This window comes from Pseudomonas sp. PDM31 (genome assembly GCF_019218965.1).
Classification (GTDB): Bacteria; Pseudomonadota; Gammaproteobacteria; order Pseudomonadales; family Pseudomonadaceae; genus Aquipseudomonas.
In genome coordinates this window covers 1-229334 of the sequence record NZ_JAHUWS010000003.1, presented here as the reverse complement: position 1 = coordinate 229334, position 229334 = coordinate 1, and the positions used below count along the sequence as shown (strand labels likewise).

The window sequence follows — 229334 nt, the reverse complement described above, 5'->3', positions numbered from 1 at the left end:
GACTGAGCCTTTGCCCACCACTTGATCCCCACAACAAAAACCCAAGGGAATGAGTCGCCATGCAAGCCGAATTGATTGTCGATGCCCGCAATGCGGTCGGTGAAAGTCCGGTCTGGGTACCTGAGGAAAACGCCCTGTACTGGGTGGATATTCCCGCTGGCACGCTGCAACGCTGGAATGCCGAGGATGGTCGTGTCCAGGCCTGGACAACCCCGCAAATGCTCGCCTGTATCACTCGCCACCAAAACGGTGGCTGGGTGGCCGGAATGGAGAGCGGTTTCTTCCACCTGCATCCGCACCACGACGGCAGCATTGACAGTCAGTTACTGGCCCTCGTCGACCATGCCCGCCCCGACATGCGCCTCAACGACGGGCGCTGCGATCGCCAGGGCCGTTTCTGGGCCGGCAGCATGGTGCTGAACATGGCAGCCAATGCCGTCGACGGCACCTTGTATCGCTACAGCGCCGGGCAACGCGGGCCGCTCGACGCACAATTGAGCGGGTTCATCGTGCCCAATGGCCTGGGCTTCAGCCCTGACGGTCGCACCCTGTATCTGTCCGACTCTCATCCTTCAATCCAGCAGATCTGGGCCTTCGACTACGACATCGACACCGGCACCCCCTCCAATCGCCGGGTCTTCGTCGACATGAATCAATACTGTGGTCGCCCCGACGGCGCCGCAGTCGATGCCCAGGGCTGCTACTGGATCTGCGCCAACGATGCCGGATTGATCCACCGTTTCACCCCCGAAGGAAAGCTCGACCGCTCCCTCACCGTCCCGGTGAAAAAACCCACCATGTGCGCCTTCGGCGGCAGTCGACTGGACACACTGTTCGTGACCTCGATCCGCCCCGGTGACGACCATGACCCGCAGTCCCTGGCCGGTGGCGTGTTTGCGCTGAACCCCGGTGTACAGGGCCTGCCTGAGCCCATTTTCAACAACTGAACCGCAGCTGCTTGTGCTGCAACGCTGTGCCTTGAACAAAAAAACAATAAAACAATAAAACTGGAGACACCCCCATGGACTTCAAACGCACCTTGCTCGCCGCCGCACTCCCCCTCGCCTTCTCCCTCAGCAGCGCCGCTCACGCGCTGGAAATCAAATTCGCCGACATCCACCCGGCCGGTTACCCGACCGTGGTGGCCGAAGAGCAACTGGGCAAGACCCTGGTGGCCGACAGCGACGGAAAACTGACCTTCAAGATGTTCGCCGGCGGTGTGCTCGGTTCGGAAAAAGAAGTGATCGAGCAGGCCCAGGTTGGAGCCATCCAGATGGCCCGGGTCAGCTTGGGCATCGTCGGGCCAGTAGTGCCGGACGTAAACGTGTTCAACATGCCGTTCGTGTTCCGCGACCAGGCGCACATGCGCAAAGTCATCGACGGTGAAGTCGGTGACGAGATCCTCGACAAAATCACCAACTCCGAATTCAACCTGGTCGCCCTGGCCTGGATGGATGGCGGTACGCGCAACATCTACACCAAGAAACCGGTACGCAGCCTGGCCGACCTCAAGGGCATGAAGATTCGCGTACAAGGCAACCCGATGTTCATCGAAACCATCAACGCCATGGGCGGCAACGGTATCGCAATGGATACCGGCGAAATCTTCAGCGCCCTGCAGACCGGTGTGATTGACGGCGCGGAAAACAACCCGCCGACCCTGCTTGAACATAACCACTTCCAGAACGCCAAGTACTACAGCCTGACCGGTCACCTGATCCTGCCCGAGCCGATCGTGATGTCGAAAATCACCTGGGAAAAACTCACCCCTGAGCAGCAAGCCCTGGTGAAGAAAACCGCCAAGGCTGCCCAGGCCCAGGAGCGCATCCTCTGGGATGCAAAATCGGCCAGCAGTGAAGAAAAACTCAAGGCCGCCGGCGTCGAGTTCATCACCGTCGACAAGAAACCTTTCTACGAAGCCACCGCCTCGGTCCGCGAAAAATACGGCGCGCCGTACGCAGATCTGATCAAGCGCATCGAAGCCGTCCAGTAACCCTCCCTGCATTGAAGAAAGGCCCGGCGCCCATTGACGTTGATTGACGTCAGTGCGCGCCCGGTTACGGTGAAACCCGATGAAGAATCTATTGCTGCGCATCAACGACAGGATTTACATGACCTGCATCTGGGTCGCAGGCCTGTCGGTCCTGGCCATTTCCCTGATGATCCCCTGGGGCGTCTTCGCCCGTTACGTCCTCGGCACCGGCTCCAGCTGGCCGGAGCCAACGGCCATTCTGCTGATGATGGTCTTCACCTTCATCGGCGCGGCCGCCAGTTATCGCGCCGGCGCGCACATGGCGGTGGCGATGCTCACCGACCGCATGCAGCCGCAAATGCGCAAGGCCGTGAGCGTGTTCTCCCAGCTGCTGATGGCGACCATTTGCCTGTTCATGGCCATCTGGGGCACCAAGCTCTGCCTGTCCACCTGGAACCAGTTCATGAGCTCCATGCCAACCCTGCGTGTGGGCATCACCTACATGCCGATTCCGATTGGCGGCGTGCTGACCTTGATCTTTGTCCTGGAAAAACTCTTGCTCGGTGATCAGAGCAATCGTCGGGTCGTGCGTTTCGACCTCGTTGAAGAAAACGAAGGTGCCGCCTAAATGGACGCTCTGATACTGCTCGGCAGTTTTATCGCTTTGATCCTGATCGGCATGCCGGTCGCCTACGCCCTGGGGCTATCGGCGCTGATCGGCGCATGGTGGATCGATATCCCGTTCCAGGCCCTGATGATTCAGGTCGCCGGGGGCGTGAACAAGTTCTCTTTGCTGGCGATTCCGTTCTTCGTCCTGGCCGGCGCGATCATGGCCGAGGGCGGCATGTCCCGGCGTCTGGTGGCGTTTGCCGGGGTCTTGGTGGGCTTCGTGCGCGGCGGCCTGTCCCTGGTCAACATCATGGCCTCGACCTTCTTCGGCGCGATCTCCGGCTCCTCGGTAGCGGACACCGCTTCGGTCGGTTCGGTATTGATTCCGGAGATGGAGCGTCGCGGCTATCCGCGGGAGTTCGCCACCGCGGTCACTGTCAGCGGCTCGGTGCAAGCCCTGCTGACGCCGCCGAGCCACAACTCGGTGCTCTACTCCCTGGCCGCCGGCGGCACAGTGTCGATCGCCTCGCTGTTCATGGCCGGTGTAGTGCCGGGCCTGCTGATGAGCGCGTGCCTGATGGTGCTGTGCCTGATCTTCGCCAAAAAGCGTGACTACCCAAAAGGTGAAGTCATTCCGATGCGCGAAGCGCTGAAGATCTGCGGCGAAGCGCTCTGGGGCCTGATGGCCATGGTCATCATCCTGGGCGGCATTCTGTCGGGCATTTTCACCGCCACCGAGTCGGCGGCGATTGCCGTGCTCTGGTCGTTCTTCGTGACCATGTTCATCTACCGCGACTACAAGTGGCGCGAACTGCCGAAACTGATGCACCGCACGGTGCGCACGATTTCGATTGTGATGATCCTGATCGGCTTTGCTGCCAGCTTCGGCTACATCATGACCCTGATGCAGATCCCGGCGAAGATCACCACGATGTTCCTGACCCTGTCGGACAACCGTTACGTGATCCTGATGTGCATCAACGTCATGCTGCTATTGCTCGGCACGGTGATGGACATGGCGCCGCTGATCCTGATCCTGACGCCGATCCTGATGCCGGTCATTCTGGGCATCGGTGTAGACCCGGTGCAGTTCGGCATGATCATGCTGGTGAACCTGGGGATCGGATTGATCACACCGCCAGTGGGTGCGGTATTGTTCGTGGGGTCGGCAGTGGGCAAGGTGAGTATCGAAAAAACCGTGAAAGCATTGCTGCCGTTCTACGGCGTGCTGTTCCTGGTGCTGATGGCCGTGACCTACATTCCTGCACTGTCGCTGTGGTTGCCGCATCTGGTGTTGTGATGTTCAAGGCAAGGGAGGCGCATCCTCCCTTGCCACAACCAATATGAAAGCAGGTCTCCATGTCGCTGACACTGATCGAACTCGAAGACGAACTCACCCACCTCACCCTCGCCCCTGAACTCGGCGCCAGCATCGTCAACTGGACCGTGCGCCGCACCGGACAGCCCTTGCTCCGACACTCCGATGAGCGCGCGCTGAACACCGGCCTGCCCGGCAAACTCGGCTGCTATCCCTTGATACCCTGGTCCAACCGCATCGCCGATGGCGGCTTCCAATGCCCGGATGGCTGGCTGGCGTTGGCGCCCAACAGCCTCACCGATCCCCTGCCGATTCACGGCAGCGCTTGGCAGCAAGCGTGGCAGGTGGTCTCGCACTTGGCAGATGAGGCGGTCCTGCAACTGGACAGCACCAGCCCCTTCGCCTATCGCGCCGAACAGCGTTTCCATCTGGCTGGCGGCAAACTGAGCATCGAGTTGCACGTCACCCACCTGGCCGAACGCGCCGCGTGGCACGGCCTGGGGTTGCATCCCTATCTTCCGCGCAGCGCCAACACCCGTTTGCAGGCTGCGGCCGCTGAGGTATGGCTGTGCGATGCGAGAAAACTGCCGACGCAGCTCAGCGCGTTACCCGCCGAATGGGATTTCCAACAGCTCAAGGCACTGCCCGAGACGCTGGTCGACAATGGATTCTGCGATTGGGATGGTCAGTGCCTGATCCAGCAACCCGACCTTGGTTATGAGCTGAATTGCCAGGCCACCGGCAGTGATTACTTCCTGCTGTATTGCCCGGTGGGCCTGGATTTTTTCTGTATCGAACCGGTCAGCCACCCGGTCAATGCCCATCATTTGCCGGGTCGGCCGGGGTTGCGCTTGCTGGAACAGGGACAGTCCAGCGAACTGGGTTTCAGCCTCCAGTATCGGCCGCTGTAAGGCTCAGGCGCGCAGCAACATATAGGCGGCAACCACCAGGCAAACACTGGCAAACCCGACCTGCAACGCCCGCGCCGGCACCCGCGCGCAGAGCTGTCGGCCGATGACCATGCCGACGATACTGGAGACGATAAAGGCTACCCCCAGACTGTCGATGCGCACCCCCGCATGGAACGCACCCATCACCCCAATAGCCGAAATCAGGCTGATCACCATCAGGGAGGTGGCGACGATCCCGCGCATCTGCACATCGGTCAATTGCTTGAAAGCCGGCACGATGAGAAAGCCACCACCAACACCGAGCAGCCCCGACACTACCCCGGTCACGGCGCCGAGGGCCGCGAGCGTCGCGGTGCATTTGGCGGTCCAGGAGAAGCGCCCGGTTTGTTGATCGAGCATGCAGTTCTTCTGACCCCAGTTGGCGTGGCCATGATCGCTGGGACCCTCGTCCTTGCGTTCACGGCGCAACATGCGCCAGGCCACCATGACCATCAGCAGGCTGAACAGGATCATCAGGACTTTTTCCGGCAACTGATGGGCAAAATAGATGCCCACCGGGGAAAACACCGCACCCAGTGCCGCGATCAGCAACGCCGCGCGATAGCGCACCAGGCCATGGCGTAAACCGTCAATGGCGCCGACCGCCGCCGCACTGCCCACGGCAAACAATGCCACCGGGGCGGCCTGGGTCATGCTCCAGCCCAAGCCCAGTACCAGCGCCGGCACCGCGAGAATCCCGCCACCGGCACCGGTCAATCCCAGCACCAACCCCATCACCACGCCAAACAGACTTGCCAGCAACATAGGGAGTTCTCAGTCGACCTTGGACATGCGCGTCAGCCACTCGCGGCCCTTGAGCATACCGTTCCAGTAGAACCACGGCAGCAGTGTCGCCTTTAGCCACCACGCCGAGCGGCGCGCGGTCGTCGGGTCGAGGGGAAAGGTGGGCAACAACTTGCCCGCGTAACCGAACTCGGCAAGGATCACCTTGCCCTTCTCCACCGTCAGCGGACAAGAACCATAGCCGTCGTATTTCAGCGGCAGCGCTTGTTGCTTGCGCAAGGCCAGCAGGTTTTCGGCAACGACCACTATCTGCTTGCGCACCGCCGCGGCGGTTTTGGCATTGCTGGTGCCGCAGATATCGCCCAGTGCGAACACGCCTGGATAACGTGGATGCTGCAGGCTGTGAGGATCGACCTCGCACCAGCCGGCGGCGTCGGCCAGCAGACTCTGGGCGATGAAGTCCGGGGATACTTGAGGTGGCACGACGTGCAGCAGATCAAAGGTTTTTGCCTGGCGGGTGACCGTGCCATCGGCGTCCTTGACTTCGAACCACGCGGTTTTCGCCGGGCCGTCGACTTTTACCAAGTTCGAGTTGAACGCCAACCGGGCCTTGTATTTATCGATGTACTTCATCAGCGGCGCAACAAATGTCGCCACACCGAACAGCGCCGCGCCGGCAAGATTGAATTCGACGTCAATGTTGTTCAGCACACCGGTCCTGTTCCAGTGATCGCAGGACAGGTACAGCGCCTTTTGTGGCGCGCCCGCACATTTGATCGGCATGGCGGGCTGGGTGAACAGCACCTTGCCGCCGCGCAATTTCTGCACCTGCTCCCAAGTGTAGGTCGCGTGCTGATAGCTGTAGTTGGAGGTCACACCGTGTTGGCCGAGGGTATCCTCCAGGCCTTCGATTTTCTCCCAGGCCAGGCGCAGGCCGGGGCAGACGACCAGGTTTTGATAGCTGACCGTGCGCGCGTCACTGAGGGTAAGTTGGCGCTGGTCCGGATCAATGCCCGTCACGGCAGCCTGCAACCAATTGGCCCCGCGCGGCATCACTGACGCCATGGGCCGAACGGTATCTTTGACGTTGTACGCACCACCACCGACCAGGGTCCAGGCCGGCTGATAGAAGTGTTGGGCGCTGGGTTCGATCACGGTGATGCTCAGGTGCGGGCTGCGCTTGAGCAGGCTGGCGACAAGGCCGATACCCGCCGTGCCACCGCCGATGACCACGATATCTGCACTGATGGATGGGCCCCAGTGTTGATCGTTCATTGCTTGTTCCTTTTGTTGCACGAAAGGATTTTTGCCGGCCTCAACAAAAAAATACTGTGGGAGCGGGCTTGCTCGCGAAGGCGGTGTGTCAGCCAACGTATATGTCTAATGACACGCCGCCTTCGCGAGCAAGCCCGCTCCCACATTATTGAGTTGCGCTGGCCGGCATCAAGGTTGCACCCAGCTTTGAAGCACAGCCCCGCAATAAAGCCCGGAGAGGGTCTTCATCACCTGGATCACTTCGTGACTGGCGAGACCGTAGAAAATGTACTTGCCTTCACGACGGGTCGCGACCAACCCCTCATCGCGCAGGATGCCCAATTGCTGGGACAGGGTCGGTTGACGCACGCCGGTCATTTTTTCCAGCTCGCCGACGTTGCGCTCACCCTGGGTCAGCTGGCACAGGATCAACAGGCGATCCTCGTTGGCCAGGGCCTTGAGCAGCGCACATGCCTTGGAGGCCGAGGCGCGCAGTTGAGCGACTTCACATTCGGTCAGACTGGATTGCATTTGCAGGATGCCTTCAATGTCACTTAAGCTGTACACATTATGTTTTTACATAAAGTGTTGCAAGCCATGACTCACTTTTCTTCCCCTGCACAGGTTCGTGTCCATGCCCGCGCTGATTGAAGCTTTCCTCGACCCCGCCTCCTCGACCTACAGCTACGTGGTCTACGAGACTGATGGCGGTCTGTGTGCGATCGTCGATCCGGTGCTCGACTACGACGCCGCCTCCGGGCGTACCGCGACCACCCAGGCAGACACAATCATCGCGTTCATTCGCGCCCATGCACTGCAGGTGCAATGGCTGCTGGAAACCCACGCACATGCTGATCACCTGTCCGCCGCGCCGTACCTGCGCAGGGAGCTTGGCGGCAAAATCGCCATTGGCGAGTCGATCAGCAAGGTCCAGGACGTGTTCAAGGCGCTGTTCAATCTGGAGCCGTCATTTCGCGTCGACGGCTCGCAGTTCGATCACCTGTTCGCACCCGATGAATCGTTCATGATCGGCAACCTCAAGGCCACCGCCCTGCATGTACCCGGCCATACCCCGGCGGACATGGCCTACCTGGTCGACGGTAACGTGATTCTGGCGGGCGACACGCTGTTCCTGCCAGACGTGGGCACTGCCCGTTGCGACTTTCCCGGCGGCAATGCCCAGCAGATGTTCTCTTCAATCCACAAACTGTTGGCCTTCCCCGCCAGCGTGCGCCTCTACGTGTGCCACGACTACCCGCCCGAGGGCCGTGAGTCCCACTGCATGAGCACCGTCGGCGAGCAGCGCAAAAGCAACATCCACGTGCGTGACGGCATCGACGAAGGCGCCTTCGTCGCCATGCGCACCCAGCGCGATGCCGGGCTGGGCATGCCCACACTGTTGCTGCCGGCGATTCAGGTGAATGTGCGGGCGGGCAATTTGCCGCCAGCGGAAGACAATGGCGTTACCTACCTGAAAATTCCGATCAATCAGCTTTAAGACCGATCGTTCCCATTGCGTGGGAACGATCAGGCATGCTGGCTTCAAGCCCCCAACGTCAAACCATTAGACGGCAACGGCAGCGCCGTCTTGTACCGCACCTGCTTGAGTGCAAAGCTCGAGCGGATGTTCGCCACCCCCGGCACCTTGGTCAGAAAGTCCATCATGAAGCGCTCCAGGGACTGGATGGTCGGCACCAGCACCCGGATCAGGTAGTCCGGGTCGCCGGCCATCAGGTAGCACTCCATGACTTCCGGGCGATCGGCGATTGCCTCTTCGAAATGCTGCAGCGCCTCCTCTACCTGCTTCTCCAGGCTGACGTGGATGAACACGTTGACGTGCAGCCCCAGCAGGTCCGCGTCCAGCAGCGTCACCTGCTCGCGAATGAGGCCCAATTCTTCCATCGCCTTGACCCGGTTGAAACACGGCGTCGGCGACAGGTTCACCGAACGTGCGAGGTCGGCGTTGGTGATGCGCGCATTCTCCTGAAGGCTGTTGAGAATGCCGATGTCGGTACGGTCCAGTTTGCGCATGAGATAAAACCACCTGTTTTTTATGCTTATGCAGATTTTTTATCTGCAAATGATCTTTAGCGCAATGAAACAGAGAGAAATATTCTTCTTGGCCGGGCCTATGATTGTTGTAGGACAAGATTTCTTTTATCGAAGAATGACGGTCAGCTCACTACAAGAAATTCACAAGATCGAGCGAAAAAGCCATGAATCAAGCGTATGAACCGCTGCGCCTGCACGTTCCCGAACCCTCGGGCCGCCCAGGGTGCAAAACCGACTTTTCCTACCTGCGTCTGACCGATGCCGGTACGGTGCGCAAACCTTCCATCGACGTTGAACCTGCCGACACCGCTGATCTGGCCAAGGGCCTGATACGCGTGCTCGACGACCAGGGCAACGCCCTCGGTCCGTGGGCTGAAGGCGTACCGAGCGAGATCCTGCGCAAAGGCATGCGCGCCATGCTCAAGACGCGCATCTATGACAACCGCATGGTGGTCGCCCAGCGTCAGAAAAAAATGTCGTTCTACATGCAGAGCCTTGGCGAAGAAGCCATCGGCAGCGGCCAGGCCCTGGCGTTGAACATCGACGACATGTGCTTCCCGACCTACCGCCAGCAAAGCATCCTGATGGCCCGCGAAGTGCCGCTGGTAGACCTGATCTGCCAACTGCTGTCCAACGAGCGCGATCCGCTCAAGGGACGTCAGCTGCCGATCATGTATTCGGTCAAGGATTCCGGTTTCTTCACCATTTCCGGCAACCTTGCCACCCAGTTCGTGCAAGGCGTGGGCTGGGGCATGGCCTCGGCGATCAAGGGCGACACCAAAATCGCCTCCGCGTGGATCGGCGACGGTGCCACCGCTGAATCCGACTTCCACACTGCCCTCACCTTCGCCCACGTCTACCGTGCGCCAGTGATCCTCAACGTGGTCAACAACCAGTGGGCGATCTCCACCTTCCAGGCCATTGCCGGCGGTGAAGCGACCACCTTTGCCGGTCGTGGCGTCGGCTGCGGGATTGCCTCCCTGCGCGTCGATGGCAACGATTTCGTCGCGGTCTATGCCGCCTCGGCCTGGGCTGCTGAACGTGCGCGCCGCAATCTGGGGCCGACCATGATCGAATGGGTCACCTACCGCGCCGGCCCGCACTCGACCTCCGATGATCCATCGAAATACCGTCCTGCCGACGACTGGAGCCACTTCCCCTTGGGCGATCCGATTGCGCGTCTCAAGCAGCACCTGGTGAAAATCGGCCAGTGGTCCGAAGAGGAACACGCCGCCGTCAGCGCCGAGCTGGAAGCCGAAGTGATTGCCGCGCAGAAAGAAGCCGAACAGTACGGCACCCTCGCCGGCGGCCAGATTCCAAGCGCCGCGACCATGTTCGAAGACGTCTACAAAGAGATGCCGGAGCACTTGAAGCGCCAGCGTCAAGAGTTGGGGATCTGACATGAACGATCACAACAACAATATCCAGCTGGAAACCGCCATGACCACTACCACCATGACCATGATCCAGGCCCTGCGCTCGGCCATGGATGTGATGCTTGAGCGCGATGACAATGTCGTGGTGTTCGGCCAGGACGTGGGCTACTTCGGCGGCGTGTTCCGTTGCACCGAAGGCTTGCAGAACAAATACGGCACCTCCCGGGTGTTCGACGCACCGATTTCCGAAAGCGGCATCGTCGGCGTGGCCGTGGGCATGGGCGCCTATGGTCTGCGCCCGGTGGCCGAGATCCAGTTCGCCGACTACGTGTACCCGGCGTCGGACCAGATCATTTCCGAAGCGGCGCGCCTGCGTTATCGCTCAGCCGGTGAATTCACCGCGCCAATGACCCTGCGCATGCCTTGTGGCGGCGGCATCTATGGCGGCCAGACCCACAGCCAGAGCATCGAAGCGATGTTCACCCAGGTCTGCGGCTTGCGCACGGTAATGCCGTCCAACCCTTACGACGCCAAGGGCCTGCTGATCGCCTCCATCGAAAACGATGACCCGGTAATCTTCCTTGAGCCCAAGCGCCTGTACAACGGTCCGTTCGACGGCCACCACGATCGCCCGGTAACCCCGTGGTCGAAACACCCTGCCGCACAAGTGCCGGACGGTTACTACACGGTGCCGCTGGACGTCGCCGCCATCACCCGCCCGGGCAAGGCCGTGACCATCCTGACCTACGGCACCACCGTGTATGTCTCGCAAGTCGCCGCTGAAGAGACTGGTATCGATGCCGAAGTGATCGACCTGCGCAGCCTGTGGCCGCTGGATCTGGAAACCATCACCAAGTCGGTGAAGAAAACCGGGCGCTGCGTGATCGTCCACGAAGCCACCCGCACCTGCGGTTTCGGTGCGGAACTGGCTGCATTGGTACAAGAGCACTGCTTCCACCACCTGGAAGCGCCGATCGAACGCGTCACCGGTTGGGATACCCCCTACCCGCACGCGCAAGAGTGGGCGTATTTCCCTGGTCCGTCCCGAGTGGGCGCGGCTTTGAAACGGGTCATGGAGGTCTGAATGGGTACTCACGTTATCAAGATGCCGGACATTGGCGAAGGCATCGCAGAAGTTGAATTGTCGGTGTGGCACGTCAAGGTCGGCGACATGGTCGTCGAGGATCAGGTGCTCGCCGATGTGATGACCGACAAGGCGATGGTCGATATTCCGTCGCCGGTTCATGGCAAGGTGATTGCCCTGGGCGGCCAGCCTGGCGAAGTGATGGCGGTCGGCAGTGTGCTGATCAGTATCGAAGTCGAAGGCGCGGGCAACGTCAAGGAGTCGGCTCAGCCTGCGGCCCCCGTCGTTAAAGAAGCGCCGGTTGCGGCGCCGAAAGTTGAAGCCGTAGTGCAAAGCAAACCGGTCGCTGCTGCAGCACCACGAGCCGCCGTCTGCCAAGGCCCGATGGTAGCCCGCGAAGCCGATGAGCGCCCATTGGCCTCCCCGGCCGTGCGCAAACATGCACTGGACCTCGGCATTCAACTGCGTCTGGTTCGCGGCACCGGCCCGGCCGGTCGCGTGCTGCACGACGACCTCGATGCCTACCTGGCCCAGGGTCAGTCGAATGCATCGGCACCTGCCTCTGCCGCTTACGCCCAGCGTAACGACGAAGAACAGATCCCGGTGATCGGCATGCGCCGCAAGATTGCCCAGCGCATGCAGGACGCCACCCAGCGCGCCGCGCATTTCAGCTATGTCGAAGAAATCGACGTCACTGCCGTGGAAGAGTTGCGCGCACACCTCAACGAAAAACATGGCGCCACTCGCGGCAAGCTGACCTTGCTGCCGTTCCTGGTGCGCGCCCTGGTCGTTGCCCTGCGTGATTTCCCGCAGATCAACGCCCGTTACGACGACGAAGCCCAGGTCATCACCCGCCTCGGCGCGGTGCATGTGGGTATCGCCACCCAGGCCGACATCGGTTTGATGGTGCCGGTAGTGCGCCATGCCGAGGCCCGCAGCCTGTGGGACAACGCGGCGGAAATCTCCCGCCTGGCCACCGCTGCCCGCAATGGCAAGGCCAGCCGCGACGAACTGTCCGGCTCGAGCATCACCCTGACCAGCCTCGGCGCCCTTGGCGGCATCGTCAGCACCCCGGTGCTGAACCTGCCGGAAGTGGCCATCGTCGGCGTCAACAAGATCGTCGAACGGCCGATGGTGATCAAAGGCCAGATCGTGGTCCGCAAGATGATGAACCTCTCCAGCTCTTTCGATCACCGCGTGGTCGATGGCATGGACGCGGCGCTCTTCATCCAGGCCGTACGCGGCCTGCTCGAACAACCCGCTACCCTGTTCATGGAGTAAGGCATGCAGTCTCTGAGCACCAAGCTATTGATCATTGGCGGCGGCCCTGGCGGTTATGTGACGGCGATCCGTGCCGGCCAGCTGGGTATCCCGACCATTGTGGTGGAAGGCCAATCCCTGGGCGGTACTTGCCTGAACATCGGCTGCATTCCGTCCAAGGCACTGATTCACGTGGCCGAGCAGTTCCACCAGACACAACACCACAGCCAGCACTCGGCCCTGGGCATCAGTGTTTCGGCGCCAAGCCTGGATATCACCAAGAGCGTGGAATGGAAGGACGGCATCGTCGACCGCCTGACCACCGGCGTTGCGGCGCTGCTGAAGAAGAACAAGGTCCAGGTCATACAGGGCTGGGCCAAGGTCATCGACGGCAAGACCGTCGAGGTCGGCGACACGCGCATACAGTGCGAGCATCTGGTGCTGGCCACCGGTTCGAAGAGCGTGAACCTGCCGATGCTGCCGATTGGCGGGCCGATCATCTCTTCCACCGAAGCCCTGGCGCCGACCTCGGTGCCCAAACGCTTGATCGTGGTGGGTGGCGGCTACATCGGCCTGGAACTGGGTATTGCCTATCGCAAGCTAGGCGCCGAGGTCAGCGTAGTCGAGGCGCAGGAGCGCATCCTGCCGGCCTATGACGCCGAATTGACCCAACCGGTCCATGACGAACTGAAAAAACTTGGCGTGAAGCTTTACTTGAAACATAGCGTGCAAGGCTTTGATTCTTCTAACAATACACTGCAGGTGTTGGAGCCGAATGGCGACACCCTGAACCTGGAAACCGATCAGGTGCTGGTGGCTGTCGGGCGCAAGCCCAACACCCGGGGCTGGAACCTTGAAGCGCTGAATCTGCAGATGAACGGTTCGTCGATCAAGATCGACAATCGCTGCCAGACCAGCATGCGCAACGTCTATGCCATCGGCGACCTCAGCGGTGAGCCGATGCTCGCGCACCGGGCCATGGCCCAGGGCGAGATGGTCGCCGAGCTGATCAGCGGCAAGACCCGCGAGTTCAACCCGACCGCCATTGCTGCCGTGTGCTTTACCGACCCGGAACTGGTGGTGGTCGGCCAGACCCCGGACGACGCCAAGGCTGCGGGGCTGGACTGTATCGTCTCGAGCTTCCCGTTCGCCGCCAATGGCCGGGCGATGACGCTGGAGTCCAAAAGCGGCTTCGTGCGAGTGGTCGCCCGTCGGGACAATCACCTGATTGTCGGCTGGCAGGCGGTGGGCGTCGGGGTGTCGGAATTGTCCACGGCGTTTGCCCAGAGTCTGGAAATGGGCGCGCGGCTGGAAGACATCGGCGGCACCATCCATGCCCATCCGACGCTGGGCGAGGTGGTGCAGGAAGCGGCGTTGCGGGCCCTTGGCCACGCGCTGCACCTGTGATCCAGGACAATGGATGGCGTGGCTGATGGCCTCTTCGCGGGCAAGCCCGCTCCCACAGGGGATTTGCAGTGAACACAAATTTTGCAAACACCAGAAACTACTGTGGGAGCGGGCTTGCTCGCGAATTCTCCAGAGCGACACTATTTCTGCCGATTAGCCGATAGTCCGGGCTGCGAAACCGGCCCGGAATGAAGTATTGTTGTCCCCATCCAAAAAAATGTCAGAAGCCTTGAACCGTTTCGACGGTTGTTCAGTGATAGAGGGTGTCATGGGTAACGAAAGCATCAATTGGGACAAGCTGGGTTTTGACTACATCAAGACAGACAAACGCTACCTGTCGCACTGGCGCAACGGTGAGTGGGATAAAGGCTCCCTGACCGAAGACAACGTGCTGCACATCAGTGAAGGCTCCACTGCCCTTCACTATGGCCAGCAGTGCTTTGAAGGCCTGAAGGCCTACCGCTGCAAAGACGGCTCGATCAACCTGTTCCGCCCGGATCAGAACGCCGCGCGCATGCAACGCAGCTGCGCCCGCCTGCTGATGCCGCAGGTGTCCACCGAGCAGTTCGTCGAAGCGTGCAAGGAAGTGGTCCGCGCCAACGAGCGCTTCATCCCGCCTTATGGCACCGGCGGCGCGCTGTACCTGCGCCCGTTCGTGATCGGCGTGGGTGACAACATCGGCGTGCGCACCGCCCCCGAGTTCATCTTCTCGATCTTCTGCATCCCGGTCGGCGCCTACTTCAAGGGCGGCCTGACCCCGCACAACTTCCTGATCTCCAGCTACGACCGCGCCGCGCCACAAGGCACCGGTGCCGCCAAGGTCGGTGGCAACTACGCCGCCAGCCTGATGCCAGGCTCCCAGGCCAAGAAAGCCCACTTTGCCGACTGCATCTACCTGGACCCAATGACCCACTCGAAAATCGAGGAAGTCGGTTCGGCCAACTTCTTCGGGATTACCCACGACAACAAGTTCGTAACCCCGAACTCGCCGTCGGTACTGCCAGGCATCACCCGCCTGTCGTTGATCGAACTGGCCAAGTCCCGTCTGGGCCTGGAAGTGGTCGAAGGCGACGTGTTCATCGACAAGCTGGCGGACTTCAAGGAAGCCGGCGCCTGCGGTACCGCTGCGGTGATCACGCCGATCGGTGGCATCAGCTACAACGACCACCTGCACGTGTTCCACAGCGAAACCGAAGTCGGTCCGGTCACCCAGAAGCTCTACAAAGAGCTGACCGGGGTGCAAACCGGCGACGTCGAAGCACCAGCGGGCTGGATCGTCAAGGTCTGACCTGACACCCACCGGTCGTAAAAAGCGCCGCCTTCGATGTCGAAGGCGGCTTTTTTGTGGCTGATGCAGCCCCCCGTAGGAGCCGGCTTGCTGGCGATGCAGGCGACTCGGTTCAACATTTGACTGAGTTGATGCGTCAATCAGTCATCCCGGGTCAGCACTTCCAGCAATTCAATTTCGAATATCAGGTTCGAATTCGGCGTGATTTTGCCCATGGTGCGTTCGCCATAAGCCAGATGCGCCGGCACCAGCAGCTTGCGCTTGCCGCCGATCTGCATGCCCATGATTCCCTGGTCCCAGCCCTTGATCACCCGACCGGTGCCGATTACGCACTGGAAAGGTTTGCCTCGACTGTAGGAAGAGTCGAATTCAGTGCCGTCCTCCAGCCAGCCGCGGTATTGGGTGGTGATCAGCGCGCCTTTGACGGCGGCTTTGCCAGCGCCGGGTTCGAGATCGATGATTTGTAGTTCGTTGGTCATGTTCGTACTCGTTCACGTTCGCCCGATTCTTGCAGGCGTGGACGGCGGTTTTCGCAGAAACCGGCGCGGATGGCAATGGGTGGAACCGATACCTCGTCTGTCGCTCACATAAGTATCAACCACCATTGTGCAAGGGATGCTCTGATGACTGACACTCTGGCTCTACGCAGTTTCATCCCGCCCTACATTCTGCGCCGTATCCTCGCGAACGGCTCTGAACACCAGCGGGCCAGCGCGATGAACACCCTGACCCATATTCGCACCTTGCGGCATCAGCCGGGCCCACCCGTGCGTCCTCCTTCGGCGGCAATTCTCCTGCAAACCAATCAACCAGGGCTGGCACAACGCAGCGTTTATGATGCCCTGGGGAAAACGCTGTTGCCCGGCATGCCGGTGCGTCTCGAGGGCCAATCGGCAAGTGGTGATCCGGCGGTCGACGAAGCCTACGATGCGCTGGGGGCCAGCTACGATTTTTTCTGGAAGGTGCTTGGTCGCAACTCTCTCGACAACAAAGGGTTTGCCTTGATCGGCAGCGTGCATTACGGCCAGAACTACGAAAATGCGTTCTGGAACGGTTCGCAAATGGTCTTTGGTGACGGCGACGGCGAAATCTTCCAGCGCTTCACCCGCTCGCTGGATGTGGTCGGCCATGAATTGACCCATGGCGTGATCGAAAGCGAAGCCGGCCTGGTGTATGCCGACCAGTCAGGCGCGCTGAATGAATCGCTGTCGGATGTGTTTGGCGTCATGATCAAGCAACATGTCCTGGGGCAGACCGCCGATCAGGCGGACTGGCTGATCGGTGCAGACTTGCTGACACCGCGCATCAATGGCGTTGGCCTGCGGTCCATGGCCCATCCGGGCACCGCCTACGACGACCCGCTGCTGGGCAAGGACCCGCAACCGGACCACATGGGCAAGTTCGTCATCACTCAGGAGGACAACGGTGGCGTACACATCAACTCGGGCATCCCCAATCGGGCGTTTTACCTGGTGGCACAAGCGCTGGGCGGCTTTGCCTGGGAGAAAGCCGGTCGCATCTGGTACGACGCATTGTGCGATCGGAGCTTGAACCGCGAAGCGTCATTCAGCGCCTTCGCGCATTTGACCCTTGAGCATGCCCGCAAGCGCTTCAGTGCCCATGAGGCACGTGCCGTGCAACAGGGCTGGGCCGATGTGGGTGTCAATCTGACTCGGGAGGCGCCATGAAAACCCTGCCAATACTGGACGAGCAAGCCGTCGTTCGCCTCTCTCGCCAAGGCGGTTTTGCGACGATTCAGGCCTTGACCCGACCACGGCAAATCGAGTTCGCACAATGCAATTTCGAACAACGGACGCGCATCTGTACCTTGCTGGAAGGTTGTCTGCCGCTGACCAGTTCATCATCCGGCCGTGGCGATCAGCGCTTTTACCAGATCGAACTGCGCTTCCGCACCGGCGAGCAGGACGATGAAATGGTATTGAAAGTGCCGGAAGACCAGGCGCCCGGTGAACTGGTACTGCTCTGGGATAAAGGTGAGCTGCTGCAAAATGGGCGTTGAGCGCCAGCTAATGGCGTCGTGCCCGCCTTACGCCTGTTTGTGACAGATGAGACCGCCATCGCTGGCAGGCCAGCTCCCACAGGGTTTGTGGTCCTACGCAGATTTTGTGTCCACTGCAGACTCACTGTAGGAGCGAGCATGCTCGCGATGAGGCCGGGCCATCCAACATCACTGGCGGCTGACAGACCGCCATCGCTGGCAAGCCAGCTCCCACAGGGGATTGGTGCCGTGAGCGGAATTTGTGTTCGCTTAGACTCACTGTAGGAGCGAGCCTGCTCGCGATGAGGCCGGCACATTCAACATCACCGGCGACTGACACGCCGCCATCGCGAGCGGGCTCCCACATGGGCATTGTGATCGCAACTTTCGCGATGAGCCCTTTTGCGCTGTAGATCCCTCCTGATCCAGCCTTTATCCTTGTAACCCAGCCGTACCGAGTCCCAGGAGTTTTTCTCATGCCACATGAAGGCAACCTGCTGCAAGCCGCTGTCGTATTTCTGCTTGCGGCCGTACTCATCGTTCCCCTGGCCAAGCGCCTGCAACTGGGGGCCGTACTGGGTTATCTGTTTGCCGGGGTGATCATCGGGCCATCGGTGCTGGGCCTGGTCGGTAATTCGCAAAGCGTTAGCCATATCTCTGAACTGGGCGTGGTGTTGCTGCTGTTCATCATTGGCCTGGAGTTATCGCCGCGGCGCTTGTGGGTGATGCGCAAGTCGGTGTTCGGCGTCGGCCTGGCGCAGGTGCTCCTGACCGCAACAGTGATTGGCGTAGTAGCCATGTTTGTTTTCGGCCAGCGCTTGAACAGCGCGATCGTGCTGGGCCTCGGCCTGGCACTGTCGTCCACCGCGTTTGGCCTGCAGAGTCTGGCTGAACGCAAGGAATTGACCAGCCCCCACGGGCGCCTGGCGTTCGCGATCCTGCTGTTCCAGGACATCGCAGCGATCCCGCTGATCGCCATGGTGCCGTTGCTCGCCGGCGGCGATCACAGCACCAGCGCCGGCGAAGACTTGAATAGTGGCCTGCGTGTCCTTGGCAGCATCGCAGTAGTGGTGATCGGCGGACGGTATCTGCTGCGGCCGGTATTTCGTGTGGTGGCCAAGTCCGGCTTGCCCGAAGTGTCGACTGCCACGGCACTGCTGGTAGTGATTGGCACCGCGTGGTTGATGGACATGGCCGGAATCTCCATGGCCCTGGGTGCATTCCTTGCCGGACTGCTGCTGGCAGACTCCGAATACCGCCATGAGATGGAAGCTCAGGTCGAACCGTTCAAGGGCCTGCTGCTGGGCCTGTTTTTCATCAGCGTCGGCATGGGCGCCAATCTCAGCCTGCTGCTCAGTACACCCATTGCGGTGTTGAGCCTGACCCTGCTGCTGATCGCGATCAAACTGCCACTGCTGTTTCTGGTCGGCCGCCTGGCGGGTGGCCTGGGCAACGTCAGCGCGATCCGCCTGGGCATCGTGCTGGCCGCCGGTGGTGAGTTTGCCTTTGTGGTGTTCCAGATCGGTCGCGACCAGGGGCTGTTCGCCCCCGGGCTGCATGACTTGCTGGTGCTGACCATTACCCTGTCCATGGCGGTGACGCCGCTGTTACTGCTGGTTTGCGCGCGTCTCGTCAGCCCCAGGGTGCAACCGGTGGAAGTGCCTGAGCAATTTCGTGAAATCGATGCCGACACCCCACGGGTGGTGATTGCCGGCATGGGCCGCATGGGCCAGATCATTTCGCGTATTTTGCGCGCGCAGAACATCAAGTTCGTCGCCCTCGACACCTCCGTGGAAACCATCGAGCTGTCCCGCAGCTTTGGCGGGGTGCCGGTGTTCTACGGCGACCCGATGCGCCCGGAGATCCTCAGCGCGGCCAAGGTTGGCCAGGCCGAATATTTCATCATCGCCACCGATGATCCGGAAACCAATATCAAGACCGCTGAACTGGTGCGCAAGCTTTATCCGCAGATCAAAATCATCGCCCGCGCCCGTAACCGTCAGCACGTACATCGCCTGATCGACCTGGACGCCGTTGCTGTGCGCGAAACCTTCTATTCGAGCCTTGAAATGAGCCGTCAGGCGCTGATCGGCCTGGGTTTGACCCCGGCTCAGGCGGATGCACGAATCAAGCGTTTCAAGCATCACGACGAGCAGGTGCTCGAAGCCCAGCACGCGGTGTATGACGACGCGGTGAAAGTCCGGCAGACCGCGCAGGAAGCCCGGGCGGAACTGGCGAAACTGTTTGAGTCGGATCAGCTGGAAGAGCAAACGAGCAAGAATTGAGGTGTGCTTGATGGCCCCATCGCGAGCAGGCTCGCTCCCACATGCATCGGATGAACAACCCAAGGAGCCGACAATGACTGACCAATCCTCCCCCGCCCTCAAGGAAATCTTCAACGCCGAACGCTTCCAGCACATTGCCACAGAGATGAGCGCGGTCTATCCCGAATTCGATGCGGGGAAGTTCCTCGAACTGGCCCAGACCGGCCTGGCGGAGTTGAGCGTGATGCAGCGCATGGCCCGGGTCAGTGAGTGCCTGCACGCGGTGCTGCCGCTGGACTATGAAGCGTCATTGCAAGTCCTGCGTGCCCTCGCCCCGCGCCTCAACAGCGGCTTCGTCAGCATGTGCCTGCCGCACTATGTCGCCAGCTATGGCGCCCATGCGTTCGAGCGCTCAATGGACGCGCTCAAGTATTTCACCGCGTTCGGCTCATCGGAATTCGCCATCCGCCATTTCCTGCGCAGCGACCTGCATCGCTCGCTGCAACTGATGCACCTCTGGTCTCTGGATGCCAACGAACACGTGCGGCGCCTTGCCAGCGAAGGTTGCCGACCCCGTCTGCCCTGGTCGTTTCGCCTGGAGCCGGTGCAGGCCGACCCGTGCCTGGCTGCCGGCATTCTCGACAATCTCAAGGCCGACCCCAGCCTGTATGTACGCAAATCCGTGGCCAATCACCTCAACGACATCACCAAGGATCATCCCGAATGGGTGCTGGACCTGATCGAAGGCTGGGCGCTGGACGACAAACACACCGCATGGATCGCCAGACATGCCCTGCGCAGCCTGATCAAACAGGGTAACCCGCGGGCGCTGGCAATCATCGGCGCGAGTGGCAAGCCTGAAGTCGAGATCATGAATGTGAAAGTCGAGCCGCCAGTGATCAGCCTGGGACAGAAAATCACCCTGTCTTTTGCCGTCAAATCCACCGTCGAAACCAGTCAGCACCTGGTGATCGATTATGCGGTCGATTACGTCAAGGCCAACGGCAGCACCTCGGCCAAAGTGTTCAAGCTCAAGGCCCTCACCCTGCCCGGCAAGGCCTCCGAGGTGATAAGCCGAGGTCAGCAGATCAAGGAACTCACCACGCGCAAGCACTACGCGGGCGTGCACGCCGTACATATCATGGTCAACGGCGAACGCCTGGCCAGTACCTCGTTCGAGATTGTTGCTTAGACCTCAAGATGGATATTGGATGTACACCGCCTTCGCGGGCAAGCCCGCTCCCGCAGGGGAGAATACATTCCAATGTGGGAGCGGGCTGCCCGTGAAGGCGTCCGTTCAGACACCGGGAGAAGCTGGCCCCAGCAGCAACCCCTGCTCACGCTCACACAACTGCACCACGTAATCCCACAATACCCGCAGCCGCACGGACTTGTGCAGTTCGCGGCGGGTGCTGATCCAGTAGCTGCGCTGGATGCTTTCGTCCGGCAGTAGCGGCACCAGCTCAGGGTCGGCGCTGGCCATGTAACAGGGCAGCACGGCGATCCCCAGGCCGGAGCGCGCCGCCTGTTGCTGGGCAATCACACTGGTGCTGTGAAAGACCACCTGCGGGTTGCGGCAAAAGCTGTTGAGGAACATCAACTCCTGGCTGAACAACAGGTCGTCGACATAGCCGATCCAGGCATGTCTGCCCAGGTCTTCGCGGCTGCGCAGCGGTGGCGAGCGGTCGAGATAGTCCTGGCTGGCATACAGTGCCAGTCGATAATCGGTAAGTTTTCGGGTCACCAGCATATCGGCGGCCGGGCGTTCCAGGTGGATGCTGATTTCCGCTTCGCGGTTGAGGATGCTGACAAAGCGCGGCACCGCCACCAGCTCCACTTCCAGTCCGGGATAGCGTTCGAACAGGCCGTTCATGCGACTGGCGAGGAACATGATCCCCAGCCCTTCCGTCACCCCGACGCGGATCTTGCCCAGTGGCGCCGTGGACTGGGTGATCTCCTCCTGGGCCAGCAGCGCGACGTTTTCCATCGCCTCGGCGTGTTTGAGTAGCGCTTCGCCGGCCGGTGTCAACTCATAGCCTTGGGCATGCTGCACGAACAGCGCCGTGCCCAGACTCTTCTCGATGGCTTCGATGTGCCGCGCCACAGTGGCGTGGGTGGTGTTCAAACGGCGGGCAGCGGTCAGCAGACGCCCGCTGCGCTGCAATTCGAGAAAAAACCGCAGGTCATTCCAGTCGAACATGAATCATCCTTGAGCCGGGCTATGGGGTTGGCTGTTCAAAAACGCACAGCGGCTGCGCAAAAACTAACATTCTTTTGCCGAAAGCTAACAACTAGGATGACCCACAACAAGAACAACAAACGAGGTCATGGATGCCGACTTCCCTTGATGAATACGACTACATCGTGGTCGGCGCCGGGCCGGCCGGGTGTCTGCTGGCCAATCGGCTGTCGAGCAACCCGCAGCAGCGGGTGCTGCTGCTCGAAGCCGGTGGTCGCGATAACTATGCGTGGATTCATATCCCCGTGGGTTACCTGTTCTGCATCGGCAACCCGCGCACCGACTGGTGCTTCAAGACCGAAGCGCAACCGGGCCTGCAAGGCCGCACTCTCAGCTACCCGCGCGGCAAGGTGCTGGGCGGCTGCTCGTCGATCAATGGCATGATCTACATGCGCGGCCAGGCCGGCGATTACGACGGCTGGGCGGCCGACGGTAATCCTGGCTGGCGTTGGCAGGACGTGTTGCCGCTGTTCAAGCAAAGCGAAAACCACTTTGCCGGCGCCGCCGAATTTCACGGTGCCGCCGGGGAATGGCGAGTCGAACGCCAGCGCCTGTCGTGGCCGATTCTCGATGCCTTTCGCAGTGCCGCCGAACAAAGCGGCATCGCCAGCATCGACGACTTCAACCAGGGCGATAACGAAGGCTGCGGTTATTTCCAGGTCAATCAGAAGGCCGGCGTGCGCTGGAACGCGGCCAAGGCGTTTCTCAAACCGGTTCGCCAGCGCAGCAATCTCACGGTACTGACCGGCGTCGAAGTCGACCGCGTGCTGCTGGACAATGGCCGCGCAGCAGCGGTCAGCGCGCGATGGCAAGGTCAGGTGAAAACCTTCAGGGCGCGCAAGGAAATCGTCCTCTGTGCCGGCTCCATCGGTTCGCCGAGCATCCTGCAACGTTCGGGCATCGGCCCTCGCCCGCTGCTGGAGCGCCTGGGCATAGGCGTCGTCCATGAACTGCCCGGTGTCGGCGGCAACCTGCAGGATCACCTGCAACTGCGGCTGATCTACAAGCTGGAAAACGCGCGTACCCTGAACCAGATCGCCGGCAGCCTGTGGGGCAAGATGGGCATGGGTCTGCGTTACCTGTATGACCGCAGCGGCCCGCTGTCCATGGCGCCGAGCCAGTTGGGCGCCTTCGCCCGTTCAGGGCCGGAGCAGACTTCAGCCAATCTCGAGTACCACGTGCAACCGCTGTCCCTGGAGCGCTTTGGCGAACCGCTGCACGCCTTCCCGGCGTTCACCGCGTCCGTCTGTGATTTGCGCCCGCAGAGCCGAGGTCGCGTGGAAATCCGCTCTGCCGATCCGCAGCAGGCGCCACTGATTGAGCCCAACTATTTAAGCCACCCGGAAGACTTGCGGGTCGCCGCCGACGCCATTCGCCTGACCCGCCGCATCGTCGCTGCGCCGGCCCTGAAAGCCTTCAACCCGGTCGAGTACCTGCCCGGCGACAGCCTGCAAAGCGATGAGCAACTGCACGAAGCCGCCGCGCGGATCGGCACGACGATCTTCCATCCGGTCGGCACCTGCCGCATGGGCAATGACGCCGATGCCGTGGTCGATGCGCAACTCAAGGTCCATGGCATCCCCGGCCTGCGCATTGCCGATGCCTCGATCATGCCGCGTATCACCTCGGGCAACACCTGCTCGCCTACGCTGATGATCGCCGAGAAAGCGGCGCAACTGATCCTTACCCCTGCTGTAAACACAATCCCTGTGGGAGCGGGCTTGCTCGCGAAAGCGGTGGATCATTCAACTTGATGTTGAATGACACGACGCCTTCGCGAGCAAGCCCGCTCCCACAAGGGTCACATCAGGGTCACGGACACCGAGCATTACCTCTGAAATGGAACAGGCAACACCAGTGGAACAACAAAAACAATCACTGTGAGGGATACGCAATGTCAGAACACGTTCAGCCCCTGGAAGCCGCGCGCAGCACGAGCACCAGCCAGGAGACCCAGAAAGTCATCTTTGCCTCGTCCCTCGGGACGGTCTTCGAGTGGTACGACTTTTTCCTCTATGGCGCCCTCGCGGCGGTGATCAGCAAGCAGTTTTTCGCCGGGGTCAACGACACCACGGCATTCATCTTTGCCTTGATGGCCTTCGCTGCCGGCTTCATCGTCCGCCCATTCGGCGCCCTGGTGTTCGGGCGATTGGGAGACATGATCGGGCGCAAGTACACCTTCCTCGCCACCATCATCCTCATGGGCCTGGCGACCTTCTGCGTCGGACTGCTACCGACCTACGCCAGCATCGGCATCGCAGCGCCGATCATCCTGGTGGTGCTGCGCATGCTCCAGGGCCTGGCCCTGGGCGGTGAGTACGGCGGCGCCGCCACCTATGTCGCGGAACACGCGCCGATGGGCAAGCGCGGTTTCCACACCAGCTGGATTCAGTCCACCGCGACCCTGGGCCTGCTGCTGTCGCTGCTGGTAGTGCTGGGTTGCCGCTATTTCACTGGCGATCAGTTCGAAGTCTGGGGCTGGCGTATTCCGTTCCTGTTTTCCATCGTGCTGCTGGGCATCTCCACCTGGATTCGCCTGAGCCTGCACGAGTCCCCCGCCTTCGTGAAAATGAAAGAAGAAGGCAAGCTGTGCAAACAGCCGATCCGTGACTCGTTCGGCAAATGGGAAAACCTCAAGGTGGTGCTGATCGCCCTGTTCAGCATCAATGCCGGGCAAGCGGTGACCTTCTATGCCGCGCAATTCTATGTGCTGTTCTTCCTCACCCAGTTCCTGAGAATGGACCCGGCCGTGGCCAACGGCCTGCTGATCGTCAGCGTGACCATTGGCGCACCCTTCTTCATTTTCTTCGGCTGGCTGTCGGACAAGGTCGGGCGCAAGCCGATACTGATGCTCGGCCTGTTGCTCGCCACCGCACTGTATTTCCCGATCTTCAAGACCCTGGCCCACTACGCCAACCCGGCCATCGACCAGGCCAGCCGCCAGGCACCGATCACCGTACTGGCCGACCCGGCCACCTGCACCTTCCAGTTCGACCCGGTGGGCAAGGCGAAATTCGACAGCCCTTGTGACAAGGTCAAGACCTTCCTGGTCAAGCAGGGCCTGCCTTACCACAGCGAAGCCGCACCGGCCGGAAGTGGCGTGCAGATCAGCGTCGGTGACGTGCAGATCGACGGTTTCGACGAATCAGCCCTGCGTGGCGCGGTGACTCTCGCCGGTTATCCGCAACAGGCGGACATGCAGCAGATCAACAAACCAATGATTGTTGCCCTGATCGTCGCGCTGATCATCATCTCCGCCATGTGCTACGGACCGCTGGCTGCGCTGATGGTCGAACTGTTCCCGACCCGCATCCGCTACACCTCGATGTCCCTGCCCTACCACATCGGCAATGGCTGGTTCGGTGGATTCCTGCCGACTGTGTCGTTCGCCCTGGTGGTGTACACCGGGGATATTTTCTATGGGCTGTGGTATCCGGTGGTGATCACCGGAGTCAGCCTGGTGGTGGGTTTGCTGTGTCTGCGCGAGACGCGCAACGTCGATCTGGACAAGAACTGACGAGATCGGTCCTGGCGTTTACCCGTGGCGAGGGACTTCCCCTCGCCACGGTGAAGGTCCATAAGCGCACTTAAACCTCGGCGTCGAGCAGCTCGAACTTCACCTGATCCGGATAGAACGCCATGTATCCGCGAATCTGCTCTACCGACACCTTGGGGTCTTCGTAGCTCCACACCGCGTTGGCGCCTTCATGCCCCGGCACCTGCAGGCTGAAATAGCTGGCATCGCCCTTGTAGGGGCAATAACTGGTGTGATCGGTACGGGCAAAATACTTTTCGTCGATGTCCTCTCGCGGCACGTAGTACACCGACGGGTAATTGGCCTCCAGCAACACCAACGCACGAGCCGAAGCGGCCACCTGGATACCGTGGAACATCACCAGCAGGCAGCCGGGCTGCTCGGCAATGGTGATGACAGGACTGGGACTTGAGCTTTTCATGGAATACGCTCCTCATGACAAATGGCAACGCCCCGGACCAATGTGGGAGCGTGGCTTGCCCGCGATGGGCTGCGCAGCAGCCCCACAACCTGAGACCTCGAACAGTCAGGTATAACCCAAGTTTCGCAATCGCGAGTGCTTCAACGCCGAACGGGTGATAAACCCATCGCAACAAACAAGCTGTACATCCATACAGATAAAGATTGCCCCAACGCGCAGCAACCGCCATCCTGTGCACCTCACGCACATTGATCGACGATGGTGGTTATGCGGCTGTACCTCTGTGAAAAACCCTCCCAGGCCAAAGACATTGCGGCCGTGCTCGGTGCCAGGCGCCGGGGCGACGGCTGCTGGCTGGGAACGGACGTCACGGTCACCTGGTGCATCGGCCACCTGCTGGAAACCGCACCACCGGATGCCTATGACGCACGCTACAAGCGCTGGGTGCTGGCGGACCTGCCGATCATTCCGGACAAATGGAAGATGACCGTCAAGCCGCGTACCGCCAGCCAGTACAAAGCGGTCAAGCGCCTGCTCGGTGAAGCATCGGAATTGATCATCGCCACCGACGCCGACCGTGAAGGCGAGATGATTGCCCGGGAACTGGTCGAGCACTGTCGCTATCGCGGGCCGATCCGCCGGCTCTGGTTGTCGGCGCTGGACGACGCCTCGATCCGCAAGGCCCTGGCGGCACTCAAACCGGGGGCCGAGACCTTCAGCCTTTACCATTCGGCGCTGGGGCGCTCCCGGGCGGACTGGCTGATCGGCATGAACATGAGCCGGCTGTTCACCCTGCTGGGGCGCCAGTCCGGTTATCAGGGGGTGCTGCCGGTCGGCCGCGTGCAAACTCCGACCCTGCGCCTGGTGGTGGATCGCGACCGCAGCATTGCCGATTTCGTCCCCGTCGCCTACTGGGCCACCGACGTCAACCTGCTGCACGATGGCACGGCTTTCACCGCGCAATGGCGGGCGGCCTCCGAAGTCTGCGACGACCAGGACCGCTGCCTGAATCAGGCTCTGGCCCAACAAGCTGCGGCCGCCATGGCCGGCGCGGCCAGTGCCCGGGTGATCAAGCTGCGCACCGAGCGCATGCGCGAAGTGGCGCCGCTGCCATTCGACCTGGGCACCCTGCAGGAAGTCTGCTCGAAAAAACTCGGCCTCGGCGCCCAGGAAACCCTCGACATTGCCCAGGCCCTCTACGAAACCCACAAAGTCATCACCTACCCTCGCAGCGATTGTGGCTACCTGCCCCTCAGTCAGCACAGCGAAGCGCCGGCCATTCTGGCCGCGTTGCGCCAGGCCGACCCGGCACTGAACGCCCTGCACGACCACCTTGAGCCGCAGCGGCGCTCACGGGCCTGGAACGATGCCAAGGTCAGTGCCCACCATGGCATCATCCCCACCGCCGCCGCGAAGAACCTGGAACGTCTGACCGGCAAGCACCGTGCGGTCTACTCCCTGATTCGCGCGCGCTATCTGGCGCAGTTCCTGCCCAATCACGAATTCGATCGCACCCAGGCCGACTTCGACTGCGCCGGTGAAGCCTTGCGCGCCGTCGGCAAGCAGATCGTCGAGCCGGGCTGGAAACGCGCCCTGCCTGAAGCCCTGGCACCGGCCAAGGGCCGCGAGACGCCCGCACCGCAAACCCTGCCGAACCTGCGCGAAGGCATTGATTGCGCGGTTGCCGGCGTGCAGCTCAAGGACCTGTGGACGCAACCGCCCAAACCCTTCACCGAAGGCGATCTGATCAAGGCAATGAAGAACGTCGCCAAGCTGGTGGACGATCCGTTGCTCAAGCAAAAACTCAAGGACACCACCGGCATCGGCACCGAAGCGACACGCGCCTCGATCATCCAGGGCCTGCTCGACCGTGGTTATCTGGTCAAGAACGGCAAGGCTCTGGCCGCAACCCCGGCCGCCTTCAGCCTGATTGATGCCGTGCCCCGTGCAATCGCCGACCCGGGGACCACGGCCATCTGGGAACAGGCCCTGGACATGGTGCAGAGCGGCGAAATGAGCCTGGAGGAGTTCGTCACCAAACAAGCGGCGTGGATGAGCAAGCAGGTCAGTCGCTGCGCCGGCCTGAGCCTGACCATCAGCGGCCCACCTCCCAGCGGACGCGCCGCTACCCCCTGGAAGAGCAAACGCAAGAAAACCCAGCGCAAACCATCGAGCGCAGGCAAACGCGCGGCGAAACCGGCCAAGCCATAATTGCCCTGTGTCGCACTGCAAGCCAGGAGCCCGCCAGCATGCCCGAGATAGAACTGCACGCCGCGCAACGTGACGAACTGCAAATCATCGAGAACCTGATGCAGTTCTACACCTACGACTTCAGCGAGTGGTTGCCGCTAAAGCTGGGTCAACAGGGCTTTTTCAACATCCTGCCCATGCCGCATTACTGGAGAGACCCGGCGACACAGCCATTTCTGATCAGGGTCGACGGCGAGCTGGCCGGTTTCGTGACTGTGGATGACCGGACCCATTTGCCAGGCGCCCGGTACAACATCGGCTACCTGTTCGTCAGCCGCGGCTATCGTGGCCAGGGTGTCGGCAGATTTGTCATATCCACCCTCTTGAGCCAACTACCCGGTCAATGGCAGATTTTCCATATCGACGCGAACAAGCCGGCGCACCTGTTCTGGAGCGCCGTAATGCCCACCCTCGGCACGGGCCCGATCGCCCGGCATCAGCTGGTCATCGAGCACAATCGCTGCACCGTTTACCGCTTCGAGTCAGCCCCGCTCGCCCCCTGACGGGCATCATCCCTGCCCTCCCTGCTAATTCCGATCAGCTTTGTCCGACAATATGTAGTGCGTAAAAATATTCACTACAAAACCGTTGACTCGACCGATTTGGCCTTGCATGATGCAGACGTCTCCCCGATCGGGAGTACAGGCAACACGTTTGAGCAAGCTCGTCTGACCGCCGAGCTGTTTTTCCCGGATACACGCTGCCCACAAGGCAGATTGAAGAAGCTGACCTGGCCTGAACGTCCAGTACAAGGGCGAGAAGACTTGGCGAGCAATCCTCATGATGCTTGTGGCCGACCCTGAAAACGTCGGCAGTGGCCTGAAGGTTTTCGCCGCTTCTCTTCGTTGTGACGCTATTGCGTAGCAGTTATTCAACACGACTACATGCAACAGACGCAGGACCCCGCCAATTTGGCGGTCGAACGCTGACGTCCTGGTTTCGGTGCCAGGGATCAACTAACCGATGGGCTACCTGTATAGCGACTCAACTTTAGAAAGATCACCAATTGGTCAAGGGGCTTTATGATGAATCTGAACAATCAACCAACTATCGATGAACTGGCTCGTATGTTCGCTGCAAAGAAAGACAGCCACGACAACCATATTCTCTGGATCAGCAAGTGTGGCCAGGTTCACATCGACTGCCTGTCGCCGCACGCCCACGAAGCGGAGTTCGACCAGAACAACCAGAACCTGCTTGCCCGACTGAAGATGTACCGTCGCGGCCAGGGCTATGTCGGCAAGAAAGCGGCAGCTGACAAGGACTTCATCGCCAGTGTTCTGCAAACCCTGAAACAGGCGTGGAACTCGATGCAGAACAATAACGAAGTTCGGGTGATTGACCGGCTCTACTAATATCTAAATATCTAAAGGGCCTGCTCCTAATCAAGAGCAGGCCCTTTTTTATTGCCTGTCCTGCCGCCATCGCCAGCAGGCTGGCTCCCACAATGACTTATGGGGTTCACAAGATTTGCGTACGACCTCAAATCCTGTGGGAGCCAGCCTGCTGGCGCTGGAAGTACGTTTATGGGACCGCTTTTTCGACCTGCACGTGCAGGTGCCGATGCAGCAAATCGTCAGCGATCGCATACATGCAACCAACGGCGACCTGACCCGCCAACGCATCATGCTGACGACAGCGTACGACATGCTCGAGCGGCAACTGGCCAATACAACCTGGGTGGCCAGCCCCGACTTCAGCGTGGCCGACTGTGCAGCCGCGCCGGCGCTGTTCTATGCCAGCACGCTGGTGCCGTTCGGTGACACGCATCGGCAACTTGGCGCCTACTTTGAGCGGTTGATCAAGCGCCCGTCGGTACAGCGGGTCATCAATGAAGCCAGGCCTTACTTTGCCCTTTACCCGTTTGCCGAAGCAATCCCGGATCGGTTTCGCTAGCGGTCAACGAAAACGCCCCAGGCAATGCCTCGGGCGGCACGGCAAAAGCTGTCGTATGGAGTGACGACTACAGCGCGACATTTAATGGATTTGGTAGCCAAGCGCATCGAAATTGACAGCGACTGCAAACACGAAAGACTGGCATAAGGAGCCGTCGACCGGGTTCTGTGTGCTTGCAGGAAGAGAAAATGGCAGGGGCGGCTGGATTCGAACCAACGCATGGCAGGATCAAAACCTGCTGCCTTACCGCTTGGCGACGCCCCTGTATCTGTTGCGACGAGAGCCGGGCTCTCTTTTTGAACTGCCCGCTTTACAACTCCGTAAGAGCTGCTGCGAGAGTGGGCGCAAATTTACCAACTTCCTTGGCGCCTGTGAAGCTTTTTTTCACAAATTGTTTTTTAAAACAGGTGCTTACTGTACTTCAAAGGCTCTGCAGCACGCGCCCTGTCACCAAGGCCCTTTATTTTCACCTGACAAATCAAGGCAATTATCCACGCCTTGCAACGGGGTAGTCATAAAGCCGTCGGGGCCACGCATGCACGCCTCGAAGGTGTGCTACGTTGTAAGTAGGAGTGTGTGGAAGCCTTGTCATGAACACTTGGCACCTACCCCCGCTGCCACTCGCCTGCAAGCACCGGGCCGCACTTTCCCCCTTGACCGCTTTGCGGTCCAGCCAGGCTGCCAGGCTTTTCTTTCCTCTCGGGGGGATAGGCAATGATTGCGCAATACTCTTTCACGGCCACTTGAGGACACGCAATTGAAAGGCAAACTGATCGCTGCCATCGTCACCGTCCTGGTCGCCGGCACCGCGATTTATGGGGTGAACACCTGGAAAGTGGTGGATAACCAGCGGCAAGAGGCGGTATGCAGGGCCGCGCAGCAACATATCAAAATCCTCGAAACCCAGGCACGGGCCATGGCCGCAGGGCTGTCGGTAGAAGCCTATGCCGAAGCCGAAAAGGCTGAAGCAGGCAAACTGGTTCGCGCGCTCGATACCGCGAAGAACGAAGCGGAGGTCGATGCCGTCATCGAACAGCATGCCACCGTTATCCAGGCGCAAATCGTCGCTGAAGACGCAGAAGTCGAATCCCGGGGCGAACAGCCGTTCCTTGGCCAGGAACTGAAAAAACAACGCATCCCGACTGACGTCAAACAGGAATTCAAGCGCGCCGAAAAAGCTGTCAACGATGCCTGTAGCTAGAAATCCGTTTCAGTCGCTACATGATTTTCGAATGCGTCTAGACTTCGTCAACGGCAGGTTGCAGCCGTAATCCGTACTGACGGCAGACGGAAACGAGGACGCCCATACTTTGAAAAATCCAGCCATCTGCACCATAGGCGGCCTGCTGCTTTCGATGGAGGCGTTCGCCACCGGAATCATGCCTGTGTTCGATATGGACTTCACAAGGTCAGCGACTGAAACACTGAAAAAAATAGGCATCCACGACGCCTGTATCATCAAGGCAGCAAACCCCACCGCGTTCACTTATTGCCGGGAAGGTTCTACTACCCTGTGGCAGTATCAGGCGCTGGACCTGGAACAACTGGACAAGGTCCACGGTGATGCTCCGCAGTCTTCGAAAGCGTATCTGCCCATCAGCGTAAAGGAAGTTGATAGCGTCGCCTGCCTGGACGAACACGAGACATCGTCAGCTGTACAGGTAATGTCTCACTGGTTTGCCCTCGTGGTGTTTATCCTTTCCCTGCTGGTCGGCGTGCACCAGACCTTGCGGGTCATCCAGCATCGGCGCAATAACCCCACCGGGTTTTCACCTCCCCACCTGCACGGCACGAGCCCATCCCTGCCAGGGTTCGACACCTTGGCGACCACCAAAGCCCTGGCAGCGTTTACCCTTGCCGTGACCGTGGCAATTGTCTACTTCAGCTACACAGGGTTTTAACAGGAGCCGAGCGCGCCGTTGCGGCGCGCCCGAAGGTCTTAGTGGGGCGCGCGAGGAATGGTCTTGAGCAGGTCTTCGGGACTGATGTGCCCCACCACGCTGCCCGGTTGCGGCAGGTTGAGGATGTGACCCTTCATCTTGCCGATGATGTGCATCTCGCAAGGCTTGCAGTCGAACTTCAGGGTCAAAACTTCATCCCCGTGGATCAATTGCATCGGCGCGACCTTGGTGCGCACACCGGTGACGCCCTTGGCCTGTTTCGGGCACAGGTTGAAGGAGAAACGCAGGCAGTGCTTGGTGATCATCACCGGCACTTCGCCAGTTTCCTCGTGAGCCTCGTAGGCCGCGTCGATCAGCTTGACGCCATGGCGATGATAGAAGTCCCGGGCCTTCTGGTTGTAGACGTTGGCCAGGAACGACAGGTGCGACTCCGGATACACCGGTGGTGGCGTGGTTTCGGCCTTGCGGCTGCCGCGCGGGTGAGCGGCGATCCGCGCTTGGGTCAAGGCGTCGATCACTTCACGGCGCAAGGCCTTGAGCTGCGAGTTGGGGATGAAGTACGCCTGCGGCGCGTCAAGCTTGATGTCAGTGGCGTGGTATTGCGTGGTACCCAGCTGGCCAAGCAGATCCTGCAATTGCTCCAGTGCCTGTTCCGGTTTGTTGGCGGCGCCGAACGGGCCAGCCAGGGTGACGCTGGCGCTGATGCCCTCTTCGCTGGTAGCAGTCAATTCCAGCTGTTCTTCACGCAGGCGAGCAACCCAGCTCAAAGCGATGCGACGCTCGGCGGAGGTCTTTTGCAACGCCTGCTGCCAGTTGTGATCAAGGTTGCGATTGAGCGGATGGTTGGGGCGCAGCTTGTACATCCCCTCCGGCATTTCGTTGGGCTCGACGCGATAGCGATAACGCTTCTCGCCGTCCTCCTCGAATTCGCCTTTGGGTTCGGCGATGTTGGCGCGAAAACCCACCACTTCACGCTTGACCAGCACGTTGAGGCCGTCGCCGTTGGACAGCGGCTCGTGGGTCACGACCTGCATGTCACGCTTGGCGACTTTCTCGACCACTCCCACTGGCAAACCAGTGAAGGTCGGCGAGTCAAAGGCGCCGATATCGATCTTGCGGTCAGTGACGAAATAATCGGTGCTGCCACGGTGGAAGGTTTTTTCCGGGTCAGGCAGGAAAAAGTGCGCGGTGCGGCCACTGGAGGCTCGGGCCAGGTCCGGGCGATCTTCGAGCACGGCGTCAAGGCGCTGACGATAGTAGGCAGTGATGTTTTTCACATAGCCCATGTCCTTGTAGCGGCCTTCGATCTTGAACGAGCGCACGCCGGCCTCGACCAGGGCGCGGATGTTGGCGCTCTGGTTGTTGTCCTTCATCGACAGCAGGTGCTTTTCGTAGGCGATCACGCCGCCTTTTTCGTCTTTGAGGGTGTACGGCAGGCGGCAGGCCTGGGAGCAGTCGCCACGGTTGGCGCTGCGCCCGGTCTGCGCATGGGAGATGTTGCACTGACCGGAGAACGCCACGCACAAGGCGCCATGGATGAAGAACTCGATGGCCGCGTCAGTCTCGTCGGCAATGGAGCGGATCTCCTGAAGGTTCAGCTCGCGAGCCAGAACCAATTGGGAGAAGCCAGCCTGATCAAGGAACTTGGCCCGCTCCAGGGTGCGGATATCGGTCTGGGTACTGGCGTGCAGCTCGATAGGCGGGATGTCCAGCTCCATCACTCCCAGGTCCTGGACGATCAGCGCATCGACACCGGCATCGTACAACTGATGGATCAGCTTGCGCGCCGGCTCCAGTTCGTTGTCGTGCAGGATGGTGTTGATGGTGGTGAACACCCGCGCATGATAACGACGGGCGAATTCCACCAATTCGGCGATATCACTCACTTCGTTGCAGGCGTTGTGGCGCGCGCCGAAGCTCGGGCCACCGATGTAGATGGCATCGGCGCCATGCAGGATCGCCTCGCGGGCAATGGCCACATCGCGGGCGGGGCTGAGCAATTCCAGGTGATGCTTGGGCAGGGACATATTTTTTTAGTCAGGCTTGTCACGGTCGAGGCGTGCATTGTAGCGGTGAAACGCCCAACCGGCACCTTGTGCTGCCAGGTGGTGTTTCTAACCTGACCTGCGCCATTCCCTGTAGGAGCGAGCACGCTCGCGATGGACGTCAACGATGACGCGGGCATCCTGTATGCCCAGGTCGCCCTTATGCTCTTCGCGAGCATGCTCGCTCCTACAGGATTTGCGTGTATCGCAGCTATCAGGCCTTGGCCGCCATCGCGGTCACTTCCACGCGCATGCCTTCCACCGCCAACGAGGCAACCCCGACAGCAGCGCGAACCGGCCATGGCTTGGCGAAGTAGCGCTTGTAGACTTCGTTGAACGCGGCGCGGTCAGCCATGTCGGTGAGGTAGATGGTCAGGTGCATCACGCGGTCCATCGAGCTGCCGGCACGCTCCAGCGCGACCTTCAGCGCTTGCAGGGTGCATTCGCTCTGCAGGGTAATGTCACCCAGTTCCAGGCTGCCGTCGGCACGGGTCGGGATCTGGGTGGAGACCAGCACGCCAGCGAAACCGACGACGTCGGAAGAAATCGAGTCCGCATCGGGATCGGGAGTGAAGGTGATGTCTTGATTGGCCATGGAGATTCTCTTGCTTGATGTAGTTAAGCCATATGCAGCGAGGTGACTGACAATGCGTGGCAGGATACCGCGCATCACCACGCAGGAAAAATCCATGACGCTTGTTTGATGAGTTTTGCTACCCAGGCGTGTAGCACTCGGTAACACGCAAGCCCTGATGTGGTGCATCTTTTTCAACGATGCGCCGCCCACCACCTCACGCCGCCTGCTCCCACCCGCCATGGCGTACTTTGTGCATCTAAATGCGACCCCAACTGCCTGAAGTCGCCATGCGCCCCAAGGAACTGAAACACTGGACCACCGGTGTAGCCCACCTGCTCGACCTGCCTCCCGGGCAGGCGCGCCTGTCGGGTTTGAGCCACTGGCTCCGGCAAATCTGCCCGGTCGATCATTTCGTGTTGTTTGTCTATGAAGGCAATCACCGGCCGCTGGCATTGTTCGATACGTTTTCGGCGGACAGGCGTGCGGTGTACGTTGACGACTACCAGTGCGGGCCTTACCTGCTCGACCCCTTCTACCTGGCCTGCACCCGCGGGCAGGCACCGGGGCTGTGGCGCTTGCGCCAGTTCGCCCCCGACCACTTCTACCTCGGCGAGTACTTCCTGACCTATTACCAGCAAACCGGCCTCGCCGAGGAAGTGGCGTTTTTCGTCGACCTGGGCGATGGCGCCATGGCGGTACTGTCGTTGATGCGCTCCAGTGCCAGCTGTGCGTTCAGCCGGGACGAAATGCAACTGATCGAGTGCGCGCAAGCGGTGGTCGAGCAGGTCATCAATGAAGCCTGGCGCCTGCGCAAGGCCCAGCAACCGCGTCCGGCGCAAGACCTGGATTTCAAGATCCGCGAAGCCTTCGACCATTTTGGCGCCCACATCCTCACCGGCCGCGAGCAGGAAATCGTCCAACTGCTGCTGCGCGGCCACTCCAGCGCCTCGGTGGCCGAACAACTGAACATCAGCCCCGGCACGGTGAAGATTCATCGCAAGAATATCTACGCCAAACTGGGGATTGGCAGCCAGTCGGAGTTGTTGGGGTTGTTTATCCGGGAGTTGACGGAAGATCCGTTGCAGACGCCCGGGCTCAAGCTGCAAGCCTGAGATCTGTCAGTCAACAGAAAACTCCTGTGGGAGCGGGCTTGCTCGCGAAAGCGATATTTCAGCCGACACATAAGTTGCCTGACACACCGCTTTCGCGAGCCAGCCCGCTCCCACAGGTCAATCGGTGATCTGGAGATTGTGGTCAGGGCGGTTCAATCTGATCCAAGGCCCGGTTCGCTGCCAACTCACCCAACATGATCACTTGCGCGATGCCCAGCAGTGCATTGCGGCTTGTCCCCTCCAGATGATCCACCAGATCGTTGGCCTTGAGCCCATCGTCGGAACGCCGCCCGGAGCAAGCTCGCTCCTACAACAATCCCCCTCCTATCCCCCAAGGGATATATACACCGCAAATCCCCGATTGCTAGTTTGGCCCCCGACGCACTGATTCATCACTGCAAGGGAGCCCGGCTCGTGAACAACAGCGTGAACGACACCCCACCAAGCGATATCGAATTCTGCAATGTGGTCAAACGCTATGGCGATGTGCAGGCCGTCAACGGCCTGGATTTCGCGGTGCAGCGTGGCTCGTTTCACTCCTTTCTCGGTGGCTCCGGCTGTGGCAAGACCACCACCTTGCGCATGATCGCAGGGTTCGAACAACCCACCAGCGGCGAAGTGCGCCTGGCCGGTAAAAGCGTTGCCGGAGTACCGGCCTTTAAAAGACCGGTGAACATGGTGTTCCAGCATTACGCGCTGTTTCCGCACCTGACTGTGGCGCAGAACATTGCCTACGGCCTGCGCTATCGCACCCCGCGCCCGGACAAGAAACAACAACTGCGCATGGCCGATGAAGCGTTGGAGATGGTGCGCCTGAGCGGCTTCGGTCAGCGCAAGCCGAGTGAACTGTCCGGCGGCCAACAACAACGTGTCGCCCTCGCCCGCGCCCTGGTCAACAAGCCGACGGTGTTGCTGCTTGACGAGCCGCTGGCGGCGCTGGACCGCAAGCTGCGCAAGGAGATGCAATCGGAACTGCTGCGTTTGCAGCGCGAGGTCGGCATCACCTTCGTACTGGTCACCCACGACCAGGAAGAAGCCCTGTCGATGAGCGACAGCATCAGCGTGATGCACAACGGTTCGATCATCCAGACCGCCACCCCGGAACAACTTTACGAAGCCCCGGCCAGCCGTTACGTCGCTGACTTCATCGGCGAATCCAACCTGTTCGACGGCACCGTGCGCCAGCTCAACGGCAACTGCGTGGTGCTGCGCACCGAGCAAGGGCTGGAACTGACCAGCCCCCTCACCCCCACCGGCAAAGCCCTGAGCGCCAACACTGCCGGTTGCATCGCCGTGCGCCCAGAGCTAATCAGCATCGCCGGCGCCAATGTCGAGATGACCCGGGAAGTGAAGCTGCAGGGTTCTGTCGAGGACCGCATCTACCTGGGCAACTCCACCGAATACCGCGTGCGAACCCAGGCCTTCGGCGTGGTCTGCGTGCGTGTACCGCGCCAGCAGGATCACGGCGCCAACGCATTCGAACACGGCGCGCCAGTGCGCGTCGGCTGGGATCACGCCAATGGCCTGGCCATGGCGTTGTAAATCATCGATTCGTTTCATCAACCGGATGTGGAGCGTGCTATGGACCAGAAGACTTTTATAAAAACCCTGCGCAGCTGGCAGAACGGCTCGATCAGCCGCCGCGAGTTCCTTGGTCGCACCGGCCTTGGCATCGCTGCCGCCGTGGTCGCCACCAACATGCCCGGCCTGCTGACCTCCACCGCGCAAGCCGCCGAACAAGGCAAGCTGGGTGATCGCCTGTCACTGGCGACCTGGCCGAACTACCACAGCCAGGAAAACCTCGACGCCTTCGGCAAGACCACGGGTGCCCGGGTGTCGATGAGCGTGTTCGGCTCCAACGAAGAAATGCTCGCCAAACTGCAGGCCGGCGGCAGCGGTTGGGATGTGCTGGTGCCCACCAACTACACCATCAGTACTTACGTCGGCCTGGGCCTGATCGAGCCGCTGGACCTGTCGCGCATTCCCAATTTCGACGCCTCGGCGTTCCAGCAGAAATTCATGGCCCAGGGCACGGTGGACGGCAAAGTCTACGCGGTGCCGAAAAACTGGGGCACCACCGGCATGCTCTACGACACCGGCAAACTGAAAAACGGCCCGACCAGCTGGAAGGAGTTCTGGGCCGCCGCCCAAGGCCCCGCCAGCGGCCGCACGATCGTCCACGACTACCAGTTGACCGCCATCGGTAACGCCCTGAAAAGCTTCGGCTACAGCTTCAATTCCCTGGACCCGAAGGAACTGGCCGACGCGGAAAAACTGCTGATCGAGGCCAAGCCGCATCTGTTTGCGATCAACTCCGACATCCAGCCGTCGATGCGCAGCGGCGATGCCTGGCTGGCGATGTCCTGGACCGGCGACGCTTCGCAACTGCACCGCGACAACCCGCAGATGCAGTTCGAACTGGGCAAGGAAGGTGGCGAACTGTGGAGCGACTTCTTCGCCATCCCCAAAAGCTCGGAGCACAAGGATGCTGCGTATGCCTTCATCAACTACCTGCTTGATCCACAGCACAACAAGCTCGAAGTGTTGAGCCACGGCTACCCGAGCGGCGACAAGCGCGTCGACGCCCTGCTGCCGAGCGCCATGCTTAACGATCCGATCATGTACCCGGCCGCCGAAGCCCTCAGCCCGCTGGAGTTCGGAGCAGCTGCCACGCTGACCAGTCCGGCACGCGCCGAGTTGATGGCGCGTTTCAAGTCCGCCTGATCGCTTGACCATGGCCAATGAGGAGCCGTCAATGAACGCCGCCGCCCACCCGCAAACGGTGCAGCCGGGCCTTGCCCTGTCGGTCGAGGTGCGCCAACGGCGCAGCCTGGGCCGACGCATCACCCTGCTGATGCTCTTGCCTTCGACCCTGTGGTTCCTGCTGCTGTTGCTGATGCCGCTGGTCATCATCCTGGTCTTCAGCTTCGGTGAGCGCAGCGCCGTGGGCGGATACGCCGGTGGCTTCACCCTGGCCAACTACCTGAACCTCGGCTCCCGCGGCGCGGCCTTCAGCAATACGCTGATGCTGGCGCCGCTGGGCACCCTGGTATGCCTGGTGGCGGCGTATCCATTGGCGTACTTCCTGGCGGTCAAGGTCACCAGGAACCGCTCGCTGCTGCTGACGCTGGTGATCGTGCCGTTCTGGACCAGTTTTTTGATCCGCACCTACGCCTGGATTTTCATCCTCAGCGGCAAGGGCATCCCGGCGCTGCTGGCCAGCCTGGGCCTTGAGGATGTGCGGCTGATCAACACGCCTTGGGCGGTGCTGATCGGCATCGTCTACGGCTACCTGCCGCTGATGGTGTTCCCGATCTACGTCAGCCTGGAAAAACTCGACAAGCGCCTGCTCGAAGCCTCCGCGGACCTGGGCGCCAGTGCCTTCGAAAGCTTCCGTCGGATCACCCTGCCGCTGTCCGCGCCGGGGATCATCACCGGGGTGATGCTGGTGTTCATCCTGTTGATGGGCGAGTTCCTGATCCCGGCCATTCTCGGCGGCGGCAAGGTGTTCTTTGTCGGCAACGCCCTGGTCGACCTGTTCCTGCAATCGCGCAACTGGCCGTTCGGCAGTGCGCTGGCCATGACGTTGGTGGCGATGATGCTGCTGATCATCGGCGTGTATCTGAAACTGGTGGCGCGCTACGGCGGCCGCCCTGCCGACGGAGGCCTGTGACATGTGGCTGCGCAGCTATTCAACTTCGCTGTACCTGTTTCTCTACGCGCCGATTGCCTTGATCGTGCTGTTCAGCTTCAACGCCGGGCGCAGTGGCCTGGCGTTCCAGTGCTGTTCGGTGCAATGGTTCGGCACCGCGTTCGGCAACCCGTTCATCATGGAAGCCCTGGGCAACAGCGCGCTGATTGCGCTGAGTTCCGCGGTAATTGCCACGTTGTTCGGCACCCTGGCGGTGTTCGGCTTGCAGCGCTGCGGCGCCAAAGTGCGGATGCTGTTTGATGCCCTGACCTATTGCGCAATCATTGTCCCGGGCATCGTCATCGGCATTTCGACACTGATTGCCTTCATCAGCCTGTTCGACCTGATCAACCCGCTGCTGGCGAGCTGGTTGCCGACAGTGCCGAAATTGAACATGGGCTTCTTCACGGTGATCGCCGCGCATTCGCTGTTCACCATGGCCCTGGTGATGGTCATCGTGCGCAGCCGTGTCGATTCGCTGGACAAGGCCTTGCTCGAAGCCTCGGCGGACCTGTACGCGCCTCCAATGGACACCTTCTGGCGCGTCACCCTGCCGCAGATCAGCCCGGCGATCATGGCCGGGTTCCTGCTGGCGTTCACCTTCAGCTTCGACGATTTCATCATCGCCTTCTTCGTCGCCGGTTCAGAGACGACGCTGCCGATCTACATATTTTCCTCCATCCGCCGCGGCGTGACGCCGGAGATCAACGCGATTTCCACGGTGATCATCTGCGTGTCGCTGGCCCTGCTGTTCACTTCCCGCCATCTGCAAAACCGCCGCACCGGCGTCCAGGAGTCGCACCATGCGTGATCAGCTCTACATCAACGGCGAATGGGTCAGCCCGGACCTGGGCGGCTATCTGGATGTGATCGATCCGGCCACCGAACAGGCCTTCCACCGCGTGGCGGCCGGCACTGAAGAAGACGTCGACCATGCCGTGCGCGCGGCCCGGCGTGCCTTCGACAATGGCTGGAGCCAGACCAGCGGCGCCGAGCGCGGGCAGTGGCTGGAGGCGCTGGCCGATGAGCTGGAAAACGGCCAGCAAGCGCTGGCGGAACTGGAAGTGCGCGACAACGGCAAGCCCTTGCCTGAAGCGCAGTGGGACATTGCTGACGCCATCGGCTGCTTCCGGTACTACGCCGGTTTGGCCCGGGAACTGGATCAACAGCAGGACCAATCGCTGGCCCTGCCGGACGAGCGTTTTCGCTGCCGCATCCGCCACGAGCCGATTGGCGTGGCCGGGCAGATCATTCCCTGGAACTACCCGCTGCTGATGGCCGCGTGGAAGGTCGCGCCAGCCTTGGCCGCCGGGGCCACGGTGGTGTTGAAACCGTCCGAACTGACGCCGCTGACCGCCTTGGAACTGGCGGCCGCCGCCGATCGCATCGGCTTGCCGGCCGGGGTGTTGAACCTGGTCACCGGCCTCGGTGCCGACGCCGGCAGCCCACTCACCGAACACCCTGGGGTGGATAAACTGGCCTTCACCGGCAGCGTGCCCACCGGGGCGAAAATCATGTCGGCGGCGGCACGGGACATCAAGAACATCAGCCTCGAACTGGGCGGTAAATCTGCGTTCATCGTGTTCGATGACGCCGATGTCGAGGCCGCCGTGGAGTGGATACTGTTCGGCATCTTCTGGAACCAGGGCCAGGTGTGCAGCGCCACGTCGCGCCTGCTGGTGCAGGAAACCATCGCCCCGCGCCTGATCGAACGGCTGGTAGAGGAAACGCGCAAGATCAGCATTGGCCCGGGCATGCAGCCCGGCGTGCTGCTCGGGCCGCTGGTCAGCCAGGGCCAGTACGACAAGGTGCTCGGCTTCATCGACCAGGGCCTGGCCAGCGGCGCCCGTCTGCTCACCGGCGGACGGCGCCCGGCGCATCTGGCCAAAGGCTATTTCATGGAACCGGCGATCTTCGACGAGCCGGAGCACAGCAGCATTCTGTGGCGCGAAGAAGTCTTCGGCCCGGTGCTGTGCATCAAACGCTTCAAGACCGAAGAGCAAGCGCTGCAAATGGCCAATGCCAGCCGCTTCGGCCTCGCCGCCGCCGTGATGAGCGCCGACCTGCAACGCACCACGCGCGTGGCCAATCAGTTGCGTGCCGGGATCGTCTGGGTCAACTGCTCACAGCCCACCTTCGTCGAGGCACCGTGGGGCGGCATGAAACACAGCGGGATCGGCCGCGAGTTGGGGCAATGGGGGCTGCACAATTATCTGGAGGTCAAGCAGGTCACCGAGTATATCAGCGACCAGCCTTGGGCCTGGTACATGAAATAGCCCTGCTCACAGATAGCCTTGAATAACCCGACCAATAAGCAACCCCGCTTTCCCATCAAGGATTCGCCGCCTGCGTCGGCAGCACCGCCGTCGCAGGCGTGTAGGGTTCTTTCCAGGCGAACCGATAGGCTTTGGCGGCCATCTCAGGAAGGCACTTGCCGTTGTCGGCGGCGGCACTGACGATGGACCAGTGGGCCCGGGAATCTTCCCCCAGGGCATGGGCCGCTTCGGCATTGAAGCACTGACCCAGCACATCATCGGGCACCAGGGCGTAGGCCTGTGGATGTTCGCGCAACCATTGGGCGGCCTTCTCGACCGAGGAATTGTCCATGCCGAAATGCACCAGCGGCTGGCGCGCGAACAGCCAGTGCCCTTCTTCCCAGTTGACCAATACCAGATCGGCGCCGTGGGTCACGGTCGCTGCCTGCTCCATGATGGCCTGATCAGGATTGGCGCCATCCTTGAGCGGCACGAAGAATCCCCGGGCGAACCACAGCACGAACCAGATCGCGAACAGCGCCGTAAATGCCCGGCGCAAACGCGCACGCCGCCTGTACCAGCGCTTGAGCATCCATGGAATCAGTGGCGCGGCCACCAGCGCCAGGCCTGGCAACGCCGGGTAGATGTACAACTCGCGCTTGCCGCTGCTGAAGCTGAAGCTGAAGAACAGCACGACCAATAGCACCCAGCCGAGCAGCACCAACACCCGGCCATCGCGCTTTTTCAACTGACGGCGCCACGCGGGCACCAGCCATGGCAGCATCAACACCAACGGCAGCCAGTATAGGGCGATGACATGGGTAAAGAAGTACCAGGACGGTTCGCGGTGATGCCACGCCTCGGCATAGCGTCCCGCGGTCTGGCGCAGGAGAATTTCCCGGGCGTAGGCCATTTCATCGGCGCTGCCATGCAGGGCAATCGACAAGCCCAGGGGCAACAACCACACCGCTATGGCGCCGAGCATCACGGCAAGGCCCAGCAACCATTTGCGTGCCCCACCCGGCATGGCCACCACACCCGGCCATTTCCTGAGGACTGCATAGGCATACGGAATCAGCATCAACACCGGCAGAAAACCCACGCCCTTGGTGATCACGCCGACGCCCATGGCCGCGCAACCCACATAGAACCAGCGCCAGGCCGGGCCTGACAGCAGGTGCCGGGCCAGACCGTACAGGCCCAGGGAAGTGAACAGAATCAAAAAGCTGTCGATCTGGCCGCTTTGCAGAATGCTGTAGGTCTGATAGGTCGCCAGGTACAACAGTACCGCGATGCGCCCGGTACGCTGGTTCCACAGCCGGCGCCCCAGGTCATAGACCATGGCCGTGACCATCACCGCCGAAAACAGTCCAGGAATGTACAGCGCGATGCTGGCCTTGCCGGTCAACCAGACACAGAAAGCCACCGCCCACATGAAAATCGGCGGCTTGTCACCGTAGATCTCTGCGGCACGATGGGGGATCAGCCACGAGCCGTGTTGCAGCATTTCCAGGGCGACCCCCAGATAGCGTTCTTCCTCCACGTTCTGCGCCTGACGCCAGCCCAGTCCTGCGCCAATCAATACCAGGGCCAGAAGCATCAAGCCCAGGCATTCAAGCCACGAGGGTAGAGATCTGCGCATGCTTTATTCCTTACCTGGCTGACCCGCCACGGGGTTTGTAGAAGCGGAACAGGCCGATATCCGCTGTCTTGGTGTACTGCCTGGCCCAGTCCGGCCTGACCGTACGATCATGGAAATACAAGGCACCACCGGTGCGATCCGGCAACTGTTTGTTCAGTGCCTTGCGCGCTATTTCCTTGGCCAGCGCATACGGCACTTCTTCCTGGACCGAATCAGGGCGCCCGTCACACCACCAGGAAAACTGGCAACTTTTGCTCTCCGAGCCCTGCTTGACCACGCCGCAGACGGTGTCCGGAAACCCCCCGTGGCCCAAGCGATTCATCACCACATTGGCCACCGCTTCCATATCGACCGAATCCTTGCCTTTGGCTTCCCAATAAATCGACCGCGCCAGACAGGTGATCGCATCGTCCAGTGGCGCGACGCCGGCAGGGTCCACGGCCTGGACTTCGGACTGGGTAATCGCTTCGGCCCCAGGGGCCGGTGCGGGACTGCTGCTCTGCGCGGCCTTTTGCTCAAGCACCTGGGCCTTGTTCTCGGCCGCCTGCTTTTGCTGTTCCTGATCTGCGGCGATTGCGCAGGTGGCAAACAAGATGACGACGAGGCAGGAGGCTATCCAGTCAAGGCGCATGGTCGGGCAAACTCCGAGGCAGTATCGAACCAGTGTAGTAGTGAAATGATTGCACTCCACCCACTACACTTCTGGATAAAATCCGTTGCCTTTGACGGGGCAAATTCGCGCATCATGGGCGCAGTCAGCTCAAGGGGGATTTCCATGCGCTTCATCTCAAACGCTGTGCGTCTGGCCGGGTTATCACTGGGCCTGGTGTTCGCCGCCACCGCTGTGGCGAGCGACGAGTCGCAATTGATCGAGTCGATCAATGTCTACCGCAGTCAACTGCAACGCTGTGCCGGCCAGGTCTCGTCGGAGCTGCCGCCGCTGTCCGCCGATCCTCGCCTGGTGCTGTCCGCCACCAGCGTCGTCAATCTGCAGCAGGCCATGGCCAGCGCGGGTTATCCCATGAAGAACGTGCAGGCGATCAGCCTTACCGGACCACGTGATGCGGCGTCGGCGATGAAGGCGATCCGGGAGAGTTTTTGCCAGATCGTGCTAGACCCGCAATTTGTCGATGTCGGCGTCAGCCGCCAGGACCGTGACTGGCGCATCGTGGTCGCACGCCCGTTATTGAGCGCGCGCCTGGGGGACTGGCAAGCGGAAGGCCAGAAACTGCTGGCCGAACTCAACACCGCCCGCGCGCAGCCGCGCCAGTGCGGCGCACAATCCTTTGCCGCCGCCACGCCACTGACCTGGAACGCCACGCTGGCCAGTGCCGCCGAGACCCACTCGCGGTCCATGGCCAACAATAATTACTTCGATCACAAAGACCGCGACGGGCGCACCCCCGGTGACCGCGCCGAGCTCGCCGGCTACGACTTCCAGCAAATCGCCGAGAACATCGCCGCCGGGCAGGACAGCGCGCGCAAAGTGGTCGAAGGCTGGCTGACCAGCCCCGGGCATTGCGCCAACCTGATGAACCCGCAGATGCGCGACCTGGGCGCGGCGTATGCGACCGATCCGAAAAGCGATGCGGGGATCTACTGGACGGCGATGTTTGGGGCGCAGTGAGGGCAAGGTAAAACCGCGATGCAGTTGTAGGAGCTGCCGCAGGCTGCTCCTACATTGAACAGCAAGGGTTAGTGCGAGCTCATCCCCGCCGCACGCATCAACATGCGCAAAGCCCCCGCCACCACACCCAATGCAACCAGACTGCCCAGCCAGATCAACACCAGCCACCCAAGGCGTTTGTACCAACGCGCAGGTGCCGGTTGCTGCGAATTAATGGTAGCCATCACCGATCCTCACTTTGCCGCGGAAAACGTAGTAGCTCCAGACGGTGTACATCAGGATGATCGGCAGAATGAACAACGCGCCGATCAGGATGAACAACTGGCTGGTAGCCGGTGAAGCCGCTTCCCACAAGCTGATGGACGGCGGCAAGATGTTCGGCCAGATACTGAAGGCCAGGCCGATGTAACCGAGGAACACCAGCATCAGGGTGAAGGCGAACGGCCAATGGGTGTGGCGTTGGCGCAGTGTCTTGAGCAGGCCGAACATCGCCAGCAAGGCCAGCAGCGCCAGGGCACCGAACACCACCAGGTGCGCATGGCCGAACCAGCGCGTGGCGATTTCCGGGTGCAGGATCGGCGTCCACACGCAAATCACTCCGATGACCGCCAGCAGCAGCCAGGCCAGGGGCCGGGTGAACAGGCGCATGCGCGATTCCAGCATGCCCTCGGTCTTGACCAGCAACCAGGTGCTGCCCAGCAGCGCGTAGGCGACGATCAAGCCAACGCCGCAGAACAAGGGAAACGGCGCCAGCCAGTCCCAACTGCCACCGGCGAACTGCCGCTCGACCACTGGGATACCGACAATGTAAGTCCCGATCACCACACCCTGGGAAAACGTCGCCAGCAGCGAACCGCCGATGAACGCCATGTCCCAGATATGACGTTTTTCAGGGCTGGCCTTGAAGCGAAACTCGAAGGCGACGCCACGGAAAATCAGCCCGCACAACATCAGGATCAGTGGCAGGTACAACGCTTCCAGAATCACCGAATAGGCCAGCGGGAACGCGCCATACAGCGCCGCGCCACCCAGCACCAGCCAGGTCTCGTTGCCGTCCCATACAGGGGCGACGGTGTTCATCATCACATCACGCTCTTTCGCATCCGGGATCAGCGGGAACAGAATGCCCAGCCCCAGATCAAAGCCGTCCATGATCACGTACATCATCACGCCGAAGGCGATGATCACGCCCCAGATCAGCGATAGGTCTATACCTTGAATACCCATGTCTCACCTCCTCTTTTTCAGATGACGCTGGTTCAAATGACGCGGGCGTCGGTTTCGAGGGTGTCGGCCGAAAGCGGACGGCGCGGTGTAATCACCTGTTCGTTGTGGCCCTCGGGCCCATGCTCGTGATGGGATTTTGGCCCTTTGGCCACCAGTTTCATCATGTAGCCGATACCCACCGTGAACACCGAGAAATAGATCACCACAAATAGCGCCAACGAGATGCTCAACTGCGTCACGCTGTGATTGGACGCCGCATTCGCGGTTCTTTGCAGGCCATACACCACCCATGGTTGGCGCCCCACTTCCGTGGTGATCCAGCCGGCGAGCATTGCGATCAGGCCGCTTGGGCCCATCCACAACATCAGGCGCAGAAACCAGCGGTTGCGGTAAATCGCGCCACTGCGACGCAAGGCCAGGCCCAGCACGCCGGCCAGCACCATCAACATGCCAAGGCCGGCCATGACGCGGAAGCTCCAGAAGATGATCGTCGCGTTGGGCCGATCTTCTTTCGGGAAGCTCTTGAGTGCCGGAATTTGCTTGTCGAGGCTGTGAGTCAGGATGAGGCTGCCCAGGTACGGAATCTCGATGGCGTATTTGGTTTTCTCGGCCTGCATGTCGGGGATGCCGAACAGCACCAGCGGCGTTGCCTCGCTGCCGTTATTTTCCCAGTGACCTTCAATGGCGGCGATTTTCGCCGGTTGATGTTCCAGGGTGTTCAAGCCATGGGCATCGCCCACCACGGCCTGGATCGGGCAGACGATCAACGCCATCCACAACGCCATGGACAACATCTTGCGCACTTGTTTGGTGTCATTGCCGCGCAGCAGATGCCACGCCGCTGACGAACCGACAAAGAACGCCGTGGCTACGAAGGCGGCGATCGCCATGTGCGCCAGTCGGTACGGGAACGACGGGTTGAACACGATGGCCAGCCAGTCCAGCGGCATGACGCGACCATCGACGATCTCGAAGCCCTGGGGCGTTTGCATCCAGCTGTTGGATGCAAGAATCCAGAAGGTCGAGATCAAGGTGCCGATCGCCACCATGACCGTCGAAAAGAAGTGCAGGCCGCGCCCTACCCGGTTCCAGCCAAACAGCATGACGCCGAGGAATCCGGCTTCGAGGAAGAAAGCGGTGAGCACTTCATAGGTCAGTAACGGTCCGGTAATGCTGCCGGCAAAGTCGGAGAAACGGCTCCAGTTGGTGCCGAACTCGTAGGCCATGACCAGCCCGGAGACCACGCCCATGCCGAAGTTGACGGCGAAGATCTTCGACCAGAAATGGTAAAGATCGCGGTAGGTGTCGTTGTGGGTTTTCAGCCAAAGACCTTCAAGCACCGCCAGGAAACTGGCCAGCCCGATGGTGATGGCGGGAAAGATAATGTGGAACGAAACCGTGAACGCGAATTGCATTCGCGCCAGGTCCAGTGCCTCAAGGTTAAACATGTCGATATCCTCATCGCGGATATAAAGGGGACGAACCTGTAGGAGCCGACCGCAGCAAGCCGGCTCCTACAGTGATTTATGCGGCGGAGGTGGAGATCAGGCTGCTGGCCTTCGCCGGCTCGATCCGGATGGCGACGAATTTGGAGGTCGGGGTGAACGTGCGGTCCCCGTAACTTTCCAGCGGCACCAGCGGGTTGGTTTCCGGGTAGTACGCGGCTGCCTGACCGGCGGGAATGTCGTAGGCAATCAGAGTGAAACCGCTGACCCGACGCTCGCGTTCGTCATCCAACAACGCCACCAGGTCAACTTTCTGCCCCGGCTCTAAACCGAGTCGGCGAATGTCCTGCTCGTTGGCAAATACCACATCACGCATGCCATAAACCCCGCGATAGCGATCGTCCAGGCCGTACAGCGTGGTGTTGTATTGATCGTGGGAGCGCATGGTCTGCAGAATCAGGTGCGGCTTGACCGCCAGGTTGCGCACGCCTTCGCTGATCAAATGTTCCGGCAACACGCTCGAAGTGAATTGCGCTTTGCCGCTCGCGGTTTTCCAGACGCGCTGCGCCGCGTTGTTGGGCATATGGAAACCGCCCGGGTGCAGCAAGCGGGAGTTGAAGTCCTCGAAGCCGGGAATGGTGTCGGCGATCATGTTGCGGATACGCCCGTAATCGCCGATGGCCCAGTTCCAGTCAATCGGGTGCTTGCCCAGTGTCGCTTCCGCGATCCCGGCAATGATGGCCGGCTCGGAAAGCAGGTGCTTCGACTTGGGCTTGAGCTGGCCATGGGAAATATGAATCATGCTGAAGGTGTCTTCCACGGTGACACCCTGGGGACCCTCGGCCTGCACGTCGATATCGGTACGACCCAGGCACGGCAGGATCAGAGCCTCACGCCCTGTCACCAGGTGGCTGCGGTTGAGCTTGGTCGCGATGTGCACGGTCAGGTCGCACTTGCGCAACGCGGCATGGGTGCGCGGGGTGTCGGGGGTGGCCTGGGCGAAGTTGCCACCCAGGGCGATGAACACTTTCGAAAGCCCCTGCTCCATGGCGCCGATCGCCATCACGGTGTTGTGGCCGTGCTCGCGCGGCGGCGTGAACAAAAAGCGTTTCTCCAGGGCATCGAGCAATTCGGTGGGCGCCAGTTCGTTGATGCCCATGGTCCGGTCGCCCTGCACATTACTGTGACCACGCACCGGCGACAGCCCGGCACCCGGGCGACCGACGTTACCGCGCAGCAACATCAGGTTGATGACTTCCTGCAGCGTCGGCACCGAGTGCGTATGTTGGGTCAGGCCCATCGCCCAGCACATGATCACGCGCTTGGCCCGGACGTACATGCGTGCGGCGAGTTCGATGTCGGCCAAGCTCATGCCCGACTGCTGCACGATGTGCTCCCAGGAAGTGGCGTCGACTTCGCCCAGGTAGGCACCCAGCCCCGAGGTGTGTTCGGCGATGAACTCATGGTCGAACACCGGCTCGCCACCGTTGACTTGAGCCTCGCGCTCCCACTGCAAGAGGAACTTGACCATGCCACGCATGACCGCCATGTCACCGCCCAGAGCCGGACGGAAGTAAGCGGTGTTGGTGGGTTCAGAGCCGTTCATCAGCATCTCGACCGGGTGCTGGGGATGCTGGAAGCGCTCTAGTCCGCGCTCCTTGAGCGGGTTGATGCAGATCACCTGGGCTCCGCGTTTCACCGCTTCGCGCAGTGGCTCGAGCATCCGTGGGTGGTTGGTGCCGGGGTTCTGGCCGATGACAAAGATCGCATCGGCGTGCTCCAGGTCGTCAAACACCACAGTGCCTTTACCCACGCCCAGGCTCTCGATCATGCTCACCGCGCTGGCTTCGTGGCACATGTTCGAGCAGTCAGGGAAATTGTTGGTGCCGTAGGCCCGGACGAACAACTGGTAGAGAAATGCCGCTTCATTGCTGGCCCGACCCGAGGTGTAGAACTCGGCCTGATTCGGCGATTCCAGGGCATTGAGATGCCGGGCGATCAGCGCGAACGCTTCATCCCAGGTGGTTTCCACGTAATGATCGGTGGCCGCGTCATAGCGCATGGGATGGGTCAGCCGCCCCTGATACTCCAGCCAGTAGTCGCTTTGCTCGGCAAGCGTGGATACGCTGTATTTGTTGAAGAATGCCGGGTCGACCAAGCGGCCGGTCGCCTCCCAGTTGACGGCCTTGGCGCCGTTCTCGCAGAACTTGACCATACCGTTTTCCGGCGACTCGCCCCAGGCGCAACCGGGGCAATCGAAGCCACCATTCTGGTTGGTCTTGAGCATCGCTCGGATATTCTTCAGGGCGTTTTCACTGCCCAGCCAGTTTTTGGTAACGGCGATCAGCGCGCCCCAACCAGCGGCGGCTCCTTTGTAGGGTTTGTAGCGGTCGACTTGAGACATGGTACTTCTCCGTGACCTGATTCAGGCCATTGATCGTTTGACGGAGAAAAGCATAGGAATGTGCGTGGAATGTTGTCTAATCGCTATTAACGACCATGTTATCGAGGATATCTATCAATGATATTTATAGTTGTATTTCAATAACTTAAATCATATTAGAAGTATATGACTGGCGAAAAAAACTGATCATAGAGCGAATCGATCAGGCAGTTATTATTAGTGATTGGACGACCCTCCAAACTGCACTTAGCCTGCACTCTACAAACCCCCTGCAGGAGCGAGCCGGCTCCGGGCGGCCTTCCGACGATGGACGTTAACGATAACGCGTGCTTGCTGGTTAAACGCGGCGTTCTTAAGTCCATCGCGAACAGGCTCGTTCCTACAAGGATCACAGCGCAACATTCATTCAATGCAAGCGATGCCAAGTGAGGAAATCATGTCAGAGCGAGTCTTGATCGACGGGTTCGCAAGGCGCGTCGACTATCTGCGGATGTCGGTCACCGATCGCTGCGATTTTCGTTGCGTGTATTGCATGGCCGAGGACATGCAGTTCCTGCCGCGCCAACGGATTCTGACCCTGGAGGAGATCTATCAGGCAGCCGAAAGCTTCGTCGCGCTGGGCACCCGCAAGATCCGCCTGACCGGGGGCGAGCCGCTGATCCGTCCAGGCGTGGTCCAACTGTGCCAGAAGATCGCCGCCCTGCCCGGCCTGCGCGAGCTGTGCATGACCACCAACGGCTCGCAGCTGGCCAAGCTGGCCGATCCGTTGTTCGAAGCCGGGGTCAAGCGTCTGAACATCAGCCTCGACTGCCTCGACCCACAGCGCTTTCGCGAACTGACCCGCACCGGTGACCTGGCGCAGGTCATCAAGGGCATCGACACAGCCAACCAGGCAGGCTTTCGCAACACCAAGCTCAACTGCGTGGTGATGAAGGGCCGTAACGACCACGAGATCAATGATCTGGTGAGTTTCGCCATCGACCGCAACCTCGATATTTCCTTTATCGAAGAAATGCCCCTTGGCACCATCAATGAACACAGCCGTGCCGAGTCGTTTTTCTCCAGCGCTCAGGTACGTGATCGGATTGCCGAGCGCTACACTCTGATTGATTCCGCCGAGTCGACCCAAGGCCCTTCACGCTACTGGCGCCTGGCCGAGGCACCGCACATTCGCCTGGGGTTCATTTCGCCCCATAGCCACAACTTCTGCGGCACCTGCAATCGCGTGCGGCTGACCGTGGAAGGTCGCCTGTTGCTCTGCCTGGGCAATGAGCACTCCGTTGACCTGAAGGCGGTCTTGCGCAGCCATCCGGGCGCGCCTGAACATCTGGAAAAAGCCATTATCGAGGCGATGAAACGCAAACCCTATCGACATAATTTCGAGGTGAACGACGATGTTCAGGTGGTTCGCTTCATGAACATGACGGGCGGCTGAAAGACCATGATCGTTAGACCCAAACCCGGCCTGATCGGCGTCCTGACTTCACTCAAGGGGTCGATCGCCAAGCGCATTGCCTGGCGCAGCCTTCTGGTGACGCTGCTCGCCTCGGCCATCGTACTGATCGAAACATTGCATCCAAGCTATTTTTCCAAGGTCAGTGCGACGCCGTTCACCCTGCTGGGGCTGTCGTTGTCGATCTTCATGAGCTTTCGCAACAATGCCTGCTATGACCGCTGGTATGAAGCGCGCAAGGCGTGGGGCGAGGTGATCGTGGATATCCGCTCGATGATTCGTGAAACCCAGATCATCAAGGACACCCGCGAACGACACACCCTCCTGAGCAACCTCTGCGGCTTCGCCCATGCCCTCAACGCCCGGCTGCGCAAGGACAATGAACTGGCCGCCAGCGGCGACTGGCTCGAACCGATGCCCCGGGGCAACACCCACGACGTCAGTGCGCAGATTCTGCTGCAGGTTGGCCAACAGTGCTCGGCGCTCAACGAATCAGGCGTGATCGGCGAATGGCGCTACACGATCATGGCCAACATTCTGACCAGCCTGACCCGCTCCCAGGCCGTTTGCGAACGCATCAAAAACACACCGCTGCCGTTCCCCTACACCCTGTTGCTGCATCGGACCATCTACCTGTTCTGCATCCTGTTGCCATTCGCCATGGCCGAGCCACTGGGCTGGCTGACGCCGATTTTCACCGCGATTGTCAGCTACACCTTTTTCGGCCTGGATGCGATTGCCGATGAACTGGAAGACCCTTTCGGCCGCGATGAAAACGACCTGCCCACCGACGCCATCGTGCGCAACATCGAACGCGACATCCTCGACGCCCTGGGCGTGACGGAGCTACCGCCACAACTGGAACCGGTGGATTATGTGCTCAATTGATAAACCCTGTGAGCGCGTCGATGCGGCGGTCCGCGGCGGCCATAGGGATTGGGTTCAATGAAGATAAAACTGTGGGAGCGAGCCCGCTCGCTCCTACAAGAGATGTATTGCCAATTCAGAACAGTTCGCTGAACGGGATGAACCGCGCCGTATCACCCGCTTGCAATGTGCGGCCTTCCAAAACTTCCACCAGCCCATCCGCCCACGAAGCACCCAACAGCACACCTGAACTCTGGTTTGGATAAAGCACGGCGCGACCGGCCTCAAGCCTGGCCCTGAGGTACTCCCGGCGACTGCCCGGCTTCGGCCAGGCGAAACCGACAGTGACGGGCACGCTCAACGGCTCGACGTCTTCGACACCCTGAATACGCAACAGATAAGCCCGGGCCAACAGGCCGAAGGTCACCAGGGCCGATGTCGGATTACCCGGCAGGCCAATCACCGGCGCATTGCCAAACTGGCCCACGGTCAGCGGTTTGCCGGGTTTGATCGAGAGTTTCCACAGCAGCAGCTTGCCGCATTCACGCAGCACCTGGCCGAGGCAATCGGCGTCCCCGGCGGACACCCCGCCGGTGGTCAGAATCAGGTCGGCCGCGTGCTGCAGTTGCTCGAGCTTTAGTCGGGTCTGCCGAGGGTCGTCAGGAACAATCCCGGCATCGATGACCTCGCATCCCAACGCACTCAACCAATGGCTCAACAAGGTGCGATTGCTGTTGTAGATGCTGCCGGGCTTGAGCGGAGCGCCTGGTTCGACCAGTTCATCACCCGTGGACAGTAATGCCACCCGTGGCCGCCGTACGACCTGCACCTGGGTGCAGCCCTGCGCCGCCGCGACCGCCAACTCGAACGGCCCCAGACGCTGGCCCGCCCGCAACAATACATCCCCGGCGCGGTTCTCCTGGCCTTGCGCACGGATGTTGCAGCCCTCGGTGAGCGGCTGCCTGAAGCTCACGCGTCCGTCATCGAGCACCTCGGTGTTTTCCTGCATCTCCACGCAGTTGGCCCCGCCAGGGACAGGGGCGCCGGTGAAGATGCGCGCGCAGCTCCCGGCTTCCAGGGCCATGGGCGCCTGCCCGGCAAACACTTGCTGCGATACAGGCAAGGGTTGCCCGTCCCAGCCGTCGATATTCAGGGCATAACCGTCCATGGCACTGTTCGGCCACGGCGGCAGATCCAGGCTCGCCACCAGATCGTTGGCCAGCACCCGTTGCCGCGCAGTACTCAGCGACACCGCTTCGCTGTCTTGTAAACGCTGCTCCTGAGCCATCACCAGCAAATGGCTGATGGCGTCCTCCAGCGGCATCAACGCTGAGCCCGTCATCCCCGTGGCCCGCAGGCTTGCACGGACTTGAGGTGGGGAACGAAGTTACAGGGCCGATGCCGGGCGTCCAGTTGTTCGGCGAGAATGCCCTCCCACGCGGTGCGGCAGGCACCCGTGGAACCGGGCAGGCAGCAGACCAGGGTGCCATTGGCCAGCCCGGCCAGGGCCCGGCTCTGCACCGTGGAAGTGCCGATATCGAGGATGGATATCGCGCGGAACAGTTCGCCGAAACCTTCAATCTGTTTGTCCAGCAAACAGGCCACCGCTTCAGGTGTGCTGTCGCGCCCGGTGAAGCCGGTGCCGCCAGTGATCAGCACCACCTGAGTACCCTCATCGGCAATCCAGGTCGCGACCTGCGCACGAATCTTGTACAGGTCGTCCTTGAGCAGGTTACGTTCGCTCAAGGTGTGGCCGGCTTCCAGCAGGCGACTGACCAGCAACTGCCCGGACGTGTCATTGGCATATTCACGGGTATCGCTGACAGTCAGCACGGCAATATTCAAGGGTATAAACAATGCATCCGGTTTAACGCTCATGGAATTCTCCTGAAGGAATTAACTCATTAACATCCAGAGACTAAAGTGCAAGATCAAGCACTGTCTAATCACTCTAACCAACCACACTATCGAGCACGTTTATCAGCACTATTCGGCATTAAACGGCTATATTTCCCTTGCAGTAATCCAGCATGATAGAGCGTATCGATGAGCCTTTAAATACAACCGATTGGACGCTCGACAAAGACAATGAGATCGTCAGCGGGCAAACCTTGTGCCCAGCGCATCTGAGTCAATACTTACCTCTCCTTTCCTCCCTCACCAGGTGCCGTCATGGACATCAAACAACTCAAGTTCCTGATCGCCCTGGAGCAGACACGCCACTTCGGCCAGGCCGCCGCGCGCTGCCATATCACTCAGCCGACCCTGTCGATGCGCCTGCGCAACCTCGAGGATGAACTGGACCTGGTGCTGGTCACCCGCGGCCAGCGCTTCGAGGGTTTTACCGAAGCCGGCGAGCGCGTATTGGCGTGGGCCAAGACCCTGCTGGCCGCCCATGACGGCCTGTTCGCCGAAGCCGCCGCCTGCCGTGGCCAACTGGTCGGCAATCTGCGCCTGGGCCTGGTACCGCTCAGCAGCTTCAACCCGGTCAGCTACATCAAGGGCCTTTCCCACAGCTTCCCCGAGCTCAAGTTCAGCCTGTCCTCGTTGAGTTCCGATCAGATCATCGAGGGCCTGGGCAACAATCAACTGGACCTGGGGGTGTGTTACCTAGACCACGTCAACCCGAACTACTTCGAGTGTTTCGAGATCGGCGAGACCCGCGTCGGTCTTCTCTACGACACCCGGCACTTCCATTTCGAAGGCAGCGAAATGAGCTGGGAAGACGCCGCCGAGTTGCCGCTGGGGATGCTCAGCACGGGCATGCACTATCGCAAATCCATCGACTTGAGTTTCCGCAGTCGCGGGCTCAACCCGCAGCCGATCATGGAAAGCGACTCCACTTACCAGTTGCTCCAGGGCATTCACGAAGGCTTTTGCTGCGCCATCATGCCGCTGGACAGCGGCCTGGAAGAACCCATCGAGCACCTGGCCTTCATCAACTTGCCCGATGCCAGCGTGCTCGCGCCCCTGGGCCTGGTCATGCGCAAGACCGAACCGCGTTCGGCGATTGCCGAAAAATGCTTCGCCGAAGCGCGACTGTTATTTCCATCGAAGAACTGATCAATATTAATATTAATTTTAATTAATTACGATTCGGACAACTTCGCCAAGGACGATAGACATCACCAATCAGCGCATCGGAACAAGCGATTGGACGCATTAAATAGTTACCCGTAGCCTGAACTCAATTCAGCGCTTCGAGGTTCTTTTCATGTCGTGCCAAGTTGAACAGATCAATGATCGAAGCGACACCAATGCCCCTGCGCCAAAACCGTTGAATGTGAACTTTCGCGAATACGTCAGTGGCGCGGCAGTCTGCCAGGCGCCACTGGCGGCGGAAATTGCCCTGGCGATTACCTATAACGGCCTGAGCCAGGCGGTGATGATGGTGTCGCCCGGCAACCTCGAGGACTTCATCCGCGGCTTCAGCGTCAGCAACGACATCGTTGAAGACCAGAGTGAAATCTACGACCTGCGCCTGACTTGCTTTGACCAGGCCGTGCAGGCGGATGTGCAGATTTCCAGTCGCGCGTTCTGGGCCCTGAAAAATCATCGTCGACAGATGGCCGGCACCAGCGGCTGCGGCCTTTGTGGTGTGGAGGCGCTGGAACAGGCCCTGCCCAAACTGCAGAGTCTCGACCCGGTCGCCTTGCCCCCGGCGGAGCATTTCCTCGATATCCGCCAGCGCATCGAACAAGCGCAACAAATGGCCCGCAGCTGCGGTGCATTACATGCCGCGCTGTACTTCGATGCGCAAGGCTCGGCGCTGATCTGCCGGGAAGACATCGGTCGCCACAACGCCCTGGATAAATTGATCGGCGCCCTGCAGCACGCCGGCATCGACAGCCGTTGCGGCTTCACCGTGGTCACCAGCCGCTGCAGCCTGGAACTGATTCACAAAGCGGTCCGGGCGAAGCTGGGCACCTTGGTCAGCCTGTCCGCGCCCACCGCGCTGACGGTGCAGTGGGCCCTCAAACATCGACTCAACCTGATCCACGTCCCCCATCGCAACGCGCCGCGCATTTACAGCCCGGCCTGATATTTCCCTTTGATGACCGCGCCCATGAGCGCAGGAGTTTCCCCCGTGACAGACATTTGTGATGCACCACCTGTATTGACCCACCTCGACAGCCAGGGCCGCGCCAACATGGTCGATGTCAGCGACAAAGCCTTGACCCGGCGCGAGGCGCAGGCTCAGGCCTGGGTTCGCATGCGCCCGGAAACCTTGCAAATGATCCAGAGCAACGGCCACCCCAAGGGCGATGTGTTCGCCGTGGCGCGGATCGCCGGGATCATGGCGGCAAAGAAAACCCATGAGCTGATCCCGCTGTGCCACAGCTTGCTGCTCAGTTCGATCCGCGTCGAACTCACGGCCTGCGCACCGGACAGCGTGAAGATCGTCGGCACCTGCCGCCTCGAAGGACAGACCGGCGTCGAACTGGAAGCACTGACCGCCGTCAGTGTCGCTGCGCTGACGCTCTACGATATGTGCAAAGCGGTGGATCGCGGCATGGTCATCGACGATATCCGCCTGCTCAGCAAACAAGGTGGCCGCTCCGGACACTTCCAGTTCGAGGACGCACAATGATCCTGATCAACTACTTCGCCCGCTACCGCGAGCAACTCAACCTCGGTGGTGAAAAACTGCCCCTGACCGACAACCTCAAGACCATCGAAGACGTGCGTCAATTGCTGATGGCCCGCGGTGAAATCTGGAACGACGTCCTCGGCGAAAACAACCTGATGTGTGCGCTGAACCAGGAACTGTGCCACCCGGACCGGACGATCGAGGATTTCGACGAGATCGCCTTTTTCCCGCCGGTCACCGGAGGCTGAGACATGACGGTACGCGTCCAGTACAAAGCCTTCGACAGCGGCCAACTGATCGACAGCCTGCGGGCGAATGATCCCTCGGTCGGTGCAGTGGTCAACTTTATCGGCTACGTACGTGACATCAACGCCGGCCAGGAAGTCGCCAGCCTGTTCCTGGAACACTATCCCGGCATGACCGAACGTTCGCTGCAAAAAATCATCGACAACGCCAAGGCCCGCTGGCCATTGAAGGCGGTGCAGATCGTGCACCGCATCGGCCAATTGTCGGTCACTGATCCCGTCGTGTTCGTCGGCGTCAGCAGCCAGCACCGCCATGCGGCGTTCGAGGCCTGTGCATTCATCATGGACTACCTGAAAACCGACGCGCCGCTCTGGAAGCGCGAAGACACGGGCGTGGGCGCACGCTGGGTCGATGCCCGTGACAGCGACCGGTCCGCGGCCGAACGCTGGGCGAATACACCGCGATAACCGACTGTTCAAAGCACCGCCGCATGGCTACAGTCACTGGCTCAAAGCAACTGCGCAAGGAACCTCCGCTTGAGCCTCACGCCTTCCCCTGACAGTGACTCCGCACAAGCAAAACCCGCCCCGGTGAGCCTGCGCGAAGCCTTTGGTTTCTGGCTCAAACTCGGTTTCATCAGTTTCGGCGGCCCGGCCGGGCAGATTTCCATCATGCATCAGGAACTGGTCGAACGCCGGCGCTGGATTTCCGAGCGGCGCTTTCTGCATGCCCTCAACTACTGCATGTTGCTGCCTGGGCCTGAAGCCCAGCAACTGGCGACCTACATCGGCTGGCTGATGCATCGCACCTGGGGTGGCGTGATCGCCGGGACACTGTTTGTGCTGCCGTCGCTGTTCATCCTGATCGCGCTGTCCTGGGTATACATCGCCTTTGGCGATGTGCCGGTGGTGGCCGGGCTGTTTTACGGGATCAAGCCGGCGGTGACCGCGATCGTGGTGCATGCGGCCCATCGCATTGGCTCCCGGGCCTTGAAAAACGGCTGGATGTGGGGCATCGCTGCGGCGTCATTCGTGGCCATCTTCCTGCTCAATGTACCGTTTCCCTTGATCGTGTTGGGGGCAGCGATCCTCGGTTATTTCGGCGGGCGTCTGGCGCCGGAAAAATTCAGCGGCAGCGGCCACGGCGCCGCGCAAAAATCCTTCGGCCCGGCGTTGATTGATGACGATACGCCAACCCCCGGGCATGCCCGCTTCAGTCGCGGCAAACTGCTGCGCCTGGTCCTCGTCGGTGCGGTCTTGTGGAGCTTGCCGATGGCGATCCTCACCGTGCTGTTCGGCTGGCACGGCACACTGACGCAGATGGGCTGGTTCTTCACCAAGGCCGCGCTGCTGACCTTTGGCGGCGCCTATGCCGTGCTGCCCTATGTGTATCAGGGTGCGGTCGGCCACTTTGGCTGGCTGACGCCGACGCAGATGATCGATGGCCTGGCGCTGGGCGAGACCACCCCCGGGCCACTGATCATGGTGGTGGCCTTCGTCGGTTTCATCGGCGCTTACGTGCATCAGGTCTTCGGGCCGGAGCAGGCCTTTGTCGCCGGAGCCGTTGCCGCCACGCTGGTGACCTGGTTCACCTTCCTGCCTTCGTTCCTGTTCATCCTGGCAGGCGGGCCGCTGGTGGAGTCGACGCACAACGAACTGAAGTTCACCGCGCCACTGACGGCGATCACCGCCGCCGTGGTCGGCGTGATTCTCAACCTGGCGTGTTTCTTCGGTTACCACGTGATTTGGCCGAACGGCTTTGGCGGTCACCTGGACTGGCCTTCGGCGTTGATCGCACTGGCTGCGGCGATTGCGTTGTTTCGCTTCAAGCGCGGGGTGATTGAAGTGCTGATTGGCTGCGGGTTGATCGGCCTCGGGGTTCACCTTCTGGCTTGAATGGCGATCAATGAGCCGGGCCTGCCAGGGCCTGGCCCCGGCTCACCCGGGCATTGCAGAAATCGTCGTATTAGAGATTTACACGCCCGGGAATGCCCCCTACTATCGGTGTTCCCCGGAGGTTCACCAAACCCGCCTCCGACGTTTTCCGCCCTGGAAACACGCGCCATGAACACCTTGCCGTCAGAACAGCACCTGCTGAAAGTCTCGACGCCGGCCACCTCGCTACTGGCCACGGGCGGCACTGCCTCATGAAACGCATCGTCAACCTGCCCATGGCCCTGCGCCGTTCGAAACTGCGCCACTCCGCACGCCCGCCGGATAGCGCCCTGCTCGCCTGATCGCCGAGCTCCCGCCTATCACTCCCTGTTCAGTCTTACGCAGATCCCTGTGGGAGCGGGCTTGCTCGCGAAGGCGGTGTGTCATCCGACATCAATGGTGACTGACACACCGCTTCGCGAGCAAGCCCGCTCCCACCAGGGCTGCGCTCACCTGACTGGCATTGAGTTTCTTCGAATTCTGCCTGGACACTGACATGACTCAACGCTGCAATTCCTACTACACCGCCACCCTCAATCAGGACACCGACTACCCGACCCTGCAAGGCCAGCACCGGGTCGACGTGGTGATCATCGGCGGCGGCTTCACCGGCGTCGCCACGGCGCTCGAGCTGGCGGAAAAAGGCCTGAAAGTCGCCATCGTCGAAAGCCACAAGATCGGCTGGGGCGCCACCGGGCGCAACGGCGGCCAGGTCACCGGCAGCCTGTCGGGCGACGAGGCCATGCGCAAACAGATGCGCCGCACCCTGGGCGAAGAGGTCGACGATTTCATCTGGCATCTGCGCTGGCGCGGGCATCAGATCATCCAGCAGCGGGTGGACAAATACGCCATCGCCTGCGACCTCAAGCACGGTCACCTGCATGCGGCCTACAAACCCGCGCACATGGACGGCTTGCGCAAGGACTACGACGAGGCAGTGCGCCGTGGCATGGGCGAGCAGGTCAGCCTGCTCGACCGCAGTCAGGTGCGCGACCTGCTGGAGAGTGACCTCTACCACGGCGCCATCAAGAACACCCGCAACATGCACCTGCACCCGCTCAACCTGTGCATCGGCGAGGCCCGCGCCGCAGAAAGTCTCGGCGCGCTGATCTTCGAAAACAGCGAGGTGCTGGAAATCATCCACGGACCGACGCCAGGCGTACGCACAGCCCAGGGTCGCATCGACGCCAATCAGGTGCTGCTGGCCGGCGACGTCTATCACAAGCTCGAACCGGGCAAGCTCAAGGGCAAGATTTTCCCGGCCATGGGCGGCATCGTCACCACCGCGCCGCTGGGCGACCTCGCCCGGCAGATCAACCGCGAAGACCTGGCGGTCTACGACTGCCGCTTCGTGCTCGACTACTACCGCCTCACCGCCGACGGTCGCCTGTTGTTTGGGGGCGGCGCCAACTACAGCGGCAAGGACTCACGGGACATCGCCGCCGAACTGCGCCCGTGCATCGAACAGACCTTCCCGGCGCTCAAAGGCGTGGCGATCGATTTCCAGTGGAGCTGCGCCATGGGCATCGTGATCAACCGCATCCCGCAACTGGGCAAGCTCTCGGACAACGTCTGGTATTGCCAGGGCTACTCCGGACACGGCATCGCCACCACCCACATCATGGGCGAAATCATGGGCCGGGCCATCACCGGGCAGCTCGAACAGTTCGACACCTTTGCCGCCTGCCAGCACATCCGCGTGCCCATGGGCGACCTGCTCGGCAACCCGATGCTCGCCGCTGGCATGTGGTACTACCAGATGCTCGAACGATTGCGCTGAGGCGCTGGCGCGGCTCATGACGTAAGCCGTGGCTCGGGGTGAGGCGTCCATCTGCACCACCCCGCCCCCCGGCACCCGGTCATCCTCGACGTTGCCCGTGGCCACAAACCCGGCAGCAAAACAACACAGCCAAGTATCATTTCTTTCGATCATTCAAATCATGAAGGCGAATTTTTTATTTTTTCGTGACCTGTTCAAGATAGCGCCGTCTCTACATGCTTTGGATGGAAACTTCATGAATCTCAATTTTGCTTTCGCGTGCATGATCGTGGTCTCGTTTGCCATTGCATTGGGCCATGCCTGATCTGCCGCGCCAGGAACAACCCTCGTGACTGGCCGCCAGAAGCCTGACAGTTCCAGCCGACATGATTTCGATCAACAGAACTGAAAGCGTTCCCCGGTATTTTTATCTCTCCAACAACGCGGGCAATTGGATGCCAGCCAGGAGTGGCCACGATGAAAAACCTGAAAATAGCTGCCAGCGAAGGCACCGTTGAAACGTTCCAGAACACCCGCGAGGTCGTCCCGCTCAGCCATACCGACTACACCGACGTCGCAGTGGCGGTGGTGTCGGTCAATGATGTCCTGGCTGGCGCTTTGGACGTCATCCAGCGTACCGGTTTCGATATTCCGATTTTTCTGGTGGCTTCCCCTGGCACCAGCACCCACCCCCGGGAAGTCTACAAGCACCTGACCGACGTGCTGTTGCAGGTGAAGGGCATTTTCGATCTGTCGCGCAGCAACGTCGAATACCATGGCAACCAACTGGAAACAGCAGCCAAGGCCTATGAAGATAGCCTGCTGCCGCCCTTCTTCGACTCGCTCAAGCATTACACCGAATCGGCCAACGCCACCTTCGCCTGCCCCGGCCACCAGGGCGGCCAGTTCTTTCGCAAACACCCCGCAGGCCGCCAGTTCTTCGACTTTTTCGGCGAAACCCTGTTTCGCGCCGACATGTGCAATGCCGACGTCAAACTCGGCGACCTGCTGATCCACGAAGGTCCGGCACTGCTCGCGCAAAAACACGCGGCGCAGGTGTTCAACGCCGACAAGACTTACTTCGTGCTCAACGGCACCTCGGCCTCGAACAAGGTGGTGACCAATGCCCTGCTCACCCCGGGCGACCTGGTGCTGTTCGACCGCAACAACCACAAGTCCAATCACCAGGGCGCACTGATCCAGGCCGGAGCGACGCCGGTATATCTGGAAACCGCGCGCAATCCCTACGGTTTCATCGGTGGCATCGACGCCCACTGTTTCGAAGAAGACTATCTGCGTGAACTGATCGCCGAGGTCGCACCGGACAAGGCACAGCTGCCACGACCATTTCGCCTGGCGATCATTCAGTTGGGCACCTATGACGGCACGGTCTACAACGCCCGGCAAGTCGTCGATCGCATCGGCAAGCTGTGTGACTACATCCTGTTCGACTCGGCCTGGGTGGGCTATGAGCAGTTCATTCCGATGATGAAGGACTGCTCGCCACTGCTGCTCGAACTTGATGAGAACGACCCCGGCATCTTCGTCACCCAATCGGTGCACAAGCAGCAGGCTGGTTTCTCCCAGGCCTCGCAGGTGCACAAGAAAGACCGGCACATCAAGGGCCAGGCCCGTTACTGCAACCATCACCGCTTGAACAATGCCTTCATGGCCCAGGCTTCCACCAGCCCGTTCTACCCGCTGTTCGCCTCCCTGGATGTGAATGCGCGCATTCATGCCGGCCGCAGCGGCCTGCGCCTGTGGGAAGACTGCGTGAAGTTCGGCATTGAGGCGCGCAAGCTGATTCTGGAAGCCTGCACCCTGGTGCGTCCGTTCGTGCCCGACAGGATCGATGGACGCGAGTGGGAAGATTATCCGACTGAAGAGATTGCCCGTGACCTGCGCTTCTTCGAATTCCATCCGAAGGATCGCTGGCACGCGTTCGGCGGCTACGCCGAGAAGCAATACTTCATCGACCCCTGCAAGTTGCTGTTCACCACCCCCGGCATCGATCCGGTCGATGGCAGCTACACCGACTTCGGCATCCATGCCGGCATTCTCGCCAACTTCCTGCGCGAGAACGGCATCGTTCCGGAAAAGTGCGACCTCAACTCGATCCTGTTCCTGCTCACGCCGGCCGAAGACTGGGCGAAGATGACCCACCTCGCCGCGCAAATCGCCCGCTTCGAACGCTTCGTCAATGAAGACGCACCGATGAGCCGTGTGTTGCCGGCCATCTATGCGCAGCATCAGGAGCGTTACCGCAACTACAGCATCCGCCAGCTCTGTCAGGAGATGCACGACCTGTACCGCCAGCACAACGTGCAGCAGTTGCAGAAGGCGATGTTCCGCAAGGAACACTTCCCGAAAATGGCCATGAACCCGCAGCAAGCGCAGATCGAATACATCCGTGGCAACGTCGAGCTGGTGGCGCTGGCGGACGCCGAGGGGCGAATCGCCGCCGAAGGTGCCCTGCCCTATCCGCCTGGCGTGCTGTGCGTAGTGCCGGGGGAAGTCTGGGGCGGCGCGGTGCTCAAGTACTTCCTGGCGCTGGAAGAAGGCATCAATGCGTTGCCGGGATTCACGCCGGAGCTGCAAGGTGTGTATCTGAAGGAAGTAGAGGGTCGCACGCGGGCCTTTGGGTACGTCATCAAGGCCTGAACCACCCCCCGGAGCTGGCTTGCCAGCGATGGCGGTCTTCAATGGTGCATCGCCAATGCAGACGCCATCGCCAGCGAGCCGGCTCCTACGGGTGGTGCAAGATCGCAACCTTCGGCAGCGCCTACACAGGCACATCCTGCCCGCAGGCGCCGGTTTGTGGCAGCAGGCTGATTTCGACTCGTCGGTTGGCCGCTCGCCCGGCTTCGGTGTCGTTGCTGGTGACCGGCTGGCTGGACGCAAAGCCCTGGACAGCAAAACAACTGTCAGGGATGTCGCCCATGCGTTGCATCCAGTCACGCACCGCAGAGGCACGGGCATGGGACAGCTGGAAATTCTGCTGCGCACTGCCGCGGCCGTCCGTATGCCCGCCAATGACGATCAGCCAGCCAGGCTGAGCCTTGATATCCACCAGAGCGCTGACCAGAATCTTGGTCGAACCCGGCTTGAGCTCGGCGCTCCCGGCGTCGAACAGCGACAGGCTGTCCAGGCGCACCGGTGCGACAACAGTGGGTGCCGGCTCCAGTAACTGCGCCAGGCGCTGCTCGCCGACACCGGACGAGCCCAGCCACCAGGCGCCACTGACCAGGCCAGTCACAACGGCGGCCGCAGCCAGCCACCGCGCCACAGGACGCCTGACCCCAGGCATTTCAGGCATGGGCATGGGATTAGGCGGCAATATCACCACAGGCATCATCACAGCCGGCGCCGGCTCCCTTGCCGGCGGCGAGAGTGTACCGACCACAACGCTGGTGTGTTGCATGCGCCGGATCAGGCTCTCGATCTGCTGGCGCAAGGCATGCAAGGCAACCACCGGCGGTTGGGCGTGTTGCTCCAGACGCTGCTGCAAGCGCGCAAGCCCGCTGTCGAGCTGCAGCAGCTCGGGGAAGTGTGGCGCGCCTGTCCCCAAGGTGCGCAGCAACGCCTGCCACTGCACGCACAACCAGGCCAGGATATCCAGGCGCACCGACGCCATGGGGGGCCAACAGGCCGCCCATTGGCCGCACAGGGTTTCAATCAGCGTCACCCCCTGGCACATGCCTTCCACACCATGCCGCTGGCTGCGTGCCAGGGCAAACGCGGCGGCCGTCTGCAGGTCCGCGCCGTTGTGGTCGAACAGCGTCAGGCACCACTGTTCCACCCTGGCCCAATCCACGTCGGGACAGGCCGGATGACTCAGCTTCGCCAGCTCCTCGCGTAGCGCAATAAACTCACCATGACCGCGCGGATCACCGCCCAGCCGAATACGCATTTCATATAGCACCGTCAGCCTCCATTGCTTTATTGGGTCAGGATTGCGACAGCCATTGCTGTCGTTTCAGATGTCGCACCAGGACTTTGCCCTCCGGTGCCAGGGTGGTGCCGAAGGTGACCTGCCGGCCGTTTTTGAGCCGTACATCGAGGCTGTACTCCAGATGGCCTGGCAAAGCCTGATCGAGCGTTTCAATGTGCACGCTCGCCAGGCGCGGCTCGTACTTGACCAGGGTGTCCGCCATGTCCCTCAGCAGCCCGTGCGCCGAGCCCGGCAGGCCCTGCAGGATCCGGCCCATGTCGGGAAGACCGTAATCGGGCAGATGCGCGAGTGTCCCGGCGCGGCTGTTGAGGATGCGTTGCAGGCTGTCCAGCACCGACAGCGTGTGCTGGTCCTCTTCGTTGACTTGATGAAGCTCCAGGTCTCCGTCGAAGTTCTGCAGCAGCGTTTCGTAAAGCGAAGGATTGAGATCGGCCATGGTCATTTCCGGGCCAGTTCGCGCAAGGTCAACTGGTTGTCCCCCAGCTCGATGACCCGCGCCCGGTCCGGATCAAGGTCGTCGCGATTCAAGGTCAGGCGCCAGGTATTGGCCTGCACGTCGGGGTTGCGAAACAACCCGACCACCGTGACGAAACGCGCGTCCTTGTCCAGCGGCACATTCAATTGCACACCTTCGCCCGGCTTGATCACCAGTGCCCGGGTATCGAGCAACGCGCCAGCGAGCACCTGTTCGTCGCCACTGAGCAGGCTGTCGTAGGTCGCCCTTTGCAGCGCCTTGCTATCGCTCAGTTGATAGACCCTTACCAGGGTCGGAACCGACATCGCATTCATCTCCGCGGCATCGGTGTTGATGGCCGTGCGGGCACTGAAATCCAGGTGCAGGTCTTTCACCTGCTTGTAGAAAATCGAACGGGTGGCGGAGGCCGTGCCTTCGCTGACCGTCTGGGTGACGCCGCAGCCGCCGAGCAGTACCGCCAGCGCTACCAGGATCAATGGATTACCAACGGTACGCGACATGTTGTGCTTCCCTGTTCCGAGTGTTCTTCGACAGGCCCTGATAGCGGCCCAGATTGATGGTGATACTGTCGTCTTGTGCGTCCTGCCAGGTGGCGCACCCCGAACCCAGCATGCCGGTCATGCCCAGGCGGATCGGCGCCCGCCCCAGCAACGGTTGCGGCAGGCTGCGCACCGGCAACGAGAGCTGCAGCCTGGCGGTGCAACGCCAGCCGAGATAGACCCGCAGCAACACCAGCAGGTCGTTGTACAGCGGGCCATCGGGCAACCAGCCCCGCGCTTCGTCCTGGTCCCGGGTGAACAGCGCCAGGTGCAGCTGGCTGTTGGCGTCGAATCCGTTGCTGCCCAGCGGCGTGCCCTGGGACAGGCTGACCGGACGACTCGCCGACAGGCTCGCCGGATGCGCCAGGGGGATTTTCTGCGGCCAGTGCGGCGTGATCCTGGCACGGGTTTCAGGAGCCAGCAGCGCTACCAGCGCGGTGATGCCTTCGGCATTGCGAGTGGGCATGCGCATCACACTGAGCAGCGCAAGAAAGCGCGAAACCGGCGTGGCAATGCGCTTGGCGGTGCCGGGGATCCCCAGCCCGACCAACCCCAGCAGGCATTGCGAAGTCGCATCACTGCCGCCGGATTCGAAGGAGGCCGGGTAGGAATACTTGCGCCAGATCCGGTAGAACTGGGTGAAGATCCGGTGGTTGAAAATATCCAGGAACGCCTCCAGCGCCTCATGCCCGTCGCGGCGTTGGGCAATGTCGTCGATAAAGGCCGTCGGCAAAGGCGAGTCCACGCCGTACAAGCCCAACAGCCGCGTGCGTACCGTCGCCGGGCGCAGCGGTTGCCGGTCATCGATTTCGATGGCCTTCAGCTCACCGGCAGGAAAGCCCATGCCGGGGTCAGGGCGAAAGCGTACCGGGTCGTCCGCCGGGTGGCTGGTGCTGCCCAGCGGCGGATTTCCCGGCAGGGCTTGCTCCAGCAGCTGGCAGAAACGGTACAGGCTGGCTTCGGCCACCCGCCCTTGCAGCGCTTCGAGCAATCCGGCGGCTTTCAGCCGGGAATACGCTGACTGTGGTTCTCGTTCCATCGCAGGCACTTTCCAGTAGGTTGAAGGATCAGCGTGAGCTGGTTGAACAGGTGAATGTCGGCATACAGGGCGAAGAAGCGATGGAGCATCTCGCCAAACAGGCTGATGTCGCCCTCGCCGCAAAAACCGTTGGCATCGAGGGTCACTTCGATGTCCACGCCGCGCAGCAGAAAGCCCTTTTCGAAACGCTGCACCAGGTGGTGCTTGACGTCGACGATGGCCGCCAGACGACGGCGGTTCAGCTCGCTGCCGGTCCAGTCGTACAGCGCCAGGGTGCCGCGCAGCACCTCGGCGTTATCGAGCATCGGCAGGAAGTTCGAACCCAGGTGGCTGAGCACGCGCCAGTGGAACCGGTCATTGTTCGGCGGATAGCACGGCAAGGTCGGCGCGCTCAGGTTGTGCACGCGCAAGCCGGTCAAGGCGGTGTTGACCAAGGTGTCGAGGACAGTGCTTTGCAACGCCTTGCGTGGCAGCTGGCCGTGGGTGCCGGTCAGTTGCAGGGACAGGCTTTGGCTGCCCGGCACGCGATCCTCTTCGAAGCCGTCGCCGCCGAGGATCAGCCAGGTATCGTGCAGGCCGTTGGCGCCACGCTTGAGGCGGGTATGGAAGTAACGCTCGGGCGCCTCGTCGCGCAGCATGCCGCCCTTGTGACGAAAACTGCTGAAGGGGACGTAGTCCAGGCGCTCGGCGTTTTTCGAAGCGGTGACCCGGTCCACCGAGTAGATTTCCGTGTGACCGTCCTGCAGGCGCATGGGGCGCAACAGGTAGTCGGTTTGCAACGGATCCAGCAGCATCGGGTCGGCTTCCAGGGTGAACAGATTGATCACCGGTACCGCATGCAGGCGAAGGTGTTCTGCATTCAGGTTGAATGCCTGCGGCCACGACTCGCGCAGGACCACCTCCAGTTCGAACCAGGGCATGTTCGCGGTGATGTTCACCTGCTCCAGGCCATGGAGGGTGACGAACATGAACTTCTCGCGGAAGGTGAAATACTCCAGCAGCAACTGATAACCGCTGAAAGCGCTGTCGCCCTTGGGCCACAGGCGGTCCTCGTCGGCAAAGCCCTTGGGCGCGAAATGACCTGCCAGGGCGACCCGTTGCGCCTCGCCCGGCCGGCGCACATACAACGCCTCGGCATTCAGGGTCAGGGCCTGATGCAGCGCGCTGGCCAGGGGCGCATCGGCATTCAGGTACATCGGCAGGCGACTGAGGTCGATCTGGCTCCAGTCGATCTCCGTTGCGCAGGCAAACCGCAGGCACAACACCGAGCGGCCGTCGGGCTCATGGGCCAGGCGCAAGGATTGCAGTTCGATGGGTTGCAGCCGCAGGTCCTGGGTGGTGGTGTAGCGACATTGGGTTCGCTGGGGGCCGATGGGTTGCGAGAGCACTTCCTGGCCGGCGGCGATCAGTTCGCTGCGCTTGATCGTTGTCAGTTGCGCCTTGAACTCGACGATCGACAGCGAGGGAATGGTGCGCAGGTAATGGGGCCACAACAGGCTGACCAAGCCTTCGGTCAACTCCGGCAGGTCGTCGTCGAGCTTTTCCCGCAGGCGCCCCATCAGAAAGGCGAAGCCTTCGAACAGGCGCTCCACGTAAGGATCGCGGGCGCCCGGTTTGTCCAGGTTCAATTGCGCCGCGCGGTCGGGGAACGCTTGCGCGAACTCCTGGCCGGCTTCGCGCAGGTAACGCATCTCGGCGTCGTAATAACGCAGGGTCAGATTGTCCATGCTGAAAAATCCTGATAAATGAGGTTCAACCGCAGAGCACGGCGGCGCGTACCGGATCGATGGCAACCAGCGCCGCCAGCAACGCCTCCATGCGCCTGGCCAGGGCGGGCTTGTCGGCGTCGTTGCGCTGCGCCTTCAGACGCGTGAGCTTGAGCAGGCGGGCCTTGACCTCGAAATTCAATTCCGGCTCCCAGTCCGCCAGGGCCTGGCGCTCGGCCGTGGCATCCAGCTCACCGAGCAGATGCAGGGCCAGGTCGTTCTTGCCACATTGCTCGGCCACCCGCGCCATCAGCAGGCGCAGCAGCCAGCGCTGGCGACCGCTGTGGATGCCGGGGCGAGCGGCCAGCCAGGCCAGCGCCTGCTCCACGCCGTCACTGTCCGCCTGGGCCAGTGCCTCGCTTTCCAGCGACAGGATCTCGACATCGGCACTGGCCGCTGCCGGGGCCGCTGCGGGCAGGAGTTGGCGCGACTGCTGGGCACTGACGTGCTGAGCGATCCACTCACGGGTGGTCTCGTCGGCAAACGGTGTGCCGTCGTTCCACGCCAGCACCTCCACGCCCGGCAGGCGCTCGAGAAGCATGCCCAGGTCGCGCTTAACGATGTCCGCCCAGCCATCCTGGGGCGGCGGTTGTTTGTTCAGGGCCTGGACCAGATACCACTGCAGGTCCAGCCAGAAATGGTTGACCCCCTCGGCGAACGTGCGCTCGACATGATCGAGCAATTCGCCCCAGTTCTGTTGCAGATACAGGCGTTTGAGTTGCGCCCTGGATTCGCCCCGGGGCGGTGCCAGGCGCGTGGTGCCGCTGGCGTCCTGCAGGGGCGGCTCGTGCAAGGTGTCCCAGCGCAGGCTTTTCATCAGGCGGTGCGCCGCCAGCCAGCCTTGTGGCTGGTCCCGCAGGTAACCGGCCAGGGACCGGCCGCTGTCCAGCAGGTCGCGCCCGGACTTGATGGCCAGGCTAGCCGATGCGCTGGTCTGGCTGACGGACGGGTGACTGGCACTGTGCTGCGGCACCACGGCATCGACCCCGCCGGACTGCGCCAGGCGCGCCGACAATGCCCCGTGCAGCCCATCGAGTTGCGGCCGCTGGTCCTCGGGCCAGGCTTGCAGCCCGTGCTCCAGCCAGGCGAGCGCCGCCACCGTGCGCTCCGCCTCGGCCTTGACCACTTCCGGGAACAGCAACAGGCTGTCCAGCACCTTGGCGCTGGTCAACCACTCCAGGGCCATCCTGCGACTGTTGGCCCGTTGCGGAAGCACCTCGCCGGCATAACGCTCGACCAGCGCCGCCAACAGACCCAGGCCATCGGCCAGGCCCTGCTCACCGTCCTTCTGCAGGCGTGCCCACAGGTAATAAGTGGCGATGCGCAAATCCTTGCTGCGCTGGCCGAGCAATTGCTCCGCCAATTGAATGACCTCGTCGACATTCGCGCCGGAGAGCTTGTTGACCTCTTCACGCATGTGCTGGAAATCATCGTCGTAACTCGGATCTTCACCCACCGCTGACTGCGCGCTGATGGGTTGCAACCAGCCTTGCCAGCGGTCGGCTTCGGTGCGGGCAAGCACCAGCGGGTCACGTTCGCCCAGGCAGCGATTGATCAGTGTGAGCAGGCTCATGGGTAATTTCCATTCTGTGCATAAGGCTGTGCTTGAGAGCCTTTGCCGAGAAAAATCTGCGCCGGCAGTTCAAAGCCGCGCAACTTCAGCAACGCCAGCGGCCCCGCACCCAGTTCGGTGCGCAAGTGCCAGGTCAGGTCGAGGCCGTCGGGGGCCCTGAGTTGCACGCGGAACTGGCTGTCGGTGTCGTTCAGCGCGGTGACTTTCGCCTGTTCGAGCAGGCGGATCAGGCCCCAGGTGCCTTCGTAGTCGCCGAACAGGCGCTCGTTGGCCTGCACGCTGATCCAGCTCAGGCGCGTGCCCGGGTGATGGCTGAAACCCGGCCAGCTGAAGCGCTGCCAGCTTTCCTTCTGGTTGAAGTACTCATGTTTTTCGCCGTTGAGAATGAAGGTGGTCTGCACCACGTCGCGCACCGGTTTGCCGCGCAATTCGAAGCTCAGGCCCATGCCGCCATCGGTGTAGAGCACGTCGGCGAGGTGGCTGAGCTGGTTGACCGCCGCGAGGAACTTCGGGTTGAAGTGCAGGCCCTGGCTGTGCCGCGCGTCGGGCACCCAGCGGCTGCCTTCCTTGCGCAGCACGCCACCCAGTTGCTGCTGGAGGAACTGGTCGATGCGCCCGGCGTCGGCACGGATCATCTGCCCGAGCATCGGCAACGAGGCATCGCTGCCGGCGGCGGCAAAGGGGTAGCGCCCGGCAAACGCGCCCTGCCAGTCACGCACGATCGCCCGCTGCCACTGGCTGTTGAGGCCGGCCACCGAGGGTTGCAGGACTCGCTGCCAGGCCTGCTCCAGCGGCTGCACGAACAGCGTCTGGCCGATGCCGTCCCACTCGGCACCGAGGCTGGCGGCGAGCAGGCTGCCGTAGGATTGGGTGTCGGTGAGGTCGACGCTGTGCCCCTGGAACACGCTTTGCGCCAGAGCCTGGGTCATCGCCTGCGGGTTGGGTGCGTTACTCACTTGTTGCAGCTTCAGGCGCACCCGGGTGACGCGGTTGAGGAAGGCTTGCAGGCTCAGGCGTTCGCTGTCGCTTTGGTTGTCGGCGTCTTTGCCGAGCAGGGTCAGCAGTGGCCCAAAGGTGGCGTCCAGTGGGCTGCCAGTACCGGGCACGCCCTGTTCGATCAGCGGTGTAGGTTCTTTGCCGAGCAGTTGCTGCGCCGACTGCACCAGGGAGTCGCCAAGCGCCTGGCGGCGAGTGCCGGCCTGGCCCTGATAAGCCAAGGTGTTCATCAGCGCGATCAGCGGCGACTGACGCACATCGCTCATCAGCGCCAACTGGTCGATCACCTCGCCGAGGCTGTCGACCGGTTGCCAGCGCAGCTTGTTGAGAAAATCCAGCCAGGCGTGGGCGTAGTCCTGGAAGTAACGGTCGGTCAGGCGCTGCTTGAGCTGCTCCGGGCTGAGGTCGGCGGCGAGACGCCCCGGATTGTCGCTGAGCACCCAGTCAATCTCCTCGCGGCGCGCCTCGGCGATGGCGTCGATGGCCGGGCGCACCTGCCCTTCCCAGGCCTGGCGGGTGAACACCCCGGGCACCTGCGCCGACGTGGCAAACAGCCCCGCCGCCTCCGTGTCGCCGACCATCTGCGCCAGCCCCAGGGCCGGGGCGTGATTGGCTGCGTTGTCGAGCACGGTTTGGTACAGGGTCGCTTCGCCGTTGCGCTGGCCTAGCTCGCTGATCAGCACCTGGCGGACCTAGGCCACCAGCTTGGGATCGGCGTCGATGCGCCACTCTGGGTGGGCGGCCAATTGTTCGGCGTAGAACTGCCACAGGGTGGGTGCCAGCGCTTTCCAGAGGCCCGGGGAAAAGTCCGCGCGTTGTGGTTCGGCGTCGGTCAGGGCCTTGGCGAGGAAGGCTGGATCGGTTTTATCCGGGCGGGCTAGCATCAGGTAGGCCTTGAGTTGCGCGTAGGCGGATTGGGCACGCTTGGCGCGTTCGGGGCTGTCCGGGGGCAGCTTGACCAGGGCGTTGAGCCGGGCCTTGAGGGTGGCCGCGGCCGGGTCACGCAGCAGGCGCTGGTTGGCTTCGACGTAACGCGGCCATAGCGAGGCCAGTAGTGCATCGTTCTGGTTGAGGCCGAAACATTGGTACCACGGGGTGCCGTGGGTGGCGCGGTAGTCCAGGCGGCCGAGTTCGCGGGTCAGCTCGTTGAGGGCGCTCAATTGCGCGTCGCCGGGGGCGGCTTGCTGCAGGGCGCTGAGTGAGGTTTGCAAATGGTGGATCTGCACGCGGTTGCTGATGAACGACAGCAGCAGGCCGGCGCCCCAGACCAGGGCCACGGTCAACGCCAAGCCATAAGCGATGCGTGGTGCGCTATAGCCCAGACGACGGTTCCTGTGCTTTGGCGCGCCGAGCACACCCTGCCATGCCGGATCCATGGGCCAGAAGTGATCGTCTTTTTCAGTCGTTTTGTCGCTCAATGGCAGGCTGAACCACAACCCGCGCAACGGCACGCTTCGACGGGAGCCGCCAAACCATGGCGTCAGCGCCTTGCGCCAGCGGGCCACGCCTCCAACCTCCAGGTCCCGCGCCAGACGCACCAGAAAGTCATGGCCCATCACCTTGTTCATCTGTGCCCAGCCTTCCTGACGCAGGAGGCCCAGTAGACTGTGCAACGACGTTTCCAGCTCCGTCGCGGTGAGGCGTGACGGCAGTGCACAACCGACCGCCTGGCTTGGCCGTTTGTCCTGCACCCAGTTACTGGCACAGACCTGCCACAGGTGCAGTGGCAGCGACCAGCCGAGCGTACCCGCGAGGTCTTGCAGGTGCCGTACGCCTTTACCCATGTGGTAGCCGTCGGCGCTCTGTTCGGCATTCACCGCCCAGACCACGCCGTCGAGAGCGCGCCAGCGGGTCAGGCGGCGATAGCGCTCGATCAACACATCGTCCAGCGTGTTTTTCACACTACCGCCCCAGAGCAGCACCGTGTCCTCGTCAACCAACCAATGTTCGCGGATCAGGCCAGGGGCAATGGCCTGGATTTGTTCGGGTTCGCCGACGATGAGCATTAGTCGGATCTTGGGATGCCAAAAGCTGCGGTGCCGCGCCCGCTGCGAAGTTCTAAACCTGGCTTCCCATTGTTTGTCCTCGGCGCCAGCCGAATTTGCAGGAGGTATTTGCGCGGGCTGGGGTGGCACTTCTTTCGACTCAAACGGTTGATAAGTCGCACTCCCTATCCACCGGCCTAACAATTGGTACCCGCCCAGGACCACTATTACGAAAAGGGTCGTCGCCGAGCTCAGCGAAAGCCAGAACGTTTGTCGTGCACTACCCGGCTCCATGCCCAATGACTCGGGGTGACGCCAGAGCAGCACACTCAAGACCAATCCAGCCAGCAACAGCACTCTCGCCAGCACACCCAACCCTACAGAGAGTCGAAACTGCATTCGATATTCCTATTTCGAAAGGGGTGACACGGGCATCAACACCGTGCTCCAAAGGCCATCAGCGGTAGCACCGCCACTAAAAATGAACTGAGGCCCGCCGCCACGCTCAACCGTTTGCGCCGCGGCGGCTATCGCCAGCCAAGGTGATGCTTTCCCCGCATGACCCAGCAACGCGTCGAGGTTGCAGAAATTCTCCGGTGGCTTGGCCGGCATGGCGAGATCAAGCAACACGCTCTCGATCTGGGGTTGCGCGCCTACACCAGCCCGCCAGACCTGTTCAATCGATTGTGCTTGCAACGGTACCCAGTCGAGAGCCTGACGCGCGGTATAAAGCAAACCGGCATGGGTAGACTTGCGTCGCTGTTCTGGACGATGAAGATAGGCAAAAGGCGGTAACACCGACTGGGTGAGCCGGTTGCCGAACAACACAGCAACGGCCACTTCTGCCGTGCCCTCAGGCTGATCTGGTGCGAGTTGCACTGCCAACACCATCAGCAACGACTGATCGTCAATACGCTGATCCAACCAGCGATCCACCGCTTCCAATCCACGGCCATCGACCGGAACCAACGTTTGGCGAATGCCGGATTCTCGCCATGCCTTACGCCATGCAGGGCGCCATTGGTCCTCCGTAAGCCTGCAATCGACCTCCAACAACAGGGCTAAAGGTTTATCGTCAGGCAATTGTGCAAGGATTGGTGCCAAGTCGGCGAACGACCGTGTCAATACGCTCAAGAACAAAGCTTCGAGGTCCTCAGCTTTATCTTCAGGCAAACGGCTGTGACTTAATGGCGCACCGTCCATCCGGAACGGTTGCGCTTTCAGTGCTTCACTTCCGCTTAGCAGCGCATCGAGTTGCCCTGCCGGCCCGGCCGATGGACCTCGCAGCGCGGTGTAAAAGCTCCCCCCTAAAACCTGTAGACAGCGTCGACCTTTCCGAAGCCGTCGGATCAGGTCCCTTTCGCGTGCATCATCCCAACCATCGGCAGCAGACTGCTTGCCTATATGTAATACCACTCGCGCAAATACCAGCACACACCAGCCTAGGAGTGGCAGGCCCAAAGCAAGACGCCAGAAATCAACTGGCTGCTGGTGCAATGGTCCATCAGCGAACAAGAAGCTCGCCCCCACGCCGAGCAACAAGCACAGCAAAAAAAAGCCAAGCCAAAGCCAGACGCGAGGTCGTGCAGGACGTCGTGCGCGAGCAGGTACAGTATCCAGTATGACAGGCATAACTAACTGGCAACCAATTTAGTCATTGGGCCCAATGAAAAACTTGAGGCACAAGGGTGACCTCTCTTTGTTAAAGTTTTTCTTTTCACCCAAACAAACATACCTTTCATTCCTCACCCCTTTTCCAAAAATCTACTCTCTTACTTCCTATCACATTCACTTCTTGGCGATAAGTATCGCTATTCGACGCATAGATTCCAGCTTTCTGAAAAACTATCGATCTGCATTTCATCCACTTAGCCGCTAGCATCTCACTTGCTTTATACAAAGCTTTGCACCAACCTGCCATCGAGTCTTCCAGCGTAACCGTATTACCCCTAACCAAGTAACCCTTCTTGAAATCCTGCAAAGCTGGCTCCGCCTCACTGCCATATAAAAAGTCTTCTCTTGAACCGCACCGGCGATTCTTCACAATACATCTACCAAAGGAATCCACCCCTCAACTTGATTCTCGTTCGCTCGGTAACTTATTTTGACCCACCCATTATGAAAATCATTTATCTCGACCTTATCACCCAGCGTCAGATATTGTGCTGGAAGACTTGTTGCATTTGGTGAAAACGAAACATTACTTTTCTGAGCCGTTATCCTTGCACTCAACGGATGCCCAAGATGTAAAACGCTTTGATCAAATATCTGCGAAACAGTAAGCGTCTCAAACCTCAACCCAGCCATCACACTTGCATTCAAGACAAGATTCATATGTTGGGGAGGAGAACTCGCTTCAACTGCATTTAGCTTAATTTGTGTAAATGATCCGGAAACAGATGACGCATCCAGCCCAAACTCAACAACATAGATATTTTTTGGATATTCCAGGTATATCTTGAACCCATCACCCGAAGGTTCGAGCCGTACGGACTCCTCTGCTATGTCGTCCACATCCAAGAACTTCATATTTCTTGCCAGAGGAACTTCAAGAGCACCCAGCCGGTAGATTGACATGACGACGCCGTCATCGCTGTAAGCAATACAAATCAAGTTACTTTTTGTTTTTAACTCATGCGAGATCAATTCACCTTGATCTCTTTTACACTCCCCAGCAAAAGCCACACCCCCAAACATAGCAAGCACAAGAACCAGGGCCGCTTTACCAATTTTGCTTGAGCTTCTCATAAGCGCTCCGTATTTTTACATCATATCCAATTTGACCTTTGCCATTATATTTTTGTGCGATTTGCAACCAGTCCTTACTCCTCATTGGCCCGATGAGTTTTTTCTCCTCAACCAGGAAAACCTTGAAATACTGCAAGTGCTGCAAAGCACAGTAATTCTGAGCCTCCTCCAACTCTTCAATATTGCTATATAGATGACGATAGTACTCACCCATGACTTGAAACTTACCCCAAGAACATGACTTCACAGCAGCAGCATCATTGATTTCACGCGCACGCTTCAACCTTGAATATTGCTCATCAAGCGAGCCGTATACGTAGGACGCTTCATATACATGAACTATTTTCGGCTCCGACATAGACAACGCATTAACTTCATATTGTGACATCCCAGAAGCAAGCAGAAGCCTACGCATATAATGTCGTTCATAAAGAATCAAAGCATGCCTTTTCCCTGGCTCATACTCCCTAAACGGCGCTTTGTCTCCGGTTTCTGCGACGGCGATTGCCCGTAGCACCTCTCTTTCAACGCCTAACTCGTCAGCAAGTAACTCAAAGTGGTTTTTAGTTACATCCGTCACTCCTAAATCGCAGGGCGTACCCACTAGCCCCTGCTGATAGCAATAACACTTTTTCCGGTCATTATTTAAACGCGTTAGGAGTCCTATCGGATGAAAGTGATACGGCCTCCCCCACGAAGGCAACCCCACTTTTTCCGCCACCTCACTCCACCAACTGATCTGCTCGATCCGCTGCTTCTCCGCCTGCCAATTCCAGTGCGGCGTCGAGCCGCTGTGGCCGAGCAACTCATCCAGCGCATCCCACTTCTGCGTCTGGTGAAACCACTCGCTTTCCTTGCGCAAGACCATCTGGGAAATGGATTGCGCCAACGCCGGGAGTTGCAGAGCCGCCTGTACCTCCTCGGCAGTGATCTTGTCGTCGCCGTTGCGGTCGAGAATCGCGTTCAGGCGGCTTTTCATCGGCCCTTGATTACTTTTCTCGGCCAAGGGGCGAAAGCGCTCGCGTTGTCCTTCGTTAAAACGGCCGACAGCACTGAAAAACGACGCCATTTCATGTCGCGGCGTGCTGTAGTCGAAAATCACCTCATAGCCTTCCCACGACCACGGGCTGACCCATGGGGTGGCGTCGACCTCTTCGCACACCCAGCCGTCGAGCAAGTTGTGGTCCGCATCGTGCAGCAGCCCGTCCAGGCGATACCAGTTGCGAGCCTTGCGGTAATCGGTCGCTGGCACGTGGATTTTTCCCTCCGCAGGCAGGCCGTCCAGAAGGCTCTTGGGGACTAACAGGTCGGCGGCGCTGCGTGGGCTGGCATCACTCGCCGCCTGCAGGCGCGCGGCCGTGACCCATTCTTCATGAGGCACCACCGGTGTGCCCTTGACCAGCTTCAGCCAGGTGCGCTCTTTCGCGGGCAAGCGCTTTGCCCAGTCCCGACTGGCGTCGAGAAACAAGTCGACGTCATCGCCGGTGAACACTTCCAGGTGGAGTTTTTCCTCCGGTCGATCCGCGCCCATGCTCTGATACTCGCCGATGTGGCCGATCGAGGCGCCGGCCTGGATCGGCACCGGCTGGTCGAGCACCACGACGCGGTCGGTGGCCAGCGGAGCGAGCTCGCTTTGCAGTGAGGCAAAATGCACATACTGGTTGACGCGTTCCAGCTTGCGAAAATCGCCCTCACCACTGACCGTGACGACCGAGCCGGTCGGCAACTCAAAAAGAACCTTACTCGTCAGGCTCGGCCCGGCGCGAACATTCACCGCCGGTTCCGACGAGGTGATGCGGTACTCGTTGTCCCTGACGGGTCGCAGCAGCTTGACGGCGATGTAACCAGCCAGCGCCCCGTCGGCGGTGATCAGGACGGCCGGACCGAGGCGATTTTCCAGTTTGCGATAGGCCCCCGAGCCACTAACGGTCACCAGCGCACCGCGCGGCAGAAGGTCAATGATCTTGCCCTGGGTAGGCTGGTGACGCACGTTCAGGCCGCGCTGTTCCAGCGGACCGGGGCGAACATCTTTGGCGGTTTGTGGTACCCGCAGGGTCGGACTCGCGGGCCAGAATCCCGGGCGCTCAATGGCATCATTTTGTTCGTACTTCGCCCAATCCTGCAGGTGCATGTACAGGCTGTAGAAGGTCAGGCTGGGCGGTATGTCCGCGCTGCCAATGATCCTGGGCGGCTGCAGGCGATGGCGCACCAGGACGAAGTTGCGCGAGAACGGCTTGTCGATGGTCAGCTCGCCGATGAAGTAGCGCGTGGTCGGCGCGTGCGTGTCGATGCGGTACGCCACCACTTCGCCGTCGGCCAGGCATCGGACGCTGGATTGATCAAGGGTGCCGGCGGTGCCTGCGTCGAAATGGATGCCGCCGTGGAACAGGCCACTGCGACCGATCGGGTAGTAGCCGCCGGCGGCCTTGGCCAAGTGGGTCAGCTGCATCAGTGGGTTCAAGTTGCTCTTGAACGGATGGCACCAGTTTTTCAGTGGGGCCGGGCTCGCGGGCTGCGCGATGAGCCGGGTATGGGACGTCGGCAGAATCGGTGCGCGGGGGGCCGCAGGCGTTACAGGCGGGGGCGGTTCGTGTAAGCCAAACAGTCGGGCAAGCAAACTGGCCATGTTGTATGTCGCTCCTTGTCATGCAAAAGAGGATCAGGCGGAAAAATCCGAAAGGTCCGAGGAGGTGGTTGGGTGTTCGCCCACTCGTGATTGCACCGGCATTTCAAGTGCTTGCGTGGCTGCACCGCTGTGTTTGAAATGCGCCGCCTTGACCTTGTGATCGCCCGCCGTGCCGGACTCGATGCTGCATTCGTCCAGGCTCAGGTAACTGCCGCCTCCATTGAGGACGATTTTCTTTTTTGCGGTGATGTGGATTTCGTCCTCGGTGCTGGTGATGGTCAGGCCATGGCGGGCAATCAGTTCGAGTTTGTCGTTCTGTGCCTGCACGCTCACCGGGCCCTGATTGGCGATCAGCTTGAGGCCAAGCTTGCGCACGAACAGGCTCATCCCCTGCCCCACGCCGATGAACAGGCGCTTGATCACGCTGAGGTCGGCTTCGCCGCCGGCGTTGAGCATCAGGTTGTCCTTGGCCGCCAGTTGCAGGTGTTTTCCGCTGGTGAGGGCGATGCCTTGCGGGGCGCTGAGGAGCAGGACCTGGGACTTGAGTTGTTCCAGATCCTGGCGCAGCAGGTTTAGTTGCGCGGCGACGTCGGCCGGATCCGCTTTGGCGGTCTGCGCATCTGTGGAGAGCTGTTGCAGCTGTTCGCCGGCCTGTTGCAGGCGGGTCTCAGCGGCGTCCATGTCCAGCACCTGACCCTGCGCCTTCGCTTGCGCATCGGCGCTGATAAACACACCTTTTCCACCTCTGATGGCGCCCCAGTCATCCGTACGCAGCTCAAACCCTTCCCCACGCTTCTTCCGCTCGGCATCGACCAAATGCCCGAGATTGAGCTGGCTCTTGCCCCCATACTCGGTACTGAGCTTGATGTGCTCCTGCCCCCGAGTGTCGTCCAGGCGCAACTTGTTGTTGGCCGGTGTACGCAACACATTGCGGTGGTCGTTGCGCATGGTCACCAGGTCGGGGTGCTGGTCATCATGCAAGGCGTGGGCAATGTAGGGTCTATCCGGGTCGCCCTGCTCGAAGGCGATGGCCACTTCGGTGCCGGCGATCAGCGGCAGGTGCAGGCCGTAGGTGTCGCCGGCGTAGGCACGGGCCTGGCGCAGCCATTTGCTTTCGCGGCCGGGTGGCCAGGTGTCGCGGTCAAAGAGGAATTTGACCCGGTAGCGGCCTTGCTGGTCGATTTCGGTGTAGAGGGGGTTGCTCTGGGGGTGGGTGATGCGTGCCGGGAGGGTGCCGGCGATTTGTGGTTTGGGTGGTATTTCGGGGCGGAAGCACAGGCGCAAGGCATAGGGCATGGCTTCGAAATCGCAGGTCAGGCTGCGGTCGCGGGCGGCGCGGATGGCGATCTTTTTAATCACTACGCGGGGGGTGAACGCCTTGGGGGTGTCGCCGCTGATGGTCAGGACCTGGCCGGGGGCCAGGGTGGCGCTGCTGCTGGTGCCGCTGAGGTGGGTCTGGTTGTTGAGGTAACGTTCGTGGCGCAGGCGTGCGTAGAAAAAGCCGCTTTCGCTTTGCAGGTCTTCGTCGCGCAGGTGGGCCTTGCCGAGCACGCGGTAGGGCTCGGCGTAGTGGTAGGCCTCGCCGTAGGTGTTGTCGGCGCCGGGGCGTTCGACTTTGCCGTGGACGGCCGGCTCGCCCTGGGTCTGGTCGACTTCGCCATCGAGGTAGGCGCGGCTGTCTTCGGGGTGGTAGGCGCGCACGTTGACCTGCTGCTCTACCACCTGGTGGCGGGTTTGCAGGGCCCAGACGCTGTCCTCGTCGCTGTTGCTGAAGCCGGAGGGTGAGCGCAGCGGCAATTCGACGTCGAACTGGTAGCAGCGCTGGTCGTCGCAGAACTCGACCATGTCGAAGTGGAGTTTTTCGTGTTGGGTGCAGCGGTACCAGATGCCGACTTCGGCGAGGATCCGGCTGATGAAGGCCAGGTCGCTTTCCTGGTACTGCATGACCTGTTCGCGGGACGGGTAGTCGCGCTTGAGGGTGAAGCGAAAGTGCCCGGTGTCCAGATCGTGGCGGCTGCGCAGGATGCTTTTGACGATGTCCGGCACGGACTGGTGCTGATAGATGCGCGTTTGCTGGCCGCGATCGAGCAAGGCCAGGCGCGGTTGCAGGGTGACTTCGTAGCGGGCTTCGTCGACCGAGGCGGACAGGCGCTGGCAGCCAGTGATGCGGCCGTACAGGGTGCGCAGGGGTTTGGTTGGCTTGGGTTCGTCCCAGGACATCACCGGCCGCGTCGACGGGTGGGCATACAGGCTGAACTCGGCGTATTGGCCGATGAGTTTTTCCGCGCCGATGTCGAGGTCGCTGGCGGTGAATTCGATGCGGTAGAGGTAGGGTTGGCTGAGGTACTCATGGCCCTCGAAGGCGAGGACGTCGAGGTGGGTGTCGAGTTGGTCGATCTTGAGTTTGTGGCGGCTGTGGTCGAAGAAGGTACTCATGCCTGGCCCTCCATCGCAACGGCTGAGGGCGCGTCGCTGAATTGCAGGGTGATGCCCTCCTCGTCGCTGTAGCCCAGGGTCACGCCAAGGGTTTTATGCCGGGCGGCCTGACGCTGCAGCAGCTGCTGGCTGAGGACCGGTAGAATCTGCTGGCTGAGCAGGCTGTCGATGTTGCGGGCGCCGCTGTCGGGCAGCAGGCAGGCGGCGACCAGTGCGTCGTGCAGGCCATCGTCGATCTGGCAGGTCAGGCCGTAATGGCGGTGCAGGCGCTTGGCGACCTTGGCCAGTTTGAGCACGACGATGCGCTTGAGCGCCTCGGCCTGCAGCGGGCGGTAGATCAGGGTCTGGAAGCGGGCGAGCAAGGCGGGCTGGAAGTGCTCGCGCAGCAGCGGTCGCAGCCATTCGTGCAGCTCGCTGTCGCTGGCCTCGGGCTGTTCGCGCAGGCCGTTTTGCAGCGCATCGCTGCCGAGGTTGGAGGTCATCAGGATGACGGTGTTGCGGAAGTCGATTTCGCGCCCTTCGCCATCGCGCATGAAGCCGCGGTCGAACACCTGATAAAACAGGTTGAGCACGTCGCGGTGGGCCTTTTCCACCTCATCCAGCAACACCACGCTGTAAGGCCGCTGGCGCACCGCTTCGGTGAGCACGCCGCCCTGGCCGTAACCGACGTAGCCCGGTGGCGAGCCCTTGAGCTGGCTGACGGTGTGGGCTTCCTGGTACTCGGAGAGGTTGAGGGTGATCAGCGATTTTTCGCCGCCGAACAGGCAGTCCGCCAGCGCCAGGGCGGTTTGTGTCTTGCCGACGCCGCTGGTGCCGACCAGCAGGAATACCCCCAGCGGCGCCTGCTCTTCGGTCAGGCCGGTCTTGGCGGCGCGCAGGCGCTGGGCCAGGGCGCCGAGGGCAGCATCCTGGCCAATCACCCGCTCGCCCAGTTGCTGTTCCAGGGCCAGCAGGCTGGCCTGTTCGTCCTTAAGCAAACTGCCCAGGGGCACGCCGGTCCAGTCGGCGATAACTTCGGCGACGCTGCGGGCATCGACGTCGAGGGACAGCATCGGCTGGCTACCCTGGGCTCGCTGCAGCTGCTCCTGCAGTTTCGCGCAGAGGTCGCTGCGGGCGGGTTCGGCCTGGCGCGCATCGAGCAATTGCCGGGTCAGCTCCAGCTCGTAGTGGTACTGGCGCAGCAGGTCGTCCTGCTGTTGCTGCAGCTCGACCTGTTGCCCGGCGATCAGGCTCAAACGCTCGCCCAGGTCGCTGCCGTTGAGTTGCACATCCTGCTCCAGCGCACGCCGCTCCAGCTCCAGCGCGGCATGCCGGGCCTTGAGCCGCACCAGTGTCTGGGGCTCGCAGTCGAGGCTCATGCGCACCCGCGCGCTGGCGGTGTCAAGCAGGTCGACGGCCTTGTCCGGCAACTGCCGGCCCGTGAGGTAGCGCCGCGACAGGCTGACCGCCGCCTGCACCGCCGCGTCCTGGATGTGCACGCCGTGATGGCTGGCGTAACGCGCCTTGAGGCCGCGCAGCATCAAGCAGGCGCTGGCATCGTCCGGCTCGTCGACCTTGACCATCTGGAAGCGCCGCTCCAGTGCGGCATCGCGCTCGAAGTACTGCTTGTATTCGCTCCAGGTGGTCGCGGCGATGGTGCGCAATTCGCCACGGGCCAGGGCCGGTTTGAGCAGGTTTGCCGCATCCGCACCGCCCGCCTGGTTGCCGGCACCGATCAAAGTGTGGGCTTCGTCGATGAACAGCAACACCGGGTTGGCCGACTGCTGCACCGCGTCGATGACGTTTTTCAGGCGTTGCTCGAACTCGCCCTTGACCCCGCTGCCTGCTTGCAGCAGGCCCAGATCCAGGGTGCGCACGCTGACCGCCTTGAGGCTGTCCGGCACGTTGCCGTCGGCAATGCGCAGGGCCAGGCCTTCGACCAGCGCGGTCTTGCCGACGCCGGGCTCGCCGACCAGGATCGGGTTGTTCTTGCGCCGGCGGCTGAGGATGTCGATGACCTGACGGATTTCATCGTCACGCCCGAACACCGGGTCGATCTGCCCGGCCCGCGCCTTGGCGGTGACGTCCTGGGTGAACTTGTCCAGTATCGCTTGCAAGGCGTCGGGCACGGCAGCACCGGGGATGGGCAAAGCCGCGGTCTGGTCCAGTGCACTTTGCTGTTGGACCGGAGGGCGTTCCTCAGAATGTTGATCGAGCAGCGTCGACAGCTGCTGCAAGTGCACTTCACCAAGGCTCAGCATGGGCCAGGCCGCATCGCAAGCCAGCAGCTGCGGACTGTCCTGCAACGCGCCCATCAGGTGCACCGAACGCAGGCTGTCATGCCCTTCCAGCGACGCGCGCAACCAGGCGCTCTCGATCAGTTTGTGCAACTTGCCGCACAACTGCGGCTTGCCTTGCACGCTGCGCGGCAGCGTATCGAGATGGTCAAGCAGACCGCGCCAAAGTGCGTCCATGTCCCATTCGTGACGACGGGCGATCAGGGTCAGGTCGCCCTCCCCCTGCTCCAGCAACTTGAGCAGCCAGTGTTCGATGCTGATCCATCCATGGGCTCGGCTCTGGCACAAGGAAGCCGCTGCACTGAGCGCCTGGGCGCAGTAGGGATTGAGTCGGCGAAGCAGGCGGGTTGAGTTGTGGGGCATGGCGATACGTCCTTGTGCTGAGGGCTCAGGGGGTGGTCGGTGGGGGCGATGGAAGTGGCGGGATGGGCTGGGTTGAACGTCCGCGAGCAGACGCTCAACCCAGCACACCGAACCGGCAGGCAAGCGCTGCCTGCCGGTTTTCCCGGGTTATGCGCTCGAACGCTGGTTCCAGGAGTCGTCGTGCATGAGGTTGCCGCTCAGGTAGAGCCAGGTGATCTTCTCGTAGCGCAACTCAACCTCTTCCAGGTGGTTGTGTTTGGACTTGGTCGGGTCCTTGATGTCATGCATTTTCGAAGCGACTCTCACTACCTTGACGTTTTCAAGCATGACGTTGAAGTACTCCTCTTCCCGGCCGTTGGTGGCGATGTGATACCATTTGAACTCGGCACTGGTGAGCGTCTGGCCGGTGGTTGCAGCCTGATAGAGGTATGGACTGGCGGCATCGACCTCCTTGGTAAACACGTACGGGGCATGAGTCCGGGTACCGGTCAATTTTCCGGTGTTGTCGTCGGTGGCGATGTAAACGCTATGGGACTGAGCGACCACTTCGATACTGCCTTCGCGCCCTACTACGTTCACTGAGCCTTTGACGTCGTTGCCAGCGTCATTTTTCAGCCACAGGTAAATGGGAATTGCCATGTGATGCTCCTTTTCTCAGTACACAAATGCCGCATTTGCGACAGGGGATTGAACGTCGGCCCCGGCCGTGGGTAGCGCGCAGGCCCCCACTTCCGGGACCAGACGGATATCGACGCGACGGTTGGCCTGGCGCCCCGCCTCGGTGTCATTGCTGGCGATCGGCTGGCTCTTGCCAAAGCCCTGCACCGCGAAACAGCTGTCGGGGATACCGCCCATGCGCTGCATCCAGTCACGCACCGCGGCCGCACGGGCGCGGGACAACTGCAGATTGTGTTCGTCGCTGCCCACGGCATCGGTATGCCCGGCGATGACGATCAGCCAGCCCGGCTGGGCCTTGATGCCGACCAGGGCGTCGATCAGCACCCTGGTCGATTCAGGCTTGAGTTGGGCGCTGGCAGTGCTGAACAGCGACAGGCTGTCCAGACGTACGGTTCGCGCGGTGCGTGCCGGCAGCGGGCGGGTCACCGGTTGCCTGTGCTCGGCGATGGTGGTCAACAGCCGTTCACGCAGTCGCTCGCCGTGATACAGGCCAAGGCCCAGTGCCAGGGGCGCGCCCAGGCGGTAGTAACTGTCCAGGCGCACTGCGTCCTCGCGCAGCACGTTCAACGCATCCTCGCGCCGGGCGTATTCGGGTTGCTCGGGACGCGCGGTCGGTGCAATGGATGTGTAACGGCGCAGGTCGTCACTGACCTGGCGCAGCAGCAAGGTGTTCTGCCAGGCCGAGCTGGTCAGGGCGACGACGGCGGCGCCAGCGAACAGCCACACCGCGATCACCATGGCGCCACGCCGTGGCGAAGGTTGTGCCTGTCGGGCAGCAGCGTCAGCAAAGGATCAGGGAACGGCAGCGACTCCCCCGGTACTTGCACAGCGACATCGGCGTCCAGCAACGCGGTCTTGTCACGCTGCCATTGCCGCCACAGGTTGCCGGGAACATATCCGGGCAGTGCCGGTACCAGTGTGCAGGCCCACACCAGCGGCAGGCCGACAGGCTGGCGACCTTCACGGCAGGTGAAGTGCGCCAGGACCTGCTCGTCCAGCCACGCGGCGGCGCCGTTGAGCTGGATGCCCGCCTGCAATCGTTGCGTGTGGACTGCACTCTGCGCGGATTGCCGATACCAGTCCTCAGGGCTGAAGCTGGCCCCGGCCTGCAGAATGTTGCATTGGCCCTGCCCGGCGCCCCAGCTGAACCAGGCCCCTTTGGCTGCCGGGGACTGCTGATAGCTGACCAGCAGCAACGGCAAGCTAAAGCCACGCTTGCGCGTCAGTGCGACCTGATGAATGAAGGTACGAACCTGCCCGGCCAACGCCGCGGCATTGATGTGCTCGCCCGGGTTGACGATCAACATCACGCTGAGCTGCCCGCCCCACTGGGGGCGCAAGGTCATGACGCTGTCGACCAGCCCGGGCAGCTGCTGCACACGGGCGACCCGCAGGTAACATCCCTGCTCGGTCAACCGCTGCGCGGGATGCTCGCAGGCATCGAAACCAAACAGGCTGGACAGGCCGTCGCCACAGACCAGCACCACGGGATGTCCGTAGCTCGCCGGGGGCAGCGCGAATTCATCGAGGGAACCGGGCAGTTCCCGTTGCTGCGCTGCCTGACGCGCCGCCCGCACCCTCGCCAACGCAACACTGCCGACAACGATCAAGACGCCAACCCCGCGCGTCCATCCGTCAAGCGGGATGATCGCCAGCAGCATCAGGGCCAGTGCACCGGCCCATAGCCAGAGCCCTTGTTTGAGTTTGAGCGTCATGGACCCCACCTCAGGCGTCTGCTGATAACAGCGTCGCCACCAGGCCACCCAGCCACTCATCGAGCGCGTACCAGACACCGATCAGCAACAGGCCGGCGGCCACGGCATTGACCAGGGGTGAGCGCAGTTGCGGCAGCCGCGTCATGCCCTGCCCGCCGCTCAACGTCGCGGTCGAGCGTCGATGCAATGGCAAAGGCGCGACCCGATCATTCAGGGCGGCCAGCAGTTGCTCGCGCTCGGGGTCATTGATATCGGCGTAACGACCCTTGAAGCCCAGGGTCAATACCCGCTGGAAAGCCGTCAGCACCAGCGGATCCGCCGCCGGTTCGCGCAGCACCTCGCGCATGTCCTCGTAGAGGAACACCCCGGCCTGATGGCGGTTGAAGAACCTGGTTTGCAAGGGTTCGCTGGCCCAGCGCGAATGGGCATCGTCGTGGGTGAGATTGAGCATGGTTTCATCGAGCAACGCGCATTGCGCATGGCTGATATGGTCGATGCTGCGTTGCGCCAGGCCGGCCTCTTCGAGCGACTGGCGAACACGCTCGACCTGCTGCACGCAAAGCGCTTTGACTTCATCGCTGTTTTGCGCCGAAGCCCCCTGCCGCAACTCGACCACCAGCAGGTAGCTGTCCTGCAACAAGGCGTCGATGTCCACCGCGATGACGCTGTGTTGTTTCGTTTCGATCAGGTTCATGCGCGTAGTACCGCGAACAGTTCAAGTTTGACGTCGGCCAGGGTGCTCGGGACGTAGAAGGCACAGATGCCCTGAGCCAGGATGGCTTGCCCCTTGGCATGGTTGAGGTCGAGGGCGAAGTACTGGTTTTCCAGGCGCAGGGGGATGGCCGCCGGCACGTGGCTAAGGGACTGCAACGGCACGCCGTCGAGGGCGGCGTTGACCAGTTGATCGACTTCGTCCGGCGTGCCGATCTTGCACAGGCGCGGGAACTGGCTCTGCAGTTGCACGGCCGGCAGGCGGCAACGCACCGACAGATAGAAATCGGCACTGTCCGGCTCCCGCAGCCGAGGGTCGTCGAGCCGCACCTGCCAGCGGTTGGCTGAACGCTCTTCAAGGTCCAGGGCGATGACCCGCGAAGGCAGGCTGGCCTCCAGCAACGTGGAAATCATGCGCAACAGCGGCGGCAACACGCTTTCCAGGTGATCGTGGCGGTAAGGCGGAATCTGCTCGACATCGTGTTCCAGGGAAAATGTCAGGAGGCTGCCGGCCAGTTTGGTCAGCTCCAAGTAGACCTGCTCGGGAGGCCTGGCAGGCCAGGCCTTGAGATCGGCCAACACCGGCTGGTAGGTGTTCAAGGCATTGAGCAGCCAGAACAGCGACACGTCGGCCACGGCGAAGTCGGCCATGCGCTGATTGCTTTCGCGGCGCATGCCCATCAGTCGCTGCCGTTTGGAGGACAGTTGGGTCAACAGGTTATCCAGTTGCGTCAGCAGCCCCGGGTGCGCGGCGAAACTGAGCAAGGGCGGGATGTAGTCGGGGTCAAGGCTCCAGGCGCCCTGCCCGTCGCGTACCATCCGCGCAATCGGGCAGGTCAGGTAATCGCCGTTCTCGTCGTGCTGCAGGCGCAGGCTCAGCACCTGTTCGAGCACGCCGACCGATTGCACCTCATCGGCGTAGATGTCCTGTACCTGACGCCAGTCCTGGCGATAACGGGTGGGTCGGTCCCCCTCGCCGTCAAACAGGCAGTTGTTGCCATTGGCCTGCTCCAGCGGCAGGGCCAGCAGCAAAGTCGCGGTCTGGCTATCACCCGGTAACAGGTGCGACAACTCAAGGCCCGGGGGCAGCCGATCGACATGATCGGTGTCGATCAAGGTACCGTCGGGCATGCGCAGGTTCAGCCGGGTAGCCTTGAGCGTGCCCAGGCGCAGGGCTTCGAGGTCGAAGGCGACGCTGCGAACGCCCCAGGGGTGCACCAGGCTCAGACGAGCCAGGCACTCGTTGGCCCAGGCTTCCCAGCGTGCCTGCTGCTGGAATTGCTGCGGGGACAGCAATGCCCCCGCGGCCCACAAGGGGCGGTCGATTTTCATTGGGTCGTATCCCTGCGAAGTGGCTGAGGTTTAAACCCTGGGGCTGGGACGGGAATCGGATTTGGCCTTGGGCATCTGCGAAACCAGCGACAGGTTGACGTCCATGCCTTCCACCTGGAAATGCGGCACGGCATACAACTTGACGCGGAAGAAACCCGGGTTGTCTTCGATATCTTCGACCGTCACCCTGCCAGCTCGCAGCGGGTGCGACGCTTGCAGGTCATCACCCGGATCGTTCATTTCGGTGACCAGCCCGCCGACCCACTTGTTCAGCTCCAGCTCGAGCACACGGCGGTCCTTGGTGGTGCCGATGTTTTCGCGCTGGATCAGCTTCAGGTAATGGGCAATTCGTGACAGCAGGAAGATGTACGGCAGGCGCGCATTGATCCGGCTGTTGGCGGTGGCGTCCGCGGTGTCGTACAGCGCCGGTTTCTGCGTCGAATTGGCCGAGAAGAAGCAGGCGTAGTCGCGGTTCTTGTAGTAGGACAGCGGGATGAAACCGAGGTTGGCGAACTCGAACTCGCGGGTTTCCGGGATCATCACCTCCGAGGGAATCTTCACCTGATTGCCAGTGCCCAGATCGTACAGATGGATCGGCAGGTCGGTGACCGCGCCGCCCGCCTGCGGGCCACGGATCTGCACACACCAGCCGTTGGCAATGAAGCTCTTGACCATGTTGGCCGCGAAGGCATAGGACGCATTGGTCCACAGGTACTTGTCGTGGTCCGGCCCCTTGACGCTCTCGATGTAGTTGAAGCTGCGCACGGGAACGGTGTCGGGGCCATACGGCAGGCGCCCGAGCACGCGAGGCATGAGCAAGCCGATGTAACGGGCGTCGTCGCTCTCGCGGAAGGCTTTCCACTTGAGGTATTCGGCGCGGTCAAAATAGTTGCCGATGTCCTTGATGGCCGCCACCTCTTCCATCGAGCGCTTGCCGAAGAAGGCCGGCCCGACCGAGCCAATGAATGGCATGTGCGCAGCGGCCGCGACTTTGGAAATGTTGCGCAGCAAGGCGATGTCCTGGGGGCTGCGATCGAATTCGAAGTTGGAGATGGCCGCGGCGATCGGCTCCCCGCCCGGGGTGTCGTATTCCTGGATGTAGGTCTGCACATACAGGCCGCTTTGCGCGATTTCCGGGGCATCTTCGAAATCCTGGACCAGGTGGTCCTTGCTGATGTCCAGCAGTTCGACGCGCACGTTCTGGCGGAAGTCGGTCTGGTCGATCAGCGACTTCACACCCCGCCAGGTGGACTCCACACGCTGGAAGTCCTCGTGATGCATCACGGCATCCAGTTGCCGGCTAATCTGCGCATCCAGTGAGGCAATGTGTTCGTCGAGCAGCGTGCGGTCCAGACGCTGGACCTTGTGGGAAGATTGCTTGATCAAGTTGAGAAAAACGCTGACTGCGGCGGTCACGCGCTCATCGGCCGAAACATCGGAAAGTGCCTCGGCGTCTTGAAAGACTTCAATTTCGCCCAGCACTTTTACCGGACTCAGATTGATCTTGCCAAACAGCGCGCCATACACGCCCTGGTTTTCTTCGGACAACACCGTAGCGCCGCGCGATTGCACGTTGGATTGTTCAGTAGACATATTGAAACTTCCTTTTAAACAAACCGAGTTGAATTAACCAACTTGTTGCGCAGTGAGGGCAGCCAACTCGCCCCGCAGTTCATCGCTCAGCGACTCGTCCATGAGGATGCGCTCCAGTTCCTGACGGAACATTGCATTGTCCAGAAGGTTCGACTTGAGGTCGCGCAGCAGGTTACGCATCGCCAGCAGCGCACGCAGTTGTGGAATCTGCCGGGCCACCTGCTCTGGCTCGAAATCCTTCATCCGGCCAAAACTCAACTCCACCGGGATTTCGCCGGCTTCGTCGGCCAGGGTGTTGGACGCCACCAGCTTGACTTCGGGCGCGTACTCGGCCAGCACGCTGTCGAAATTGTTGCGGTCGATGCCGACTTTGGCTCGCTCCGATAACGGACGCTGTTCCCGACCGTTACTGTAGTCGCCCATCACCATCAACTTGAGCGGCAGCTCGATTTTTTTCTGCGCGCCACCGGTATGTAAATCGAGCTTGATATTCACCCGAGCCTTGGGCACTTCGTTTTGAAAACTACCAGAAGCCATAAATCCTCCATGAGCATTTGTAACGATTTACACCGTTACAAAAAATCAATTACAAATTCGAACCCGCGATGCCCGCCGGCATTATGAAGTCACATTACCGACCACAGCATGCAAGCTGTTAGAGCAACAAAATAGACCATAGACAGGGTAAGTACAGCTGCCGAAACAAACACTCAAACACTTAACAGGAGGAATGTTGAACTAACTTACGCAGGCTTACCATCCTGTAACTAATATTTAGATCAAGGCTACGTCGCACTCAGAACTTGCCCGCATTAGGAGCAGCAACATCCTACATGATTAGAGAAATTGCCTACACGCAATCTATTGACTCGCTGCAATAACAGCGCGGCACAGCCGTCATGAAATCAGAAGACAAGGAATACCCGATCTCTGATATCACCACAGCTGTGCTCGAAAGCACTCAGGACTGAGCGCAGGCTGGGCGGTCTGCAAGACCTTAGAATTGCTCGGTGATATAGCGGTACGGATAATCCGGCTCGCGGTAGTCACCCTGCGCCTGCCGCTTAGGCAGTTTCACTTTGGCGCGCTTCACATCCTCATAGGGAATGCTGGCGAGAAGATCGCTGATGATATTGAGACGGGCCCGGCGCTTGTCGTTCGAGTTGGCGACACGCCAAGGGGCGAACTCGGTATCGGTAGCTTTGAACATGTCGTCCCGGGCACGGGAGTAGTCGTACCAGCGGTTGTAGGACTTGAGGTCCATCGGCGACAGCTTCCAGATCTTGCGGCCGTCGGTGATACGTCCCTTGAGTCGACGGGTCTGCTCCTCTTCGCTGACTTCCAGCCAGTACTTGATCAGGATGATGCCCGATTCGACCAGTGCCTGCTCGACCCGCGGCGCCACCGTGAGAAAGGTCTCGAGCTGCTCGTCCGTGCAGAACCCCATCACCCGCTCCACGCCGGCGCGGTTGTACCAGCTGCGATCGAAGATCACCACTTCACCGGCCGCCGGCATGTGTGGCAGATAGCGTTGCAGGTACATCTGGCTCTTTTCCCGATCGGTCGGTGCCGGTAGTGCCACGACGCGGAACACCCGTGGGCTGACCCGTTCGGTGAGGGCCTTGATCGTCCCGCCCTTGCCGGCGCCATCGCGCCCTTCAAAGATCACGCAAACCTTGATGCCCTTCTCTTTCACCCACTCCTGCAACTTGACCAGTTCAACGTGCAGCCGGGCCAGTTCATTGAGATAGACCTTGTTCTTGAGCTTGCCGCTGTCATCAGGTTGGCTTTTCACTGCTGCCTTTTTCTTTGCCATGGTGCAAACCTCGCTAGATACTCCGAACAGTGTCAGGAAGCGCCCGACAGCTGCCATTCACAGTCGACTGAGCCGATAGTGCTCAACCGCCAATTCCAGGTTATGGAAGATGCGCGCCTCGCCCAGCGTGCGCCCCAACGGTGCCTTGATTACCATAGCCGAAACGCTGGGGCTCATTCCCACCAGCCACAGCGAAACGCCTTTTTCGCGCAAACGTTGTTCAGCGCCGGTGAGCATCTTCAAGGCGGTGTACTCCAGATCGAACACACTGCGCAGGTCGAGGACGACGACCCCCGGCTCGTGTGTCTCGATCAACAGCCGTATCTTCATGCCGATACGCTCGGCATTGGCGAAGAAGATGCGACCTTCGGGCCGAAGCAATAGCAGCCCGTCAAAGTGTTCGTCATTGAGGTTCGTCGGGGACTGTGGACGGAACACGTTGGTGCCGGGCTTGCGACCCAGGATGTGCACCGGTGGATCGGAAACCTGATAGGCCAGGGCGAGCAGCGACACGACAATGGCGACGACAATCCCTTGCAGGGTGCCCAGCAGCATGACGCCGACCATGGCGACGATGGCCCAGACCAGCTCGGTCTTGCGCACTGACAGGATCTCGCGGAATTCCCTGGGCTCGATCAGGCCCACCGAGTACACAATCACTACGGCGGCAAGCGTGGCATTGGGCATCATGCCAATGAACGGCGCCAGCAGCAGGCAGGTACCCAGCGCCAGTGCCGCGGTGATCAACCCCGCCAATTGCGAGCGAGCCCCGGCCAGGCGATTGACCGCCGTCTGGGTGGTGCCGCCGCCAGCGACCATGGCGCCAAGAAACGCCCCGCCGATATTGGCCATGCCGGTGGCGACCAATTCGCGATTGGGCTGCAGCGTGGGTTCATCGTTGCGAGCGAAGGCGCGCGCAGCGGCGATGGATTCGGTAAAGCTCATCAACGCGATGCCCATCGCAGACGGCCAGAGATCAGCGGCCAACGACCAGATCGGCAATACCGGTGCGGGCAGCCCAATCGGCACCACGCCGACCGCCGACACGCCGAAACGCTCCAGATCAAACAGGCTCATGGCGATAATGCCGAGCGCTACCGCAATCAGCGGCGCCGGCAATCGAGGGGTAAAATGCTTCATGCCGACCAGCACCGCCAGCATGCAAACGCCGACCGCCACGGTCGGCAGCGAGACATGTCCGAGCCCCTGGAAAATCGCCACCAGGTTGTGCAGGAAACTGCCTTTGTCGATGTGAATGCCCAGCAGCTTGGGCAACTGGTCGAGAACGATGACCACACCGATGCCCGCCTTGAAGCCCACCAGTACCGGTTCGGAAATGAAGTTGGCAACGAAACCCAGGCGCAGCACCCCGGCCATGATCAGGATCGCGCCCACCATCAAGGCCAAGGTGGCCGAGGCCGCCAACAGTAACGCCGGATCACCGGACGGGCTGGCCTGGGCGAGCGCGGAGCCGGCGAGAATCGCCAGGGTGGTGGTGGTGCTGACACTGAGCGGGCGCGAGGTGCCGAGCACGGCATAGATCACCATCGGCACCAATACGGTATACAGCCCGACCTGCACCGGCAGGCCGGCAATGGTGGCATACGCCAGCGCCTTGGGAATGACCACGGCCGCCGCCGTCAGCCCGGCGATGACATCGCCCCTGAACCAGTCCGGCCTGTAGTTGTTCAGCCACTCGGGTATTAGCAGGCCACGCAAGGTGCCCTGGTGTCGGGTACCGGGAACCCGCGACTGCGGATGGCTGCCCTGCTCACTCATGTATCACTCCCTGTCGGAATCGGTCTTATAAAGTTTTGCGTGTGCCCGGTTCACCGGGTCTGATCTGTTCATCTGGTCTTTGCACATACGCCATTCACCTGTCCCCACAGGCAATCGGCTCAAGGTCGCAAAACCCAGGCGCCGGGGCATGAAAAACCGGGGTTGAATCTACCGGCAATGGCCGATATGGCCGGACTCGGTCAATGGCGCCGGCCAGTGGATTTGCGCAAAGGCCTGACCATCGAAGAACAACGTCGGGTATGGGACATCTGGTGCGTTATCGTGGACTTCCCTCTGCGGCCCTGGTGGCAGGAAGTCCCTCTAAATCTGATGTTTGACGATAGTACGACCCAGGCAGTCCCACAAGGACAGCCTCTGCGAGTTTGAGCCATGGCGCAGCAGGTATCGGCCAAAAGGCACTGATAAGCCTTTGCGTCACGGCGCTGCACGCAACGCCTCAGGGCAAACCCCGTCACGATCCTGTCATTAAAGCCTGATAGCGTCAGCGCGCTTGCCCTGGCCGCGGCGCTCGACCTGCGATCGACTGCGCCCTGCAGCAGGGTCCCCGCTCCTCCGCCCAAGGTGCCACTTCCGGTGTACTCAAGCACGACGCGCAAGAACATCATCCTCAGATCCAGCGACCTGAACTGCGACGACTTTGGCGCGCTGTTCTCGAAGATGTTCGGCAATCTCTATGCCGACTCGCGACCGCCGCCCAAAGACATCATCATCGGCGGGGTGTATGGCAGGCACGACGGTGTCAGCTTTCGCCGCATGCACTACCTGGGGGATTTCACCGTCGACTTTCCCGAGCCACTGGACGAGATTACCTTCGTCATCCCCAGCGCCGGGAAGATCCTCTACAACCATGCCACCGTTGGCGGTAGCCAGGTCGGCCTGGCCATCGACAAGGCTGATATCCGCTCGATGCGCTTCATGGACAACCATGCCCAGCACGGAATTTCGATCCGGCGCGCACTGTTTGCCGAGCGCCTGTCGACCCTGCTGGGCAAGCCGATTCTGGAAAAGCTGTATTTCGAGCCCGTAGTGGATCTGAATGTCCCGGCCTTCCAGGTCATCCGCACGTTAGTGGAGATGGCCACGGGCAACGAGTTCGATCTGCTGATCAATGCGGGCGCGCTACTGCCTTCGCGCCTGCGCGAGATGCTGGTTGATGCGGTACTTCAAGCCTGGCCGCACAACTTCACGCAAGCGCTGCGACGCCCTGCCCCGACGATTGCGCCGCGACATGTCAAGTTGGCGGTCGAGTACATCCAGGAACATCCCGATGATCTGGTCAGCGGAACGGACCTGGCCCGGTTGAGCAATGTCAGCCTGCGCGCGCTGCAGGATGGATTTCAGCGGTTCATGGGGATGTCGATCGTGGCTTATCAGCGGCAAGTACGGCTGGAGCGTGCCTATGCCGAACTTGCCGGTGAGACCGCGCCTTCGGTGACCGAGGTGGCGTTGCAATACGGGTTCAGCAATGTCGGGAGGTTTTGCCAGTATTTTCAGAAGGCGTATGGGGTGAGTCCGGCAGAGGTGAAGAATGGCCGGCGGGAGGGACGTTTGGGGTTCGCGATGGTTTGATTGTTCACCTTGCCGGGGCGTGTCAGTCAGCATCTGTATTGGCTGTGCCGGCCCCATCGCCAGCAGGCTGGCTCCCACAATTGATCCGGGCGATCAAAAATTTCCTGGTCACCATCAATCCCTGTGGGCGCTAGCCTGCTAGCGATGAGGCCCGCAGATACAACATCAATGGCGGCAGATGCGCTACCGCCATGACGTCCCGTCAGAACAGATAACTGGCCTTCAACCCGCCGTTGAAGCCATGGCTGTCACCACCGCCACTGGCACCCATTTGAGCCCCGACACTCACCGCGCCCAAATGCGCCATGACGTTCACTCCGGCGGTGAACTGGTCGCGATTGTCGAAGGCGGCCTGTTGCTCCACGTCCAGGCCCAGCAGGTGCCCTTGACTGTCAATCTCGTTATCGCCCAGCACATGCTCATAGCCGACCTGCACACCCGGCACCAGCTGCCACGCGCCCATGCCGACCGGGGCAAAGGCCACGTTGAGGTTGGCCACGGCGCTGTGGCGGGTTTCATTGATGCTGTCGACGTCGAGGGCCAGTTCGCTGCCCGTCTCCTGGAAACCGTCCAGGTTCACGTGACTGACCCGCACGCCGAGACTCGGTTCGAGGATCACATCGCTCACCGGCACGCGGTAACCCAGCGCCAGCGTCAGGCCATAGAGGTTGCCGTGGCTGTCGCCCTTGGCTGTGCCCAGGCCGCCGCCAAGTTCGCGCTTGCTGTCGTAGTCGAGGTAGCCGGCGCTGGCATCGGCGTCGACAAACAGGCCGCGTTCCAGGCCGTTCGGGGCGAATCGCGCACCCGCCGAGAGGAAGGTGTAATCGGTGTCCGCCTCGCCACCCGCCCCGCCGACGCTGCCACGGCTGTAGCCGATGCCGCCATGGGCGCTAAGGTTTTCCGAGAAGCGTTGGGTCAGGCCGACCATCAGCCCCTGGCTGTGCTCGTTGCTGCTGGACGCCTGGGACGAACCATCGGTGCCCAGGTAACCGGCCAGGGCGGTGCTCCACAAGCGGTATTGCCCGGCCTTCAGATCGATGCCACTGGTGAAGGGCGCGGCGGCCTGTTCGATCATCGCGCCCTGGCGCAGCAGGTAGCTGGCGGCGTCGGCGTGCACCTGACCACCGACCGTGGATTCGACACCCGCGAGGTTGCCGGCGTCGATGGCCGATTGCAGGTAATAGTTGTAGTCACTGTAAGTGCCTGAGAGGCTGGTGTTCTGCAGTTGCTGCAACAGCTGGGCACCTGCGGCGGCGTTGCCGACCAGGCCTTGCTGACCGGGCAAGCTGTTGAAATAGACCATCTTGCCGCGCAGCACGTAGATGGTTTCCTGGGACAGGCCCAGGCCTTGTTTGAGGTAGTTGTCCATGCTGCCGTACTGCGCGGTGACCTGATCCAGGCCAGCCTGCAGGAAGCTCGCTTCCACGCCGAGCAGCGGCGCATAAACGGCGGCCATGCTCGGCGGCAGTGCGGCCAGGGTCGCCTGCACGCGCGCGGCGGTGTAGTCGTTGGTGGCCAGATAATTGCTCATGATCGTCGCGTCATCGAGCCCGGCGATACTCTGCAGCACGGCGGCGGTCCAGCCGGTGCGGTCCTTGCCGGCGGTACAATGGAACAGCGCAGCACCGTCGACCCCGGCCAGTTCGTTGAACAGCCTGCTGATCTGGCCGCGCATTCCGGCGTCGCTGACGAACGCGCGGTTGGTCTCTTGCATCATCGCAACAGCATCGGCGGCACTGTGAAAAGCGATGCTGGTGATGTTCGAGCCGGACGTGGTGCTGCCGATGATGTCGATGTTGCTGTAGGTCGCCCCCGTCGGCAGGGTATCAGGCGTGCCTGCAATCTCGCTGGGCGTGCGCAGGTCGTAGACCGATTTGATGCCCAGGCTGTTCAACGTCGCCAGGTCCGCGGCCGACGGGGTCAGGGCATTGGAGCGATAGAACACGCCGGCGCGCATGGTGCCATCGTGCGCAGTGGAATACGCCGTGGTGAGGCCGGCAACATCGCGCAAGTTGTCGATGCTTTTCAGGCGTGGCGTATTGAGGGGCACAGGGTCGGCGGCCTGGGCGGCGGCGATGGACAGGCTCAGGACAGACAGCGAACACACAAGACGTTGAAACACGGTACAGCCTCATTGACTACTCGTTGGGCTGCCTACTATCTGTGGCTAAGTGATACTGAATATTACAGTTTGCCTTTCGCAGAAAATGCCTGCGCGATCTGTCCGCGAGGTGCGTTATCTGTCCGCACCCGGCGTCTGGTGGTGATGGATGCGCCGGTGCCCAGTTCCGCAGCATTCGCCAGGACGCAACCGACAATGAGACGTCGATGGCGACGAAACTGAAAATGCCGGTGCTGGCAATCGGCGGCGAAAAATCTTTCGGCGCCAACGAAGCGATCGTGATGCGCAATGCCGCAGACAGCGTCACCGAGGTGGTCGTTGCCAACGCCGGGCATTGGCTGATGGAAGAAGCACCAGGGCCGACCATTGCGGCGCTTCGCCGATTTATCGCGAAGTGAAGCGATGTCGGGCGAAAATTTAATGAACGCAAAGGGCCCGCGTCCACCTAACTGAAGGACCATCAGGAGGTGACGCATGCAAAACCCGACAATGTGGATCGTATTGGCTGCAGTACTTTTGCTTATCGAACTCTGGGCGATCAACCGGGTGCGCAAAAGCGCCGGTAAAGCGAGTACCAAGGGGGTGTGGATGGTGGTGATCGTGTTTGTGCCGCTGCTCGGGCTGGCGTTGTGGGCGCTGGCGGGGCCCAAGCACGTAGCGCACTCGCCTACGCCGCAATCCGGACATTAACAGCTCCTGGTTTCCTGTGGAGCGAGCATGCTCGCGAAAAAACGCAATGACACCGCGGTAAACCTGTTGCCCGCGTTATCGTTGACGTTTTTCGCGAGCATGCTCGCTCCTACAGGTACCAGGTATCAGGTATCAGATCCAGATTGGGTGCGCTTGAATCAGCTGCCCCCACCGCTGCTGCCACCGCCCACCTGGCCAGGGGCAACAGGCTTGGAACCCGCAGGGACCGGGCCGTTGTCGGTCTTGCCGCTGTCGGCGCCCTGGGGCAGTGAAGCGGCATCAGGGTCGGCATTGGTCGGTTTTGGACCGGTATCCTTGGTTTGGCTGGTGCCGTCTGCCTCGGTGGAACTGGTGTAGGGTTTCTCGGCGGCGATGCTCACCAGCGAGGTGCCAGTGAGGATGGCGGCAAGTGTCAGGACAACAAACTTTTGATTGAGCATGACGGTTCTTCCTTTGCGTGGCTGATAAAGCTTGGAAGAACCGTTATCAAGAAGGTGCGACGCAGTGGACGAGCGGTCACACCGCCTTGGTGATCAGAAGTTCGCCGGCGTGTTGGCGCTGATGATCTCTGCCTCATCCTGGCCGATATTGCGAAACCGGTGCGGCAGCGTCGTCGGGAAGTAATAGCCGTCCCCGGCATTGAGCACACTCACCTGGCCGTCCACGGTCAGTTCCACGGTGCCACGGGTGACCAGGCCGCATTCCTCACCTTCAGCGTGCACAATCGGCTCTTCACCTGAGCTGGCACCCGGCGCGTACTGCTCGCGCAGCAGACGCATTTGCCGGCTGGGTACAGACGCACCGATCAGCAGCAGGCGCAGGCCGTGACGGCCGAGGTCCGGCTGTTCGCTTGAACGGAAGACGTATTGGTGTTCGCGTGGCGGCTGATCGAAGGTGAAAAAGTCCGCCAGAGACATGGGAATGCCTTCGAGCAGTTTCTTCAGGGAACTGACCGAGGGACTGACGCGATTTTGTTCGATCAGGGAAATGGTGGCATTGGTGACGCCGCTACGCCGGGCCAGCTCGCGCTGGGATAGTTTGTAGCTTTCGCGTACTAATTTGAGTCGTGAGCCCGTGTCCATGACAGCCTTATGTGCGTACTACTCAAGGATAATGGGTGTGGAGAGCTGGCGCGATTCACGCCGTTTCCGGCCCCGCAAACGTGAAAGGCGGCTATTAAATCACGTTTGTCAGAGTTGCTCAGCAGGTTCGATAAACGGTGGGGGAAAATGACTGTGAACATCAATCTTCAATCAACCGTGGCCCCTGTGGGAGCGGGCTTGCTCGCGAAGGCGGTGTATCAGGCGCCATCAATTGCGCCTGATATGGCCTCTTCGCGAGCAAGCCCGCTCCCACAGGGAAAGCGATGTTTGAGCGGCTAAAAAAACCGGCGGCACTTTTGGGGATGCCGCCGGTGAGGTAAAGCTTAGATCCCGAACCGGTCGCGCAGCGAGTAGTACACGGCACCAAGAGCGGTCAACGGTGCCGAGAAGGTGCGCCCGCCGATCATCGGCATGTGCGGCAAGGAGGCGAAGGCGTCGAAACGCTCGGCATCGCCACGGATCATTTCCGAGATCAGTTTTCCGGCCAGGTGCGAGCAGGTGACGCCATGGCCGCTGTAGCCCTGCATGTAGTAGGCGTTTTTCTCGATACGGCCGAATTGCGGCATGCGCGACATGGTCAGCAGGAAGTTGCCGGTCCAGCGGTAGTCGATCTTCACGTCCTTGAGTTGCGGGAAGGTCTTGAGGATTTTCGGCCGGATCAGTTGTTCGATGTCGTCCGGTTCACGTGCGCCGTAGACCACGCCGCCGCCGTAGAGCAAGCGGTTGTCGGCCGTCAGGCGGTAGTAGTCGAGCAGGTAGTTGCAGTCTTCGACGCAGTAGTTGTTGCTGATCAGGCTCTTGGCCTGCTGCTTCGACAACGGCTCGGTGACGACGATTTGCGACCCGCACGGCATGCTTTTGCTGGTCACGCGATTGTCGAGGCCCTGGGGCAGGTAGGCGTTACCGGCGATCAGCAGGTACTTGGCCTTCACCAGGCCTTTGGCAGTGCGCACGGTGATTGGCTCGCCGTAGGTGATTTCCACTGCCGCCGATTGCTCGTAGATCTTGCCGCCCAGGCCAATGATCGCCGAGGCCTCACCAAGGGCCAGGTTCAGCGGGTGAATGTGCCCGCCCTGCATGTCCAGCAAACCACCGACGTAGGCGTCGGAACCGACTTCGCGCCTGATGTCTGCACTGTCGAGCATTTTCAGGTTCTTGTTGCCGTAGCGCTCCCAGCTTTTCTTCTGCTCGGCCAGGCCTTTGAGCTGCTTCTTGTTCATCGCCGCGAAGATGCCGCCAGGACGGTAATCGCACTGGATGTCGTAGTGCTGTATGCGCTGACGGATGATGTCGGCGCCTTCGAAAATCATGCTGCCGAGGACCTCGGCGGTCTTGTCGCCATAGCGTTCTTCGATGACATCGACGTCGCGGCTGTAGGAGTTGACCAGTTGACCGCCGTTGCGACCGCTGGCGCCGAAGCCGACTTTGGCGGCTTCGAGCACGGTCACGCTGTAGCCCGCTTCGGCGAGGAACAGGGCCGAGGACAGGCCGGTGTAGCCGGCACCGATCACGCAGACGTCGCAGTCCACAGCGCCTTCGAGCACCGGGAAATCGCCGGTGAAGTTGCGGGTGGCGGCGTAGTAGCTGTTTACATGTGTCTGTTTCATAGATTTCTCCGATGGTCGCCGCAGAGCCGGCGACCGCCGCTTATAAAGGTGTCAGAGCTTGATCCAGGTCGCTTTGAGTTCGGTGTACTTATCGAACGCGTGCAGCGACTTGTCGCGACCGTTGCCCGATTGCTTGAACCCGCCGAACGGCGCGGTCATGTCGCCGCCGTCGTACTGGTTGACCCAGACGCTGCCAGCGCGCAAGCCACGGGCGAAGGTGTGGGCCTTGCTCAGGTTGCTGGTCCATACGCCGGCGGCCAAACCGTAGATGCTGTCGTTGGCGATTTGCAGCGCTTGTTGCTCGCTGTCGAAGGTGATCACCGACAACACCGGGCCGAAGATTTCTTCCTGGGCGATGGTCATGGCGTTGGTCACGCCGTCGAAAATCGCCGGTTCCACGTACAGGCCGCCGGTGTCTTCGAGGGTGCGGCTGCCGCCGGCGATCAGTTGACCGCCCTGCTGCTTGCCGACTTCGATGTAGCGCAATACGTTTTCCAGTTGACGCTGGTCGACGACCGCGCCGACGGTGGTCGCAGGATCAAGGGCGTGGCCCGGTTTCCAGGCTTGCAGGGCCTCTACCAGCAATGGAATGAACTGCTCGCGAATCGAGCGCTCCACCAACAAACGCGAGCCGGCGGTGCAGACCTCACCCTGGTTGAAGGCAATGGCGCCGGCGGCGGCCTGCGCTGCGGCGCGCAAGTCCGGCGCATCGGCGAACACCACGTTGGCGCTCTTGCCACCGGCTTCAGCCCAGACGCGCTTCATGTTGCTTTGCCCGGCGTAGATCATCAGCTGCTTGGCAATCGCCGTGGAGCCGGTGAAGGCCAGCACGTCGACGTCCATGTGCAGCGCCAAAGCCTTGCCGACGGTGTGACCGAAACCCGGCAAAACGTTGAACACACCTTTGGGAATACCGGCGTCGAGTGCCAGCTGCGCAATGCGGATCGCGGTCAGCGGTGACTTTTCCGAAGGCTTGAGGATGAACGAATTACCCATCGCCAGGGCCGGGGCGAATTTCCAGCTGGCCATGATCAGCGGGAAGTTCCACGGCACGATGGCCGCTACTACGCCAGCCGCTTCGCGAGTCACCAGGCCAAGCTGATCGTGGGGCGTGGCGGCGACTTCGTCGTAGATCTTGTCGATGGCCTCGGCGGTCCAGCGGATCGCATTGGCGGTAGCCGGGATGTCGATGCCCATGGAGTCGCTGATCGGCTTGCCCATGTCGAGGGTTTCGAGCAGCGCCAGTTCTTCCCGGTTGGCCAGGATCAGGTCGGCGAAGCGGATCAGGATGCGCTTGCGCTCGGCTGGGGCCAGTTGGGACCACACGCCGGATTCGAAGGTGCGGCGCGCCACCGCGACCGCGGCGTTGGCGTCGGCTTCGTCGGTGCTGGCGACGTTTGCCAGGAATCGCCCGTCCACCGGGCTCATGCATTCGAACGTCGCGCCGCTGGCGGCTGCGCAGTATTGGCCGTCGATGAATGCCCGACCTTCAATGGATAAGGACTGGAAGCGTTGCTCCCAGTCGCTGCGAGTGTTTGTCATTGTTTTGACTCGACGCAGGGGAAAATTGGGGTGTGTCTGGTTCATTTGTTCGGCTTGGGATCCGGCCCTCACCCTAGCCCTCCCGAAACGTCGGACCGCCCATAGGGAGAGGGGACTGACCGAGGGGTCTCGGGATCTCCCGCGACCTGAGCGACCGAGTCGAATATGGACTCGGTAGAACAGCTTCACGTCGCGGGATTTCACGAGCATCACGGTTCCCCTCTTCCCTTGGCGGAAGGGACTGACCGAGCTGCCTCAAGGCATGCTGCGACCTGATCCACCGAGTCGACTATGGATTCGGCACAAAAGGTTCAGGTCGCAGGATTTCCCGAGCATCCCCGGATCAGTCCCCTCTCCCCCGGGGAGAGGGTTAGGGTGAGGGGCTTTTCAAATATCAAACGGTATGCAAATACCAGTTGTACTCAAGGTCCGAGATGGAGTTCTCGAACTCGGCCAGCTCGCTTTCCTTACAAGCCACAAACACATCGATGTACATCGGGTCGATGTATTTGGCCATGACTTCGCTGTCGTCCAGCTCACGCAAAGCATCGCGCAGGTTGTTGGGCAGGCTCTGCTCGTTCTGCTCGTAGCTGTTGCCTTCCACCGGAGCGCCCGGCTCGATCTTGTTGGTGAGGCCGTGGTGCACACCGGCCAATACCGAAGCCATCAGCAAGTACGGGTTGGCATCGGCACCGGCCACGCGGTGCTCAATGCGCACGGCGTCCGGCGAGCCAGTCGGCACACGTACCGCCACGGTACGGTTGTCGATGCCCCAGCTCGGCGAGTTCGGCACGTAGAACTGTGCGCCGAAACGACGGTAGGAGTTGACGTTCGGGCAGAGGAACGCCATCTGCGCCGGCAGGGTCTCGAGCACACCGCCGATCGCGTGTCGCAGCGCGGCGTTCTGCTCGGGATCCTCGCTGGCAAAGATGTTGTTGCCTTCCTTGTCGAGAATCGAAATGTGCACGTGCAGACCATTACCTGCCTGGCCCGGGTACGGCTTGGCCATGAAGGTGGTGTCCATCTCGTGGTCGTAGGCGATGTTCTTCACCAGACGCTTGAGCAGGACTGCATAGTCGCAAGCCTTTATAGGGTCGGATACGTGGTGCAGGTTAACTTCGAACTGCGCCGGGGCGCTTTCCTTGACGATGGCGTCAGCAGGAATGCCCTGCTCTTTCGCGCCTTCGAGAATGTCTTGCAGGCAATCGACGTATTCGTCGAGGTCGTCGATGAGGTACACCTGGGTCGACATCGGACGCTTGCCGGACACCGGCGAACGTGGCGACTGCGGACGACCGTTCACGTTGTCCTGGTCGATCAGGTAGAACTCCAGCTCGAACGCGGCGCAGATGGTCAGGCCCAGATCGTCGAACTTGCGCACGACATTGGCCAGCACTTCACGCGGGTCGGCGAAGAACGGCTGGCCTTCGATTTCGTGCATGGTCATCAGCAGTTGCGCGGTTGGGCGCTTCTGCCAAGGCTCGATGCTCAGGGTGCCGGGGATCGGATAGCAGATCCGGTCGGCATCGCCGATGTCCAGGCCCAGGCCGGTGCTTTCCACGGTGGAGCCATTGATGTCCAGCGCAAACAGCGACGCCGGCAGGTTGATGCCTTTCTCGTAAACCTTATGAAGACTGGTGCGCTCGATGCGCTTGCCGCGCACCACACCGTTCATATCCGCAATCAGAAGGTCGACGTACAAAACCTCAGGATATTTCTTAAGGAATGCGTTTGCTTCGTTGAGTTGAACGGTACGCAGAGGGACCGACATGATGCACCTATTTTTTACTGTTAATTATTATGTTCACCGCCCTTTCACGCAGCCAGTCAATCCGAAAGGCAAAGTGAAGTCAATAGCGAACACTTGGCCTTTCAACGTTTATTTTAGGGCCTCCCAGAGACACTAGAGTGCCAGATCATCCCTGGAACACAGGTAAATCCTCAGCTTCAGCCGTTCGCCGTTTAGAATTTTTTACATGAGAGTTGTTAATTAAAATCAACAAGGCTAAGCTCCGGAAAAGCTCGTTCAAGTGTGAAACTTCGAGGTGATAAAAATGGCACTCAAGCCATTGATCGGCGTTACTGCATGCGTCAAACAGATTGGCCTGCACCCCTACCATGTCAGCGGCGACAAGTATTTGCGTGCTGTCAGCGTTGCGGCACTGGGGCTGCCAGTCGTCATTCCTTCCCTGGCTGAACTGACCGAAATCGAGGATCTGCTGCCGCAGCTCGATGGTCTGTTGCTGACCGGCTCGCCGTCGAACGTGGAACCCTTCCACTATCAAGGCCCCGCCAGTGCCCCCGGCACGGATCACGATCCGGCGCGGGATGCCACCACCCTGCCCCTGATCCGCGCCGCGATTGCTGCTGGCGTTCCGGTACTCGGCATCTGCCGTGGCTTTCAGGAAATGAACGTGGCCTTCGGTGGCAGCCTGCATCAGAAAGTCCACGAAGTGCCGGGCTACCTCGATCATCGCGAGGCCGATCACCCGGAACTGGCGGTGCAATACGCACCCGCGCATGCGGTCAACGTGCAGCCCGGTGGCGTGTTCGAAGCGCTGGACCTGCCGGCGGTGTTCCAGGTGAACTCGATTCACAGCCAGGGTATCGACCGCCTCGCTCCCGGCCTGCGTGCCGAAGCGGTCGCGCCCGATGGCTTGATCGAAGCGATTTCGGTGGAGCAAAGCAAGGCTTTCGCCCTCGGCGTGCAGTGGCACCCGGAATGGCAGGTGCTGGACAACCCTGCTTACCTGCAGATTTTCCAGGCGTTTGGTGAAGCATGCCGACAACGGGCGGCCCTGCGGCACTCGCGCTGACGACCCGGTAATCCTATTCAACGATTAACTGCCCCCGCGAGCGGGCAGGCGCCTTCGCGCGTCCCGCTCGCGACAGCTAAACCCTGCGATAACAACAAGCACTACCCGGCAGCCAGGACGGCGGCGCCGAATGAACCCGAGCCGACGGGGCTTCCCTGTAGGAACTGGCTTGTGTGGCGAGGGGGCTTGCCCCCGTTCGATTGCAAAGCAATCGTGAATCGGTCAGCGCGTGCTACTTCACGGCGTCGACTGATTTCAGGGGCGCTTCGCTCCCCAACGGGGGCAAGCCCCCTCGCCACACAAGCCGACTCCTGCTGGGAGCGCGGTTGAATTGACCGGTACCGTCCGGCTCGGGTTTGCAATCAACTATTAAGCCGGGCCGCGTTGGCCTGGCGACTGAAACCTGTTGGGAGTTTCACATGGCAAACGCCTCCAGCATTTACAGGAAGGCTCTTGAAGGTCACCAGGCACCGAAAAAGGTGCTGGTGAAAGTCGATCGCGTCACCAAGAAGTTCGACGAGACCACTGCGGTGGACGATGTCTCCCTGGAGATCCATCAGGGTGAAATCTTCGCCCTGCTCGGTGGTTCCGGCTCAGGCAAGTCGACCCTGTTGCGCATGCTCGCAGGTTTCGAACGTCCGACCGAGGGGCGAATCCTGCTTGATGGTGTCGACATCACCGACATGCCGCCGTACGAACGACCGATTAACATGATGTTCCAGTCCTACGCACTGTTCCCCCACATGACAGTGGCGCAGAACATCGCCTTTGGCCTCAAGCAGGACCGTTTGCCTGCCAGCGAGATCGACGCCCGCGTCGACGAAATGCTGCGCTTGGTGCACATGACCCAATACGCCAAACGCAAACCCCATCAACTCTCCGGCGGTCAGCGCCAGCGTGTGGCCCTGGCCCGCTCCCTGGCCAAGCGACCGAAGTTGTTGCTGCTCGACGAGCCAATGGGTGCGCTGGATAAAAAACTGCGCTCGCAAATGCAACTTGAGCTGGTCGAGATTATCGAGCGCGTCGGCGTGACCTGCGTGATGGTGACCCACGACCAGGAAGAAGCCATGACCATGGCGCAGCGCATCGCGATCATGCACCTGGGCTGGATCGCCCAGATCGGCAGCCCGGTGGACATTTATGAAGCGCCGGTCAGCCGCATGGTCTGCGAGTTCATCGGCAACGTGAACGCCTTCGACGGCACGGTGATCGAGGACCTGGAAGGTCACGCGATCATCCACAGCAAGGACCTGGAACAGAAGATCTACGTCGGCCACGGCGTCAGTACTTCGGTGCAGGACAAGTCGATCACCTATGCCATCCGTCCGGAAAAACTGCTGGTCAGCACCGTCAAGCCGGAGCAACGCTACAACTGGTCCAGCGGCAAGGTGCATGACATTGCCTACCTCGGCGGCCACTCAGTGTTCTACGTCGAACTGCCCGGCGGCAAGATCGTCCAGTCGTTCATGGCCAACGCCGAACGCCGTGGTGCACGTCCGACCTGGGACGACCAGGTCTACGTGTGGTGGGAAGACGACAGTGGCGTGGTACTGCGCGCATGAAAACCTTCAATCAGCAATTCCTCAGGCTGGTCCCCAGCGGGCGCAAGTTCGTCATCGGTATTCCGTTCCTGTGGCTGTGCCTGTTCTTCCTGTTGCCGTTCTTCCTGGTGATGAAGATCAGCTTCTCGGAAGCGGCCCTGGCCATTCCGCCCTACTCGGAGATCTACACCTACGCCGAGCAGAAATTCCAGCTGTTGCTCAACATCGGCAACTACACCTTGCTCGGCGAAGATGAGCTGTATCTCTCTGCCTACCTGGGTTCGTTGAAGGTCGCGCTGTTCAGTACGCTGATGTGCCTGGTGCTCGGCTTTCCGATGGCCTACGCCATTACCAAGGCCAGCAAGGAAGCGCAGAACGTGCTGATGCTGCTGATCATGATGCCGACCTGGACCGCGATCCTGATCCGCGTCTACGCGTGGATGGGCATCCTCAGCAACAACGGGCTGCTCAACGGCTTCCTGATGTGGACCGGGCTGACGTCGCACCCGATCGAGATCCTCAACACCAACACCGCCGTCTATATAGGCGTGGTGTATGCCTACCTGCCGTTCATGGTGCTGCCGCTGTACGCCAACCTGGTCAAGCATGACCAAAGCCTGCTGGAGGCTGCGTCGGATCTGGGTTCGAGCACCTTCAACAGCTTCTGGAAAATCACCGTGCCGCTGGCCAAGAACGGCATCATCGCCGGTTGCATGCTGGTGTTCATCCCGGTGGTCGGTGAGTTCGTGATTCCGGAACTGCTGGGCGGCCCGGAAACCCTGATGATCGGCCGCGTGCTGTGGCAAGAGTTCTTCAACAACCGCGACTGGCCGGTGGCGTCCGCCCTGGCAGTGGTGATGCTGTTGATCCTGATTGTGCCGATTCTGCTGTTCAACCGCAGCCAGGCTAAAGAAATGGAGGCACGGGGATGAAACGTTTCGGGTTCTCAAAATTGATGCTGGTGCTCGGCCTGTCGTTTATCTACCTGCCGATGCTGATCCTGGTGATCTACTCGTTCAACGCCTCGAAGCTGGTGACGGTGTGGGGTGGCTGGTCGTTCAAGTGGTACGCCGGCCTGCTCGACAACACACAACTGATGGGCTCGGTGCTGCGCTCGCTGGAAATCGCCTGCTACACCGCGATTGCCGCCGTCGCACTGGGGACGCTGGCCGCGTTCGTCCTGACCCGCGTCACGCGCTTCAAGGGCCGCACGCTGTTCGGTGGCCTGGTCACCGCGCCGCTGGTGATGCCCGAGGTGATCACCGGTCTGTCGCTATTGCTGCTGTTCGTGGCCATGGCGCAGTTGATCGGCTGGCCGATGGAGCGTGGCATCGTCACCATCTGGATCGCCCACACCACGTTTTGTGCCGCCTATGTTGCGGTGGTAGTCTCGGCCCGCCTTCGCGAGCTGGACCTGTCCATCGAAGAAGCGGCCATGGACCTGGGTGCGAAGCCATTCAAGGTGTTTTTCCTGATCACCATTCCGATGATCGCGCCGTCACTGGCAGCCGGCGGCATGATGTCCTTCGCCCTGTCGCTGGATGACCTGGTGCTGGCCAGCTTCGTGTCCGGCCCGGGTTCCACGACCCTGCCGATGGAAGTGTTCTCGGCAGTGCGCCTGGGTGTGAAGCCGGAGATCAACGCCGTGGCCAGCCTGATTCTGTTGGCCGTATCGATCGTGACCTTCATGGTCTGGTACTTCAGCCGCCGCGCCGAAGCCAACCGTAAACGGGCGATCCAGGAAGCCATGGACCAGACGGCCAGTGAATCCTGGCAACAACCGAAAAAGCAGATGCAGGAAGCGACGGCCTGAGGTAACTGTGATAAGGGGGGGGGATTGCTGTGGTAAGGGGGCTTTTGTGGCGAGGGGGCTTGCCCCCGTTGGGCTGCGAAGCGGCCCCAAAGCGGTGTTCCATTGACACCGCACTCAGTGGTTTTTACGACTGCTGCGCAGCCGAACGGGGGCAAGCCCCCTCGCCACAAAAGCCCCCTCACCACAGGCAAGCCCCCTTGCCAGAAAAGCCCCCGCTTGCCACAAGTGTTGTGTTCACTGTTGTGTTTTTTGAATAAAAAAGAAATGGAGTTGTACCGATGAAAATGTTTGGCAGGACTCTGCTGACACTGTCCTTATTGGGCGCGATTACCACCGGCGCCCAGGCCAATGACAAGGTTCTGCGCGTCTACAACTGGTCGGACTACATCGCCCCGGACACCGTCAAAAAGTTCGAGGACGAGACGGGCATCCAGGTGACCTACGATGTCTTCGACAGCAACGAAACCCTCGAGGCTCGCCTGCTGGCGGGCAAATCCGGCTACGACATCGTCGTGCCGTCCAACAGCTTCCTGGCCAAGCAGATCAAGGCCGGTGTCTATCAGGAACTGGACAAGTCGAAGCTGTCGAACTGGAAAAACCTCAACCCGGTCCTGCTGAAAAACGCATCGGCCAGCGACCCGGACAATGCCCACGCGATCCCGTACATGTGGGGTTCGATCGGCATCGGCTTCAATCCGCAGAAGGTCAAGGAAGTGCTCAGCGCCGACGCCCCGACCAACTCATGGGACCTGTTGTTCAAGCCGCAGAACGCCGAGAAGCTCAAAGCCTGCGGCATCAGCTTCCTCGATTCGCCGACCGAAATGATCCCGACAGCCCTGCACTACCTGGGCTACCCGGTGAACGACCAGGACAAACAGCACATCGCCGAAGCCGAGGCGCTGTTCATGAAGATTCGTCCGAACGTGGCGTACTTCCATTCCTCGAAATATATCTCGGACCTTGCCAACGGCAACATCTGCGTGGCCGTCGGTTACTCCGGCGACGTGCTGCAGGCCAAGGCTCGCGCCCAGGAAGCCGGGGACAAGGTGAAGATCGACTACAGCATCCCCAAAGAAGGTGCCGCCAGCTTCTACGACATGCTCGCCATCCCGCGCGATGCCGCCAACGTCGACAACGCCTACCTGTTCATGAACTTCCTGATGCGCCCCGACGTGATTGCCGACATCACCAACAATATCGGCTACAGCAACGCCAACGCGGCGGCGACCCCTCTGGTTGACGAAGCGATCCGCAACGATCCGGGCTCTTACCCGCCGCAGGCGGTGATGGCCACGCTCTATGCCGTGCCGGACCAGCCGATTGCCATCCAGCGCATCATGACCCGGGGCTGGACCAAGGTGAAGCTGGGCAAGTAATTCGCACAATAATTGCGCGGTACCTGACGCCCCGATCGCGAGCAGGCTCGCTCCACAGTTTGATCTTCAGTGAACACAAAAAATCATGGCAGGCAAACAATCCCTGTGGGAGCTGGCCCGCCGGCGATGGCGGTGTGTCAGTCACCCTTGATGCTGGATGTGCCGGCCTGCTCGCGAAGAGGCCATCACATACAACAGATACTCGCCCTACCGTTTTCCGTTCCCGCAGCGCCTTACCACCGCTGCCTCTCCTGCAGAAGAACGGCCTCACCTGGCTCCCTCGGTCAAGGTGAAGTTTGGCGCCCTCGGGCGCCTTTTTTATGGCTATCAGGTACAACCAAGCGGCCATTCGGCCAGCGCCCGGTAGCGACCCTTGTGGGATTCGAACAGGGTGAAGCGGTCAGCGCGCAGGAAGAACTCCGGCGGCTCCGAGGATTCCGGCAGCGGCGCGCGAAAGTCACGCATCAGGGTCAGGTGCGGCCGATACTCACGCGGTGTTTCTTCCAGTGCAAACGGCAACATCGCCTGTTCCAGGTCATACACCAGCCGCAGCAATGAAGGTGGCGCCTGCCCCGCCGCCAGCACCAATGCCCCTGCCTTGCGCCAGACATCCAGCCGATCAAGCAACACCGTCAGCGACTCCCCCGGCGTGCGAACCTTTGCCGCGGCAGCGCAGATGTCGGCGATCTGCGCCACGCCGACCGAACCCAGAAATTTCAGGGTCAGGTGAAAGTTCTCCACCGGCACCGGTCGTCCATCGCGCAGATGCAACTCGCCGCGCCATTGAGCGATTGCCCGGCGTTGGCCTGGTGCGCAGTTCAACGCAAAAAACAGGCGTTTAAACGGCTCACGGGATTCCTCGGTCATACCGGTCACCTCCTGGAAAGACACTTGAGTGTACAAAATACATCCGCATCGACAAGCGCATTTCTGGCGCCACCGGGCATGGGCGTTATAGTTCAAAGGTGCCGATAAACTGGAGGGGGCAATGCGACAGATCATCAGCAAAGAGCCATGGTGGGCCACGCCGCCCGAACCCGGCCAGGACGAACTCAAGCTGGACTGGGGCTGGCTGGTGCATTACAGCGAAGGTGAACCGCGCTTCGAATTCATCCGCGAGCGACCGACGGACGACGAAATCCAACAGCGCAAGAGTTGCAGGATCACCCCGGCGCCGGAGTGATCCCAATCAGCCTCAGGCCTGGAGCAGTATGTTGAAACCACCGTACACCATGCGCTGGCCATCGAACGGCATTGGATTGACGTCCGCCTGCATGCGCGGGTCTTCCATCATTTTGTTCATCCCGGCGTCACGGGTGGCCTTGTCCGGCCAGATCAGCCAGCCAAAAGCCACGGTTTCGTCCGCCTTGAGTTTCACCGCCAGGGGAAACGACGTCACCTTGCCATCAGGCACATCGTCACCCCAGCATTCGACGACGCTGAGTGCGCCGTTTTCCTTGAATATCTCGGCGGCAATTGTGGCGTGTTTGAGGTATTGCTCGCGATGGGCGGTAGGTACGGCTGCGATAAAACCATCAACGTAGGACATGAGTGTTCTCCTTGGGTCATGGGGTGTTCTGCTGGTTAGTCGATACGGGTGGACTCCAATCGACAGTACCTGCGTTCAACCCGACCGGCGGTTCGCTACGATCCGCCAGGTTGCCTTCGATCTGCGCCGCCAAATACAACGTGCCGGCCATAACCCCACTGGTCGGGTTTTTCACCAGCTTCATCCAGGCCTTGTCGAACGTGTTGCCCAGGCTGCTGCGGATCAGCGCCTCGCTGTCCGGCCGGTCGTTGGCCCGGATAATCGCGCGAATGGCCGCTACCCCTACCGTGATCAAGCCTCCGGCCAGTTTGCCGGCCGCCGCCGCCACAGCGCTGGCTGCCCCGCGCGGGGCCATTTCGGCCTCTATGCGCTGGCTGGCGCGCTTGGCCACGGGGGCCATGGCGGTGTCGGTGGAATCGACCCCTCTATCGCCACCGGCCTTATGGACCTTGTCGACCAGCGCCGCATAGGCCGGCAACGTGCTCAACGGTTCGGTGCGCACCACCTGATACAACGACGCATCCCGCGCCGGGGGCGGCCCGAGGGCGATAGCGGGGACTTTCTGCAGGCGACCATTTAGCTGGGCCATCGGCACGCCGTGGCGCCGGGAGATTTTTCCCATTTCCTCTTTGAGAATGTCGACATAGAACTCCATCGACTTATTGAGAATCGCGTCGGGGTCGATCTCCAGCGCCGCGGGTGCCAGCACCTTCTCCTGATACGCCTCCAGCAGATACGCCGCCAGTCGCTTGGCCGACGCATCCTGTTCGCCCTGGGAGCTGATGGAGTACCAACTGACCTTCATCGACAGCCATTCCTGGGTCCAGTAACTGCTGAACCAGGGAATGAAGTTCTCTTCGGTGAGCTCATAGACCCGAGTGCGCCAGTAGTCCATGGAGCCACGCGCATAGATGGTTGTCTGCTCGGTGGCCAATTGCGACGCCGCGACAATTTCCCGGTCCACCTGCTGCCAGGTACTGGGCGAAACCACAACCGGCGGCGGTGCCAGCACCTGCGCACGTTCAGGCGTGGCGCAGCCCGCCAATACCACCAACACGGCGACGATCAGCGAACGCAGGTTCAAGATCGTGGTTTCCTGCAGTCTTCACCGCACGGTATGTTCGGTGATCAGAATCTTCTGTTTCAGTATAGGCGCCGGCTTACCGGGCAACGAGCCAGCCGGGACTCCACCCGCGCCCTGGTTTCATCAGCGGCGCGCATTGAGCCCGGGGTGTGCTCCCGTCTGGGCAGCGGTCCGCCGATTGGCTTATAACGTCCTCTGGCTATTGCCGATACCTTTGGCAATATCGACCCCCCAGTCCAGCGCGGCCTCCATGTCCAGCATGTGGGGCTTGGGGTCGTGGTTCTCTTCGATGACCTTGCCGCCCGGCCCGTAGACCCCGATAAACATCCCCAATGACCCGTCGCGCAGGATCTCGGCCTTGACCTCGATCTTGCATCCGTTGGACAACGTCTCCCTGTGGACCAGATGGCGTTCAGTCATCGCTGCATTCCTCCCGTTGCTGGATTCAAAAGCCTATCCGCCATGCTAGCTCAGCCCCCCGAAACGCGCCGATGCGCTGGACCGGAGGGCTTTTCTTGCACAAACGCAATGCCACCTATACTCAGAACCACTTCCCCCATGGGGCCTGCATTTCCAACAATAAAAAGCAGAGGTGGAACATGGTCTGGCAGCAAGTCTACGATCCATTCGGCAACCCGGTGCTTTCAACCCTCATGGCGGCTGTGCCGGTGGTTGTGATGCTGGCAGCCCTGGCTTTCTTTCACGTCAAGGCGCACCTGGCGGCATTGATGGCCCTGGCGTCAGCCCTGCTGATCGCGATCTTCGCTTTCGGCATGCCGGCGGACATGGCCGGCTCTGCAGCCCTGTACGGTGCGGCCAATGGCTTGCTGCCCATCGGCTGGATTGTCTTGAACATCATTTTCCTGCACCGCCTGACCACCGAAAACGGTTCGTTCAAGGTGCTGCAGGATTCCCTGGCACGCATCACCGATGACCGTCGATTGCAGTTGCTGCTGATCGCCTTCTGTTTTGGCGCCTTTTTCGAAGGCGCGGCGGGGTTCGGCACCCCGGTGGCGGTGACCGGGGCCATTCTGATCGGACTGGGCTTTTCACCGCTGGCCGCGTCGGGCCTGGCATTGATCGCCAATACCGCGCCTGTTGCATTCGGTGCGCTGGGCACGCCGATCATTACCCTGGCCAAGGTCACCGGGCTCGATGAAATGGAATTGTCGATGATGGTGGGTCGACAACTGCCGTTCTTCTCGGTGCTGGTGCCGTTCTGGTTGATCTGGGCCTTCGCCGGCTGGCGCAAGATGCTGGAAATCTGGCCGGCCATCCTGGTCGCCGGGGTCAGCTTCGCCATCCCGCAGTTCCTCGTATCCAACTATCACGGGCCGATGCTGGTGGACGTGATTGCTGCGCTGATTTCCATGGCCTGCCTGACCGGTTTCCTTAAAGTCTGGAAGCCCGCCACGGTGCACACCTCAGCGGCGCTTAGCGGGCGAGTCGACAACTCGAAAATCGACGACGAACACGATGAGAAACCCGTAGCCAGTGCAACCTTCGCCAGCGATGCCAAACCGGCGGTGATGCGCGCGTGGATGCCGTGGATCATCCTCACCGTCTTCGTATTCATCTGGGGCACCCAGGGCTTCAAGAATAAATTCGATACTCGCCCGGCGATCGATCCGCAGACCAGCGCCGCCAGGCTTGACCCTCAGGGCAAACCCATGCGTGAAGCCAATCCGGTCTTCGCCCCGGTGCTGACCTTCACCACCATTCACCAGCAAATCGAAAAAGTCCCGCCCGTGGTGCCAGCAGCGAAAACTGAAGAAGCGATCTACAAATTCACCTGGTTTACCTCCACCGGCAGCGGCATCCTGCTGGCGGCGATCGTCGGTGGGTTGCTGATGGGCTACTCCATCCCGCAACTGATTCACCAATACCTGCGAACACTGTGGGTGGTGCGTTTTTCCTTGATCACCATTGTGGCGATGCTTGCCCTGGGCTTTCTCACCCGTTACTCGGGCCTGGACGCCACCATGGGCCTGGCCTTCGCCGCGACGGGGGTCTTCTATCCCATGTTCGGCACCCTGCTCGGCTGGCTCGGCGTGGCCCTGACCGGTTCGGACACGGCCTCCAATGTGCTGTTCGGCGGTTTGCAACGGGTGACGGCCGAACAACTGGGCATCAGCCCTGTCCTGATGGCCGCCGCCAACAGCTCCGGCGGGGTCATGGGCAAGATGGTCGATGCCCAGTCCATCGTGGTCGCCTCCACGGCCACTCGCTGGTACGGCCATGAAGGGGAAATCCTGCGCTACGTATTCTTCCACTCCATTGTGCTGGCGATCCTGGTCGGTGGCCTGGTGACGTTGCAGGCCTACGTCGCACCGTTCAGCCACATGGTGGTAGGCGGGCATTGAGCCTGATTGCGCCACTTTCCACGCCCGGGCCGAATCGCCCGGGCGTGGCATTTTCAGAACGCAATTATTGAATGTTCCCACGCTCGGGCTGACAAATTAGCCATGGACAGCGAAGCGTCCCGGACCAATGATTAACCTCAGTGACATCCTGTGAGTGTCGTGACCAGATGAACATTCTCTACGATGAACGCGTTGACGGCGCACTGCCCGACGTCGACAAAAATGAGCTGTTGCAGGCCCTGCGAACCCGCTTGCCGGACCTGGAAATCCTGCACCAGCAGGAAGAGCTCAAGCCGTACGAATGCGACGGACTGTCCGCTTACCGCACCACGCCCTTGCTGGTGGTGCTGCCCCGGCACCTCGATGAGGTACAGGGCATATTGCGCGTCTGCCATGAGCTGCAGGTGCCCGTGGTCGCCCGGGGTGCCGGTACCGGCTTGTCCGGCGGCGCATTGCCATTGGACAAAGGCGTGCTGCTGGTGATGGCGCGCTTCAATAACATCCTGCACATCGACCCCGCCGCCCGTACTGCGCGGGTCCAGCCGGGGGTGCGCAACCTGGCGATTTCCCAGGCCGCCGCGCCGTTCGGCCTGTATTACGCACCGGACCCTTCCTCACAGATCGCCTGTTCCATCGGCGGCAACGTGGCGGAAAATGCCGGCGGTGTGCATTGCCTGAAATACGGCCTGACCGTGCACAACGTGCTGAAGGTCGACATCCTCACCGTCGAGGGCGAGTACCTGAGCCTGGGCTCCAACGCCCTGGATTCCCCCGGTTTCGATCTGCTGGCGCTGTTCACCGGATCCGAAGGCCTGCTCGGGGTGATTACCGAGGTCACGGTCAAGTTGCTGCCCAAACCCCAGACCGCCAAAGTGCTGCTGGCGGCATTCGACTCCGTGGAAAAAGCTGGCCGTGCGGTCGGCGACATCATTGCCGCGGGTATCATTCCCGGCGGCCTGGAAATGATGGACAACCTGGCCATTCGCGCCGCCGAAGACTTCATCCACGCCGGTTATCCGGTCGACGCCCAGGCCATTCTGCTGTGCGAACTCGACGGCGTTGAAGCTGACGTCCACGACGACTGCGATCGGGTGCGCCAGGTGCTGCTACAGGCGGGCGCCATCGAGGTGCGCCAGGCCAGGGATGAGGCCGAGCGGGTGCGGTTCTGGGCCGGGCGCAAGAATGCCTTCCCGGCAGTGGGCCGCCTTTCTCCGGATTACTACTGCATGGACGGCACCATTCCCCGTCGCGAACTGCCCGGCGTGCTGCAGGCCATTGCCCAACTGTCGGAGCAATACGGCCTGCGGGTGGCCAACGTGTTCCATGCCGGGGACGGCAACATGCACCCGCTGATTCTGTTCGACGCCAATCAACCGGGTGAGCTTGATCGCGCCGAAGCCCTGGGCGGCAAGATACTGGAACTGTGCGTGAAGGTCGGCGGTAGCATCACCGGCGAACATGGGGTGGGCCGGGAAAAGATCAATCAGATGTGCGCCCAGTTCAACAGCGATGAGTTGACGGTATTCCATTCGATCAAGGCCGCTTTCGATCCCGGCGGCTTGCTCAACCCCGGCAAGAACATCCCGACTTTGCACCGCTGCGCCGAATTTGGCGCCATGCACGTGCATGCCGGGCAACTGCCCTTCCCTGAGCTGGAGCGTTTCTGATGCGCGGCGCGGACGATGTCGACGACAGCCTCGTGCTGCTGGAGCAGGTCAATCAGGCGCTGGAAAACGCCACGCCGCTGCGCATTCAGGGCTCCAACAGCAAGGCCTTTCTCGGACGCACCACGGCCGGCGAGATACTCGACACCCGCTCGCACCGTGGCATCGTCAGTTATGACCCGACCGAGTTGGTGATCACCGCCCGCTGCGGCACACCGCTGACGGAACTGGCCGAAGTGCTGGATGCCGCGCAACAGATGCTGCCCTGCGAACCGCCGTCCTTTGGCGACAATGCCACGGTCGGCGGCATGATTGCCTGCGGGCTGTCAGGGCCACGCAGGCCCTGGTCAGGTTCGGTCAGGGACTTCGTCCTCGGCACCCGGGTTATCAGTGGTCAGGGCAAATTATTGCGCCTGGGCGGCGAGGTCATGAAAAACGTCGCCGGCTATGACCTGTCACGCCTGATGGCGGGCAGTTACGGCTGCCTCGGGGTCATCACCGAAGTCTCGCTGAAAGTCCTGCCAAAACCTCGACAGTGCCTGAGCATCAGCCTGGAGATGAACAGTGAGCGTGCCTTGCTGCAGCTGGCGCAATGGGGCCAGCAGCCGCTGCCGATCAGCGCCGCCTGCCACGACGGAGAGCGCCTGCACTTGCGCCTGGAAGGCGGTGAAGGTTCGGTAAAGGCGGCCCATGAACGCCTCGGGGGCCAATGGCTGGAGGATTCGTACTGGGGCGATCTCAACGAGCATCGCTTGAATTTCTTCGATGAAGACCAGCCCCTCTGGCGCCTGTCCCTGCCGCACAACACCCCGCGTCTGTCACTGCCGGGCCGCCAGTTGGTTGACTGGGGTGGCGCCCAGCGCTGGTTGAAATCCGATGCCGAAGCGGCGTTCATTCGCCAGGTGGTCGACGAGGTCGGCGGCCATGTCACCTGCTTCAGCCATGGCCTGTGCGACACCCCGTTTCAGCCGCTACCCCCAACCCTGCTGCGCTATCACCGCAACCTGAAACAGCAACTCGACCCCCGGGGCATTTTCAACCCCGGGCGCCTGTACGCGGAGCTTTGAACCATGCAGACGACCTTGAGTGAACGCGCCAGCCACCTGCCCCGTGCCGCCGAGGCTGAAAGCATCCTGCGCTCCTGCGTGCACTGCGGGTTCTGCAATGCCACTTGCCCGACCTATCAACTGCTGGGTGATGAGCTGGACGGGCCACGGGGGCGAATCTATCTGATCAAGCAGGTGCTCGAAGGCAACGAAGTCACCCATAAGACCCAACAGCACCTGGACCGCTGCCTGTCGTGCCGCAATTGCGAAACCACCTGCCCGTCGGGCGTCGATTACCACAACCTGCTGGATATAGGCCGGGCCGTGGTCGATGCCGCCGTGCCGCGTCCGCTCGGGCAAAGCCTGTTGCGTGAGGGATTGCGCCGCACCGTGCCCCATCCGCAGCTGTTCAAGGGGCTGGTCAGCAGTGGCCAGGTGTTCCGGGCATTGCTGCCCGATGCCCTGCAAAGCAAACTGCCGCGTCATACCTATGCAGCCAAGCCACGCCCGATGACCCACCGTGAACGACAGGTGTTGATGCTCGAGGGTTGCGTGCAACCGGGGCTGTCGCCCAATACCAACGCGGCTGCCGCACGGGTGCTGGATCGCCTTGGGATCGGCGTGACCGCCACTGGCGAAGCCGGTTGCTGCGGCGCCGTGGATTATCACCTCGACGCCCAGGCCACAGGCCTGGATCGTGCTCGCCGCAACATCGACGCCTGGTGGCCGGCCCTTGAAAAAGGTGCCGAGGCGATCGTGCAGACCGCCAGCGGTTGTGGTGCCTTCATCAAGGATTACGGTCATCTGCTGCGTAGCGATCCGGTGTATGCCGACAAGGCCAAAAAAGTCAGTGCACTGGCCAAGGACCTGGTGGAAGTGCTGCGCGACGAGCCGCTGGAGCAACTCGGCATCCACGCCAGCCAGCGCCTGGCGTTTCATTGTCCCTGCACCTTGCAGCATGGGCAGAAACTCGGTGGCGTGGTAGAGGCTTTGCTAAGCCAGTTGGGCTTCAACCTTACGGCCGTTCCCGACGGTCATCTGTGCTGCGGTTCGGCCGGCACCTATTCGCTGACCCAGCCCGAGCTGTCCCGGCAGCTGCGCGACAACAAGCTCAACGCCCTGGAAAGCGGACATCCCGAGGTCATTGTCACGGCCAATATCGGCTGTCAGTCGCACCTTGACGGTGCCGGCCGCACTCCTGTGCGGCACTGGATCGAGCTGGTCGAAGCGGCCATGGCGCAAACCAACCCCGGAGAATCCTGATGAACAGCAAAGCGGTGCTCTGCCAGAGCGAATTCAGGCGGATCCTCGCCGCGGCCCGTGCCGAGGCGCAAAACAATCAATGGCCTGTGACCATTGTGGTGGTCGACGATGGCGGTCACCCACTGGCCCTCGAACGCCTCGACGGCGCCGCGCCCAGCAGCGCCTATATCGCCACTGAAAAGGCCCGCACTGCGGCTCTCGGGCGGCGTGAATCCAAGGGTTATGAAGATATGATCAACGGGGGGCGCTACGCTTTTCTGTCAGCGCCGTTGCTGACTTCGCTGGAAGGTGGCGTGCCGGTTGTCTTCGACGGCCAGGTGATCGGCGCGGTCGGAGTTTCCGGGGTCAAGGCTGAACAGGATGCGCAGGTGGCCAAGGCGGGAGCCCAGTGCTTGAATTGAATAGCCCGCAAATTTGAGCATTCACCACACATCCCTGTGGGAGTCCTGTGGCGATTTTTTTTCGGAACACCGCATCGCCCCGTTGGGCTGCGAAGCAGCCCCGACATCTGCGATGCGCCAAAGCTCTTGTGAGTGCTACGCACTCAAACGGGGGCGAGCCCCCTCGCCACAAGGGCTGCTCCAACAGGAGTTGTATTGCTCAGTGGACCCGCTGACAAGCTATCAACCAGCCGAATAAGGAACCGCAAAGATGACCCGTCTCACTGCGAAAGACTTTGCCCCGCAACTGCTGGAACTCTATGACTACTACGCCCACGGCAAGATAAGCCGACGCGAGTTTCTCGATCGCGCGGCGTTGTTCACCCTGGGTGGATTGACCGCCAGCGCGCTGCTGGCGGCATTGAGCCCCAACTATGCGCTGGCCGAACAGGTCGAATTCACCGATCCAGACATCATTGCCGAATACATCACCTACCCCTCGCCCAAGGGCCACGGCCAGGTTCGCGGTTATCTGGTGCGTCCGGCCAAGACCACCGGAAAAGTGCCGGCGGTGGTGGTCGTGCATGAAAACCGAGGGCTCAACCCGTACATCGAAGATGTCGCCCGGCGGGTGGCCAAGGCCGGGTTAATCGCCCTTGCCCCGGACGGCCTGACGTCGGTCGGCGGTTATCCCGGCAACGATGACAAGGGCCGCGAGCTGCAAGCCAAGGTCGATCCGGAAAAGCTCATGAATGACTTTTTCGCCGCCGTCGAGTGGCTGATGAAACACCCGGCCGGCAACAGCAAAGTCGGCATCACCGGCTTCTGCTACGGCGGTGGTGTGGCCAACGCGGCAGCCGTGGCCTACCCGGAACTGGGCGCCGCCGTGTCGTTTTATGGCCGCCAGCCGACGACAGAGGAAGTCGCCCGGATCAAGGCGCCGGTGATGCTGCACTTTGGCGAACTGGATACGCGCATCAACGAAGGTTGGCCGGCGTATGAACAGGCGCTGAAGGCTGGCGGCAAGACTTATGAGGCCTACATCTACCCTGGATGCAACCACGGTTTTCACAATGATTCGACACCCCGGTATGACGAGGCGGCAGCGAAACTGGCGTGGGAGCGGACGTTGGGGTGGTTCAGAAAGTATCTGGCTTGACCGGATGTCAGGTGGTGTGCAGACCTGCAGGAGCCGGCTTGCTGGCGATGGCGCTTGAGTACGCCATCGCCAGCAAGCCGGCTCCTACGGATGTGGGCAATGGTTACTTCGGCTGCGCGACTGTACGCAGATAGGGCTTGAGGGTCTTGAAGCCATCGGGATATTTCTTTTTCGCATCTTCATCCGACACCGAAGTGGGGATGATCACATCTTCACCCGGCCGCCAGTTCACTGGCGTAGCCACGGTGTGCTTGGCGTTCAGTTGCAGCGAATCGAGCAAACGCAGCACTTCATCGAAGTTGCGCCCGGCGCTCATCGGATAGATCAGCATGGCCTTGATCTTCTTGTCCGGGCCGACGATGAACACCGAACGCACCGTGGCGTTGTCCACCGCCGTGCGCGAGCCACCACTAGCGTTGGGGTGGATCATGTCGTAGAGCTTGGCCACCACCAGGTTTTCGTCGCCGATCAGCGGATAGTTGACCGCACTACCCTGGGTTTCCTCGATATCACCGACCCATTTGTTGTGGTCGCTGACCGGGTCGATACTGAGCCCGAGTACTTTGGTGTTGCGCTGGTCGAATTGCGGCTTGAGCTTGGCCAGGTAGCCCAGCTCCGTGGTGCACACCGGGGTGAAGTCTTTCGGATGGGAGAACAGGATGACCCACTTGTCGCCGATCCATTCATGAAAGCGAATCGTGCCTTCAGTGGTCTCAGCGGTGAAATCCGGCGCTTCGTCGCCAATGCGGATTGCCATGTTCGATCTCCTTGCAGTGATGGACAGGGAAGCCGCCAGCGCTACCGACGGCATGGACGCGAAACAGTATAGGAGAGGATGCCGGACTCGCCGGCCTGCCTCGGCTACCCCACCAGCGCGATCAATTGCTGGCGCTGGGCATCGGTGAGCATCGGGCCAAAACCGGCCCCGGCGTTTTCTGCCATGTAGCGCGGCTTGCCGGTGCCAGGGATAACGCAGGTCACCGCCGAATGCGACAGCAGGAATTTCAGCGCCAGCTGCGGCCAACTCTTGATCCCGACTTGTGCGGCCCAGCCCGGCAGCGGTTTGTCTTTGAGCCGGCCGAGCAAGCCACCGCCACCGAACGGTCGATTGCAGATCACCGCCACCCCTTTCTCGCGGCACAGCGGCAACAGGCGTTTCTCCACAGCGCGATCATCCAGGGCGTAGTTGATCTGCAAAAAATCCACCGGCTCGGCCTTGAGTACCGCCTCCACCTCTTCGTAGGCCGAAGCGGTGTAATGGGTGATGCCGATGTAGCGAATGCGCCCCTCTTCCTTCCATTGGCGCAGGGTCGGCAGGTGGGTTTGCCAGTCCAGCAGGTTGTGGACCTGCATCAAGTCGATGCGATCGGTCTGCAACAGGGCAAAGGACTGTTCCATCTGCGCAATGCCTTCTTCGCGGCCCCGGGTCCACACCTTGGTGGCCAGGAAAGCTGGCGAACGCGGCTCATGGATCGACAGCAGTTCGCCAGTAGTCTGTTCGGCACGACCGTACATCGGCGAGCTGTCGATCACCTTCCCGCCTTTCTCGAACAACGCGCTGAGGACTGCCGGCAGGTCCTTGTAAGCAGGGTCCGATGGCGCTACATCGAAGCCGCGATAGGTGCCCACACCCACCACGGGCAAGGGCTCGTTGCTGGAAGGAATGACTCGGGTCAGCATGGTCTTGCCTCCTGTTCCCGTCGACGGCGCGGTTTGCGCGCCGGCCGGACCGAACGTGAAGACCGCCGAAACACCGGCAGCCAGCGTGAGAACTTCTCTACGGGTGTACCCCTCAGGATGGCTCATAAATCGTTCCTCACCAGTCGATCGGGTTGCGCTTGTTGCGCCTGTCGTCGTGCCAGCCAGAAACACAGCCAGCCCCAGGCCCCGGCAAACGGCAGGACAAACAGCGACACCAGGGCGAAGCCTGCGCCCATTGCCGCCAATCCTGCCGACAACCAACCGCTGGCGGCATCACCGCCGCGATACACCAGGGTTTCGATCACATTCTTGGCTTTGTACTTTTCCTCGCGGCTGACCACCGTCCACAACACCTCGCGCGCCGGGCGCACAATGGCGAACTCCACCGCCCGGCGCAGGCCTTGGGCCAGGGCCACCGTTGTCGGCACGGGCGCCAGGGCCATGGCGGCAAACGCTGCCATCGCCGCCACTGGCAACGCCGCCAGCGCCCCGCCAACGCCAATCAAACGGATCAGCGGTGCCGTCAGCAGCAGCTGACAGATCAAGGTCAGGGCCGATACCAGCAAATCGACGACGGCGAAGAATTGCGTGCGGCTGCCCACATCAGCGTAGCTGCCGGCGACGATTCGTCCCTGCTCGAAATACAACAGGGTCGCGCCGCTGGTGTGCAGGAGCATGAACGCCACCAGCCCCAGCAGATATGGCGAGCGCAGGATCAAAGTGACGCCGGCGAGGATGCTGCCGCCCATACGCCGCTCGTCCAGCACCAGGCTGCCGGATTGCGAGCGGGTTCGCGACAACAGCGCCCGATAGCAGCGCACCGCGATTTCCAACAGCAGCGCCGCCGCGACGGTCAGCGCCACCGGGCCGAGACGGCCGACCATGCTCGCGGCCAGCAACGGCCCGATAAACGTGCCGAGGGTGCCGCCTGCGGCAATGAAACCGAACAGGCGTCGACCCTGTTCGCTGGAAAAACGGTCGACCAGCACGCTCCAGAAAATCGACACGATGAACAGGTTGTAGATGCTGATCCACACGAAAAACACCCGCCCCACGGCCACCGGGGCGATGTGGTTGGCGATCAACAGGCCAAACAGCAACATCGACACGGCGATCAACCGGTAAATCAACGGTACGAAGCGCGTTGCCGGCAGACGCGACGCCAGCGTCCCGAACACCGGTACCATCAGCAACATGACCACAAAGGTGGCGGTGAACAACCACTGCAATTGCCCGGCTCCGCCTTCGAGCCCGAGGGCATCGCGCAAGGGCCGCACCAGGTAATAACTGGCAAGCACGCAGAAATGGAAGGCGAAACCCAGCATCAGGGCCGCTCTTTCGGATGGCAGGACGTTTAGCCATTTTTCCACGCCGGGCATCGGTGCCCTCCTCTTGCGCCAGCGTTTGACTACACTCTGGCAGCGATCACCCTATCTCCGTTGCAAGTCCCGAGTCGTCAATGCGGTCCACTGACGTTAGCCGAATGTCACGCGCCCTGGTGTTAATCGTCGTCATCGTAGCCGCGCTGTATCTGGCGCTGTGCGCTGCGTTGTTCGTGTTTCAGCGTGCGCTGATCTACTTTCCGCAATCGCGCGCCATCGAGGCGCCCGTTACCCTGACGTTGCCGGTCGGCGACGCCCGGGTGCTGGTCTCCGTCAGACCGCACGAGGGCCCCAAGGCACTGATTTATTTTGGTGGCAACGCCGAGGATGTCTCACGCAATCTGCCCGGTTTTGCCCAGGCATTTCCTGATTACGCGGTCTATCTAATGCACTACCGAGGTTTCGGGGGAAGCGCCGGTTCCCCTTCTGAAGAGGCCATTCAACGGGATGCCGTGACCTTGTTCGACCTGGTTCACGCCGAGCATTCACACATTGCCGTGGTCGGTCGCAGTCTGGGCTCGGGGGTGGCGGTGCGCCTTGCCAGCCAACGACCGGCGGCACGCCTGGTGCTGATCACACCGTATAACAGCCTTGAGGAACTGGCCACACGGCAGTTTCGCGGAATTCCCGTGCGGTGGTTGTTGCAGGATAAATTCGAGTCCTGGCGCTATGCCGAACGCATCAAGGTGCCTACGCGGCTGATAGCCGCCGAGCGTGACGAAGTGATCCCTCGCGCCAGCACCGATCGCCTTTACCGCCATTTCGCCAGTGGCGTGGCCTCGCTGCAGGTCATTCCGGGCACGGGGCATAACTCGATCGGCGACAGTCCCGACTACCTGAAAGCGCTCGGAGCCGGGTTGTAAGGAGGGTTACAAAGTCGTGTGCGAGCCTGCTTGCGAGTGCGTCAGCCCTGCCAGCACTGATGCCGGATGTACTGGCCTCATCGCCAGCAGGCTAGCTCCCACAGGGAATCCCGGGCAGCCGCAGATTTGCGGACACTGAAGATCAAATTGTGGGAGCGAGCCTGCTCGCGATAGCGTCAGGCCTGCCAGTATTGATGCGGGATTAGTGTCAACGTGCGCCTCTGCGGTCCGTTTCCCCCTCGCCGTGAACCTTGTGTCGATAGTCCAGTCATATCCCGGCGTTTTCCTGCTCTCTCAACCTTGTCATCTCATCAGAGCTGTCCCCCCATGCGCCAAACTGTCGTTGCCTCGCGCGTTACTTCACTGTGCCTGCTTACCCTGCTTCCCACTCTCGCCAGCCCCGCCCTTGCCGACGCGCAAAGACAGCTGGTGGCAGCCATCAACGACTATAGAGCTCATCCGCAACGCTGCGAACGACGACCGGAACAACGGTTGGCTCCCCTGGCGTTCAATTCCAACCTGGCCTTGCCGATCGGATACGGTGGTGGCCTGCGCGACAGGTTGAAAGCTTCCGGCTATCAGGCGGTGACAGTGCGCAGCATCCGCGTGGTCGGCGCCCGGGATGCCGAAGATGCCTTCGATTTGCTCCAGGACGAGCATTGCACAGCATTGCTCGATAGCCAGTACGCCGACATTGGCGTCAGTCGCGCCGGCAGCCAATGGCAAGTGGTGCTTGCACGGCCGGTGCTCGACGGTAAGACCGGCGATGCGCGAGATGCTGGCAAGGCCCTGCTGGCTCAGGTCAACGCAGCCCGGGCCAGACCACGGTTGTGCGGACGCCAGCGTTTTGCCGCCGCACGCCCGCTGACCTGGAACGCCGCCCTCGGCGCCGCCGCCCAGGGCCACAGCAAGGCCATGGCCGTGGGCAACTATTTCGCCCATCAGGACCCCGACGGCGATATGCCCGCAGACCGGGCCAGGGCCGCCGGTTTCCGGGGACGGCAGATTGGTGAAAACATCGCCGCCGGCCAGGGTTCACCGACCAAGGCCATGGCCGGCTGGCTCGCCAGCCCCGGGCATTGTGCCAACCTGATGAGCCCGATGTTCACCCAGGTCGGTGCAGCTTACGCCGCCGACTCCCGCAGCGACCGCGGCGTTTACTGGACGATGCTGTTCGGCGCGCCATGAGCCAGCACACCTATCTGCAGGACATTAAAAAGCCCGCGCGTGGCGGGCTTTGTAGTGGGAGATAAAGTAGGTGGCCGGTGCTGGTCTCCGGCTTACGAGGTTTATCAGGCCTCCCACAAAAGAGTCGTGTAGCTGTAATGGAACTCTTCTGCTTCACACGGCATAAGGGCTGGATCTCAGCGCGGAGATCTTTCTAACCGTGTACCCTTCGGAGCGCGCCCCACGCGTCCTCGCTATCCTTTTGCGCATCAGTCTGCGTCTTCACCTACAGGTTTGAGGATAGCAAAATCGAGCAGATTGCCAACCGCACTTTTAGACCGATTTCGACCAGTAGAAAGTGCGTAAGGAAGGGAAAACACTATGGCCGAAAAGAAGGACGATCAGCAAGAACTGGCTGGCAACCTGGCCATGGCTCAAGCCGGGCGACTCATGACGGCCGGCGCACCGCTCTCACCCTGCCGCTGCCGCCTCCACCGCAAAAGAATCGCTCGCCGCCGTCGGATTCCAGTCCCGACACGCCGACACCGGCAGGCATCCTGAGGCTCTCCAGCACTTCGCCGGACTGCGGATCGATACGGCGCAACTCACTCTCATCGCCCTCCCAGGTGCCATGCCACAGATCACCTTCGACCCAGGTCACGCCGGTGACGAAACGGTTGGATTCGATGGTGCGCAGGATCTCGCCGGTACCGGGGTCGATCTGGTGAATCTTGCGCTCGCGATATTGCCCTACCCACAGCGAGCCTTCGGCCCAGGTCAGGCCCGAGTCGTTGCCGCCGCCGGGTGCGGGGATTGTGGCCAGGACGCGGCCGGTCTGCGGGTCGACTTTGTGGATACGGTCTTCGGCAATCTGGTACAGATACTCGCCATCGAAGGCAGTCCCGGCATGGCCGGCGACCTCCAGCGAGCGCAGGGTCTTGCCGCTTTCGGGGTCGAGGGCGTGAAGTCTGTCGGTGGTTGCAAACCAGACCTGTTCGCCGTCCCAGGTGACGCCATGCACGGCGTCGACACCAACAAACGGGCCATATTCACGAAGGATCTCGGCAGCTGCGGTTTTCATCTTGCATTACCTCTTCAGCGGACTGGTGGCGTTGATCCTAACCACTGGGCAGCGGCGCCGGGAGTAACAAGGTCGTCGCGAATCCGGGCATCGGCGGGGTCATCCAGCGCCGGGCGCGGCCGCAACCGAACGACTGCACCTTGCCCTCGGCCGCCAGGGTATCGAGCGCCCGTTGTACCGTGCGCTGACTGATGCTCAGTGCCAACGCCAAGGCCGAACTGGACCACGATTCACCGTCCGCCAGGCAGGCGCACAAGGCGGCAAATTTTTCTTCGAGCGGCGGTACCAGTACCACCACCTCAGGGCAAACCGGGGTGGTCAGGACGAACCCGCGCGGGGTGGCGGTCACACCGGCCAAGGGTTTGAGCGCGACCCGCAGCCGGCCGATTTCCACGCGCAGCCGTGCGCGGTGGGACTCGTCCGAAAGCTTCAGGCGAAATGCCCGGGCGATCAACACCTCCCTTGCAACATCGGCTGGCCAGGCTTCGGCCAATGCTTGCGCGAGGCTGAACAGGATCGGTCGTGTGCCCAGGGATACCGACATGCCGCAGCCACGCACGACGTAGCGGCAGGCGTCCACCACCAGCGAGGTCGAAGCAAGCAAGGCTTCAACTTCGTCCAGCAACACTGGCCGCTGTTCGCCCCCGGCAATCAGGCGCGCAACCGGGGTGTCGAGGAGCATCGCCGCGTGTTCAACTTCAGCGCTCAATGCCGCAATGGCGGCTTGATCGGCCGCGCGCCGTGCCCGCGTCAGGGCATCCCTGGCCGCGCGCGATTGCAGGCGGCGCAGGGCAATTCCCAGCAGTACCAGTTCGTGGGCCGTGCGCAACGCTGGGGGCAATGGGTCCGGGTTAAGTCCGGCGATCAGGTGTTGCGCTTGATCGAGCTGACCGATCAGCAACAGTCGACGAATTTGCAGATAGCGGGCGTGATCGGCATTGACCTGATCACCGTACGCCTCAAGGGTGATTCGCGCTGCTTCCAGCGCCTTGACCGGCCAGCCAAGTTCCCGGGAGGCCAGCGCGATCTCGGCTTCGGCTACCACGCAGCGGGCCCGGGACAACGACTCTTTCGGGCCGAACCCGCGCAGGGCGCTTTTGATCAGCGCCCGGGCCCGCACCAGATCGCCCAACTGAGCCATGGCAATACCGCGCAGCGCCAGCGCCGGTGCATCGTCGCGCAAGGCCACGCGGTCCAGCGCGCCCAAGGGATCACCCGCCGCCAGGGCGCGGGCTGCCGCTGTGATCATCGAGTCCATCGCAATACCGCCACGCTTGTCACTCCCACCGTTGCATACCCCGGTTTAGTCTAATTCACGACAGGCCACCAGGAGCGTACGCCGAGGAACAATGGCTGGAGCAACAGTTACATGCCTTGGCGCCCTACTCCCGGTCTTTCGTCGAACGGATCAGATTGCTGCGTAATTTGACGATTGCCTTCTGCATCTGCACGAATTCGTCAGGGTCAAGACCGGTTTGCGGGAAACCTTCTTCCCAGAGGCCTTCACGCAGTTTGCGTCCTTCTTTCGTGAGCCTGATCCGTACCTGGCGTTCGTCTTGCGGATCGCGCTGGCGCAGCAGATAACCCATCGCTTCGAGCTTCTTCAGGATCGGCGTGAGGGTGTTGGATTCAAGGAACAGCTTCTCGCCGAGGCTGCCCACGGTCTGGTTGTCTTCCTCCCACAGCGCGACGAGGGTGATGTATTGCGTATAGGTGAGGCCAAGCCGTTCGAGCATCGGCTTATACGCCTTGCTGAACGCGAGGTTGGAGGAATAGACCGCAAAACACAGAAAATCGGCAAGCTTGAGGTCGAGGGCGGCTGTCTTTTCAGTGGGTTTCATGGGCATTCTCGGTGGGCAGGACGGATGAATCGCGGGGTCCGACTATACATCGCATGCGATGGTATCGGAAGTATTCACACCATTGGCAGTCGTCCAGAAAGCAGCGCCATGCAGGCCGACGACCGGCTCACCAGGTTTAACCCTGGCGAGCCGGTCGTGCAGTGGGTCAAGCAGTCAGGACCTTGATGGCAACGTCAATATTGCCCCGTGTGGCCTTGGAGTACGGGCAGATGGCATCGGCGTTGTGAGCCAGTTCGGTCGCAACCCCCTCATCCAGGCCGGGCACCCGCAGGGTCAATCGAGCCTGGAGGAAGTACTGCTCACCGGTCTGACCCAGATCGACTTCGATATCGACTGCCGTATCGGATGGCAACGTCACCTTCAATTGTTGAGCGGCCAGCCCTACCGCAGCGATGTAGCAAGCCGACCACGCCCCGGCGAACAGTTGCTCGGCTTTGGGGTGCGGTTGCACGCCGGTAAGCAAGTGTGCCGCAGTGGTGCTGCCGGGGGAAGACAACTCGATGTCGAGGTTGCCGTTATGGCCGCGCGATGTATTGCCGGCGCTGCTACGGGTGGTATGAGTTCTGCCGCTGGCCAGTACTTTTTCGATCTTGCTCATGATGATTTCCTCAGGTTTACAGGTTGTTTAATTCGCATGCGCTTGCATCGCGCGCGATGTTTATCGCCGCATCCAGGCATCACGCCGTAATCACGCTCAGCGCAACGTCGATATTGCCGCGTGTCGCTTTGGAATAGGGGCAGATGGAATCGGCGATGTGCGCCAGTTCCGTCGCGACATCCTGTGCCAATCCCGGCACGCGCAGGGTCAGTCGAGCCTGAAGGAAATAGGCCGGACCAGTCTGGCCCAGGTCCACTTCGATGTCGACGGCCAGATCCGCTGGCAACACGATGTTGCGCTCCTGCGCCACCAGACCGACCGCCGCGGTGTAGCAGGCCGACCATGCCCCGGCGAACAATTGCTCGGCGGTCGGGTGCGGCTGGGTGGCGGCGAATGTGTGTGCTGCCTGGGCGGAACCGGGTGAAGACAACTCGATATCGAGGTTGCCGTTATGGCCGCGCAGGGAGTCACCGGCAGCGCTGTGGGTGGTGTGGGTTTTGCCGGTAGCCAGTACTTTTTCAATCTTGCTCATGGACGGTTTCCTCAGTGCTTTGTTGCATGCGATCGCATCGTATGCGAGTTATTAAGTGTAGAAGCAACGCTTATCAAGCGGCTGGTGCAGTCATCCAGTTATTGCCGTTGTGGCCATGGAAATCACGGGTGTGGCGACTTTCGGTGTTCATGGTTGGAATCTCCAAACGGCAAGGTCATGATCTGCTATCGCAACCGATTTGATCGTACGCGATGTATAAATATTCAACCAAAGCCGCAGTCATGTCAAAGATTATTTTAAGTGTCGTCGACGGGCGGTAGATGGCCGCCAGAATCGGGGCGTAGTCAGGGCCCGGCATCCGGGCCCTAGTGTTCAGGCCTCTCTCAAGGCGCCGTCGAAAGCGGGGGTCAGCCCCGACAGTTGCAGCTTGCGAACAAAGTCGCCGAGACGCTGTTGCTTGTAGGCTTCTACATCCAGCTCGCTGTAGTCATAAAACCCCTGGCCGTCTCGCAAGCCATTGCGGCCGTTTTGCATATTGTCGGCAATCACCTGTGGCGACTCGAAACGAGGTGCCAACGCGCCACTGAGGTAGCGCGAGGCGTAGTACAGAATGTCGCCACCGCCCCAGTCGATAAATTCGAGCAGCCCCAACACCGAGAAACGCAGGCCAAAGCCGACGCGCACCGCGGTGTCGATATCTTCGGCGCTGGCCACGCCCTCCTCGACCATCCGCGCGGCTTCGTTCATCGCCAGCGCCTGGATGCGCGGGACGATGTAGCCGGCCACCGGGTTGCACACCACGGGCACCTTGCCGATCTGCTTGAGCAGTTGCAGCAACCGTTCGACCACTTGTGGGCACGTCGCCTGGCTGCGGCTGACCTCCACCAACGGCATCAGGTACGCCGGATTGAGCCAGTGCGCGTTCACGAAACGCTGGGGTTCTCTGACCATCTCGGCCAACTCGGTGACCAGAAAGGTCGAGGTGGTCGAGGCGATGATGGTCGACGCCGGGACATGCTCGCTGATCCATCCAAAGGTCTGCTGCTTGACGGCGATGACTTCCGGCACCGCCTCAAACACCAGGTCGCACAGGCGCAAGTTTTCCCCGGCCAGGGTTCGGGATTGCAGGGTCAACCGGGATATCGCGATGTCCGCCTGCTCCTCCACTAGCATGCCCAGGCGTACCAGCATCTGCAGTTCGCTGCGCACGTTGTTTCGCACGCGTTCGAAGTAACCACGCCGCTCGTGCTCGGCGCGATCCTTGATGTCGATCAGGGTTACCGGCAATCCCGCATGGATGAACGCCAGGGCAATGCCCTCGCCCATCCGGCCGGCACCGACCACGCAGACATGAGGCAACGCAGCGTTCATCAGTTGTAACCCCTGGTCAGCAGCTCGGTCATCTGCTCCCGGTCAAGACTGGCCAGACCGAGGTTTTCCAGGGTGCGACCTTCGGCGTAAAGATCCCGTGCAGCGACTACCGATGCGATGCTCAGCAGTCCCTGCGCCACCGGGGTAGGCACACCGGCCCACCGGCCGACGGATACCAGGAAGGACAGGCCCAGGCGCGTGTCTTCGAGCATGTAGCGATGTTTCTGCAGGTCGATGTCTTCGCGCCAGTCGCCGCTGTCGGTCAACTTGCCGTGGGCACCGCGACCGTACATCCACTCCTCGCCTTCGCTGGTGTTGTAGTGATCGGCCAACGGAAAGTGCGGCGCGCCGTAGGTCAGTGCTTCGCGCACGGCCATGCGCTCGGCATCAAGCTGGTTGGTCACGCGGCGAATCGATGGCTGGGTACCCTCATTGTGAATGTCCCAGGCCTCGAAATGCTCCAGGGGACCTGCGTTCATCACGATCAGCGGCGGGTGAATGATGGGGCCTGCGTTCATCAACGCCCCGCTCAGGGCGTCTTCAATCGGCTCGACGCTCGGGTAGGCCTCGCGCAGCACCGCAAAAGCGTGCTCGGACAGGTTGCTCGGGAACACGCCGGTCGGCAGACGGGTGGCGTAGCAACTGATCACCAGGTCGCTGGCACCGTGCTTGCGCACCAGGTACGGCAGCGTGCCGGTTTCAGCGAAAGCGACCTTGCTCTGGTTGCCCGCATCGGCCATGGCCTTGGCGAACACGAAACTGCCGAAGGTGCCCGGCGGCAGGAACACCACCTGACCGTCGTGCAGGTGCGGCGCGACTTGCCTGGCCAGGTCTTCATGGGAGGTCGACGGCAAGGGGATGATGACCAGTTGCGCGTCGCTCAGGGCTTCGCCCAGGTTGTCGGTCAGGGACAGTTTGTCGCCAGGATTGCCGACGGCCAACTGGCGAGTGCCCCGGTAGTCCTTGATGGTCAGGCTGCCGATGTCCAGCAGCTCTTTGAGCGCTGCGCTGTCGCGACGCCACAGGCGGGTCTGATGCCCCTTTTCCGCCATCTCCACAGCAGCGGCATAACAGCCGTGTCCACCACCCAGCACGGTAATATTCATCGAGTTGCTCCTCTTGTCAGAGACCCGATGCTATCGAGGCGCAGCGCCGCGGACTTATCCGATTACGCAGCCGAATGACCGATTGCGCAGCAGTCTCAATGCTTGCGCCGCCGCAGGGTGTCCGAAGGCAGGCAACCATAGCGTTGTCGATAGGCGCTGGAGAAATGCCCGAAGCTGTTTATGCCATGACGCAACAGGATATCGGTGACGGTTTCGCCGGCCCTGCCCTGCCTGAGCGACTCATGGATCACTGCCAGGCGACGGTCACGGATGTACTCGACCGGCGCCTGCTGGAGGAACTGATTGAAGCCATTCTGCAGAGTGCGCACCGAGACACCACACAGTTCGCTCAACGTCGCCAGGCTGATCGGTTCGTCGAGGTGCTCCTCGATGTAATCACGGGCCTTTTTCACGTGGTGCGGCAGCGGTGCGCGCGAGTCGCTCAACAGGTCCGCCGAGTAGTTATGCGGTAACTGTGTGAGCAGCAGTTGCATCAGGTATTCGGACAGGCCGCTGGCCAGGCGCGATCCGTCCACGCCGCTGCCGTAGAGCCGGCAAATGTAATCCAGGGTGTGATAGAGGCTGACGACGCCGGCGCCCAGGTGATCGACGCTGACATCAAAGATCACCGACTGGCGCAGGCTGCGGCCGAGCAGGCGTTGCAACTGCGTCTCCAGGGCATCACGGTCGACACGCAGGATCAGGTTGCGACATTGCCCATCGGTGACGATGCGGCTTTGCGCGAATGGCGATGACACGCTCAGGTAGCCCGACTGCATCGCCGCGCTGCGCCGCCCGTGGGCCACCTCGCAATGCCCCTGCAAGGTAATGCGGAACAGGTACTGATCGGCAATGTCGCCGATGGTAATCTCCACCGGCGCGCCATAACTCAGGTCGAGCAGCGCCGAATCGCCGAAAAAAACGCCGTTAAGCCGGGTATGGATGGGCTTGTCGCGCAGTACGTTGAAGCTATGCGGGCACAGGTATTGGCTGACCTTGTCCTTGATCTCGCGGTAATCGGCGGAGCTGAGCAGGCTGTGGCGTTCCAGCAGGTGTACGTCATTCAACATCAGAGGCTCTCCTGACCTGAAGCGGAGCGGCCCCGCTGCGTGGAAACGCAGCGAGGCCCAAGTACTGGCGTATTCATCTCACACCAGGGTAGGGTATTCCCTGGCATAGCTTTCGCGGAAACGACGGCAACCACGCCATAGCAGAAGCACGGTTAACACCGAGGCGCCAGCAATCACCAGCGACATCGACGAGCCCACCGCTGCCGGCGAGCCGAAGTAACGGTCGGTCAACAGCGCCACCATCGTAGTGCCAAGTCCCAGCCCCAGCAGATTGCTGATCAACAGGAACACGGCCGAAACCTGCGCGCGCACCTGATTGGGCGCGAGGATCTGCATGGCCGCCGTGGACGCCGGCATCGGGAACGAGGCAAAGAACATCGCGGGTACCAACAGGGCTACCGACAGCCACAGTTGATCGACTTGCGGGAACAGTACGGCCGGCACTGCCATGCCGAGGGCACCGATCACCCCGGTGCGCATCGCGGCATCCTGATGCCCTTTTTTGGCCAGATAATCGGTGAGCCAGCCACCGAACAACACCCCGGCGGTGTTGGCCAGCAACAGCACGGTGCCGAGCATGTAACCCGCCTCTACCGGGGTCATCCCGAACTTGCGGATGTACAGCGCCGGGCTCCAGCTCATCATGCAGAAAAGCACCATGGCGTAGAACGAAAAGCCCAGGTAATGGCAGGCAAAGGTGGCGCGGTGGCGCCCGAGGAAGCGCAAGCCATCGCTCAGCGCGACCTTCTTCGGGCGGCCCGAAGCATCAATCTGCAAACCCTTGCGCGCCGGGTCGCGCACGGTGAGCCAGATCAACAGGCCGACCACGATGCCAGGCAGGCCGACAATGAAAAACGCCAGCTGCCAGGCCTTCATCGCACCGAGAACCGCGACTTCGATGGTGTTCATATCCTTGAGCATCGCGATCACATAGCCGCCCACCAGGAACGCCAGGCCGCCACCCACGAACGAGCCGATCGAATAAATGCCGACTGCCCGGCCAAGTTTTTCCTTGGGAAACATGTCGCTGAACATCGAGTAGGCCGAGGGCGACAGCGCCGCTTCGCCGACGCCGACGCCAATGCGCGCGAGGAACATGTGCAGGAAGTTTTTGCTCATGCCGCAGGCGGCAGTCGCCAGGCTCCAGAAAACCACGCCGACGGCGATGATCTTCGGTCGCGAGAAGCGGTCGGCCAGGTAGGCGATGGGCATGCCCATGAATGCGTAGAACAAGGAAAACGCCAGCCCGTGCAGCAAGCTGAACTGGGTGTCGCTGATTTGCAGGTCGGCTTTGATCGGCTCGATCATCAGCGCCAGGATCTGCCGGTCCACAAACGAAAAGATGTAGGCGACCATGCACAGGGCCACCACATACCACTCGTAAAAATAGGTTTTCTTGTGCTGCAGGACCGCGTTATCGACCTGGACATTCATTAGTGTTTGCTCCTCTTGGAATCCGCTCATGCGCGCAGCGCGCCGGGTGACGGTGCACAGAGCACCGACTGGGAAGTTGCAGGGCAGATGTAAAGGACAATGGGTTCGAACATGCTCAGGCCTCTTATTGTTATGGGGTCAAACACCGGGTGGACCGGGCTTACCAGAACTTCCAGGTGTACGTCGTGGCGACACGGAATTCGTTGTAGTCGTAGCCGTACTTCTGTTTTACATCGATGTTGCGCAGGTCCAGCCCGAGGCCCTGCAGCGCCCCGCTCTGCACCACGTAATTGAGCCCCAGAAAGCGTTCGCTTTCCTGGTTGTCGCTCAAGTTTGCGCCACGATCCCAGTGGGTACCCTTGATGTAGCGGGTGTAGAACTTCAGCCCCGGCATACCCATCCCGGCAAAGTCATAGCTGTAGCGTGCACCCCAGGACTTTTCATCCGGGCGGACAAACCCCAGGGACGACCAGTGCACCAGGTAAGGTTGCGGGATATAACCGTTCATGGTCGGGAACACGCTGTCACCAAGCATGCGCTGGTAACTGAGGCCAAACATGTGGGCGCCCTTGAGCAAGGTGAACAAGGCTCCGTAGGAGCGGTTGTCTACTTCACCGTTCAATGCACTGCCATCTTCATTGTTATTGAAGTAACGCAAGTCGGTTTTTAGTTTGTAGCCATTGCCCAGGTCGGCCATATGCATCAGGCCGAAATAGTGTTGCTGATAAATATCGTGCAACACGCCATAGAAATAACTGGCTTGCAGGTTCTTGGTAATGTCGTAAGTAGCACCACCAAAGTCCAGGCCATCACTGTCGAGGTTATCAGTGGAGCCAAACTTGTAGAGTTTTTCGTGGTTGGAAGACTCCCGTGTAGCGGCAGACCAGAAACGCCCCCCGGTCAGCATCAATCCGTCAACTTCCCTGGACTCGACCACGGCCCCCTGGTAGATGGTATCCAGTTGTCGACTCGGGTCATCGGACGCCACCGGCAATTGTGGGCGCAGATCACCGACCTTCAATTCAGTCTTGCTGTAGCGCATCTTGAAGGTGGCACCGGCGCGACTGTAGTCATCCGCCGTCTGCTGATCGCTCACGCTGTACGGTAGCGAACCATCGTTGCCTGACGAATCCAGGCGCACGGCGTATTGCGCATCCACATCAAGGCCGATGGCCAGGGCTGTGTCGGTGTAACCGGAGGTAAACTGCGCATCGAAACCCTGAGACCAGCTATGCACTTCTGAAACCGGCGCATTGGTATTGGTGTAGTTACGGTGCAAGTAGAAGTTACGCGTATCCACTTTGAAGTGACTGTCATCAATAACATCGGCATAGGCTGCCAGTGGCGAACAGATTATTCCGAGCGCACTGGCAATACCGAGCCCACGGCAAGATTGCTTTACCTGATACATCTGACATCTCCACATCTGTATGTGCTTGGGCACTGTATTTATAGGAGCGAAATCAAACTGAAAAACGCCGGGCGACGATGTAACAATCCAGCGACCGGAAAAGTGCACGGCAGACAACTACAGCAAAAGACGGATTGCATCAGGGACGTAAAGGACCATGGGTTGGAGCATTGTCAGACCTCTTGTTGTTATGGGGTAAAACGCCAGGCGGGCTCAATGCAACAGTCCGCTACGACGACGCGCTTCCCTTCTACGCAAGGTATGCCAGTCAGCGTCGCGCCGATATCAAGACGAACAGCATTCGTTGGGGGGTAATCTCCAAGCCGGCTAAAGGTTTCCCTTAGTCGAAATCCACGATGGGCGTTGGCAACGCCTGGGCTGCATAGGCCTTCCTGGAGCCAGTTCATGCTGATCGGTGCGCTCTAAACTAGCCATTGCACCACCTGCCAACCTCCCCGATTGCGCAGCAGATTCTCCAATTGCGCAGCCCGCTGCCGAGCCCGGACTCACCTGCGCAGAATCAAAGAAATGTCCGCTCCCCAGCAAAACTTTTCGCTTCACTGGGCGTCCGTTAATAAGTCGACATGATCTTTGAACCCCAGACCGCTGATCCCAGCCAGGGACAGATGATCTCTCTTGTTTTCCTCCTGGCCCGCGACCTTGGGTGGCTTTGTATAGCCGCAGCGCTGAACTTATCCATGGGGTGTAATAACCGCTGATGACGAATTTCGAATCGGGTATTAAAGCGCCATGGCCAGTAGGCGAACGGGAGTTGCTGCAAGTGCGCAACTTCAACAAAAAGCTCGCCTGGATACCGCGCTTTCGAATCCGCAACCGCATCACCCCCCATGTGATCCAGGCGCTGTTGCGCGCCAGTCAAATCGGCGGCGCGGGAAAATTGCTCAAGCACGGGCTCAAGGCTGAAACAAAGGTAGTGGGTGCGGGCGGCGGCCAAGTGCCCGTTCGGATCATCCGGCCCAGAGGCAAAGCAAAGGGCGTTGTGCTTGATTTCCATGGGGGCGGCTGGGTAATCGGCAATGCGCAGATGAACGACGACTTTAACCTTGCCATGGCGAACACCTGCAGCGTTACGGTTGTCTCGGTCGACTACCGGCTTGCCGTATCGACTCCGGTTCAAGGCCTGATGGAGGACTGCCTTTGTGCCGCTCGCTGGCTATTGGATGACGACTGTCGAGAGTTTGCAGACCTTCCTGTTATCGTCGTGGGTGAATCGGCAGGGGCTCATCTTGCAGCGGCAACGATGCTGGCGTTAAAGCAATCGCCCGGCTTGCTGCAGCGGGTCAGCGGTGCGCTGTTGTATTACGGCGTCTACGATTTGACGGGAACACCAAGCGTCCGTGCGGCGCCCCCGCAAACGCTGGTGCTGGACGGCCCGGGCATGGTCGAAGCTTTTCGCCTGCTGACGCCGGGCCTGACTGACGCGCAACGCCGGCAGCCACCTTTGTCACCGCTATACGGCGACTTCACGGATTTCCCGCCAGCGCTCATGTTTGCCGGTGAACTTGATCCCCTGAGAGATGACACACTCCAATTAGCCGATCGCTGGATGAAATCTGCCCCTGTCGAAGTGCACTTGCTACCCTCCTGTCCCCACGGGTTTATTCATTTTCCGACGGCAATTGCAGATAGCGTGCTTGCTTACGGCAGGGACTGGATAACGGCTCGAATAGACGCCTGGATTGGCTGAAAACAATCTTGCAGGAGCAAGCTTGTTCGCGATGAGGCCCTCACATTCACCATCCTCGGCGTCTGACCTGCCGCCATCGCCGGCAGGCCAGCTCCCACAAGGGATTTGTGCCATGCGCGGATGTTGAATTCCCCATGGAAACCTGTATGAGCTGGCTTGCCAGCGATGAGGCCCTCACATCCACCATCCTTGGCGCCTGACACGCCGCCATCGCCGGCAAGCCTCGCAGGCGTGGGTCATCCACCACGAATGCCCCACATCAAGCGCTAAAAGCCACCCTGGATGCGCGATGACTCTTTACATCTCAACCTGTGTACCCAGCTCAATCACCCGATTCAACGGCAACTTGAAGTACTTCAGGTTGCTGTTGGCGTTCTTGAGCAAAAACGCGAACAGGCTTTCTCGCCAACGGGCCATACCGATGCGCTTGGTCGGGATCACCGTCTCCCGGCTGAGGAAATAGGTGGTGCGCATCGGACTGAAATCCAGCTCGGACAAGTGACACAGACTCAGGGCCAGAGGAACATCCGGCTCCTCCATAAATCCGAAGTGCAGACTAACCCGAAAGAAACCTTCGCCATAGGCTTCAACCTCAAATCGCCGGTCAGCAGCCACGCGCGGGCTGTCTTCGGAAACCACAGTGAGTAACACCACTTGCTCATGCAAAACCTGGTTATGCAGCAGGTTGTGCAGCAGCGCATGAGGAACAGCATCTGCCCTGGCCGTAAGGAACACTGCCGTGCCTTGTACGCGATGGGGAGGCTGCGTACGGATGCTGCCGATGAACAGCGGTAGAGGAAGTGCAGTTTCATCCAGCCGCTCAACGATAATCTTTCTGCCCCGCTTCCAAGTCGTCATCAAAATGAACAGACCAATGCCGGCAATCACCGGAAACGCACCGCCCTGAAAAATCTTTGCGGCGTTGGCCGCGAAATACAGGCTGTCTACCAGCAAAAATCCGAGCAACATTGGAATGGCCACCCAGCGCGGTGTTTTCCATAGGAGCAGGACGACAGCCGAGGACAGGATTGTTGTGATCAGCATGGTCCCCGTCACCGCGACGCCATAAGCTGCAGCCAAAGCACTGGACGACTCGAAACCAAGCACCAGCAGCACGACACCCACCATCAACGCCCAGTTAACCGTACCGATGTAGATCTGCCCCTGCTCATGGCTGGAGGTGTGCTGGATGAACATGCGAGGGATATACCCAAGCTGGATGGCCTGGCTAGTCAGGGAGAAAGCGCCCGAAATCACGGCTTGGGAAGCGATGATGGTCGCCAGTGTGGAGAGTGCAACCATCGGCAAGAGCGCCCAGTCGGGTGCCAGCAAATAGAATGGGTTACGCACAGTCTCCGGGTTGCCCAGGATCAACGCCCCCTGGCCAAAGTAATTGAGCACCAGGCCCGGCAACACGAGGATGAACCAGGCACGCGCAATCGGTTTGCGACCAAAGTGGCCCATGTCGGCATACAGCGCTTCTGCACCGGTCAATGCCAACACCACAGCACCCAAAATGGCCACACCCATTCCCGGATGAACCACGAAGAATTGCACAGCCCATACAGGGTTCAGTGCTTGCAGCACTTCCGGACGCAGCGAAATACCGTAGATACCAAGTGCACCCAACACCACAAACCACAGCACCATGATGGGGCCAAACAGGATGCCGATTCGAGCCGTGCCATGTTTCTGTATCAAGAACAGCGCCACCAGCACAATCACCGACAAGGGCACGACCCAGTGTTCTATTCCGTCAAACGCCAGTTGTAGTCCTTCAACCGCAGAGAGCACAGAAATAGCCGGGGTGATCATGCTGTCCCCATAAAAAAGTGCTGCACCGAACAGGCCAAGCAGTACCAGAACCTTGCTCATATGCGGATAAGGTGCGGCCGCGCGGCGCGCTAGCGCCGTCAACGCCATGATGCCGCCTTCGCCCTGGTTGTTGGCACGCAGGATGAACAGCACGTATTTGATCGAGACCACCCAGATCAGTGACCAAAAGATCAACGATAGAATGCCCAGCACTCCGTCGTGATTTACCTGAACGCCGTAGTGGCCGGAAAATACTTCCTTGAGCGTGTAGAGGGGGCTGGTGCCAATGTCCCCGTAAACCACTCCGACGGCGGCGACGAGCAAGCCCACTCCTGACGCCTTGGATTGGGATTGGGAATCTGAATGTGCACGGGTCGCTGTTTCACTCAAGGGTCGCTTCTCTCAAATTGCGGGAAAGAGGTGCATGCCATCCTTGGGCAATACGTTGCCAGCGTCATCAGGGATGCAAACGCTTGGCCGATTAATAAAATCGCGGCCAGTATCGTTGCGGACCAAACCGCTTATCGTAAAAAAAGCGTAAAAAATTAACGGCTCGCCTCAAGCCTGGCTCCGACAAGTCATGCCGATGCGCACTGGATGGTGATTGCATGGATGGCGGTCGGCGGTGAAACGCCTCGTTTCACTCAACACCAGGCTCAGTGGCAACGTCCTGGATACGCGCTTTCCAGCGGCATGCGCGCAGATCGTGGGTATAATGCGCGCCCTCTTCATAAGCCAATGTTTTCCAATGAAAAAACTGCTGTCCGTAGTAGCGCTGGTGCTCTCGGTAATCACCCCCGCCTTCTCAAGCCCTCCGTCGAACTTTTCCGAAGCCAAGGTCATAGCAAAACAGAAAATCTACCTCGACCAGGCGAACAGTGCCCTTGGCGAGTTGTACTGCGGTTGCAAGTGGACATGGGTAGGCAAGTCGGGTGGCCGTATTGACCCTGAGTCTTGCGGCTATCAAACCAGAAAACAGCAAAACCGCGCCGAGCGGACTGAGTGGGAACATATAGTTCCTGCCTGGACATTCGGTAACCAACGCCAGTGCTGGAAGAACGGCGGTCGAGAGCACTGCGTGGACGACGATCCGGTCTTCCGAGCCATGGAAGCGGACCTGTTCAATCTCTACCCGTCTGTTGGGGAAGTGAACGGCGACCGTAGTAATTTCAACTACGCAATGACCCCCGGCGTAGCGCCGCAGTATGGGCAATGCAAGACCCGGGTTGATTTTGATCAACGAGCCGCCGAACCCCGTGACGAGGTCAAAGGCCTGGTCGCGAGGACGACCTTTTACATGTTCGATCGATACAATCTGAACATGTCACGTCAGCAGCAACAACTACTGATGGCCTGGGACAAGCAGTACCCGGTCTCGGCCTGGGAGAAAGTGCGCGATAGTCGCATTGCCTCAATCATGGGGCACTCCAACCCTTTCGTGACGGGTGACCGTCAATGGACGCAAGGATACAAGGCGGCGGGTGATGGAACCGTCAGCGCCATTGCCGGGAAACCCGTGCCAGTAACGGCCCAGCCAACCCTGGCGAAAGCGACCGGGGCAGGCTTGATCATTGGCAACCGCAAGAGCCAGGTGTATCACCTCTCAATCGGTTGCCCTGGTTATGCTCAAGTGTCGGAAAAAAACCAGATAACTTTTGACTCTGAAGCTGCCGCCCAGGCCGCCGGATTTCGTAAGGCCGGCAACTGCAAGTAGCAACAGGTGGAGTTGATGGAGCCGCTTTGACGATTAGCGTCGCTGAAGCTTCCTCGGCATGCTCACGCCCTCGCCAGGCGTGAGCATGGGCCGATCACTCAGGCAAAGACGAAGTCCGCCGCGGTAACGGAGTCTGGCAGGACCCCGGTCAAGGTGAACCTGTGCGCATTAAGTTGCGTTCGGGCGACTCGATCAGCACCCAATCGCTCGCATTCTTCGGCGCCCTCTTCACCCCGGAGGAATGGTCGCCAGTGCCCCGATCAAAATGGTCAACAGCAGAAAACCACCGAGAAAAAGCGTCATTCTGGCCATATGGCCTCCCAGCTCATGAAGTTGCTGTACAGGGTCGTACTGCGCTGTTGTGCGCCGGGCGGATGACCCTGCCGATGACTTATTGTGGGCCGGTGACTGTTTTCGTTACAGATGCAGATTGCGCAGGAAAATACGGATCAGACAGGCTTCGTCCAGGCTCGGTCAAGTTCGATTGCGGGCGTCTGGGGGGAAAAAACTTGCGGGCAACGTCGACAAAGGGCGTGATGACCAGGCCGTGAAGCGTCAGGTAACGCTCGTGATCCTGCTCACCAGTGCCGAAGCGGATTGCTTCCGGGGTCGACCGGGTGACATAGAGCGTGCCGAACATCCAGTCCCACAGTGACAGGTTGATACCGAAGTTCTTGTTGAAATGCCGCGGCGCATCGCTGTGGTGAATCTGATGCTGCGCGGGACTGCTCAGCACCCGCTCGATCACCGGCCCGAATGAAAACCACACATGGCTATGCCGCAGGTTGGCCGCCAGACCGTTGAAGATGAACACAATCCACGTCACGCCAAACAGGGTATAGCGGCTGACCTCGCCGCCACAGGCGTACCAGAAGACTCCGGCATAGAGGCCCAGGCAGATGATATCCACCAGCTTTTCGACGAGTTCTTCAAGAAAATGCACCCGGCTTGCCGTAGCCGGCACCAGCACGGGCGCCGAATGATGGACTTTGTGAAATGCCCACAAATAGCGCGAATGAAAGGCCCGGTGGTTCCAGTAATGAGCGAAATCCTTGACCAGGAACACGCCCAGGCCGTAGAGCAGGGAAAGCCCGAGATTCTCCCCCACTTGTGCGCGCGCGCCCCACAGGTTGGAGAAAAATCTGATGTAGTCCGCTGAACGCAGCACATAGGGATCAACCAGCCCGACAATCGGCAGCACCAGCGCCACTTTCAGGATGGCGAGCACGAAGTAGTAGCGGTAATCGAGCAGCGCCGAGCGGTGCAGGTAAACCCGCCGCCCGCCGAGGAACTGCCCGAAGGAGTGCGCCCCGGTCAATCCGCGAGACGTTCTGAATCGAAACAGGCCATAGGCGACGCCGTAGGAAACGCAGAGAAAGACCACTCCCAGGCGCCCATTGACATCGAAGATGCCAAGAAACTGGTGGGTGACCGGCTCGATCACCCACCTGATCAGGAAACGATGTAGATCGGCGAGCACATCCATACCCGACTGCCCTGCGTAAGTGGAAGGGCATTGTAAATGAGAATGAATACTCAATGTGCTGCCGGGTGAAAATCTCTAGCCACCGAGCGCGATGATGGCGACGATCAGCACGCTACCTGTGAGCGCCAGGGCCACCCCGCCCTGCCAAGGTTTGGCGTTAGCGTATTTGGCCATCATCCAGCCGGCGATGACAGATACATGACAGCGTCCGCCAGCCCCAGGCAAGGTTACCGCCGAGCGCGGCAATCATCATCGTGCGCTCTTGCGCTGCCTGGTCTGCCGTCGCCACACTGATGGTTCCGGTGAACGTCATGGCCATTAACAGGCCGAATACAACTTCTGTAATGTGCTCGACTGGATCAAGCACCGGGGCCCGCTTCTGTTTTTAATTATTTTGCATTGCCCACCCTCTCCATGTCCTGCTCGTTGAGTACCGTCCGGCTCATCCGCCGATACCGGCTCTTCAAGTGTAGATTGAGCGGCTACACTGGAGCGAGTACGCCAACTGATTCACAGAGAGACAATTGATGCTTGATTACTTCGCGTTGGGGCTGTTGTTCTTTGTCGGACTTGTCCTGTTCTACGGGATTATCCTGCTCCACGACATTCCTTATGAAATTGCGGTCCACCGCAATCATCCGCACCAGGATGCGATTCACGCCACGGGCTGGGTCAGCCTGTTTACCCTGCATGCGCTGTGGCCGTTCCTATGGATCTGGGCGATGGCATACCGGGAAGACCGGGGCTGGGGGTTCAGTGATGGAAAATCAGGGCACGCCCATGTTGTGCATCTGGAACAACAAGTCGCAGAACTGCAAAGCCGCGTCGCGCACCTGGAGGCAGCGACAGGAACGGCGCAGCACAGGTTGCCGACCGACAACAGTGGCGAGGGAATCTGACCCATGGATCTTTTACTGGTACTGACTTACACCGCCATCTGCGTTGCAATCTTCAAGATCTTCCGCATCCCCTTGAACAAATGGACGGTCCCCACCGCTGTATTGGGCGGGATCCTGATCGTTGGCGCGATGATTTTCGTGATGAACTACAACCATCCCTACTCGGAGGTTGCACGTTCGTATTTCGTCTCCGTCCCGGTGATTCCCGTGGTCACAGGCCAGGTGATCGACGTGCCGGTCCAGGGCAACGAACGCCTGGAAAAGGGCGATGTGCTGTTTCGGATCGACCCGGCCCCCTTCGAGTATCGAGTGAAGTCGCTCAAGGCCCAACTGCTGGTTGCCAAAGCCGACCGCGCCCGAATCAGCGAACTGATCAAGCGTAATTTCGCCACCCAACGGGAACTGGATGTCGTCGTTTCCCGTACCGATGACCTGCAGGCGCAACTCGACGGCGCGCAGTACGAACTCGACAACACGACGGTGCGCGCACCGAGCAAAGGCTTCGTCACCCATGTGTCGTTGCGTCCGGGCATGATGGCGACGAAGTTCCCGCTACGCCCCTCGATGGTGTTCATCCCCGATGAAGGCCAATATTTCGCGGCGTGGATGCGCCAGAACAGCCTGCTGCGCCTGACGGTCGGCGATGAGGCCGAAGTCGCTTTCGACGGCATTCCGGGTAAGGTTTTCGAGGGCAAGGTCAAAAGCGTCCTTGAAGTCATCGCCGAAGGTCAGGTCCAACCTTCCGGCTCGCTCATCAGCTTTACCGGCTCACCACCGGCCGGTCGGGTTCCGGTGATCATTGAAATCACCGACCCCGATTTCGCCCCGTATGCCAAGCTGATGCCCGGCGGTGCCTACGGCCAGGCGGCGCTCTACAGCCAGCATTTCACCCACATTGCCATGATGCGCAAAATCCTCCTGCGCATGGCGGCCTGGATGAACTACATCTTCCCATTCCATTAATCGCTGGATGATGGCGGCGTGACGTTCAAAGGATTGATACAAAGGCCGGTTCAAAGGAGCCGGCCCGATCACGCCGTTGAACGGGTCGTTGCAGGTTAACTCAGCGATTGGCACAGACATGAAGTGCAACGCGGGGAATGGTTCCCCGCGTGCATTGGGTTGAATGCATTCGAGAGGTGCGGATATTTTTTGATATTCAGCGCTGCGCTAAAGAATCCAGGGCAGCAGAAGGTGCGAGGCAATCCAGGGAGACGCCTGGCCCACGACCCATTGCAGGAGGACACATGCGGCCAGGTAAGCCGCAAAGAACTTGATCATCGTCAATCTCGCCATGACCATCACCAACCTCCCGCCTTTAAATCCTGGGGTTCCAATTCGACCCCGTGACCATCACCACGCCGAACCGCCCGTAAAGCTTTGACGCCTGCAATTTTTATCAGTTCCATGTGTGCCGGGACTTGATGACGGGCTACCGTCCAACCCGCTTGCGCCCCGCTGCACGCCGTTTGGCGGCTTATCCACCGAGCCCTCTTCTGGGCATAACCATACATCCGACAAACGGCCTGGCCGACTTGCACCCTCGTTCCGGAGGAAAAAGCGACGAGCCTACCGGCTGGCTGCACAAGGTTGCGGGTGACCCGATCCCGGCCTATGGTCCAAACGAACCCTTGCCTGTGACGAGTACTCGATGCTTATCGCAGGTCGCTGTTCATTCGCAGCACAGCTACATCAGGAGCTACGCAAGGAGGAGATGACATGCCAGGCAATTCCCGCCCCGCCGTGCTCGAACTGATCGGCAACACGCCACTGGTGCGCGTCAGCCGTTTCGATACCGGCCCCTGCACACTGTTTCTCAAGCTCGAATCCCAGAACCCCGGTGGTTCGATCAAGGACCGCATCGGTCTGGCGATGATCGACGCCGCCGAGCGCGATGGCCGGCTGCGCCCCGGTGGCACCATTGTCGAGGCCACCGCCGGCAACACGGGCCTGGGCCTGGCGCTGGTCGGCCGGGCCAAAGGCTACCGGGTGGTACTGGTGGTGCCGGACAAGATGTCCACGGAAAAAGTCCTGCACCTCAAGGCAATGGGCGCCGAGGTGCACATCACCCGTTCCGATGTCGGCAAAGGCCATCCGGAGTATTACCAGGACGTCGCCGCACGGTTGGCGCAGGACATTCCCGATGCCTTCTTCGCCGACCAGTTCAACAACCCCGCCAACCCGCTGGCCCATGAGTGCAGCACCGCGCCGGAGATCTGGGCACAGACCCAGCATGACCTGGATGCCATCGTCGTCGGCGTCGGGTCAGCCGGCACCCTCACCGGCCTGACCCGCTTCTTCAAACGGGTACAACCGGACCTGGAAATGATCCTGGCCGACCCGATCGGTTCGGTGATGGCCGAATACAGCCGCAGCGGCACCCTCCCCACCCCCGGTTCATGGGCGGTGGAAGGCATTGGCGAAGACTTCATTCCATCGATTGCCGACCTTTCCAGCGTGCGTCACGCCTATTCGATCAGCGATGAAGAAAGCTTCGATCACGCCCGCCAGTTGCTGCGCGCCGAAGGCATTCTCGGTGGTTCTTCGACCGGGACATTGCTGGCGGCGGCCTTGCGTTACTGCCGCGAGCAAACCGAGCCGAAACGGGTGGTCAGCTTCGTCTGCGACACCGGTACCCGTTACCTGTCCAAGGTCTACAACGACCAGTGGATGAACGACCAGGGCTTGTTGCAACGCAAGCATTACGGCGACCTGCGCGACCTGGTCGCGCGGCGTTTCGAGGATGGCCGGGTGATCAGCGTCGGCCCCGACGACACGCTGCTCACCGCGTTCCAGCGCATGCGCCTGGCGGACGTCTCGCAACTGCCGGTGCTGGTGGGCGGGCAGCAACTGGTCGGGGTCATCGACGAATCCGACATTCTGCTCGGGGTGCACGAAGACGCGGCGCACTTTCGCAAGACCGTGGCCAGCGCCATGACCGACAAACTGCAGACCTTGGCCCCCGACGCCACCCTGGCGGAACTGGAGGCTGAACTGGGCCGAGGCCTGGTGGCGATCATCAAGGATGCCTCGGGTTTTCACGGACTGATTACCCGAACCGACATGCTTAATCACTTGCGGAGATCCCTGCCATGAGTCAACAGGACAAAAACTCCCGGCCACAGGGCTTCGCGACCCGGGTGATCCATGCCGGGCAAGCACCGGACCCGTCCACCGGGGCCTTGATGCCGCCGATCTACGCCAACTCCACCTACCTGCAACAGAGCCCCGGCGTGCACAAGGGCCTTGACTACGGACGCTCGCACAACCCGACGCGCTGGGCCCTGGAGCGTTGCGTCGCGGACCTCGAAGGCGGTACCCAGGCCTTTGCCTTTGCGTCGGGACTGGCGACTATTTCCACCGTGCTCGAACTGCTCGACGCCGGCTCGCACGTCGTCTCCGGTAATGACTTGTACGGTGGCACCTTCCGCCTGTTCGACAAGGTGCGCCAGCGCAGCGCCGGGCACCGTTTCAGCTTCGTCGACCTGACGGATCTGTCCGCCTTCGAGGCAGCGCTGGAAGACGACACGCGAATGGTCATGGTCGAGACGCCGAGCAATCCCCTGCTGCGCCTTTGCGATCTGGCCGCCCTCGCTCGCATCTGCCGCTCACGCGGGATCATTTGCGTAGCCGACAATACCTTCGCCAGTCCGTACATCCAGCGCCCGCTGGAGCTGGGTTTTGACATCGTGTTGCACTCGACCACCAAGTACCTCAATGGCCACTCCGACGTGATCGGCGGCATCGCCGTGGTCGGGCAAAATGCCGAGCTGGCCGAGCGCCTGGGTTTCCTGCAAAACGCCGTGGGGGCGATCGCCGGGCCGTTCGACGCCTTCCTCACCCTGCGCGGCGTGAAGACTCTGGCCCTGCGTATGGAACGCCACTGCAGCAACGCCCTGGAGCTGGCGCAATGGCTGGAGCGTCAGCCACAAGTCTCCAGGGTCTACTACCCCGGTCTGCCCTCGCACCCGCAGCACGAATTGGCTTGCCGGCAAATGCGCGGGTTCGGCGGAATGATCGCCCTCGACCTTAACAGCGATCTGGCAGGCGCCAAACGCTTCCTTGAGAGCGTGCAGATCTTCGCTTTGGCCGAGAGCCTGGGCGGCGTGGAAAGCCTGATCGAACACCCGGCGATCATGACCCATGCCACCATCCCTGTTGCCACCCGTGCGCAGTTAGGGATCGGCGACGGGCTGGTGCGTTTATCAGTTGGAGTCGAGGACGTGGAAGACTTGCGGGCTGATTTGGCGCAGGCGCTGGCGAATATGTAAGCCCCCCCCGACTAACGGGACACCCTGTAGGAGCGAGCACGCTCGCGAAAAACCGGAGAGCGCCACGGGCATTCAGGATGCCCGCGTCATCGTTGACGTCCATCGCGAGCATGCTCGCTCCTACAGGATCGCGCGCAATGCCTCTATAATCCCGACGTTTTCGTCTACCCTCACGAAGCGTCGTGCAGCAATCAGCTTGTGCGGGGCGCATCGACATTTTTCCGCTATTGAACCGGAGAACCTCCATGCTCAAACGCACCCTGGCATTGGCCGTCGGCCTGACCTTGTCCCTTTCCACTCTGCTGGCTCAGGCTGCCGAGACCCTCAAGGTCAGCGCCATTCCCGACGAAGCCCCCACCGAACTGTTGCGCAAGTTCAAGCCATTGGGCGAATACCTGGAGAAGCAGTTGGGCATGAAGGTCGAGTTCGTACCGGTGTCCGACTACCCGGCCGTGGTTGAAGCGCTGGCTACCGACCGCATCGACATGGCCTGGCTGGGCGGCTTCACCTTCGTCCAGGCGCGCCTGAAAACCGGCAATGCCATACCGCTGGTACAGCGCGAACAGGATGCCCAGTTCACCAGCAAATTCATCACGGCCGACCCGAACGTCAAAACGCTGGCCGACCTCAAGGGCAAGTCCTTCGCCTTCGGTTCGGTGTCCTCCACCTCCGGCAGCCTGATGCCGCGCTACTTCATGCTGAAGGACGGCATCAAGCCGGAAACCTATTTCAGCCGCGTCGGCTACTCCGGTGCCCATGACGCCACCGTTGCCTGGGTTCAGGCCGGCAAGGTGGATGCAGGCGTGCTCAACGCCAGCGTCTGGGAAAAACTGGTAGCCGCCGGCAAGGTCGATACCAACAAGGTCAAGGTCTTCGCCACCACACCGGCCTACTTCGACTACAACTGGACCGTGCGCGGCACCCTCGACCCGGCCCTGGCCGCGAAAATCAAGGCCGCTTTCCTCGCGCTCGACCCGGCCAACCCTGAGCAAAAGGCGATCCTCGACCTGCAGGCCGCCAGCCGCTTCATCGAGACCAGTCCCGAGAACTACAAGGGCATCGAGGAAGCCGCACGCGCTGCCGACCTGCTGAAATGACCTTGCATCTGAACCGGGTCAGCCTCACCCATGGCAATGGCGTGCGGGCGCTGCATGAGGTCGACCTGCACATCGGCGCCGGTGAGCAGGTGGCGATCATCGGCCCCTCCGGTGCCGGCAAGTCGAGCCTGCTGAACCTGCTGGCCACCGCCCTGCGCCCCGGCAGCGGCACGGTCGAAGTGCTCGGCGAGCAAGCCTGGCAGCTCGGCGCCCGCCAGCGCCAACGCTTGCGGGCGCGCATCGGCCTGGTGCACCAGGCACCGCCACTGCCACCGCGGCAACGGGTGGTCACGGCGGTGCTGGCCGGAAAACTCGGCCAATGGGGTTTTGCCAAAAGCCTGCTGAACCTGCTGCATCCGGTGGACGTTCCTGGGGCTCGGGCGGCACTGCTCAAGCTGGACCTGGGCGACAAGCTGTTCGCCCAATGCCAGCAATTGTCCGGTGGCCAGCTGCAACGCGTGGGCATTGCCCGCGTGCTGTACCAGGCGCCCGAGGTGTTGCTGGCCGATGAACCGGTGTCGGCGATGGACCCGGTATTGGCCGGGCACACCCTGTCGACCCTCTGCCGCCACGCGCGCGAGCACAAGGTGACGCTGGTCGCCAGCCTGCATGCGGTGGACCTGGCGCTGAGCAACTTCTCGCGCATCATCGGCTTGCGTGAAGGGCAGGTGCTGTTCGATCTGCCCGCAAGCGACGTCGACCACGATTTGCTCGACAGGCTCTACGCCAATGAGCAACTGCAATCCCCGCCCCCTCCGGTGGCACCCTTGAGCCTGCAGATTCCCCGATGCTGACCCGCGATACACGAGACCCCGCCACCCTGCCTCGCCTGCTGCTCAGCCTGTTGGCACTTGCCCTGCTGTGGCCCGGCGTCCATTTCAGCGAACTGGACCTGGGTGTCCTGCTCATGGCCGACAGCCAGAGTGAGATGGGCCGGTTTGTCTCAGCCTTCTGGCCACCGGCTCATGGCGAAGAATTCCTTGAACTGCTGTGGCAAGCCACGCTGCAGACACTGGCGATCGCCACCGCCGGCATGGCCTTGGCGTTGCTGCTGGCCGTACCCGCGAGCCTGCTGGCCAGTCGCGCACTGTCGCTCTCGGCGGCCTCGCGCAGCGGACGCCCGAGCGCCTTGGGCCGGCTGTTGCGCTGGCCAGTGCGCGGGCTGCTGATCTTCCTGCGCAGCGTGCCGGAAATCGTCTGGGCCCTGCTGTTCGTGCGCGCCGTCGGCCTTGGCCCGACGGCGGGGGTGCTGGCCATCGCCATCACCTACAGCGGCATGCTCGGCAAGGTCTACGCGGAAATTTTCGAGTCCGTCGACCAGCGTCCCGCCCACGCACTGCTGCAAGCCGGCAGTGGCCGGCTGGCGGCGTTCTGCTACGGCATCCTGCCCAATGTCGCGGCGGAGTTGCTGTCGTACACCGTGTATCGCTGGGAATGCGCGATCCGCGCGTCCGTGGTGATGGGTTTCGTTGGCGCCGGTGGCCTGGGCCAGCAAATCGACCTGTCGCTGCGCATGTTCGCCGGCGGTGAAGTGGCGAGCATGTTGCTGACCTTTTTCGTGTTGGTGCTGCTGGCCGATCAGATCAGCCGCCTGCTGCGCTGGAGGTTCGCATGAATCGCCTGATCAACCTGCTGCTGATCCTGTGCATCGGCGCGGCGGTCGTCACGTCGTTCCGTTATCTGGGTATCGATCTCGGTGAGCTGGCAGGCAGCGATAACCTGAAGCAGATGGGCGCCTACGTCCTGCGTTTTCTCAGCCCCGACCTCAGTGCCAGCCACCTGCAAGCCATCGGCCGTGGTGCCGTGGAAACCCTGGCCATGTCGGCCTTGGGCACCCTGCTCGCGGCGGTATTGGGCCTGGTGCTGGCACTGCCGGCGGCCGGGCGTTTCGGTTGGCCGCTGCAGAGTGCGTCGCGCCTGGTGCTGAACGCCCTGCGCGCCATTCCGGAACTGGTGTGGGCTGCACTGATGGTGCTGGCCGCCGGACTCGGCCCCAACGCCGGGACCCTGGCCCTGGCCATGCACACCACCGGCGTACTTGGCCGCCTGTTCGCCGAAGCGCTGGAAAACACCCCGCCGCAACCGGCCGAAGCAATCCGCCTGCAAGGCGGGAATGTGGTGTGGGCCTTCTGTTACGGCACCCTGCCCAACCTGTTTCCGCAACTGTTGGCGTACATCCTGTACCGCTGGGAAAACAACATCCGCATGGCCAGCGTGCTCGGCTTCGTCGGTGCCGGTGGCCTGGGGCAAATGCTCTATGTCAGCCTCAGCCTGTTCCAGGAAGCCCAGGCCAGCACGGTCATTCTGGCCATGTTGCTGTTGGTGTTTGCAGTCGATGGTCTGAGCAGCTGGAGTCGTCAGCGCTGGGTCAAGGCGTGATGGGCAATTCAGGGGTATTGAACGCAATGTTCCATTTAAAACTATTCTGACTCCGGCGCACGAAAGGCCTTACTGTAGTAACCAGACTGGTCGAAACAGCAAACCCGCTGCTTGCCGGATGCAAGCATATCGCAGGCATCTCCCATTCGTTTTGCACGCGTCTTGAGTTGCTTGGCTGAAGTAATCCAGTGGATCCAGTCTACTCGTGCGATGGTCGTCGTATTGTTCCAGACTTTACGCGCCTCGGGAGCGGCTGCCAGCGCCTCCTGAAAATCCGGCGGGATGTCAGGCTCGGGTTCCTTCTTCACTGGCGTCAGCTCCAGCGTAACGATATCCCCAACCGCCGCGCCTGCGGCTTCGTACAACTCTCTACTTACCTGCAGCCAATGGCTCAGTTGACCATCCGGCTCAAGGGTTGCCTGAAACGGGTGCCCATTGATTGTGCCTTCAACTGTCGTCCTTCCTCGCCTCGGAAGCTTTTCACTCGCATCTCTTGGCAGTACTACGAACGCCCACGACGTATCATCAGGCTTTGCCGGACGAAGAAGCTTTGCTTCAAATCGGGATTTCACATCGATTGTTGTCATTGCAATTTCTCCAACTGATACGCCTGACTACTATCCGTATAACGTTCCTTGTTGTCCTGCAAGCCTGGCCTAGCCTGGATGAGTTGCAGTAAACACGAGACAGCCAGAAAGAGATCGTGTTCGAGGCTGGTGACCGTGTGCATCAGCTGACTGACAGCGGCGTGAGACATGAACGGTAAACGTATGGCGCGGCCCCCCAAAAAAGTGCTGAGTACTTAAACAAGCGCATCATGCGGTACCGCGCGCCATCGCAAGCAGGCTCCCACAGGTTCAAGCGTCTAAACCACCTGGCATTTGTTTTCCGCTTACTCCTTGAGTATCAACAACGGCTCGCCCTTCTTCACGATGTACGACGCCAACTCCGAGCCGTTGCCCTGCCCGACATTCTTCGCCACATGGGCAACACCGGCGGGTATGTACAACGAATCACCGGCCTTGAGCGTGACCGGCGCCCGGCCCTCCAGTTGATACTCGAATGTGCCGCTGACGACGTAGGCCACTTCCACACCCGGATGAGCGTGCCTGGGCGATGTCACGCCCGGGTCGAAATCGACACGCACCTGAATCACCTCGCGGTCGGCGGCGCCGAGGTCTTCGCGTACCAGGTCAGTACGATGGATGCCCTGCTGCCAGCTTTTCACCGCGCCGGCCTCTTGCGCCTGGGCGAGGCTCGCGACGGCGGCGAGGCCGGCGATGACCAGGGCGGCACCCAGGCCGCCAGACATGTTACGGGGATTGAATCGGGACATTGCCTTTCCTCCAGTTGAACCTCGGTACGCCACGCCAGCTTTGGCGCGGTGTCTGAGGTTGCATTTAGAGGCCGCCATGTATCGCCCGGGTGTCGGGGAACGCTGAATTTGTATTCGAAAGTAGCGGTGGCCGCTGCAGATACCTGCAGATACAAGCGCAGCACCCGCTTGCGTCGGTAACCCTGCTCGCCCATCATTGCCAACGCCACACCGCACCTGTCCTTGAAATACAAAACGCCCGATGCGGTGCATCGGGCGTTAGGGTGAAACAGGTGTAAATCTATTTCAGGACTAGACAACACAAGAGTTGTCTAGGCAGATGCCTTATCGATTTTTCGCGCCATCCTGATGGCTTCCGCCTTATCCAGCACGTCACGCTGAGAGGCGATCGCTTTGGACATCGCCAATGTAAATACATCCCGCTTTGTTTCGGGGGAAGCCTTGCAAAAAAACTCAGCCAATGGACTGGATTTTCCGGTCTTAGCTGCACTCATTTTTTTCTGCCTCGGTTAAGAGTTCTATAAGCCCTGCATGATCATAAGTCTCAGGTAACAGGTCGTCAATCTGGTCAACTGTGACGTCGCCTTCGTACTCGCCATCAGTCCCATCAGTATTCTTTACAAGTAAATTCACGATCAGATTCTCACCGTAGGATCGCCTGATCTCGATAATGTTCCCCCTGGCGGCCAGATACTGCCTGACGAACTCATCCATAGGAATGTTCCGCCCTTCGGTTATCTCTCTGGCTCTGACGAATTGCCAAGCCAACTCCGGTCGCTGATAAACGTACATTATCTGTGCGGCCCGTCGATTCCCCAAAACCCGGTCAATGTTGCGCCTTGCCACATTTATGTTGGTCATTGTTCCGTCAAGAATGTTTGCCTCAAGCTAACACCTGACCCGGATTTCCACCACCGCTCCACCTGTATGAATCCACAGCAACATCCAGCAAGAAGTGACCGCGACCGGGTGTCCAGACCGGGTCGCGGCTATTTTCAGGCTGACGTGACGATCACTTGAGATCGAAGCGATCCAGATTCATCACCTTCGTCCACGCAGCCACGAAGTCATTGACGAACTTCTGCTGCGCATCGGCACTGGCATAGACTTCAGCCAGGGCGCGCAACTGCGCGTTGGAGCCGAAGACCAGGTCAACCCGGGTGGCCGTCCACTTCACCGCGCCGGTTTTGCGATCGCGCCCTTCGAACTCCTGCCGGGCGTCCGAGGTCGGCTTCCACTCCACGCCCATGTCGAGCAGGTTGGTGAAGAAGTCGTTGGTCAAGGATTCCGGACGCGAGGTAAACACGCCATGTTTGCTTTGCCCGGCATTGGCGTTCAACACGCGCAGGCCGCCGAGTAACACGGTCATCTCCGGTGCGGTGAGCGTCAGCAGTTGTGCCTTGTCGATCAGCAGATTCTCGGCCGGTACGCGATATTGCTGTTTGAGGTAGTTGCGGAAACCGTCGGCAATCGGCTCGAGGAAGCCGAAGGAATCGACATCCGTCTGCTCCTGGCTGGCATCGGCGCGGCCCGCAGTGAACGGCACCGTCACACTCTGGCCGGCGTTTTTCGCGGCCTGCTCGACACCCGCACAACCGGCCAGCACGATCAGGTCAGCCAGGGAGATTTTCTTGCCGTCGCTTTGCGCACCGTTGAACTCGTTCTGGATGCCTTCGAGTTTGGCCAGCACATTCGCCAATTGATCCGGCTGGTTGGCCGCCCAGGATTTCTGCGGCGCCAGGCGCAGGCGACCACCGTTGGCACCACCGCGCTTGTCCGAACCACGGAACGTCGAAGCCGCCGCCCATGCGGTCGACACCAGTTGCCCGACCGACAGGCCAGAGGCCAACAGCTTGCTCTTGAGCGCAGTGACGTCACTGTCATTGACCAGTGCATGATCGACACGTGGGATCGGGTCTTGCCACAGCAGCTCTTCGGCCGGCATTTCCGGACCCAGGTAACGCGACAACGGCCCCATGTCACGGTGAATCAGCTTGTACCAGGCGCGGGCGAAGGCGTCGGCCAACTGGTCCGGGTTCTCCAGGAAGCGCCGCGAAATCGGCTCATAGATCGGGTCGAAACGCAGGGCCAGGTCGGAGGTGAGCATGGTTGGGTTACGACGTTTGGCAGGATCAAAGGCATCGGGAATGATGCCGGCACCGGCACCGTTTTTCGGGGTCCACTGATGCGCACCGGCCGGGCTTTTGGTCAGCTCCCACTCGAAGCCGAACAGGTTCTCCAGGTAGTTGTTGCTCCATTTGGTCGGTGTGGTAGTCCAGGTCACTTCCAGGCCGCTGGTGATGGTGTCGGGGCCTTTACCGCTGCCAAAGGTACTCTTCCAGCCCAGGCCCTGCTGTTCCAGGCCGGCGGCTTCGGGCTCAGCCCCGACGTTGTCGGCAGGCCCGGCACCGTGGGTCTTGCCAAAGGCGTGGCCGCCGGCGATCAGCGCCACGGTTTCCTCGTCGTTCATGGCCATGCGGCCGAAGGTTTCGCGGATATCCAGGGCTGAGGCGCGCGGGTCCGGCTGACCTTCCGGGCCTTCCGGGTTTACGTAGATCAGGCCCATCTGCACCGCGGCGAGGGGGTTTTCCAGATTGCGGCCATCTTCGGTACGGCTGTCTTCGTTCCTGCCAGGCTCTGCCACGAGCGGGACATCGCCCGGTGGCTGCACGGGTTTGCTGTCATCTTTGCCGTAACGGCTGTCGCCACCCAGCCACTTGTTTTCCGAACCCCAGTAAACATCTTCGTCCGGTTCCCAGACATCCGGACGGCCACCGGAAAAACCAAAGGTCTTGAAGCCCATGGACTCAAGCGCGACGTTACCGGTCAGGACGAGCAGGTCAGCCCAGGAAATCTTGTTGCCGTATTTTTGCTTGATCGGCCAAAGCAGCCGGCGCGCCTTGTCCAGGCTGACGTTATCCGGCCAGCTGTTGAGGGGTGCAAAGCGTTGCTGCCCGGAACCGGCGCCGCCACGGCCGTCGCCGGTGCGATAGGTGCCGGCGCTGTGCCAGGCCATGCGAACAAACAGAGGCCCATAGTGGCCGAAGTCTGCGGGCCACCAGTCCTGGGAGTCGGTCATCAGCGCCGTCAGGTCTTGTTTGAGCGCTTGAAAGTCGAGACTTTTGAACGCCTGCGCATAGTTGAATTCGCCGCCAAGCGGGTCGGACTTGGGCGAGTGCTGGCTCAGGATTTTCAGGTTCAGTTGATTCGGCCACCAGTCGCGGTTCGTCGTGCCACCACCAGCGGCGTGATTGAACGGGCATTTCGATTCGGTTGACATGGCATCTCCTCATTATTGTGTGATCAGCTAACCACCCTTGAGCGTGGATCCGGAGCACCGATTAATGAAATAGCTTTTCGACATGGGATCCATATCTTAAGCCTATGACAGCTGCGGGATCATTCGCTCCAGACCATCCATTAAAGTACCGGTCGGGGAAACTGTCGCTTCGCCATGGAAGATTGCCGATAAAAGCCCTGTTGCGCCCACTCGGCGAATGAAAGCCCTCCAACGAGAAAATGCTGGCAAACAAAGGGGAAGTTTGCACAAAAAGTGCCACACTCAAGGCAATCATTGCTGCAGGGATGTTGGCGAAAAGCAAAGCAGGACGCGCGCGAGGCCGCCATGGTGCTAAAAGCCGTTGTCCTCTGGATACTGCTGTCGATTGTCGTCGTCGCCGTGCTTTGTCGGCTGGTTCACAATGCCAAGGTCGCGGACCGGGCGCTGAAGAGACATTCACTGGAGCGAAAACCCGTAGACCCGGGCTTGACCGACAGGCTTGGCCACCCGGTGTCGCGCAGTGCTCACGACGATCCGGACGGTTTGCGCGATAAGAACGAACCGGATTAAACCCGCCATAAAAAAACCCGGCTTTTCAGCCGGGTTTTTTATTCATTTCAACAGCATTTCGGTCCGGCTTTGCTGCCGTAACGGGCTTCCTGGCGCTCGCGAAAGAACGCCTCGTAGTCCATCACCGGCTGGTCCGGGTGTTTGCCCTGCATGTGCTCGACGTAGTTGTCATAGTCAGGCATGCCGACCATCAGGCGCGCGGCCTGACCGAGGTATTTACCGAGGCGACTCAGGTCATTGAACATGCTTAAACCCTCGGATCACGCTTGCGGCACAGTCTGATAAGGCGCTTCTTTATCCGTACGCTCTTTAGTACCCCAGGCGGCAATGCCGACCTTGAGCGCAAAGAACAGGATGCTGAACACCACGAACAGGAACAATGCGGTCAGCGTTGCGTTGGTATAGGCGTTGAAGATCACGTGCTGCATCTGATCAATGCTCTTGGCCGGCGCGAGGACCTGACCGTTGGCCAAGGCATCACTGTACTTCTTGGCCAGGGCCAGGAAACCGATTGCCGGGTTGGCGTCGAACAGCTTGATGAAGCCCGCCGTCGTGGTGCAGATCAGCAGCCATACCGCCGGCAGCAAGGTCACCCACACATACCGCTGGCGCTTCATCTTGATCAGCACAACAGTGCCGAGCATCAGCGCGATCCCGGCCAGCATCTGGTTGGAGATGCCGAACAGCGGCCACAAGGTGTTGATGCCACCCAGCGGATCGATCACGCCCTGGTACAGCAGATAGCCCCACATGGCCACACAACCGGCGGTAGCGATCAGGTTGGCGGTCCAGGATTCGGTACGTTTCAGGGAAGGCACGAAGGAACCGAGCAGGTCCTGGAGCATGAAACGCCCGGCTCGGGTGCCGGCGTCGACAGCGGTGAGGATAAACAGCGCCTCGAACAGGATCGCGAAGTGGTACCAGAACGCCATGGTGTTTTCACCCGGCAGAAGCTGGTGCAGGATCTGCGCGATACCCACCGCCAGGGTCGGCGCGCCGCCGGCACGGGCCAGGATGGTGGTTTCACCGATGTCGTGGGCTACGGCTTGCAGCGCCTCCGGGGTGATGGCAAAGCCCCAGCTGCTGACGGTTTGCGCAACAGTCACGGCGTCAGCGCCGACTACCGCAGCCGGGCTGTTCATGGCGAAATACACGCCCGGATCGATCACCGAGGCCGCGACCATGGCCATGATCGCCACGAACGATTCCATCAGCATGCCGCCATAACCGATGTAACGGGCATGCCCTTCATTGGCGAGCAATTTCGGCGTGGTGCCGGAAGCGATCAGCGCATGGAAACCCGAGACCGCGCCACAGGCGATGGTGATGAACAGGAACGGGAACAGGCCGCCCTTCCACACCGGACCGGTGCCGTCGATGAACTGGGTCAACGCTGGCATTTTCAGCTCGGGCATGGTCACCAGGATGCCGATGGCCAGGGCCACGATGGTGCCGATCTTGAGGAAGGTCGACAGATAGTCACGGGGCGCCAGGATCAACCACACCGGCAATACCGCCGCCACGAAACCATAGCCGATCAGCATCCAGGTGATCTGGATTCCGGTAAAGGTAAAGGCCTTGGCCCACACCGGATCGGCAGCAATCTGCCCGCCCAGCCAGATCGAACCGAGCAGCAACAGCACGCCAATCACCGAGATCTCACCAATGCGGCCCGGGCGGATGTAGCGCATGTAGATGCCCATGAACATCGCGATCGGGATGGTCGCCATCACCGTGAAAATACCCCACGGGCTTTCGGCCAGGGCCTTGACCACGATCAGCGCCAGCACCGCAAGGATGATGATCATGATCAGGAAGCAGCCGAACAGCGCGATGGTACCGGGAATGCGGCCCATTTCTTCACGGACCATGTCACCCAGGGAGCGACCGTTGCGGCGGGTCGACAGGAACAGGACCATGAAGTCCTGCACCGCGCCGGCCAACACTACCCCGGCAATCAGCCACAGGGTACCGGGCAGATAGCCCATTTGCGCGGCCAGCACCGGACCGACCAGCGGGCCCGCGCCGGCAATGGCGGCGAAGTGGTGACCGAACAGCACGTGCTTGTTGGTCGGAACGAAGTCCAGGCCATCGTTGTTGAGCACGGCGGGAGTGGCGCGATTGGGGTCCAGCTGCATCACTTTATTGGCGATGAACAGGCTGTAGTAGCGGTAGGCAACGAGGTAGATAGCGACGGCTGCAACGACGATCCACAAGGCGTTGATCGCTTCGCCGCGGCGCAGGGCCACGACACTCAGCGCAATCGCTCCCAGGACAGCCACGGCAAACCAGGCAAGGTGTTTAGCCAGACGGGGCATAGCGGGTCTCCTGCCACAGCCTGTGAACTGCGGCGGTAATTTTTATAATTGTGTCCGCGGAGCGGAGCTGGCCCAATATCCGCGCATGCCGTCAACAAATAAATCCGCGTTACTACGTACGTGGCGTCTACGTAGTACTACGTAGACGCCATCCCCTGTGGGCCCATCCCCGATCAAATTGTGGGAGCGGGCTTGCTCGCGAAGGCGGTGGATCAGTCACTATTGATGCCAACTGACACACCGCTTTCGCGAGCAAGCCCGCTCCCACATTGGTTTTGCATTTCAACAGACCAATATTCAGGCCGCCGGTCATTCCGTCCAGCAACGCTACTGGCCGAACGCCTCTTTGGCATATGATCCCGAGCCTTCGCGCGGGCAGGAATGAACATGCAGCTCAAACACAAAATCGTCGCCCTCGGCATTCTGCCGCTGGTGCTGGCCATTGCCGTCATCTGCGCCCTGGTGATTTCCCTCAACCGCCAATTGGGTGATCAACAAGCGCAACTGATCGAAGACAGCATTCTGGCGAGCAAGCGCGCCGAACTAAAAAACTACGTGGAAATGGCGCAAAGCCTGATCGCCCCCCTGTACGACGACGGCCACGGTGACGCCCGCGCCCAGCAACAAGTGCTGGAAGAACTGCGCAAGCTCAGCTTCGGCATCAACGGCTACTTCTTCGTCTATGACCACGAAGGCCGCAGCCTGATGCACGCGCGGCAATCGGAGCTGGTGGGCCAATACCTGTGGGACATGAAAGACCCCCACGGCCTGCCGGTGATTCAGGCGCTGCTGCAAAGCGCGAAATCGGGCGAAGGCTTCCAGCGCTACGCCTGGAACAAGCCCTCCTCCGGCCAGGTGACCGACAAGCTCGCCTACGTGGTGATGCTCGATCGCTGGGGCTGGATGCTCGGCACCGGCATCTACCTCGAAGACGTCGAGCGCGCCACCCAGCAGGCCCGCGCCGAAGTGGCCATGGGCATCCGCAAGACCATGATGGCGATTGCCGTGGTCGCCCTGGTGGCGGTGCTGTTCGTCTTCGCCAGCGGCATGACCCTCAACGTCAGCGAACATCGCCTGGCCGACAAAAAACTGCAGCGCCTGACCCAGCGCATCGTCAGCCTGCAGGAAGAAGAACGCTCGCGCGTCTCCCGTGAACTGCACGACGGCATCAGCCAGGTGCTGGTGTCGATCAAATTCCAGTTCGAACTGGCCAGCCATCTGCTGGAGCGCGGCCAACCCCACGACAAGGGCTTGAGCACACTTAAAGACGCCACCGAGCGCCTGGGCGATGCCATCGGCGAAGTCCGCAGTCTCTCCCACGACCTGCGCTCCTCCCTGCTCGACACCCTCGGCCTGTCCGCGGCCATCGGCCAACTGGCCGCGGAATTCGAGCAGCGCAGCGGGCTGACCGTGACCTATGACGAAAATGAATTCGACTGCCAACTGGTCGACGGTGCGGCGGTATCGCTGTTCCGCATCGTCCAGGAAGGCCTGACCAACATCGAACGCCATGCCCGGGCAAAGAACGTTTCCATTACCCTGCGCGGCTGCGATAAAAACGTACGGCTGACCGTGGTCGACGACGGCATCGGTTTCAACGTCGCCCAAGTCGAGCGTTTGCACGCCGGTATCGGCCTGCGCAACATCCGCGAGCGAGTCGCGCATTTTGGCGGGCGCTTCGAGCTGATCTCGATGCCCGGAAGAAGTGAGCTGGACGTGCTGTTGCCGATGACACCGCCCGCCACGAAACGCTGACCGGCCCACAACAAGAGTGAATACCTGCATGAACCTGCCCTCCCCGATCCGCGTCGCCCTGGTCGACGATCACTCCCTGGTCCGCGACGGGATCAAGGCGCTGCTGGCCGTCATGGACTTTCTGCAAGTGGTGGGCGAAGCCGAAAACGGCGCCGAGGCAATCGAGATGGTCGGACGCTGCCAGCCGGACCTGCTGCTGGTCGACATCAGCCTGCCAGACATGAACGGCCTGGAGCTGACCCGGGTGCTGCGCAGCCAATACCCCGCCCTCAAGGTGCTGGTGCTGAGCATGTACGACAATTACGAGTACGTCAGTGAGTCGCTGCGCTCGGGTGCCAGCGGCTATGTGTTGAAGAACGCTCCCTCACGGGAAATCATCGCCGCCATCGAAGCCATCACCAGCGGCGGGACCTTCTACAGCGCCGAAATCGCCCAACGGCTGATCGCCGACAGGCATACCGACAACGAACTGACCCCGAGGGAAAGCCAGGTGCTGTCGAAGATGGCCCAAGGGCTGAACAACAAGGAAATGGCCCGGGAACTGGACATCAGCGTGCGCACGGTAGAGACGCACCGCTTGAGCATCCGGCGCAAGCTCAACATCGACAAGCCTGCGGCGCTGGTCAAATACGCCATCGATCACGGCCTCATCTCCCGTTAACACCCCGAATCCTGTATCCACTACAAAACCTGTGGGAGCGGGCTTGCTCGCGAAGGTGATGTGTCAGTCGACAACATTGCTGGCTAAGCCGACGCCTTCGCGAGCAAGCCCGCTCCCACAAGGGGGTGACCAATCACCCATTGACCGCATCGATAGTCACCATCATCTCAATGAAGTTCTCTTAATAAATCCCCGGCGTAACATCTGCTCCATACCAACCCATAAACACCCCGGAGCACACGATCATGAAACGCCAGACCCTCCTCAGCATCGCTTTCTCGGTTTTCGCAGTTAACGCTTTTGCCGCTACCTCTGCTCAACCTGTGGTCGCTGAAGGCGGCTCGGATCGTCTGATTGAAAGCCGTGTGGCCGAGGGTGGTTCTGATCGCCTGATCGAAAACCGCGTTGCCGCCGATGGTTCTGACAAGCTGATGCAGAACCGTGTTGCCGAAGGTGGCTCTGACAAACTGCTGCAGAACCGCGTCGCTGAAGGCGGTTCGGATCGTCTGATCGAGAATCGCACTGCCTGAATAAGTTGCTCCACCACTGCCCCAGAAAAAAACCGGCCTGATCAGCCGGTTTTTTTGTGTTGGTCAGCCTGACGGTGCCCTGAGATCCTCAGGCCAGGCTCTCGACAGTCTCACCGCTGCTTGCCCGTTGAGCATCCAGCAGCACATCCAGAGTGGTGAGGAACAGGTCATGACTGATGATGCCGGTGCACACCGTTGATAGAATCTGATTCCCGGTGGCATCCTTGATAGTGACCATCTCACTCCACTTGTTTAAATCAACCGAGGAAAGGGCCGACAACGGAACTTTACTACCCTCAACTTCCAGATACTCGCTTGTCACAATGATTGACTGAGTGGTGACATTCAGGAAGTCCCCCGCGATTCGCTTGCGCCAGACCTGCCCGGTCGACACATACCTGAAAGTCACTGTTCCGCCAGACTCAAGATTTTCGATAACAACCGGCACACGCTCACGGACATGTAACTCACGCACCAATTGCTGAAATTCAAAAAAACTTTTGAGCGACGCGATAACCCGATGAAATGGCTCACTGTCATTACGACGGTACGCCAGGTTAGTGATCAGACCGGAGATTGCCGTTTGTCCCGAGCTGAACAGGTAAAGATCTTCAATTTCAACAAACGCCGTATATTGTTGCTGCTTTCCACTGACAGCAACAATGCCGTGCTCGTAAACCTCATAATGGGTTCCGCGCAACTTTTTCTGCCACGTATACAGTCCGAACAGGACTGCCGAAATGACGACCAGCAAGCCACTGACGGAATAGATCAGCAACTGCGGGCTGGAACCACGGCTGGTGTTCGCCCCGGAACTGGCCGCCGGCAGTATGGTACCCAGGTACAGCATAAATCCCGCCAGGCACAACAAGACGATTGCGAACAACAGCATGAAGACCAGAAAGCCTTTGCCGTGGCGGAAGGTGGAGATCAGTTGACCTGTCACCGTTGGAGCGAGTGTGGGTGATTGCTGCATGAGATGGTTACTTCCCTAGTAGTTGATTGTAAAAAACACCGTAATCCAGACGACTATGTCTCATTGAGAGGCGTTGCCTGCGAATACACTTTCGACTCCATTGCAAACCTTCAGATACAGGTTGTAAGGTTCAGCCCGTTGATCACAGAGTCAAAGGACTGCCCAAAAGATTTAGCATCGCGTTCGATGGGATTATTCATTCTCCATATCATTTGTCGTTGCTCATCAGGCTTGTAGCCACCGTTTCTTGCCGTGTTGACGCTCACGCCCTACACCGACAAAACGGTTCAAGTCACGGAGTAAGCCACTACCTCTCAGAGCAGGCGTCTGGCCCCTCCTCTTCTTGTCCAAGCCCTCCATAATTTTGGCGATTTTACTCAAGCTGTCTTCAAAAGGTTGGCAGTTTCTTGCGCCTCAAACGACCTTTCAATACAACCTCTTCCCCATACGCACTCAACAACTTTGTGTAACTTCCTTAAAAGCGACCCCTCTTAGGCCCTGCGACTCTACAGCGTCTTTGAATACTTGACTGACATATAGCACTTGCGGATTCTCAGGAATGCGAAAAATCTCACCCTTGTAATTTTCCGGAATTTTTAACACCGCCTTGTAAACTACGTAGCCACCCTCCCCCTTATCATAATCAGATTGATCAACATCAAATGCATCTGATAGAAGCTCGGTAACAAATACTGCGACATCCCCCGCACGCGGCCCGAGCAGCTTAACCCTAGGAAAAACCTGCAAAAAACCAAGCGCATCATATGCTTTTTCAGAGACAACCAAGATAGGCCTGAAAAAGGTAAAAAAATCAGAAAATGCCGATTTATTTTTATCATCACTATTATATATGACACGATAGCTCTGTTTTTCAGGCTCCAAAATTGCATCACCATATGCTAGCTTTGTAGCGAATTCCTGCAGACTTTCCACTTGGTCTGCATCGACCAATGTTTTATATTTGTCATTTTGCGTTATTGAATAAATTTTCATAAATCACCCAAATAATCCGGACCACTGAGCATCCCGTTGACTCGTAAGTAATGTATTGCGAATTCTATCGATCGCCTTCAAAACCATCGGCTTGCCACCAGCCTTATCTGCACTAATTATAAGCTGGTTAACACTTTCAAAATAAGAATTTGGATGCTTACCATTATGTAGGATCCCCGGCACGCTCGAGTCAAAGTTATTACGATTAGGCAAAAACACTCCATTGACTGCATCATCCACATGAATATCATGCTTTGCCAGGACCGCTCTCGCAGGAGCTGCAAGCTTGGCAGTATCACCAACGATGTGATGTGCAGCGGAGTTTGCGGGGCGGGGAGTTCCACCTTTTGTCATATTGTTGCTTAGCGCTTTGGAGCAAAGCCCCAATGGATCGATCCAACCAATAGCGCTAGTAGCATATTGGTACAGATTGACTCCGCCGGATAATCCAATCGGATCCTGCGTAACAAACCGCCCCACCTCCGGATCGTAATACCGAAACGTGTTGTAGTGCAGCCCCGTCTCGTCATCGAAGTACTGCCCCTGAAACCGCAGGTTCTGTTCGACGTCATTGACCGCCAGCTTTTCAACCGCCCCCCAAGCCTTGTACGTCGCCTGCCAGACAATCTGCCCTTCACGATCAGTCATCTCCAGCGGCGTACCAATCTGGTCGGTATGGAAGTAGTAAAGCTGCTGCTCCTCACCTTCCGCCTGGTCAACCCGCGCCAACGGCGCATAACTCCCCGGTTCATACAGGTACAGACTGCTCTGCCCTGGACGCTCCTCACGCAGCATCCGCAAGCCTTGCCAGAGGAAACGCTTCTGCTCGGATCTGCCGTTGACCACTGAAACCTTGGCAACCCGCCGCCCGAGGCTGTCGTACTGATACGAGCCAGTACTTTCCAGCTTGCCATTGACCAGCGTCTCGGCCCGCACCAAGCGATTTTCACAGTCATAACGAAACGTCTGCAGCTTGCCCATGCCGCTGTGTTTTTCAATCAGGTTGCCCCACGCGTCGTAGGCATATTCCTGATCCCGCCAGCGCTTGAGGCGGTTGTCTTTGACGTGATCAAACTGGCTGATGTTGAAATTCAGCCGATTCGCCGCCGCGTCGTAACGAAACTCTTCGCTGTCGACCAGCTTGCCGGTGTCGCGGGCGTGCAACTGTCCGTTGGCTTCATACTCGTACTTGATCTCGCCGCGCAGTTTGTCGAGGGTGCGGGTCAGTTCCCCAGCCGGGTCGTACTGGTGGCGGCGGTGGATCGGGTTGTAGGCGTGCTCCACCAGCAGTTCGGGGTGGATGCCGGGGTTTTGGATGCGCGAGAGTTTTTCCGCCGGCAGGCGCGAGGCGAACTGCCAGCTCTTGCGGCCCATGGCGTCGTAGCCGAAGCAGCTGGTGAGCGTGCCCTGGGTGCGCAGGACTTCGCGGTGCAGGTCGTCGCGCTCGATGTCGCTGATCAGTTGACCGTCGAGGTTGAGTTGGTGCAGGTGGCCGCTGCCGTAGTACAGGTGATTGAGGTGTTGGCCGCTGGGCAATGTCAGGGTGGTGAGGTTGCTCAGTGGGTCGTAGTCGTAGGACAAGGTGCCTTGCGCCGTGGTCTCCTGGATCAGGCGGCCGAGCAGGTCGTAGGAAAATTCCAGCGCTTCTGCGCTGACGCCGATTTTTTTGCCTTGCGCGGTCGGCAGGCGCTGGATTGACAGCAGGCGATCAGCATCGTCATACACATAGTCTTGACGGGCATCGGCATTGAGTTTGGCCAGCAAGCGGCCAATGCTGTCGCGCTCGAATTCGGTGCTCCGTTGTGGCCGTTCACCGCGTTCGCTGTAGCCGATTTCTTCGACCTGGGTCAGATGTCCGCCGAGGTTGTAGGTGAAGCGTCGGGTCAGGTTGTCGATGCGTTTTTCTTCGACCAACCGGTCGGACGCATCGTAGGCAAACTGGTACGCGGCGTTGTTTTCGTTGATCAGTGCGGTCAAGCGAATGGCCGGGTCGTACTCGTAGCGGATGCGCTGGCCATTGGCGTCCTGACGGCTGCTCGGCAAGCCTCGGGCGGTGCGCAGCAGGCGGGTGATCTGGCCTTTGCCGTCGGTGTGCGTCAGCACCTGGCCAAGGGCGTTGTAGGTGAACGACTCGGCGCTGCCGTCCGGGTGGTTGATGCGCAGCACTTCGCCGTCGGGCTTGCGCTCCAGCGTGGTGGTCTGGCCCAGCGCGTCAGTGACGGCGACCAGGTGCTGGCGTTCGTCGAAGCGGTAGGTGGTGTTTTTACCCGAGCAATCCTGGAAGCGTTCGACCTGGGCCAGGGTGTTCCACCACAGGTATTTGGACTTGTGGGTTGCATCGATGATGGTGTGCGGCAGGCCGTCGTCGCCGTTGAGGTATTCGGCAGTGTGACCGAGGGCGTCGACTTCGGCGATGAGGTTTCTTTTGGGGTGCGCCAGGCCCTGTAGTCGGAGTAATTCATCTGGATGTCGCAGGCCATAGTATTTTTTCAGGCGAATTTAAGCTTTGAATTTAGATTCTTTTATCAATACATCACTTCGTGATTGTGTATCTTCCAGAAATATAGAAATCCACGTATCCATCACCTCAAAAACATCTATACCCAATTCCGGCTCCATGGGTTGTTCATGCCACCAGATAACACCTTTATCATCCGCATGATTATTTATATCGACAGCTAAATAATCCCCGCCCCCATTAGAAAAAATTGTGACCCAGTTTGCTGCGAAGCTCGTTTCTTCTTCATCAATTAAATCTGCCACACATGAAAAGTCTTCGATCTTTTGAGGCCCCATTGATTGCGCGGGAAAAAAAGTGAAGCCATTGTGTACATGCAAATAGAAATCCGACAACCTACCCGCAATCAGATTGATCTTATCTGACTTCAATGGACAGCTACTTAGTGGCAACCCGCCGACATAGTAATAAAGACCACTAGCATCATGGAAGACATATAACAATTCAACTTTCTCGCCACCCAAGACAAACGTGCCGACCAAGCATGTATCTAGCAAGGACAACACCCAAGGCATTTTATCGGCAAAAGAATACCATGCAGCGGGAAACTTGGGTTGCTCAGAAAAAACGACACCAAACTCTTTCCACCCCGTCGGAACAACCACATCCGCGGGCAATTCATTCGGTGAAAAATACACATCACGATCGAAAAAACAAGTTTTAACTTGTTCCACCACGCTTTCCAATGCAATCATTTTCGACACTCAGATTCATCCCCACCACTAGTTCCGCAACCGAAAAAAACAACATAAAAGTTCCAGACCAATAAAAATTCAAATCACCTGATTTATTGCACTCGACAAATACCACTCCCAAAATCTACGCCGCAATTCAGAATCACCACTATCGTCCAATCCCCCGGCGAAAGCAGAAGCCATTAAAAAGCTAGGTTCGAATGCGTCAGGATCGAGGTCACGATCTTCACGATCATCGGAAGCATCAAACACAAAATCAGCTGTTGCTGTAGCAACTGTGTTGGCAGCAGCATGACCAACGAACATTGCTGGATACTCGTCAGGTTCGTATTCTTGATTTTCAACTGCATCAACATAGAAATCATCTCGAATACTCAGGGCTTTCACTTCAGAGAGCTTCCCCTCAACGGTATCAAGCGCTACAGTTAGAATCGTGATTAAATTCTGAGAATTTCCAAACTTATGTGACCAGATTGCTACGCCATGATTTACACAAATATAATCAAGCCTGGTAAGAATCAGCCTTTTCACCTCGTCAGGCTCATCAACCGTAATGGTGTTCCACAAAAGTTTTCTTAAAGGTAGAACCAGTTCGCCTGACGGCGAATTCTTAACCTCACCTATAAGCTGCTTAACTAATACTTCTGATTTTTTGTTCATTCCAATCTCAGAGTTTTATAAACCGTCCGATCAGGCTTGAAGATCCGGGCATCAGAAATTTTAAGCATTGAAAAAAAGTAGTTGAACGTAGCGGCGCAGCGAACTATGCAACGCCGCATCCGACACTGACAAAATGCATGATAGTCCTTTAGCTACCGCGAACACTAAGTCTATTCAACGAATTTCTCAAAATCAGCATACTGCAACTGATGTTTTTCCAAAGCACTTTTAGCCTTATCGGAAACGACCAGCCTATGATCAGTTGCAACACCAAAGTCTGACACTCCAGCCTGACCTTCAACTTTCAGCCACAAGAATTTTGGCAAAACCGTCAATGGCTCCATTTCATCAAACTCTTCAGACTTTGAAACCTTTACAGAACCTAAAGAAAATCCTGTAAGGTTTAGCTTGGTGATTTCTGAGGCCACGGCCTCAGTTACAATAAAACACGGAAAAGTTTCCAAAACCTCATCACCCAACCAACCTTCAAACTTATACTCTAACCTTGTCACTACAGGCGGATGGCTTGCAGTATTTACTACAGCATCCTCACCAAACCCCCCAGCAACTTCTGGCTCTAAATAATAAAACATCGCAACTCCATTAATCTCTAATCGGCGGGTTGAATTGATTACCTATCATATCATCAATTTGAGAGGCCTTGTCCAATAGCTGCTGCTTCGTAGGAGAGGGTGTTTCTCGATAAAAACGATTCCACTCCTTCCTAATATAACTTAGATGCAAGTCAGAGTTTTTTTCTTTAGGAATACCGCGCAAATTTTCCAGCGAGTGCATTTCTTCTTTTTTAACCAGGTTTGGATAACGCTTCATCACTTGCTGCTCTACCGCATGATGGACAACGACCTTTCCTTTTTGACTCGGGTAGGCCTCGAAAAAAGTTGCTTTGTAATCATCTGATGTCGCTTTACCAAAGGTAGCTTTAGACTGTTTAGGAACAATCTTCACATTCGCAAGATTCGACCCAACCCCCTGAACCTTAATCTCATACCGCGCATCGAACCACTTACCACCTTTAGCCCCTAGCCCTCCTCCTAACAAAGCGCCACCGAAGGCCATCAGTTTCTGTCCATCTGACCCTTGACCAAACAACTCCCCGCCAGCCCAATTTCCCGCCAATCCCCCTGCGACAGCGCCAACAAGCCCTGCAACCACGACCACCGGGCTTGCCAATACGAAGGCACTCGCCAAACCGACGACGAGAACTGCTCGCTCCAGCCACTCCGGGACTTCGGGATTTATCGGGTCGGTCGTATCGGTGCCCCCGCCGATGAATACATTAGCGGAGCCTGCACTGATTTTTCCGTCACATACCGTTCGATCTCCAACACGCGCAGCAGGCTGACCGTTGATACATACCGAGTCGCTACCTTGGGCCAAAATCTGAGGGGCTGAACCATGTTGTGTGCACACCGCAGTATCGACGTGAGCCCTAGCGGCGGCCCTCCCATTGATAAACACATTTCCTGAACCACTGTTGATCTGGCCTGCGTCATGAGTGGCAAACGAAAGACTTCCAAGTAATTGGCCGATGCCGGCACCCGTTGCTGCACCGGCTCCAACCATGGCACCCAGCGCGATTGCGCCAAAACCCGCGGTTCCTACAATTGCGATACCAATCAGCACCGCACCTGCGCCGAGGGCGAGCCCCCCCAGTAGCCCACTTAGCGCGCGGGAATGCTCAATTGGATCATCCAGGCGTGCCGCTGCTTCGCTCATTCTTGCGAAGCCTCTTCAGCGTCAACCTCGTTATCAGGCGGATAGCGCAATTCCAGTGAGGCGATCAACTCATCGAAGCGGCATCGCTCTTCAGTCGTCATGCCTTTGGGGTTGTTGCTGGTGCCCGTGATTTGCATGAGCAATTCTTGCTGATGTTCATCGCGATGAAGAAACATCAATTGCAATTGATGAACTGGTTGCCCCTGTTGTCGCCAGCGAAACTCGACTCGACGCGCATCAAGCCCCGCCACTTGAACGGGAGTAAGCGGCTCGATCCATTCAACATGCGATAAAGATTTTTTCAACTCGCCGAGTAAGCGCTGAGCCATGGTTTCAAGATCGGCACCACTCTCAATCGGCGAACGCCCTACGACTAACGAAAAAGGACTGGGTCCCATATCCGTCATTGTGAATACATGGAATGTTTTATCTTTGAGATGGGCAGGACGAACAAAACTCAACTCATTAGTCTGAAAGCGTTCGGGAGGTGGAGGTGGTGCGTCGAGTGCCTCCTGCTCCAAGCGCTCTGCTTCGAGTCGCTGTTCCTCACGAATCCTTTGCTCGGAGATTCGGTCGTAAATACTGGTTCGCATGCGGCAGTCCCTTATCCGTCAGCTTATTTGTTCAGGTTGATGACGGTTTTACCTTCCACATCAACCACGATGCCGGACAGGGTAATCGTCCCGTCCTTATTCATGACTAGCTTGCTGGCGCCGACTTCCAGAGTGATGGAGGTCGCAGCCTTGATCTTCACTTCGCCTTTATCGACGGTCACGTAATACGATCCCTCCTCTACGGCAATGCTGGTCTCCAGCTTGATTGTTTCCGAGTGCTTGCCTTCAACCTTGATCTGGCGACTTCCACCAACCTTAAGGGTTTCGTCAGCTTCGATTTCCGTATCCATATTGCGCTCGGCATGGACAATGATCTGCTCGGCACCCGCCTTGTCGTCGAAGCGGAAAAAGTTCGCATTGCTGCCCTTCCCCTTCATCGACCGCGTCAGGAACCCGCTCTGGGTCTTGTTCGCTGGCAACGACCACGGTGGCATGTTCTGGCTGTTGTAGAGGCTGCCCATGACCAGTGGGCGATCGGGATCACCATCGAGGAACGCCACGACCACCTCATCGCCCACGCGAGGGATCAAGACACTGCCGAAACCGCCACTGGCACCGGACTGCGCGACGCGGACCCAGCAGGAACTCTTGTCGTTGAACTCGCCGTAGCGGTCCCAGTGGAACTGCACTTTTATCCGGCCGAGTTCGTCGGTGTAGATCTCCTCTCCGGGTGGGCCGACGACGATGGCGGTTTGTGGGCCGGAAATGGTGGGTCTTAGCGTATCCAGTTGAGGCCGGAATGTGATTTTCTTGCGTACGCAAAAAAAGTCGTTGGCATAACCCGCCTGCCCACCGGACAGGTAATTATTACTGCCCCGGTGCTGGATGCTCATTAGCAAAAACTGTCGATCTTCCACCGAGCCATTATCGTGTTCGTAATGCTGCGTGAGTTCAAACGTGTAGCCGGGACGCATCGCCCGGCAGTTGCTCGCACCGGAAAACTCCTTGCCCTTGAGTTCCAGTGCTTCGATGCGATTGCGCACCAGCACTTCGCCGTCGTCGTAGTTTCCATGGGTGTATTGGCCCATGAAATCGTAAATCTCGTAGGCCGGTACATCGCCCTGCTGATTGAGACTCTTCATGGTGACCGGAAGACGGTTTTGAGGTTGGCGGTAGTCGAAGGTCTGAACCGCCATTTTGCTCGACTGCAACTCCCGCACTGCGTTCCAGTGGGTAATCGAGTCCGCTGTTTCAGTAACGGACGCCGTATGGAAACGTACTTGCGGTTGCTCTGGCAGCGCGGGCAGCTGGGTTGAGTCATCCATGATGATCAAAGTATGGCTATCGGCGGTGTGCTCGTAGTAATAAAACAGCCCTTCGTGCTCAAGCAGGCGCATCACAAAATGCCGATCACTTTCTCGATACTGAGTGATATAGCTATGGGGTTTGAGCGTACGATTGATGCGAAACTCGAACTTGGCCAATCCTTCATATCGACTGAACACATTGGTAATCACTTGCTCGACCGTTTGATCCTGGAAAATCTGCGAGTCGAACCGCTGTTCAAGCAAACTGAGCCAGGAGCCGATCAAGGCCGAGTAACGGCACATCCCCCCATTGCTGCCATTACTGCCGAATCGCAATACATGCCCGTTGATGTATCGACTTTCACCTGTGGCCAACTCGATTTCGATCGTCGCCGACTGCCCCATCGCACTTTTAAGTTTTACGCTGGCATCGTCGGACAGCAGGTCCAATTGGAAGCCGAACTCCATCGATAGCCCCTCGTGTCCGACGAAGGATTCAAGCAGCAGTTCCTGGCCACTTTTAAGCGGCATGGTCAGTTTGAACAGCCGCCGGTTCTGCGCGGCAAACAAGGATGAAAGGTCCATTGTCATATATAACTCCTGAAAATCAATGTTCGGACAACCGTTATTCCAACCTGCCCAACTGAGAAAAATTACGAAATCACATCACAAATTAGTATTGGGTGCCAAGAAGCGTCCGATCCAATCACTGGTTCGCATTTCACGAATCTCTTCGATATTCATGAATGTGTATTTGAATTGGCCACTCCTTTCTCGACCTTTCAGCGTTCTCAATGCAGGCATACTGGCGTGATGATAAAACAGCATAAAAAATGAAATAACGATAAAAAGAAAAACAAGTAACGACGCAGATGACCCGAAAGCGTTAAACATCGGATAGATAAGGGTCCCCAGAGCTATACTCAGAGCACCTGATATCCAGGGATTTCCAGAGGCAACCGCAACTCCCTCAACCCTCACCCCCTTTACGACCAGCATACAACATCTGCTGCGTCGCATACGCAAAATAACATAAACAATCAACGATACAGCTAACGGGGTGCAACTGAGTAAAACTGACCAAACGACGCCAAGTTTCAACTGCTTTGAAAGGACCACTAACAATGCTACAAATGCAAAGCCTGGTGCAATTCCAAGATTGGTAAACAACCTAAGGCTGGCGTACTTGGAAAACTGCTCAGTCCGATAGGCACAGTTTATACAATAGTATGTCAACCAAATCACAGCGAGAATGGCGGGCACAGATAGAGCTTCTGGTTGAACCCCGACCGCCAAAATTGCTTGCAAGGTGAATAGAAACCAAGCCCCAAAAATCCTGCAAAAATAACGCTGTGAATCGATATAAAACATAATCAATCCCGCCTGGGAAGCTTAAACACTGGGCGACTGGCGCAAGGAACCCAGCCATTTAAATAACCGGCCCAGCCACCAGCGACTGCGGGCTTCGCGAATTTCATCGATTTGCATGAAGGTATAGGGGGTCGGCATTTTGCGTTCCCGAATACGGAGAGTGCGCAGACCGCGGATGCTGTGGCGTAAGTAGAACACCATAAATACACATCCCCCTGTGCAGAGCACTATCGCAACCATGCTGCCCATCTCTGTACTCACCGACTTCAGGAACATACTGCCTGTGAGCGTCGACACACCGGAAATCAATCCGACATTATAGCTCTTGGTATTCACAACTTTTTTTGGACGGACTGCAACCCTATTGCCTACGCAATCGAAAGGAAAAAACGATGCTTTGCTATAAAAGATCATCAGAAACATCAGATATACGATGCTAATCGGTACCATCCCAATGGCTACAGACCTGAAGTCACCCCTACCAAATAAATCTGAAGCGATCAAGTACGCCAAATTACCGGAAATATAAGGCAAAGCCGTCAACCCAGCTATAAATACCGTTGATAGAAATACAACAAACCTCTCACAACAATAAATCAAATACAAACTAAAACCAAAATAAAAAACGACAAAAAGTAAATAACACCACCAAAAATACTTGAAATCAAAAGATCCAAAAGCGCCAAAAAAAGCAACCATAAAAAACGTCAAAAAAATCTGTTTTTTTATAATCTTCGAGTCGATCATAAAAACTTCACTCGTTAACCTATCGCCCACATCACGCCGACGTACGCAGGGTGCCTACCCATTTCAACAATCTACCCATCCACCACCGGCTACGGGCTTCACGAATCTCATCAATTCTCATGAAGGTGTACGGGATTGGCATGCCACGCTCTTGCAAGCGAAGAGTACGGATGCCACGGATTATGTGACGGAGACGAACAAGCAAAAACACCCATATGACAGTCCCCAACACTATAGAAACCACCCCTCCATTAAATGAGCCAACAGACTTCATAAAAAAGCCACCTGCCAAAGTCGTAATACCTATAAACACCCCAAAAAGCCCACCATTTTCCTTTACCTTAAAACCACGAGCAGCAACCCTACGGCCAGTTATTTCAAAAGGTAAAAAAGAAGATTTCGTAAAATATATCAGAATAAACACCGCACCTATTACAAGCATAGGCCCCATACCTACCATGACTGCTTCTATCATGCCAAACCCTAAATTTTTTTTCAAAAGCAAATAGCTCAAGCTCGACAAAAGATACACCAACGAATAACTACTAGCACAAAGCGTTATCAATACAAAATTCGTGTATCTCTCACACATATAGGCCAAATAAAAAGTAACCAACAGCATACACAAACTACATACAAAATATAAACACCAGTAATACGGAAAGCCTGAAATTTTGAAAGCACCAGCAAATGTCATTGCAAAAAATACAAGCCAAGGAAGTTTTTTTACCATACGAGCATCGGCATCAAACATTCTTCTTCCCATTTGATCTCACAGTGACGTTTGACGACCAGGATCCCGGCTACCGACGTGAGGAAGCCATCCAATTAAACAGCCTACCAACCCACCAGCGCCCGCGAGCTTCACGTATTTCGTCAATTTCCATAAACGTATATGGTACTGGCATGCATCGTTCCTGTGTACGGAGGGTCCGTAAACCTCGAATGCTGTGTCGCGCCAAAATCAAAATAGTTATTGAAAAAACTGTACAACCTACAATCAACACCGCACTACTTGTCAATGCATCAACGGACTTAAGAAACATACCACCTATGAGTACCGATACACCCGCAACCATTCCGAAGCTATACCCCCCCTTACTCCGCTCCCGCCTTTTACTGGTAACCCTATTACCTATACACTCAAAAGGAAAATGCGTAGACTTAGTACATAAAATTATGTAAAACACACCATAAACCAATACAATCGGTGTCAAGGCAGCAACAATAGAAATCCCACCCCCGCCACTTGGTAGAGCTGAAACAGACACATATGCCAAACTACTAGCCAAAAACAAAAATATGGCAACCCCCACAAAAACCATCGTTGCCAAGAACACTACATATCGCTCACACCCGTAGATCAAATACAAAGCCCAAGCAAATGAAAAAATAAAAAAAACCGAATAGACTGACCAGTAATAACTCAAATTAGACGGCCCAAAAAGACCAAAAAAAGCCATCGAAAAAAATAACAACCAAACACTTCTTTTCATATTGACTACATCAACCATAACAAACCCTCACCTTGTTAAATGATTTCCTATTAGCTTATCGGTACCGGTCTTAACCATCAGGGCCTGCACCCCTGTTCCTGCTAGCCAACCGGCAATTACAATCAAGACCAAAGGAGCGGCCCCTAATCCAAGACCTACTGATATCACGCTAACTACTGCGCCCCCGACGACCCCGCCCGCAAACGCGGCAACATTAGTCGGCTGACTATAAGCAGACGCTCTATAAAACTCACCCATCGTTGTCGAACTTGAATAATCCAGATACGCCTGAGGCCCAATGGCTAACGCCACCCCCATCGTATTACCCGTCATAAACTTTAGGCCACCCGTTGCACCATCGGCGTGAAGCATTGCCCGCTGATTAAGTGCCCCCTTGGTCCCATAAGCCGGAAGATGAGCCACTTGCCCTCCAACCTGCCCAAGCACCTTGTAACTTTGTGCCTGAGCCGTAATCGGCACTTCAAAATGCAACTGCCCCGCAACCCGAATCAGTTTTATCCGGCCCTTGAAGGCTCTTCTAGCCGAGGTCGAGTTCGCTGCTCCACGACTATTAGCCCACTTGATCAGTTTTTTCTTGTCGGCCGCAGAGAGATCCAGCAAGTCCACAACCGACTTAGACTTGGAAAATGCAACTGCGCTGGTACCGGCACTTACCAAGGTCCCAGGCAAGTTAGCCGGAGAAAACATCAAATCCCCAATCTCTGGGATTGATTGTACGGTTTTTTGCAGTTGTTTCAGCGCCTCAACGGAAACATTCGCTGCCGCCCCCAGGTTCCTGATTAACGAGCGCAGTAACTGCAAGGACTCTTGCGCCTCACTCGGCGACATGTCCAATTCGGGCGAAGCCAGTTCATGGGCAAGAAACATCGCCGCGTTATAATCGCTCGTCGCGTAGTAACCGGCAAAATTCTGCGGCGCAGGGAACGACCTCGAGGCGATCTCGCTGGGAAATGAAAGTTGACCGCCAGCGATCAAACCGGCTTGTTGGCGTGTACCACGAGGGTTCGCCACTGTGCAGGGTAAAAACCTTCCGTCCATGTTCCTTCTCCTATACCCGCCCTTCGAAAAGCTCCGCAGGAAAATATTGCAGTGTAAAGCCCCGCTTCCTTTTACGAACGTCGCATTCAACTAACCGACGCTGATAAACCCATCTCGCCGTTTTACTCCTGGATAAGGTAACCTTACCCTTCAAAAATTACGACGATATTAAAAAGCCAGGCAGCGTATCCCGATAATATCTTCAGTTCGCTTATGTAGGCTTAAAGTTGCAGCTGTTGTTTCCTTCCATCTGAGCTCGCAGCCGACGCAGCGCTGGAGATTCCCCTCCAGTCAGTTCAATTCGAAACTCCGCAAAAGCATGCTCAAGCTCTGCGTATTGCTGCAACCCCTCCTCAGTGAACAGATAACGCCCAGGGATATCACGCCATTCCATAGGTTTGCGGATTTGACCGCGCTCGACCAAATCCATCAGTGGCGCCAGTTCCAGATCCAGTTTATCTGCAACGGGATCTTTTGCCCTTAATGCATCGATGGCTGTCCGTAGCTTCAGGCTCTTTTCCTTCAGTTCTTCGATATCCATAGGAGGCTCTAATTAACTGTGGCTCCGATCAACTCTGGTGTTTCATAGCCACCACGCTTAGGCGCGAGATATTGGATTGATGGACCGGGACTGAATACGTGCGAAAGGAAACACCTACGCGAGACTCGATGTCAACCCGGTTTTTTCCATCGAGGGATTTTTGCTCACGAAATCAACACCGTCTTCCGGATAATATGACACTTGCACTGCAATCGTTTCTCAAACGACAACCACCCGAACTGGGTGAAGCGATTCACCTTTTACAAATTATTTTCAATTAAAAATTGTATCCACAACCCTCTCGAAACCATTGAATTAACTGGGCTTCGGAACTTTCGCACAACCACATCCTACAAGTAGTGGCAAGCGGACATCATTGCAGCAAGTAACAAAAACAAGAAAAAATCCGCTACCAAGTGAACTTTTTCGTACGAAGTGTTGCCATACACGACGTTGCTGGCAACTCAATATCCATTTGCCAGCACCACACTCCAGTGATTGCTGGCAGTGTGATTTTTTTTTGATGTCACGCAGCAGTTACAACTCGCGAACAGGTGTTCAGGCGAGAAAATCAGTCACTCCGCAAGCATTCCCGTGTATATCCGGGTAGCGCTCGCGGAGTGCTCAAGGACGAAGTAGCAATGACCCAAACGTTTTTCGATGTTGAAGCATTGATCCAGCTGCGAAGCCAGACCCGGGCCATTTCTGACGCGCTCAAGGCGCAGGCCTCGGATTACCTGGCGACCCTGGCTTTGCTGATTCGTCCCCAGACGTTTTTCGGTGAATACCTGCAGGGCGCGCAACGCAGCAGCGGGCGCGAGACCCAGCATCATTTCAAGGAGCTCAAGGAGCTCTTCGACCGCATCGGCTCGGCCGCTCCGTTCCAGTTGGTCAATGAACTCGAAGTGCCCCTCAACCTGCTCAGTACCACCCCGCAATTGTTTGCGCTGGAGTACGACAAGGTACTGTCGCAAAGCGGCCAATCGATTCGCATCACCAGCCCCGTGCGCTGGGTGGTCGGGTTCGGTTCGTTCGACCTGGCGCGTTTTCGCACCGTCATCAAAGACCCCAATCGCAGCAGCGCCGAGCTGTACCGCTTCGTGGTGCATTACCTGGTGCTGTTCTACTGCCTGAGCAAGTCACCGGGCCTTGGCCGCTTGCTTGAAGGCTTGCGTTTTCCGGTCAGTTTCGAACGTTTGAAAGACTTCGGCGACCTGCCCTTTTGCGTCATCAGCTCGCCGGTTCGTTCGCAATTACCCGACGAGGCCGTGATTCGCAGCAGCACCCAGATCGCCGGCAACACCAGCTTCGAAGAGCTGGTGGGGCACGCAAACATCATGGAAATGAACGATGAAATTCGTCAGCGCCTGCTGCTGACGATCGAAGGAATGTAACGCGCTCGGCCAATCATTGAACCGACACGCAAACGACTTGCAGCTAATTGTTCGCACAGGAGATCACGATGGCGAAGAAGGAAAGTACCCAGCACAAACTCGACCGCATTCGCGCGCCTCGGGTCCATATCACCTATGACGTGGATATCGGTGACGCTCAGGAAAAGAAAGAGCTGCCCTTTGTCGTCGGTGTGCTGGGCGATTTCTCCGGTAACCCGCTGGAGCCGTTGCCGAAGCTCAAGGATCGCAAGTTCATTTTCATCGACCGCGACAACTTCAACGGCGTGCTCAAGGGCATCAAGCCACGCCTGACCTACCGCGTCGACAACACCCTGGCCAAGAACGGTACGCAGCTGGGTGTGGAGCTCAACTTCAACGCCCTCGAAGACTTCGAACCGCAGAACGTGGTCAAGCAGGTCGAACCACTGCGCAAGCTGCTGGAAGTGCGCAACAAGCTGGCGGATCTGCGCAACAAGATGGGCGGTAACGACAAGCTCGAAGAGCTGCTGATGGACGTGTTGCAGAACACCGAGAAGTTGAAAACCCTGGGCCAGGAATTCGGTCGCGAAGCCGCCGTCCCTGCCACTGACGGCAAAGCGTAGGAGCCTGACGATGAACGACAAGGAAACCGTGACTCAGCAGGACAGCACGCTGGTGGAAGTGGAAAACTTCACCGCGCAATCCTCGTTGCTCGACAGCATCATTTCCGAAAGCCGCGTGGCCCGCTCCGAAACCGAGCGCACTCGCACCCGCGACCTGATCGGTGAATTGGTCAACCAGATCCTGGAAGGCGAAATGACGCCGAGCAAGGACCTGATCGCCGTGCTCGATGCGCGCATCGCCGAGATCGACGCGATGCTCTCCGAGCAGATGAACGAGATCATGCACGCCGGTGAGTTCCAGCAGCTGGAAGCGTCCTGGCGCGGCCTGAAGTATCAGGTCGACCAGACCGAGACCAGCACCACACTGAAGATTAACCTGCTCAACGCCTCGAAAAAAGACCTGGTGCGCGACCTCAAGGCCGCCTCCGAATTTGACCAGAGCGCGCTGTTCAAGAAGATCTATGAAGAAGAATACGGCACCTTCGGCGGTGCACCGTTCGGCATGCTGCTGGGTGACTACGAGTTCAACCGCAGCCCGGAAGACATGTACCTGCTCGAAGAGATTTCCCACGTCGCCGCGGCCGCCCACGCGCCGTTCATTTCGGCGGCCTCGCCTGAGCTGTTCGGCTGGGACTCGTTTACCGACATGTCTGGCCCGCGGGACCTGGCGAAGATTTTCGACACCGTCGAATACGCCAAGTGGAAGTCGTTCCGCACCAGCGAAGACTCGCGTTATGTCGGCCTGACCCTGCCCCACGTGCTGGGGCGCCTGCCTTATGGCCCGGATACCACGCCGGTCGAGGAATTCAACTTCGTCGAAAGCGTCGATGGCCGCGACCACAACAAGTACCTGTGGATGAACGCCGCCTACGCGCTGGGCACCCGGGTCACCGATGCGTTCTCCCGCTACGGCTGGTGCGTGGCGATTCGTGGTGTCGAGGGTGGTGGCCTGGTGGAAGGTCTGCCGACCCACACGTTCAAGACCGATGACGGTGAAGTCGCCCTCAAGTGCCCGACCGAAATCGCCATCACCGACCGCCGCGAAAAAGAGCTGTCGGACCTCGGCTTCATTCCGCTGGTGCACTGCAAAGGCACCGACTACGCCGCGTTCTTCGGCACCCAGTCGGCGCAGAAGCAGAAGCAGTACAACACCGACATCGCCAACGCCAACGCCCGGCTTTCCGCGCAGTTGCAGTACATCTTCGCCACCTCGCGTATCGCCCACTACATGAAGGCGATCATGCGCGACAAGATCGGCAGCTTCGCTTCGCGCAAGGACGTCGAGCTGTTCCTCAACAAGTGGCTGTCGAGCTATGTGCTGCTGGACGACACCGCGAGCCAGGAAGCCAAGGCCAAGTTCCCGCTGCGCGAAGCCCGCGCCGAGGTGTTCGAGGTGCCGGGCAAGCCGGGGGTGTACAAGGCCGTGACCTACCTGCGCCCGCATTATCAACTGGACGAACTGACCGCCTCGTTGCGTCTGGTCGCCGAATTGCCGCAATCGACCCGCGGCTGACCGACCAAATTGCCAGGGAGGCAATATGACTCGTCAACACAAGCTGTTGCCATCACTGCTGGACCGATTGCTGGACGATCGTCCGCATCAATCCATCGAAGCGTCATCGCAGCGCTTGTGTTCGCTGGCCGATTACAAGGCCAGCATCGTTCGCGACCTGGAAATCCTGGTCAATACGCGCCAGTCCCTGGTCGCCAACGAGCTGAAAGGTTTCGTCAATCTGAGCGGCAGCATCCTCGACTACGGCATGCCGGATTTCACCAGTCGCAGCGTGCTTGATCCGGAGGATCGCCTGCTGATCCAGCGGCAACTGGAGAAGGCAATCACCGACGGCGACCGGCGCTTTCGCAGCGTCAAGGTGCAACTGCTCGCCCAACAGACCGGCCAACGCATGCTGACCTTTCGCGTAGACGCGGTCCTGCGCCTGCAAGACGTCACCCGTCAGGTCTCGTTCGACGCGGTGCTGCAGGTCAATACCCAGGAATACAAAGTGCAGAACCTCAACTGATGCTCGACGAACTGCTGCCCTATTACGAAAAGGAACTGTCGCACCTGCGCTTTTTGGGCCAGGAGTTCGCCAGCCAGTATCCGAAGATCGCTTCGCGGTTGCTCATCGAGGGCGATAACTGCGAAGACCCGCATACCGAGCGCTTGATCGAGGCCTTCTCGTTCCTGTCGGCGCGGGTGCATAAAAAGCTCGACGACGAGCTGCCGGAAATCGTCGAGTCGTTTCTCGAAGTGCTGTACCCGCATTACCTGCGCCCTACCCCGTCGATGTCGATCGTCGAGTTCAACCAACACAAGCAGGAAAAAGTTACCGAGGCATTCCATGTGCCCCGGCACACCGAACTCAGTGCCAACCCCATCGATGGCGTGGTGTGTAAATTCCGCACCTGCTACCCGGTCGATCTGTGGCCGGTGGCGGTGCAACAGGCCTCGTTCATCGAGATGGAACGCTCGGCGTTCAACGGCCACAGCGCTGATCTGGTCGCACGCTTGCGCATTGGTCTGGTGGCGACCTCCGACGTGATGTTCGGCAAGCTGGAACTGGACAGCCTGCGGTTCTTCCTCGACGGCGAAAGCACCTTGATGCTGCAACTGTACGAGTTGCTGTTCAACAACCTGGCCAAGGCCACGCTGACTTTCGAAGATCAGGGACGTACCCGCGAAGTCGTCTTGCCGGCCGACGCCTTGAAAGCCGTCGGCTACCGCCTGGACGAAGGCCTTGTGGACTACTCCGAGCGCTCGTTCCTCGGCTACCGCCTGCTGCACGAGTACTTCACCTTCCCGGACAAGTTCATGTTCTTCGACCTGTCGGGCTTCGCTCGCATTCTGGCGGGCAAGGAGATCGAGAAAGTCGAGGTCAACTTCTACTTTTCCGACTACGACCTGAACGATCGCCTGGCGCGCCTGACGCAAAACATCGGGCGCAATAACTTCAAGCTCAACTGCGCGCCGATCATCAACCTGTTCCGCCAGCAGGCCGAGCCGATCAAGTTGACCCACGCCCAGCACGAGTACGCGGTGACGCCGCCTTTGCGCCTGCAAGGCTCGGGCGAAGTGGTGTCGATCGATCGTGTGCAGCGCGTGCGCAAAGTCGACGGTATCGATCAGGTCGGCACCTGCCATCCATTTTTTGAACCCCGTGGCGACCAGGGTCCCGGGCAAAGTTTCTGGATTGCCCGGCGCCGTGCGCTACACAGCGGCCAGCGCGATGGCTCGAACGTGTTCATCCGGGTGGTGGATCGCGAGCTTGGGCTGATGAACGCCAACAACGATGCCTTGAGCCTCAGCCTGACCTGCAGCAACGGTGACCTGCCCCTGCAGTTGCCTTTTGGTGGTGAGCGTGGCGAATTCAGTATTCAGGGCAACACGGTTATCAAGGATATCCGCTGCCTGCGCAAGCCCACCGCCACCGCCCGCGTGCCCTTGGGCAACGGGGTGATCTGGCGGCTGATTTCGCACCTGTCGCTCAACCACATGTCGCTGGTGTCCCGTGGTCGCGAAGTGCTGCTGGAACTGTTGTCGCTCTACAACTACCGCAACGTGTCGGCGATCCGCAAACAGATCAACGGCATCGTCTCGGTGAGCAGCACACCAGTGGTTGCACGCATCGGTCACCCGCGGCCGAACTTCGTGCGCGGCGTCGGCATCACCCTCAACTTCGATGAAAGCCAATACACCGGCAGCGGTGTGTTTTTGTTCGGCATGGTGCTCGATCACTTCTTTGGTCAGTACTGCTCCATGAACAGCTTTACCCAATTAACCCTTCGCACCTTGCAGCGCGAAAAGAGAGTCGTCCAATGGCCACCGCGAACCGGCGATCAACCCCTGGTCTGATCGACCAGGCAAGGGCTGAGCCGTACCGATTCGAGTTTTTCCAATTGGTGCGCTTGCTTCGCCTGCATTACAGCAGAACCGGGCGCATGGACCTGCAAACCCGACCCCACGAAGACCCTCTGCGTTTTCGCTCGCAGCTGTCGCTCAACTTCCCGGCCAGTGAAGTCAGCGATTTGCAGTTCGAGCGTGAAGGCAGGGTGTCCGTGGCGGGCCTGCCGCTGTCCGAGGTGCAAGTCACGTTCATGGGGTTGGTCGGGCCGTCGGGTGTGTTGCCGCGCCCGTACACCGAGCTGTTGATCGAGCGGCACATCCAGTACCGGGATGACGCGGCCCACGCGTTCCTCGACATTTTTTCGCACCGCATGACCACGCTGTTCTACGAGGCCTGGCAAAAGTACAAGTTCTACATCGAGTACGAACGCAACGGCAGCTCGGATTTCGATTGCTACCTGCTCAACCTGGTGGGTTTCGGGCCCGAGGCGCAGAAGCAGAAATTCGACAAACAAGGCTCGCCCCTGCGCCGGGAATTGTTCAGCTATTTCTGCGGCCTGTTCGCGCAGAAGCCGCGCAACGCGTTGAACCTGGAGGCGATGCTGTCTTTCTATTTTTCGCTGCCGTTCAAGGTCAAGCCGTTTGCCGGTCGCTGGCTGAAACTCGATGCCAGCCAGTGCACGCAGCTGGGGCGCAAGAACGCCGTGCTCGGGCAAAGCGCTGTCGCCGGCAACCGGGTCTGGGACTACCAGTCGTGCGTGCGCATCGAATTGGGCCCACTGGCACTGGCCGACTATCAACGCTTCCAGCCAGGCACCGAGGACTACCAGAAACTGGTGGAACTGGTGCGTTTCTATGTGGGTGCGGAACTGGACTTTCAGTTGGCACCCAAGCTCAAACCCAAGGCCGTACCGGTCGCCCGTCTGGGCAACGTATCCCTGGGCCGGCTTGGCTGGCTCAAGCGACCCGGCGTCGACGTTGAACCTTCCCGCTGCGCCCTCTACCACATTCCTTTTGATGGGGTCTCCCTGTGAACCTGAAGTCCCTGTTCGCCAAGCTCAACGACACCAGCCGTACCGCCACCGAAAGCGCCGCTGCGCTGTGCCTGTCGGAACACCACTACGATGTCGAAATCGAGCACCTGTTGTTGCAGTTACTCGATGCCCATGACAACGACCTGCCGGCCATCCTGCGTCATTACGACGTGGTGCCTGAGCGTTTGCAGGCGCAATTGGTGACGGCACTGGGGACCTTCAAGAAAGGCAATACGCGCACCCCGGCGCTGTCGCCGCACCTGACCCGCCTGATCGAACAGGCATGGGTGCTGGCCTCCATCGAGTTCGGCCAGACGCAGATCCGCACCGGCCATCTGTTGCAAGCCTTGCTCGATGACGATGAGCTGCGCCGGGTGGTGATCGCGGGTGCGGCTGAGCTTGAGAAAATCAACGCCGACGATTTGCGCGTGAACCTCAATGCGTTGGTGGAAGGCAGCGCCGAATCGGCCCTGGCCAAATCGCCGAGCGACATCGCCAGCACGATCAAGGGCAACGGCAAAACCCCGGCCCTCGACCAATACACCATCAACCTCACGCAAAGCGCACGCGAAGGCCGGATCGACCCGGTGCTCGGTCGCGAGTTCGAGGTGCGGCAGATGGTCGACATCCTCACCCGCCGCCGCCAGAACAACCCGATCCTCACCGGTGAAGCCGGCGTCGGCAAGACCGCCGTGGTCGAAGGCCTGGCCCTGCGCATCATCCAGGGTGACGTGCCGTCAGTGCTCAAGGGCGTGGCCATCCACACCCTGGACCTGGGCTTGTTGCAGGCCGGTGCCGGTGTGAAAGGTGAATTCGAGAACCGCCTCAAGTCGGTGATCGAAGAAACCAAGCGCAGCCTGCACCCAATCATTCTGTTCATCGACGAAGCGCACACCCTGATCGGTTCGGGCGGCCAGGCCGGGCAGAACGATGCCGCCAACCTGCTCAAGCCAGCCCTGGCTCGCGGCGAACTGCGCACCATCGCGGCGACCACTTGGGCCGAATACAAGAAGTACTTCGAGAAGGATGCCGCCCTCGCCCGCCGCTTCCAGGTGGTGAAAGTCGAAGAGCCGGACGAAGACAAGGCGATCCACATGCTGCGCGGCCTGCTGGCCAAGATGCAGGAACATCACAAGGTCACGGTGATGGACGAGGCGCTGGTGCAGGCCGTGCGCCTGTCCAATCGCTACATCACCGGGCGCCAACTGCCGGACAAGGCCGTCAGCGTGCTGGACACCGCCTGCGCCCGGGTCGCCCTGGGCCAATCGGCCCAGCCGGGGCCGCTGGAAGACTGCAAGCGCCAGATCGACAACCTGCAGGCGGAAATCTCGGTATTGCAGCAGGAAGCCGCCAAAGGCAGCGACCATGCCCGACGCCTGGCCACCCTCGATACCGAGCTGCTGAGCGAACAGCAGACCCGCGATGCCCTCGAACAACAGTGGCAACGCGAGCTGCAACTGGTGGAGCAACTCGGCGCACTCAGTCACCCCGAGAATCAGCCAGCGGATGCCCGGGAGATGGCCGCGGTGCGCGCCGAACTGGCCAGCGTCCAGGGTGAACAACCGCTGGTGCATGCCTTGGTGGATGGCGGCACCATCGGCGAAGTGATCTCCGGCTGGACCGGCATCCCGCTGGGCAAGATGCTGCGCGACGAAATCGACACCGTGCAGCGCCTGCCGGCCCTGCTGGGCGAACGGGTACTCGGCCAGGACCACGCACTCCACGAAATCGGCAAGCGCATCAAGATTTCCCGCGCCCGCATGGAAGACCCGAACAAACCCATCGGCGTGTTCCTGTTGCTCGGCCCGAGCGGCGTCGGCAAGACCGAAACCGCCCTGGCACTGGCCGACACCCTGTATGGCGGCGAGCGTAACCTCATCACCATCAACATGTCCGAGTACCAGGAAGCCCACACCGTTTCCAGCCTCAAGGGTTCGCCGCCGGGTTACGTCGGCTATGGCGAGGGCGGCGTGCTGACCGAAGCGGTGCGACGCAAGCCGTACAGCGTGGTGCTGCTCGATGAAGTGGAAAAGGCCCACCCGGACGTGCTCGAACTGTTTTTCCAGGTGTTCGACAAAGGCGTGCTGGATGACGGCGAAGGTCGCGAGATCAACTTCCGCAATACCGTGATCATCCTCACGTCCAACACCGGGACCGAGCGCATCATGCAGTGGTGCCTCAATGCACAGCCGCAACCGACGCCGGAAGAAATCGTCGAAGGGCTGCGCGACGAGTTGAACCAGGTGTTCAAACCCGCTTTCCTCGGCCGCCTGACCATCGTCCCGTATTACCCGGTCAAGGACGCGATCCTGGAGCGCATCGTCGCGCTCAAGCTTGCGCGCATTCGCCAGCGTTTCGAGCGCAATCATCAGGCTGTCCTCAACTATGACGAGGCGCTGATCAAGGCCATTGCCTCGCGCTGCACCGAGGTGGACAGCGGCGCGCGCAACATCGACAACATCTTGTCCCAGACCCTGATGCCGGAACTGGCGCAACGGGTACTGGAGCGCATGGCGCAGGACAAACCGATTCAGAGTTTGAACATCGAGTTGGGCAGCGACGGCGATTTCGCCTATCGCCTGCACTGATCGGGCATCTACAGGTAGTGGTCATGGACAATAGATATTCAGGGAAGCGTTGCGAAAAAACAGCGTTGGCCAAATGCCTTGCGGCGCTGGCGATGATGGCGGTACTGAGCGCCTGTGGCGTCACCGACCGGGTCGGCAAGCGGGTCGACGATACGTGGGCCGGCGACATGCTGTTCGACGATAACGAGAAGGTCATCCTGACGTCCGACGGTGGCAATCAACTCAACCCCGATGCGTCCGGCAAGCCGCTTTCGGTGGTGCTTCGCGTGTACCAGCTGACATCGCTGGAGCGCTTTGCCTCTGTGGATGCCGACTCGCTGTGGGAAGACCCGCAAAAGGCCCTCGGCAATACCCTGATCGAAAACCGCGAAATCACCTTGTTGCCGGGGATGGGGCAAGTCGACAAGTGGCCGTTGAGCAAGGCAGCCGGCTATGTCGGCGTCGCGGCTTTTTTCCGCACCGACGAGCACAGCCAATGGAAGGTCGCGTTTGACGCCAATTCGTTGCGCAAGGAAGGCATCTGGTTCTCCTCCGACGGCCTGCGGGTGCTGGTGGATAACAACACCGTATCCGCCGTCAGTGGCGTCGACGTGCTGAACAAGCCCAAGACCCAGGAGCAGCTCGCCAAAGCCGCCACCTCGCCCGAGCAGCCAACGCTGCCCCTTCGGGTACAGGACGCTGTGATTGAAAAAGCCCAGGACAAGGCGGCGGGCTCCGCGCAAAAAGCCGTGGACTCGAAATTGAATTCATTATTGGAAGGCGCTCAATGAGTAAGCAAAGCCGGGTGATGTGGTCCGAAGGCATGTTCCTTTTGCCACAACATTTCCAGTATCAGGATGAGTTCCACCAGCACCAATTGGCGCAGGCGACCCTGCGCAGCACGCCCTTTCACTGGGGCGTGCAGTTGCTCGAGGTGGACGAGGAAGCCCTTGCCAGCGGCTCCCTGCAGCTGAAACGCCTGAAACTGGTGTTTCCCGACGGCAGTCTGTTCGACGCGCCGCAGCACGACCCGCTGCCGGCAGCCCGTGACTTGAAGGACTTGCTCAAGGGTAACGACCTCAAGGTCTACGCCGCGCTGAAACTGCCTGAGCCCTTCGGCCTGAACTATGTCGAAGACGGCCAGGAGCAGAAGACCGGTCGGCGCTATCGCAAGCAGTTCGACACCTTGCCGGACCTCAACGAAGGCGACCTGGAAAATGAAATCACCAGCCTGCGCCTGAACGTGGTGATGCTGATCGACGGCGACAATCTCGATGGCTACACCTGGTGCCCGATTGCCCGGCTGTCGCGCAACAACATTGGCGGGTTCAATCTCGACGGGCATTTCGTGCACCCGACGCTGCACCTGGGTACCCATGACACCCTGATCGGGCTGGGCAAGCATTTGCTCGGTGCCTTGCAAGCGAAAAGCAATGCGCTGTCGGGCCGTCGTCGCGAGCGCGCGGACCAGATTGCCGAGTTCGGTTCGAGCGACGTGACCCTGTTCTGGCTGTTGAACACGGTGAACCGTGCCCACCCGGCCCTGGCGCACTTGCTCGCGCATCCACGCTTGCATCCCGAGCGCTTGTATCTGTTCCTGGCCGAACTTGCCGGCGGCTTGCTGACGTTTTCGCTGGACACCCAGCTCAGCAACATCCCCGAGTACGACCACCACGACCCGGCGGCGTCGCTGGTCAAGCTCGACGAAATGATTCGCGTGCTGCTCGACAACGTGGTGCCGAACCAGTGTGTGGTGATCGACCTGATCCAGACCAAGCCTTCGTACTGGCAAGGGCAGTTGAAAGACCCACGGCTGACGGAGGCGGATTTCTACCTCTGCGTGCACGCCGACATGCCGGGCGCGAGCCTGCTGGAACTGGTACCACGGGCGTTCAAGGTCGGCTCGCCGGAAGACATCGAAGTGGTGGTCAACAGCGCCATGCCGGGCGTGACGCTCAATCATGCGACCCGCCTGCCCAATGCGATTGCGGTGCGACTGGACAATCACTACTTCTCCATCGAACCCCATGGCCGGGTGTACGAGCGGATGATGAGTGCCCAGGCCATCTCTTTCTATGCGCCCAGCGCGTTCACCAACCTCAAGCTTGAACTGATGGCGGTACTCAAATGACCGAAGCTGTACTGCAAGGCGCCGCTGCGGCCGCCCGTGAAAAACCGACGCTCAAAGACCTCGTGCAAGACTTCATCAGCATGGCGCTGATCGTGCGCAAGGGGCGCCGGGTGAAGTCAGTCAGCGCCTTCGAGGCGAGCGTCGACACCTTCTTCAAGACGCTGGAACTCGCTGCCCGAGCCGCCAACTACAGCGTTGAACAGGTCAAAGACACCCAGTACGCCCTGTGTGCGTTCCTCGATGAAAGCGTGTTGCGCTCCGGAGACAACGAACTGCGTCAGCAATTTGAATTGCATCCCTTGCAGTTCCGCCACTTCGGCGGACTTCTGGCCGGCAAAGGCTTCTTCGAAAAGATCGACGCACTGCGTGGCGACGTCAAACAGAACCTCGATGTGCTCGAGGTTTACCACCTGTGCCTGGCCTTGGGATTCGAAGGCAAGTTCAGCCAAGGGCAAAAGGATCAGTTGCGTTACCTGGCCAACACCCTGGGCCAGGACATCGCGCGCTTTCGCAAGACACCCAAGGCGCTCTCGCCCGACTGGGCGCTGCCTGAACAAGTCTCGCAGATGCTGCGCCATGAAGTCCCCCTTTGGCTCTACCTGGCGCTGATCGCGCTGGTCTGCACGGGTGTCTACCTGACGCTGGACTGGCTGCTGACCAAGGATGTAGCCGCGTTGTCCGAACAAATCAGCCAGCTGTTCAGTGCCTGAAAACAGGTCAGGTAACCGAGTCAGGAAGACATGAAGACATTATTGCGCTCATTGAAAAGTTTTAAGTTCCTCGTTGCCGTCCTGTGGCTGGCCAGCCTGGCGGCTTGCTGGTTCGTGGCGCCGCGCCTGGGTTGGCTGCGCGACTATGCGCTGGAGGCGATGGCGATCGTCAGCGCCTTCTACCTGCTGATCATTGTGCTGCGTCAGTACGAGCGCATCCGCACCGAACACAACCTTGAAAACCTGGTGCACAAAGAAGTCGACCGCTCGCTCAACGCCACCGGTGAGTTCCGTGATCAGCAAGTGCTGCGCGAACGCCTCAAGCACGCCGTCGCCATGCTGCGCACCGACCGCTCGGCCGGTGGCGGCGGTTCGTCGGCGCTTTATGATTTGCCGTGGTATCTGGTAATCGGCATGTCCGCAGCGGGCAAGACCTCGTTGCTGACCCGCTCGGGCCTGTCCGCGAGCATTGCCAGCAGCGCCAACGACACCGAAAGCGGCACCCAGCATTGTGATTGGTATTTCAGCCCCGAGGCCGTGATGATCGACACGGCCGGCCGTTACCTGCGCGACGACCCGTCGGCGAGCGAATTCGCCGCCTTCCTGCGCTTGCTGAAAAAGCAGCGCAGCAAGGCCGCCGTCAACGGTCTGGTGTTGGTGGTAAGCCTGCCTGAACTGCTGGCATTCAGTGCGGCCGAGCGCAACCAACTCGCGGCACAACTGGTCTCGCGCATCGAGGAATACAACGACTGCCTGGACGCCAGTCCGCCGATCTACCTGATGCTGAGCAAGACCGATCAACTGCCGGGCTTCAGCCAGGCGTTTGAAGGCCTGGACCTTAACGAACGCCAGCAGCCGCTGGGCATGACTTTCGGGTTGTCCGAGATCCGCAACCAGGGCCTGCGCCCGGTGCTGGATGCCAAGCTGGCCAACCTGCACAGCCATATCCGTCGTCACGTCGACGCCCAGATGATTGCGCTGGGTGCCGATGCCAACAGCACCCTGCTGAACTTCCCGAATTATTTCGCCGCGCTTTCCGGGGTGCTGGAGCAGTTTCTCCAGCACTTCGCCGAGACCCGTCGCAGCAGTACGCCACTGTTGCTGCGCGGAATCTATTTCACCAGCGCCTTGCAGACCGACCAGCAACTGAGCCAGGTGTATGAAGACGACCTCGCCGAGTCGTTCGCCCTGCAAGCGGAACATGAGCAAACGGAGCCAAGCACCGGCAAGAAAATCAGCGACCGCAGCTACTTCATCACCGATACGTTCCGCCGGGTGATCTTCCCGGACCGGGACCTGACCCTCTATCAGTCGCGCCTTGGCAAGAACCGCTCCGCCAGCCCTGCCCTGCTGGGCCTGGCGGTACTGGCCGGGGTTGCGTTCATTGGCTGGCAAGCCCTGTCGTTCCAGAACAACCGTCAGTGGCTGGCCACATTGCGCGAGCAACTGAGCGAACTGCAACAGTCCCCGGACCAGGCCGGCTTACTCGCCTCGGGCCAAGGCCTGGAGCTGCTGCGCGAGCAACTCTCGGCCATCGAGAAGCACCGTGCCAAAGGTGTACCGCTGCAACTGGGCGCAGGCCTCTATCGTGGTGACGATATCTACCGCGTCGCGCAGACCGCCTACTTGCAGCAATTGCGCACCCAGGCGCTGGAACCTGTCAGCGTGCAACTGCAATTGCAGATGCGCGCCTTCAATGAGTTCGCCAAGACCATGGATGCGCAGAATGCGCCTGCGCCAAACAAAGCCGACTCAGCCAAGACGCGCGCGTCGGGGCAGAAACTGCCGATCCGCTTGAACAACCTGCCACGCAGTAGCGCTGATGCGGCCAGTCGCCTGACCGGTGCTGCCAAGGGTGCCGCCAACAAGGCACGGGGCGAGGCGCTGAGCGCATTGCGCAACCCTGCCACTGCGGGCGATGCCGCTGATTTGTCGGCGACCACCGGCGGGCTGTCGTTGTCCGAGGAAATGCTCGGCCGGCTGGATGAGCGGCAAGTCGCGTCCATCATCGAGTCCTATAACGCGCTGAAGCTCTACCTGATCCTCACGAAACCGGGCACCCATCCCGACCCGGAGTTCGTCGGCGCCACGCTACCCGTGGCCTGGGCCAATACCGCCAGTGCCGACAATCCTGTCAGCGCCGAGGTGATTGCAGACAACGCGCCGGTCTACGTGCAATTGCTCAAGAATGGCCAGGCGCCGTCCTTGTCGCGTAACGAGCAGCTCATCAGCGAAACCCGCAACAGCCTCAAGTCCTTCATGATTTCCAGCTCGCTGGTAGACCGCGAATACCTGCGCCTGCAACTGGAATCCAGCCGTCAGTTCCCGGCCGTTGCCTTGAGCGACCTGGTGCCGATGCCCGGTCGCCAGTTGCTGTACGGCAGCGAGGCCGTCCCGGCGATTTTCACCCGACAGGGCTGGGAACAGTTCGTCAAGCCTGAACTGATCAAGCTGGTGTCGGGCAACCTGCAAAACGAATCGGACTGGGTGCTCGATGGCGAAGGCGGCGACAGCATCGTGCAGAAAGCCAATTTCATCCGTGAGTTCATGGCGCGCTACAAGCGTGACTACACCCAGGCCTGGTACACCTTCATCGACAGCGTTGGCGTTCGGCATTTCACTGACATGGCCAATGCCACCCAGCAACTGTCGCTGCTCAGCGACGTGCAGAACTCGCCGGTGAAGATTCTCCTGACGGCGGTCAACGACAACACCCAATGGGATGTCCCTGTCCCCCGGGAAACCCTGCAAGCGGGCATCAAGCCCGATGATGGATTCTGGAGCCGCGTCACCGGGATCTTCGACGGAAACAACGCATCGCCTGGCGCGCTGATTTCGCCATTGCCAGCGGTCGACGACGGCAGCCTGGCGAAGCGCTTCGAACCTGTGTCGCGGGTGTTCGCGGTGCAGAACGCCGAAGGCGCCGACAGCACGATCATGGACCGCTACCTCGCGGCCCTGCGCAAACTAAAGGTGCGGATGAACAATATCCAGCGCTCTCAGGACGTTGGCAAGAGCAGCAAGCAGCTGATCAGCGAAACCCTTGAAGGGTCGCCAAGCGAAGTGACCAGCGTGCGCAACTATGTCGAGACCACCGTCGACACCAGCCAGGGTAGCTTGTCCGCTTCGTTGCAGGGTCTGTTCAGTTCGCCGATCCAGTTTGCCTGGGAAACCCTGCGCGACCCGGCCGGCCAACAGATTGCCAAGGCCTGGGCACAGCAGATCGCCAAGCCCTGGGAGCAGGTCATGGCGCACCGTTACCCGATCGCGCCTGGCAGCCGCAACGAAGCCTCGGTCAAGGATCTGCAGCGTTTCGTCGACCCCGAATCCGGGCTGCTGCCGAACTTCAAGCGCAACGAAATCGGCAACCTGTCCGGTGGCGAAGGCCTGGGGATGAGCAGCAACAGCAAGGCAACCCCGCTGGTCAACCCGAACATGGTCAACAGCATCGACAAGGCCAGCTCGCTGGGCCAGGTGATCGCCAGCCTGTCGGACCGCGACAACGGCTTCGAGATCATGCTCGAACCTTCCGCCAACCTGACCGACATCATCTTCACCCTTGATGGCCAGGTGCAGCACTACCGCAACGGCCGGACCAGCTGGAGCCGCTTCTCGTGGCCGGGCACGACCACCACGCCGGGCGCACGCCTGGATGTGGTGACCCTGAGCGGCGAACGCATCACTGTGTTCGACTACCCGGGCCGTTGGGGCCTGCTGCGCATGAACGACAGCGCACGGGTCAGCGATCTGGACGGCATCCAGCAACGCTTCAGCTGGAACACCAGCAGTGGCCCGGTCAGCCTCGCCGTACGCAACTACGGCGGCGTCAAGTTGACCGACCTGGCCAACGTCAAGGCGTTGGGCGCGCTCAATGGCGCAGAGGCTCGCCCGCTGTGAGCAAACGGAACCTGAACCAGGGAACCGGCCAATGATCGGTTGCTTCGGCAAGGTGCCCGCGAGCCCGGACTTCGTCAGCCTGCAAGGTGCGGGCGACGAGGTCTGCGAGTTCGATCGCTGGCTGCAAGGTGCACTGGCCGCCCTGCAGCATCGCGAAGACTGGCGCGAGCTGTTCGACGCGCTGCCGCTGTGCTTTTTCAGCTACCGCGCACGCAGCGGCAACTGGTTGCTGGGCGGGCTGATCAGCTCGAGGGACGCGAGTGGACGGCGTTATCCGTTCTTCATTTTCCAGACCCTAAAGGCCAGCGAAGCCGAGCCTCTGGTCAACCCGTTCACCCTGGGCGAACTGTTCAGCGGGCAGATCCGGCCGCTGCTGCACCTGGCCGTCCAGGGTGAAAGCACTGCGGTGCTGTTCGAGCGCATCAAGGCCCTGCGCCCGTTGCAAGGCCAGGACTTCGAGTTGTTCCGACGTGTACATGACAAGTTCCTGGTGAACTTCAACCTGCGCGATATCAGTACCGCGCTCGCAGGCGCCTACCCGGAGTTCGTCACCAACGCCGTGCTGACCCGACTGCAGGCCCTGAAAATGCACCTCGACCTGACAAGCCCGATCGGCATCACCCTGCCCTTGCCGGCGGAAAGGGGCCTGAAGAACCCGACCGCCGATCTGTGGGTCACCTGGCTGACGAAAATGACTGCGCAGCGTGAGGTGCCGCAGATCAGCCTGCTGGCGGACGACTTCATGCGTCCCCGGCTGATCTGTTTTGCCACACGCAATACCAGCGATGCCTACCGCCTGCTGACCGGCATCAATGAGCGCTCACAGAGCTATGACGTGCTGGCGTCTTTCGATGCCTTTGACGAGCACCACCGAAAACACGCCTTTCCCGAAATCGACCGCCCGCTGGGTGACGTTATCGACCGTTTTGTCGATGCCCTGGATTCGAAGCCTGTATGAACAAGATCAAGTATTACTTCTTGCGCTATCAACCCTACATCCTGGGGGTGTGCTTTTTCCTCACGATCTTCGTGGTGTGGGGGATCGGGCGTGCATTTGATTTCAGTTCGCTCAACAGCCTGCTGACCGGCATCGGGGTGTTCCTCGGCCTGTCCGCCGGTTATGTGCTGCTGCTTGACCGCGGCGTGTCCCGGCATCACAACCTCGAAGGACTGCTGCGCGAGGATGCCGACCAGGCCGTGTTGAACGCGAGCCCGGCGGATCGCGAGGAAGTCAGCCTGCTGCGCGAGCGGCTGTTGCAGAGTATCGAGCGCTTGCACAACAACAAGCCACGGGGCAGCAATCCCAAGGATGCGCTGTACGCCCTGCCCTGGTATCTGGTGGTCGGCCAGCCGGCGGCAGGCAAGAGCACCATGCTCTACCAGTCGGGTCTGAACTTCCCCTACGCCGAGCGCGAAGGCGTGCGGGTCGCAGGCCTGGGTGGCACGCGCAATTGCGACTGGTTCTTCAGCTCCGAAGCAGTCCTGCTGGACACCGCCGGGCGCTACATGAACAACCAGGAAGAGGCCGGCAAATGGCGCGCGTTCCTCCAGTTGCTGCGCCAGCATCGCCAGCGCCGGCCGCTCAATGGCCTGATCGTCACCGTCAGCATCCACGACATCCTGCAAGCCTCGCTCGAAGATCAGGAGCGCATCGCCAAGCGCCTGCGCGAACGCATCCAGGAAACCCATGCCTTGCTGGAAGTGCGCCTGCCGGTCTACCTGGTATTCACCAAGTGCGACCTGGTGCCCGGTTTCGCGCCCTTCTACCGCCAACTCGATGAAGTCGCACGCGGCGAAGTCATGGGCAAGACCTTCTCCCACAAAGGTTATGAGCAGGCCGACTGGGGGCAGCGCTTCGGCGTCGCGATGGACGCGCTGGTCAGCTATTGGCAACAAGTGGCGAGCCAGCAACTGGTCACCCAGGACATCCAGATCACCCGCCAGGATTCTGCGGTTTACCGCTTCCCGCTGGAACTGGCGGCCCTCAAACCCCGGCTGCAATTGTTCGTCGATGCCCTGTTGCGCGCCAACCCTTATCAAAGTGCCGAACTGCTGCGCGGCTTCTATTTCACCAGTGCGCTGGACGCAGAGCAGCCGGACCTGGGTGGTCACGCAAGGCAGGTGACAGAGCGCTTTGCCCTGGAAGGTGAGCGGGAGAACGCCAACGATCAGGCGCAACCGCGCCCGTTGTTCATCAACAGTCTGTTCCGCAAAGTCATCATTCCCGACCAGCACCTGGTGGCGCTGTACACCACCAATCAGCGCGAACGTCGGCGCAGGGCGGCCTGGCTCGGTGGCGCCGGACTGGTCGCGGTGCTGCTGTGCAGCCTGTTGGGCTGGTCGTATCTGAACAACAGGAACACCTTGCAGAGCCTCTCGGCGGAACTGACCCAGGCAGCTGCCGACGACCGTTCCACTACCGGGCAATACACCACCTGGCAAACCCTGGACCGCCTGCGCTTCTGGACCGCGCATTACTACGCGCAACACCACGACGAAGGTGTGCCGCTGCGCATGCGCCTGGGACTCTATCAAGGACACAAGGTAGAACCACTGGTGCGCAGCCGCTACTTCAACCGCCTGGAAAGCGTGATGCTCAAACCCACGGCTGACAACCTGACCCGCTCGTTGTACTTGCTGACCACCCTCAAGGTGTATCAGCGCAATGCCAAAGCGTTGATGCCGGTGACCGGCGTGGACAGCGTCGAACCCAAGGCGCTGCCCAATGACAACCGGGCGCAATCCATTGCGCAGTTCGGCAAGGCGACGCTAGACACCTACGTCATGTTGTCCCGTGCCCAGCGGGAAAAGGCCGACCCCGCGTTCCTGAAAGCGAAAATCCCGGATTACTGGTACCCGGCGATTGCCCGTCAGGTCGGCAACGCCAGTGTCGCCGCCAAGGACTATGAATTTGCCAGCCGCCAGATCCATTTCTACAGCGACCAGATCCACGAGCCGGACGTGCCGCGGATCCTCGACAACGCATTCCTGATCTCCAGCTCGCGCAACTACATCAACAGCCTGCTGACCCAGTCGTTGCGCTCGATCGAAACCATCACGCTGGAGTCGGACACCTTGTTCGCTTTCGCCCGTGCGGACTTCCAGAGCCTGAAGACTGAAGGCCAAAGCCAGCTCAGTGCGATCGCCAGCAAGCTGCTCAATACCCCCAACATCGGCAAGATCATCATCGCCGGGCACGCTGACCAACTCGGCGACCCCCAGGGCAACCTGCAGGTTTCGAAACAGCGGGCGCAAACCATCAAGACCTACCTGGTGGGCAAAGGCGTCCCCGGCGAGTTGGTAGAAGCCGTCGGCGAAGGCAGCAACAAGCCCTTGGTCAAGTGCGATATGCAGCAGCCAAGAGCCCAGTTGATCCACTGCCTTGAGCCTAACCGGCGGGTAGAAATCGAAGTGCGGGCACTCAACTGAGCGTGCGCACCTTGTGAAGAAATACCGGCATCCGGGTCATCTCGACGAGTGGCCCGGGCTGGCATAAGACACCTCTGTTGATCGTTTCAAAGAGGTTAAAACGAAGGGCCGTAACCTGCTTGCAGGTGACATCCCTTTAAATGAAGGTAAGGAGAAAATAGAAATGGCATTTGACGCATACATCCAGATCGACGGCATTCCTGGTGAAGTTCTGGACGACAAACACAAGGATTGGATCGAAGTGCTGGGCTACGAGTACGGCGCAACCCAGGCGACTTCCGCGACGGCCAGCTCTTCGGGCGGCGCTTCGTCGGAGCGTGTTGCGTTGAGCGACTTCAGCATCCGCAAAGCCGTGGACAAGGCTTCTGCCAAGCTGTTTGAAGCCTGCTGCAAAGGCACTCACATCGCCAAGATCCAGCTGAACGTGAACCGCGCCGGTGGCGACAAGGTCACCTACCTGACCATCAACCTGGAAGAAGTCGTAGTGTCGTCCGTGAAAGCGGTCGCTGGCGGCAGCCAGAACGGCGAGGACAAATCGGTTGGCGATCTGCCGATCGAGGAAATCAGCTTCAACTTCGCCCGCATCAAGACCACCTACACCCAGCAGAGCCGTGCAGATGGCCAGGGTGGCGGTAACGTTACCGGTGGCTGGGACCGCACTGCGAACAAGGTTTTCGCATAAAACCGTAGTAATGACGGGCCGCGCACGCGGCTCGTTTTCGACACCGTGCCTGCCAGGCGGGCGCGGTGTTCTTTATTCTGATCAGAGTTTCCCATGTCTGAATTTCTCAACGACCTTTCGCTGGCCGAACTGACCGCGCCCATCAATGAGGGGAGCGGCGAAGACCTGAGCTTTTCCACCTTGTTCGATCAGGTGAAAGAAGCACGGCGAGCAGACCCCGATTACCTGACCCAGGGTGACTGGCAAAACGATCTGAAGTCATCCGACTGGGATCTGACCCTCACCCTGGCTGCCCAGGGCCTGGCTCGACAGAGCAAGGACCTGATGCTCGTCGCCTGGCTCAGCGAAGCCCTGGCGCACAAGTACCATTTCACCGGTATCACCTTTGGCCTGACCCTGGCCGAACGCATACTGGACAATTTCTGGGCCGGCCTTTTCCCTTCCCTCGAGGATGGGGTCGATGAACGCGCTGCCCGCCTGGCGTGGATGAAAACGACCCTGGCGGAGGTGGTGGGTGGATTGCCCATCACCCAGGGCCAGCAGTACGGCCTGCTGCGTTATGACGAATCCCGGCACGTCGAAAACCTGGCGTTGCAAAACCCCCAGGCCATGCGTGCCGCCCTCGACGAAGGCAAGATCAATGCCGAGGTGTTTCAGCGTTCGGTGGTGCTGACCGACTCTGATCACCTGCGCCTCAAGGCCGGCGAAATAGCCGCCAGCCTCAATGCGTGCCAGCAGTTGCAGAACACCGCTGACAGGCTGTTCGGCCCTGACGCGCCCAGCTTTGCCGGACTCAATGACATGTTGTCCCGCGCAGGACAACTGGCCGAAAAACTGCTCAAGGATCGGGGTATCGAACTGCACCCCGCCCCTGCCGCTGCCTCCCTGGATGAACCTGAAAGCGCTGGCGCACAACCCACAGGTGCTGCAATGAACCAGATCCCCCAAGACCTTTCAGCCGCGCCGCTGCGCACCACGCCGCAGTCGCGCGATGAAGCGTTCACCCTGCTGGCGGGTATTGCGCAGTTCTTCAAACAGACCGAGCCCCAAAGCCCCGTGCCCTACCTGATCGAACGCGCCATCAAGTGGGGCAACATGCCGCTCGAGGGTTGGCTGAACGATGTGATCAAAGACAGCAATGTGGTGGACAATATCCGCGACGTACTGGGGACCAGGGACGCGAAGTCCTGAGCGGCCGCCGGCGCGCATTGATCGCCATGGCCCGCGACGGTGGGCACCTGCTAATGTGTCATCCGAGGCCATCACAACGTCGGGTTGTGGTGGCCTTTTTTCTGCTGCGTGTAAGATAACTTTTACAACGGCTTCCTCAAATCCCGGTTTAATGCTAAATAGTGCTCAGTATTTTTAACACCCGACACTGTCATGTCACACAGTGCAACGAGAATAACGATATGAAAGTCCTTTTCGAGAAACGTGAAGCGCCAGCACCCCTCCACCTGCACCCGGCGGTGACAGCATGATCGAAGTTACCGAAGTTTCCATTGCCCAACTGCGTGCCGCTCTCGAGTCCGGGCAGACCACCTCGGTTGAACTGGTCCAGGCCTATCTGGCCCGGATCGATGCCTATGACGGCGCCGATACGTCCACCGCTCTCAACGCCGTGGTAGTGCGCAATCCCGAGGCGCTGAAGGAAGCGCAGGCCTCTGACGCCCGTCGGGCCAAGGGCGAGACGCTCGGGCCCCTCGATGGCATTCCGTACACGGCCAAGGACAGCTACCTGGTCAAGGGCCTGACCGCCGCTTCGGGCAGCCCGGCTTTCAAGGACCTGATCGCCTATCGCGACGCCTTCACCATCGAGCGCCTGCGCGGTGCCGGGGCGATCTGCCTGGGCAAGACCAATATGCCACCGATGGCCAATGGCGGTATGCAGCGCGGAGTCTACGGCCGCGCCGAGAGCCCGTACAACGCTGATTATCTCACCGCGCCTTTCGCCTCGGGTTCGTCGAACGGTGCGGGAACGGCCACCGCTGCCAGCTTCGCCGCCTTCGGCCTGGCCGAAGAAACCTGGTCCAGTGGTCGTGGCCCTGCCTCCAACAATGGCCTGTGCGCTTATACCCCTTCGCGCGGGGTGATCTCGGTGCGCGGCAACTGGCCGTTGACGCCGACCATGGACGTGGTCGTGCCCTTTGCCCGGACCATGGCGGACCTGCTCGAAGTGCTCGACGTGGTGGTGGCGGACGATCCGGACACCCGCGGCGATCTGTGGCGCCTGCAGCCCTGGGTGCCGATCCCGAGCTCTTCCTCGGTGCGCCCCGCTTCTTACACCGCGCTGGCAGCGAACAGCGAGGCACTGGCCGGCAAGCGCTTTGGTGTCCCGCGCATGTACATCAATGCCGACCCTGAGGCCGGCACCTGCGAAGCACCGGGCATCGGCGGCCCCACCGGCCAGCGCATCCATACCCGGCCTTCGGTGATCGGGCTCTGGGAGCAGGCGCGCAAGGCACTCGAAGCCGCGGGCGCCGAGGTGCTGGAAGTCGACTTCCCGCTGGTGTCCAATTGCGAGGGTGACCGCCCTGGCGCACCGACCGTGTTCAATCGCGGCCTGGTGTCCAAGGAGTTCCTGCACCATGAGCTATGGGACCTGACGGCCTGGGCGTTCGATGATTTCCTGCAGGCCAACGGCGATCCAAAACTCAACCGTCTGGTCGACGTCGACGGTCCGCAGATTTTCCCTCACGACCCGGGCACCCTGCCCAACCGTGAAGGCGACCTGGCCGCCGGCATGGACGAATACGTGCGCATGGCCGAGCGCGGCATTACGCCCTGGGATCAGATCAGCACGGTGCCGGACGGACTGCGCGGGCTCGAACAGACCCGTCGCATCGATCTGGAAGAATGGATGGACCGACTGGGGCTCGATGCAGTGATCTTCCCGACCGTGGCCGATGTTGGCCCGGCGAATGCCGATGTCGATCCCAAATCCGCGGACATCGCCTGGAGCAACGGTGTGTGGGTCGCCAACGGCAACCTGGCCATCCGTCATCTGGGTGTTCCCACGGTGACCGTGCCAATGGGCGTCATGCCGGATATCGGCATGCCTGTGGGGCTGACCTTTGCGGGTCGCGCTTATGACGATTCGTCGTTGCTGCACCTGGCTTCGGCGTTCGAGTCGACCGGGAGCAAACGGCTGATCCCGCCGCGTACCCCGCCCCTTCAAGTCTAAACATACAAGCGAGCCTGTTCGCGAAAACCCGAAGACGCCGCGGGCATTCAGGATGCCCGCGTTATCGTTCACGTCCATCGCGAGCAGGCTCGCTCCTACAAGGATTTGTGGTTTTGCGCAGATGTTGTGTCCGCAGCAAATCCATGTGGGAGCGGAGTTTCAGGGATCGACCTGGGCCATCAGTTCCGGGATCGATTCCGGCCGTTTTGCGTAGCGTTGCGCCAGCACCGCGCAGACCATCAGTTGGATCTGGTGGAACAGCATCAGCGGCAGGATCAGCACACCAATGGTGCTGCCGGCAAACAATACCTGCGCCATGGGCACACCGGTCGCCAGGCTCTTCTTCGAACCGCAGAAGAGAATGGTGATGCGGTCTTCCTGATTGAAGCCAAAGGCTTTGCCCAATCCGGCGGATGCCAGCAGCACCAGCCCCAGGACCACGCAACAAACCACCACCAGCCCCACCAGGTCCAGCAGCGGAATCTGCTGCCAAAGTCCCTCGATCACCGCCTCGCTGAAGGCGCCGTAGACCACCAGCAGAATCGAACCCTGATCGACGAACTTCAGCCAGTTCTTGTTGCGCGCAACCCAGTTGCCGATCCAACGCCGCGCGATCTGCCCGGCAATGAATGGCAGCAGCAATTGCACGCTGATCTTGAGGATCGCATCCAGGGTCGATCCGCCCTCACCGTGCACATCCAGCAGCAAGGTCACCAGTAACGGCGTGAGAAAGATCCCGAACAAACTGGACGCCGCCGCGCTGCAAATCGCCGCGGGGATGTTGCCACGCGCCAACGAGGTAAAGGCAATCGCCGACTGCACCGTGGCCGGCAGCGCGCAGAGGTACAGCATGCCCATGTACAAATCGTCGCCGATCAGTGGCGACAGCAACGGCTTGAGCGCCAGGCCAAGCAGCGGGAACAGCACAAAGGTCAGGCTGAACACCAGCAAATGCAGGCGCCAGTGCCCGGCACCGGCGATGATCGACTCGCGGGAAAGTTTGGCGCCGTGCAGGAAAAACAGCAGGGCGATGGCGCTGTTGGTCAGCCAGCCAAAGCCGACCGCGACCTGGCCGCTGGCGGGCAGCAGGCTGGCGAGCAGCACCACGCCGAGCAGGGTCAGGGTGAAGTTGTCAGGTAACAAGCGAGGGCGGGTCATGGGTTTGATCATCCGGGGTTGCCAGTACGTGAAAGCGACTCTAACGTGACAGGGAATTACCGACTAACGCCGAAGAGCCAGCAGATGCCGCCTAAAGGACATGACAAGAGTATCCGGCGCAGTATTCCCGGGCTGGCAAGCCTGCCACGCCCCTTGTACGGTCGCACTGAATCGCTGCCCAATCGCGCCCTGACCCGGCGTCACAGCCATCCATGGGTGCAGTTGTCCTATGCGATCCAGGGTGTGCTGGAAATCCAGACCGGCGTCGGGCGCTTTGTCGCACCACCGGCTCGGGCGGTGTGGATTCCGGCGGGCATGCCGCACCGGGTATTCAGCTCGCCGCGCACGGAGATGCGCAGCCTGTACATCGATTGCAGTGTCACGGCGTGGGCGGCGCCGCGCTGTCATGTGCTAGGGGTCAGCGACCTGCTGCGCGAGTTGATCCGGGCGTTCAGCCAGATCCCGGTGGAGTACGATCAAAGCGGCCCCCACGGGCGCCTGGCGCAGGTGATCCTGGATCAGTTGGCCGAGGCGCCGCAATTCGATTTGATGCTGCCCCTGCCCCAGGACAGTCGATTGAAACAGATCTATCAGAGCCTGGACCTGCATCCGGAACAGTCGACCACGCTCGGCCACTGGAGCGAGCAATTGGGCGTGACTGAAAAAACTCTCAGCCGACTGTTCCTGCGGGATACCGGACTGACATTCCGAGCGTGGCGCCAGCGCTTGCGCCTGTTGGGCGCGTTGACTCCGCTGGAGCAAGGACAACGGGTCACGGATGTGGCGTTGGCCTGTGGCTATGATTCAACTTCGGCGTTTATCGCGGCGTTCCGCCAGCAATTCGGCGAAACGCCGGGTGAGTTTTTTCGCTGAGCGCCCTGCACCCTACCTGTTTGTTGCCTGTCAGTACGCCATCGCAGGCAAGCTCGCTCCCACAAAGCGCGGCGTCGTCCACAGCATTGGTGCACAACGACATTCAACTGTGGGAGCGGGCTTGCTCGCGAAGAGGCCGCTACAGCCAGCATTGATGTTGACTGACACAGCGCCGCCCGCTCCCACAGTTGATCTGTCTCAAACGCGAAATCTGTCTACACCCTTGCACCCGGACAAAATGAGCAATGCTTTTTTCAGTCCCGACTGACCGACTAAATTCCAGGCAAAAAAAATCCCGGGCAGCTGATGGACGCCCGGGATTTAAAAATGCATAAACCGTGGTGGTGAACGCGGCGCGAATATTACGGAACATTTCACACTGTAACAAGATATTTTTATTCACCATCTAGGTACTAATTCGTCCAACACCTTAAATATGCACAACTTTTCAAGAATAACCCTACATGAACCAGCGATACTCCCGCGCACTGATGTCGTTCATGAAGGCCAGATGATCCTGGCGCTTGTTTTCGCAATAGACGTCCACGAACTCCGCGCCCAAGCCTTTGCGCAGCTGCGCATTGCCTTGCATGGCCTGCACGGCCTCCAACATCTCCAGAGGGAAGTCGATACCACTGCCCCGGTCTTCATTGAGGGGGACAATCGGTTCACGGCCGCTCTCCAGACCTTGCTCCAGCCCCACCAGAATGGCTGCCAGCACTAAATACGGGTTGGCATCGGCACCGGCCAGGCGATGCTCGACGCGCAGGTTTTTCAGGTCCGACTCCGGCACCCGCAAGCACGCATCGCGGTCTTCAAAGCCCCAACTGGCGCGGGACGCGGTGTTCACCGTACCGCTCAAGCGACGCAGTGCGTTATGGTTCGGCGCAAAAATCGGCATGCAATGCGGCAACACATCCAGGCAGCCGGCCACGGCGTGACGCAACGCTTGCTGGTCATTTGCCGCCAGCAGGTTGTTGCCCGCCCCGTCGTACAGGCTCACATGCACATGCATGCCGCTGCCGGGATGTTGCAGGTACGGCTTGGCCATGAAACTGGCGCGGTAGTGGTGCTTGAGGGCAACGCCGCGGGTACTGCGGCAAAACAGGGCCGCCCAGTCTGCGGCGCGCAAGCCGTCGTCGAGATGGCCGAAATTGATTTCGAACTGGCCCGGACCGAGTTCGGCGGTGATCACCGTGGCATCGACGCCCTGGGCCCGCGCGGTCTCGACCATTTCATCGAGCACCGGGGCAAATCGCGTCAGGCGTTCGATGTGCATGTTCGGCTGATCATCGGCGTCCCCGGTCAGCTCATCCCGGGGGAACTGCGGCAAGCCATCCTTCAACCGGCTATCGAACAGATAAAACTCCAGTTCGAACGCCACCACCGGGAAAATGCCTTTGCCACGCAGACGCGCCAGCACCTGGGCGAGGACTTCACGGGGTTCGAATTCAATCGGTTTTTCGGTGCCGTCGGAGGTGATCAGCATTTGCCCCAGGGGTTGTTTTTCCCAGCCCACGAGCTTGAGCGTGCCGGGCACCAGGCGCCGGCGTGCATCCGGATCGCCGTCGTTGAAACAGTAATCACCGATCTTGAACAGGCCGCCCTGGGTGCCCAGCAATACGCAGTTCTGCGGCAACTTGAGGGCGCTGCCGGCAGCGACTTTTTCGAGCATTTCGATCGGGTAGCGCTTGCCGTAGAAATGCCCCGGAATGTCCAGGGCAATCAGATCGACATAACGCACGTCCGGGTGGCGGTGACGGAAGTTACGAACCTCGGCCAGCAGATCAGAGCACACAGCATCCATCTTTTTTATTCCTGGTTGTTTTCAGGTGTAAACCCAAAGCACGCGGGTCAGTTGGTCGCAAAGATTGCCGTAGCGACAGTGCGCATGACTGGCCAGCTGGAAGCTGTCGCCTGCGTGCAAGGTCACCGGTTCGTTGCCGTCGAGCCACAGGGTCAATTGCCCTTCCAGCACATAGCCACCCTGCTCGGAGCTGTCCTTCATGTGCCTGTCACCGCTGCTGGCTCCAGGCTCCAGCTGGCTTTCGAGCATGGAAAAAGACGCGCGCATCTTCGGCGAAACCATGATGTCGGTGATGCCGTCGGCGTAGTACAGCGTGCGACGCTCGTCGGGGCGCGTAACCCAGGACAGGGCCATGGGTTTGGGCAGGCTGTAGAAATAAGTGGTCGGTACGCCTAGGGTTTCGCTGATGGCGGTCAAGTCCGCCACCGTGGGACGGGACAGTCCGCGCTCGACCTGAGAGAGAAAACCGACGGAGCGACCGATTTTGTCCGCCAGCTCCTTCAAGGTGTACTTCTTGTGCTTGCGCAGGTCCTGGATCAGGATCGCCAGCGCGGAGATTTCTTCTTGCATGTCCATCAACTGTCCCTCAAATGCTGTCACGCAGCCGGTACCAGGCCTTGCCGATGGCTTCCAGCGGAGCGGCCAGGTATTTGCCGCCGGGAAAACGGCCATTGCTCAATCCCTGATACAGGCCAAGCTCATCCGGCTGGCCCAGTATCGCGTCGGACACCGCCCGCGCGGCGGCCAATGTCGGTAATACGCCATGCCCGGAATAACCCTGCATCCAGTAAAGCTCGCCGCGTCGACCAATATCCGGTGTGCGCTTGAGGGTCAGGTCGATGTGCCCGCCCCAGGCGAATTCCAGTTTCACGCCGGCGAGCTGTGGGAACACCCTTTGCAGGAATGGCCGGGTCGCCGCCGCGATGTTTTTGGGCATCCCGCCCAGGTAGGTGCAACCACCGCCGAAGAGCAAGCGGTTGTCCGGTGTGCGACGGAAATAATCGAGGACAAACTGGTTGTCCGTGACGCACACGTTATTCGGTAGCAGCGTCATGGCCTGGTCTTTTGTCAGCGGCGCGGTGGCGACCTGGTAGGTGCCGACCGGCAGCACACAGCTGGCCAGTTGCGGATCGAGCCGGTCGAGGTAGGCGTTGCAGGCCAGCACCAAGACATCGGCGCGGACCAGACCGCGCGGCGTCGACACGACAAACCGGTCGCCCTCTTCGCGGTAGTCCAGCGCCTTGCTTTGCTCGTGGATACGGCCACCGGCGCGCTCAATCGCATTCGCCAGGCCGAGGGCCAGTTTCAACGGGTTCAGGTGCCCGCCTTCGGGGTCGAACAGGCCCGCCTGATAGCGCTCACTGGCAACCCAATGGGGCAATTGGTGGCGTGGAATGAATTGCAGGCCATCGTGGCCCCACTTGTGGCTCGCCTCGTGTTGCCAGTCCGTCAGCAGGCCCACCCGGCGCGGCATGACCGACGTCCAGAGGTGACCGGGGCGATAGTCGCAATCGAAATCTTCGCGTCCGGGCAGGTCCCGCAATTCCCGCGCCGCCCAACGCATGCCGTCCCACAAGCGCCGCGCCCGCTCATGACCCAGCGCGGCTTCCAGCGGTGGCATGTCGCACGACCAACCGAGAATTGCTTGTCCGCCATTGCGGCCCGACGCGGCCCACGCCACCCGGCTGGCTTCCAGCACAGTCACGCGCTTGCCGGCCAGCGCCAGGCGCAAGGCCGTATGCAAGCCGCTGAAACCGGCGCCGATGATCAGCACTTCGGTGTCGTGCTCGCCCTCCAGCGCTGCTCGATGCACCAGGCGATCGGCACAGGTGTGAGCGTAATAGCTGGCGACATGCTGGGTGGATTGCTGAAACATAAGGGGTCGTGAATTTTTCTACTTATAATTTCATGAAAAAATACACGGTAAATTTCACACAAGCAATGTTTCCAGGCGCAAAAAAAATCCCGCCCAAGTTGGCTTGGGCGGGATTTCTTTAGTTGAACCGCGTTAGCGGATCACTGCCACTGGCGGCTCAGGCCACAGGAATCATTGGATCGGCCGATGCCAGCGCAGTGGCACGGTCGGCTGCAGGCGGGTAGATCCATAGGGTGTTGATCTGGGTTTTCAGCGCCTTGGCCTCCTCCTTGATGAGCTTGACCTGACGGTCCCAGCCTTCGGTGTACACCGCGCCCCAGGCACCCAGGTCCAGACAGGTCACGTACTTTGGCTGGCTGTACGGCGTCGGGGCCACGCCGAGGATGTGTGCGGCCACGTTGTTACCGGCATGCCGACCCAGCGAAATGGCGTGCTGGCAGGTCATCAGGGCGAAGTTGCCGAACGAAATAACCCTGCTGGATATCGTCAAAGCCATCGACGGCCGCAAGTCCATTTTTGAATGCCGGGAGGTTCGCGGCCGTTGCGCGCTATTTGACGGTTCGCCACCGGAATGGGCGTTGGACGGCCCTTGTGCGATCAATGGCGCAATGATGGTGGCGAAGAAGCGCATGGAAGAAGCTCTCGCCCAGCAAACCATCCTCGACATTGCCAGAAAGGTCGGGCGCAAGGCCCCGCCGGAGTTCGGCGAGCGAGTGGAAAACTGGATGAATGATCGTCGAGACAGGAAAAGCGCCAGCCAAAGCGCCAGCCAAGGCGCCCCGCTGATCCCGTTGACCGATATTGGCGAGTGATACTCAGAGGCAGTCGCGTACCGCTTTGCGCAGGTCTCCTGATTTTGCCCAAGGCGGCCCTTGGTACAGTGATACCCGGCTGCCATTTTTCGATTTCACGATATCGACAATTTCGTCAGCCGTGATCACGCTTGGCGCAGTGATCCGGTAGCCGTTGGAAATAGACGACTGGGTCGAGCCCGATACCTCATGCTGCCAGACAGGCAACACGCACGCTGCGTATTCCTTTGGCGGCTTCTCACTGAATTTATTCAAATTGGGCTCACCCGGCACCACCGACGCCGGCAACGAACACCCTGCCAGCAACGCCAGCACAACTCCCCCGATCAACACCCGCATGATGCTTCCCTTAAGTTCTGAAAAAATGTCCTGGAAAAATTGTAGCCCGTCGTTTACCGCGCGGCCATTGGCCAGAGCGAAATCAGAGGCCGACACTGTGACCGCTTCCCCCCGGATAGTTCCGTTCGTTCAGGTAGGCCATCCACCGCTCATACGCTTCATGCTGCCATTGAGTGACCCGCTCCCATTCCGGCCCGCTCAGTTGGTGGGCGCTGACCAGTTGCATCATTTGGGTCGTGGCAGCGTCAAGATCAACGATCAGCTCGTGGGCCCGGGCCCTGAAATCATCGGTAGTGCTCATTGGAAGTCGCCCCGCTCTGCTGATAAGCCGATACATGAGTAGGACAACGCAGTTTGCCCTTCGCCTTGGTTTTCCCGACCAAAGGTGGCGCAAACCCACCTGCTGAACACAACGCCCCATGGCGTAAAGCGGTCTAAAATTTCGGAACGTGAAATCAGGAGATCATCATGTGGCTTAACGAAGCAGAACAGGAACTTCGACGCGACCTGCAAGGACTGGCGTCAGATTTGCGCTGGTCGGCGGTAGAACTTTTACGCATAGAACAGCAATTGCGCCTGAGCGGGAACGAAGCCGATGCACAAGCCATGCAGCGGCTGTGCTCGTTATTTCAGGGCGATGAAGAAAAGTTGTCCGGCTATGCCGAAGAAGTGAAAGCGAGATTGATCAGCCGCAATAAAACCCCATAGCGGGCTGTTTGTCGTGAACACCCTGTCCCGCAACCCGGTGGTCGCGGTGACACTGTAAGAGCGAGCATGCTCGCGATGGTTTTGAGAACACCGCGTTAAACGAGTAAGCACGCGTTATCGTTTAACACCATCGCGAGCAAGCTCGCTCCTGCAGCCAGCAAGTTTCAATCATCTTTGCTGGTGGTCACCGGCAGGCTTGCCGGTTCGGGCCCGGTAGCCAGGAAGCGCCGCGGCAAATGCCAGTGCCTCCTCTCTACTGCCGAATGAACCAAGCCGGTCACCCCGGGTGCATACCCGCCACGGACCATTGTTCACGCTCAGTACGTCATAACCGTTCATATGCATTTTGTTCAGCATCGGTACGCTCATCGTCTCCTCCTTTCGGCAGGGATGTCAGATTGACAGACCCACCTTACACCTACCGTTCTCGAAAATACCGACCAGACGTCGCAACATAAATTCCAAAATTAATGGCACTTTGCGGCGTATTCATCCCTCAAAATATTCCGTTGCCAGCCGAAACAGTCACTGGCCCCGATTTTGCGTTTGGATCTCCAATCCACGACAACCGGTAATCCATGAAAATACGAGCAACGGTCATTTGCGAGCAGGACCGCCATGTTCTCCTGGTGCGCAAGGCCGGAAGCCGCTGGACGCTGCCGGGGGGTAAGGTCGAGCCTGGCGAAACCGTCGCCGATGCCGCCATTCGCGAACTGCAGGAAGAAACCGGATTGCGGGTCGATGAGCTGGTGTACCTGATGGCGCTGGAATCAGGCACTACTTGCCATCATGTCTACGAAGTGTCGGTGCTGAACCTGCATCAGGTCCGCCCGCACAACGAAATCATCGATTGCATCTGGCATCCCCTGGAAACCGTGCACAACCTGAACACCAGCGACGCTACGCTCAGTATTGTCAGGGCGTTTTTGCGTCGCTTGTAGTGAGCCTCTTGCCTCAGCCCTGATCGCCACCGCCCACGGGCATGACCATGCCGGTGATGTAGGACGCTTCGTCGCTGGCCAGAAACAAAATGGCGCCTGCCTGTTCATCCAGCGTGCCGTAGCGTTTCATCAGGCTGCTGTCGAGGGTCTGGTCGACGATTTGCTGATACCAGACTTTCTCCTGGTCACTTTGCCCGGCACTGTTGCGCGGGATAATCCGCGGTGGCGCTTCGGTACCACCCGGTGCTGTGGCATTGACCCGCACGCCGCGACCAGCGGTCTCGAAGGCCAGGCAAGCAGTGAGCGCATTCACCCCGCCCTTCGCCGCACCGTAGGGCACACGGTTGACGCTGCGGGTGGCGATGGAAGAAACGTTGACGATTGCACCACTGCCCTGCTCCAGCATGAACGGTAGCGCGGCATGACAGCACCACAAGGTCGGGAATAACGAGCGGCGGACTTCGGCCTCGATCTGCGCTGCTTCATAGTGCTCGAAGGGCTTGGCCCAGATCGTGCCGCCGACGTTGTTGATCAACACATCGAGACGACCAAAATGCTCGACAGCCGTATGCATGACCCGGCGGCATTCCTCGTATTGCTCAAGGTCAGCGGTCAGGGCCAGCACCTGGCAGGTTGGTGCCAGCTGCTGCTGTACTTCGAACACCAGTTCGGAGCGATCGACCAGGATCAGCTTCGCCCCTTCGGCCACCATACGTTCGGCCACACGCCGCCCGATGCCTTGGGCAGCGCCGGTGATCAGCGCGACTTTTTCGTGAAATCTGTTCATGTGTACCTCATCGGTTAATGACGAATCCTGCGGGAGCAAGCTTGCTACGGGCGGCGTTCCGACGATGGCGGCCCCATCCACAACATTTCTGCGGAATGTTCCGGCCTCTTCGCGGGCAAGCCCGCTCCCACATTGGAGCTGCGGCGTGCGCAGAAAACGCGGTCACCGCCCATCAACTGTGGGAGCGGGCTTGCTCGCGAAAGCGCACTTACAAACCACATCAACGCTGAATGTTCCGGCCTCTTCGCGGGCAAGCCCGCTCCCACATTGGAGCTGCGGCGTGCGCAGAAAACGCGGTCACCGCCCATCAACTGTGGGAGCGGGCTTGCTCGCGAAAGCGCACTTACAAACGACATCAACGCTGAATGTTCCGGCCTCTTCGCGGGCAAGCCCGCTCCCACATTGGAGCTGCGTCGTGCGCAGAAAACGCGGTCACCGCCCATCAACTGTGGGAGCGGGCTTGCTCGCGAAAGCGCACTTACAAACGACATCAACGCTGAATGTTCCGGCCTCTTCGCGGGCAAGCCCGCTCCCACACTGGAGCTGCGTCGTGCGCAGAAACCGCGGTCACCACCCATCAACTGTGGGAGCGGGCTTGCTCGCGAAAGCGCACTTACAAACGACATCAACGCTGAATGTTCCAGGATCTTCGCGAGTACCCCCGCCCCACACTGGCTCGTTTCAAGCCGCGCTGGCGGCGAATTTCTCGTAGTAGAAGTTCGCCGGCGCAATGCCTTGCTCACGGATGAACTGGCTGACCGCCTCGACCATCGGCGGCGGGCCGCACAGGTAGACGTCGACGTCGCCATCGTGCAAATGCCCGGGCTCGATGTGCTGGGTCACATAACCCTTGAGTGGATGCCGGCTCTGGGGGCTGGCCACGCAGGCGCTGAAACTGAAGTTGGGGATGCGCGCGGCGAAGGCTTCGAGGCGGTCGAGTTGCACCAGGTCGAAGTCGTGGGTCACGCCATAGATCAGGTGCAGCGGATGCTCACTGCCCTGTTCGGCGATCTTTTCCAGCATTGCCGTGAAAGGTGCCAGCCCCGTGCCACCGGCCAGCAACAACAGCGGCCTGCGGATATCGCGCAGATAGAAGCTGCCCAGGGGGCCTGCCAGGCTCATGCTGTCGCCGGCCTTGGCCATGCCGGTGAGGAAGCTGCTCATCAGGCCGCCGGGCACGTTGCGAATCAGGAAACTGACCTCGCCGTCGCGCTGCAACGAGCTGAACGAGTAGGCGCGGGTCTGCTCGCTGCCGGGAATGCCCAGGTTCACGTATTGCCCCGGCAGGAACGCCAGCTTGCTCAACGCATCGCCCTTGATCGACAGCGCGATGGTGCTGTCGGACAACTGGCGCACCGCACTGATGGTGGCGTCGTAGCTGGCCTGACGGGTGCGGCAGACATCCGAGGACGCCGGCACTCGCACCACACAATCACTGCGGGCGCGCATCTGGCAGGTCAGGACGAAACCCTGTTCAGCTTCTTCAGGGCTGAGGGCGTCTTCGATGTAGTCCTCGCCCAGATCGTAGCGCCCGGCCTCGGCGAAACACTTGCAGGTGCCGCAGGCGCCGTCGCGGCAGTCCAGGGGAATATTGATGCCCTGGCGATAGGCGGCATCGGCCACGGTTTCGCCGGCATGGGCGTCGATGAAACGGGTGACGCCGTCTTCAAAACTGAATGCGATGGAATGAGTCATGACGGGCGCCTCACAGGTGGTAGACATCAATGACCTGGCGAACGTAGTCGTTCTTCAGGATCACTTTCTTGGCCTTGATCAACGGGTTTTCACCGCGCACATCAAGGGTGTAGAAACTGCTGCCGAAATAGCTGTCGACGGTCTTGTAGCGAAAGCTCAGGGTGTGCCAGTTGAAGCGCACCTTGCACAGCCCGTCTGCCTGTTCGAGCAGCTCGATGTTGCTGATGTTGTGGGAGGTGCGGGTGTCCGGCACGCTGGCGCTGGAGCGCTCGGTCTTGATACGGAATACGCGGTCTTCGAGGCCGGTGCGGTTGCCGTACCAGATCAGCGAGATCTCCCGCTGCGGGTCCTCGGTCAACTCATCGTTGTCGTCCCAGGATGGCATCCAGAAGGTCGCGTCCGGGGCGTACAGTTCCAGCCATTGGTCCCACTGGCGATCGTCGAGGTAGCGCGCCTCGCGGTAGAGGAAGTCGCGCACACTGTCGTAGGTGATGGTCATTGCACGGCCTCCACGGCAATCAGTGCGCACTGCTCTGCGGCCAGGGCCTTGAGCATGGTCTGCTGCCAATACTTGTGTTGCAGCACGAACAGACCTTCGTCTTCGGTACGCACACCGCTGAGCAGCGGGTGCAGGTCGATCTCTTTGGCGGCTTCGTCTGCACCGTCGATCCAGTGTTCTGCACCACGGGACATGTCGTTCCAGGTGGTGACGCTGCCCTGGTAGCTGGTCTGGCAGGAGCGAAACTCCTCCAGGTCGTCCGGCGTGGCCATGCCGCTGACGTTGAAAAAATCCTCGTACTGGCGAATGCGGCTGGAACGGGCATGGTCGCTCTCACCTTTCGGGGCGATGCAATAGATGGTGATTTCGGTGCGGTTGACCGAGATTGGCCGGGCGATACGGATCTGCGAGCTGAACTGGTCCATCAGGTACACGTTGGGATACAGGCACAGGTTGCGCGAGTTCTCGATCATCCAGTCGGCGCGGGCCTTGCCGAAGTCCTGGGCCAGCTCGTCGCGACGTTCGTACAGCGGGCGGTCTTCGGGGTTGGCCCAACGGGTCCAGAGCAGCATGTGGCCCTTGTCGAAGGAGTAGAATCCACCACCCTGCTTGGCCCAGCTACCGGCGCTCATGGTCGGGTTGCTGTCACCAGCCTCGCGTTGCTTGCGCTGGTTTTGCGTGGCCGCATAGTTCCAGTGCACGGAGCTGACGTGATAGCCGTCGGCGCCGTTCTCGGCGGTGAGCTTCCAGTTGCCTTCGTAGATGTAGCTGGAGGATCCGCGCAGCACTTCCAGACCGTCGGCGGACTGGTCGACGATCATGTCGATGATCTTCGCCGACTCGCCCAAGTGCTCGACCAGCGGCAAGACGTCGGCCTTCAGGCTGCCAAACAGGAAACCGCGATAGGACTCGAAACGCGCGACCCGAGTCAGGTCGTGGGAGCCTTCGCAGTTGAAACTCGCCGGGTAACCCGCCTGGGCCGGGTCCTTGACCTTGAGCAGTTTGCCGGAGTTGTTGAAGGTCCAGCCGTGGAACGGGCAGGTGTACGAGCTCTTGTTGCCGGACTTGTGCCGGCACAGGGTTGCGCCGCGATGGCTGCACGCGTTGATGAAAGCGTTGAGCACACCCTCCTTGTTGCGCGCGATGAAGATCGACTGGCGCCCCATGGTGGTGGTGTAGAAATCGTTGATGTTGGGGATCTGGCTTTCGTGGGCCAGATAGAGCCAGTTGCCTTCGAAGATGTGTTGCATCTCCAGATCGAACAGGCGCGGGTCGGTGAACATCTCGCGCTTGCAGCGATAGATGCCTTGTTCGGGATCGTCTTCAAGCAGGGAATGAAGATATTCGGGTCGCAGGGTCATGGCCGCCGCCTCCATTGTTATTGTTCAGGCAGGGGTCATGCTAGGACGGGGCAATGAGGGGGAGTATCCGCGGGGTGCAGACCTTTATCCGTTTTGTGCAGGGGGTTGGCGTTGAGTCAGTGCAACATCAATGTTGAATGTGCCGGCCTCTTCGCGAGCAGGCCCGCTCCCACATTGGTTTTTCTGTGGGCCACGGATCTTTAATACACCAACGCGAGTATGTGGGAGCGGGCTTGCTCGCGAAGGCGTCGATTCAGACAACATCAAAAGTAATGCATGACAACGGTTGTCAGTGCCGACGCTTGAGGGTATCGGACGGCAACTCGCCGAACTGTTTGCGGTAGCTGTCGGAGAAGCGGCCCAGGTGCAGGAAGCCGTAGTCCATCGCCACTTCAGTGACGTTGCGCACGTTGCAGGTCGGGTCGCTGAGGCAGGCGTGGATGCGTTCCAGGCGTTTGTGGCGCAGGTAGTTTTTCGGCGTCAGGCCGGCATTGCGCTCGAACAGGCCATACAACGAGCGCAGGCTCATGCTGGCCTGGCGCGCCAGTTCTTCGCTGTCGATGTCCTGCTTGAGATTACACGCGATGTAGTCGGCAAGCGCTTGGAAAGTCGAGGCCTGTGAACCGGGACTGAAACGGCTGACATTGGTTTTCATCAGGCTGAGCATCTTGCTGACGATGATTTGCGTGTAGTGCTCCTGCACCCTGGGGATCTGTTCGGCAGCCTCGGCTTCCTGGCAGATCATTGCCAGCAGGTTGACGAAGCCTTCCAGTTCATTGAGCTGGTAGCGGTTCTCGAGGAACCTCACGCCCTGCCCCGGATAATGCCAGCGCTGCTCGTCGCAGACGGCTTCGAACAAGTGCGTGGGGACTTTGAGGATGAATTTTTCGCAATCGTCGGAGTACGTCAGGTCCACCGGATCGTCGGGGTTGATCAACAGCAGCTCACCGGGGGCGAAGTAATGCTCCTGGCCGTGCCCGCGCCACAGGCAGTTGCCACGCAGCAGCACCTGCAGGTGATAGATGTTCTCCAGCGCGCCCGAAGTCACCCGCACACTGGCGCCGTAGCTGATGCGGCACAGATCGAGGCTGGCGAACTTGCGATGGTCGAGACTGGCCAGCGGCCGTCCCGTACGGGGCATGAGAATGCAGTGATTGCCGACGTGCTGATTGACATAGCCGGACACCGCGTAGGGGTCGGCATGGTCGAATACTCTGCTGCGCTGACTCAATAGTTGCGCTTGCATCATCGGGTCACTCTCGTTGTTGTTATAGGTTGCGTCGGTCCATTCTAGAGCCGAAACACCTGTAGGAGCGAGCCTGCTCGCGATGGACTTGAGAACGCCGCGGGGCATCAGGCTCCCGGCGTCATCGTTGACGTCCATCGCGAGCAGGCTCGCTCCTACAGGAGTCGGGGGTGATCAGTCCTCGAGTGCGCGGACCCGTTCGTGGCGTTGCTGTTCTTCAGGCTGGCCGGTGGACTGCAGGGTGAAGTCGAACTCGATTTCGGCAAACCGACCGCTCACGCCGTGGGCTGCTGCACGCTGTTGATCATCGCTGAAGGTGATTTTGGCGATCAGCTCGTCACGGGTAGCGTAGGCAAAGTCGTCGTGCAGGTACTGGTCACCATCCAGGTTGATCTGGGTGGTCAGATGGCGATGGTCCGCTGCCGAAATGAAGAAGTGCACGTGCGCCGGACGCTGGCCGTGACGGCCCAGTTGATCGAGCAGTTGCTGGGTCGGACCGTCCGGTGGGCAGCCGTAGCCCGACGGCACGATGCTGCGAAAACGATAACGGCCTTCGGCGTCGGTGACGATACGGCGACGCAGGTTGAATTCCGATTGGGTGGGATCGAAGTACGAGTAGGTACCACCGGTGTTGGCGTGCCACACGTCTACCACGGCGCCAGCCAGCGGTTCGCCAGCGGTGTTGAACACGCGGCCTTGCATGAACAGCGTCACACCCGGATCGACGCCGTCATCCAGACGTGCTTCGCCTTGGGACAGCGGTGCACCGGCCACGTACAGCGGGCCTTCGATAGTACGCGGGGTGCCGCCGGATTTGCCGGCCTGCTCGTCTTCAGCGTCCATCAGCAGGTCGAGGTAATGTTCCAGGCCCAGCCCGGCCACCACCAGGCCCGCCTCCTGACGTGCACCCAGCACGTTGAGGTAGTTCACGGCTTTCCAGAATTCTTCCGGGGTCACGGCCAGGTCTTCGATGATATTCACCGAATCACGCAGGATGCGGTAGACCAGGGCCTTGGTGCGTGGGCTGCCGGCGTCGTTGTGCAGGCCGCTGGCCTCTTCGAGAAATTTCTGGACTTCGGCAGTGTGGGAAATCTTTACGTTCATCAGGGGTTCCTCATCTTGTAATTATTGGCGTATCGAGCTGAACAGGCCAGGTTCAGCGGTCATCGTCACGGATGGAAGAAGGATGCCGGCACAGGGCGTCGATCTCGATGGCCATGTACGGAAACAGTGGCAATTGCATCAGCAGGTCGTGCAACTCCTGAACGCTGTCGACATCGAACACGCTGTAGTTGGCATAGTGCCCGGCGATGCGCCACAGGTGGCGCCACTTGCCCTGCTCTTGCAGGCGCTGGGCAAGGGCTTTTTCGTCGGCCTTCAGTTTGGCCGCCGCTTCAGGATTCATATCGACCGGCAGGTTCACGGTCATTTTTACGTGGAACAGCATAATGCTCTCCTCAGGCTTGATGAATGGCAGTGGATGTTTTGTCGCGGCGGAAAAACGCCAGGCGCTCTTCATCCAGGTTCAGGCCCAGACCCGGTGTTGTCGGCACGTGCAGTTCAAAATCGCGATACACCAGCGGTTCACTGAGAATGTCTTCGGTCAGCAGCAGCGGGCCGAACAGTTCGGTGTCCCAGGCCAGTTTGTTCAGGGTGACAAAGGCATGGGCCGAGGCCATGGTGCCGATCCCGCCTTCAAGCATGGTGCCGCCGTACAGGCCGATACCGGCCGCCTCGGCGATGGCGGCGGTGCGCAGTACCGCGCGCGGGCCACCGTTCTTGGCGATCTTCAGGGCGAACACCGACGCTGCACCTTCACGGGCCAGGTTGAACGCATCTTCCACGCACTCGATGGACTCGTCGGCCATGATCGGTGCCGGGCTCATGGCATTCAGGCGCGCCATGCCGCTGCGGTTGTTGCGCGAGATCGGCTGTTCGATCAGGTCGATGCCGTTGGTGCCGAGGATCCGGCAGGCCCGCAGTGCAACCGCTTCGTCCCACGCCTGATTGACGTCGACCCGCACGCTGGCACGATCGCCCAGGGCTTTCTTGATCGCAATGACGTGGGCCAGGTCGCGGTTGACTTCACCGGCACCGATTTTCAGTTTGAAGATACGGTGGCGGCGCAGCTCGAGCATTTTTTCCGCTTCGGCGATGTCCTTTGCGGTATCGCCGCTGGCCAGGGTCCAGGCCACGGGCAGCGCATCACGCACGCGGCCACCCAGCAATTCGCTGACCGGCAGGCCAAGGCGCTTGCCCTGGGCGTCGAGCAACGCGGTTTCAATGCCGGATTTGGCGAAGGTATTGCCACGGATACTGCGCTCCAGACGCAACATGGCGGCGTTGACGTTGCCGCTGTCCTGGCCGAGCAGTAATGGCGTGAAGTGCGTGTCGATGTTGGTCTTGATGCTGTCCGGGCTCTCGTTGCCATAGGCCAGGCCACCGATGGTGGTGGATTCACCGATGCCTTCGATGCCGTCGGCGCAACGCACGCGAATGATCACCAGGGTCTGGTTCTGCATGGTGTGCATCGCCAACTTGTGCGGGCGGATGGTCGGCAGATCGACGATGATCGTCTCGATCGATTCAATGGCAGTTGCAAGCATTTCGATACCCGTCAGGTTCTTGAAGTTCTGGAATCGATTCTCGTACGGCTTTTTTCGCGAAGCCAATATAGAATTGGTCTGACTCAATACCTTAAAGGTATGCAACTGATCGAGCAGCGGAGGCACCATGGAACTGCGTCACCTGCGGTATTTTCAGGTATTGGCCCAAACCCTCAACTTCACCCGCGCCGCCGAACTGCTGCACATCGCCCAGCCGCCGCTGAGCCGGCAGATCCAGCAACTTGAAGATGAACTCGGGGTCGTGCTGCTTGAACGGGGGCGGCCGTTGAAGCTGACCGACGCCGGACGGTTTTTCCATGAACACTCCACTGCCCTGCTCGAACAACTGAGCAAGGTCTGCGACAACACGCGGCGCATCGGCCAGGGAGAAAAAACCTGGCTGGGCATCGGTTTTGCGCCGTCGACACTGTATGGCGTGCTGCCGGAACTGATTCGTCGCCTGCGCAGTGGCGAGCCTTTGGAGCTGGAGCTGGGGCTCTCGGAAATGACCACGCTGCAGCAGGTGCAGGCGCTCAAGGCTGGACGCATCGATATCGGCTTCGGGCGAATCCGCATCGACGATCCGGCGATCGTCCAGACCGTCCTGACCGAAGACCGCCTGGTGGCCGCCCTGCCTGCCGGTCATCCCTTGCTCGCTGGACCCATCAGCTTGCGCGACCTGGCCAAAGAGCCCTTTGTGCTCTACCCCGGCAACCCGCGACCCAGCTACGCCGACCACGTGATCGCGCTGTTCGAGTCCTATGGGGTGAGCATCCATGTGGCGCAGTGGACCAACGAGTTGCAAACGGCGATCGGGCTGGTGGGAGCAGGCATTGGCGTCACCCTGGTTCCGGCTTCAGTGCAATTGCTGCACCGCGACGACATTGGTTTCACGCCGTTGCTGGAAGACAACGCGACCTCGCCGATCATCCTCAGCCGACGGGTGGGTGATGTGTCACCAGGTTTGAATCATTGCTTGCGGATGATCGATGAACTGCTGCCCCGCGACTGATGGCACCTGCCCGAGGTAAAGCGCTGACCTATCCGGCAAACGCCCGGCGCCCGGCGCTCATCTCGGTGCGCAACTCACCCACGAAGTCGGAGATGGCGCGCACACTGGTCAGTTGCTCTATCGAAACGCCGTCGAGCAACAACTCGACCCGCCCGGTAACAGCGTCAAATACCTCGATTCGCAGGAGTCCGTGGCTTTCCGTGCACTCACAGGACAGCGGCTGAAAACCTGACTCGACGATACTGCAAAGGACTGAAATCGGGATCATGGCCGGTGCCTCGGGCGGTGACAGGTCAATCTTGATCCGTTTCAGAATAGATACACTTTGGGTTTTTTGCGCCAGTGATCATTGGCAATTAGTGTTAGCTGCCTCGCATTTCCAAGGTTTTTCAATGGGCGTTGCGGCCCCAGATCCAGTTCCACAGCCCTGGCAACTGCACCGGTTGTGAAGCATCGCGCACGGTGCGTGCCAATGCCGCCCGCAACAAGGCGTCCCGATCGTCGTAAAAAGGCTTGTCTGCGATTTTCACGCCGCTGGCCCGGGCACTGTCGAGGAGTATCTGCAGGTACTCGCGGGTATGCCGGGCGGTATAGCGGTTGAGGTCGTGAAAGGTCACGACTACCGGAATCACCCCGTCGACCACCGGCAGTTCGCCTCGGGCAATGCGCTCGCGTACTTCAGACATCGAGCGCAGCATGTGCGAGCGCCTGCGGGGGCTGGCATTGAAGCCCCAGATCTTGCCGTCATTGGCACTCAAGTCGGTCAGTAACACGTGCAGGCCATGCTGCTGATAGGCGGCGAAGGTGCGTTTGTCGTAGTTCCAGAATGGCGGGCGCAGCAGCACCGCAGGCGTACCGCTGATCGCCGCGATGTCGGCGCAGCCTTCGGTGAGGGCCTGCTCCAGTTCCTGCGGGTCGAGGGAGCGATGATTGGTATGACCGGGTGTGGCAGTGTGGAAACCCAGAATGTGCCCTTCGGCCTGTTCGCGACGCATGATGCCCTGCCCGATTTCACTGCCCCCGGCCCGGGACGCGCGGGTCTGCACGAAGAACACGGCCTTGATGTCCGGTTGCAGCGGATTGCGCGCCAGGCTGTCGAGCACGGTCTCGGTCGGATTCCACCAACTCGAGGCGCTGGGACCGTCATCGAAGGTCAGCAAAAAGCGGATCGGTGGTTGTGCGCGCAAACGCTGTTCGGTCTGCGGCGTCATTTCAATGGGGGCCGCGATACAACCCAGCAGTCCGGCTGCCATCACGCTCGCGATTAAAAACTTGTACAACTTATTCATGTTTTGCCTTGGGCCAGACCTGATGCTCGACAGCAAAAAAAATCTTTGCCGGTTCATCCGTTGTAGACCCGCATTGCCTGCGGGCGCAGGTTGGATAAGGTACACGGGGTTTTGTTCCGGTGCTTGCCCTGTAAGTGGGAGGGGTGCCGATTTTAGCCCATGCAACTAAGCTCAAAACTCCGGTCGGTGTTTCATAACAAGGGTGTCAGGCAATGTGCGGACGACTCTCGCAATATCGGGGCATCCACGATTTCGTCGCGGCGCTGAGCATCCCCGATGCAATGATCAACCACATCGGTAATGAACCGTTGGCGCGCTACAACGCCGCGCCCACCATGCAACTTGCCCTGCTGCACGTGGAGAACGAGCGCCTGCACGCCGACTCAGTGCGCTGGGGCTGGCGACCGCATTGGGCGAAAGATCGTGCAGCGCCGATCAATGCCCGGGTCGAGAAAGTGGCCCACGGGCCCTACTTCAAGGCGATCTGGCCACACCGCGCGATCTGCCCGGTCGATAACTGGTTTGAGTGGGTCGATGCCGGCGATGCCACAAAGCAGCCCTGGCTGATCCGGCGGCGAGACAAGGGACCCGTGTTCTGTGCCGCGATCGGTCAGTTCCCGCTCGATGGTTTACCGCCACGGGAGCACGATGGCTTCGTCATCATCACCGCTGACAGCGCTGGTGGCCTGCTTGATGTGCATGACCGGCGGCCAGTGGTGCTGTCGGCTGAACTGGCGCGCGAATGGCTCGATCCTGCGACGTCAAGTGAGCGCGCCGAGCAAATGCTGCTGTTCCAGGGCGAGGCGAGCGAGGTGTTCGAGTGGTATCAGGTCGACAAGGCGATTGGCAACGTCCGGAACCAGGGCCCGGCGCTGATCGAGCGAACAGTCGCTTGAACAATCAACCAGAACGCCAAAGCAGTCATAAATAACAACTTGCATTAAAGGTTTAGTACATACCAGTCACAACTAGTGTTTCGCCCGGTTAACACTCATTTTTGCGGCATTAACCGCTTGTCAGACTCTGTCGTGGCAATAGATACATTTACAAAAACTACAGCTAGCATTCGCGCCGCATTTCCGACAACCAGGTGACCGAAGAGTCAGCGACCAAGGAAATCCTATAACAACAAGCCTTGCAGAGAAAAACTCAATTGCGCGACGATTTTACAAATAATCAAGCCGCGAGTCTGGCCTATGCCTATCTCACAAAGACAGAACATTACCAACTCGACTGCTTTATCGGGCAATACATCAAAACCCGCAATCTTCGATCCATTCCCGGGATCAATGAAATCCTCGCTTCAACCCTTGAAACCTACCCTGGTAAACCGCCGGTAATGGTCAATGAGTTGAATGCCTGGATCGACAAGACCCTGGGGTATCGTGCAACCCACCCCGAATTTCCAGAGTGCCTGGAGCAAGGGTGATCAATATCGACACGCCTTGTGGCAAGGGGGCAAGCCGCCTCGCCACAAGTGTGTGACCCTGCTTAAGTGAACAGCGATTACGCTCGATGAGGGGCTTTGTCGTTTTTCAGGCGCTCAGAACTTACGGTCCGGTTCTGACAACTCAGTCCCGTCGTCTGGATGTTTCCAGTCCGGTACCGAACGCTTCTGCCGTTCGATCTCTTCTTGCGTAGGTTCGTCCGCGTCCTCTTCCGGATCGGAATGTTTGGGCTCGTTGGCCATGTTCACCTCTCTTGCTAAAAGGGATCTGTCTTGCCTTCAAGCGTAGAACAGTTTCCCGCCCCCGGTTCAAAGCCACCAGCGCAGCAAAAAGAAAAACCCCATGCTTAACAACATGCTGAGCAAAGTGTTGCGGGTATAAAGCACTAACCCCACAGCCACCAGCGAGCTGATCAGGTAAGGGTTGTCCCATTGCAGGTTAAGTTGTTTTTCCGGCATGAACACGATCGGCCCGCAGATCGCGGTGAGCATGCCCGGCACGGCAAAACCGAGAAACTGCCGGGCATTGCTGCTCAGGCGCAGTGGCAACCTGGGTTCGAGGAACACATAGCGGTTGAGAAACACCAACACGCCCATGCCGATAATCACTGCCCAAACCATCATGCGCGTCCACCCTGGAATTTGTTGCAGATAAAACCCGCGGTCATGCCCGCCAACCCTGAGAGCACCAGGGCCGACCCCCATTGCCAATAGCTGAACAGCACCGAGCAGAACAGCGAAACCGCCACACAGATCACCGTCGGTACGTTGCGTACCACCGGGGTAATCAGGGCGATGAAAGTTGCCGCGATGGAGAAGTCCAGGCCCAGGTGTTCAAGGCCTGGAATGCTGCTGCCGAGCACGATGCCGGCCAGGGTAAAAAGATTCCAGGCGATGTAGAACGTCAGGCCGACGCCCAGGGCGTACCAGCGGTTGAACTGTTGCTTGTCATGTTGGCTGGTCAAGGCGAACAGTTCATCGGTGAGCAAGAACCCCAGCCCTGCGCGCCAGCGGCCCGGCAGCGGCGAAATGACCGAGCGCAGGCTCATCCCGTAGAGCAAGTGCTGGGAGGTCAGCAGCAAGGTGGTCAGCAGAATCGAAAAGATCCCGGCCCCGCCCTTGAGCATGCCGATGGCCACCAGTTGCGCGGCCCCGGCAAACACGATACTGGACAAGCCCTGACCTTGCAGGGGCGTGAGATTGGCCTCGATGGCCATGGAACCGGCCAGCAGCCCCCAGGGCGCGGTGGCCAGGGACAGCGGCATGATCGCCACGGCACCGCGAAGAAACGCAGTGCGCGGCAGATGTAATTCGGACATAGCATTCTACATACAGGGAAAAAAGCCAGACTGTGCCAGCAGTCGCGGCCAAACGCATGCACATTCTTGCGAAATTTGCCTCGACGATCCGGCCTCCAAGACTGTGCCATTCATCGGCTGCCCGCTTGAAACACTGCGGTGGTAGCAACATGATGGCGCTGCACTTTTCTTCGAGGCCAGGTATTTCATGAGCTCAATCGAAACGGATAGCGACGTCTACAAAACCCTGCTCGAATCAACCCAGGCGATTCCTTGGCGCATCGACTGGAAAACCATGACATTCAGCTACATCGGGCCGCAGATCGAGCAATTGCTGGGCTGGAAGCAGGACAGTTGGGCCTCGGTCAACGACTGGGTCGAACGCATGCACCCTGATGATCGCAATTATGTCGTCGACTTCTGCGTTTCCCAGTCCCGGGCGGGAGTCGATCACGAAGCCGACTACCGGGCGCTGACGGACAAAGGCGAATACGTGTGGATTCGCGACGTGGTGCACGTGCTGCGCAAGGATGGTGAGGTTGAGGCACTGGTGGGCTTCATGTTCGACATCAGTGAGCGCAAGAAAACCGAAGAGCATTTGCTGCGCCTGCAAAAGCAACTTGAAGAATATTCCTTCCAGGATGGCCTGACCGGTATCGCCAACCGACGCATGTTCGACACCGTGCTGGAACGCGAGTGGAACGCCGCACAGCGCACCGGTTCGGCCCTCTCGTTGCTGATGCTGGATATCGATTATTTCAAGCAATACAACGACCATTACGGCCACATCAAGGGTGACGAATGCCTGCGCCAGGTGGCGCAAACCCTGTCGCTGGCAGCCAATCGGCCACGGGATTTCATCGCCCGTATCGGCGGCGAAGAATTCGTCTGGCTGCTCCCGGAAACCGATGCCGAGTCCGCCAGGCTGGTGGCCCACAAATGCCTGCACCTGATTCGCCAGCAGCAGATCCCCCATGAGTTTTCTGCGGTGTCGAACCTGCTGAGCGTCAGCCTGGGAGTCGGCACCACCACGGCCTCGATGCATGCCACACCGCTGGAGTTCATCGAGCAGGTCGACCAGTTGCTCTACAAGGCCAAACACAACGGGCGGATGCGCGCCGAGTTTACTGATTTTCGTGAATGAGCCGCCCGCGTACCATGGACTGACTGGCAGGTTACCTCAGGTACCGACATGCTCTACCGACTCGCCGCCGATGGGCTGGTGCTGTTCCATTTGTTGTTCATTGTGTTCGTGCTGTTTGGCGGGCTGCTGGCACTGAAATGGCGGTCAGTGCCGTACTGGCATGTGCCTGCGGCGGCCTGGGGCATGGCGGTGGAGTTCTTTCACCTGCCCTGCCCGCTGACGGACTGGGAAAACAACATGCGCCATGGGGCCGAACAGACCGGTTACGCAGGTGGGTTCATCGAGCATTACGTCTGGCCGGTGATCTACCCGACGGGGCTGACGCCGAGCATGCAGCTTGGCCTGGGGGCTGTGGTGCTGATGATAAACGGGGTGGTTTATCTTTGGTTGTTCCAGCGGATGAAGCTGCGCCGAATGCGCTGACTCGGCAGGCCCATCCTTTGTAGGCGCTGGCTCGTCAGGGATTAGCCTGGACCTTGCATCGAACACTCGGGCGCCATCGCCGGCAGGCCAGCTCCCACAAAGGTTGGCGTGAGCGGCCCGGTTGGTGCAGGGCGGGGTCTGCAGGCCCTGTCGTCAGTTGGCAATCACACTCATATTGCGTCCGCTGGCCTTGGCCACATACAGCGCCTTGTCCGCCGCACCGATCAGGTCCTCGGGCCGCAGCTCCGAGTTCGGTTCACAGGCGCACACACCCAGGCTGACGGTGACAATGCCTTCGGGGCTTTCGCCGTGGGCAATGGCCACCTGCATCACCGCGCGACGGATTTTTTCCGCCACCAGAAACGCCCCGACGTAATCGGTGCCGGGCAGCACCACGGCAAATTCTTCGCCACCGTAGCGCGCCGCCAGATCTGTGGGACGCTTGATGTTGTCGGTGATGATCGCACTGATGTTGCGCAGACACTCGTCACCCGCCAGGTGACCCTGGTGGTCGTTAAAAGCCTTGAAATGATCGACATCGATCATCAGCAGCGCGAGGCCTGCCTGGTTGCGATGGGCGCGACCCAGTTCCGCCTCGATAAACACATCGAACTGGCGCCGGTTGGCCAAGCCCGTGAGGGCATCATTGAGCGCCAGCCGCTCGAGATTGCGATTGACTTCCAGTAGTTGCTCCTGGGTGTCGAGCAACTCGACTTGAACCAGATTCTGCTGCCTCATCAGGTTGATCAGTCGATAACCCAGCATGCCCACAAAGGTCAGCAACAACGCGACGATGCCTGCGCTGAGCAGGGCCTGCTTGCGCCAGCCATCCAGAGATTCCTCCTTGTTGATCGCGACGAATACGATCAGCGGATAGTTCTCGACCCGGCGATACCCCACCACCCGTTCGACCCCGTCGAGGATCGACTTTATCGTCGCCGTCCCGGCGTCAGCCTTGGGCAGCAATTGGAGAAACAAAGGGCTCTTGGCAAGGCTGGTGCCGATCTCCGCCTCATTGAACGGACGGCGTATGACGATGGTGGCGTCGTCGGCGATCAGGTTGATCACGCCGTTACGGCCGATATCGATGCTGTCGTAGAGCTGCAGGAAATGGCTGAGGTAAATGGTGGCCAGCGCCACCCCGGCAAAACTGCCATCGGGATGATTGACCCGGCGCGACACCGTCATGACCCACTCGCCGCTGGAACGACTCTTGATCGTTGGCCCGATGTGCGGCCCACGCCCGGGATTATCGCGGTGGTAGATAAAGTACTCGCGGTCGGAGTTGTTCAGACCGGTCTGTTCGGCGCCGTTGGAGTTGGCGACCCATTGCCCTTTTTCGTCCAGCACGAACAGGCCATGGAGCTGGCTGAGTTCACCGCGCTCGGCGGCGAGCAAACGTGGCAGGCGGACCGGATCGACACCGTCATGCTCCAGGCGGTCGACCAGGGCAAACAGCAACGTATCCGCCTGCTTGATCGTCGCCTGAGCCTGTGAGGCCAGGGTCTGCGCAAGGTTGGACATCGCCACTTCCTTGTCATGCAGATGGTACTGGCGCGCGGTCCAGGCTTCCCAGATCAGGATAGCCGTCATCGAAAGGCAAACCGCGACCAACAGGCTCACCGCAGAACGGATCTTGAGCCGGTTCACGCCAGAGCGGAGTGTGTCAATTTGATCGATGATCGCCGGCTGCCCCATGGTTGGTCCCTGAAGTTCTGTTACCGCGATGTTCGCTTGAGCGCTTCCAGCCAGGCCGGATCCAGGCGCGTCTGCTGCGTGTCGATGCCCAGCGCTTGCATCCGCGCCTTGTGCTGGTCCATTTCACGGATCAACTGGCTGTGGTCGCTGGAGTTGCCGTCCAGTTCATGCATCTGATTCAAGCCCAGATGATAGAACCGTAGCACCTTAACGGCGATCGGATCGCCGGCCTCCACAGCGCTGGTCACATGATGCATCACATTGGTAACACTCATCAGGCTGCGCTTGAGCTGCCAGTTGTACACCGCCGGCGCCATCCATGCCTGCGTCCAGAACACTTTGCGCATCAATGCCGCCATCACCAGCACCGCCACAAACACGCCACCGACGTTGAATCGCAGGTTGTCACCCCCGGGTTCGCCGAACAAGGCCACGGCGGCGGTCGACAGGAACATGGCCAGGGCCAGAAAGATCAGGGCAATAATCACTGTGCTGCGCCGTGTCTGTTGCCGATAGGTGTCGGCGTTCATCGGCTGGATTTCGAACATTACGTCGGGATTCCTTGGGTCGTAGACAAAAAGACTGCGGGGGCATTATCGCCTCTGCGGGGGATTTAGCTATGCTGGGGCTCCTTTTCATCCTTTCATCGTCAAAGGGAGGACGTGGCGAGACCCCGCAGTTCGTGCCATCTTCTTTCATGGATACATACTATTCGGGTGTCATTCGCTGGTTTTGCGCGAATGCCATCGTTTTAAGGATCATTGAATGACCCAACGACAAGTAATCAACGCCTCGGTCAGCCCTAAAGGCAGCCTGGAAACACTGTCCCAACGCGAAGTCCAGCAACTGAGCGAAGCCGGTTCCGGCAGCACCTACGACATCTTCCGCCAATGCGCCCTGGCCATCCTCAACACCGGCGCCCACGTCGACAACGCCAAAACCATCCTTGAAGCCTACAAAGACTTTGAAATCCGCATCCACCAGCAAGACCGCGGCGTACGCCTGGAACTGCTGAACGCCCCGGCCGACGCCTTCGTCGACGGCGAAATGATCGCCAGCACCCGGGAAATGCTGTTCAGCGCCTTGCGTGACATCGTCTACACCGAAAACGAACTCGACAGCCAGCGCATCGACCTGAGCACCTCCCAGGGCATCAGTGACTACGTTTTCCACCTGCTGCGCAACGCCCGCACCCTGCGCCCCGGTGTCGAGCCGAAGATCGTGGTGTGCTGGGGCGGCCACTCGATCAACACCGAAGAATACAAATACACCAAGAAAGTCGGCCACGAACTGGGCCTGCGCAGCCTGGACATCTGCACCGGTTGCGGCCCCGGCGTGATGAAAGGCCCGATGAAAGGCGCCACCATCGCCCATGCCAAGCAGCGCATCCACGGTGGTCGCTACCTGGGCCTGACGGAACCTGGGATCATCGCCGCCGAAGCGCCAAACCCGATCGTCAACGAACTGGTGATCCTGCCGGACATCGAAAAGCGCCTGGAAGCCTTCGTGCGCGTCGGCCACGGCATCATCATTTTCCCGGGCGGCGCCGGCACGGCCGAAGAGTTCCTGTACCTGCTCGGCATCCTGATGCACCCGGACAATCAGGGCCTGCCCTTCCCGGTCATTCTCACCGGGCCTAAACATGCCGCGCCGTACCTGGAACAGCTTGACGCGTTCGTCGGCGCCACCCTGGGCGATGGCGCCAAGCAGCACTACCAGATCATCATCGACAACCCGACCGAAGTCGCCCGCCAGATGACCCAGGGCCTCAAGGAGGTCAAGCAATTCCGCCGCGAGCGCGCCGACGCCTTCCACTTCAACTGGCTGTTGAAAATCGACGAAGGCTTCCAGCGCCCGTTCGATCCGACCCACGAGAACATGGCCAACCTGAAACTGAGCCGTGACCTGCCCGCCCACGAACTGGCCGCCAACCTGCGCCGCGCGTTCTCCGGCATCGTCGCCGGCAACGTCAAGGACAAGGGCATCCGCCTGATCGAGGAACACGGGCCGTATCAGATCCGTGGGGATGCCGCGATCATGCAGCCGCTGGATCAGCTGCTTAAGGCATTTGTGGCCCAGCATCGGATGAAATTGCCGGGTGGCGCGGCGTATGTGCCGTGTTATCGGGTGGTTGCGTAAACCCACAAAGGGATGAGCTTTACCGTCGCGAGCCGCAGTGAAAACTGCGGTTCGCGGCACTCTATGGAGAGAAAAAATGCGCCAACGCAATTCCGCCAGGCTACTGGTGATCAACCCTGCGAAACAGGTTTTGCTGTTTCACTTCCAGCATAAAGGCGATGCCCTCGACGGCCGTGACTATTGGGCCACACCCGGTGGCGGTCTTGAACAAGACGAAACCTATGAGGCGGCAGCGATCCGGGAACTGTTTGAAGAGACCGGTTTGCGCTTCGCGGATGTGGGCGTCAGCGTTGCCCAGCGCAGCTTCGAGATGATGCTGCCCAGTGGCGAAACCGTACTCTCCGTTGAGCGCTATTTCGTGGTTCATACCAACGGCGAGAAACTGTCCCGAGCGGGATGGACGACCGATGAAGCGCGGGTGATGGCGGATCATAAATGGTGGTCGGTGAATGAGTTGCGGGAAACGGGCGAAACGGTTTGGCCGGAGAGGTTGATCGAGATGCTGGAAAGCTCTGCCTGTAGGAGCGAGCAGGCTCGCGATGGCGGTTAACGATGACGTGGGCATTCTGGATGCCCGCAGCGCTCTCGGGTTTTTCGCGAGCGTGCTCGCTCCTACAGGGGGACGGGGCTGTTCGCAGATTTTGTGGGTGGCACAGATCAACTGTAGGAGCGAGCAGGCTCGCGATGATGGTTAACGATGACGCGGACATTCTGACTACGCGCGGCGTCCTTGAACGCCTCGCTAACTAGCTCGCTCCTACAGCGAATCAATGCACCTGACCGCTGGCCGATTTTCCTTGGCGAACCAGAATTTCATTGTCCTTGCTGATGGTTTGCTCGATGTTGTAACCGATAAGGCCAATCACTTGACCCTCTTTTGAATACGTCACCTCGACATAACCCCCGCCAACATAATTCACGCGATAAATACGCATTCCATTCACAGTGCGCATCGCAAACGACTCAATTTCGGATAAATCCTCGATCCCTACTGATTTGGGGATCAAATTCTCGATCCTGATATTTCCCCCGTCTTGCCGGTACACTATTGACCCATCGGGGTGAGTGACTTTTATGCCACCCTCTACCTTCTCCACCACGCTGCCACAGACTTGGGCACTGAGGACATTACCTTCCTGGTCCACTTGAACATAGCAATCGTCTGTTGTCGTTTCCGCTCCTTGTGGGTCGGCCTCAAACTCTTCGTTTATTTTGCCTGTTTTAAGTTTGGTCATTGTGCTGCTCCTTGCAGATGCCGGAATTGGCATTGATTTGTCAGGCTCTTGCTACCGACCAACCGCCGAGCGCCTCGACTGATCATCGGATCAGAAATGCTCAGGCTTCGCCGAACAATATCCATTCGATGTTTTCCTCTGCGACGGTAATACGATCGGCGAGCAGGAAACGGCTATGGCTACGCCGGACGTTCAATGTCGGCATGATTTCGCCTTTCTCGAAACGTCGGATCTCGTCGACGATGCCTTCCGCTTTCCAATAGCCGGATTGCGGGCAGGCTTGACCGCTGTTGCAGGTCAGCTTGCGGTAAGGCTCCCGGATGAAATCGGGAGATGCTGGTAGCGGTCGACCGGAAGTGGGGTCGAGGAGTTTGGCCTTGGCCAGTTGCTGGATCAGCGCTTCGCTGGGCTTTTCTGGCGGGACGTTTGCGAGGCGCTCTTCGAGCCATTGCAGCTTGCCGTCCCAGGCTGGGAGTTTGGCCGGTGGCAGCGGGAGGATTTCGTTAATTTCGGGGACTTTGGGGTTGGCATAGGAGTAGCCAGAGAGCACTTTCCAGATTTTTTCGTAGCGTTCGGCGCGTTCCAGATCTTCCTTTTGACCGAGGTAGTGCAATTCATTTGTAGGTTCTGGACCGCGAAATCCCTCCTCCATAAAACCGGCTGAAGTCTCATCTCCAGCCGCCACTCCGAGCTGGAATGCTTCGAGCGCTTCTTGATACTGCCCCTTGGTTTGAAGATGGACGCCTAATTCTGTAGCCGCTTCGCCGTGGCCCTGTTCGGCAGCGCATCTGCGCATCTGCCGGGCAATAGAGGGGGCAATGCTCTTTGGCGCTAACTTGTTACCCACATCGTACTGGGCCTGGGCATTGCCTTGATCGGCAGCTTTACGAAAGTAACGTAATGCCATCTCCGGATCCTGCTTGAGGCCGGCCGAACCCTGCTGAAGAAAGATCCCCACAAAGTAGTAACCTGTGGCCACACCAGCATCCATCAGTTTTTGACTCAAGCGCAGATGTTCGGCGCCACGCAACTGGAACCGTTGGCGCATCGACCCGTTTTGCAGGTTGATGTTGGCTTTGTAATGAGCATTTTCGGCGGCAATCCGATACAACCGCTCGATTTCGACATCGACAGTTTTGTCCGGTATGAGCTGATTGTTTTTCTGCAACCAGCGGGCGTAGTGGAACAGCACGTCGGTTTCAGCACTGGCTTCCGGGATATTTTCGTGGGCACAGGTGAAGGCCAGATTGGCTTTGATTTCCGTCAGAGGTTTCACATGAGGATCCTTCTTCAGATAGTTAAAGGTGCTGCGGCTATCGCAAGCCGCCAACAGCAGGCAGGTGAGCAAGAGAAAACGGCGCATCAGTCGAGGTCCCACAGCTTGGCCTTGCCGTAGAAAAATTCGACGAGGGGGGCGTAGGGCGCTGCCTCGCCGTTTTGATGCTCTTTGTTTTTTTTGATGATCCCCTGCCAAGCCTTGAATGCCTTGCCCGCATCCTCCTGCCCCCCCCTCCCATCCGTATGCAGATCCCACAACCGCCGCCGCATTGCCTGGGTCACACTCATCCACTCATGGGCAATATTCAGCTCACTGTCCACCTGCATGCTGCGGGTATTGATGTTGGCCGAGCCATGGGTGGTGAACACGTCATCGA

The 229334-nt window shown here is 60.0% G+C and carries 205 protein-coding genes, 1 tRNA gene and 7 pseudogenes (1 of these 213 running past the window's edge); 99 read left to right on the top strand and 114 right to left on the bottom strand.

Annotated elements, in window-relative coordinates:
* From KW839_RS07500 to KW839_RS07475, 6 genes are all read left to right on the top strand, one after another.
* Positions 1–6, top strand: partial view of an NAD(P)-dependent oxidoreductase gene (locus KW839_RS07500; RefSeq protein WP_218423891.1) — the 3' portion only. The gene continues 819 nt to the left of window position 1, outside the view; 6 of the gene's 825 nt are visible here — the last part of the coding sequence; its start codon lies beyond the left edge, outside the window; the stop codon is at positions 4–6.
* Positions 7–59: 53 nt separating this feature from the next.
* Positions 60–947: an SMP-30/gluconolactonase/LRE family protein gene (locus KW839_RS07495; protein ID WP_218423890.1), complete on the top strand. Its 888-nt coding sequence runs from the start codon at positions 60–62 to the stop codon at positions 945–947.
* Positions 948–1021: 74 nt separating this feature from the next.
* A complete protein-coding gene (locus KW839_RS07490) occupies positions 1022–1993 on the top strand; it encodes a TRAP transporter substrate-binding protein (RefSeq protein WP_218423889.1) in 972 nt (323 codons plus the stop codon).
* Between the two features lie 79 nt (positions 1994–2072).
* Positions 2073–2600, top strand: coding sequence for a TRAP transporter small permease (locus KW839_RS07485; protein ID WP_218423888.1), 528 nt, complete (start codon positions 2073–2075; stop codon positions 2598–2600).
* Positions 2601–3881 (top strand): TRAP transporter large permease, encoded by a 1281-nt coding sequence (locus tag KW839_RS07480; protein ID WP_060540441.1) that lies wholly within the window; start codon positions 2601–2603, stop codon positions 3879–3881.
* 59 nt (positions 3882–3940) lie between these two features.
* Positions 3941–4810 (top strand): aldose 1-epimerase, encoded by an 870-nt coding sequence (locus KW839_RS07475; RefSeq protein ID WP_218423887.1) that lies wholly within the window; start codon positions 3941–3943, stop codon positions 4808–4810.
* Between the two features lie 3 nt (positions 4811–4813).
* Here KW839_RS07475 and KW839_RS07470 read toward each other — a convergent pair whose 3' ends face one another.
* The 3 genes from KW839_RS07470 to KW839_RS07460 form a co-directional block, all read right to left on the bottom strand.
* Positions 4814–5614, bottom strand: a complete 801-nt coding sequence (locus KW839_RS07470; protein WP_218423886.1) for a sulfite exporter TauE/SafE family protein — start codon at positions 5612–5614, stop codon at positions 4814–4816.
* A gap of 9 nt (positions 5615–5623) precedes the next feature.
* The gene (locus KW839_RS07465; RefSeq protein ID WP_218423885.1) at positions 5624–6868 is read right to left on the bottom strand and encodes an FAD/NAD(P)-binding oxidoreductase; all 1245 of its coding nucleotides are present in this window, start codon (positions 6866–6868) and stop codon (positions 5624–5626) included.
* 168 nt (positions 6869–7036) lie between these two features.
* Positions 7037–7378, bottom strand: a complete 342-nt coding sequence (locus KW839_RS07460) for a helix-turn-helix transcriptional regulator (protein WP_060540437.1) — start codon at positions 7376–7378, stop codon at positions 7037–7039.
* Between the two features lie 103 nt (positions 7379–7481).
* Between KW839_RS07460 and KW839_RS07455 the strand changes: the two genes are divergently transcribed.
* Positions 7482–8345: an MBL fold metallo-hydrolase gene (locus KW839_RS07455; RefSeq protein WP_218423884.1), complete on the top strand. Its 864-nt coding sequence runs from the start codon at positions 7482–7484 to the stop codon at positions 8343–8345.
* A gap of 44 nt (positions 8346–8389) precedes the next feature.
* Here the strand turns inward: KW839_RS07455 and bkdR are convergent, their stop codons facing one another.
* The gene (bkdR, locus tag KW839_RS07450) at positions 8390–8878 is read right to left on the bottom strand and encodes a Bkd operon transcriptional regulator BkdR (RefSeq protein ID WP_060540435.1); all 489 of its coding nucleotides are present in this window, start codon (positions 8876–8878) and stop codon (positions 8390–8392) included.
* A 185-nt stretch (positions 8879–9063) separates the two neighbouring features.
* Here bkdR and KW839_RS07445 point away from each other — a divergent pair, with 185 nt between their 5' ends.
* The 5 genes from KW839_RS07445 to KW839_RS07425 all read left to right on the top strand — a co-directional run bounded on the left by KW839_RS07445 (position 9064) and on the right by KW839_RS07425 (position 15314).
* A complete protein-coding gene (locus KW839_RS07445) occupies positions 9064–10299 on the top strand; it encodes a 3-methyl-2-oxobutanoate dehydrogenase (2-methylpropanoyl-transferring) subunit alpha (protein ID WP_060540433.1) in 1236 nt (411 codons plus the stop codon).
* Between the two features lies 1 nt (position 10300).
* On the top strand, positions 10301–11359 hold the full coding sequence (locus tag KW839_RS07440) for an alpha-ketoacid dehydrogenase subunit beta (RefSeq protein ID WP_060540432.1): 1059 nt from the start codon (positions 10301–10303) through the stop codon (positions 11357–11359).
* Positions 11360–12640 carry a dihydrolipoamide acetyltransferase family protein gene (locus tag KW839_RS07435; protein ID WP_218423883.1) on the top strand — a complete coding sequence of 427 codons (1281 nt, stop codon included), beginning with the start codon at positions 11360–11362 and terminating at the stop codon, positions 12638–12640.
* 3 nt (positions 12641–12643) lie between these two features.
* Entirely contained in the window at positions 12644–14026 is a 1383-nt protein-coding gene (gene lpdA, locus KW839_RS07430) for a dihydrolipoyl dehydrogenase (protein ID WP_218423882.1), read from the top strand.
* A 268-nt stretch (positions 14027–14294) separates the two neighbouring features.
* A complete protein-coding gene (locus KW839_RS07425; RefSeq protein WP_060540429.1) occupies positions 14295–15314 on the top strand; it encodes a branched-chain amino acid aminotransferase in 1020 nt (339 codons plus the stop codon).
* A gap of 140 nt (positions 15315–15454) precedes the next feature.
* Here the strand turns inward: KW839_RS07425 and KW839_RS07420 are convergent, their stop codons facing one another.
* Positions 15455–15793, bottom strand: coding sequence for an FKBP-type peptidyl-prolyl cis-trans isomerase (locus tag KW839_RS07420; protein ID WP_218423881.1), 339 nt, complete (start codon positions 15791–15793; stop codon positions 15455–15457).
* Positions 15794–15937: 144 nt separating this feature from the next.
* Here KW839_RS07420 and KW839_RS07415 point away from each other — a divergent pair, with 144 nt between their 5' ends.
* From KW839_RS07415 to KW839_RS07400, 4 genes are all read left to right on the top strand, one after another.
* On the top strand, positions 15938–17002 hold the full coding sequence (locus KW839_RS07415; RefSeq protein ID WP_218423880.1) for a M4 family metallopeptidase: 1065 nt from the start codon (positions 15938–15940) through the stop codon (positions 17000–17002).
* Entirely contained in the window at positions 16999–17334 is a 336-nt protein-coding gene (locus KW839_RS07410; protein ID WP_218423879.1) for a protealysin inhibitor emfourin, read from the top strand. Before KW839_RS07415 ends, KW839_RS07410 begins: the two co-directional genes overlap by 4 nt.
* A 455-nt stretch (positions 17335–17789) precedes the next feature.
* Positions 17790–19598 (top strand): monovalent cation:proton antiporter-2 (CPA2) family protein, encoded by a 1809-nt coding sequence (locus KW839_RS07405; RefSeq protein WP_218423878.1) that lies wholly within the window; start codon positions 17790–17792, stop codon positions 19596–19598.
* 73 nt (positions 19599–19671) lie between these two features.
* Positions 19672–20769, top strand: coding sequence for a DNA alkylation repair protein (locus KW839_RS07400; protein ID WP_218423877.1), 1098 nt, complete (start codon positions 19672–19674; stop codon positions 20767–20769).
* A 105-nt stretch (positions 20770–20874) separates the two neighbouring features.
* Here the strand turns inward: KW839_RS07400 and KW839_RS07395 are convergent, their stop codons facing one another.
* Positions 20875–21777 carry a LysR family transcriptional regulator gene (locus tag KW839_RS07395; protein ID WP_060540422.1) on the bottom strand — a complete coding sequence of 301 codons (903 nt, stop codon included), beginning with the start codon at positions 21775–21777 and terminating at the stop codon, positions 20875–20877.
* 131 nt (positions 21778–21908) lie between these two features.
* On the opposite strand from KW839_RS07395, the gene KW839_RS07390 reads away from it, so the two are divergent.
* On the top strand, positions 21909–23570 hold the full coding sequence (locus KW839_RS07390; RefSeq protein ID WP_060540421.1) for a GMC family oxidoreductase: 1662 nt from the start codon (positions 21909–21911) through the stop codon (positions 23568–23570).
* Positions 23571–23710: 140 nt separating this feature from the next.
* Positions 23711–25333, top strand: coding sequence for an MFS transporter (locus KW839_RS07385; protein ID WP_218423876.1), 1623 nt, complete (start codon positions 23711–23713; stop codon positions 25331–25333).
* A gap of 70 nt (positions 25334–25403) precedes the next feature.
* Here KW839_RS07385 and KW839_RS07380 read toward each other — a convergent pair whose 3' ends face one another.
* Positions 25404–25772, bottom strand: a complete 369-nt coding sequence (locus KW839_RS07380; protein ID WP_060540419.1) for a DUF427 domain-containing protein — start codon at positions 25770–25772, stop codon at positions 25404–25406.
* Positions 25773–26039: 267 nt separating this feature from the next.
* On the opposite strand from KW839_RS07380, the gene KW839_RS07375 reads away from it, so the two are divergent.
* The 4 genes and pseudogenes from KW839_RS07375 to KW839_RS07360 all read left to right on the top strand — a co-directional run.
* Positions 26040–27983, top strand: coding sequence for a DNA topoisomerase III (locus KW839_RS07375; protein WP_256352561.1), 1944 nt, complete (start codon positions 26040–26042; stop codon positions 27981–27983).
* A 38-nt stretch (positions 27984–28021) separates the two neighbouring features.
* Positions 28022–28525: a GNAT family N-acetyltransferase gene (locus KW839_RS07370; RefSeq protein WP_218423874.1), complete on the top strand. Its 504-nt coding sequence runs from the start codon at positions 28022–28024 to the stop codon at positions 28523–28525.
* A 522-nt stretch (positions 28526–29047) separates the two neighbouring features.
* Positions 29048–29377 carry a hypothetical protein gene (locus KW839_RS07365; RefSeq protein WP_060540416.1) on the top strand — a complete coding sequence of 110 codons (330 nt, stop codon included), beginning with the start codon at positions 29048–29050 and terminating at the stop codon, positions 29375–29377.
* Between the two features lie 154 nt (positions 29378–29531).
* A pseudogene (locus KW839_RS07360) lies at positions 29532–29918 on the top strand (glutathione S-transferase family protein); the annotation flags it as partial.
* A gap of 189 nt (positions 29919–30107) precedes the next feature.
* Here the strand turns inward: KW839_RS07360 and KW839_RS07355 are convergent.
* A tRNA-Gln gene (locus KW839_RS07355) sits at positions 30108–30182 on the bottom strand.
* Between the two features lie 493 nt (positions 30183–30675).
* Here KW839_RS07355 and KW839_RS07350 point away from each other — a divergent pair.
* Complete coding sequence (locus KW839_RS07350; protein WP_060540415.1) at positions 30676–31119, top strand: hypothetical protein; 444 nt, start codon at positions 30676–30678, stop codon at positions 31117–31119.
* Positions 31120–31228: 109 nt separating this feature from the next.
* Positions 31229–31819, top strand: a complete 591-nt coding sequence (locus tag KW839_RS07345; protein ID WP_256352560.1) for a hypothetical protein — start codon at positions 31229–31231, stop codon at positions 31817–31819.
* Positions 31820–31857: 38 nt separating this feature from the next.
* On the opposite strand, the gene KW839_RS07340 is transcribed toward KW839_RS07345, so the two are convergent.
* Both KW839_RS07340 and KW839_RS07335 read right to left on the bottom strand, forming a co-directional pair.
* Complete coding sequence (locus KW839_RS07340) at positions 31858–33846, bottom strand: U32 family peptidase (RefSeq protein ID WP_218423873.1); 1989 nt, start codon at positions 33844–33846, stop codon at positions 31858–31860.
* 232 nt (positions 33847–34078) lie between these two features.
* The gene (locus tag KW839_RS07335; RefSeq protein ID WP_060540413.1) at positions 34079–34459 is read right to left on the bottom strand and encodes a RidA family protein; all 381 of its coding nucleotides are present in this window, start codon (positions 34457–34459) and stop codon (positions 34079–34081) included.
* A gap of 269 nt (positions 34460–34728) precedes the next feature.
* Here KW839_RS07335 and KW839_RS07330 point away from each other — a divergent pair, with 269 nt between their 5' ends.
* Complete coding sequence (locus tag KW839_RS07330) at positions 34729–35553, top strand: response regulator transcription factor (RefSeq protein WP_060540412.1); 825 nt, start codon at positions 34729–34731, stop codon at positions 35551–35553.
* Positions 35554–35695: 142 nt separating this feature from the next.
* Here KW839_RS07330 and KW839_RS28055 read toward each other — a convergent pair.
* Positions 35696–35821: pseudogene (locus KW839_RS28055) on the bottom strand (DUF6124 family protein); the annotation flags it as partial.
* Positions 35822–35967: 146 nt separating this feature from the next.
* Between KW839_RS28055 and KW839_RS07325 the strand changes: the two are divergent.
* From KW839_RS07325 to KW839_RS07305, 5 genes are read left to right on the top strand one after another with little or no spacing between them, the layout of a single operon-like run.
* Positions 35968–37095, top strand: coding sequence for an ABC transporter ATP-binding protein (locus tag KW839_RS07325; RefSeq protein WP_236707800.1), 1128 nt, complete (start codon positions 35968–35970; stop codon positions 37093–37095).
* A 39-nt stretch (positions 37096–37134) separates the two neighbouring features.
* Positions 37135–38277, top strand: coding sequence for a PotD/PotF family extracellular solute-binding protein (locus tag KW839_RS07320; protein ID WP_218423872.1), 1143 nt, complete (start codon positions 37135–37137; stop codon positions 38275–38277).
* 31 nt (positions 38278–38308) lie between these two features.
* Positions 38309–39226, top strand: a complete 918-nt coding sequence (locus KW839_RS07315; RefSeq protein ID WP_060541937.1) for an ABC transporter permease — start codon at positions 38309–38311, stop codon at positions 39224–39226.
* 1 nt (position 39227) lies between these two features.
* On the top strand, positions 39228–40055 hold the full coding sequence (locus tag KW839_RS07310; RefSeq protein ID WP_060541936.1) for an ABC transporter permease: 828 nt from the start codon (positions 39228–39230) through the stop codon (positions 40053–40055).
* Positions 40048–41520, top strand: a complete 1473-nt coding sequence (locus KW839_RS07305; RefSeq protein WP_218423871.1) for an aldehyde dehydrogenase family protein — start codon at positions 40048–40050, stop codon at positions 41518–41520. The genes KW839_RS07310 and KW839_RS07305 overlap by 8 nt, the downstream gene beginning before the upstream one ends.
* A gap of 55 nt (positions 41521–41575) precedes the next feature.
* Here KW839_RS07305 and KW839_RS07300 read toward each other — a convergent pair whose 3' ends face one another.
* The gene (locus KW839_RS07300; protein ID WP_218423870.1) at positions 41576–43141 is read right to left on the bottom strand and encodes a glycosyltransferase family 39 protein; all 1566 of its coding nucleotides are present in this window, start codon (positions 43139–43141) and stop codon (positions 41576–41578) included.
* 10 nt (positions 43142–43151) lie between these two features.
* Positions 43152–43772, bottom strand: a complete 621-nt coding sequence (locus KW839_RS07295; RefSeq protein WP_218423869.1) for a cell wall hydrolase — start codon at positions 43770–43772, stop codon at positions 43152–43154.
* Positions 43773–43916: 144 nt separating this feature from the next.
* Between KW839_RS07295 and KW839_RS07290 the strand changes: the two genes are divergently transcribed.
* Positions 43917–44768, top strand: a complete 852-nt coding sequence (locus tag KW839_RS07290; RefSeq protein WP_218423868.1) for a CAP domain-containing protein — start codon at positions 43917–43919, stop codon at positions 44766–44768.
* A gap of 68 nt (positions 44769–44836) precedes the next feature.
* Here KW839_RS07290 and KW839_RS07285 read toward each other — a convergent pair whose 3' ends face one another.
* The 4 genes from KW839_RS07285 to KW839_RS07270 all read right to left on the bottom strand — a co-directional run bounded on the left by KW839_RS07285 (position 44837) and on the right by KW839_RS07270 (position 49844).
* Positions 44837–44992: a DUF2474 domain-containing protein gene (locus KW839_RS07285; protein ID WP_082457542.1), complete on the bottom strand. Its 156-nt coding sequence runs from the start codon at positions 44990–44992 to the stop codon at positions 44837–44839.
* Positions 44979–45995: a cytochrome d ubiquinol oxidase subunit II gene (cydB, locus tag KW839_RS07280; RefSeq protein ID WP_060541931.1), complete on the bottom strand. Its 1017-nt coding sequence runs from the start codon at positions 45993–45995 to the stop codon at positions 44979–44981. Before cydB ends, KW839_RS07285 begins: the two co-directional genes overlap by 14 nt.
* Positions 45996–46027: 32 nt before the next feature.
* On the bottom strand, positions 46028–47443 hold the full coding sequence (locus tag KW839_RS07275; protein WP_060541930.1) for a cytochrome ubiquinol oxidase subunit I: 1416 nt from the start codon (positions 47441–47443) through the stop codon (positions 46028–46030).
* A 76-nt stretch (positions 47444–47519) separates the two neighbouring features.
* The gene (locus tag KW839_RS07270; protein WP_218423867.1) at positions 47520–49844 is read right to left on the bottom strand and encodes an FdhF/YdeP family oxidoreductase; all 2325 of its coding nucleotides are present in this window, start codon (positions 49842–49844) and stop codon (positions 47520–47522) included.
* Positions 49845–50280: 436 nt separating this feature from the next.
* Between KW839_RS07270 and moaA the strand changes: the two genes are divergently transcribed.
* Together moaA and KW839_RS07260 are read left to right on the top strand one after the other, a co-directional pair.
* Entirely contained in the window at positions 50281–51279 is a 999-nt protein-coding gene (gene moaA / locus KW839_RS07265) for a GTP 3',8-cyclase MoaA (protein WP_060541944.1), read from the top strand.
* A gap of 6 nt (positions 51280–51285) precedes the next feature.
* Positions 51286–52185 carry a bestrophin family protein gene (locus KW839_RS07260; RefSeq protein ID WP_218423866.1) on the top strand — a complete coding sequence of 300 codons (900 nt, stop codon included), beginning with the start codon at positions 51286–51288 and terminating at the stop codon, positions 52183–52185.
* 115 nt (positions 52186–52300) lie between these two features.
* On the opposite strand, the gene glp is transcribed toward KW839_RS07260, so the two are convergent.
* The gene (gene glp, locus KW839_RS07255; protein WP_060541956.1) at positions 52301–53506 is read right to left on the bottom strand and encodes a gephyrin-like molybdotransferase Glp; all 1206 of its coding nucleotides are present in this window, start codon (positions 53504–53506) and stop codon (positions 52301–52303) included.
* Entirely contained in the window at positions 53503–54042 is a 540-nt protein-coding gene (gene moaB / locus KW839_RS07250) for a molybdenum cofactor biosynthesis protein B (RefSeq protein ID WP_060541957.1), read from the bottom strand. The genes glp and moaB overlap by 4 nt, the downstream gene beginning before the upstream one ends.
* 294 nt (positions 54043–54336) lie before the next feature.
* On the opposite strand from moaB, the gene KW839_RS07245 reads away from it, so the two are divergent.
* The 8 genes from KW839_RS07245 (at position 54337) to speF (ending at position 63355) form a co-directional block, all read left to right on the top strand.
* A complete protein-coding gene (locus KW839_RS07245; protein WP_060541958.1) occupies positions 54337–55227 on the top strand; it encodes a LysR family transcriptional regulator in 891 nt (296 codons plus the stop codon).
* Positions 55228–55378: 151 nt separating this feature from the next.
* Positions 55379–56206 (top strand): formate dehydrogenase accessory sulfurtransferase FdhD, encoded by an 828-nt coding sequence (gene fdhD, locus KW839_RS07240; protein WP_060541959.1) that lies wholly within the window; start codon positions 55379–55381, stop codon positions 56204–56206.
* 54 nt (positions 56207–56260) lie between these two features.
* Positions 56261–56755, top strand: a complete 495-nt coding sequence (gene moaC, locus KW839_RS07235; RefSeq protein WP_371318055.1) for a cyclic pyranopterin monophosphate synthase MoaC — start codon at positions 56261–56263, stop codon at positions 56753–56755.
* Positions 56752–57003, top strand: coding sequence for a molybdopterin converting factor subunit 1 (gene moaD, locus KW839_RS07230; RefSeq protein ID WP_060541961.1), 252 nt, complete (start codon positions 56752–56754; stop codon positions 57001–57003). The genes moaC and moaD overlap by 4 nt, the downstream gene beginning before the upstream one ends.
* A gap of 3 nt (positions 57004–57006) precedes the next feature.
* Positions 57007–57468: a molybdopterin synthase catalytic subunit MoaE gene (gene moaE / locus KW839_RS07225; protein WP_060541962.1), complete on the top strand. Its 462-nt coding sequence runs from the start codon at positions 57007–57009 to the stop codon at positions 57466–57468.
* Positions 57469–57537: 69 nt separating this feature from the next.
* A complete protein-coding gene (gene chrA / locus KW839_RS07220; RefSeq protein ID WP_218423865.1) occupies positions 57538–58896 on the top strand; it encodes a chromate efflux transporter in 1359 nt (452 codons plus the stop codon).
* A gap of 535 nt (positions 58897–59431) precedes the next feature.
* The gene (locus tag KW839_RS07215; protein ID WP_218423864.1) at positions 59432–60715 is read left to right on the top strand and encodes an FAD-binding oxidoreductase; all 1284 of its coding nucleotides are present in this window, start codon (positions 59432–59434) and stop codon (positions 60713–60715) included.
* Between the two features lie 456 nt (positions 60716–61171).
* Complete coding sequence (gene speF, locus KW839_RS07210) at positions 61172–63355, top strand: ornithine decarboxylase SpeF (protein WP_218423863.1); 2184 nt, start codon at positions 61172–61174, stop codon at positions 63353–63355.
* Positions 63356–63476: 121 nt separating this feature from the next.
* Here the strand turns inward: speF and KW839_RS07205 are convergent, their stop codons facing one another.
* The 21 genes and pseudogenes from KW839_RS07205 to KW839_RS07110 all read right to left on the bottom strand — a co-directional run bounded on the left by KW839_RS07205 (position 63477) and on the right by KW839_RS07110 (position 93092).
* Positions 63477–64604 carry an OmpA family protein gene (locus tag KW839_RS07205; RefSeq protein WP_256352559.1) on the bottom strand — a complete coding sequence of 376 codons (1128 nt, stop codon included), beginning with the start codon at positions 64602–64604 and terminating at the stop codon, positions 63477–63479.
* Between the two features lie 37 nt (positions 64605–64641).
* The gene (gene tssE, locus KW839_RS07200; protein ID WP_218423862.1) at positions 64642–65082 is read right to left on the bottom strand and encodes a type VI secretion system baseplate subunit TssE; all 441 of its coding nucleotides are present in this window, start codon (positions 65080–65082) and stop codon (positions 64642–64644) included.
* Positions 65083–65084: 2 nt separating this feature from the next.
* The gene (gene tssJ / locus KW839_RS07195; protein WP_218423861.1) at positions 65085–65621 is read right to left on the bottom strand and encodes a type VI secretion system lipoprotein TssJ; all 537 of its coding nucleotides are present in this window, start codon (positions 65619–65621) and stop codon (positions 65085–65087) included.
* Entirely contained in the window at positions 65602–66699 is a 1098-nt protein-coding gene (gene tssG, locus KW839_RS07190; protein ID WP_218423860.1) for a type VI secretion system baseplate subunit TssG, read from the bottom strand. Before tssG (KW839_RS07190) ends, tssJ (KW839_RS07195) begins: the two co-directional genes overlap by 20 nt.
* Positions 66663–68426: a type VI secretion system baseplate subunit TssF gene (gene tssF, locus KW839_RS07185; RefSeq protein WP_218423859.1), complete on the bottom strand. Its 1764-nt coding sequence runs from the start codon at positions 68424–68426 to the stop codon at positions 66663–66665. The genes tssG (KW839_RS07190) and tssF (KW839_RS07185) overlap by 37 nt, the downstream gene beginning before the upstream one ends.
* Positions 68427–68451: 25 nt before the next feature.
* Positions 68452–70038 (bottom strand): type VI secretion system protein TssA, encoded by a 1587-nt coding sequence (gene tssA / locus KW839_RS07180; RefSeq protein ID WP_218423858.1) that lies wholly within the window; start codon positions 70036–70038, stop codon positions 68452–68454.
* Positions 70035–73418: pseudogene (locus KW839_RS07175) on the bottom strand (ImcF-related family protein). The gene tssA (KW839_RS07180) and the pseudogene KW839_RS07175 overlap by 4 nt, the downstream one beginning before the upstream one ends.
* 9 nt (positions 73419–73427) lie before the next feature.
* On the bottom strand, positions 73428–74534 hold the full coding sequence (locus KW839_RS07170; RefSeq protein WP_256352558.1) for a hypothetical protein: 1107 nt from the start codon (positions 74532–74534) through the stop codon (positions 73428–73430).
* A 525-nt stretch (positions 74535–75059) separates the two neighbouring features.
* The gene (locus KW839_RS07165; RefSeq protein ID WP_218423856.1) at positions 75060–75767 is read right to left on the bottom strand and encodes a hypothetical protein; all 708 of its coding nucleotides are present in this window, start codon (positions 75765–75767) and stop codon (positions 75060–75062) included.
* Positions 75742–78393 carry an N-acetylmuramidase domain-containing protein gene (locus KW839_RS07160; RefSeq protein WP_218423855.1) on the bottom strand — a complete coding sequence of 884 codons (2652 nt, stop codon included), beginning with the start codon at positions 78391–78393 and terminating at the stop codon, positions 75742–75744. The genes KW839_RS07165 and KW839_RS07160 overlap by 26 nt, the downstream gene beginning before the upstream one ends.
* Positions 78394–78426: 33 nt before the next feature.
* Positions 78427–80829: a type VI secretion system Vgr family protein gene (locus tag KW839_RS07155; RefSeq protein ID WP_218423854.1), complete on the bottom strand. Its 2403-nt coding sequence runs from the start codon at positions 80827–80829 to the stop codon at positions 78427–78429.
* On the bottom strand, positions 80826–83468 hold the full coding sequence (tssH, locus tag KW839_RS07150) for a type VI secretion system ATPase TssH (RefSeq protein ID WP_218423853.1): 2643 nt from the start codon (positions 83466–83468) through the stop codon (positions 80826–80828). Before tssH (KW839_RS07150) ends, KW839_RS07155 begins: the two co-directional genes overlap by 4 nt.
* A 147-nt stretch (positions 83469–83615) precedes the next feature.
* Positions 83616–84107: a type VI secretion system tube protein TssD gene (gene tssD, locus KW839_RS07145; protein WP_218423852.1), complete on the bottom strand. Its 492-nt coding sequence runs from the start codon at positions 84105–84107 to the stop codon at positions 83616–83618.
* 15 nt (positions 84108–84122) lie between these two features.
* The gene (locus KW839_RS28050) at positions 84123–84884 is read right to left on the bottom strand and encodes an OmpA family protein (protein WP_371318048.1); all 762 of its coding nucleotides are present in this window, start codon (positions 84882–84884) and stop codon (positions 84123–84125) included.
* Positions 84878–85861 carry a hypothetical protein gene (locus KW839_RS28045; RefSeq protein ID WP_371318047.1) on the bottom strand — a complete coding sequence of 328 codons (984 nt, stop codon included), beginning with the start codon at positions 85859–85861 and terminating at the stop codon, positions 84878–84880. Before KW839_RS28045 ends, KW839_RS28050 begins: the two co-directional genes overlap by 7 nt.
* A 10-nt stretch (positions 85862–85871) precedes the next feature.
* Positions 85872–86555: a type VI secretion system protein TssL, short form gene (gene tssL, locus KW839_RS07135; protein WP_218423851.1), complete on the bottom strand. Its 684-nt coding sequence runs from the start codon at positions 86553–86555 to the stop codon at positions 85872–85874.
* Entirely contained in the window at positions 86552–87904 is a 1353-nt protein-coding gene (tssK, locus tag KW839_RS07130; protein ID WP_218423850.1) for a type VI secretion system baseplate subunit TssK, read from the bottom strand. Before tssK (KW839_RS07130) ends, tssL begins: the two co-directional genes overlap by 4 nt.
* A gap of 30 nt (positions 87905–87934) precedes the next feature.
* Entirely contained in the window at positions 87935–89497 is a 1563-nt protein-coding gene (gene tssC, locus KW839_RS07125) for a type VI secretion system contractile sheath large subunit (protein WP_218423849.1), read from the bottom strand.
* 33 nt (positions 89498–89530) lie between these two features.
* Positions 89531–90034 carry a type VI secretion system contractile sheath small subunit gene (tssB, locus tag KW839_RS07120; protein ID WP_218423848.1) on the bottom strand — a complete coding sequence of 168 codons (504 nt, stop codon included), beginning with the start codon at positions 90032–90034 and terminating at the stop codon, positions 89531–89533.
* A 460-nt stretch (positions 90035–90494) separates the two neighbouring features.
* Positions 90495–91313 carry a polyphosphate kinase 2 gene (ppk2, locus tag KW839_RS07115; RefSeq protein WP_060541697.1) on the bottom strand — a complete coding sequence of 273 codons (819 nt, stop codon included), beginning with the start codon at positions 91311–91313 and terminating at the stop codon, positions 90495–90497.
* 57 nt (positions 91314–91370) lie between these two features.
* Complete coding sequence (locus KW839_RS07110; protein WP_218423847.1) at positions 91371–93092, bottom strand: SulP family inorganic anion transporter; 1722 nt, start codon at positions 93090–93092, stop codon at positions 91371–91373.
* 594 nt (positions 93093–93686) lie between these two features.
* On the opposite strand from KW839_RS07110, the gene KW839_RS07105 reads away from it, so the two are divergent.
* Positions 93687–94682, top strand: a complete 996-nt coding sequence (locus KW839_RS07105; protein WP_218423846.1) for an AraC family transcriptional regulator — start codon at positions 93687–93689, stop codon at positions 94680–94682.
* A 202-nt stretch (positions 94683–94884) separates the two neighbouring features.
* Here KW839_RS07105 and KW839_RS07100 read toward each other — a convergent pair whose 3' ends face one another.
* Complete coding sequence (locus KW839_RS07100; RefSeq protein ID WP_218423845.1) at positions 94885–96804, bottom strand: tyrosine-protein phosphatase; 1920 nt, start codon at positions 96802–96804, stop codon at positions 94885–94887.
* A gap of 206 nt (positions 96805–97010) precedes the next feature.
* Between KW839_RS07100 and KW839_RS07095 the strand changes: the two genes are divergently transcribed.
* Positions 97011–97202 carry an alpha/beta fold hydrolase gene (locus KW839_RS07095; protein ID WP_256352556.1) on the top strand — a complete coding sequence of 64 codons (192 nt, stop codon included), beginning with the start codon at positions 97011–97013 and terminating at the stop codon, positions 97200–97202.
* Positions 97203–97278: 76 nt separating this feature from the next.
* The gene (locus tag KW839_RS07090; protein WP_218423844.1) at positions 97279–97494 is read left to right on the top strand and encodes a PLDc N-terminal domain-containing protein; all 216 of its coding nucleotides are present in this window, start codon (positions 97279–97281) and stop codon (positions 97492–97494) included.
* Between the two features lie 158 nt (positions 97495–97652).
* On the opposite strand, the gene KW839_RS07085 is transcribed toward KW839_RS07090, so the two are convergent.
* From KW839_RS07085 to KW839_RS07065, 5 genes are all read right to left on the bottom strand, one after another.
* Positions 97653–97934, bottom strand: a complete 282-nt coding sequence (locus tag KW839_RS07085; RefSeq protein WP_060541703.1) for a hypothetical protein — start codon at positions 97932–97934, stop codon at positions 97653–97655.
* A 93-nt stretch (positions 97935–98027) separates the two neighbouring features.
* A complete protein-coding gene (locus KW839_RS07080; protein ID WP_060541704.1) occupies positions 98028–98576 on the bottom strand; it encodes a cupin domain-containing protein in 549 nt (182 codons plus the stop codon).
* A gap of 344 nt (positions 98577–98920) precedes the next feature.
* Positions 98921–100204 (bottom strand): FAD-binding oxidoreductase, encoded by a 1284-nt coding sequence (locus tag KW839_RS07075; protein ID WP_218423843.1) that lies wholly within the window; start codon positions 100202–100204, stop codon positions 98921–98923.
* 51 nt (positions 100205–100255) lie between these two features.
* Positions 100256–101746: an aldehyde dehydrogenase gene (locus tag KW839_RS07070; RefSeq protein WP_218423842.1), complete on the bottom strand. Its 1491-nt coding sequence runs from the start codon at positions 101744–101746 to the stop codon at positions 100256–100258.
* Positions 101747–102140: 394 nt separating this feature from the next.
* Positions 102141–103517: a glutamine synthetase family protein gene (locus KW839_RS07065; RefSeq protein ID WP_060541706.1), complete on the bottom strand. Its 1377-nt coding sequence runs from the start codon at positions 103515–103517 to the stop codon at positions 102141–102143.
* A gap of 283 nt (positions 103518–103800) precedes the next feature.
* On the opposite strand from KW839_RS07065, the gene KW839_RS07060 reads away from it, so the two are divergent.
* The 5 genes from KW839_RS07060 to KW839_RS07040 all read left to right on the top strand — a co-directional run bounded on the left by KW839_RS07060 (position 103801) and on the right by KW839_RS07040 (position 109292).
* The gene (locus tag KW839_RS07060) at positions 103801–104562 is read left to right on the top strand and encodes a gamma-glutamyl-gamma-aminobutyrate hydrolase family protein (protein ID WP_218423841.1); all 762 of its coding nucleotides are present in this window, start codon (positions 103801–103803) and stop codon (positions 104560–104562) included.
* 419 nt (positions 104563–104981) lie between these two features.
* Positions 104982–106124 carry an ABC transporter ATP-binding protein gene (locus tag KW839_RS07055; RefSeq protein WP_218423840.1) on the top strand — a complete coding sequence of 381 codons (1143 nt, stop codon included), beginning with the start codon at positions 104982–104984 and terminating at the stop codon, positions 106122–106124.
* Entirely contained in the window at positions 106121–107035 is a 915-nt protein-coding gene (locus KW839_RS07050) for an ABC transporter permease subunit (protein WP_060541709.1), read from the top strand. The genes KW839_RS07055 and KW839_RS07050 overlap by 4 nt, the downstream gene beginning before the upstream one ends.
* Positions 107032–107916: an ABC transporter permease subunit gene (locus tag KW839_RS07045; protein ID WP_218423839.1), complete on the top strand. Its 885-nt coding sequence runs from the start codon at positions 107032–107034 to the stop codon at positions 107914–107916. The genes KW839_RS07050 and KW839_RS07045 overlap by 4 nt, the downstream gene beginning before the upstream one ends.
* Positions 107917–108194: 278 nt before the next feature.
* Positions 108195–109292: a polyamine ABC transporter substrate-binding protein gene (locus tag KW839_RS07040; protein ID WP_218423838.1), complete on the top strand. Its 1098-nt coding sequence runs from the start codon at positions 108195–108197 to the stop codon at positions 109290–109292.
* Between the two features lie 327 nt (positions 109293–109619).
* Here KW839_RS07040 and thpR read toward each other — a convergent pair whose 3' ends face one another.
* A complete protein-coding gene (gene thpR, locus KW839_RS07035; protein ID WP_060541712.1) occupies positions 109620–110159 on the bottom strand; it encodes an RNA 2',3'-cyclic phosphodiesterase in 540 nt (179 codons plus the stop codon).
* 121 nt (positions 110160–110280) lie between these two features.
* On the opposite strand from thpR, the gene KW839_RS07030 reads away from it, so the two are divergent.
* Entirely contained in the window at positions 110281–110475 is a 195-nt protein-coding gene (locus tag KW839_RS07030; protein ID WP_060541713.1) for a hypothetical protein, read from the top strand.
* A gap of 12 nt (positions 110476–110487) precedes the next feature.
* Here the strand turns inward: KW839_RS07030 and KW839_RS07025 are convergent, their stop codons facing one another.
* The 3 genes from KW839_RS07025 to KW839_RS07015 all read right to left on the bottom strand — a co-directional run bounded on the left by KW839_RS07025 (position 110488) and on the right by KW839_RS07015 (position 112345).
* Positions 110488–110841: a DUF1428 domain-containing protein gene (locus KW839_RS07025; protein WP_218423837.1), complete on the bottom strand. Its 354-nt coding sequence runs from the start codon at positions 110839–110841 to the stop codon at positions 110488–110490.
* A 16-nt stretch (positions 110842–110857) separates the two neighbouring features.
* Positions 110858–111925: a hypothetical protein gene (locus KW839_RS07020; RefSeq protein ID WP_218423836.1), complete on the bottom strand. Its 1068-nt coding sequence runs from the start codon at positions 111923–111925 to the stop codon at positions 110858–110860.
* A 183-nt stretch (positions 111926–112108) separates the two neighbouring features.
* Positions 112109–112345, bottom strand: coding sequence for a hypothetical protein (locus tag KW839_RS07015; protein ID WP_060541716.1), 237 nt, complete (start codon positions 112343–112345; stop codon positions 112109–112111).
* Between the two features lie 179 nt (positions 112346–112524).
* Here KW839_RS07015 and KW839_RS07010 point away from each other — a divergent pair, with 179 nt between their 5' ends.
* The 6 genes from KW839_RS07010 to yghX all read left to right on the top strand — a co-directional run bounded on the left by KW839_RS07010 (position 112525) and on the right by yghX (position 119800).
* A complete protein-coding gene (locus KW839_RS07010; protein ID WP_218423835.1) occupies positions 112525–114288 on the top strand; it encodes an L-lactate permease in 1764 nt (587 codons plus the stop codon).
* 167 nt (positions 114289–114455) lie between these two features.
* Complete coding sequence (gene glcD, locus KW839_RS07005; RefSeq protein ID WP_218423834.1) at positions 114456–115955, top strand: glycolate oxidase subunit GlcD; 1500 nt, start codon at positions 114456–114458, stop codon at positions 115953–115955.
* Positions 115955–117019, top strand: a complete 1065-nt coding sequence (gene glcE, locus KW839_RS07000) for a glycolate oxidase subunit GlcE (protein WP_060541719.1) — start codon at positions 115955–115957, stop codon at positions 117017–117019. The genes glcD and glcE overlap by 1 nt, the downstream gene beginning before the upstream one ends.
* A gap of 3 nt (positions 117020–117022) precedes the next feature.
* The gene (glcF, locus tag KW839_RS06995; RefSeq protein WP_218423833.1) at positions 117023–118261 is read left to right on the top strand and encodes a glycolate oxidase subunit GlcF; all 1239 of its coding nucleotides are present in this window, start codon (positions 117023–117025) and stop codon (positions 118259–118261) included.
* Positions 118261–118662: a heme-binding protein gene (locus KW839_RS06990; protein ID WP_218423832.1), complete on the top strand. Its 402-nt coding sequence runs from the start codon at positions 118261–118263 to the stop codon at positions 118660–118662. Before glcF ends, KW839_RS06990 begins: the two co-directional genes overlap by 1 nt.
* Positions 118663–118912: 250 nt before the next feature.
* Positions 118913–119800: a YghX family hydrolase gene (gene yghX, locus KW839_RS06985; protein WP_218423831.1), complete on the top strand. Its 888-nt coding sequence runs from the start codon at positions 118913–118915 to the stop codon at positions 119798–119800.
* A gap of 103 nt (positions 119801–119903) precedes the next feature.
* Here yghX and KW839_RS06980 read toward each other — a convergent pair whose 3' ends face one another.
* The 3 genes from KW839_RS06980 to KW839_RS06970 form a co-directional block, all read right to left on the bottom strand.
* Complete coding sequence (locus tag KW839_RS06980; RefSeq protein ID WP_060541723.1) at positions 119904–120557, bottom strand: peroxiredoxin; 654 nt, start codon at positions 120555–120557, stop codon at positions 119904–119906.
* A gap of 104 nt (positions 120558–120661) precedes the next feature.
* On the bottom strand, positions 120662–121606 hold the full coding sequence (locus tag KW839_RS06975) for an aldo/keto reductase (RefSeq protein ID WP_177336969.1): 945 nt from the start codon (positions 121604–121606) through the stop codon (positions 120662–120664).
* On the bottom strand, positions 121603–122880 hold the full coding sequence (locus KW839_RS06970; protein ID WP_218423830.1) for an NTP/NDP exchange transporter: 1278 nt from the start codon (positions 122878–122880) through the stop codon (positions 121603–121605). The genes KW839_RS06975 and KW839_RS06970 overlap by 4 nt, the downstream gene beginning before the upstream one ends.
* Before the next feature lie 80 nt (positions 122881–122960).
* Here KW839_RS06970 and KW839_RS06965 point away from each other — a divergent pair, with 80 nt between their 5' ends.
* Together KW839_RS06965 and KW839_RS06960 are read left to right on the top strand one after the other, a co-directional pair.
* Positions 122961–123746 carry an alpha/beta hydrolase gene (locus tag KW839_RS06965; RefSeq protein ID WP_218423829.1) on the top strand — a complete coding sequence of 262 codons (786 nt, stop codon included), beginning with the start codon at positions 122961–122963 and terminating at the stop codon, positions 123744–123746.
* Between the two features lie 327 nt (positions 123747–124073).
* The gene (locus tag KW839_RS06960; protein WP_218423828.1) at positions 124074–124934 is read left to right on the top strand and encodes a CAP domain-containing protein; all 861 of its coding nucleotides are present in this window, start codon (positions 124074–124076) and stop codon (positions 124932–124934) included.
* Between the two features lie 427 nt (positions 124935–125361).
* Here the strand turns inward: KW839_RS06960 and KW839_RS06955 are convergent, their stop codons facing one another.
* The 10 genes from KW839_RS06955 to KW839_RS06910 all read right to left on the bottom strand — a co-directional run bounded on the left by KW839_RS06955 (position 125362) and on the right by KW839_RS06910 (position 135339).
* On the bottom strand, positions 125362–125994 hold the full coding sequence (locus KW839_RS06955; protein ID WP_060541728.1) for a PQQ-binding-like beta-propeller repeat protein: 633 nt from the start codon (positions 125992–125994) through the stop codon (positions 125362–125364).
* Positions 125995–126031: 37 nt separating this feature from the next.
* Positions 126032–127252 carry a helix-turn-helix domain-containing protein gene (locus KW839_RS06950; protein WP_218423827.1) on the bottom strand — a complete coding sequence of 407 codons (1221 nt, stop codon included), beginning with the start codon at positions 127250–127252 and terminating at the stop codon, positions 126032–126034.
* 124 nt (positions 127253–127376) lie between these two features.
* Positions 127377–127835: a MarR family winged helix-turn-helix transcriptional regulator gene (locus KW839_RS06945; RefSeq protein WP_060541730.1), complete on the bottom strand. Its 459-nt coding sequence runs from the start codon at positions 127833–127835 to the stop codon at positions 127377–127379.
* Positions 127836–128001: 166 nt separating this feature from the next.
* Positions 128002–128454, bottom strand: a complete 453-nt coding sequence (locus KW839_RS06940) for an Ohr family peroxiredoxin (RefSeq protein ID WP_218423826.1) — start codon at positions 128452–128454, stop codon at positions 128002–128004.
* A gap of 79 nt (positions 128455–128533) precedes the next feature.
* Entirely contained in the window at positions 128534–128986 is a 453-nt protein-coding gene (locus tag KW839_RS06935; protein WP_218423825.1) for an Ohr family peroxiredoxin, read from the bottom strand.
* A 333-nt stretch (positions 128987–129319) separates the two neighbouring features.
* The gene (locus tag KW839_RS06930) at positions 129320–130318 is read right to left on the bottom strand and encodes a 3-hydroxybutyryl-CoA dehydrogenase (RefSeq protein ID WP_218423824.1); all 999 of its coding nucleotides are present in this window, start codon (positions 130316–130318) and stop codon (positions 129320–129322) included.
* Positions 130318–131424: an NAD/NADP-dependent octopine/nopaline dehydrogenase family protein gene (locus tag KW839_RS06925; RefSeq protein WP_218423823.1), complete on the bottom strand. Its 1107-nt coding sequence runs from the start codon at positions 131422–131424 to the stop codon at positions 130318–130320. The genes KW839_RS06930 and KW839_RS06925 overlap by 1 nt, the downstream gene beginning before the upstream one ends.
* 95 nt (positions 131425–131519) lie before the next feature.
* Positions 131520–132494 carry an AraC family transcriptional regulator gene (locus KW839_RS06920; protein WP_060541735.1) on the bottom strand — a complete coding sequence of 325 codons (975 nt, stop codon included), beginning with the start codon at positions 132492–132494 and terminating at the stop codon, positions 131520–131522.
* A gap of 78 nt (positions 132495–132572) precedes the next feature.
* A complete protein-coding gene (locus KW839_RS06915; RefSeq protein ID WP_218423822.1) occupies positions 132573–133928 on the bottom strand; it encodes an MFS transporter in 1356 nt (451 codons plus the stop codon).
* Positions 133929–134088: 160 nt separating this feature from the next.
* Positions 134089–135339 (bottom strand): OprD family outer membrane porin, encoded by a 1251-nt coding sequence (locus KW839_RS06910; RefSeq protein WP_218423821.1) that lies wholly within the window; start codon positions 135337–135339, stop codon positions 134089–134091.
* 718 nt (positions 135340–136057) lie between these two features.
* Here KW839_RS06910 and KW839_RS06905 point away from each other — a divergent pair.
* Positions 136058–137047, top strand: coding sequence for an alpha/beta hydrolase (locus KW839_RS06905; RefSeq protein WP_218423820.1), 990 nt, complete (start codon positions 136058–136060; stop codon positions 137045–137047).
* A gap of 297 nt (positions 137048–137344) precedes the next feature.
* Here KW839_RS06905 and KW839_RS06900 read toward each other — a convergent pair whose 3' ends face one another.
* Positions 137345–139252, bottom strand: a complete 1908-nt coding sequence (locus KW839_RS06900) for a potassium transporter Kup (protein ID WP_218423819.1) — start codon at positions 139250–139252, stop codon at positions 137345–137347.
* Positions 139253–139610: 358 nt separating this feature from the next.
* Here KW839_RS06900 and KW839_RS06895 point away from each other — a divergent pair, with 358 nt between their 5' ends.
* On the top strand, positions 139611–140576 hold the full coding sequence (locus KW839_RS06895; protein ID WP_218423818.1) for an endonuclease: 966 nt from the start codon (positions 139611–139613) through the stop codon (positions 140574–140576).
* Between the two features lie 391 nt (positions 140577–140967).
* Here KW839_RS06895 and KW839_RS06890 read toward each other — a convergent pair whose 3' ends face one another.
* Both KW839_RS06890 and KW839_RS06885 read right to left on the bottom strand, forming a co-directional pair.
* On the bottom strand, positions 140968–142062 hold the full coding sequence (locus KW839_RS06890; protein WP_218423817.1) for a sterol desaturase family protein: 1095 nt from the start codon (positions 142060–142062) through the stop codon (positions 140968–140970).
* A gap of 157 nt (positions 142063–142219) precedes the next feature.
* The gene (locus KW839_RS06885; RefSeq protein WP_256352553.1) at positions 142220–142429 is read right to left on the bottom strand and encodes a hypothetical protein; all 210 of its coding nucleotides are present in this window, start codon (positions 142427–142429) and stop codon (positions 142220–142222) included.
* A gap of 160 nt (positions 142430–142589) precedes the next feature.
* On the opposite strand from KW839_RS06885, the gene KW839_RS06880 reads away from it, so the two are divergent.
* The 8 genes from KW839_RS06880 (at position 142590) to phnE (ending at position 150708) form a co-directional block, all read left to right on the top strand.
* Complete coding sequence (locus KW839_RS06880) at positions 142590–142961, top strand: DUF3302 domain-containing protein (RefSeq protein WP_218423816.1); 372 nt, start codon at positions 142590–142592, stop codon at positions 142959–142961.
* Between the two features lie 3 nt (positions 142962–142964).
* Positions 142965–143924: an HlyD family secretion protein gene (locus tag KW839_RS06875; protein ID WP_218423815.1), complete on the top strand. Its 960-nt coding sequence runs from the start codon at positions 142965–142967 to the stop codon at positions 143922–143924.
* A gap of 756 nt (positions 143925–144680) precedes the next feature.
* Positions 144681–146057, top strand: coding sequence for a pyridoxal-phosphate dependent enzyme (locus KW839_RS06870; RefSeq protein WP_218423814.1), 1377 nt, complete (start codon positions 144681–144683; stop codon positions 146055–146057).
* Positions 146054–147232: a PLP-dependent aspartate aminotransferase family protein gene (locus tag KW839_RS06865; protein WP_218423813.1), complete on the top strand. Its 1179-nt coding sequence runs from the start codon at positions 146054–146056 to the stop codon at positions 147230–147232. The genes KW839_RS06870 and KW839_RS06865 overlap by 4 nt, the downstream gene beginning before the upstream one ends.
* 245 nt (positions 147233–147477) lie before the next feature.
* Entirely contained in the window at positions 147478–148329 is an 852-nt protein-coding gene (locus KW839_RS06860) for a putative selenate ABC transporter substrate-binding protein (RefSeq protein WP_218423812.1), read from the top strand.
* The gene (locus KW839_RS06855) at positions 148326–149123 is read left to right on the top strand and encodes a phosphonate ABC transporter ATP-binding protein (protein ID WP_218423811.1); all 798 of its coding nucleotides are present in this window, start codon (positions 148326–148328) and stop codon (positions 149121–149123) included. The genes KW839_RS06860 and KW839_RS06855 overlap by 4 nt, the downstream gene beginning before the upstream one ends.
* Positions 149117–149944, top strand: coding sequence for an ABC transporter permease (locus KW839_RS06850; RefSeq protein ID WP_060541747.1), 828 nt, complete (start codon positions 149117–149119; stop codon positions 149942–149944). Before KW839_RS06855 ends, KW839_RS06850 begins: the two co-directional genes overlap by 7 nt.
* Entirely contained in the window at positions 149941–150708 is a 768-nt protein-coding gene (gene phnE, locus KW839_RS06845) for a phosphonate ABC transporter, permease protein PhnE (protein WP_218423810.1), read from the top strand. Before KW839_RS06850 ends, phnE begins: the two co-directional genes overlap by 4 nt.
* Before the next feature lie 41 nt (positions 150709–150749).
* Here phnE and KW839_RS06840 read toward each other — a convergent pair whose 3' ends face one another.
* From KW839_RS06840 to katG, 5 genes are all read right to left on the bottom strand, one after another.
* Positions 150750–151295, bottom strand: coding sequence for a YdeI/OmpD-associated family protein (locus KW839_RS06840; RefSeq protein WP_218423809.1), 546 nt, complete (start codon positions 151293–151295; stop codon positions 150750–150752).
* Between the two features lie 305 nt (positions 151296–151600).
* Positions 151601–152044: a cupin domain-containing protein gene (locus KW839_RS06835; RefSeq protein ID WP_218423808.1), complete on the bottom strand. Its 444-nt coding sequence runs from the start codon at positions 152042–152044 to the stop codon at positions 151601–151603.
* A 311-nt stretch (positions 152045–152355) separates the two neighbouring features.
* On the bottom strand, positions 152356–152538 hold the full coding sequence (locus KW839_RS06830) for a hypothetical protein (protein WP_218423807.1): 183 nt from the start codon (positions 152536–152538) through the stop codon (positions 152356–152358).
* Positions 152525–152920, bottom strand: a complete 396-nt coding sequence (locus KW839_RS06825) for a zeta toxin family protein (protein WP_371318054.1) — start codon at positions 152918–152920, stop codon at positions 152525–152527. The genes KW839_RS06830 and KW839_RS06825 overlap by 14 nt, the downstream gene beginning before the upstream one ends.
* Positions 152921–153056: 136 nt before the next feature.
* A complete protein-coding gene (katG, locus tag KW839_RS06820) occupies positions 153057–155324 on the bottom strand; it encodes a catalase/peroxidase HPI (RefSeq protein ID WP_218423805.1) in 2268 nt (755 codons plus the stop codon).
* Between the two features lie 345 nt (positions 155325–155669).
* Between katG and KW839_RS06815 the strand changes: the two genes are divergently transcribed.
* On the top strand, positions 155670–155894 hold the full coding sequence (locus KW839_RS06815) for a hypothetical protein (protein WP_218424109.1): 225 nt from the start codon (positions 155670–155672) through the stop codon (positions 155892–155894).
* Positions 155895–155941: 47 nt separating this feature from the next.
* On the opposite strand, the gene KW839_RS06810 is transcribed toward KW839_RS06815, so the two are convergent.
* A complete protein-coding gene (locus KW839_RS06810; protein WP_060541754.1) occupies positions 155942–156139 on the bottom strand; it encodes a YbdD/YjiX family protein in 198 nt (65 codons plus the stop codon).
* Positions 156140–156154: 15 nt separating this feature from the next.
* Positions 156155–158212, bottom strand: a complete 2058-nt coding sequence (locus KW839_RS06805; protein ID WP_218423804.1) for a carbon starvation CstA family protein — start codon at positions 158210–158212, stop codon at positions 156155–156157.
* A 387-nt stretch (positions 158213–158599) separates the two neighbouring features.
* Here KW839_RS06805 and KW839_RS06800 point away from each other — a divergent pair, with 387 nt between their 5' ends.
* From KW839_RS06800 to KW839_RS06790, 3 genes are all read left to right on the top strand, one after another.
* Complete coding sequence (locus tag KW839_RS06800; protein WP_060541756.1) at positions 158600–159967, top strand: cache domain-containing protein; 1368 nt, start codon at positions 158600–158602, stop codon at positions 159965–159967.
* A 28-nt stretch (positions 159968–159995) separates the two neighbouring features.
* Complete coding sequence (locus KW839_RS06795) at positions 159996–160628, top strand: response regulator transcription factor (protein WP_060541757.1); 633 nt, start codon at positions 159996–159998, stop codon at positions 160626–160628.
* Between the two features lie 245 nt (positions 160629–160873).
* A complete protein-coding gene (locus KW839_RS06790; protein ID WP_218423803.1) occupies positions 160874–161158 on the top strand; it encodes a hypothetical protein in 285 nt (94 codons plus the stop codon).
* 88 nt (positions 161159–161246) lie between these two features.
* Here KW839_RS06790 and KW839_RS06785 read toward each other — a convergent pair whose 3' ends face one another.
* The 15 genes and pseudogenes from KW839_RS06785 to KW839_RS06715 form a co-directional block, all read right to left on the bottom strand.
* A complete protein-coding gene (locus tag KW839_RS06785) occupies positions 161247–162134 on the bottom strand; it encodes a hypothetical protein (protein WP_218423802.1) in 888 nt (295 codons plus the stop codon).
* A gap of 453 nt (positions 162135–162587) precedes the next feature.
* Entirely contained in the window at positions 162588–163127 is a 540-nt protein-coding gene (locus tag KW839_RS06780; protein WP_218423801.1) for a double-CXXCG motif protein, read from the bottom strand.
* 3 nt (positions 163128–163130) lie between these two features.
* Positions 163131–165554 (bottom strand): annotated as a pseudogene (locus KW839_RS06775) (RHS repeat-associated core domain-containing protein); the annotation flags it as partial.
* A 72-nt stretch (positions 165555–165626) separates the two neighbouring features.
* Complete coding sequence (locus tag KW839_RS06770; RefSeq protein WP_256352576.1) at positions 165627–166340, bottom strand: SMI1/KNR4 family protein; 714 nt, start codon at positions 166338–166340, stop codon at positions 165627–165629.
* A 78-nt stretch (positions 166341–166418) separates the two neighbouring features.
* On the bottom strand, positions 166419–167000 hold the full coding sequence (locus tag KW839_RS06765) for an Imm5 family immunity protein (protein WP_218423799.1): 582 nt from the start codon (positions 166998–167000) through the stop codon (positions 166419–166421).
* A gap of 170 nt (positions 167001–167170) precedes the next feature.
* The gene (locus KW839_RS06760) at positions 167171–167593 is read right to left on the bottom strand and encodes a hypothetical protein (RefSeq protein ID WP_218423798.1); all 423 of its coding nucleotides are present in this window, start codon (positions 167591–167593) and stop codon (positions 167171–167173) included.
* A 10-nt stretch (positions 167594–167603) separates the two neighbouring features.
* Positions 167604–168737 carry a PAAR domain-containing protein gene (locus KW839_RS06755; RefSeq protein ID WP_256352550.1) on the bottom strand — a complete coding sequence of 378 codons (1134 nt, stop codon included), beginning with the start codon at positions 168735–168737 and terminating at the stop codon, positions 167604–167606.
* The gene (locus KW839_RS06750; protein WP_056724000.1) at positions 168734–169330 is read right to left on the bottom strand and encodes a DcrB-related protein; all 597 of its coding nucleotides are present in this window, start codon (positions 169328–169330) and stop codon (positions 168734–168736) included. The genes KW839_RS06755 and KW839_RS06750 overlap by 4 nt, the downstream gene beginning before the upstream one ends.
* Positions 169331–169353: 23 nt before the next feature.
* Positions 169354–171189: a type VI secretion system tip protein VgrG gene (locus KW839_RS06745; protein WP_218423797.1), complete on the bottom strand. Its 1836-nt coding sequence runs from the start codon at positions 171187–171189 to the stop codon at positions 169354–169356.
* Positions 171190–171264: 75 nt separating this feature from the next.
* Positions 171265–171969 (bottom strand): hypothetical protein, encoded by a 705-nt coding sequence (locus KW839_RS06740; protein WP_218423796.1) that lies wholly within the window; start codon positions 171967–171969, stop codon positions 171265–171267.
* Between the two features lie 21 nt (positions 171970–171990).
* Positions 171991–172716, bottom strand: coding sequence for a hypothetical protein (locus tag KW839_RS06735; protein WP_218423795.1), 726 nt, complete (start codon positions 172714–172716; stop codon positions 171991–171993).
* Between the two features lie 31 nt (positions 172717–172747).
* Positions 172748–173470: a hypothetical protein gene (locus tag KW839_RS06730; RefSeq protein ID WP_218423794.1), complete on the bottom strand. Its 723-nt coding sequence runs from the start codon at positions 173468–173470 to the stop codon at positions 172748–172750.
* A 49-nt stretch (positions 173471–173519) separates the two neighbouring features.
* Complete coding sequence (locus KW839_RS06725) at positions 173520–174230, bottom strand: hypothetical protein (protein ID WP_218423793.1); 711 nt, start codon at positions 174228–174230, stop codon at positions 173520–173522.
* Between the two features lie 9 nt (positions 174231–174239).
* Positions 174240–175271 (bottom strand): hypothetical protein, encoded by a 1032-nt coding sequence (locus KW839_RS06720; RefSeq protein WP_218423792.1) that lies wholly within the window; start codon positions 175269–175271, stop codon positions 174240–174242.
* Between the two features lie 211 nt (positions 175272–175482).
* On the bottom strand, positions 175483–175812 hold the full coding sequence (locus tag KW839_RS06715) for a hypothetical protein (RefSeq protein WP_218423791.1): 330 nt from the start codon (positions 175810–175812) through the stop codon (positions 175483–175485).
* A gap of 641 nt (positions 175813–176453) precedes the next feature.
* On the opposite strand from KW839_RS06715, the gene KW839_RS06710 reads away from it, so the two are divergent.
* The 16 genes from KW839_RS06710 (at position 176454) to KW839_RS06635 (ending at position 199286) form a co-directional block, all read left to right on the top strand.
* Positions 176454–177206, top strand: a complete 753-nt coding sequence (locus KW839_RS06710; RefSeq protein WP_218423790.1) for a hypothetical protein — start codon at positions 176454–176456, stop codon at positions 177204–177206.
* 68 nt (positions 177207–177274) lie between these two features.
* Positions 177275–177808: a type VI secretion system contractile sheath small subunit gene (gene tssB, locus KW839_RS06705; RefSeq protein WP_218423789.1), complete on the top strand. Its 534-nt coding sequence runs from the start codon at positions 177275–177277 to the stop codon at positions 177806–177808.
* Positions 177809–177818: 10 nt separating this feature from the next.
* Positions 177819–179321 carry a type VI secretion system contractile sheath large subunit gene (gene tssC, locus KW839_RS06700; protein ID WP_218423788.1) on the top strand — a complete coding sequence of 501 codons (1503 nt, stop codon included), beginning with the start codon at positions 177819–177821 and terminating at the stop codon, positions 179319–179321.
* Between the two features lie 25 nt (positions 179322–179346).
* Positions 179347–179829 (top strand): type VI secretion system baseplate subunit TssE, encoded by a 483-nt coding sequence (gene tssE, locus KW839_RS06695; protein WP_218423787.1) that lies wholly within the window; start codon positions 179347–179349, stop codon positions 179827–179829.
* Positions 179829–181661 carry a type VI secretion system baseplate subunit TssF gene (gene tssF / locus KW839_RS06690; RefSeq protein ID WP_218423786.1) on the top strand — a complete coding sequence of 611 codons (1833 nt, stop codon included), beginning with the start codon at positions 179829–179831 and terminating at the stop codon, positions 181659–181661. The genes tssE (KW839_RS06695) and tssF (KW839_RS06690) overlap by 1 nt, the downstream gene beginning before the upstream one ends.
* Positions 181625–182686 carry a type VI secretion system baseplate subunit TssG gene (gene tssG / locus KW839_RS06685; protein ID WP_218423785.1) on the top strand — a complete coding sequence of 354 codons (1062 nt, stop codon included), beginning with the start codon at positions 181625–181627 and terminating at the stop codon, positions 182684–182686. The genes tssF (KW839_RS06690) and tssG (KW839_RS06685) overlap by 37 nt, the downstream gene beginning before the upstream one ends.
* Positions 182683–185274, top strand: a complete 2592-nt coding sequence (gene tssH, locus KW839_RS06680) for a type VI secretion system ATPase TssH (protein WP_218423784.1) — start codon at positions 182683–182685, stop codon at positions 185272–185274. Before tssG (KW839_RS06685) ends, tssH (KW839_RS06680) begins: the two co-directional genes overlap by 4 nt.
* 23 nt (positions 185275–185297) lie before the next feature.
* A complete protein-coding gene (gene tssJ / locus KW839_RS06675; RefSeq protein WP_218423783.1) occupies positions 185298–186044 on the top strand; it encodes a type VI secretion system lipoprotein TssJ in 747 nt (248 codons plus the stop codon).
* Positions 186041–187384, top strand: coding sequence for a type VI secretion system baseplate subunit TssK (tssK, locus tag KW839_RS06670; RefSeq protein WP_218423782.1), 1344 nt, complete (start codon positions 186041–186043; stop codon positions 187382–187384). Before tssJ (KW839_RS06675) ends, tssK (KW839_RS06670) begins: the two co-directional genes overlap by 4 nt.
* A complete protein-coding gene (gene icmH, locus KW839_RS06665; RefSeq protein WP_218423781.1) occupies positions 187381–188094 on the top strand; it encodes a type IVB secretion system protein IcmH/DotU in 714 nt (237 codons plus the stop codon). Before tssK (KW839_RS06670) ends, icmH begins: the two co-directional genes overlap by 4 nt.
* Positions 188095–188124: 30 nt before the next feature.
* Positions 188125–191991, top strand: a complete 3867-nt coding sequence (locus KW839_RS06660; RefSeq protein WP_218423780.1) for a type VI secretion protein IcmF/TssM N-terminal domain-containing protein — start codon at positions 188125–188127, stop codon at positions 191989–191991.
* 31 nt (positions 191992–192022) lie between these two features.
* Entirely contained in the window at positions 192023–192949 is a 927-nt protein-coding gene (gene tagF / locus KW839_RS06655; RefSeq protein ID WP_218423779.1) for a type VI secretion system-associated protein TagF, read from the top strand.
* Positions 192946–195420: a type VI secretion system membrane subunit TssM gene (gene tssM / locus KW839_RS06650; protein ID WP_218423778.1), complete on the top strand. Its 2475-nt coding sequence runs from the start codon at positions 192946–192948 to the stop codon at positions 195418–195420. The genes tagF and tssM overlap by 4 nt, the downstream gene beginning before the upstream one ends.
* A gap of 163 nt (positions 195421–195583) precedes the next feature.
* Positions 195584–196102 (top strand): type VI secretion system tube protein Hcp, encoded by a 519-nt coding sequence (locus tag KW839_RS06645; RefSeq protein WP_034150979.1) that lies wholly within the window; start codon positions 195584–195586, stop codon positions 196100–196102.
* 93 nt (positions 196103–196195) lie between these two features.
* Complete coding sequence (tssA, locus tag KW839_RS06640) at positions 196196–197293, top strand: type VI secretion system protein TssA (protein ID WP_218423777.1); 1098 nt, start codon at positions 196196–196198, stop codon at positions 197291–197293.
* A 286-nt stretch (positions 197294–197579) separates the two neighbouring features.
* Entirely contained in the window at positions 197580–199286 is a 1707-nt protein-coding gene (locus KW839_RS06635) for an amidase (protein WP_060541761.1), read from the top strand.
* A gap of 159 nt (positions 199287–199445) precedes the next feature.
* Here the strand turns inward: KW839_RS06635 and KW839_RS06630 are convergent, their stop codons facing one another.
* Positions 199446–200444, bottom strand: coding sequence for a bile acid:sodium symporter family protein (locus KW839_RS06630; protein ID WP_218423776.1), 999 nt, complete (start codon positions 200442–200444; stop codon positions 199446–199448).
* Positions 200445–200528: 84 nt separating this feature from the next.
* Here KW839_RS06630 and KW839_RS06625 point away from each other — a divergent pair, with 84 nt between their 5' ends.
* Positions 200529–201317, top strand: coding sequence for a helix-turn-helix domain-containing protein (locus KW839_RS06625; protein WP_060541762.1), 789 nt, complete (start codon positions 200529–200531; stop codon positions 201315–201317).
* Between the two features lie 460 nt (positions 201318–201777).
* Here KW839_RS06625 and KW839_RS06620 read toward each other — a convergent pair whose 3' ends face one another.
* The 4 genes and pseudogenes from KW839_RS06620 to KW839_RS06605 form a co-directional block, all read right to left on the bottom strand.
* Positions 201778–203124 carry a glutamine synthetase family protein gene (locus KW839_RS06620; RefSeq protein WP_218423775.1) on the bottom strand — a complete coding sequence of 449 codons (1347 nt, stop codon included), beginning with the start codon at positions 203122–203124 and terminating at the stop codon, positions 201778–201780.
* Positions 203125–203145: 21 nt separating this feature from the next.
* Positions 203146–203700, bottom strand: coding sequence for a helix-turn-helix domain-containing protein (locus KW839_RS06615; protein ID WP_060541764.1), 555 nt, complete (start codon positions 203698–203700; stop codon positions 203146–203148).
* Positions 203701–203710: 10 nt separating this feature from the next.
* Positions 203711–205000, bottom strand: coding sequence for an FAD-binding oxidoreductase (locus KW839_RS06610; protein WP_218423774.1), 1290 nt, complete (start codon positions 204998–205000; stop codon positions 203711–203713).
* A gap of 157 nt (positions 205001–205157) precedes the next feature.
* Positions 205158–205460 (bottom strand): annotated as a pseudogene (locus tag KW839_RS06605) (NAD(P)/FAD-dependent oxidoreductase); the annotation flags it as partial.
* Here KW839_RS06605 and KW839_RS06600 point away from each other — a divergent pair.
* Positions 205450–205812, top strand: a pseudogene (locus KW839_RS06600) (Rrf2 family transcriptional regulator); the annotation flags it as partial. The pseudogenes KW839_RS06605 and KW839_RS06600 sit on opposite strands and share 11 nt — an antisense overlap.
* A gap of 3 nt (positions 205813–205815) precedes the next feature.
* On the opposite strand, the gene KW839_RS06595 reads toward KW839_RS06600, so the two are convergent.
* Complete coding sequence (locus KW839_RS06595; RefSeq protein WP_060541795.1) at positions 205816–206151, bottom strand: hypothetical protein; 336 nt, start codon at positions 206149–206151, stop codon at positions 205816–205818.
* A gap of 82 nt (positions 206152–206233) precedes the next feature.
* Positions 206234–206452 (bottom strand): hypothetical protein, encoded by a 219-nt coding sequence (locus KW839_RS06590; protein WP_060541796.1) that lies wholly within the window; start codon positions 206450–206452, stop codon positions 206234–206236.
* Between the two features lie 167 nt (positions 206453–206619).
* On the opposite strand from KW839_RS06590, the gene KW839_RS06585 reads away from it, so the two are divergent.
* Entirely contained in the window at positions 206620–206859 is a 240-nt protein-coding gene (locus tag KW839_RS06585) for a hypothetical protein (protein ID WP_060541767.1), read from the top strand.
* Between the two features lie 168 nt (positions 206860–207027).
* On the opposite strand, the gene KW839_RS06580 is transcribed toward KW839_RS06585, so the two are convergent.
* Positions 207028–207228 carry a hypothetical protein gene (locus KW839_RS06580; RefSeq protein WP_060541768.1) on the bottom strand — a complete coding sequence of 67 codons (201 nt, stop codon included), beginning with the start codon at positions 207226–207228 and terminating at the stop codon, positions 207028–207030.
* Between the two features lie 209 nt (positions 207229–207437).
* Here KW839_RS06580 and KW839_RS06575 point away from each other — a divergent pair, with 209 nt between their 5' ends.
* Positions 207438–207800: an NUDIX hydrolase gene (locus tag KW839_RS06575; RefSeq protein WP_218423773.1), complete on the top strand. Its 363-nt coding sequence runs from the start codon at positions 207438–207440 to the stop codon at positions 207798–207800.
* A gap of 13 nt (positions 207801–207813) precedes the next feature.
* Here the strand turns inward: KW839_RS06575 and KW839_RS06570 are convergent, their stop codons facing one another.
* The 8 genes from KW839_RS06570 to KW839_RS06535 form a co-directional block, all read right to left on the bottom strand.
* Positions 207814–208587, bottom strand: coding sequence for a 1,6-dihydroxycyclohexa-2,4-diene-1-carboxylate dehydrogenase (locus KW839_RS06570; protein ID WP_218423772.1), 774 nt, complete (start codon positions 208585–208587; stop codon positions 207814–207816).
* A gap of 681 nt (positions 208588–209268) precedes the next feature.
* Positions 209269–210282: a benzoate 1,2-dioxygenase electron transfer component BenC gene (gene benC / locus KW839_RS06565; RefSeq protein WP_218423771.1), complete on the bottom strand. Its 1014-nt coding sequence runs from the start codon at positions 210280–210282 to the stop codon at positions 209269–209271.
* A gap of 10 nt (positions 210283–210292) precedes the next feature.
* Complete coding sequence (gene benB, locus KW839_RS06560; protein WP_060541772.1) at positions 210293–210781, bottom strand: benzoate 1,2-dioxygenase small subunit; 489 nt, start codon at positions 210779–210781, stop codon at positions 210293–210295.
* Positions 210778–212142 carry a benzoate 1,2-dioxygenase large subunit gene (gene benA, locus KW839_RS06555; RefSeq protein WP_218423770.1) on the bottom strand — a complete coding sequence of 455 codons (1365 nt, stop codon included), beginning with the start codon at positions 212140–212142 and terminating at the stop codon, positions 210778–210780. Before benA ends, benB begins: the two co-directional genes overlap by 4 nt.
* Before the next feature lie 289 nt (positions 212143–212431).
* Entirely contained in the window at positions 212432–213391 is a 960-nt protein-coding gene (locus KW839_RS06550; protein WP_305733658.1) for an AraC family transcriptional regulator, read from the bottom strand.
* A 171-nt stretch (positions 213392–213562) separates the two neighbouring features.
* The gene (catA, locus tag KW839_RS06545; RefSeq protein ID WP_218423769.1) at positions 213563–214492 is read right to left on the bottom strand and encodes a catechol 1,2-dioxygenase; all 930 of its coding nucleotides are present in this window, start codon (positions 214490–214492) and stop codon (positions 213563–213565) included.
* A gap of 52 nt (positions 214493–214544) precedes the next feature.
* Positions 214545–214835 (bottom strand): muconolactone Delta-isomerase, encoded by a 291-nt coding sequence (catC, locus tag KW839_RS06540; protein ID WP_060541777.1) that lies wholly within the window; start codon positions 214833–214835, stop codon positions 214545–214547.
* Between the two features lie 10 nt (positions 214836–214845).
* Complete coding sequence (locus tag KW839_RS06535; RefSeq protein WP_218424096.1) at positions 214846–215994, bottom strand: muconate cycloisomerase family protein; 1149 nt, start codon at positions 215992–215994, stop codon at positions 214846–214848.
* Positions 215995–216121: 127 nt separating this feature from the next.
* Here KW839_RS06535 and KW839_RS06530 point away from each other — a divergent pair, with 127 nt between their 5' ends.
* Positions 216122–217006: a LysR family transcriptional regulator gene (locus KW839_RS06530; protein ID WP_060541778.1), complete on the top strand. Its 885-nt coding sequence runs from the start codon at positions 216122–216124 to the stop codon at positions 217004–217006.
* Between the two features lie 28 nt (positions 217007–217034).
* Here KW839_RS06530 and KW839_RS06525 read toward each other — a convergent pair whose 3' ends face one another.
* Both KW839_RS06525 and KW839_RS06520 read right to left on the bottom strand, forming a co-directional pair.
* Positions 217035–217274: a DUF1652 domain-containing protein gene (locus KW839_RS06525; RefSeq protein ID WP_218423768.1), complete on the bottom strand. Its 240-nt coding sequence runs from the start codon at positions 217272–217274 to the stop codon at positions 217035–217037.
* A gap of 121 nt (positions 217275–217395) precedes the next feature.
* Entirely contained in the window at positions 217396–218295 is a 900-nt protein-coding gene (locus KW839_RS06520) for a polysaccharide deacetylase family protein (protein ID WP_218423767.1), read from the bottom strand.
* A gap of 212 nt (positions 218296–218507) precedes the next feature.
* Between KW839_RS06520 and KW839_RS06515 the strand changes: the two genes are divergently transcribed.
* Together KW839_RS06515 and KW839_RS06510 are read left to right on the top strand one after the other, a co-directional pair.
* Positions 218508–219191, top strand: a complete 684-nt coding sequence (locus KW839_RS06515) for an SOS response-associated peptidase family protein (RefSeq protein ID WP_060541781.1) — start codon at positions 218508–218510, stop codon at positions 219189–219191.
* A 257-nt stretch (positions 219192–219448) separates the two neighbouring features.
* Positions 219449–219724 (top strand): hypothetical protein, encoded by a 276-nt coding sequence (locus tag KW839_RS06510; RefSeq protein ID WP_060541798.1) that lies wholly within the window; start codon positions 219449–219451, stop codon positions 219722–219724.
* 114 nt (positions 219725–219838) lie between these two features.
* Here the strand turns inward: KW839_RS06510 and KW839_RS06505 are convergent, their stop codons facing one another.
* From KW839_RS06505 to KW839_RS06495, 3 genes are all read right to left on the bottom strand, one after another.
* Entirely contained in the window at positions 219839–219985 is a 147-nt protein-coding gene (locus tag KW839_RS06505) for a hypothetical protein (RefSeq protein ID WP_177336970.1), read from the bottom strand.
* A gap of 66 nt (positions 219986–220051) precedes the next feature.
* Positions 220052–220363: an AzlD domain-containing protein gene (locus KW839_RS06500; RefSeq protein ID WP_165557448.1), complete on the bottom strand. Its 312-nt coding sequence runs from the start codon at positions 220361–220363 to the stop codon at positions 220052–220054.
* On the bottom strand, positions 220363–221061 hold the full coding sequence (locus KW839_RS06495; RefSeq protein ID WP_060541783.1) for an AzlC family ABC transporter permease: 699 nt from the start codon (positions 221059–221061) through the stop codon (positions 220363–220365). The genes KW839_RS06500 and KW839_RS06495 overlap by 1 nt, the downstream gene beginning before the upstream one ends.
* A gap of 187 nt (positions 221062–221248) precedes the next feature.
* On the opposite strand from KW839_RS06495, the gene KW839_RS06490 reads away from it, so the two are divergent.
* A complete protein-coding gene (locus tag KW839_RS06490) occupies positions 221249–222184 on the top strand; it encodes a sensor domain-containing diguanylate cyclase (protein WP_218423766.1) in 936 nt (311 codons plus the stop codon).
* 48 nt (positions 222185–222232) lie between these two features.
* Entirely contained in the window at positions 222233–222607 is a 375-nt protein-coding gene (locus KW839_RS06485) for a DUF2784 domain-containing protein (protein WP_218423765.1), read from the top strand.
* Positions 222608–222760: 153 nt separating this feature from the next.
* On the opposite strand, the gene KW839_RS06480 is transcribed toward KW839_RS06485, so the two are convergent.
* Both KW839_RS06480 and KW839_RS06475 read right to left on the bottom strand, forming a co-directional pair.
* Positions 222761–224305 (bottom strand): diguanylate cyclase, encoded by a 1545-nt coding sequence (locus KW839_RS06480; RefSeq protein ID WP_218423764.1) that lies wholly within the window; start codon positions 224303–224305, stop codon positions 222761–222763.
* Between the two features lie 20 nt (positions 224306–224325).
* Positions 224326–224853 carry a DUF3087 family protein gene (locus KW839_RS06475; RefSeq protein ID WP_060541787.1) on the bottom strand — a complete coding sequence of 176 codons (528 nt, stop codon included), beginning with the start codon at positions 224851–224853 and terminating at the stop codon, positions 224326–224328.
* 217 nt (positions 224854–225070) lie between these two features.
* On the opposite strand from KW839_RS06475, the gene ppnN reads away from it, so the two are divergent.
* Positions 225071–226444, top strand: a complete 1374-nt coding sequence (gene ppnN / locus KW839_RS06470) for a nucleotide 5'-monophosphate nucleosidase PpnN (RefSeq protein WP_060541788.1) — start codon at positions 225071–225073, stop codon at positions 226442–226444.
* A gap of 76 nt (positions 226445–226520) precedes the next feature.
* Positions 226521–226994 carry an NUDIX hydrolase gene (locus tag KW839_RS06465; RefSeq protein WP_218423763.1) on the top strand — a complete coding sequence of 158 codons (474 nt, stop codon included), beginning with the start codon at positions 226521–226523 and terminating at the stop codon, positions 226992–226994.
* Between the two features lie 217 nt (positions 226995–227211).
* Here the strand turns inward: KW839_RS06465 and KW839_RS06460 are convergent, their stop codons facing one another.
* From KW839_RS06460 to KW839_RS06450, 3 genes and pseudogenes are all read right to left on the bottom strand, one after another.
* A complete protein-coding gene (locus tag KW839_RS06460; RefSeq protein ID WP_218423762.1) occupies positions 227212–227679 on the bottom strand; it encodes a hypothetical protein in 468 nt (155 codons plus the stop codon).
* Between the two features lie 100 nt (positions 227680–227779).
* Complete coding sequence (locus KW839_RS06455; RefSeq protein WP_218423761.1) at positions 227780–229042, bottom strand: sel1 repeat family protein; 1263 nt, start codon at positions 229040–229042, stop codon at positions 227780–227782.
* Positions 229042–229334: pseudogene (locus tag KW839_RS06450) on the bottom strand (phospholipase); the annotation flags it as partial. The gene KW839_RS06455 and the pseudogene KW839_RS06450, both read right to left, overlap by 1 nt.

What these genes read in the sequence shown, in the direction of transcription:
- KW839_RS07495 (WP_218423890.1), top strand. Translation starts at nt 60, where the DNA reads ATGCAAGCCGAATTGATTGTCGATGCCCGCAATGCGGTCGGTGAAAGT.
- KW839_RS07490 (WP_218423889.1), top strand. Translation starts at nt 1,022, where the DNA reads ATGGACTTCAAACGCACCTTGCTCGCCGCCGCACTCCCCCTCGCCTTC.
- KW839_RS07485 (WP_218423888.1), top strand. Translation starts at nt 2,073, where the DNA reads ATGAAGAATCTATTGCTGCGCATCAACGACAGGATTTACATGACCTGC.
- KW839_RS07480 (WP_060540441.1), top strand. Translation starts at nt 2,601, where the DNA reads ATGGACGCTCTGATACTGCTCGGCAGTTTTATCGCTTTGATCCTGATC.
- KW839_RS07475 (WP_218423887.1), top strand. Translation starts at nt 3,941, where the DNA reads ATGTCGCTGACACTGATCGAACTCGAAGACGAACTCACCCACCTCACC.
- KW839_RS07470 (WP_218423886.1), bottom strand. Translation starts at nt 5,614, where the DNA reads ATGTTGCTGGCAAGTCTGTTTGGCGTGGTGATGGGGTTGGTGCTGGGA.
- KW839_RS07465 (WP_218423885.1), bottom strand. Translation starts at nt 6,868, where the DNA reads ATGAACGATCAACACTGGGGCCCATCCATCAGTGCAGATATCGTGGTC.
- KW839_RS07460 (WP_060540437.1), bottom strand. Translation starts at nt 7,378, where the DNA reads ATGCAATCCAGTCTGACCGAATGTGAAGTCGCTCAACTGCGCGCCTCG.
- KW839_RS07455 (WP_218423884.1), top strand. Translation starts at nt 7,482, where the DNA reads ATGCCCGCGCTGATTGAAGCTTTCCTCGACCCCGCCTCCTCGACCTAC.
- bkdR (WP_060540435.1), bottom strand. Translation starts at nt 8,878, where the DNA reads ATGCGCAAACTGGACCGTACCGACATCGGCATTCTCAACAGCCTTCAG.
- KW839_RS07445 (WP_060540433.1), top strand. Translation starts at nt 9,064, where the DNA reads ATGAATCAAGCGTATGAACCGCTGCGCCTGCACGTTCCCGAACCCTCG.
- KW839_RS07440 (WP_060540432.1), top strand. Translation starts at nt 10,301, where the DNA reads ATGAACGATCACAACAACAATATCCAGCTGGAAACCGCCATGACCACT.
- KW839_RS07435 (WP_218423883.1), top strand. Translation starts at nt 11,360, where the DNA reads ATGGGTACTCACGTTATCAAGATGCCGGACATTGGCGAAGGCATCGCA.
- lpdA (WP_218423882.1), top strand. Translation starts at nt 12,644, where the DNA reads ATGCAGTCTCTGAGCACCAAGCTATTGATCATTGGCGGCGGCCCTGGC.
- KW839_RS07425 (WP_060540429.1), top strand. Translation starts at nt 14,295, where the DNA reads ATGGGTAACGAAAGCATCAATTGGGACAAGCTGGGTTTTGACTACATC.
- KW839_RS07420 (WP_218423881.1), bottom strand. Translation starts at nt 15,793, where the DNA reads ATGACCAACGAACTACAAATCATCGATCTCGAACCCGGCGCTGGCAAA.
- KW839_RS07415 (WP_218423880.1), top strand. Translation starts at nt 15,938, where the DNA reads ATGACTGACACTCTGGCTCTACGCAGTTTCATCCCGCCCTACATTCTG.
- KW839_RS07410 (WP_218423879.1), top strand. Translation starts at nt 16,999, where the DNA reads ATGAAAACCCTGCCAATACTGGACGAGCAAGCCGTCGTTCGCCTCTCT.
- KW839_RS07405 (WP_218423878.1), top strand. Translation starts at nt 17,790, where the DNA reads ATGCCACATGAAGGCAACCTGCTGCAAGCCGCTGTCGTATTTCTGCTT.
- KW839_RS07400 (WP_218423877.1), top strand. Translation starts at nt 19,672, where the DNA reads ATGACTGACCAATCCTCCCCCGCCCTCAAGGAAATCTTCAACGCCGAA.
- KW839_RS07395 (WP_060540422.1), bottom strand. Translation starts at nt 21,777, where the DNA reads ATGTTCGACTGGAATGACCTGCGGTTTTTTCTCGAATTGCAGCGCAGC.
- KW839_RS07390 (WP_060540421.1), top strand. Translation starts at nt 21,909, where the DNA reads ATGCCGACTTCCCTTGATGAATACGACTACATCGTGGTCGGCGCCGGG.
- KW839_RS07385 (WP_218423876.1), top strand. Translation starts at nt 23,711, where the DNA reads ATGTCAGAACACGTTCAGCCCCTGGAAGCCGCGCGCAGCACGAGCACC.
- KW839_RS07380 (WP_060540419.1), bottom strand. Translation starts at nt 25,772, where the DNA reads ATGAAAAGCTCAAGTCCCAGTCCTGTCATCACCATTGCCGAGCAGCCC.
- KW839_RS07375 (WP_256352561.1), top strand. Translation starts at nt 26,040, where the DNA reads ATGCGGCTGTACCTCTGTGAAAAACCCTCCCAGGCCAAAGACATTGCG.
- KW839_RS07370 (WP_218423874.1), top strand. Translation starts at nt 28,022, where the DNA reads ATGCCCGAGATAGAACTGCACGCCGCGCAACGTGACGAACTGCAAATC.
- KW839_RS07365 (WP_060540416.1), top strand. Translation starts at nt 29,048, where the DNA reads ATGAATCTGAACAATCAACCAACTATCGATGAACTGGCTCGTATGTTC.
- KW839_RS07340 (WP_218423873.1), bottom strand. Translation starts at nt 33,846, where the DNA reads ATGTCCCTGCCCAAGCATCACCTGGAATTGCTCAGCCCCGCCCGCGAT.
- KW839_RS07335 (WP_060540413.1), bottom strand. Translation starts at nt 34,459, where the DNA reads ATGGCCAATCAAGACATCACCTTCACTCCCGATCCCGATGCGGACTCG.
- KW839_RS07330 (WP_060540412.1), top strand. Translation starts at nt 34,729, where the DNA reads ATGCGCCCCAAGGAACTGAAACACTGGACCACCGGTGTAGCCCACCTG.
- KW839_RS07320 (WP_218423872.1), top strand. Translation starts at nt 37,135, where the DNA reads ATGGACCAGAAGACTTTTATAAAAACCCTGCGCAGCTGGCAGAACGGC.
- KW839_RS07315 (WP_060541937.1), top strand. Translation starts at nt 38,309, where the DNA reads ATGAACGCCGCCGCCCACCCGCAAACGGTGCAGCCGGGCCTTGCCCTG.
- KW839_RS07310 (WP_060541936.1), top strand. Translation starts at nt 39,228, where the DNA reads ATGTGGCTGCGCAGCTATTCAACTTCGCTGTACCTGTTTCTCTACGCG.
- KW839_RS07305 (WP_218423871.1), top strand. Translation starts at nt 40,048, where the DNA reads ATGCGTGATCAGCTCTACATCAACGGCGAATGGGTCAGCCCGGACCTG.
- KW839_RS07300 (WP_218423870.1), bottom strand. Translation starts at nt 43,141, where the DNA reads ATGCGCAGATCTCTACCCTCGTGGCTTGAATGCCTGGGCTTGATGCTT.
- KW839_RS07295 (WP_218423869.1), bottom strand. Translation starts at nt 43,772, where the DNA reads ATGCGCCTTGACTGGATAGCCTCCTGCCTCGTCGTCATCTTGTTTGCC.
- KW839_RS07290 (WP_218423868.1), top strand. Translation starts at nt 43,917, where the DNA reads ATGCGCTTCATCTCAAACGCTGTGCGTCTGGCCGGGTTATCACTGGGC.
- KW839_RS07285 (WP_082457542.1), bottom strand. Translation starts at nt 44,992, where the DNA reads ATGGCTACCATTAATTCGCAGCAACCGGCACCTGCGCGTTGGTACAAA.
- cydB (WP_060541931.1), bottom strand. Translation starts at nt 45,995, where the DNA reads ATGGGTATTCAAGGTATAGACCTATCGCTGATCTGGGGCGTGATCATC.
- KW839_RS07275 (WP_060541930.1), bottom strand. Translation starts at nt 47,443, where the DNA reads ATGTTTAACCTTGAGGCACTGGACCTGGCGCGAATGCAATTCGCGTTC.
- KW839_RS07270 (WP_218423867.1), bottom strand. Translation starts at nt 49,844, where the DNA reads ATGTCTCAAGTCGACCGCTACAAACCCTACAAAGGAGCCGCCGCTGGT.
- moaA (WP_060541944.1), top strand. Translation starts at nt 50,281, where the DNA reads ATGTCAGAGCGAGTCTTGATCGACGGGTTCGCAAGGCGCGTCGACTAT.
- KW839_RS07260 (WP_218423866.1), top strand. Translation starts at nt 51,286, where the DNA reads ATGATCGTTAGACCCAAACCCGGCCTGATCGGCGTCCTGACTTCACTC.
- glp (WP_060541956.1), bottom strand. Translation starts at nt 53,506, where the DNA reads ATGACGGGCTCAGCGTTGATGCCGCTGGAGGACGCCATCAGCCATTTG.
- moaB (WP_060541957.1), bottom strand. Translation starts at nt 54,042, where the DNA reads ATGAGCGTTAAACCGGATGCATTGTTTATACCCTTGAATATTGCCGTG.
- KW839_RS07245 (WP_060541958.1), top strand. Translation starts at nt 54,337, where the DNA reads ATGGACATCAAACAACTCAAGTTCCTGATCGCCCTGGAGCAGACACGC.
- fdhD (WP_060541959.1), top strand. Translation starts at nt 55,379, where the DNA reads ATGTCGTGCCAAGTTGAACAGATCAATGATCGAAGCGACACCAATGCC.
- moaD (WP_060541961.1), top strand. Translation starts at nt 56,752, where the DNA reads ATGATCCTGATCAACTACTTCGCCCGCTACCGCGAGCAACTCAACCTC.
- moaE (WP_060541962.1), top strand. Translation starts at nt 57,007, where the DNA reads ATGACGGTACGCGTCCAGTACAAAGCCTTCGACAGCGGCCAACTGATC.
- KW839_RS07215 (WP_218423864.1), top strand. Translation starts at nt 59,432, where the DNA reads ATGACTCAACGCTGCAATTCCTACTACACCGCCACCCTCAATCAGGAC.
- speF (WP_218423863.1), top strand. Translation starts at nt 61,172, where the DNA reads ATGAAAAACCTGAAAATAGCTGCCAGCGAAGGCACCGTTGAAACGTTC.
- KW839_RS07205 (WP_256352559.1), bottom strand. Translation starts at nt 64,604, where the DNA reads ATGCGTATTCGGCTGGGCGGTGATCCGCGCGGTCATGGTGAGTTTATT.
- tssE (WP_218423862.1), bottom strand. Translation starts at nt 65,082, where the DNA reads ATGGCCGATCTCAATCCTTCGCTTTACGAAACGCTGCTGCAGAACTTC.
- tssJ (WP_218423861.1), bottom strand. Translation starts at nt 65,621, where the DNA reads ATGTCGCGTACCGTTGGTAATCCATTGATCCTGGTAGCGCTGGCGGTA.
- tssG (WP_218423860.1), bottom strand. Translation starts at nt 66,699, where the DNA reads ATGGAACGAGAACCACAGTCAGCGTATTCCCGGCTGAAAGCCGCCGGA.
- tssF (WP_218423859.1), bottom strand. Translation starts at nt 68,426, where the DNA reads ATGGACAATCTGACCCTGCGTTATTACGACGCCGAGATGCGTTACCTG.
- tssA (WP_218423858.1), bottom strand. Translation starts at nt 70,038, where the DNA reads ATGAGCCTGCTCACACTGATCAATCGCTGCCTGGGCGAACGTGACCCG.
- KW839_RS07165 (WP_218423856.1), bottom strand. Translation starts at nt 75,767, where the DNA reads ATGAGAAGCTCAAGCAAAATTGGTAAAGCGGCCCTGGTTCTTGTGCTT.
- KW839_RS07160 (WP_218423855.1), bottom strand. Translation starts at nt 78,393, where the DNA reads ATGGCCAGTTTGCTTGCCCGACTGTTTGGCTTACACGAACCGCCCCCG.
- KW839_RS07155 (WP_218423854.1), bottom strand. Translation starts at nt 80,829, where the DNA reads ATGAGTACCTTCTTCGACCACAGCCGCCACAAACTCAAGATCGACCAA.
- tssH (WP_218423853.1), bottom strand. Translation starts at nt 83,468, where the DNA reads ATGCCCCACAACTCAACCCGCCTGCTTCGCCGACTCAATCCCTACTGC.
- tssD (WP_218423852.1), bottom strand. Translation starts at nt 84,107, where the DNA reads ATGGCAATTCCCATTTACCTGTGGCTGAAAAATGACGCTGGCAACGAC.
- KW839_RS28050 (WP_371318048.1), bottom strand. Translation starts at nt 84,884, where the DNA reads ATGGTGATCGCGGTGTGGCTGTTCGCTGGCGCCGCCGTCGTCGCCCTG.
- KW839_RS28045 (WP_371318047.1), bottom strand. Translation starts at nt 85,861, where the DNA reads ATGACGCTCAAACTCAAACAAGGGCTCTGGCTATGGGCCGGTGCACTG.
- tssL (WP_218423851.1), bottom strand. Translation starts at nt 86,555, where the DNA reads ATGAACCTGATCGAAACGAAACAACACAGCGTCATCGCGGTGGACATC.
- tssK (WP_218423850.1), bottom strand. Translation starts at nt 87,904, where the DNA reads ATGAAAATCGACCGCCCCTTGTGGGCCGCGGGGGCATTGCTGTCCCCG.
- tssC (WP_218423849.1), bottom strand. Translation starts at nt 89,497, where the DNA reads ATGTCTACTGAACAATCCAACGTGCAATCGCGCGGCGCTACGGTGTTG.
- tssB (WP_218423848.1), bottom strand. Translation starts at nt 90,034, where the DNA reads ATGGCTTCTGGTAGTTTTCAAAACGAAGTGCCCAAGGCTCGGGTGAAT.
- ppk2 (WP_060541697.1), bottom strand. Translation starts at nt 91,313, where the DNA reads ATGGCAAAGAAAAAGGCAGCAGTGAAAAGCCAACCTGATGACAGCGGC.
- KW839_RS07110 (WP_218423847.1), bottom strand. Translation starts at nt 93,092, where the DNA reads ATGAGTGAGCAGGGCAGCCATCCGCAGTCGCGGGTTCCCGGTACCCGA.
- KW839_RS07095 (WP_256352556.1), top strand. Translation starts at nt 97,011, where the DNA reads ATGGCGACGAAACTGAAAATGCCGGTGCTGGCAATCGGCGGCGAAAAA.
- KW839_RS07090 (WP_218423844.1), top strand. Translation starts at nt 97,279, where the DNA reads ATGCAAAACCCGACAATGTGGATCGTATTGGCTGCAGTACTTTTGCTT.
- KW839_RS07085 (WP_060541703.1), bottom strand. Translation starts at nt 97,934, where the DNA reads ATGCTCAATCAAAAGTTTGTTGTCCTGACACTTGCCGCCATCCTCACT.
- KW839_RS07080 (WP_060541704.1), bottom strand. Translation starts at nt 98,576, where the DNA reads ATGGACACGGGCTCACGACTCAAATTAGTACGCGAAAGCTACAAACTA.
- KW839_RS07075 (WP_218423843.1), bottom strand. Translation starts at nt 100,204, where the DNA reads ATGAAACAGACACATGTAAACAGCTACTACGCCGCCACCCGCAACTTC.
- KW839_RS07070 (WP_218423842.1), bottom strand. Translation starts at nt 101,746, where the DNA reads ATGACAAACACTCGCAGCGACTGGGAGCAACGCTTCCAGTCCTTATCC.
- KW839_RS07065 (WP_060541706.1), bottom strand. Translation starts at nt 103,517, where the DNA reads ATGTCGGTCCCTCTGCGTACCGTTCAACTCAACGAAGCAAACGCATTC.
- KW839_RS07060 (WP_218423841.1), top strand. Translation starts at nt 103,801, where the DNA reads ATGGCACTCAAGCCATTGATCGGCGTTACTGCATGCGTCAAACAGATT.
- KW839_RS07055 (WP_218423840.1), top strand. Translation starts at nt 104,982, where the DNA reads ATGGCAAACGCCTCCAGCATTTACAGGAAGGCTCTTGAAGGTCACCAG.
- KW839_RS07050 (WP_060541709.1), top strand. Translation starts at nt 106,121, where the DNA reads ATGAAAACCTTCAATCAGCAATTCCTCAGGCTGGTCCCCAGCGGGCGC.
- KW839_RS07045 (WP_218423839.1), top strand. Translation starts at nt 107,032, where the DNA reads ATGAAACGTTTCGGGTTCTCAAAATTGATGCTGGTGCTCGGCCTGTCG.
- KW839_RS07040 (WP_218423838.1), top strand. Translation starts at nt 108,195, where the DNA reads ATGAAAATGTTTGGCAGGACTCTGCTGACACTGTCCTTATTGGGCGCG.
- thpR (WP_060541712.1), bottom strand. Translation starts at nt 110,159, where the DNA reads ATGACCGAGGAATCCCGTGAGCCGTTTAAACGCCTGTTTTTTGCGTTG.
- KW839_RS07030 (WP_060541713.1), top strand. Translation starts at nt 110,281, where the DNA reads ATGCGACAGATCATCAGCAAAGAGCCATGGTGGGCCACGCCGCCCGAA.
- KW839_RS07025 (WP_218423837.1), bottom strand. Translation starts at nt 110,841, where the DNA reads ATGTCCTACGTTGATGGTTTTATCGCAGCCGTACCTACCGCCCATCGC.
- KW839_RS07015 (WP_060541716.1), bottom strand. Translation starts at nt 112,345, where the DNA reads ATGACTGAACGCCATCTGGTCCACAGGGAGACGTTGTCCAACGGATGC.
- KW839_RS07010 (WP_218423835.1), top strand. Translation starts at nt 112,525, where the DNA reads ATGGTCTGGCAGCAAGTCTACGATCCATTCGGCAACCCGGTGCTTTCA.
- glcD (WP_218423834.1), top strand. Translation starts at nt 114,456, where the DNA reads ATGAACATTCTCTACGATGAACGCGTTGACGGCGCACTGCCCGACGTC.
- glcE (WP_060541719.1), top strand. Translation starts at nt 115,955, where the DNA reads ATGCGCGGCGCGGACGATGTCGACGACAGCCTCGTGCTGCTGGAGCAG.
- glcF (WP_218423833.1), top strand. Translation starts at nt 117,023, where the DNA reads ATGCAGACGACCTTGAGTGAACGCGCCAGCCACCTGCCCCGTGCCGCC.
- KW839_RS06990 (WP_218423832.1), top strand. Translation starts at nt 118,261, where the DNA reads ATGAACAGCAAAGCGGTGCTCTGCCAGAGCGAATTCAGGCGGATCCTC.
- yghX (WP_218423831.1), top strand. Translation starts at nt 118,913, where the DNA reads ATGACCCGTCTCACTGCGAAAGACTTTGCCCCGCAACTGCTGGAACTC.
- KW839_RS06980 (WP_060541723.1), bottom strand. Translation starts at nt 120,557, where the DNA reads ATGGCAATCCGCATTGGCGACGAAGCGCCGGATTTCACCGCTGAGACC.
- KW839_RS06975 (WP_177336969.1), bottom strand. Translation starts at nt 121,606, where the DNA reads ATGAGCCATCCTGAGGGGTACACCCGTAGAGAAGTTCTCACGCTGGCT.
- KW839_RS06970 (WP_218423830.1), bottom strand. Translation starts at nt 122,880, where the DNA reads ATGCCCGGCGTGGAAAAATGGCTAAACGTCCTGCCATCCGAAAGAGCG.
- KW839_RS06965 (WP_218423829.1), top strand. Translation starts at nt 122,961, where the DNA reads ATGCGGTCCACTGACGTTAGCCGAATGTCACGCGCCCTGGTGTTAATC.
- KW839_RS06960 (WP_218423828.1), top strand. Translation starts at nt 124,074, where the DNA reads ATGCGCCAAACTGTCGTTGCCTCGCGCGTTACTTCACTGTGCCTGCTT.
- KW839_RS06955 (WP_060541728.1), bottom strand. Translation starts at nt 125,994, where the DNA reads ATGAAAACCGCAGCTGCCGAGATCCTTCGTGAATATGGCCCGTTTGTT.
- KW839_RS06950 (WP_218423827.1), bottom strand. Translation starts at nt 127,252, where the DNA reads ATGGACTCGATGATCACAGCGGCAGCCCGCGCCCTGGCGGCGGGTGAT.
- KW839_RS06945 (WP_060541730.1), bottom strand. Translation starts at nt 127,835, where the DNA reads ATGAAACCCACTGAAAAGACAGCCGCCCTCGACCTCAAGCTTGCCGAT.
- KW839_RS06940 (WP_218423826.1), bottom strand. Translation starts at nt 128,454, where the DNA reads ATGAGCAAGATCGAAAAAGTACTGGCCAGCGGCAGAACTCATACCACC.
- KW839_RS06935 (WP_218423825.1), bottom strand. Translation starts at nt 128,986, where the DNA reads ATGAGCAAGATTGAAAAAGTACTGGCTACCGGCAAAACCCACACCACC.
- KW839_RS06930 (WP_218423824.1), bottom strand. Translation starts at nt 130,318, where the DNA reads ATGAACGCTGCGTTGCCTCATGTCTGCGTGGTCGGTGCCGGCCGGATG.
- KW839_RS06925 (WP_218423823.1), bottom strand. Translation starts at nt 131,424, where the DNA reads ATGAATATTACCGTGCTGGGTGGTGGACACGGCTGTTATGCCGCTGCT.
- KW839_RS06920 (WP_060541735.1), bottom strand. Translation starts at nt 132,494, where the DNA reads ATGTTGAATGACGTACACCTGCTGGAACGCCACAGCCTGCTCAGCTCC.
- KW839_RS06915 (WP_218423822.1), bottom strand. Translation starts at nt 133,928, where the DNA reads ATGAATGTCCAGGTCGATAACGCGGTCCTGCAGCACAAGAAAACCTAT.
- KW839_RS06910 (WP_218423821.1), bottom strand. Translation starts at nt 135,339, where the DNA reads ATGTATCAGGTAAAGCAATCTTGCCGTGGGCTCGGTATTGCCAGTGCG.
- KW839_RS06905 (WP_218423820.1), top strand. Translation starts at nt 136,058, where the DNA reads ATGACGAATTTCGAATCGGGTATTAAAGCGCCATGGCCAGTAGGCGAA.
- KW839_RS06895 (WP_218423818.1), top strand. Translation starts at nt 139,611, where the DNA reads ATGAAAAAACTGCTGTCCGTAGTAGCGCTGGTGCTCTCGGTAATCACC.
- KW839_RS06890 (WP_218423817.1), bottom strand. Translation starts at nt 142,062, where the DNA reads ATGGATGTGCTCGCCGATCTACATCGTTTCCTGATCAGGTGGGTGATC.
- KW839_RS06880 (WP_218423816.1), top strand. Translation starts at nt 142,590, where the DNA reads ATGCTTGATTACTTCGCGTTGGGGCTGTTGTTCTTTGTCGGACTTGTC.
- KW839_RS06875 (WP_218423815.1), top strand. Translation starts at nt 142,965, where the DNA reads ATGGATCTTTTACTGGTACTGACTTACACCGCCATCTGCGTTGCAATC.
- KW839_RS06870 (WP_218423814.1), top strand. Translation starts at nt 144,681, where the DNA reads ATGCCAGGCAATTCCCGCCCCGCCGTGCTCGAACTGATCGGCAACACG.
- KW839_RS06865 (WP_218423813.1), top strand. Translation starts at nt 146,054, where the DNA reads ATGAGTCAACAGGACAAAAACTCCCGGCCACAGGGCTTCGCGACCCGG.
- KW839_RS06860 (WP_218423812.1), top strand. Translation starts at nt 147,478, where the DNA reads ATGCTCAAACGCACCCTGGCATTGGCCGTCGGCCTGACCTTGTCCCTT.
- KW839_RS06855 (WP_218423811.1), top strand. Translation starts at nt 148,326, where the DNA reads ATGACCTTGCATCTGAACCGGGTCAGCCTCACCCATGGCAATGGCGTG.
- KW839_RS06850 (WP_060541747.1), top strand. Translation starts at nt 149,117, where the DNA reads ATGCTGACCCGCGATACACGAGACCCCGCCACCCTGCCTCGCCTGCTG.
- phnE (WP_218423810.1), top strand. Translation starts at nt 149,941, where the DNA reads ATGAATCGCCTGATCAACCTGCTGCTGATCCTGTGCATCGGCGCGGCG.
- KW839_RS06840 (WP_218423809.1), bottom strand. Translation starts at nt 151,295, where the DNA reads ATGACAACAATCGATGTGAAATCCCGATTTGAAGCAAAGCTTCTTCGT.
- KW839_RS06835 (WP_218423808.1), bottom strand. Translation starts at nt 152,044, where the DNA reads ATGTCCCGATTCAATCCCCGTAACATGTCTGGCGGCCTGGGTGCCGCC.
- KW839_RS06830 (WP_218423807.1), bottom strand. Translation starts at nt 152,538, where the DNA reads ATGAGTGCAGCTAAGACCGGAAAATCCAGTCCATTGGCTGAGTTTTTT.
- katG (WP_218423805.1), bottom strand. Translation starts at nt 155,324, where the DNA reads ATGTCAACCGAATCGAAATGCCCGTTCAATCACGCCGCTGGTGGTGGC.
- KW839_RS06815 (WP_218424109.1), top strand. Translation starts at nt 155,670, where the DNA reads ATGGTGCTAAAAGCCGTTGTCCTCTGGATACTGCTGTCGATTGTCGTC.
- KW839_RS06810 (WP_060541754.1), bottom strand. Translation starts at nt 156,139, where the DNA reads ATGTTCAATGACCTGAGTCGCCTCGGTAAATACCTCGGTCAGGCCGCG.
- KW839_RS06805 (WP_218423804.1), bottom strand. Translation starts at nt 158,212, where the DNA reads ATGCCCCGTCTGGCTAAACACCTTGCCTGGTTTGCCGTGGCTGTCCTG.
- KW839_RS06800 (WP_060541756.1), top strand. Translation starts at nt 158,600, where the DNA reads ATGCAGCTCAAACACAAAATCGTCGCCCTCGGCATTCTGCCGCTGGTG.
- KW839_RS06795 (WP_060541757.1), top strand. Translation starts at nt 159,996, where the DNA reads ATGAACCTGCCCTCCCCGATCCGCGTCGCCCTGGTCGACGATCACTCC.
- KW839_RS06790 (WP_218423803.1), top strand. Translation starts at nt 160,874, where the DNA reads ATGAAACGCCAGACCCTCCTCAGCATCGCTTTCTCGGTTTTCGCAGTT.
- KW839_RS06785 (WP_218423802.1), bottom strand. Translation starts at nt 162,134, where the DNA reads ATGCAGCAATCACCCACACTCGCTCCAACGGTGACAGGTCAACTGATC.
- KW839_RS06780 (WP_218423801.1), bottom strand. Translation starts at nt 163,127, where the DNA reads ATGAAAATTTATTCAATAACGCAAAATGACAAATATAAAACATTGGTC.
- KW839_RS06770 (WP_256352576.1), bottom strand. Translation starts at nt 166,340, where the DNA reads ATGATTGCATTGGAAAGCGTGGTGGAACAAGTTAAAACTTGTTTTTTC.
- KW839_RS06765 (WP_218423799.1), bottom strand. Translation starts at nt 167,000, where the DNA reads ATGAACAAAAAATCAGAAGTATTAGTTAAGCAGCTTATAGGTGAGGTT.
- KW839_RS06760 (WP_218423798.1), bottom strand. Translation starts at nt 167,593, where the DNA reads ATGTTTTATTATTTAGAGCCAGAAGTTGCTGGGGGGTTTGGTGAGGAT.
- KW839_RS06755 (WP_256352550.1), bottom strand. Translation starts at nt 168,737, where the DNA reads ATGAGCGAAGCAGCGGCACGCCTGGATGATCCAATTGAGCATTCCCGC.
- KW839_RS06750 (WP_056724000.1), bottom strand. Translation starts at nt 169,330, where the DNA reads ATGCGAACCAGTATTTACGACCGAATCTCCGAGCAAAGGATTCGTGAG.
- KW839_RS06745 (WP_218423797.1), bottom strand. Translation starts at nt 171,189, where the DNA reads ATGACAATGGACCTTTCATCCTTGTTTGCCGCGCAGAACCGGCGGCTG.
- KW839_RS06740 (WP_218423796.1), bottom strand. Translation starts at nt 171,969, where the DNA reads ATGTTTTATATCGATTCACAGCGTTATTTTTGCAGGATTTTTGGGGCT.
- KW839_RS06735 (WP_218423795.1), bottom strand. Translation starts at nt 172,716, where the DNA reads ATGATCGACTCGAAGATTATAAAAAAACAGATTTTTTTGACGTTTTTT.
- KW839_RS06730 (WP_218423794.1), bottom strand. Translation starts at nt 173,470, where the DNA reads ATGTTTGATGCCGATGCTCGTATGGTAAAAAAACTTCCTTGGCTTGTA.
- KW839_RS06725 (WP_218423793.1), bottom strand. Translation starts at nt 174,230, where the DNA reads ATGGTTGATGTAGTCAATATGAAAAGAAGTGTTTGGTTGTTATTTTTT.
- KW839_RS06720 (WP_218423792.1), bottom strand. Translation starts at nt 175,271, where the DNA reads ATGGACGGAAGGTTTTTACCCTGCACAGTGGCGAACCCTCGTGGTACA.
- KW839_RS06715 (WP_218423791.1), bottom strand. Translation starts at nt 175,812, where the DNA reads ATGGATATCGAAGAACTGAAGGAAAAGAGCCTGAAGCTACGGACAGCC.
- KW839_RS06710 (WP_218423790.1), top strand. Translation starts at nt 176,454, where the DNA reads ATGACCCAAACGTTTTTCGATGTTGAAGCATTGATCCAGCTGCGAAGC.
- tssB (WP_218423789.1), top strand. Translation starts at nt 177,275, where the DNA reads ATGGCGAAGAAGGAAAGTACCCAGCACAAACTCGACCGCATTCGCGCG.
- tssC (WP_218423788.1), top strand. Translation starts at nt 177,819, where the DNA reads ATGAACGACAAGGAAACCGTGACTCAGCAGGACAGCACGCTGGTGGAA.
- tssE (WP_218423787.1), top strand. Translation starts at nt 179,347, where the DNA reads ATGACTCGTCAACACAAGCTGTTGCCATCACTGCTGGACCGATTGCTG.
- tssF (WP_218423786.1), top strand. Translation starts at nt 179,829, where the DNA reads ATGCTCGACGAACTGCTGCCCTATTACGAAAAGGAACTGTCGCACCTG.
- tssG (WP_218423785.1), top strand. Translation starts at nt 181,625, where the DNA reads ATGGCCACCGCGAACCGGCGATCAACCCCTGGTCTGATCGACCAGGCA.
- tssJ (WP_218423783.1), top strand. Translation starts at nt 185,298, where the DNA reads ATGGACAATAGATATTCAGGGAAGCGTTGCGAAAAAACAGCGTTGGCC.
- tssK (WP_218423782.1), top strand. Translation starts at nt 186,041, where the DNA reads ATGAGTAAGCAAAGCCGGGTGATGTGGTCCGAAGGCATGTTCCTTTTG.
- icmH (WP_218423781.1), top strand. Translation starts at nt 187,381, where the DNA reads ATGACCGAAGCTGTACTGCAAGGCGCCGCTGCGGCCGCCCGTGAAAAA.
- KW839_RS06660 (WP_218423780.1), top strand. Translation starts at nt 188,125, where the DNA reads ATGAAGACATTATTGCGCTCATTGAAAAGTTTTAAGTTCCTCGTTGCC.
- tagF (WP_218423779.1), top strand. Translation starts at nt 192,023, where the DNA reads ATGATCGGTTGCTTCGGCAAGGTGCCCGCGAGCCCGGACTTCGTCAGC.
- tssM (WP_218423778.1), top strand. Translation starts at nt 192,946, where the DNA reads ATGAACAAGATCAAGTATTACTTCTTGCGCTATCAACCCTACATCCTG.
- KW839_RS06645 (WP_034150979.1), top strand. Translation starts at nt 195,584, where the DNA reads ATGGCATTTGACGCATACATCCAGATCGACGGCATTCCTGGTGAAGTT.
- tssA (WP_218423777.1), top strand. Translation starts at nt 196,196, where the DNA reads ATGTCTGAATTTCTCAACGACCTTTCGCTGGCCGAACTGACCGCGCCC.
- KW839_RS06635 (WP_060541761.1), top strand. Translation starts at nt 197,580, where the DNA reads ATGATCGAAGTTACCGAAGTTTCCATTGCCCAACTGCGTGCCGCTCTC.
- KW839_RS06630 (WP_218423776.1), bottom strand. Translation starts at nt 200,444, where the DNA reads ATGACCCGCCCTCGCTTGTTACCTGACAACTTCACCCTGACCCTGCTC.
- KW839_RS06625 (WP_060541762.1), top strand. Translation starts at nt 200,529, where the DNA reads ATGCCGCCTAAAGGACATGACAAGAGTATCCGGCGCAGTATTCCCGGG.
- KW839_RS06620 (WP_218423775.1), bottom strand. Translation starts at nt 203,124, where the DNA reads ATGGATGCTGTGTGCTCTGATCTGCTGGCCGAGGTTCGTAACTTCCGT.
- KW839_RS06615 (WP_060541764.1), bottom strand. Translation starts at nt 203,700, where the DNA reads ATGGACATGCAAGAAGAAATCTCCGCGCTGGCGATCCTGATCCAGGAC.
- KW839_RS06610 (WP_218423774.1), bottom strand. Translation starts at nt 205,000, where the DNA reads ATGTTTCAGCAATCCACCCAGCATGTCGCCAGCTATTACGCTCACACC.
- KW839_RS06595 (WP_060541795.1), bottom strand. Translation starts at nt 206,151, where the DNA reads ATGCGGGTGTTGATCGGGGGAGTTGTGCTGGCGTTGCTGGCAGGGTGT.
- KW839_RS06590 (WP_060541796.1), bottom strand. Translation starts at nt 206,452, where the DNA reads ATGAGCACTACCGATGATTTCAGGGCCCGGGCCCACGAGCTGATCGTT.
- KW839_RS06585 (WP_060541767.1), top strand. Translation starts at nt 206,620, where the DNA reads ATGTGGCTTAACGAAGCAGAACAGGAACTTCGACGCGACCTGCAAGGA.
- KW839_RS06580 (WP_060541768.1), bottom strand. Translation starts at nt 207,228, where the DNA reads ATGAGCGTACCGATGCTGAACAAAATGCATATGAACGGTTATGACGTA.
- KW839_RS06575 (WP_218423773.1), top strand. Translation starts at nt 207,438, where the DNA reads ATGAAAATACGAGCAACGGTCATTTGCGAGCAGGACCGCCATGTTCTC.
- KW839_RS06570 (WP_218423772.1), bottom strand. Translation starts at nt 208,587, where the DNA reads ATGAACAGATTTCACGAAAAAGTCGCGCTGATCACCGGCGCTGCCCAA.
- benC (WP_218423771.1), bottom strand. Translation starts at nt 210,282, where the DNA reads ATGACTCATTCCATCGCATTCAGTTTTGAAGACGGCGTCACCCGTTTC.
- benB (WP_060541772.1), bottom strand. Translation starts at nt 210,781, where the DNA reads ATGACCATCACCTACGACAGTGTGCGCGACTTCCTCTACCGCGAGGCG.
- benA (WP_218423770.1), bottom strand. Translation starts at nt 212,142, where the DNA reads ATGACCCTGCGACCCGAATATCTTCATTCCCTGCTTGAAGACGATCCC.
- KW839_RS06550 (WP_305733658.1), bottom strand. Translation starts at nt 213,391, where the DNA reads ATGATGCAAGCGCAACTATTGAGTCAGCGCAGCAGAGTATTCGACCAT.
- catA (WP_218423769.1), bottom strand. Translation starts at nt 214,492, where the DNA reads ATGAACGTAAAGATTTCCCACACTGCCGAAGTCCAGAAATTTCTCGAA.
- catC (WP_060541777.1), bottom strand. Translation starts at nt 214,835, where the DNA reads ATGCTGTTCCACGTAAAAATGACCGTGAACCTGCCGGTCGATATGAAT.
- KW839_RS06535 (WP_218424096.1), bottom strand. Translation starts at nt 215,994, where the DNA reads ATGCTTGCAACTGCCATTGAATCGATCGAGACGATCATCGTCGATCTG.
- KW839_RS06530 (WP_060541778.1), top strand. Translation starts at nt 216,122, where the DNA reads ATGGAACTGCGTCACCTGCGGTATTTTCAGGTATTGGCCCAAACCCTC.
- KW839_RS06525 (WP_218423768.1), bottom strand. Translation starts at nt 217,274, where the DNA reads ATGATCCCGATTTCAGTCCTTTGCAGTATCGTCGAGTCAGGTTTTCAG.
- KW839_RS06520 (WP_218423767.1), bottom strand. Translation starts at nt 218,295, where the DNA reads ATGAATAAGTTGTACAAGTTTTTAATCGCGAGCGTGATGGCAGCCGGA.
- KW839_RS06515 (WP_060541781.1), top strand. Translation starts at nt 218,508, where the DNA reads ATGTGCGGACGACTCTCGCAATATCGGGGCATCCACGATTTCGTCGCG.
- KW839_RS06505 (WP_177336970.1), bottom strand. Translation starts at nt 219,985, where the DNA reads ATGGCCAACGAGCCCAAACATTCCGATCCGGAAGAGGACGCGGACGAA.
- KW839_RS06500 (WP_165557448.1), bottom strand. Translation starts at nt 220,363, where the DNA reads ATGGTTTGGGCAGTGATTATCGGCATGGGCGTGTTGGTGTTTCTCAAC.
- KW839_RS06495 (WP_060541783.1), bottom strand. Translation starts at nt 221,061, where the DNA reads ATGTCCGAATTACATCTGCCGCGCACTGCGTTTCTTCGCGGTGCCGTG.
- KW839_RS06490 (WP_218423766.1), top strand. Translation starts at nt 221,249, where the DNA reads ATGAGCTCAATCGAAACGGATAGCGACGTCTACAAAACCCTGCTCGAA.
- KW839_RS06485 (WP_218423765.1), top strand. Translation starts at nt 222,233, where the DNA reads ATGCTCTACCGACTCGCCGCCGATGGGCTGGTGCTGTTCCATTTGTTG.
- KW839_RS06480 (WP_218423764.1), bottom strand. Translation starts at nt 224,305, where the DNA reads ATGGGGCAGCCGGCGATCATCGATCAAATTGACACACTCCGCTCTGGC.
- KW839_RS06475 (WP_060541787.1), bottom strand. Translation starts at nt 224,853, where the DNA reads ATGTTCGAAATCCAGCCGATGAACGCCGACACCTATCGGCAACAGACA.
- ppnN (WP_060541788.1), top strand. Translation starts at nt 225,071, where the DNA reads ATGACCCAACGACAAGTAATCAACGCCTCGGTCAGCCCTAAAGGCAGC.
- KW839_RS06465 (WP_218423763.1), top strand. Translation starts at nt 226,521, where the DNA reads ATGCGCCAACGCAATTCCGCCAGGCTACTGGTGATCAACCCTGCGAAA.
- KW839_RS06460 (WP_218423762.1), bottom strand. Translation starts at nt 227,679, where the DNA reads ATGACCAAACTTAAAACAGGCAAAATAAACGAAGAGTTTGAGGCCGAC.
- KW839_RS06455 (WP_218423761.1), bottom strand. Translation starts at nt 229,042, where the DNA reads ATGCGCCGTTTTCTCTTGCTCACCTGCCTGCTGTTGGCGGCTTGCGAT.